The 230,686-nt window shown below is 43.6% G+C and carries 201 protein-coding genes, 1 tRNA gene and 1 pseudogene (2 of these 203 running past the window's edge); 118 read left to right on the plus strand and 85 right to left on the minus strand.

The features are described 5' to 3' along the window. Nucleotides 1-2,006, plus strand: the 3' portion of a protein-coding gene (locus tag AAEY72_RS03555; RefSeq protein ID WP_352309470.1) for an insulinase family protein. 1,072 nt of this gene lie to the left of the window's left edge; only the last 2,006 of its 3,078 coding nucleotides appear in the window; its start codon lies off the left edge, out of view; the stop codon is at nt 2,004-2,006. Between the two features lie 72 nt (nt 2,007-2,078). On the opposite strand, the gene AAEY72_RS03560 is transcribed toward AAEY72_RS03555, so the two are convergent. Next, nucleotides 2,079-2,642: an NUDIX hydrolase gene (locus AAEY72_RS03560; protein WP_010201656.1), complete on the minus strand. Its 564-nt coding sequence runs from the start codon at nt 2,640-2,642 to the stop codon at nt 2,079-2,081. 655 nt (nt 2,643-3,297) lie between these two features. Here AAEY72_RS03560 and AAEY72_RS03565 point away from each other — a divergent pair. Then, the gene (locus AAEY72_RS03565; protein ID WP_189585659.1) at nt 3,298-4,035 is read left to right on the plus strand and encodes an NUDIX hydrolase; all 738 of its coding nucleotides are present in this window, start codon (nt 3,298-3,300) and stop codon (nt 4,033-4,035) included. Nucleotides 4,036-4,131: 96 nt separating this feature from the next. Here AAEY72_RS03565 and AAEY72_RS03570 read toward each other — a convergent pair whose 3' ends face one another. Together AAEY72_RS03570 and nhaA are read right to left on the minus strand one after the other, a co-directional pair. Next, the gene (locus AAEY72_RS03570) at nt 4,132-5,463 is read right to left on the minus strand and encodes an oxygenase MpaB family protein (RefSeq protein WP_352309471.1); all 1,332 of its coding nucleotides are present in this window, start codon (nt 5,461-5,463) and stop codon (nt 4,132-4,134) included. An 81-nt stretch (nt 5,464-5,544) separates the two neighbouring features. Then, entirely contained in the window at nt 5,545-6,744 is a 1,200-nt protein-coding gene (nhaA, locus tag AAEY72_RS03575; RefSeq protein WP_210540486.1) for a Na+/H+ antiporter NhaA, read from the minus strand. Between the two features lie 502 nt (nt 6,745-7,246). Here nhaA and AAEY72_RS03580 point away from each other — a divergent pair. Beyond that, nucleotides 7,247-8,002, plus strand: coding sequence for a TSUP family transporter (locus tag AAEY72_RS03580; RefSeq protein WP_189585651.1), 756 nt, complete (start codon nt 7,247-7,249; stop codon nt 8,000-8,002). Between the two features lie 196 nt (nt 8,003-8,198). On the opposite strand, the gene AAEY72_RS03585 is transcribed toward AAEY72_RS03580, so the two are convergent. The 3 genes from AAEY72_RS03585 to radC form a co-directional block, all read right to left on the minus strand. After that, nucleotides 8,199-9,575, minus strand: coding sequence for a dicarboxylate/amino acid:cation symporter (locus AAEY72_RS03585; RefSeq protein WP_201591973.1), 1,377 nt, complete (start codon nt 9,573-9,575; stop codon nt 8,199-8,201). Between the two features lie 464 nt (nt 9,576-10,039). Further along, entirely contained in the window at nt 10,040-12,937 is a 2,898-nt protein-coding gene (locus AAEY72_RS03590) for an acyl-CoA dehydrogenase (RefSeq protein WP_352309472.1), read from the minus strand. Nucleotides 12,938-13,476: 539 nt separating this feature from the next. Beyond that, complete coding sequence (gene radC / locus AAEY72_RS03595; RefSeq protein ID WP_352309473.1) at nt 13,477-14,160, minus strand: RadC family protein; 684 nt, start codon at nt 14,158-14,160, stop codon at nt 13,477-13,479. 128 nt (nt 14,161-14,288) lie between these two features. Here radC and coaBC point away from each other — a divergent pair, with 128 nt between their 5' ends. Both coaBC and AAEY72_RS03605 read left to right on the plus strand, forming a co-directional pair. Continuing rightward, nucleotides 14,289-15,674, plus strand: coding sequence for a bifunctional phosphopantothenoylcysteine decarboxylase/phosphopantothenate--cysteine ligase CoaBC (coaBC, locus tag AAEY72_RS03600; RefSeq protein WP_352309474.1), 1,386 nt, complete (start codon nt 14,289-14,291; stop codon nt 15,672-15,674). A gap of 40 nt (nt 15,675-15,714) precedes the next feature. Continuing rightward, nucleotides 15,715-16,497 carry a TSUP family transporter gene (locus AAEY72_RS03605; RefSeq protein WP_352309475.1) on the plus strand — a complete coding sequence of 261 codons (783 nt, stop codon included), beginning with the start codon at nt 15,715-15,717 and terminating at the stop codon, nt 16,495-16,497. 48 nt (nt 16,498-16,545) lie between these two features. On the opposite strand, the gene AAEY72_RS03610 is transcribed toward AAEY72_RS03605, so the two are convergent. From AAEY72_RS03610 to AAEY72_RS03620, 3 genes are all read right to left on the minus strand, one after another. Beyond that, nucleotides 16,546-17,463: a histone deacetylase family protein gene (locus tag AAEY72_RS03610; protein ID WP_352309476.1), complete on the minus strand. Its 918-nt coding sequence runs from the start codon at nt 17,461-17,463 to the stop codon at nt 16,546-16,548. A gap of 117 nt (nt 17,464-17,580) precedes the next feature. Then, nucleotides 17,581-18,414, minus strand: a complete 834-nt coding sequence (locus AAEY72_RS03615) for a YbjN domain-containing protein (protein WP_352309477.1) — start codon at nt 18,412-18,414, stop codon at nt 17,581-17,583. A gap of 64 nt (nt 18,415-18,478) precedes the next feature. After that, nucleotides 18,479-19,531 (minus strand): hypothetical protein, encoded by a 1,053-nt coding sequence (locus tag AAEY72_RS03620; RefSeq protein WP_352309478.1) that lies wholly within the window; start codon nt 19,529-19,531, stop codon nt 18,479-18,481. Between the two features lie 118 nt (nt 19,532-19,649). Here AAEY72_RS03620 and ccmA point away from each other — a divergent pair, with 118 nt between their 5' ends. From ccmA to ccmE, 5 genes are all read left to right on the plus strand, one after another. Further along, nucleotides 19,650-20,279 (plus strand): heme ABC exporter ATP-binding protein CcmA, encoded by a 630-nt coding sequence (ccmA, locus tag AAEY72_RS03625; RefSeq protein WP_352309479.1) that lies wholly within the window; start codon nt 19,650-19,652, stop codon nt 20,277-20,279. Between the two features lie 56 nt (nt 20,280-20,335). Next, entirely contained in the window at nt 20,336-21,073 is a 738-nt protein-coding gene (locus AAEY72_RS03630) for a heme exporter protein CcmB (protein ID WP_352309480.1), read from the plus strand. Nucleotides 21,074-21,291: 218 nt separating this feature from the next. Beyond that, entirely contained in the window at nt 21,292-22,080 is a 789-nt protein-coding gene (gene ccmC / locus AAEY72_RS03635) for a heme ABC transporter permease CcmC (protein WP_352309481.1), read from the plus strand. Nucleotides 22,081-22,124: 44 nt separating this feature from the next. Next, on the plus strand, nt 22,125-22,346 hold the full coding sequence (ccmD, locus tag AAEY72_RS03640) for a heme exporter protein CcmD (RefSeq protein ID WP_189585616.1): 222 nt from the start codon (nt 22,125-22,127) through the stop codon (nt 22,344-22,346). Nucleotides 22,347-22,588: 242 nt separating this feature from the next. Continuing rightward, nucleotides 22,589-23,089, plus strand: coding sequence for a cytochrome c maturation protein CcmE (ccmE, locus tag AAEY72_RS03645; RefSeq protein ID WP_189585613.1), 501 nt, complete (start codon nt 22,589-22,591; stop codon nt 23,087-23,089). A 272-nt stretch (nt 23,090-23,361) separates the two neighbouring features. Here the strand turns inward: ccmE and AAEY72_RS03650 are convergent, their stop codons facing one another. From AAEY72_RS03650 to AAEY72_RS03680, 7 genes are all read right to left on the minus strand, one after another. After that, nucleotides 23,362-24,210, minus strand: coding sequence for an aldo/keto reductase (locus AAEY72_RS03650; protein WP_352309482.1), 849 nt, complete (start codon nt 24,208-24,210; stop codon nt 23,362-23,364). A 357-nt stretch (nt 24,211-24,567) separates the two neighbouring features. Beyond that, complete coding sequence (locus tag AAEY72_RS03655) at nt 24,568-25,527, minus strand: MetQ/NlpA family ABC transporter substrate-binding protein (RefSeq protein ID WP_194619456.1); 960 nt, start codon at nt 25,525-25,527, stop codon at nt 24,568-24,570. A 169-nt stretch (nt 25,528-25,696) separates the two neighbouring features. Next, nucleotides 25,697-26,383: a methionine ABC transporter permease gene (locus tag AAEY72_RS03660; RefSeq protein WP_189585604.1), complete on the minus strand. Its 687-nt coding sequence runs from the start codon at nt 26,381-26,383 to the stop codon at nt 25,697-25,699. Nucleotides 26,384-26,402: 19 nt separating this feature from the next. After that, nucleotides 26,403-27,173 (minus strand): methionine ABC transporter ATP-binding protein, encoded by a 771-nt coding sequence (locus AAEY72_RS03665; RefSeq protein ID WP_352309483.1) that lies wholly within the window; start codon nt 27,171-27,173, stop codon nt 26,403-26,405. A gap of 281 nt (nt 27,174-27,454) precedes the next feature. Next, complete coding sequence (locus tag AAEY72_RS03670) at nt 27,455-29,662, minus strand: HAMP domain-containing sensor histidine kinase (RefSeq protein WP_352309484.1); 2,208 nt, start codon at nt 29,660-29,662, stop codon at nt 27,455-27,457. Between the two features lie 111 nt (nt 29,663-29,773). Beyond that, the gene (locus AAEY72_RS03675; protein ID WP_010201627.1) at nt 29,774-30,496 is read right to left on the minus strand and encodes a response regulator transcription factor; all 723 of its coding nucleotides are present in this window, start codon (nt 30,494-30,496) and stop codon (nt 29,774-29,776) included. A 282-nt stretch (nt 30,497-30,778) separates the two neighbouring features. After that, the gene (locus AAEY72_RS03680) at nt 30,779-32,014 is read right to left on the minus strand and encodes an efflux RND transporter periplasmic adaptor subunit (RefSeq protein ID WP_352309485.1); all 1,236 of its coding nucleotides are present in this window, start codon (nt 32,012-32,014) and stop codon (nt 30,779-30,781) included. Nucleotides 32,015-32,829: 815 nt separating this feature from the next. Here AAEY72_RS03680 and pilG point away from each other — a divergent pair. From pilG to AAEY72_RS03725, 9 genes and pseudogenes are all read left to right on the plus strand, one after another. Beyond that, a complete protein-coding gene (gene pilG, locus AAEY72_RS03685) occupies nt 32,830-33,207 on the plus strand; it encodes a twitching motility response regulator PilG (protein ID WP_010201623.1) in 378 nt (125 codons plus the stop codon). Between the two features lie 331 nt (nt 33,208-33,538). After that, a complete protein-coding gene (locus AAEY72_RS03690) occupies nt 33,539-33,901 on the plus strand; it encodes a response regulator (RefSeq protein ID WP_010201622.1) in 363 nt (120 codons plus the stop codon). A gap of 3 nt (nt 33,902-33,904) precedes the next feature. Next, entirely contained in the window at nt 33,905-34,435 is a 531-nt protein-coding gene (locus tag AAEY72_RS03695; protein ID WP_010201621.1) for a chemotaxis protein CheW, read from the plus strand. 549 nt (nt 34,436-34,984) lie between these two features. After that, nucleotides 34,985-36,031, plus strand: a pseudogene (locus AAEY72_RS03700) (methyl-accepting chemotaxis protein); the annotation flags it as partial. Nucleotides 36,032-36,159: 128 nt separating this feature from the next. Then, nucleotides 36,160-37,110 (plus strand): CheR family methyltransferase, encoded by a 951-nt coding sequence (locus AAEY72_RS03705; RefSeq protein WP_352309486.1) that lies wholly within the window; start codon nt 36,160-36,162, stop codon nt 37,108-37,110. A gap of 30 nt (nt 37,111-37,140) precedes the next feature. Then, complete coding sequence (locus tag AAEY72_RS03710; RefSeq protein ID WP_352309487.1) at nt 37,141-44,112, plus strand: Hpt domain-containing protein; 6,972 nt, start codon at nt 37,141-37,143, stop codon at nt 44,110-44,112. Then, complete coding sequence (locus tag AAEY72_RS03715; protein ID WP_352309488.1) at nt 44,102-45,097, plus strand: chemotaxis protein CheB; 996 nt, start codon at nt 44,102-44,104, stop codon at nt 45,095-45,097. Before AAEY72_RS03710 ends, AAEY72_RS03715 begins: the two co-directional genes overlap by 11 nt. A gap of 17 nt (nt 45,098-45,114) precedes the next feature. After that, entirely contained in the window at nt 45,115-45,699 is a 585-nt protein-coding gene (locus AAEY72_RS03720; RefSeq protein ID WP_352309489.1) for a hypothetical protein, read from the plus strand. Nucleotides 45,700-45,875: 176 nt separating this feature from the next. Then, a complete protein-coding gene (locus AAEY72_RS03725; protein ID WP_352309490.1) occupies nt 45,876-46,403 on the plus strand; it encodes a cytochrome b in 528 nt (175 codons plus the stop codon). Between the two features lie 108 nt (nt 46,404-46,511). On the opposite strand, the gene minE is transcribed toward AAEY72_RS03725, so the two are convergent. The 5 genes from minE to yihG all read right to left on the minus strand — a co-directional run bounded on the left by minE (nt 46,512) and on the right by yihG (nt 51,454). Next, the gene (gene minE / locus AAEY72_RS03730) at nt 46,512-46,802 is read right to left on the minus strand and encodes a cell division topological specificity factor MinE (protein WP_010201590.1); all 291 of its coding nucleotides are present in this window, start codon (nt 46,800-46,802) and stop codon (nt 46,512-46,514) included. 2 nt (nt 46,803-46,804) lie between these two features. Beyond that, nucleotides 46,805-47,617 (minus strand): septum site-determining protein MinD, encoded by an 813-nt coding sequence (gene minD, locus AAEY72_RS03735; protein ID WP_010201589.1) that lies wholly within the window; start codon nt 47,615-47,617, stop codon nt 46,805-46,807. 360 nt (nt 47,618-47,977) lie between these two features. Next, nucleotides 47,978-48,814: a septum site-determining protein MinC gene (gene minC / locus AAEY72_RS03740; RefSeq protein WP_352309491.1), complete on the minus strand. Its 837-nt coding sequence runs from the start codon at nt 48,812-48,814 to the stop codon at nt 47,978-47,980. A gap of 111 nt (nt 48,815-48,925) precedes the next feature. After that, the gene (locus AAEY72_RS03745; protein WP_352309492.1) at nt 48,926-50,053 is read right to left on the minus strand and encodes a hypothetical protein; all 1,128 of its coding nucleotides are present in this window, start codon (nt 50,051-50,053) and stop codon (nt 48,926-48,928) included. Nucleotides 50,054-50,497: 444 nt separating this feature from the next. After that, complete coding sequence (gene yihG, locus AAEY72_RS03750; protein WP_352309493.1) at nt 50,498-51,454, minus strand: 1-acylglycerol-3-phosphate O-acyltransferase, YihG family; 957 nt, start codon at nt 51,452-51,454, stop codon at nt 50,498-50,500. Nucleotides 51,455-51,892: 438 nt separating this feature from the next. Between yihG and AAEY72_RS03755 the strand changes: the two genes are divergently transcribed. The 7 genes from AAEY72_RS03755 (at nt 51,893) to AAEY72_RS03785 (ending at nt 60,453) form a co-directional block, all read left to right on the plus strand. Continuing rightward, nucleotides 51,893-52,549, plus strand: coding sequence for a YiaD family glycine zipper/OmpA-like lipoprotein (locus AAEY72_RS03755; RefSeq protein WP_189585567.1), 657 nt, complete (start codon nt 51,893-51,895; stop codon nt 52,547-52,549). 289 nt (nt 52,550-52,838) lie between these two features. Then, nucleotides 52,839-54,287, plus strand: a complete 1,449-nt coding sequence (locus AAEY72_RS03760) for an imelysin family protein (RefSeq protein WP_352309494.1) — start codon at nt 52,839-52,841, stop codon at nt 54,285-54,287. A 274-nt stretch (nt 54,288-54,561) separates the two neighbouring features. Further along, nucleotides 54,562-56,211: a di-heme oxidoreductase family protein gene (locus AAEY72_RS03765; protein WP_352309495.1), complete on the plus strand. Its 1,650-nt coding sequence runs from the start codon at nt 54,562-54,564 to the stop codon at nt 56,209-56,211. Between the two features lie 41 nt (nt 56,212-56,252). Continuing rightward, nucleotides 56,253-57,401: an imelysin family protein gene (locus AAEY72_RS03770; RefSeq protein ID WP_352309496.1), complete on the plus strand. Its 1,149-nt coding sequence runs from the start codon at nt 56,253-56,255 to the stop codon at nt 57,399-57,401. A 3-nt stretch (nt 57,402-57,404) separates the two neighbouring features. After that, nucleotides 57,405-59,021, plus strand: coding sequence for a DUF1513 domain-containing protein (locus tag AAEY72_RS03775; RefSeq protein WP_352309497.1), 1,617 nt, complete (start codon nt 57,405-57,407; stop codon nt 59,019-59,021). Nucleotides 59,022-59,043: 22 nt separating this feature from the next. Then, the gene (locus tag AAEY72_RS03780; protein WP_352309498.1) at nt 59,044-59,706 is read left to right on the plus strand and encodes a M48 family metallopeptidase; all 663 of its coding nucleotides are present in this window, start codon (nt 59,044-59,046) and stop codon (nt 59,704-59,706) included. Between the two features lie 144 nt (nt 59,707-59,850). After that, a complete protein-coding gene (locus tag AAEY72_RS03785; protein WP_352309500.1) occupies nt 59,851-60,453 on the plus strand; it encodes a methyltransferase domain-containing protein in 603 nt (200 codons plus the stop codon). On the opposite strand, the gene AAEY72_RS03790 is transcribed toward AAEY72_RS03785, so the two are convergent. Both AAEY72_RS03790 and AAEY72_RS03795 read right to left on the minus strand, forming a co-directional pair. Beyond that, complete coding sequence (locus AAEY72_RS03790; RefSeq protein ID WP_352309501.1) at nt 60,434-61,102, minus strand: HD domain-containing protein; 669 nt, start codon at nt 61,100-61,102, stop codon at nt 60,434-60,436. The two genes, AAEY72_RS03785 and AAEY72_RS03790, sit on opposite strands and share 20 nt — an antisense overlap. 44 nt (nt 61,103-61,146) lie before the next feature. Next, nucleotides 61,147-62,055 (minus strand): hydrogen peroxide-inducible genes activator, encoded by a 909-nt coding sequence (locus tag AAEY72_RS03795; RefSeq protein WP_352309502.1) that lies wholly within the window; start codon nt 62,053-62,055, stop codon nt 61,147-61,149. Between the two features lie 277 nt (nt 62,056-62,332). Here AAEY72_RS03795 and ahpC point away from each other — a divergent pair, with 277 nt between their 5' ends. Further along, nucleotides 62,333-62,899, plus strand: a complete 567-nt coding sequence (ahpC, locus tag AAEY72_RS03800; RefSeq protein WP_010201562.1) for an alkyl hydroperoxide reductase subunit C — start codon at nt 62,333-62,335, stop codon at nt 62,897-62,899. Nucleotides 62,900-63,075: 176 nt separating this feature from the next. On the opposite strand, the gene AAEY72_RS03805 is transcribed toward ahpC, so the two are convergent. Further along, the gene (locus AAEY72_RS03805) at nt 63,076-63,324 is read right to left on the minus strand and encodes an HP1242/YdcH family protein (RefSeq protein ID WP_352309503.1); all 249 of its coding nucleotides are present in this window, start codon (nt 63,322-63,324) and stop codon (nt 63,076-63,078) included. A gap of 214 nt (nt 63,325-63,538) precedes the next feature. Further along, the gene (locus AAEY72_RS03810) at nt 63,539-63,787 is read right to left on the minus strand and encodes an HP1242/YdcH family protein (protein WP_010201558.1); all 249 of its coding nucleotides are present in this window, start codon (nt 63,785-63,787) and stop codon (nt 63,539-63,541) included. 488 nt (nt 63,788-64,275) lie between these two features. On the opposite strand from AAEY72_RS03810, the gene ahpF reads away from it, so the two are divergent. After that, complete coding sequence (ahpF, locus tag AAEY72_RS03815; protein ID WP_352309504.1) at nt 64,276-65,853, plus strand: alkyl hydroperoxide reductase subunit F; 1,578 nt, start codon at nt 64,276-64,278, stop codon at nt 65,851-65,853. 237 nt (nt 65,854-66,090) lie between these two features. Continuing rightward, entirely contained in the window at nt 66,091-67,539 is a 1,449-nt protein-coding gene (locus tag AAEY72_RS03820; protein ID WP_352309505.1) for an alanine/glycine:cation symporter family protein, read from the plus strand. A gap of 74 nt (nt 67,540-67,613) precedes the next feature. On the opposite strand, the gene AAEY72_RS03825 is transcribed toward AAEY72_RS03820, so the two are convergent. The 5 genes from AAEY72_RS03825 to AAEY72_RS03845 all read right to left on the minus strand — a co-directional run bounded on the left by AAEY72_RS03825 (nt 67,614) and on the right by AAEY72_RS03845 (nt 71,599). Then, the gene (locus AAEY72_RS03825; RefSeq protein ID WP_352309506.1) at nt 67,614-68,357 is read right to left on the minus strand and encodes a glutathione S-transferase family protein; all 744 of its coding nucleotides are present in this window, start codon (nt 68,355-68,357) and stop codon (nt 67,614-67,616) included. Between the two features lie 144 nt (nt 68,358-68,501). After that, nucleotides 68,502-68,834 (minus strand): protein tyrosine phosphatase family protein, encoded by a 333-nt coding sequence (locus AAEY72_RS03830; protein WP_010201553.1) that lies wholly within the window; start codon nt 68,832-68,834, stop codon nt 68,502-68,504. Nucleotides 68,835-68,953: 119 nt separating this feature from the next. Further along, the gene (locus AAEY72_RS03835) at nt 68,954-69,280 is read right to left on the minus strand and encodes a protein tyrosine phosphatase family protein (protein ID WP_010201552.1); all 327 of its coding nucleotides are present in this window, start codon (nt 69,278-69,280) and stop codon (nt 68,954-68,956) included. 214 nt (nt 69,281-69,494) lie between these two features. Next, complete coding sequence (locus AAEY72_RS03840) at nt 69,495-71,204, minus strand: SulP family inorganic anion transporter (protein WP_352309507.1); 1,710 nt, start codon at nt 71,202-71,204, stop codon at nt 69,495-69,497. Between the two features lie 56 nt (nt 71,205-71,260). After that, on the minus strand, nt 71,261-71,599 hold the full coding sequence (locus tag AAEY72_RS03845; protein WP_228293161.1) for an ArsR/SmtB family transcription factor: 339 nt from the start codon (nt 71,597-71,599) through the stop codon (nt 71,261-71,263). Nucleotides 71,600-72,181: 582 nt separating this feature from the next. Here AAEY72_RS03845 and AAEY72_RS03850 point away from each other — a divergent pair. The 3 genes from AAEY72_RS03850 to trxC all read left to right on the plus strand — a co-directional run bounded on the left by AAEY72_RS03850 (nt 72,182) and on the right by trxC (nt 74,601). Beyond that, the gene (locus tag AAEY72_RS03850; protein ID WP_010201548.1) at nt 72,182-73,054 is read left to right on the plus strand and encodes an MBL fold metallo-hydrolase; all 873 of its coding nucleotides are present in this window, start codon (nt 72,182-72,184) and stop codon (nt 73,052-73,054) included. A gap of 369 nt (nt 73,055-73,423) precedes the next feature. After that, nucleotides 73,424-74,044 (plus strand): class I SAM-dependent methyltransferase, encoded by a 621-nt coding sequence (locus tag AAEY72_RS03855; RefSeq protein WP_352309508.1) that lies wholly within the window; start codon nt 73,424-73,426, stop codon nt 74,042-74,044. A gap of 119 nt (nt 74,045-74,163) precedes the next feature. After that, the gene (trxC, locus tag AAEY72_RS03860; RefSeq protein WP_352309509.1) at nt 74,164-74,601 is read left to right on the plus strand and encodes a thioredoxin TrxC; all 438 of its coding nucleotides are present in this window, start codon (nt 74,164-74,166) and stop codon (nt 74,599-74,601) included. A gap of 94 nt (nt 74,602-74,695) precedes the next feature. Here the strand turns inward: trxC and AAEY72_RS03865 are convergent, their stop codons facing one another. From AAEY72_RS03865 to AAEY72_RS03885, 5 genes are all read right to left on the minus strand, one after another. Continuing rightward, nucleotides 74,696-75,835, minus strand: coding sequence for a J domain-containing protein (locus AAEY72_RS03865; protein WP_352309510.1), 1,140 nt, complete (start codon nt 75,833-75,835; stop codon nt 74,696-74,698). A 48-nt stretch (nt 75,836-75,883) separates the two neighbouring features. Next, entirely contained in the window at nt 75,884-76,285 is a 402-nt protein-coding gene (locus AAEY72_RS03870; RefSeq protein WP_189585538.1) for a hypothetical protein, read from the minus strand. A gap of 241 nt (nt 76,286-76,526) precedes the next feature. Beyond that, entirely contained in the window at nt 76,527-76,886 is a 360-nt protein-coding gene (locus AAEY72_RS03875; RefSeq protein ID WP_189585536.1) for a SirB2 family protein, read from the minus strand. A gap of 140 nt (nt 76,887-77,026) precedes the next feature. Next, nucleotides 77,027-77,353, minus strand: coding sequence for a BolA family protein (locus AAEY72_RS03880; protein ID WP_201592111.1), 327 nt, complete (start codon nt 77,351-77,353; stop codon nt 77,027-77,029). 272 nt (nt 77,354-77,625) lie between these two features. Further along, nucleotides 77,626-78,438, minus strand: coding sequence for a M48 family metallopeptidase (locus AAEY72_RS03885; RefSeq protein WP_189585530.1), 813 nt, complete (start codon nt 78,436-78,438; stop codon nt 77,626-77,628). Nucleotides 78,439-79,034: 596 nt separating this feature from the next. Here AAEY72_RS03885 and AAEY72_RS03890 point away from each other — a divergent pair. Together AAEY72_RS03890 and AAEY72_RS03895 are read left to right on the plus strand one after the other, a co-directional pair. After that, nucleotides 79,035-79,109: transfer RNA gene (locus tag AAEY72_RS03890), tRNA-Gly, on the plus strand. Nucleotides 79,110-79,551: 442 nt separating this feature from the next. Further along, on the plus strand, nt 79,552-80,169 hold the full coding sequence (locus tag AAEY72_RS03895; RefSeq protein WP_352309511.1) for a nitroreductase family protein: 618 nt from the start codon (nt 79,552-79,554) through the stop codon (nt 80,167-80,169). Between the two features lie 245 nt (nt 80,170-80,414). On the opposite strand, the gene AAEY72_RS03900 is transcribed toward AAEY72_RS03895, so the two are convergent. From AAEY72_RS03900 to nadR, 3 genes are all read right to left on the minus strand, one after another. Next, on the minus strand, nt 80,415-80,855 hold the full coding sequence (locus AAEY72_RS03900; protein ID WP_010201522.1) for an Mpo1 family 2-hydroxy fatty acid dioxygenase: 441 nt from the start codon (nt 80,853-80,855) through the stop codon (nt 80,415-80,417). Nucleotides 80,856-81,028: 173 nt separating this feature from the next. Continuing rightward, on the minus strand, nt 81,029-81,766 hold the full coding sequence (gene pnuC / locus AAEY72_RS03905) for a nicotinamide riboside transporter PnuC (RefSeq protein WP_201592121.1): 738 nt from the start codon (nt 81,764-81,766) through the stop codon (nt 81,029-81,031). A gap of 107 nt (nt 81,767-81,873) precedes the next feature. Continuing rightward, nucleotides 81,874-82,944: a multifunctional transcriptional regulator/nicotinamide-nucleotide adenylyltransferase/ribosylnicotinamide kinase NadR gene (gene nadR, locus AAEY72_RS03910; RefSeq protein ID WP_352309512.1), complete on the minus strand. Its 1,071-nt coding sequence runs from the start codon at nt 82,942-82,944 to the stop codon at nt 81,874-81,876. Nucleotides 82,945-83,452: 508 nt separating this feature from the next. Between nadR and AAEY72_RS03915 the strand changes: the two genes are divergently transcribed. The 4 genes from AAEY72_RS03915 to AAEY72_RS03930 all read left to right on the plus strand — a co-directional run bounded on the left by AAEY72_RS03915 (nt 83,453) and on the right by AAEY72_RS03930 (nt 87,729). After that, nucleotides 83,453-83,656, plus strand: a complete 204-nt coding sequence (locus tag AAEY72_RS03915; RefSeq protein ID WP_352309513.1) for a PspC domain-containing protein — start codon at nt 83,453-83,455, stop codon at nt 83,654-83,656. A gap of 420 nt (nt 83,657-84,076) precedes the next feature. After that, the gene (glyQ, locus tag AAEY72_RS03920) at nt 84,077-85,060 is read left to right on the plus strand and encodes a glycine--tRNA ligase subunit alpha (RefSeq protein ID WP_352309610.1); all 984 of its coding nucleotides are present in this window, start codon (nt 84,077-84,079) and stop codon (nt 85,058-85,060) included. Nucleotides 85,061-85,069: 9 nt separating this feature from the next. Further along, nucleotides 85,070-87,163, plus strand: coding sequence for a glycine--tRNA ligase subunit beta (glyS, locus tag AAEY72_RS03925; protein WP_352309514.1), 2,094 nt, complete (start codon nt 85,070-85,072; stop codon nt 87,161-87,163). Nucleotides 87,164-87,420: 257 nt separating this feature from the next. After that, a complete protein-coding gene (locus AAEY72_RS03930; protein ID WP_352309515.1) occupies nt 87,421-87,729 on the plus strand; it encodes a hypothetical protein in 309 nt (102 codons plus the stop codon). Nucleotides 87,730-87,815: 86 nt separating this feature from the next. Here the strand turns inward: AAEY72_RS03930 and AAEY72_RS03935 are convergent, their stop codons facing one another. Together AAEY72_RS03935 and AAEY72_RS03940 are read right to left on the minus strand one after the other, a co-directional pair. Further along, nucleotides 87,816-88,292, minus strand: a complete 477-nt coding sequence (locus AAEY72_RS03935; RefSeq protein WP_352309516.1) for a cell division protein ZapA — start codon at nt 88,290-88,292, stop codon at nt 87,816-87,818. A gap of 204 nt (nt 88,293-88,496) precedes the next feature. Next, entirely contained in the window at nt 88,497-88,940 is a 444-nt protein-coding gene (locus AAEY72_RS03940; protein WP_189585515.1) for a hypothetical protein, read from the minus strand. A 207-nt stretch (nt 88,941-89,147) separates the two neighbouring features. On the opposite strand from AAEY72_RS03940, the gene AAEY72_RS03945 reads away from it, so the two are divergent. The 4 genes from AAEY72_RS03945 to AAEY72_RS03960 all read left to right on the plus strand — a co-directional run bounded on the left by AAEY72_RS03945 (nt 89,148) and on the right by AAEY72_RS03960 (nt 93,633). Beyond that, complete coding sequence (locus tag AAEY72_RS03945; RefSeq protein ID WP_189585512.1) at nt 89,148-89,801, plus strand: UPF0149 family protein; 654 nt, start codon at nt 89,148-89,150, stop codon at nt 89,799-89,801. A gap of 33 nt (nt 89,802-89,834) precedes the next feature. Continuing rightward, complete coding sequence (gene argE / locus AAEY72_RS03950; RefSeq protein WP_352309517.1) at nt 89,835-91,082, plus strand: acetylornithine deacetylase; 1,248 nt, start codon at nt 89,835-89,837, stop codon at nt 91,080-91,082. Between the two features lie 143 nt (nt 91,083-91,225). Then, nucleotides 91,226-91,960: a LysE family translocator gene (locus AAEY72_RS03955; protein ID WP_352309518.1), complete on the plus strand. Its 735-nt coding sequence runs from the start codon at nt 91,226-91,228 to the stop codon at nt 91,958-91,960. A gap of 362 nt (nt 91,961-92,322) precedes the next feature. Then, nucleotides 92,323-93,633, plus strand: a complete 1,311-nt coding sequence (locus AAEY72_RS03960; RefSeq protein ID WP_010201503.1) for a DUF711 family protein — start codon at nt 92,323-92,325, stop codon at nt 93,631-93,633. 200 nt (nt 93,634-93,833) lie between these two features. Here the strand turns inward: AAEY72_RS03960 and miaB are convergent, their stop codons facing one another. Further along, on the minus strand, nt 93,834-95,327 hold the full coding sequence (miaB, locus tag AAEY72_RS03965; protein WP_352309519.1) for a tRNA (N6-isopentenyl adenosine(37)-C2)-methylthiotransferase MiaB: 1,494 nt from the start codon (nt 95,325-95,327) through the stop codon (nt 93,834-93,836). Nucleotides 95,328-95,674: 347 nt separating this feature from the next. On the opposite strand from miaB, the gene AAEY72_RS03970 reads away from it, so the two are divergent. The 4 genes from AAEY72_RS03970 to AAEY72_RS03985 all read left to right on the plus strand — a co-directional run bounded on the left by AAEY72_RS03970 (nt 95,675) and on the right by AAEY72_RS03985 (nt 100,740). Continuing rightward, the gene (locus AAEY72_RS03970) at nt 95,675-97,795 is read left to right on the plus strand and encodes a lytic transglycosylase domain-containing protein (protein ID WP_201592138.1); all 2,121 of its coding nucleotides are present in this window, start codon (nt 95,675-95,677) and stop codon (nt 97,793-97,795) included. A 395-nt stretch (nt 97,796-98,190) separates the two neighbouring features. Beyond that, nucleotides 98,191-98,928: a ribonuclease T2 gene (locus tag AAEY72_RS03975; RefSeq protein ID WP_352309611.1), complete on the plus strand. Its 738-nt coding sequence runs from the start codon at nt 98,191-98,193 to the stop codon at nt 98,926-98,928. A gap of 303 nt (nt 98,929-99,231) precedes the next feature. Continuing rightward, entirely contained in the window at nt 99,232-100,221 is a 990-nt protein-coding gene (locus AAEY72_RS03980) for a malate dehydrogenase (protein WP_502945343.1), read from the plus strand. Nucleotides 100,222-100,500: 279 nt separating this feature from the next. After that, the gene (locus tag AAEY72_RS03985) at nt 100,501-100,740 is read left to right on the plus strand and encodes a DUF2789 domain-containing protein (RefSeq protein WP_210540433.1); all 240 of its coding nucleotides are present in this window, start codon (nt 100,501-100,503) and stop codon (nt 100,738-100,740) included. Nucleotides 100,741-100,895: 155 nt separating this feature from the next. Here AAEY72_RS03985 and ribF read toward each other — a convergent pair whose 3' ends face one another. Continuing rightward, on the minus strand, nt 100,896-101,936 hold the full coding sequence (ribF, locus tag AAEY72_RS03990) for a riboflavin biosynthesis protein RibF (protein WP_352309520.1): 1,041 nt from the start codon (nt 101,934-101,936) through the stop codon (nt 100,896-100,898). Nucleotides 101,937-102,189: 253 nt separating this feature from the next. On the opposite strand from ribF, the gene AAEY72_RS03995 reads away from it, so the two are divergent. Then, the gene (locus AAEY72_RS03995; RefSeq protein ID WP_352309521.1) at nt 102,190-102,798 is read left to right on the plus strand and encodes a GNAT family N-acetyltransferase; all 609 of its coding nucleotides are present in this window, start codon (nt 102,190-102,192) and stop codon (nt 102,796-102,798) included. Nucleotides 102,799-102,809: 11 nt separating this feature from the next. Here AAEY72_RS03995 and AAEY72_RS04000 read toward each other — a convergent pair whose 3' ends face one another. The 4 genes from AAEY72_RS04000 to ampD all read right to left on the minus strand — a co-directional run bounded on the left by AAEY72_RS04000 (nt 102,810) and on the right by ampD (nt 106,417). Then, nucleotides 102,810-103,430 carry a hypothetical protein gene (locus AAEY72_RS04000; protein WP_352309522.1) on the minus strand — a complete coding sequence of 207 codons (621 nt, stop codon included), beginning with the start codon at nt 103,428-103,430 and terminating at the stop codon, nt 102,810-102,812. Between the two features lie 127 nt (nt 103,431-103,557). Further along, nucleotides 103,558-105,108 (minus strand): murein biosynthesis integral membrane protein MurJ, encoded by a 1,551-nt coding sequence (murJ, locus tag AAEY72_RS04005; RefSeq protein WP_352309523.1) that lies wholly within the window; start codon nt 105,106-105,108, stop codon nt 103,558-103,560. A 158-nt stretch (nt 105,109-105,266) separates the two neighbouring features. Beyond that, a complete protein-coding gene (locus AAEY72_RS04010; protein ID WP_352309524.1) occupies nt 105,267-105,785 on the minus strand; it encodes a hypothetical protein in 519 nt (172 codons plus the stop codon). A gap of 47 nt (nt 105,786-105,832) precedes the next feature. Next, the gene (gene ampD, locus AAEY72_RS04015) at nt 105,833-106,417 is read right to left on the minus strand and encodes a 1,6-anhydro-N-acetylmuramyl-L-alanine amidase AmpD (RefSeq protein WP_352309525.1); all 585 of its coding nucleotides are present in this window, start codon (nt 106,415-106,417) and stop codon (nt 105,833-105,835) included. A 176-nt stretch (nt 106,418-106,593) separates the two neighbouring features. Here ampD and AAEY72_RS04020 point away from each other — a divergent pair, with 176 nt between their 5' ends. The 12 genes from AAEY72_RS04020 to lpxC all read left to right on the plus strand — a co-directional run bounded on the left by AAEY72_RS04020 (nt 106,594) and on the right by lpxC (nt 122,201). Beyond that, nucleotides 106,594-108,780 carry an Lnb N-terminal periplasmic domain-containing protein gene (locus AAEY72_RS04020; RefSeq protein WP_352309526.1) on the plus strand — a complete coding sequence of 729 codons (2,187 nt, stop codon included), beginning with the start codon at nt 106,594-106,596 and terminating at the stop codon, nt 108,778-108,780. Between the two features lie 63 nt (nt 108,781-108,843). Then, entirely contained in the window at nt 108,844-109,683 is an 840-nt protein-coding gene (locus AAEY72_RS04025) for an SDR family oxidoreductase (protein WP_352309527.1), read from the plus strand. A gap of 74 nt (nt 109,684-109,757) precedes the next feature. Next, nucleotides 109,758-110,762 carry a hypothetical protein gene (locus tag AAEY72_RS04030; protein WP_352309528.1) on the plus strand — a complete coding sequence of 335 codons (1,005 nt, stop codon included), beginning with the start codon at nt 109,758-109,760 and terminating at the stop codon, nt 110,760-110,762. Between the two features lie 61 nt (nt 110,763-110,823). Continuing rightward, the gene (gene pyrE / locus AAEY72_RS04035; protein WP_352309529.1) at nt 110,824-111,528 is read left to right on the plus strand and encodes an orotate phosphoribosyltransferase; all 705 of its coding nucleotides are present in this window, start codon (nt 110,824-110,826) and stop codon (nt 111,526-111,528) included. 57 nt (nt 111,529-111,585) lie between these two features. Beyond that, the gene (gene gshB, locus AAEY72_RS04040; protein WP_352309530.1) at nt 111,586-112,557 is read left to right on the plus strand and encodes a glutathione synthase; all 972 of its coding nucleotides are present in this window, start codon (nt 111,586-111,588) and stop codon (nt 112,555-112,557) included. A 280-nt stretch (nt 112,558-112,837) separates the two neighbouring features. Further along, nucleotides 112,838-113,923 (plus strand): undecaprenyldiphospho-muramoylpentapeptide beta-N-acetylglucosaminyltransferase, encoded by a 1,086-nt coding sequence (gene murG, locus AAEY72_RS04045; protein WP_189585462.1) that lies wholly within the window; start codon nt 112,838-112,840, stop codon nt 113,921-113,923. A gap of 67 nt (nt 113,924-113,990) precedes the next feature. Then, nucleotides 113,991-115,427 carry a UDP-N-acetylmuramate--L-alanine ligase gene (gene murC / locus AAEY72_RS04050; protein ID WP_010201477.1) on the plus strand — a complete coding sequence of 479 codons (1,437 nt, stop codon included), beginning with the start codon at nt 113,991-113,993 and terminating at the stop codon, nt 115,425-115,427. 154 nt (nt 115,428-115,581) lie between these two features. Beyond that, a complete protein-coding gene (locus tag AAEY72_RS04055; RefSeq protein ID WP_352309613.1) occupies nt 115,582-116,550 on the plus strand; it encodes a D-alanine--D-alanine ligase in 969 nt (322 codons plus the stop codon). Between the two features lie 511 nt (nt 116,551-117,061). After that, nucleotides 117,062-117,859, plus strand: coding sequence for a cell division protein FtsQ/DivIB (locus AAEY72_RS04060; RefSeq protein ID WP_352309531.1), 798 nt, complete (start codon nt 117,062-117,064; stop codon nt 117,857-117,859). Nucleotides 117,860-118,073: 214 nt separating this feature from the next. Then, nucleotides 118,074-119,366 carry a cell division protein FtsA gene (gene ftsA / locus AAEY72_RS04065; RefSeq protein WP_201592179.1) on the plus strand — a complete coding sequence of 431 codons (1,293 nt, stop codon included), beginning with the start codon at nt 118,074-118,076 and terminating at the stop codon, nt 119,364-119,366. Between the two features lie 314 nt (nt 119,367-119,680). Beyond that, nucleotides 119,681-120,880, plus strand: coding sequence for a cell division protein FtsZ (ftsZ, locus tag AAEY72_RS04070; RefSeq protein ID WP_010201472.1), 1,200 nt, complete (start codon nt 119,681-119,683; stop codon nt 120,878-120,880). Between the two features lie 403 nt (nt 120,881-121,283). Continuing rightward, complete coding sequence (lpxC, locus tag AAEY72_RS04075) at nt 121,284-122,201, plus strand: UDP-3-O-acyl-N-acetylglucosamine deacetylase (RefSeq protein ID WP_189585450.1); 918 nt, start codon at nt 121,284-121,286, stop codon at nt 122,199-122,201. 298 nt (nt 122,202-122,499) lie between these two features. On the opposite strand, the gene AAEY72_RS04080 is transcribed toward lpxC, so the two are convergent. Next, a complete protein-coding gene (locus tag AAEY72_RS04080; protein WP_352309532.1) occupies nt 122,500-123,015 on the minus strand; it encodes a hypothetical protein in 516 nt (171 codons plus the stop codon). A 259-nt stretch (nt 123,016-123,274) separates the two neighbouring features. On the opposite strand from AAEY72_RS04080, the gene AAEY72_RS04085 reads away from it, so the two are divergent. Next, the gene (locus tag AAEY72_RS04085; protein WP_352309533.1) at nt 123,275-124,000 is read left to right on the plus strand and encodes a CHAP domain-containing protein; all 726 of its coding nucleotides are present in this window, start codon (nt 123,275-123,277) and stop codon (nt 123,998-124,000) included. A 276-nt stretch (nt 124,001-124,276) separates the two neighbouring features. Here AAEY72_RS04085 and AAEY72_RS04090 read toward each other — a convergent pair whose 3' ends face one another. Together AAEY72_RS04090 and AAEY72_RS04095 are read right to left on the minus strand one after the other, a co-directional pair. Further along, entirely contained in the window at nt 124,277-125,053 is a 777-nt protein-coding gene (locus tag AAEY72_RS04090; protein ID WP_352309534.1) for a DOMON domain-containing protein, read from the minus strand. Between the two features lie 181 nt (nt 125,054-125,234). Next, on the minus strand, nt 125,235-125,546 hold the full coding sequence (locus AAEY72_RS04095) for a YhbY family RNA-binding protein (protein ID WP_010201459.1): 312 nt from the start codon (nt 125,544-125,546) through the stop codon (nt 125,235-125,237). Between the two features lie 342 nt (nt 125,547-125,888). Between AAEY72_RS04095 and AAEY72_RS04100 the strand changes: the two genes are divergently transcribed. From AAEY72_RS04100 to AAEY72_RS04125, 6 genes are all read left to right on the plus strand, one after another. Continuing rightward, entirely contained in the window at nt 125,889-126,521 is a 633-nt protein-coding gene (locus AAEY72_RS04100; RefSeq protein WP_025652421.1) for an RlmE family RNA methyltransferase, read from the plus strand. A gap of 381 nt (nt 126,522-126,902) precedes the next feature. Beyond that, nucleotides 126,903-128,798: an ATP-dependent zinc metalloprotease FtsH gene (gene ftsH, locus AAEY72_RS04105; RefSeq protein ID WP_308430273.1), complete on the plus strand. Its 1,896-nt coding sequence runs from the start codon at nt 126,903-126,905 to the stop codon at nt 128,796-128,798. Nucleotides 128,799-128,964: 166 nt separating this feature from the next. Then, nucleotides 128,965-129,861 carry a dihydropteroate synthase gene (gene folP, locus AAEY72_RS04110; RefSeq protein ID WP_352309535.1) on the plus strand — a complete coding sequence of 299 codons (897 nt, stop codon included), beginning with the start codon at nt 128,965-128,967 and terminating at the stop codon, nt 129,859-129,861. A 109-nt stretch (nt 129,862-129,970) separates the two neighbouring features. Further along, entirely contained in the window at nt 129,971-130,249 is a 279-nt protein-coding gene (locus AAEY72_RS04115; RefSeq protein ID WP_352309536.1) for an FAD assembly factor SdhE, read from the plus strand. A 260-nt stretch (nt 130,250-130,509) separates the two neighbouring features. After that, on the plus strand, nt 130,510-130,968 hold the full coding sequence (locus AAEY72_RS04120; RefSeq protein WP_010201452.1) for a hypothetical protein: 459 nt from the start codon (nt 130,510-130,512) through the stop codon (nt 130,966-130,968). 230 nt (nt 130,969-131,198) lie between these two features. Continuing rightward, a complete protein-coding gene (locus AAEY72_RS04125; protein WP_352309537.1) occupies nt 131,199-131,909 on the plus strand; it encodes a YidB family protein in 711 nt (236 codons plus the stop codon). Between the two features lie 116 nt (nt 131,910-132,025). Here the strand turns inward: AAEY72_RS04125 and AAEY72_RS04130 are convergent, their stop codons facing one another. The 4 genes from AAEY72_RS04130 to AAEY72_RS04145 all read right to left on the minus strand — a co-directional run bounded on the left by AAEY72_RS04130 (nt 132,026) and on the right by AAEY72_RS04145 (nt 136,405). Next, nucleotides 132,026-133,165 carry a regulatory protein RecX gene (locus AAEY72_RS04130; protein ID WP_352309538.1) on the minus strand — a complete coding sequence of 380 codons (1,140 nt, stop codon included), beginning with the start codon at nt 133,163-133,165 and terminating at the stop codon, nt 132,026-132,028. Nucleotides 133,166-133,205: 40 nt separating this feature from the next. Continuing rightward, nucleotides 133,206-134,264: a recombinase RecA gene (recA, locus tag AAEY72_RS04135; RefSeq protein WP_352309539.1), complete on the minus strand. Its 1,059-nt coding sequence runs from the start codon at nt 134,262-134,264 to the stop codon at nt 133,206-133,208. Nucleotides 134,265-135,294: 1,030 nt separating this feature from the next. Next, nucleotides 135,295-136,092 (minus strand): tRNA (guanosine(46)-N7)-methyltransferase TrmB, encoded by a 798-nt coding sequence (gene trmB / locus AAEY72_RS04140; RefSeq protein ID WP_352309540.1) that lies wholly within the window; start codon nt 136,090-136,092, stop codon nt 135,295-135,297. A gap of 130 nt (nt 136,093-136,222) precedes the next feature. Further along, nucleotides 136,223-136,405 (minus strand): hypothetical protein, encoded by a 183-nt coding sequence (locus AAEY72_RS04145; protein WP_352309541.1) that lies wholly within the window; start codon nt 136,403-136,405, stop codon nt 136,223-136,225. A gap of 166 nt (nt 136,406-136,571) precedes the next feature. Between AAEY72_RS04145 and AAEY72_RS04150 the strand changes: the two genes are divergently transcribed. Continuing rightward, entirely contained in the window at nt 136,572-137,501 is a 930-nt protein-coding gene (locus AAEY72_RS04150; RefSeq protein ID WP_352309542.1) for a DUF2628 domain-containing protein, read from the plus strand. 9 nt (nt 137,502-137,510) lie between these two features. On the opposite strand, the gene AAEY72_RS04155 is transcribed toward AAEY72_RS04150, so the two are convergent. From AAEY72_RS04155 to gmk, 8 genes are all read right to left on the minus strand, one after another. Then, nucleotides 137,511-139,397 (minus strand): monovalent cation:proton antiporter-2 (CPA2) family protein, encoded by a 1,887-nt coding sequence (locus AAEY72_RS04155; RefSeq protein ID WP_010201442.1) that lies wholly within the window; start codon nt 139,395-139,397, stop codon nt 137,511-137,513. 89 nt (nt 139,398-139,486) lie between these two features. Further along, on the minus strand, nt 139,487-140,191 hold the full coding sequence (locus tag AAEY72_RS04160) for a hypothetical protein (protein WP_352309543.1): 705 nt from the start codon (nt 140,189-140,191) through the stop codon (nt 139,487-139,489). A gap of 419 nt (nt 140,192-140,610) precedes the next feature. After that, the gene (locus AAEY72_RS04165) at nt 140,611-141,711 is read right to left on the minus strand and encodes a cation diffusion facilitator family transporter (RefSeq protein ID WP_502945345.1); all 1,101 of its coding nucleotides are present in this window, start codon (nt 141,709-141,711) and stop codon (nt 140,611-140,613) included. A gap of 449 nt (nt 141,712-142,160) precedes the next feature. Next, a complete protein-coding gene (locus AAEY72_RS04170; protein WP_352309545.1) occupies nt 142,161-144,458 on the minus strand; it encodes a primosomal protein N' in 2,298 nt (765 codons plus the stop codon). Between the two features lie 133 nt (nt 144,459-144,591). Beyond that, a complete protein-coding gene (locus AAEY72_RS04175) occupies nt 144,592-144,972 on the minus strand; it encodes a RidA family protein (protein ID WP_010201437.1) in 381 nt (126 codons plus the stop codon). Between the two features lie 133 nt (nt 144,973-145,105). Beyond that, nucleotides 145,106-147,292: a RelA/SpoT family protein gene (locus tag AAEY72_RS04180; RefSeq protein ID WP_010201436.1), complete on the minus strand. Its 2,187-nt coding sequence runs from the start codon at nt 147,290-147,292 to the stop codon at nt 145,106-145,108. A gap of 477 nt (nt 147,293-147,769) precedes the next feature. After that, nucleotides 147,770-148,030, minus strand: a complete 261-nt coding sequence (gene rpoZ, locus AAEY72_RS04185) for a DNA-directed RNA polymerase subunit omega (RefSeq protein ID WP_010201435.1) — start codon at nt 148,028-148,030, stop codon at nt 147,770-147,772. 175 nt (nt 148,031-148,205) lie between these two features. Further along, the gene (gene gmk / locus AAEY72_RS04190; RefSeq protein WP_189585402.1) at nt 148,206-148,832 is read right to left on the minus strand and encodes a guanylate kinase; all 627 of its coding nucleotides are present in this window, start codon (nt 148,830-148,832) and stop codon (nt 148,206-148,208) included. A 336-nt stretch (nt 148,833-149,168) separates the two neighbouring features. Between gmk and ispH the strand changes: the two genes are divergently transcribed. From ispH to AAEY72_RS04245, 11 genes are all read left to right on the plus strand, one after another. After that, a complete protein-coding gene (gene ispH / locus AAEY72_RS04195) occupies nt 149,169-150,125 on the plus strand; it encodes a 4-hydroxy-3-methylbut-2-enyl diphosphate reductase (protein WP_010201433.1) in 957 nt (318 codons plus the stop codon). Between the two features lies 1 nt (nt 150,126). Continuing rightward, a complete protein-coding gene (locus AAEY72_RS04200; protein WP_352309546.1) occupies nt 150,127-150,372 on the plus strand; it encodes a hypothetical protein in 246 nt (81 codons plus the stop codon). Between the two features lie 153 nt (nt 150,373-150,525). Beyond that, the gene (locus AAEY72_RS04205; RefSeq protein WP_352309547.1) at nt 150,526-151,341 is read left to right on the plus strand and encodes a thioesterase family protein; all 816 of its coding nucleotides are present in this window, start codon (nt 150,526-150,528) and stop codon (nt 151,339-151,341) included. 550 nt (nt 151,342-151,891) lie between these two features. Continuing rightward, nucleotides 151,892-153,877: a molecular chaperone HtpG gene (gene htpG / locus AAEY72_RS04210; protein WP_352309548.1), complete on the plus strand. Its 1,986-nt coding sequence runs from the start codon at nt 151,892-151,894 to the stop codon at nt 153,875-153,877. Between the two features lie 319 nt (nt 153,878-154,196). Next, nucleotides 154,197-155,699 carry a C13 family peptidase gene (locus tag AAEY72_RS04215; RefSeq protein ID WP_352309549.1) on the plus strand — a complete coding sequence of 501 codons (1,503 nt, stop codon included), beginning with the start codon at nt 154,197-154,199 and terminating at the stop codon, nt 155,697-155,699. A 102-nt stretch (nt 155,700-155,801) separates the two neighbouring features. Then, the gene (gene fghA, locus AAEY72_RS04220) at nt 155,802-156,707 is read left to right on the plus strand and encodes an S-formylglutathione hydrolase (protein WP_352309551.1); all 906 of its coding nucleotides are present in this window, start codon (nt 155,802-155,804) and stop codon (nt 156,705-156,707) included. A 310-nt stretch (nt 156,708-157,017) separates the two neighbouring features. After that, a complete protein-coding gene (locus AAEY72_RS04225; protein WP_227676205.1) occupies nt 157,018-157,266 on the plus strand; it encodes a TIGR03643 family protein in 249 nt (82 codons plus the stop codon). Between the two features lie 92 nt (nt 157,267-157,358). After that, nucleotides 157,359-158,048 (plus strand): ribulose-phosphate 3-epimerase, encoded by a 690-nt coding sequence (rpe, locus tag AAEY72_RS04230; protein WP_352309552.1) that lies wholly within the window; start codon nt 157,359-157,361, stop codon nt 158,046-158,048. Nucleotides 158,049-158,185: 137 nt separating this feature from the next. Further along, on the plus strand, nt 158,186-158,542 hold the full coding sequence (locus tag AAEY72_RS04235) for a hypothetical protein (protein ID WP_352309553.1): 357 nt from the start codon (nt 158,186-158,188) through the stop codon (nt 158,540-158,542). A gap of 401 nt (nt 158,543-158,943) precedes the next feature. Next, a complete protein-coding gene (locus AAEY72_RS04240) occupies nt 158,944-159,255 on the plus strand; it encodes a hypothetical protein (protein ID WP_352309554.1) in 312 nt (103 codons plus the stop codon). 193 nt (nt 159,256-159,448) lie between these two features. Then, entirely contained in the window at nt 159,449-159,760 is a 312-nt protein-coding gene (locus AAEY72_RS04245; RefSeq protein WP_010201404.1) for a hypothetical protein, read from the plus strand. Nucleotides 159,761-159,906: 146 nt separating this feature from the next. On the opposite strand, the gene rpmG is transcribed toward AAEY72_RS04245, so the two are convergent. Then, nucleotides 159,907-160,062, minus strand: coding sequence for a 50S ribosomal protein L33 (gene rpmG / locus AAEY72_RS04250; protein ID WP_010201403.1), 156 nt, complete (start codon nt 160,060-160,062; stop codon nt 159,907-159,909). Nucleotides 160,063-160,196: 134 nt separating this feature from the next. Beyond that, nucleotides 160,197-160,433, minus strand: a complete 237-nt coding sequence (rpmB, locus tag AAEY72_RS04255; protein WP_010201401.1) for a 50S ribosomal protein L28 — start codon at nt 160,431-160,433, stop codon at nt 160,197-160,199. Nucleotides 160,434-160,918: 485 nt separating this feature from the next. Between rpmB and AAEY72_RS04260 the strand changes: the two genes are divergently transcribed. Both AAEY72_RS04260 and purU read left to right on the plus strand, forming a co-directional pair. After that, nucleotides 160,919-163,231, plus strand: coding sequence for an Ig-like domain-containing protein (locus AAEY72_RS04260; RefSeq protein ID WP_352309555.1), 2,313 nt, complete (start codon nt 160,919-160,921; stop codon nt 163,229-163,231). A 190-nt stretch (nt 163,232-163,421) separates the two neighbouring features. Then, nucleotides 163,422-164,345 carry a formyltetrahydrofolate deformylase gene (purU, locus tag AAEY72_RS04265; protein WP_227676193.1) on the plus strand — a complete coding sequence of 308 codons (924 nt, stop codon included), beginning with the start codon at nt 163,422-163,424 and terminating at the stop codon, nt 164,343-164,345. Between the two features lie 118 nt (nt 164,346-164,463). Here the strand turns inward: purU and AAEY72_RS04270 are convergent, their stop codons facing one another. Next, a complete protein-coding gene (locus AAEY72_RS04270; RefSeq protein WP_474738256.1) occupies nt 164,464-165,255 on the minus strand; it encodes a cytochrome C assembly family protein in 792 nt (263 codons plus the stop codon). Between the two features lie 389 nt (nt 165,256-165,644). Between AAEY72_RS04270 and ffh the strand changes: the two genes are divergently transcribed. The 6 genes from ffh to AAEY72_RS04300 all read left to right on the plus strand — a co-directional run bounded on the left by ffh (nt 165,645) and on the right by AAEY72_RS04300 (nt 171,665). Continuing rightward, the gene (gene ffh / locus AAEY72_RS04275) at nt 165,645-167,192 is read left to right on the plus strand and encodes a signal recognition particle protein (RefSeq protein WP_352309556.1); all 1,548 of its coding nucleotides are present in this window, start codon (nt 165,645-165,647) and stop codon (nt 167,190-167,192) included. A 189-nt stretch (nt 167,193-167,381) separates the two neighbouring features. Beyond that, complete coding sequence (tsaB, locus tag AAEY72_RS04280; protein ID WP_352309557.1) at nt 167,382-168,065, plus strand: tRNA (adenosine(37)-N6)-threonylcarbamoyltransferase complex dimerization subunit type 1 TsaB; 684 nt, start codon at nt 167,382-167,384, stop codon at nt 168,063-168,065. Between the two features lie 89 nt (nt 168,066-168,154). Next, entirely contained in the window at nt 168,155-168,997 is an 843-nt protein-coding gene (locus AAEY72_RS04285) for an undecaprenyl-diphosphate phosphatase (protein WP_352309558.1), read from the plus strand. Between the two features lie 51 nt (nt 168,998-169,048). After that, nucleotides 169,049-169,957, plus strand: a complete 909-nt coding sequence (locus AAEY72_RS04290; RefSeq protein WP_352309559.1) for a class I SAM-dependent methyltransferase — start codon at nt 169,049-169,051, stop codon at nt 169,955-169,957. Nucleotides 169,958-170,056: 99 nt separating this feature from the next. Next, on the plus strand, nt 170,057-170,995 hold the full coding sequence (ubiA, locus tag AAEY72_RS04295; protein WP_352309560.1) for a 4-hydroxybenzoate octaprenyltransferase: 939 nt from the start codon (nt 170,057-170,059) through the stop codon (nt 170,993-170,995). Then, on the plus strand, nt 170,988-171,665 hold the full coding sequence (locus AAEY72_RS04300; RefSeq protein ID WP_352309561.1) for a DUF4112 domain-containing protein: 678 nt from the start codon (nt 170,988-170,990) through the stop codon (nt 171,663-171,665). The genes ubiA and AAEY72_RS04300 overlap by 8 nt, the downstream gene beginning before the upstream one ends. Before the next feature lie 107 nt (nt 171,666-171,772). On the opposite strand, the gene AAEY72_RS04305 is transcribed toward AAEY72_RS04300, so the two are convergent. The 6 genes from AAEY72_RS04305 to ispZ form a co-directional block, all read right to left on the minus strand. Further along, nucleotides 171,773-172,396: a hypothetical protein gene (locus AAEY72_RS04305; protein WP_352309562.1), complete on the minus strand. Its 624-nt coding sequence runs from the start codon at nt 172,394-172,396 to the stop codon at nt 171,773-171,775. A gap of 70 nt (nt 172,397-172,466) precedes the next feature. Then, nucleotides 172,467-172,613, minus strand: coding sequence for a YjbQ family protein (locus tag AAEY72_RS04310; RefSeq protein ID WP_352309615.1), 147 nt, complete (start codon nt 172,611-172,613; stop codon nt 172,467-172,469). Nucleotides 172,614-172,645: 32 nt separating this feature from the next. Further along, nucleotides 172,646-174,748 carry a tRNA (5-methylaminomethyl-2-thiouridine)(34)-methyltransferase MnmC2 gene (gene mnmC2 / locus AAEY72_RS04315; protein WP_352309563.1) on the minus strand — a complete coding sequence of 701 codons (2,103 nt, stop codon included), beginning with the start codon at nt 174,746-174,748 and terminating at the stop codon, nt 172,646-172,648. A gap of 236 nt (nt 174,749-174,984) precedes the next feature. After that, complete coding sequence (locus AAEY72_RS04320; RefSeq protein WP_352309564.1) at nt 174,985-175,404, minus strand: SH3 domain-containing protein; 420 nt, start codon at nt 175,402-175,404, stop codon at nt 174,985-174,987. A 14-nt stretch (nt 175,405-175,418) separates the two neighbouring features. Then, nucleotides 175,419-175,748 (minus strand): YciI family protein, encoded by a 330-nt coding sequence (locus tag AAEY72_RS04325; protein ID WP_194619284.1) that lies wholly within the window; start codon nt 175,746-175,748, stop codon nt 175,419-175,421. Nucleotides 175,749-175,905: 157 nt separating this feature from the next. Next, on the minus strand, nt 175,906-176,457 hold the full coding sequence (gene ispZ, locus AAEY72_RS04330; RefSeq protein WP_352309565.1) for a septation protein IspZ: 552 nt from the start codon (nt 176,455-176,457) through the stop codon (nt 175,906-175,908). A gap of 172 nt (nt 176,458-176,629) precedes the next feature. Here ispZ and AAEY72_RS04335 point away from each other — a divergent pair, with 172 nt between their 5' ends. Then, a complete protein-coding gene (locus AAEY72_RS04335; RefSeq protein ID WP_352309566.1) occupies nt 176,630-177,511 on the plus strand; it encodes a PHP domain-containing protein in 882 nt (293 codons plus the stop codon). 346 nt (nt 177,512-177,857) lie between these two features. Next, nucleotides 177,858-179,312 carry a GGDEF domain-containing protein gene (locus AAEY72_RS04340; RefSeq protein ID WP_227679608.1) on the plus strand — a complete coding sequence of 485 codons (1,455 nt, stop codon included), beginning with the start codon at nt 177,858-177,860 and terminating at the stop codon, nt 179,310-179,312. Nucleotides 179,313-179,344: 32 nt separating this feature from the next. Here the strand turns inward: AAEY72_RS04340 and truD are convergent, their stop codons facing one another. Then, nucleotides 179,345-180,601, minus strand: a complete 1,257-nt coding sequence (gene truD / locus AAEY72_RS04345; RefSeq protein WP_352309567.1) for a tRNA pseudouridine(13) synthase TruD — start codon at nt 180,599-180,601, stop codon at nt 179,345-179,347. Nucleotides 180,602-180,867: 266 nt separating this feature from the next. On the opposite strand from truD, the gene AAEY72_RS04350 reads away from it, so the two are divergent. Both AAEY72_RS04350 and AAEY72_RS04355 read left to right on the plus strand, forming a co-directional pair. Beyond that, a complete protein-coding gene (locus AAEY72_RS04350; RefSeq protein ID WP_352309568.1) occupies nt 180,868-182,505 on the plus strand; it encodes an FAD-dependent oxidoreductase in 1,638 nt (545 codons plus the stop codon). A 90-nt stretch (nt 182,506-182,595) separates the two neighbouring features. Further along, nucleotides 182,596-183,219 (plus strand): GNAT family N-acetyltransferase, encoded by a 624-nt coding sequence (locus tag AAEY72_RS04355; RefSeq protein ID WP_352309569.1) that lies wholly within the window; start codon nt 182,596-182,598, stop codon nt 183,217-183,219. A gap of 30 nt (nt 183,220-183,249) precedes the next feature. Here the strand turns inward: AAEY72_RS04355 and AAEY72_RS04360 are convergent, their stop codons facing one another. Beyond that, on the minus strand, nt 183,250-183,462 hold the full coding sequence (locus AAEY72_RS04360) for a hypothetical protein (RefSeq protein WP_010201362.1): 213 nt from the start codon (nt 183,460-183,462) through the stop codon (nt 183,250-183,252). 450 nt (nt 183,463-183,912) lie between these two features. On the opposite strand from AAEY72_RS04360, the gene AAEY72_RS04365 reads away from it, so the two are divergent. Next, nucleotides 183,913-184,374, plus strand: a complete 462-nt coding sequence (locus AAEY72_RS04365; RefSeq protein WP_352309570.1) for a DUF2846 domain-containing protein — start codon at nt 183,913-183,915, stop codon at nt 184,372-184,374. A gap of 73 nt (nt 184,375-184,447) precedes the next feature. On the opposite strand, the gene gorA is transcribed toward AAEY72_RS04365, so the two are convergent. The 3 genes from gorA to AAEY72_RS04380 all read right to left on the minus strand — a co-directional run bounded on the left by gorA (nt 184,448) and on the right by AAEY72_RS04380 (nt 187,266). Next, nucleotides 184,448-185,803 (minus strand): glutathione-disulfide reductase, encoded by a 1,356-nt coding sequence (gene gorA / locus AAEY72_RS04370; protein WP_194619275.1) that lies wholly within the window; start codon nt 185,801-185,803, stop codon nt 184,448-184,450. A 193-nt stretch (nt 185,804-185,996) separates the two neighbouring features. Further along, on the minus strand, nt 185,997-186,449 hold the full coding sequence (locus AAEY72_RS04375; protein ID WP_194619273.1) for a threonine/serine exporter family protein: 453 nt from the start codon (nt 186,447-186,449) through the stop codon (nt 185,997-185,999). Between the two features lies 1 nt (nt 186,450). Continuing rightward, on the minus strand, nt 186,451-187,266 hold the full coding sequence (locus AAEY72_RS04380; protein ID WP_352309571.1) for a threonine/serine exporter family protein: 816 nt from the start codon (nt 187,264-187,266) through the stop codon (nt 186,451-186,453). Between the two features lie 163 nt (nt 187,267-187,429). On the opposite strand from AAEY72_RS04380, the gene AAEY72_RS04385 reads away from it, so the two are divergent. Beyond that, a complete protein-coding gene (locus tag AAEY72_RS04385) occupies nt 187,430-187,711 on the plus strand; it encodes a DUF503 domain-containing protein (RefSeq protein WP_352309573.1) in 282 nt (93 codons plus the stop codon). Nucleotides 187,712-187,805: 94 nt separating this feature from the next. Here the strand turns inward: AAEY72_RS04385 and AAEY72_RS04390 are convergent, their stop codons facing one another. The 4 genes from AAEY72_RS04390 to uvrA all read right to left on the minus strand — a co-directional run bounded on the left by AAEY72_RS04390 (nt 187,806) and on the right by uvrA (nt 192,791). Then, nucleotides 187,806-188,300: an REP-associated tyrosine transposase gene (locus tag AAEY72_RS04390; protein WP_502945344.1), complete on the minus strand. Its 495-nt coding sequence runs from the start codon at nt 188,298-188,300 to the stop codon at nt 187,806-187,808. Nucleotides 188,301-188,489: 189 nt separating this feature from the next. Beyond that, nucleotides 188,490-188,984 (minus strand): hypothetical protein, encoded by a 495-nt coding sequence (locus AAEY72_RS04395; RefSeq protein WP_352309574.1) that lies wholly within the window; start codon nt 188,982-188,984, stop codon nt 188,490-188,492. A 267-nt stretch (nt 188,985-189,251) separates the two neighbouring features. Further along, on the minus strand, nt 189,252-189,707 hold the full coding sequence (locus AAEY72_RS04400; protein WP_352309575.1) for a hypothetical protein: 456 nt from the start codon (nt 189,705-189,707) through the stop codon (nt 189,252-189,254). 177 nt (nt 189,708-189,884) lie between these two features. Beyond that, nucleotides 189,885-192,791: an excinuclease ABC subunit UvrA gene (gene uvrA, locus AAEY72_RS04405; protein WP_352309576.1), complete on the minus strand. Its 2,907-nt coding sequence runs from the start codon at nt 192,789-192,791 to the stop codon at nt 189,885-189,887. 645 nt (nt 192,792-193,436) lie between these two features. Between uvrA and AAEY72_RS04410 the strand changes: the two genes are divergently transcribed. The 13 genes from AAEY72_RS04410 (at nt 193,437) to AAEY72_RS04470 (ending at nt 208,394) form a co-directional block, all read left to right on the plus strand. Then, complete coding sequence (locus AAEY72_RS04410) at nt 193,437-194,801, plus strand: MFS transporter (protein ID WP_194619259.1); 1,365 nt, start codon at nt 193,437-193,439, stop codon at nt 194,799-194,801. Nucleotides 194,802-194,933: 132 nt separating this feature from the next. After that, complete coding sequence (locus AAEY72_RS04415; protein ID WP_352309577.1) at nt 194,934-195,536, plus strand: DUF3833 domain-containing protein; 603 nt, start codon at nt 194,934-194,936, stop codon at nt 195,534-195,536. Nucleotides 195,537-195,848: 312 nt separating this feature from the next. After that, the gene (ssb, locus tag AAEY72_RS04420) at nt 195,849-196,472 is read left to right on the plus strand and encodes a single-stranded DNA-binding protein (protein WP_189579868.1); all 624 of its coding nucleotides are present in this window, start codon (nt 195,849-195,851) and stop codon (nt 196,470-196,472) included. Between the two features lie 574 nt (nt 196,473-197,046). Then, on the plus strand, nt 197,047-197,730 hold the full coding sequence (locus AAEY72_RS04425) for a hypothetical protein (RefSeq protein ID WP_352309578.1): 684 nt from the start codon (nt 197,047-197,049) through the stop codon (nt 197,728-197,730). A gap of 75 nt (nt 197,731-197,805) precedes the next feature. Beyond that, the gene (locus AAEY72_RS04430) at nt 197,806-198,324 is read left to right on the plus strand and encodes a BLUF domain-containing protein (protein ID WP_352309579.1); all 519 of its coding nucleotides are present in this window, start codon (nt 197,806-197,808) and stop codon (nt 198,322-198,324) included. A 52-nt stretch (nt 198,325-198,376) separates the two neighbouring features. Further along, the gene (locus AAEY72_RS04435; protein WP_352309580.1) at nt 198,377-198,814 is read left to right on the plus strand and encodes a BLUF domain-containing protein; all 438 of its coding nucleotides are present in this window, start codon (nt 198,377-198,379) and stop codon (nt 198,812-198,814) included. A 696-nt stretch (nt 198,815-199,510) separates the two neighbouring features. Beyond that, the gene (locus AAEY72_RS04440; RefSeq protein ID WP_189579877.1) at nt 199,511-199,834 is read left to right on the plus strand and encodes an H-NS histone family protein; all 324 of its coding nucleotides are present in this window, start codon (nt 199,511-199,513) and stop codon (nt 199,832-199,834) included. 206 nt (nt 199,835-200,040) lie between these two features. After that, nucleotides 200,041-200,856, plus strand: coding sequence for a type II secretion system protein N (gene gspN / locus AAEY72_RS04445; protein ID WP_352309581.1), 816 nt, complete (start codon nt 200,041-200,043; stop codon nt 200,854-200,856). After that, nucleotides 200,857-201,747 (plus strand): type II secretion system protein N, encoded by an 891-nt coding sequence (locus AAEY72_RS04450; RefSeq protein ID WP_189579882.1) that lies wholly within the window; start codon nt 200,857-200,859, stop codon nt 201,745-201,747. 140 nt (nt 201,748-201,887) lie between these two features. Further along, nucleotides 201,888-204,134, plus strand: a complete 2,247-nt coding sequence (gspD, locus tag AAEY72_RS04455; RefSeq protein ID WP_210540347.1) for a type II secretion system secretin GspD — start codon at nt 201,888-201,890, stop codon at nt 204,132-204,134. A gap of 446 nt (nt 204,135-204,580) precedes the next feature. Beyond that, on the plus strand, nt 204,581-205,606 hold the full coding sequence (locus AAEY72_RS04460) for a TatD family hydrolase (protein WP_352309582.1): 1,026 nt from the start codon (nt 204,581-204,583) through the stop codon (nt 205,604-205,606). A gap of 88 nt (nt 205,607-205,694) precedes the next feature. Then, complete coding sequence (locus AAEY72_RS04465; RefSeq protein ID WP_352309584.1) at nt 205,695-206,564, plus strand: tRNA threonylcarbamoyladenosine dehydratase; 870 nt, start codon at nt 205,695-205,697, stop codon at nt 206,562-206,564. A 21-nt stretch (nt 206,565-206,585) separates the two neighbouring features. Further along, nucleotides 206,586-208,394 (plus strand): GAF domain-containing hybrid sensor histidine kinase/response regulator, encoded by a 1,809-nt coding sequence (locus AAEY72_RS04470; RefSeq protein ID WP_352309585.1) that lies wholly within the window; start codon nt 206,586-206,588, stop codon nt 208,392-208,394. Nucleotides 208,395-208,697: 303 nt separating this feature from the next. On the opposite strand, the gene efp is transcribed toward AAEY72_RS04470, so the two are convergent. Next, entirely contained in the window at nt 208,698-209,270 is a 573-nt protein-coding gene (efp, locus tag AAEY72_RS04475; protein ID WP_189579898.1) for an elongation factor P, read from the minus strand. Between the two features lie 165 nt (nt 209,271-209,435). On the opposite strand from efp, the gene epmB reads away from it, so the two are divergent. From epmB to AAEY72_RS04515, 8 genes are all read left to right on the plus strand, one after another. Next, nucleotides 209,436-210,443, plus strand: coding sequence for an EF-P beta-lysylation protein EpmB (epmB, locus tag AAEY72_RS04480; RefSeq protein ID WP_352309586.1), 1,008 nt, complete (start codon nt 209,436-209,438; stop codon nt 210,441-210,443). A gap of 153 nt (nt 210,444-210,596) precedes the next feature. Next, a complete protein-coding gene (locus AAEY72_RS04485) occupies nt 210,597-212,291 on the plus strand; it encodes a cyclic-di-GMP receptor FimW-related protein (RefSeq protein ID WP_352309587.1) in 1,695 nt (564 codons plus the stop codon). Between the two features lie 368 nt (nt 212,292-212,659). Then, complete coding sequence (locus AAEY72_RS04490) at nt 212,660-214,753, plus strand: EAL domain-containing protein (RefSeq protein ID WP_352309588.1); 2,094 nt, start codon at nt 212,660-212,662, stop codon at nt 214,751-214,753. A gap of 200 nt (nt 214,754-214,953) precedes the next feature. Beyond that, the gene (locus tag AAEY72_RS04495; protein ID WP_194619237.1) at nt 214,954-215,415 is read left to right on the plus strand and encodes a c-type cytochrome; all 462 of its coding nucleotides are present in this window, start codon (nt 214,954-214,956) and stop codon (nt 215,413-215,415) included. Between the two features lie 66 nt (nt 215,416-215,481). Continuing rightward, nucleotides 215,482-216,489 carry an AAA family ATPase gene (locus AAEY72_RS04500; RefSeq protein ID WP_502945347.1) on the plus strand — a complete coding sequence of 336 codons (1,008 nt, stop codon included), beginning with the start codon at nt 215,482-215,484 and terminating at the stop codon, nt 216,487-216,489. A gap of 91 nt (nt 216,490-216,580) precedes the next feature. Continuing rightward, a complete protein-coding gene (locus AAEY72_RS04505; RefSeq protein WP_352309590.1) occupies nt 216,581-217,618 on the plus strand; it encodes a hypothetical protein in 1,038 nt (345 codons plus the stop codon). Continuing rightward, complete coding sequence (locus tag AAEY72_RS04510) at nt 217,615-219,876, plus strand: transglutaminase TgpA family protein (RefSeq protein ID WP_352309591.1); 2,262 nt, start codon at nt 217,615-217,617, stop codon at nt 219,874-219,876. The genes AAEY72_RS04505 and AAEY72_RS04510 overlap by 4 nt, the downstream gene beginning before the upstream one ends. A gap of 66 nt (nt 219,877-219,942) precedes the next feature. Continuing rightward, on the plus strand, nt 219,943-220,230 hold the full coding sequence (locus tag AAEY72_RS04515; RefSeq protein ID WP_352309592.1) for a DUF4031 domain-containing protein: 288 nt from the start codon (nt 219,943-219,945) through the stop codon (nt 220,228-220,230). Nucleotides 220,231-220,313: 83 nt separating this feature from the next. Here AAEY72_RS04515 and AAEY72_RS04520 read toward each other — a convergent pair whose 3' ends face one another. Both AAEY72_RS04520 and AAEY72_RS04525 read right to left on the minus strand, forming a co-directional pair. Next, entirely contained in the window at nt 220,314-220,832 is a 519-nt protein-coding gene (locus AAEY72_RS04520; RefSeq protein ID WP_352309593.1) for a DUF302 domain-containing protein, read from the minus strand. A gap of 162 nt (nt 220,833-220,994) precedes the next feature. Beyond that, nucleotides 220,995-221,888 (minus strand): LysR family transcriptional regulator, encoded by an 894-nt coding sequence (locus AAEY72_RS04525; protein WP_352309594.1) that lies wholly within the window; start codon nt 221,886-221,888, stop codon nt 220,995-220,997. Between the two features lie 196 nt (nt 221,889-222,084). Here AAEY72_RS04525 and AAEY72_RS04530 point away from each other — a divergent pair, with 196 nt between their 5' ends. Continuing rightward, nucleotides 222,085-223,209 carry an S-(hydroxymethyl)glutathione dehydrogenase/class III alcohol dehydrogenase gene (locus AAEY72_RS04530; protein WP_227669865.1) on the plus strand — a complete coding sequence of 375 codons (1,125 nt, stop codon included), beginning with the start codon at nt 222,085-222,087 and terminating at the stop codon, nt 223,207-223,209. Between the two features lie 131 nt (nt 223,210-223,340). Here AAEY72_RS04530 and AAEY72_RS04535 read toward each other — a convergent pair whose 3' ends face one another. The 3 genes from AAEY72_RS04535 to AAEY72_RS04545 form a co-directional block, all read right to left on the minus strand. Further along, nucleotides 223,341-224,039 (minus strand): haloacid dehalogenase type II, encoded by a 699-nt coding sequence (locus tag AAEY72_RS04535; protein WP_352309595.1) that lies wholly within the window; start codon nt 224,037-224,039, stop codon nt 223,341-223,343. A gap of 55 nt (nt 224,040-224,094) precedes the next feature. Further along, complete coding sequence (locus AAEY72_RS04540) at nt 224,095-224,748, minus strand: DsbA family oxidoreductase (RefSeq protein ID WP_010201018.1); 654 nt, start codon at nt 224,746-224,748, stop codon at nt 224,095-224,097. Between the two features lie 322 nt (nt 224,749-225,070). Continuing rightward, complete coding sequence (locus tag AAEY72_RS04545) at nt 225,071-225,625, minus strand: carboxymuconolactone decarboxylase family protein (RefSeq protein WP_210540332.1); 555 nt, start codon at nt 225,623-225,625, stop codon at nt 225,071-225,073. 559 nt (nt 225,626-226,184) lie between these two features. On the opposite strand from AAEY72_RS04545, the gene AAEY72_RS04550 reads away from it, so the two are divergent. The 4 genes from AAEY72_RS04550 to AAEY72_RS04565 form a co-directional block, all read left to right on the plus strand. Continuing rightward, the gene (locus AAEY72_RS04550) at nt 226,185-226,856 is read left to right on the plus strand and encodes a 2Fe-2S iron-sulfur cluster-binding protein (protein ID WP_352309597.1); all 672 of its coding nucleotides are present in this window, start codon (nt 226,185-226,187) and stop codon (nt 226,854-226,856) included. Beyond that, nucleotides 226,853-227,845, plus strand: a complete 993-nt coding sequence (locus tag AAEY72_RS04555) for an FAD binding domain-containing protein (RefSeq protein WP_352309598.1) — start codon at nt 226,853-226,855, stop codon at nt 227,843-227,845. The genes AAEY72_RS04550 and AAEY72_RS04555 overlap by 4 nt, the downstream gene beginning before the upstream one ends. A 2-nt stretch (nt 227,846-227,847) precedes the next feature. Beyond that, a complete protein-coding gene (locus AAEY72_RS04560) occupies nt 227,848-230,286 on the plus strand; it encodes a molybdopterin cofactor-binding domain-containing protein (RefSeq protein ID WP_352309599.1) in 2,439 nt (812 codons plus the stop codon). 112 nt (nt 230,287-230,398) lie between these two features. Next, on the plus strand, nt 230,399-230,686 hold the 5' portion of the coding sequence (locus tag AAEY72_RS04565; RefSeq protein WP_352309600.1) for an XdhC family protein. It continues 1,032 nt past the right edge of the window; the window shows 288 of its 1,320 coding nt (coding positions 1-288); its start codon is at nt 230,399-230,401; its stop codon lies beyond the right edge, outside the window.

Here is a 230,686-nt window from a genome sequence, read left to right on the forward strand (position 1 = left end):
AGCATGCCGAAGCAGTCGAGCAGGGCATCATAGATTTGCTGACCGAAGTTGCAAGCTCACCAGTCGATGACGAAACGATTGAAACCATCCTGCATCAGATTGAGATAGATCAGCGTCATATCGGCGGTGACAGCATTCCTTATGGTTTGAATCTCATGCTAGAAGGCTTTAGTACCGCCATTCATGATGGCAATCCAATCGATGTGTGGGAAGTGGACGAGCATCTACAATGGCTGCGTGAGCAAGTAAAAGACGAGCAATGGTTGCCGAATTTAATTAAGACTCATCTACTGGATAACAATCACCGCGTGCGCGTGACCCTAACACCAGACAGCGAAAAAACGGCTCGTTTAGCGGCAGCTGAGCAAACGCGTCTCGACACTATCGCCATGGATTTGACCGCTGATGATAAAGCTATCTTGCACAAGCAAGCATTGGATTTGGCAGCGCGCCAAGCAGCACCAGATGATTTGAGTTTATTGCCAAAAGTTGGCTTGGATGACGTACCGACGGATATCAGCTTTAAGCAAGGCAAGCAAAAACAAGTAAATTTGAGCGGCCAAGACAGCACCTTATTTGAATATGAAGCAGGCACCAATGGCTTGTATTATTATCAAGTAATTGTGCCGTTGACCGATGCGATTGGTAATGCAGGTACAAGCGAGTTACCCGTCAATGAAGTCATTAATCATCCGCTACTGCCTATTTATTTAAGCTTACTGTCTGAGCTGGGTACCGACTCGCTAAGCGCTCATGAGATGCAAGCCAAGCAAGCGGCGCATTCGTCAGGTGTGACAGCGCGTATCAGCCAACGTACCAATATTGATGACAGTCAGTCTATCAGCAGTTATTTTGTGGTGGCAACGCGCGCACTAAACCGCAAGCCTGAGGCGATTGATTTACTCAAAGAAGTGATGGAGCACAGCGTCTTTACGGAGCATGATCGTATCAAAGAGATTCTGCAGCAGCGCCAAGCAGGTTGGCAGTCAAACCTTGCTGGTTCAGGGCATGCTTATGCGATGCAAACGGCCAGTCGTGGTATGAGTCGTCAAGCGCAGTTAGAATATGTGCGTAGTGGCCTGCCAGCATTGAATGCGTTAAAGGACTTTTTAACCCATGCCAGTAATGATGATGCACAGTGGGATAAATTAGCCACCAGCTTGATGGATTTACATCAACGTTTCATCAGCCTACCTAAGCATGCCGTCATCATCTGTGAAGCCGAGCAAACTGAACGCTTAAGCAATTTGATTGTCGATAGCTGGAAAGACAGCCAAGCGCCACGTATTGCCGCGCAGCTAAGCAGCTCTGATGCTAGTATTGAAGACAATATCCCAAGCGAATTTGCTGAGTTGCAACTTGATGCGGCACTAAATGGTGAGAAAGACGTTGTCAAATCGTTAGAAAGTGGTGTCGCGCTCGATGTTGAGGACTTGGCATGGTTAGTGCCGACCAACGTCTATCACAATGCCAGTGCTTATACGGTTCCAGCGGCTGATCATCCTGACACAGTAGCCTTGATGGTATTAGCGCCTTACTTGCGCAATGGCTATTTGCATAGCGCCATCCGTGAGCGCGGTGGTGCTTATGGTGGCGGTGCGGGCTACGATGCCAATGCTTGCGCCTTTAAGTTCTTTAGCTACCGTGATCCGCAGTGTGCTGAGACTTTTGCTCACTTTGATGCCAGTATCGAGTGGTTATTAAATGAGCCGCAAACTGACGAGCAATTGGAAGAAGCTATTTTGGGGATTATCTCCGGTATGGACAAACCAGGCTCTCCAGCAGGCGAAGCGATCAAAGCCTGTTTTTCTGACCTGCATCATCGCGGTGCTGACTGGCAGCGTAAAATGCGTGCGTCAATTTTAGCCGTGACTATTGATGATTTGCAGCGCGTTGCCAAGCAATATTTGCAAGGGCAAAAACATGTGCGTGCAGTCTTAGCGCCTTATGACAAAGAAGAAAAGGTAAAAGATCTTGGTTTTGAGGTTTGTAAAATAAAAAGCTAAGGTGGTCAGACTTACGATGAAGCACAAAAAAGCCAAGCATCAAGCTTGGCTTTTTTGTGCCTAAGCACTTAATCAATACCGTTTAATGCTTTGGTCTTTACCAATATAATCTTGATGCACAGGGAATTTATCATGGCTATCGAATTGCTTACGATCTTCAAAGTAACTGGTTAGCGTGCGACGTACCGCTTCAAAGGCGATGCTATCCCATGGAATGTCTTCTTCACTAAATAACGCACAGTCAAGACTCTCAGAGCCAATACCATAAGCGCCATCTTTTAGATCGTTCAAGTAAATCGCATAAATTTGCCCAATATCAGGGATATCATAGAGGCAGTATAGATGGGGGTTGGTCACCACCGCTTCAGCTTCTTCAAAGCTCTCACGCGCCGCGCCATCAGCGATGGTTTCGCCATTCTCCATAAAGCCTGCTGGTATGGTCCATAAGCCATATTGTGGCTCAATCGCTCGGCGGCATAGCAATACTCGGCCCTTGTGAACGACCAATGAGCCACAGATGACCTTTGGGTTTTCGTAGTGAATATAGCCACAATTTGGACAGACCAAACGCGGGATATTATCGGTAGCCGGTATTTTACGTTCAGCCTCGTGGCCACATTGTAGACAATAGCGCATATAAACTGCCTTGTTATTATGATAAGAAAGGATATGGGGTGTCATTGTGATAGCTTGGGTGTGCAGCGTTATACTTAGGGTGCAACAGTCATGCTGCCGTACGATCGTAAATAGCAGCCATTACCTTAAGATAGCACATATTTTCTTTGCACAGAATGATGATAACAGTAATGTATAGTCAGAGCACTTTTAAACCGCTACGGTGTTACCCGTCCTAGATGTACTGAGTGTACTATCTGCGGTCGATCGCCTTTTAGCGATTCTAAGATTTCTTGACTATATCATTTCACCGCAGAGACGCTATTTGTTGCTACAAAACAGAGGCTCTCAATTAATTCTTATGATACAAATAGGCAGTCACATAAATAGCATGCAGTAAACAGGCGATTGCGCTAATCTAGATTGAGACATTATTTTGGGTCTTTAGTTAGCACACGCTCTAGGGCATGTCCTCAATACTATGTTCCTTGTTTGACGGCAATTTACCTCATTTTTATCACCATTTTTAAGATGAGTACACACCCTAGCAATTATTAAATAATTTAATGATAAATTTATAGATTTGATGACGATAACTATCGTTTTATGACTATTGTTTTTATGAATATCTTATTGTGACAAGGCTTTATACTGATAAAAATACAAGGCAATTATAATGTTACTTCCCCCGCAGTCTGTAAGTTTTGATGAATTGTCAGTCGCTGTGCCAGACTTTATTCGTTATCCCACTATTAGAAAATTGGCAGAGCGAGTGCAGCATGAGACATTAAATGCTGTCACCAGTCCAGCAATGTACAACGCTGGTGGCACCTCTCGTCGTACTCGTATTTTAGACAGCCTATATCAGACGCCCATTGCCGATGCCTCAGTATTGGTTGCCATCACCCATGAACGCCATCCTAAGCTACTATTGACACGCCGCGCTGCCCACATGAATAGTCATGCTGGCGAGGTATCTTGTGCGGGCGGTAAGCATGAAGCTGGTGATGGTAACAATGTCGTTACCGCATTACGTGAGGCTTGCGAAGAGACGGCGCTACCACCCAATAAAGTCCAGCTACTCGGTCAATTGCCGATCCAAACGTCCAAAAGCGGTATGAGTGTGCGTCCGATTGTCGCGCTTATTGCGCCAGATTTAGTATTAGTACCTGAGCTTGGCGAAATCTCACGCATTTTTTGGGCAGATTTTGAAACCTTATTAACTCAGCCCACCGTAGAGTATGCGATAGAATATGCGATGCAAGATCAAATGGCGACCATCCTTACGCCCAGCTGGCAAGTGGATGGTGAAACAGTATGGGGTTTAACAGGACGAGTCATCGCTAGCTTATTAGAAACGGGGTTTGATCGGCAGCTTGAGTGGTATTACCGTATACAAGATACGCGCAATTAACACGCAGGGCAGTTGAGTTTTTCGCTTAAAATGTCTCGAAAAGAACCACTCACCAGTACATTTTTTGCGGATTTATTATAAAAATAGTAGTCATCATTACTTATAGTAGTCGTCATTTTTTTTGAGCCACCAATTCATATTGTCTTGCCGTTTGGCACGGAACGCTTCTAATTTATGCGCCACAGCTTGATTGTGCTGGCGCGCCGTGTCGAGAGCAAAAAGAATCGGTACTGACGATAAGACGCCAAAGCGGATTTTCGATTTTGGCAAATCCAAGCCATCACCGATATCGTCACCGACTAGCGTACGTGTCACACTGGCATTGACCATTTCAACGAAACGCCCACGGCGATTGTCTTCTCCCATCAGTTGACGCGGCAAATCATGCAAGGCTTTTGCTAATGGCTGACCCATCTTAAAATCAAGCTGTTGAATCGATAAATAAGTATATAACCACTCCCAGCAAGCCGCTTCATCTTTTGGCAAGCGCTCTAAATCAACGCCCATCCAGTAGCTGGCCAGATTCCATAAATGCAAAATCCCTTCTGCTTCCTCAGGGCTGATGCGTGCACCCAGTAGGCGTAGGCCGCGCATAATCAACAATGAAAACTGCAAATGCGTAGCAATCATATCGGTTTGATTAATAGGAAGACCCCAGTAATCCGTGTTCCAGCTGCCATCTGGATTATGATGCTGGTCGGCATTTGCTATGACACCTTTAGCAGCATTCCCTTTACCTTTGAGTAGGTTTTGCCGCACCAGTGTATGGATTTGCCGTACCTGAATGGACTGCCGCCACCCCTCAGAGCCAATCGCTAGCACTTGCTCGATGGGCTGGCGGTCGTTAGCCATATTTGCAGTTGATTGTGGATGCTCAGAGACCGCTAAAATGTAAGCATAAGTACGCATCAATCGCGGTAGCGCATCGTGCATCAAAGCACCGGTTTGAATCAAAGGCAAGGAAAGGGCAGGGATGCTATAGCCAGCCATCAGCGCGACGTTACGAAGTAGCCAAATAAGCATCAGCGGATAACGTCGATAGGCGACTGCGCCAATTTGCGCAAGCTTAGGATCAAACCAATCTGGATGGCTGCTAAATTGTTCAGTTAAGGCGCTAAACGAAGAGTGGGTTATGGGGTCATAGGTCGGAGTATCGTCAAGAATGATGTGCTGTAAGGGTTTAGAAAAACGAATACCGTCAGCCGCTAAATCATCTGCGAGTGGATCACCGATATCATAGCCCGCGACTATCTCGTTTAATAAGTCTTGCGAGATGGCAAAGTCTTTTGGTAATAAATAACGCTTAATGCGTTTTAGGACCTGTAAGTCGCTATGATCATCGACAGCAGTGGTACGGCCATGACGCTGATAAGAAGTTGCCGACTGACGATAGGTGTCTAAATCTAAACCATTGTGCTTTTTGTTCATATTTATCTCTACACCTATCATCTATCGCGTGCGTCTGTTGCTTACCGATTACCTTATTGCCTCATTGGCCCATCAATCGAATTAATGACGGGTTAGATCTACCGAGGTACTGTTAATGTCTTCTTTTAGCGTTGCTTTGAGCATCATGTAACCGGCGATACCAGAGACAATTGAACCCATGATAATACCCAAACGCTCATCGAATAAGGTCGTGTCGCCTGCGAATGCTAAGCCACCGATAAACAAACTCATGGTAAAACCAACCCCGCATAGTAAGGATGCACCGTAGATTTGCTTAAAGTTCATGCCTCGTGGCATGGTCGAGATGCCAAGTTTAAAGATTAACCAGCACATTATCATCACGCCCAGTTGCTTACCGATGAAAAGACCGGCGGCGATACCTAGCGGCACTGAGTGAAATAATTCAGCGAAGCCTGCACCTTTGAGCGAGATACCCGAGTTGGCAAACGCAAACAGCGGCAAAATACCAAAGGCAACGGTGTTGTGTAGATCGTGTTCTAGCTCTTCTACTGGCGAGTGCTCAGGATCAGTACGATCGAACATAGGAATAAATAGGGCTAACACCACCCCTGCCAATGTCGCATGAATACCAGATTTGAGTACCGCAATCCACATAATCACGCCGATGAGTAGATAAGGGGTGATGCTCGTCACATTGCGACGATTGAGTAAATATAAAAACGGCAGACACAAACCAGCGACAGCTAATGAGCCCAGTGACAAGTCGTTGGTATAAAATAAGGCGATGATTAAAATGGCACCAATATCATCAAAAATAGCAATAGACACCAAAAACACTTTTAATGAGTTTGGTACACGATTGCCAAGCAGGCTTAAGATACCCAAAGCAAAAGCGATGTCTGTCGCTGCAGGGATCGCCCAACCTTTCCAAAAATCAGGTTCATTATAGTTAAAGAGCAAATAGACAATAGCGGGCATAATCATGCCACCCAGTGCCGCTCCAGCAGGCAGGATAATCTGCTTAATGTTAGAGAGCTCACCAATCAAGACTTCACGCTTTAGCTCAAGTCCGACTAAGAAAAAGAAAATAGCCATCAGACCATCATTGATCCAATGACTGGCATCTTTGGCAATACCAAATTCGCCAATACGAATGGATACAGGGGCATGAATAAAAGCCTCATACCAAACGCTGAGGGGACTATTAGCAATGATCATTGCAGCAATGGCAGCCAATGCTAAAATGATACCGCCTGCTGCCTCAAATTCGAAAAATGCCTTAATTCTTTTTATTGCCATATCATCCTCATTTACTAAATACAATTTGCTAAATAATGCAATAACCTCAAGTATCTATACTGTTAAATTTGACAATGTCGCAGATAGACGTTAACAGTTTCTCATAATCTCATTCATATGCACAACAAAATCCGTCAAACTGAAACCATAAACCTATCTTACCCTATTAATAAGAGCGAAATGCCAGCGCTATGGCGAGAGGCAAAGCAGGAATAAATCATAAAATCTGTCATTGATAAAAATATTATTCTTAAATATTTCAATAACCTGTTAGACAAATCTAGCAGACTTCAGCTCGTTTTTGGCTTTTTTTAGTCTTTTATCTCTATAATGAGCGGCATTACGCAGTGTTCTGTCACAGCTTTGATACATATCAGCAGTACTATTGGCTAGCTACTAGCAAAGTTGGTAGCAACACTTATAGTGATCATTTATTCTCAGTTCTTAAAGCCAGCTCTTAGGGCTTCTTCATTTTTCATCATAAAGTTTACAGGTCGGTGTTATGGACTTATCATTCTCTCTAGAGATTATTTTAATGCTGACAGCCGTGGCAGCGCTGGCAGGTTTTATTGACGCTATCGCAGGTGGTGGTGGCTTATTGACCATACCAGCCATGCTACTGGCCAATATTCCCCCAGTGCTAACGCTGGGCACTAACAAGCTGCAAGCCGCTTCAGGTGCGCTAGCAGCGTCCATTACGATGATTAGAAAAGGGGTTGTCAAGCCACAACGTATCAAGGTGGCCATTATTGCTGCTTTTATCGGTTCAGTTATCGGTACGATCGCCGTACAGATGTCACCACCTGATTTGCTCGAAAAGCTGATTCCGTTTTTAATCGCAGCGATTGGTCTTTATACGCTATTTGCACCCAGACTTGGTGAAGTAGAAGCCGCACCGCGTATCTCAGAAGGCAAATGGCAAAAAGTCGTGGCACCTTTAATTGGTTTTTATGATGGTTATATCGGCCCAGGAACTGGCATGTTCTTTGCGCTTGGTAATGTGGCTTTGCGCGGTCGTCAGATCATTGAAGCGACAGGCGCGGCAAAGGTCTTGAACTTATCGACCAATATTGGCTCGCTAATTTTCTTTATTTTGGGCGGTAATGTATTGTGGAAAGTGGGGCTAGCAATGATGGTTGGGCAAACGATAGGTGCGTATTTTGGCTCGCACATGGTGGTTAAAGGCGGTAGTAAGCTGATTCGTCCGATGATTGTATTGGTGTGTTTTGCCATGTTAACTAAATACGTTTTTGGTTAAACAATAATAAATAATCTTATATGTCTCAAAAAAACCTCAGCCGATTTGGCTGAGGTTTTTTATTTTATGAACGTCTATTTATAGTCGATTCAATTTAAAAGTAGTACAAGGCAACCGAGTGTAGATGTATATGTGATACTTCAAGCGAGGTTAACGCTGTAATACTTTTATAGTGGAATGACTATAGCAGTGTTGATTAGCGACGACGATCTACATCATCATACTCACTACCCATGATGCCATCACTAAAGACTTCAGAGAATTCACGCTCGTTGTCTTCATCAATATGACCGTCAAATACGTCTTTCGCGCCAGCGTCAGGATCGTTATAAATAGCCAGATCCATTTTGCCTTCTGATTTTGCCACGATAGCAGTTACTGCCGCATCACCACCAACGTTGACAGCAGTACGTAACATATCGAGGATACGATCCACACCTAAGATTAAGCCAATACCTTCGATTGGTAAGCCAACTTGAGCAAATACCATAGAGAGCATGATCAGACCAACACCCGGTACACCAGCCGTACCGACAGAGGCCAAGACCGACATTAAGATAACCGTCAGATACTCGGTCACGCCCAAATCAATACCATAAATATTGGCAATGAAGATGGTTGCTGTACCTTGCATAATAGCCGTACCATCCATGTTTATGGTGGCACCAAAAGGAACGGTAAACGAAGCAACAGAGTTATTCACACCCATACGCTTGGTAACGGTACGCAAGGTAATAGGAATCGTCGCGTTTGAGCTTGACGTACTAAAAGCAAAGATTTGAACTTCGCGCATTTTTGCCAAAAAGGTCTTGATAGACAAGCCTGAAGCAAGCTTAAGTACAATCATCATGGTGATAAAGAAATGGAAGGCCAATGAACCGACCAATACCGCAACATAACCAAGTAATGACCAAATTAAGTCTAAACCAAGCTCAGCCATTGCCTTGGTCAATAGAGCAAAGACACCATATGGGGCAAGGTTCATAATGATAGTCACCATCTTTAAGATGACTTCATTAATTAACTCTAAGCTTTGTACCAAGCCTTTGGCAGGCTTACCAACCATCAGAATACTGACACCGATGAGAATGGCAAAGAAAATAATCGACAACATATCACCATTTGCCATCGCGCTGATGGGGTTGGATGGGATGATGTTTGAGAAAACATCAAGCAATGGCGGCGCTGATGCTGCTTCAAAAGTGGCGTCAGTGCCAATGTTCATGCCCTTGCCGATACCAAATAGCGAGCCAAGTCCAATCGCCGTCGCAATAGCAAGCGCGGTGGTGAACATATAAATCATAAAGGTTTTGGTACCAATACGACCAAGCAGACGAATATCACCAATACCGCACACACCGCAAATCAATGAGATAAGTACTAGCGGTACGACCAACATTTTGAGTGAGTTAACAAATAGCTTGCCAATAATAGCGAGGAAGCCATTTGTAATATACGTATTAACAAAGCCGCCTTCAGCGTTTAGTCCTGAATAGTTTATAAACAAACCCAGTATGATACCGAGCGCCATGGCAACCATGATCTTGCCCGTCAGTCCCATATTTTTCCACATAACCTCTATCCTTTTATATGCAACGCTCAGTAGTCAGTACGGCAATAAATCAATATATCTATGATTGTTGTCTCAACGCCTGATGGTGTTACGTCTATATGTTTTTGTGTGTTACTTAGTGTCAGTTTTTTGACAATATAAAATAATTGTTAAGGGTACTGCAAGATTTTTTTATCATTTAAATATCGTGACATTAGCGATTTTTTCCGTTTCACTTATTTTATTGTCATAATAAAGACCTTAAATGCGAGTAAAGTACATGTTAAATAGTAAATATAGACGGAAATTTTTTTGGCAAAAAAAGCGAGACCGCCTATTTTAGACGGTCTCGCTTTTTCTTATTTATCTGATTGATTTAAATAACTTTTTGACAGTAAGGGTTTCGTATGATTAAAAGATTAAAGCGATATCTATCATAAATAGACGCCTGTCAGTGATTGCCTGTACCTTTAAACCTTACACCTTTAGACCTTGTCGCTTTCATCGCGACGGAGGCCATCTTGCCATTTGCTGTCCTTGACTACCTCAGGTTGAGTATTGGTTGAAGTAGACTCTGAATCGTTAGATACTTCAAAGTCTGTTTTATTCAGACCATGATTATAGCTCATACGCTGGTTAAGGGTTGATTCGGCATCACGATAACGAGGGTCAAGTGCTTCTGCTTCTGGATCAGATGCCTCAAAATGCGTTTGCCCGCGTACCTCTTCGACGGTACTTTGCTCATCCACCATTTTTACATCGCCATCGCTCTCATAGCCATGATCAGGGTTGGCATCACCCGTTTGATCTTGAGGATCTGTGGCTACCATCGTGTTACTAGGCGCTGTGCCATTTTTTGCTTGGGCCTCATTTTTTAACTGCGCATAATCAGTCAGCTTGTGCACGGCGTTCTCTAGGGTATGTGGGTTTTCACGCTCTTGCGCTTTCAATAGATGTCCATCGAACACATCTGTTAATAATGAATCAAACCGTAGCCCATTATATTGAATCAGTTTTTCAGCTTCTTCTTCAGTGATATCACCATTTTGGCTGGCATAGACCACATGATCTTCGAAGGTTAAGCCTTCAAAGCTGTCCTTATGCTCTGCTTTTTTGAATTTCTGCCACAAGGGTTCAATGTCAAGTAAGGTTTGATACGCATGCTCCATGCGACCGCTGACATCATCAGGCAAGGTATTATAATAGACCATGGTCTTGAGATAATCACGGAATGGGTTGGCTTTATGGTCATCCATAAAGACATCGCCCAGTTTGGTTTTCAACTCATCGCTCGCTGGAGTAAAGATACCACCACTTGGGAAAGTCACGAAGCTCACGACACCCGCCGCCATACGATTTGGGAAGTTGGCAAAGAAAGAAACAAAGGCTTCTTGAATGGTATAGAGGCTGTTTTGTAGCGCGACCTCGGCATGTAAGCGTTCAGCTTCTGATTTGCTGCCATGCTCATAAAACTGCAAAATAGCGGTCGCAATGAACAAGTGACCATGAATATCTGCCAAACGACCAGAGAGCATCTCTTTGCGCTTCAAGTCACCAGCTAACAATCCTAAAGCCATGTCAGCTGTCAAGGCAAAGCTAGCACTTAGACGGTTGATATGTTTGTAATAAGGGCGGGTAAAGTCATCGGCAAAGCTTGGCGCATCGCTACTGCCACCGATATAACCAGCGATAAAGGCTTTTGCCCCGCGGTTAAAGGTATAACCCAAATGTTTGAAGAATAACGTATCGAACTCTTTGGTCGCAGATTCTTTGTCTTCACTTTGCAAGAGTTGTAATTCGTCAAATAAATACGGATGACAACGCATCGCCCCTTGACCAAAAATCATCAAAGAACGCGTTAAGATGTTGGCACCTTCAACAGTGATAGAAACGGGAATCGCTTGGTATGGCGTCGCCAAAAAGTTACGAGGCCCCATTTGTACAGCGCGTCCGCCCACGACGTCCATACCATCGTTGACAACGCTACGCATAGTTTCTGTCGCATAGTATTTTGCCATTGCCGTCATAACCGATGGCGTGCCACCTTGGTTGAGTCCGCAAGTGACCAAATGACGGAACGCTTCTAACATATAAGTATTACTTGCCATACGACTGGTTGCGTCTTGTACACCTTCAAATTTACCTACTGATATCTTGAACTGCTCACGAACTTTGGCAAACGCACCAACCGACAGATACGTCATCTCACTTGCTGAAGTAGATAATGCTGGTAGAGAGATACCGCGACCCACACCCAGACACTCCATCAGCATGCGCCAACCGCGCCCAGCGTTTTCAACACCACCGATGATATAATCTAGCGGGATAAAGACGTCTGTGCCATCGACCGTACCATTCATAAATGGCGAGCCGATTGGGTTATGACGCGGCCCTGTGATGACCCCTTCGTGGCTAGCAGGAACCAACGCACACGTAATGCCGTAATCGGTTTTGTTAGGGTCACCGAGTAGACCTTCGGGATCGTGCATTTTAAATGCCAACCCAACCACAGTAGCGATAGGGGCAAGGGTAATCCAGCGCTTAGAAAAGTTCATACGCAGACCAAGCATTTGCTCGCCTTCGTGAGTCCCGTAACACACCACACCTGTATCAGGAATAGCGCCAGCATCAGAACCGGCTTCAGGACCAGTTAGACCAAAGCATGGCACTTCTTCGCCTTTTGCTAAACCGGGTAGCCAGCGTTGCTTTTGCGCGTCCGTCCCATAATGCATGAGCAGCTCACCAGGGCCGAGTGAGTTTGGCACCATACAGGTCACGGCTGCGGTGGGTGAGCGCGAGGCAATTTTACTCATTACCCGACTTTGGGCATACGAGCTAAACTCAAGACCACCAAATTCTTTAGGAATAATCAGGCCCAAAAAGCCATTACTCTTGATAAATTGCCACGCTTCAGGCGACAGGTCTTTATCTTCGTGCTGAATTTTCCATTCATCAAGCATGGCACACAGAACTTCTACTTCATTGTCTATAAAGCTTTGCTCTTCTTCTGACAGTTTTGGATATGGGTAATTGGCAAAAGTGTCCCAGTTCGGCGAACCCATGAATAGCTCTTTTTCCCACCAGCTCGTACCCGCATCGAGAGCTTCACGCTCAGTATCACTCATGCTTGGCATTGCGCCAGCGAGTATCTTATAGACAGGCTTGGTAATCAGTGACTGACGGATAGGCGCGACAAGCAGCACCAAACACAATAGCAATATCGGTATGCCCAAAATAAGTGACCATGGACTGATGATGGCGGTCACGACCACGGTAATAATGGCGACGATACTACCAGTGACGCGCGATAGAGACAGCAAAAAGATGGCCAAAACTGTGGCTAACTGTATGATTACTGCCAAAATAAATAAGCCAACTGCCATGACTGTCTCCTTGGTAAAACCTAACTGGAAAATGAGGTAAAGCTCAGAAAAAGATTCTATTAAGAAAGCATCTTATTTAAAATAATGGGTTTTAAATCAATTAACTTTGAATCTAAAACCTTTTAAAATAAACAATGTCATTATTTTTATAGCAATCATATTAAAAATCTATTGGTGAACAAACTTATAAACGTCTATCACAACGTCATTCTGACTCAAAGAACCATTCTTGAGTCAAAAGGATGCGATAAAACTAGGATTGCTGACCATTAGAAACATACATTTGATGCTCTACAAAAACTAATGAATCAAAATATAAATAACTGAGCGAAAGTTAGCTACTAATATGAAATAGTTATCGATAACTATCAATAGCGAAAGTGCTATTCTGTGTCGAGGATATGTATCATATTCTAGATATACCGTCAATAAGTCAGCGTTATAATTGATTCAAGATAATTGCGTGTCCATTATCAAAGTATTGTGGCGTTAACTCGCTTGAAGTATGGTGTATAACTCTTTACTCGAATATTTTTCGATTAACCGAAAGGCGCTAAGCAGCTTTCGGCATAAGATAATGTCTGATTGCGTCCAACGATGATGTGGTCAATCAAGGACAAGTCTATCAAATCGCAGGCTTTCTTTAGCTCGTAGGTCAATAGATTGTCTGCCGTTGAAGGGGTCGCATCGGTATGCGGATGGTTGTGCGCGACGATGAGTTGACTGGCAGCATGGCTCAACGCATGACGGAGTACGTGTTTGATACAGACGGAACAGGACGAGATACCGCCAGTAAACAGTATTTCAAAGTTTAATAGGTTCAAGGCATTGTCTAAGCAAAGGACGGCAAAGACTTCACGGTGCTCACCGCGCAATTGGGTGCTGATATAGTCCTTGACGACTTGTGAGCGTCCCAGTGCTTGACCTGTTTTTAGCTTACTGTCTAAATAACGCGTACCCATCTCAAGCGACGCCAATATCTGTGCGTACTTGGCAGGGCCGATACCATGACAAGCAAGCACGGTCTGTGGCGGCGCCGCCAATAGCTCGGCAAGACTACCAAACTCATCGATCAGATGACGCGCCAGCTCAATTGCCGACTGCGACTGGGTGCCAGTGCGTAAAAATATCGCTAATATCTCAGCATCCGTTAAGTGAGCGGCGCCAAATTTCAACAGTTTTTCTCGAGGTCTATCATCTTCATGCCAGTCTTTAATCGCCATTGTCATTCCTTGATGGGGGATGAATGCTAGATATATGATATAAATGCGCAAAACCTTACCCAACTTATCTCATAATTGTTACTATAAGCGCAATTTTATCTTTCAACTTTTTTATTGATGCCACGCTTATGTCCAATATTGTGCTCGCTATCACCGGCGGTATCGCCGCTTATAAATCTGCCATCTTTGCCCGTCTGCTAATCAAGGCAGGCTTCGATGTGCGTGTCATTATGACCACAGGCGCACAGGCCTTTATCACACCGCTGACGCTGCAGGCTTTGACGGGTAATGAGGTGCATACCTCATTGTTAGATGAGCAAGCAGAAGCGGGGATGGGACATATTGAATTGGCCAAATGGGCGGACATGATTATCATTGCGCCAGCGTCTGCCAATACACTGGCGCGTCTGGCAATGGGCATGGCAGATGATCTGTTGGCGACCGTGTGCCTAGCAACGACGGCGCCAGTTATTATTGCTCCAGCGATGAACCAGCAAATGTGGGCGCATCCAGCGGTGAATCTGAACGTCCAAACCCTACGTGATATGAATTATCAAATTATTCAGCCTGCTAGCGGTGAGCAAGCCTGCGGTGATGTGGGCGCAGGGCGCTTGCCTGAACCTGAGCAATTATTGGCTGAGGTGCTGTTATTTAATGCCATGCAAACCACGCCGCAGCTATTGACCGGTAAAAGAGTGGTGATTACTGCTGGACCGACCGTCGAAGCGATTGATCCGGTACGTTATTTGTCCAATCATTCTACTGGTAAGATGGGTTTTGCTCTAGCGCGTGCTTGCGTGGCCGCTGGTGCAGACGTGATTTTGATTGCGGGTGGTAAAGTAGCACTGCCCACACCGCTGAATGTCACCCGTATTGATGTGTTGTCCGCGCAAGAGATGCTGATTGCGGCACAGCAATGTGTGGAAGGTACGCATAGTGCGCTACAGTATACGTCTGAAGATGAGCATGATCATTCACACGAACACTCACACGAAGATCATCATGCTCATCACCACGGTGACTGTGATTGCGGCGACGAGCACGATGTTGATGCCATTGTTACCAATGATAGCGTGAGAGTCGCAGATGTCTTTATTGCGACGGCGGCGGTTGCTGATTATCGTACTGAAGAAGCTGCCCCGCAAAAAATCAAAAAAATCCAAGATTCCATGACGCTGAGCTTGGTCAAGAATCCTGATATTTTAGCAACCATTTCGCTTGCCCATCCAGCGCTGTTTGTCGTTGGCTTTGCGGCAGAAACGCAAGATGTCGAGCGCTATGCTCGCGGTAAGCTGGTGTCTAAAGATCTAGATTTGATTGCTTGTAATGATGTTTCGCGTGCAGATATTGGTTTTGCCAGTGATGACAATGCGATGCAAGTGTTTTTCTCTGAGCGCTATAAGAATGAAGCAGTAACGCTAGAGAAAGCAAGCAAGGATAAGATAGCTGAGCAGTTGGCCAGTATTATTGGTGAAGCTATCTGGCAACGTCAAAATGCACAAGACACGCCCTAGTTAGGCTTTCGCTAATTTCGCAATTAGACACTAAATACTGATGGCAAATATGATAGATATCGATAGCATCCAGACGTTATTGCTGATTGTGATTTTTGCGCTAGCATCATTGCTGCATGGTATTAGCGGTCTTGGTGTGACCTTGGTGACCACCACTGCGCTTGCCAGCATCTATCCATTGCCACACGCCATTGTCTTGGTGATATTCCCGTCACTATTGCTTAATGCAATGACTTGGCTGGCGGGTGGTGGCCGCACTATTTGGCAAAATTTCATCTATTACGGCAGGCGCTATTGGCTGCTCGCTTTAACTAGCCTGCTCGGTAGTATTTTGGGCGCGAAGCTCTTACTATGGGTCGATAGCGCTTATATTTTATTGGTATTGGCCGCTGTTATTGGCTTTTATGTGATCAGTGCGCTACTGGGTAAGCAAATCCGGCTACCTGCTACCAAGCCTGTGCTGATTATCGTTGGACTGAGTGCCGGCATCATTGGCGGCGCGACCAATGCAATGTCGACCATCCTGATGATGTATTTATTGTCTGCCACTGACGATAAAAACACCGTCGCCAAAGTCGGTAATATGTGCTATTTCTTGGGTAAAATCGCTCAAATCATCGTATTGCGTGAGCCTATCATGGCGCTCAGCAGTGGTGAATGGCAGCTGATTACTTTGCTCAGTGTTTTATCTATTGCCGCGCTTTTAGTTGGTATCCGCTTACGTCGTTATTTACCACAAGCACGATTTCGTCAGCTTATTTTATTGATTCTCACGGTGCTTGGGCTGCGTGTCGGCTGGCAAGGAATTGTAGCATTTTTATAAAATAGCTCGCGAGGCAGCTGGCTGTTTAGATGCTATTTTATGTGTGCGTTATTCTGTTATTTCATCAAAAAATATCTGTTGTGCCAAACGAAACGTATTGCAGTGCGCTTCAACCACATCTTCAATATCTTCTGAATAGCCGCCACCCATCACGATAGCGATAGGAATTTTAGCGGCTTTTGCTTGGCGTAACACATATTCATCACGCGCCTTACAACCTTCTATCGTCAGCCCAAGTTTTCCCAACTTATCGGTCGCCAGTACATCGACAGCAGACTGATAAAAGATCATATCTGGTGCAACGTCGCTAATTAAGCGCGGTAGCGTGTCCTCTAATATCTGTAAATACTCAGCATCACCGGTATCATTGGCAAGTTCAATATCTAGGTCAGATAGTTCTTTGCGAAATGGATAGTTCTTGGCGCCATGCATGCTAAACACAAAAACCCGTGGCTCATTCATCATGATACTGGCATTGCCGTTGCCTTGATGCACATCCAAATCGACCACCAAAATCTTTTGCGCCTGTCCACGATTTAATAATAAATTACTCGCAATACAGACATCATTAAATACGCAAAAGCCCTCGCCATGATCGGCAAATGCATGGTGCGTACCGCCGGCAACATTCATCGCCACGCCATATTGCTGAGCATAAAGCGCACATTCGTAAGTCGCATGGGCAATATGACGACCACGATCGACTAAAGCTTCGGTCATCTCAAAGCCGATAGGGCGTGCTTCCTTGCGCGGTAAGGTTTGGGTTTTAAGCTTATACCAATAGTCCATAGTATGAGTGGTCAAAATCTCTTCTTCGCTTAATCGCGCAGGCGCAAAAAAATTAACCGTACTGATAGTGCCTTCAGCCAATAGCCGCTCAGGAATCATGGTGTATTTTTGCATGGGAAAACGGTGCTTTTCAGGCACGGCATATCTAAAAATATCAGAGTAAGCAATTTTGAGCATAGCGTTAAAGGATGTCTTTGTTGAGAATGTTTTAAGGATAGATAGGTTTAAGCGCTTTGAAAGTAAGGTATTGGTGAGAAATTGTAAAAACCGCAAATATCTATTGTGATCAGTTGATTACTGAACAAATTGCGTTGGCAAAAAAAAGGTTTTAGAATCTGATTGTTGACGCAGCTCTATTAATAAAGTCTGCATGTCTTCAGCAGGATCTTGGTTATTGAGCAAATCACTAAACAGCTCATTCGCCACAGTGGTCATTGCAATAACGCTTTGTAGTAAATGCTCGATGATTTCGTCATTAATACCGACGGTTTCGACATCGACAGCGTGCTTATAGCGTATCTCGCCATCGTTGATATCCATTTCTAGGTTACCAATCAGCATGTCATAATTGATCTGAGTAATCAGTAGCATCGCGGCACTTTGATGACTTTCTGGTATTAAAAATGGCAAAATTCCATAGACTGCCAGTAGCTTGGTTTTTTCTTGTACACGGAACAAATAACCGCAGTTCAGTTGTTTATGACGCATTCTCAGCGACAAATGATGCGTTGTTTGGCTGTCACTGCTTTTATCGCCACTGGTTTGGGGACGATAGTGAGTATAGTGCCATTGCTTATCATTAAAGTACTGTTTTAGGCAGTCGACAATGGAAGTGTCATTAGGCTCGTGTTGTGATGCTTTTAATTTTGCCTCAGCTTGAGAACGCTCGCTGTCATTATTATCACACTGACCGAAAAAACTGCCAGTAGAGTCAGCCGTATTTGCCTCATCGCTATTACGAGTGTTGGCGCTAGAGATTCCGGCCTGCATCAGATCAAGATCAATTTCATCGTCAGCCGCTGATGACTGCGTCGACGAGTTTGCGCCATCGACAACAGACTGCGGTGCTGAGGCAGTCAGTAACCGTTTGAGTTTTTGCCACAAGCTGAGTTTGTTACGTTGACTCATAAGTATTGTGCTGACAAGTAAATGGATGATATTAAAAACTGACCACTAAGTAAAAAACAGTCAGTTACTTATTGTTAAACATCAAACCCTCTTTGATAGCGGGCTGTGCATAAAATGATTGCAACATCTCACGTATATGCGCTGTAAACCACTCGCTTTCAATGGCATCATGCACCACAGGCAATAGAGCGGTACTCAATTGCGTCATGGCTTGCTCATCTATATATAAACTTGCGGCTACCGTTGCCATGCTATCGCCTTGATGGTTGCCATACCACGTATCGATGCTGGCTGACACAAGGCTATGCAGATAAGGCGACATGCGCAGGCGGTTATAGCTCTGTTGGATGCTGGCTTCGATATGTTCGATACTACTATTACCAGGCTCATCACTTAAATAATTTTGCAGTTGGCTGATCGGCTGATCTTTGATTCTTGCCCAACCGCTTACTAGCAACCGAGCGACTTCGTCATTTGATAAGTGCTCTTGGGCATTGGCTTCTGCACGACGTGCTAAATCTTTAATATTACGATGCAAATATGTCTGTAATTTTTCATCAAGATTTCTATTGGTCGCCTTTTCAAAAGAGCTGCGGCCAAACTTCATCAGTTTGCCCGCAGCGCCTGCTTTATCCAGCGTGGTTTCCATAAAGTCGTTGATCGCGTGATAGAGCGTTTGCGTCAGCAAATCTGCAAAAGTCTCGTTGCCAACCAGCGTATGAATCAAGATATTACGCTGCTGCTCATGGCTACCCACATAATCGGCTAGGGTCTGCACTTGAGTGTCATCCACCAGCTCAGACAACGGCACATTGTCATTGACTGGATGATAAATAATCGTATGCAAGATATCGCGAATATCTTTACGTATCACATCCGTCATCGGTTGGTTCAGTAGCCAGTCGTTGATCAGATGTTGCAAATCATCGGCGCTGACATATTTATTCAATGGCTGGGCAGCAAACCACTGCCAAGCCTCTATGCTTAGCGGTTCTGCTTGTTGCCGCAACCATTGCTGCATAAAGGCAACTTGTGCGTCGACTAAGCTATCTATTGTTAGCGCTGGCGTATCTAAATTTTGGCTATCTTTTGAAGTCTGCATAGGTTTTGAGGTCATAGTTATCGACAATTTGTTATACTGTGTGGTTGGGGTAAGCATAAAGTATTATGCCACGAACATGATATTTGTTGGTGACGAATATTGACTGCTGCTTGATAAATAATGAGAGGTTTGAATGACAGCTCTGAATACCGCCTTACTTACGCTTGATAAGCTGACCGTTCAGCGCGGTGAAATCCCTCTATGTGAAGGCGTTGCGCTCGATTTACCTGCGGGCAGTATTTGTCACTTGATTGGTGCTAATGGTACGGGCAAAACGACGCTACTGATGCAGCTGGCTGGATTATTACCAGTGTTGGAAGGTCAAGTTTACTATCAAGGAACAGCCAGTTTACCGGTTCAGCCTTTATATGTGTCGCATCAGTTGGGCATACATCCAAATTTGACCGTCGCGCAAAATCTGACTTTTTTGCTGAATTTATACGGCATTAGCCCAAGTGTTGCTGATATTGATGACGCCTTAGCTTGGGTCGGACTGCAAGGCTTTGAGACGATTAGCTCAAGCCATTTATCTGCTGGACAAACTCGCCGTATCACCCTTGCGCGCTTATATTTATTGACCCCTGAGGTGACACCGTTATGGCTACTTGATGAGCCTTTTACTGCCCTTGATGTCGATATGGTGGCGCGGATGGAAGACAGATTGCGTGAATTTGCCAACATGGGCGGCGCTATATTAATGACCAGTCATCAGGCAGTCGGCGTAGCCAACCAAGTGCTCGATTTATCCGGTTATATGGTTTGAATGCTAGGGCGTGTCATCAGTATAAATGTGCCAAGCATCCGTGGAAGAGCGAATAAATGATAGAAACAGACAATCCAGTACAAGTAGCGAATAAAAGCTCAAACGTTAGCGTATCACCTGCGCGCGGTATCAGCTTTGTGCAGTTATGGCGGCGCGAGTGGCACGTGAAGCAGCAAGGAGCGGTACAGTGGTTGTACCCTTTGGTGCTGTTCTTAGTGATTATCACTTTGTTTCCGCTAGCGGTTGGTAGTGAGCCTGCGCTATTGCAGCGCCTTGGCGTGTCGGCAGTGTGGATTGCCGCTCTGTTGTCACTGGTGATGGGTGTCGACGGCTTGTTTAAGCCTGCCCTTGATAATGGTACGCTGGCGCAATTGGTTGTCGCAAAAGCGTCGCTGCCGTTATGGGTGTTGATTCGTTTGGTTATCCATTGGATCTTTAGTAGTGGTATTGTGGCGGCATTGAGTTTGCTTGCCGTGCCATTGTTTCAGCTTAGCTGGTTTGAGGCGTGGATATTAATGGCTTCTATTGTGACGGGCAGTCCGATGCTATTGATGTTATCAGCGGTTGCCAGTAGTTTGACGCTGTCATTAAAGAATGGCGCGGTGCTGGTGCCTTTGATTGCTTTGCCGATGCAATTGCCGGTATTGATTTTTGCCACAGGTGCGGTTGATTTATTTGCTACTGGTTTAAACGGTTTACCGATACTGGCATTATTATTGGCAGGCAGTATTATTTCAGTATTAATCATGCCATGGGTGATTGCGATGACCTTAAAAATGTCATGGCTCAATTAAACAGTAGACTTTCTTTACTATCAAAACCCAGTCATTTAAACCCAATGTATTAACAGCATGTTGAAAACTGGCAACTTTGCTATAATAGCCAGCTAACTAAGCAAACAATCACTTGTAGATTCTATCCAGTGTTTAACGCCGGCAGGTTGACAGATAGTCGCGCCCATGATGCGCTATATCGGTTACAACCAATACGCTGTGCCAATAGGTTTATTCCCATGCCCAACCTGAATAACGTCTCATCTCCTAGCCTGTGGCAGCGCATCTGGCAGGGCTTTTTGACCACTGTGGGTACCAAGCAGTTTTTTCGCATTTTTTCGCCTTGGGTCAAGTGGCTGGCAATATTAGCCACTATTTGTCTTGTGATCGGTAGTGTCTGGGGTCTCGCTTTTGCGCCGCCTGATTACCTGCAAGGTAATAGCTACCGCATTATCTTTATCCATGTGCCTGCTGCTAGTATCGCCATTTCTATCTATTTTGCCTTAGCAGTGCTCGGGGTCATTTTTCTCGTTTGGAAAATCAAGACGGCTAGTCTAGTGGCGCAGGCGCTTGCTCCGCTGGGATTTTTGCTCTGTGTGGTTAGCTTAATCACGGGCTCTATTTGGGCGAAACCCACTTGGGGTACGTACTGGGTTTGGGATGCACGTTTGACCTCTATGCTCATTTTGGCGTTTTTGTATGCTGGCGTGATGGCGTTATTTGCAGCGTTTGAGCACACGGCCAATCGTGGTAAAGCCGCCGCTATTTTGTCTATTGTTGGTGCAGTAAACCTGCCTATTATTAAGTATTCGGTACAGTGGTGGAACACCTTGCATCAAGGCTCGACCTTTACCTTAACTGCTGCACCAAAAATGTCAGCGGATATGTGGATGCCATTATTACTGATGATTATTGGTAGTTATTTATTGGTCGCGACGTTAGCGATTTATCGTACCAACACGCTGATTTTGTATCGTGATCAAGGCAAAGCGTGGGTCAAAGAATATATCCGCGGACAAGCCAAATGACTGCAATGACTGTCGCCAAAACAAATAACGGCTAGGAAAATATTATGCAGCCTTACTTTTATAGCGTCTCTGAGTTTCTCGCCATGGGTAAGCATGGTGTTTTTGTTTGGTCATGCTGGGCCATTACCGTTGGCGTGATGCTGGCTTTTATCATTTATAGTCGCAGGCAGCGACAGGCCCTCATCAAGCAGCTGACCATTCAGCAAGCACGGCAAGCACAGCGTACGGCTAAAACCCCTAATCCTGAAACCAAGCAACCGATGTAAAAAATATTTTAATATCATCGCTTTAGCTCAAAAAATTATGACCTCTTAATTGTAAAGATATGACCTCGTCAGTTGCTAAGGGCTTATTGATTTATACGAAAAATGCTACCATATAGCCATTAGAAGAGTACGATTAGAAAGACATTTTTAGAACGTTTTTCTAATGGTAGTTTCTTTAATATTTTCTGTTTTATAGGCTGTCTATAGCCTACAAAACAGCGACTCATCAATGAGGTAGTGGTATGAACGCAGTTCGTCGCAAAAAACTGATGTGGGTTATGTTTACGTTGGCAGGGGCGGCAATCGCCGTCGTATTGGTGATTTATGCCATTGGACAACAAACCGACTATTATTTCGATGCCACAGCCATTGCGCAAGGTGAAGCACCCCAAGATAAGCGTATTCGAGCGGGCGGCATGGTAGTCGCGGGTAGTGTCCGACGCGCAGAAGACAATCCATTGAACGTTGAATTTGCCATTACTGATTTTCAATCGACCGTACCTGTGACTTATCAAGGTATTTTGCCAGATTTATTCGCTGAAAACTCAGGCGTCGTCGCCACGGGTAAAATGCAAGGCGATACCTTTGTGGCAGGGGAAGTATTGGCTAAGCATGATGAAAAATATATGCCGCCAGAAGTGGCCAAATCAATGAAAGAAAACAACCGTAGCGGTGCAGTGCCTTCTTCTGAGCAATACAATCCTGCTGAAAAGGTACATGAGACGGACACTTTACAGCAGTAATTTTCTAGGGCGTGTCTTCATTTCAAAAATGGTGATAAAAATGAGATAAATTGCCGTCAAACAAGAAAAATAGTGCAGATAATATCGGGATATTAACCAGCTATTTGACGATGCTTGGCAAGATTTAGCCATTTTTAGCCCATTCAGATGACTATCGAGTGAATTGAAGACACGCCCTAGTCAATCCAATAGTAAAAAGAGCCGCTAATAATGTATTAGCGGCTCTTTTTTTATACGAATTTTGGTACTAATAGATCTTCATTATCTAGACCTTAATCATCCCATACAGGGCTGTATTCAGGATGCTCAATTTTACGACCATCGCTACTGGCAAGTTTGCCAATTTTCTCTAACTCATCTGCACTCAACTGCACCTTCATTGCATCCAAGTTACCTTGCAAATGGTCAGGGTTAGACGTCTTCGGAATAGCAACACGGTGCTTATCTGATAGAATCCAAGCCAACGATATCTGTGCTGGCGTGACGTTATGCTTATCAGCGATTTCTTTAATAACCTCATTATCGAACACATCACCGCGTGCAAGTGGCGAATAAGCTTCCAATAAAATATGGTGATTGTTTAAAAAAGCCTGTAAGGTATTTTGCTTAATAAAAGGGTGAAACTCAACTTGGTTGACCACGATTGGTACATCCGCATATTTCTTAGCTTCAATAATATTAGCAATATTAAAGTTGGAGACCCCGATATGACGCGTCAACCCTTGTTTCTGTAATTCACATAACGCTGGAATCGTCTCAGATAATGGTACGCGATCGTCGGGCCAATGCAAGAGCAATAGATCGACATAATCTGTACCCAAATCTTCTAAAGAGCGTTTAGCGGCTGCAATCAATTTCTCTGGCTCGAACTTCATATCATCAGGGAAAATCTTTGTCGTCAAAAAGAATTTGTCACGAGCGATACCTGATTGCTTAATACCTTCGCCAACTTCTTTCTCATTACCATAAGCTTGGGCGGTATCGATATGCTCATAGCCCATCTTAAGACCTTGGCTGACGACATCAATACAATCTTGACCGGTTGACTGCCAAGTACCAAGACCTAATACCGGAATGTTTGCTTGTCCAGCAGTACGAATATTATAATTTTTTGAACTCATATTATTATCCTTATGTGCAAGTTTTCATATTATTAGTTGATGACTTTATTCAGTTCATTAGCATTCGGTTCATAGGCTCAGACTCTATTTCTGAAAATGATCATATAGAAAGCCAGAACCGATTCAACTGCACTTACTATAAGGAAAATGAGGACAGTACGATAGAGTAGGTGACGCTTTCCTACAAAGGGCAAACAGGCTGTAACGTCATTTTTAGTAACTGGTAACCACTAGAGGCAGGTTTAAAAGAGTAATAATCACAAAATTGAGGCCATAAAAAACGCCCATTACTATTCAGCAATGGGCGTTCGTCATTAGCATAATACCTATATGTTCAGGTATTTTTTGACCTAAAAATTATTGAGCAGCAGCTTCTACTGGTGCAGATTCTGTCGCGGTATCCGTGTTTGCACCGTGATCAGCGCCCCAGATTTTTGGGTACTTATAACCAGGGAAAGTATCATGAGCATACTTTTTGAAAGCTTCAGAATTATAAGCATTGGTTACGTCTTCAACCCATTTTTTACCAGTATCTGCTGATTTAATCGCTGACCAGTTGACGTAAGCAAAGCTAGGCTCTTGGAACAAGGCTTCAGTCAGTTTGATACCAGCGTCAGTAGCATAGTTACCGTTGATAACTGCAAAGTCAACTTCATCACGTGCGCGTGGTAGTTGGGCAGCTTCTAGTTCAATGATCTCGATGTCGTATTTGCTGTTATCAGCGATATCAGCCTTTGACGCAGTCAATGGATCGATGTCATCTTTTAGCTTAATCCAGCCAAGATCATTCATCATGACCAAAGCACGAGCAAAGTTACTTGGATCGTTTGGCGCAGAAACACTCATGCCTTTAAATGCAGCATCAAGGCTGGTTTTTTTACCTGAATAGATGCCAAGTGGTGCTGTTGGTACTTGGAACACTTCAACTAGGTCAAGGTTGTTTTCTTTTTTGAAGGTATCAAGGTAAGGTTTATGCTGGAAAATATTGATATCCAAATCACCTTCAGCCAGTGCAAGGTTCGGGCGCACATAGTCGGTAAAGGCAATCAGCTCAACTTCATAACCTTGTGTTTCAAGCGTGCTTTTTACTTGGTTACGAACCATATCAGCAAAGTCGCCTTCAGTGGTACCGATAATGATTTTGGTATGATCAGGATCGATATCGCTAGCGGCAGTTTCTGCAGTTGACCCTTCGGTAACTGGCTCTTTGATCGCTTCTGGTGCTGATGAATTGCTGCAACCGACCAAGACCAAGCCTGATACACCAACAGCGGCAAATGCGGTCGCTAACTGACGGCTGATATCTGTTAATTTCATAATATGTCCTTTAATGAATGGGATTGAGTAAAACGTTCATCGTCTGAAAATTAAAAAAGCAACATTATAAATAGTAATGCTGCTTTTTGGTATAGGCGCTGAGATAAGGGTTGAGTATGGCCAAAAATAAACCTAGTCGCTCGTGATGTCAAGTATTCTCTAAAGCGGTTTAACGTTTATCTAAACGATTGGCGAGCCAATTGCCAGAGGCTTGGATTGAGATAACCATGATCGATAATACAATCACAATAAAAATCATCACTTCAGTTTGATAGCGATAATAACCATAACGAATGGCCAAATCACCCAAACCGCCACCACCGATCATACCAGCCGCCGCTGAATAAGATAGTAGACTGATACAGAGGATGGTCACTGATAGCACCAATCCTGAGCGCGCTTCGTTTAGTAAAACTTTTATGATAGTAAAAGGTCGTGCACCCATAGACTCGGTTGCTTCAATAATACCGCGTGGTACTTCACGTAAGTTTTGCTCCACCAAACGGGCAAAGTAGAACGAACCTGCAATCGCGAGTACTAGCGATGCGGCGATGGGTCCAATACCTGTGCCGACGATGGCTTTAGTAAATGGGCTCATGGCAATCATCAAAATCACAAACGGGAAAGCGCGCATAAAGTTGGTGATGCCGCCAAGTACCCCGTAGAGGGTTTTGTTTTGCAAAAACTGTCGATCACTGGACAAAAATAAGAATATGCCAAACAGTCCGCCAATGACAATGGCGACTGTTGTAGAAATACCAAGCATAACAAAGGTATCGATAAAGGCACTTATAATTTCTTTGCGCAGCACCAACAGTTTATCGATTGAAGCAGATAATTCAGTACCAGTTAACATATGTGTTTCTCCTGCCTCATTAGTCTTCGTGCACTAAGCCTTTGCCAATCGGAGTAGTGGCCTGAATAAGACCATCACGAATATCTGCCACTTCAAGTAATTGTCCTTGGTGTAGTAGTGCTGCACGATGACAGAGCCTACGAATGACGCTCATCTCATGAGTTACAATGACAATGGTGACGCCAAGCTGTTCGTTGATATCGCGTAGACAAGTCAGTAAGCTGCGCGTCGTTGCAGGGTCAAGTGCACTGGTTGGCTCATCGGCCAACAGTACTTTTGGGCTGGGCGCAATTGCGCGGGCAATACCAACACGCTGCTTTTGTCCACCTGACAGCTGCGCAGGGTAGTGGCCAGCACGATCGATCAAATCAACAATTTCAAGACATTCCATCACTCGTTTGTGAACATCGCGACTGGGATAACCAGAAACCGTCAAGTTAAAAGCCACATTATCAAACACTGTGCGATTGGACATCAGATTAAATTGCTGAAAAATCATACCAATATTGTGACGGGCAATACGTAAATCGCTGGCAGACAAGGTGGTCAAATCAGTACCGTCTATCACTACTTGACCAGAATCTGGACGTTCAAGTAAGTTAATCAAACGCAAAAGGGTGGATTTCCCTGCGCCTGAGTAGCCCATCAAACCAAAAATTTCACCTTGCTGAACAGACAATGAAGTCGGTTCGACAGCAGTAAACCAATGCGGCTTACCGTCTTTATCTTTGATTGATCGGTCGCTTAAAAAACTTTTGGTCACATCGTTTAAGACAATCATGTCACTCATGGAGGGCTCAAAATTTAATAGGTTTATGATGGTTATAGAATAATTAGGCTGCAACTTACTAATGACAGCGTCAAAGTGGATGGTCGCTACCATTAACAATGCAATAAGGGGCGGTAATATAGCATATTATGTAATGTTTTGGATATGCACATCCGTGAACGGCTTATGACTAATGGTTATTAGTTATAAGCTATCTGGAAAATTTAAGTTGCTGTATGAGAAGGAGGTAATGACCAGCAGGGTAAAGGAGGTTCTGCCAGTTGCTAGTGATGATTATCGTGCTAGTGGTTATTGTCGTGATAGTTATAATGTGGATCTTGCTTTACGGGTATAACGACCAAAAATCTGGTGTGACCATTGATAGTATCAGTCACGATACGCCCTTGGTGAGCAGTGACGATTTGCGATACCAAGGATAAGCCCAAACCTGAGCCTTTGTTTTTTTGCTGCAAGCGCACGAATGGGCTAAAGACTTCTTCGCGTTTGTCTTCAGGAATACCTTCGCCTTCATCAATGACCGCCAGCACCACATATTTTGGTAGCGGGCGTATTGGGTCGGCTTTGGCTTTTTTCATGTGCTTAGTGAATAAATTTTCTTTACGCGCTGTGGTCGGCGTCTCGTTCTCACTTTGAGCATTGCCTTTAGCCTCATCTTTGCTAACAGTTTCATCGGTCGTTAATTTATTGGTTTTCCGAGATTGAATATTATCATTTAATAGCGCATCAGTGGATTTACTGGTCACTTGGTTATTAATAATTGCTTCGTTATTGCTACTGATTTCTACAGATTTTTTACTGTCAGGAACGGCTTTCCACATGACTTTTTTGATTTTCTCAGTCAATTCCGTGGTAAAGCTCTGGTAGTTGGCGATTAGGGACGATTCTGAATTAACGTTGACCGCATTGTCATTGATTATAGGATTTCCAGTAGCATTTTCTTCAACATCGGCACAATTATTAGCGTCTGTTGCTGAGGTGCCAGTTTCTAGCCCAGTCATGTCAGTTATTTTAGTGTTGTCAGTGATGACGTCAGTTAAATCCACATTTGAACTGTCATCATCAGCATCGTTATTATCAAACACAATGCTTTCACCATTTCGATAAATCGGTGGTGCTGGTAGTGTGATTAGCGCTGCTACTTTTTCTGCTTTGTCTTTGTCAATATTGGTTGTAGGAGACCCATTAGAAACGTCGTCAAGTTGTGCCGATGTTTGCTGCGCTAAGTTATCAGAGGCATGTGATTCATCATAATGGTCAAAATCTGAGCTGTTATAATCAGCAAAGCTACTACAAACCACTGTTTGCATCAAATAATCTGGAATGGTGTCGGCTTCATCAACAGTCTGAATGCCATAGATCAAGATGGTAACCGGTGGCTTACCATGTAGCATGGCATTGGTTAAGAGGTTGCGAATGAGATGGGTCAGCATCGGTGCCTGGCCATCAATGACGATATGCTCACCTATCAAAGTGGCTTCAGAGTAATGCTGACGCTCTTGATTCACTAAGTCATACAAATCCAAATGCTCGACTTGCTGCATGACATGACCAGCATCTAAGCGACTCACCAATAAGATACTTTCAACCAAATCATTAAGCCCCGACAAATCTCGGTTGATCGCTTGCGCACGTTTATCAAATTTTGCTTTGGTATCTGTTGGCATCGCATTTGCCAGCATATCCATCATCTCGATTTGTAAGCGGATACGGGTAATCGGCGTACGCAGCTCGTGAGAGGCATGCGCCAATAGCAGATTGTTGGCATTAATAAGGTGCTCAATTTTTTGTGCTGCTTGGTTAAAACCGCGTGCTAACGAAGCAATTTCATCGTTACCACGTGCATTGACTCTTACCGTGAAATCACCATCACCCAATTGGGTCATTTGCTGGCTCATCTGATTGATACGCCACGTCATAGTGCGAGCAATCAACCATAGAACGCCTGCCATAATTAATAGCAGCAATAGGGTACCAGTAAATAAATTTAAGGCAGCGGACAGCACGGGTTTTTTTGGCGGCAAGCGTGATTCGTACAGCAATGTATAACCAGTGCTGCTATATACTTGAGCCTGCTTGGTAGGGGAGGTGTCTGAAAGGGATGGAAAAACTTGTGAAAATAAAGAGGGAGTCGGTGGTAGCACTAACGGCAAGTCACTATTGTCAGTTTGCATAAGCAAACGACCTTCGTTGTCGTATAACCCCATCTTTGCTTGTAAGGATTCATCAAAGATATCAAAGCTTTTTTTGACTACAGCCAGCATAAAGCGTGACTGTAAACGGTTGTCCTTACTAATGGAGATATTCAGCTCATGCAAAAAAGGATCAATTTGACCCAAAATCTGTGTAGCCAATACTTCTGAGCGGATACCCGCATCTTTGTCATGCACCAGCTGTGTCAATAGCACCATGGCTACTGCAAATAAGGTAAGTGCCAGCATCACGCTGGCAAATAACTTGGCAAATACGGAGCGAAAACCCAGTTGCTGCATTAAACCATCTCTATTGTCAGATGCTCGTATCAATTCATATCACGCCATTCGTCTGATTTAATCCAAACTATGGTGACAGGCTCGATTAATCGTCCATCGAGCCATTTAAGATTAAACCTGATCGGTAGCAAACTGATAACCAACACCGCGTACAGTAATAATACGCTTTGGTTGGCGTGGATTGTCTTCGATCAAGGCACGTAAGCGTGAGATATGAACATCGATAGCACGATCAATATTGTCTGAACTGTCATCATTTGGCATGGCTTGCCACAATTGCTCACGATTCAGTACCTTACCAGAATGGGTGGCAAAGTAGTGCAGCAATTGAAACTGATGCGTCGTCAAACGCACAGGCAGCTCATCGATCGTTACTTCGTGGCTATCAGGGAACACACTGAGACGGCCAAAGGTCAAACTGTCCGATTGACTGTCTGCTTGATTTGGCTGCTCGTGACGACGAATGACCGCTCGTATCCGTGCCAATAGTTCACGTGGCTCGAATGGTTTAGAGATATAGTCATCAGCGCCCATCTCAAGACCCAATACGCGATCGGTAGTATCGCCTTTTGCCGTTAGCATGATGATCGGCACTTTATTGGTCATATTGTTTTTGTTACCGCGTATCTTTTGGCAAACCTGCATGCCATCCATATCAGGTAGCATCAAATCAAGGACCACCAAGTCAATACCGCGCTCTTTGGTGTCTAGCAACTCTAGACCTTCTTGACCAAGTCCTGCATGATGCACATCATAGTAATTCATGGTCAGATAGTCGCTGATTAGTTCTGCTAAATCTGGATCATCTTCAATTAACAAAATCTGCTTACTCATAGCTTGTCCTCTAGTTGTTGTTGTTATGGTTTGTCAAGAAATCGCTTTTTATTAAAATTCTAGCGCGCCTCGATATCTATATTATCCTAAATCTAAGTGCTTCTAAATCGTTATTGCCCTTAATCATAAGACATTGACCGTTAAGATAGGGTTAAAGAAACATGATTAAGCTTTCAGTCAATATAAGACAAAGTAATAATACTATATTGCCTAATTAACACGTGACTAAACAAGACACGCTTTGTTAATGTTTCTACACAATGTAACTGTCTCTACTGCTCTCTAAGAAACCACTACTTTTTTGCCTTTAGATTCAATGGTTAAGTCGGCAAGACAAATTAAACTGTCATTGCTAATGCCTGCAATTAAGTACTGCTTGGTAATAGGATCGTATTCGACGACCTCAACTGGCTGACGAGTTAGGCGTTGGTCTTGCTTAATAATCCATACATTGGCGCTCAAGGGTCTTAACGGTTTATAGGGTGGGCGCTGCAACTCTGTTAAGTCAACATCATGTAACGCGCGCTCGGGGACAATCGTACCGACATCGATCTGACCATAATTGACACGCCCCGTCACTTGCATATCAGGCTGTAATTTCTCGCGACTGATTTCATTATTGACGACATTTACATGAACCAAAAGCTGTTTAGGCTGAACTGTTGCCGTCAACCTGCTAACTTGTCCAGTAAACTTATCCGACATGCCTTCAGCGGTAAAATTGACCGTCTGTCCGACAGAAAGCTGAGGCTCAGCTTGAATGGGTACAATGCCGATGAAATGTAATTCAGTTTCATCACTAAGCTGCAAAAGTGGTTGGCGTGCGTCTATTTTTTGTTCAGCTTCGGCATACAGCTTTTCGACACGTCCTGAAAAGCTGGCACGCACCGTCATCAATTTGTAGGATGGTTTGGTACTAGCAGGTGCATTTTTGCTGGCTATTACATTATTTTTATCAACGCTAGTTTTATCACCGCTAGACTGAGGCGCTTCAGCGTTATTTTCATTAGCCTTTATCGATGTTGGTGTCGGTGTCGGCTTCGTTGTTTGGCTTGGGTTATTAGTCTTGTTCTCTGTTTTACTATTTTGTGTAGATTGGTCTGATGTTGCAAATTCTGTATTTTCAGCCGTTGAGGTAGTCGCTGATTCTGTGGGTTTACTAGCTGCTTCCTGACGCTGGACAATTAACAGTGGCGTGCCTTTTTCTACCCATTGATTTTCTTCTACCAATACCTGCTGGACAGTGAGCGCTTTTGCTGCGGTGAACTGGGTCTTCTTGATTGGTTCAATACGGCCTTGGAGTCCTATGCTGGGCTGATAGCGTGATGGCTTTATACTTAAAATATGGTCAGGCGTCATGGTAACGCTATCGTCATCAATGATAATGGGTGTCTCTACCGTCTCACTATTTTCTGCGGTCACAGGCTCATCAGTAGGGGGCGAGGGCTGACAGGCAGCAAGCAATAATAAAGCACTGCATAAATACGCACTATTTTTTAGACCTATAAAAACTCTCATACCAATTGCCCTCATAAACATTGGCTTATTATATAGTGAATCGGGGCAAGGGCAAATAATAGTGCGATATTTACGCAACGAGACAGAGTTATTGATTTCAAACGCATGACTGGAAGAGGAAGAGTCATAATCAGAGTATTTTTGCTAAACCGATGATTAATTTGAACATAAATTCACTAAATAACTGGAAAACAACGAGTAATTGTGCTAAAACGAACATATTAAAATACAGTGATACATATTTATCACAAATGAAGATGATTCGGTAAGATAGCTGTTGCTTCTACTCAACGTTAAATTCTTACCACGCTTCTTTGATGAGTGTTATGCCCGTTAAATTGTTTGTCTTTATAACGATTGTGCCTGCTAATTTTGACAGGTTTGAAATTTACATAAGAAAAATGATTGGTCATATAGGCGGTTTTATACAGTAAGACGCTTTTTAGCCACATGACTTCTTAGCCATATGACCTCCCGTTTAAGTATTTATCTCATTTTTATTATTATTTTCAAAATGGGGATACGCCCTAGTGATGGTCATAGAAATCTGATAATTATCTTCGTAAATTAAACTCAGATTAGAAATTAATTTACGAAGATAATTGACGGTAAAGTGCGTATAGTAACTGAAGGTAACGTCATGCTTGATAGACAATACTGATAAAGAACATGTTAGCTATTATGACAGCGTAAAATGCAAACTTAGTCGTTCATATCAATCCAAAAATAAGCCATTTTATAAATTGGAATAACTGTTAAAATTTTGCACTGACAGATAGCGCTACGAATAAATAGTCATTCATAGGATAATGATAATGGAAAATAATTTTGAGGGTCTGAAGGTCATGGTTATCGATGACTCAAAAACCATTCGCCGTACGGCAGAGACTTTATTACAAAAAGCAGGCTGCGAAGTAGTAACCGCTATTGACGGTTTTGATGCTTTAGCCAAGATTGTTGACAACAACCCCGATATCATTTTTGTTGATATTATGATGCCACGCTTGGATGGCTATCAGACTTGTGCATTGATCAAAAACAACCCTGATTATGCCAGTAAGCCGGTGATTATGCTGTCATCTAAAGATGGTTTATTTGACAAGGCACGTGGACGTATTGTCGGTTCAGATGAGTATTTGACTAAACCATTTAGCAAAGATGAGCTTTTTGAAGCAATCAATCAGTACCGTTAATAACCAACCATTTTATAAAACTGATAATTAGACAGTCATATTGGTATGTTTCATATGTGCAGCGGTACGGCTAGTGCGAGTAGCTAAAAAGACTGTCATACAAAAAAAATATAGCTGTCGTGACTGTTCCATGAATTAAGATTTCAGGTTAATTAAATAGCCGTGTTAGAAATAGCTCAGTGACGATCACAACAGTATTGTTTAGTATTTACTACTTTATATATATCATCGTGGAAATAGTGCTGCCCTCGAAAGTGTCAGGCACTATTTTTAATAGATTTGTCTCAATAGTATATCCCAACGGATATCATCGAAAATAAAGGAAATTTCCATGGCTACTATTTTAGTCATTGACGACTCGCCATCAGAGATGGCGAAATTTCGCGACATGCTTGCAAAAAACAACTATCAGGTGCTTGAAGCAACCAATGGTGAGCAAGGCTGTCAAATGGCAACTGATCATTTACCAGATGTCATCTTGATGGATGTGGTCATGCCTGAAATGAATGGTTTTCAAGCTACTCGCAAGATAACTCGTGGCAAAACAACATCGCATATTCCTATCATTATGATTAGTACCAAAAATCAAGAAACGGATCGTGTTTGGGGTAAGCGCCAAGGCGCTAAAGAATACATAACGAAGCCAGTTGACGAAAATGGTCTGGTTAATATTATTCGCAAAGTAATGGGGTAACTTGTGGCTTCCAAAGGGTTTATTGAGCTTCTGCGTTTCGCAGATTTGGCACGCGCACGTAAAAGTGGCCGTCACGGTGGACAAGAATCCGACTGGCAGGGTGTGGTATTTGAGATTGGTGGTCAGCGCTTGGTGGCACCAATGGGTCAAGTCTCAGAAATACTCACTATGCCAGAATTCACCAGTCTGCCCTTAGTAAAGCCTTGGATGATTGGCATCGCCAACATTCGCGGACGCCTATTACCACTGACGGATTTGTCTGAGTTTTTGCAAGTTCCTAGTCGGTTGGCGCAAATGAGCCAACGCAAGGTTATTGTGATCGATCATGATAATGTGTTTTCAGGATTACTTGTCGATCAAGTACTTGGTATCGAGCAATTTACTCGTGATGAATATCGCCCAGAAGCGCTTGAATATAACTCGCCATTCTCTCCTTATAATCATGGCAAGTTTTTTAAAGATGAACAAGATTGGTATATTTTTATGCCAAGCTTGTTAGTGCAAGATTTGCAGTATGCTGATGCAGCGCTATAACGGTCTTTCATACGGTATTTGCTGCCATGGAAATACTCGCCTGCTAGCACGATGAAAAGAAACACCGACTGACATAATACAGTTGTATGTCAGCATTCATACAGGCTTTGCTAATCACTATTGTTTCGATAACAATATGATTGTCGGAGTCAGTCACGATAAGACTTTGACGATTGTTCGAAAGGGATACGCAAGATGAGTGATGTTATAAAGAACTCTGTAACTGGCAATAGCAAAACAACGCACACGGTTAAAGACGCCAATAATATTTGGAAATTATTATTGGGGTTTTTTGCTTTATTGACCGTGGTTTGTCTAATTTGGCTAGTCAATTCATTGTCATCAGTAAGTCAATATCTGCCTGATTTTAATCAATCAGTAGTATTGCCAGTGATTATATTTGTAGTAGGTGTTGCCGGTATTCTATTTGCCTTATATAAGTTACTTAGTCAGCGTGGCGGCTCAGAGCGTCTACTCATCGAAAAAGAGACCTTGCGCCGTCGTCAAGAAGCAGAAGCAGAATCCGAGCGTGCTCGCCAAATTCAAGAAGAGAATGAGCGTAACCAGATTGCAATTTTGCGTTTGCTTGATGAATTGGGTGATTTGGCAGACGGTGATTTGACGGTCAATGCGACTGTATCAGAAGATTTCACTGGGGCGATTGCTGATTCGGTAAACTTCGCCATTGACCAATTACGTCAATTGGTACTGGTTATTAACAGTACCGCTGATCGCGTTTCACAGTCCTCAGAGCAGACGCAGATGAATGCGGTTGAGCTTGCTGAAGCCTCGGAAAACCAAGCGCAAGAAATCGCTGGTGTATCCGCAGCAATTAATGAGATGACTGTCTCAATTGACCAAGTTTCGAACAACGCGGCAGAGTCTGCAACGGTTGCCCAGCGCTCGGTTGCTATCTCTTATAATGGGGCAGAGGTTGTACAGCGCTCCATTGAAGGCATGAACGTTATTCGTGATCAGATTCAAGAGACGTCAAAGCGTATCAAACGCCTTGGTGAATCTTCGCAAGAGATTGGTGATATCGTTGGATTGATTAATGATATTGCGGATCAGACCAACGTATTGGCATTGAACGCGGCCATTCAGGCGTCAATGGCAGGGGAGGCTGGTCGAGGTTTCGCGGTAGTTGCTGATGAAGTTCAACGTCTCGCTGAGCGTTCAGCCAATGCTACCAAACAGATTGAAACACTGGTAAAAACCATTCAGGCGGATACCAACGAAGCTGTGATGTCAATGGAATCCACGACCTCTGAGGTTGTACGCGGTGCACGTTTGGCCAAAGATGCTGGTGAAGCACTAGAAGAGGTACAGAGCGTTTCTAATACCTTGGCAGATCTGATTCAAAACATCTCAAATGCCGCCCAGCAACAGGCTGAGTCTGCTGGACATATCTCTCACACGATGAATATCATTCAAGACATTACCTCACAAACCTCATCTGGTACGATGGCTACAGCGCGTTCTATTGGTGAGCTAAGTGAAATGGCTGCTGCCCTTCAAGAGTCGGTGACTGGCTTCAAAGTATCGAACGATGATGAGCAATTAGAAGCTGAAGAAAACCTATTGACCAACGCTTAATAATTAGCGAATGTGTAATAGGTAAGTATCATAATTAGTCATCAAGCTTAGGGTTTTGTTATCTTGAGATGTTAATCAAAGTGCTGCTCTAGTAGTGATGCTGGGCAGCAGTAATAATAGCAGGTCACGTGGATAAGCATACTCAACAAGACGTTAATGTAGTCGATAAAGCCAATCCCGATTTGGTGACAGCCTTAGGGCAAGTTAATGCCTTTGATACACAGCAATGGCAACGTTATATAGAGCAAGAAATTGGCTTTGTTTTACCTCCTATCCAACGACAGTGGTTGGTAAATGCGATTGACCGTACGGCTGCCGCGCATGGACTATCGATTTTGCAATTATGGCGTCAACTGCCAAGCAATGATGCGCTGCGCCAGCAATTATTGGACAAAGTGCTGATTGATGAAAGTCGCTTCTTTCGTCATCTGCCTTCTATAGAATTCATTACAGAGTGCGCCTTGCGACACCAGCGACTGAGTCTAATAGATGACAGTATTGATGAGACGTTTCGCATTTGGAGTGTTGGCTGTGCCAGTGGACAGGAGACTTGGTCGCTTGCCATGAGTTTGGCATCGAAGCAGCTGGTCAATTACGCCGTATTGGGTACAGATGTCAGCCAAAAAGCAATTACGAAAGCACGTATGGCACAATATGACAAACGTCAAAAAACATTGATTCCGTCAAGCTGTCAGCAGTTTATTTACCCATTACATTCTGAAACTGTACCCGATCAATCGACTGTTTTTGATTCATCTATAGTAGAAAATACTATTAACGACACTCAAGAACATTGGCAAATCGTGCCAACTTTACAGCAGTATGTTAGCTTTGCTTTACACAATATTATCGGTCAAGAACCACCCACGTCCGATCTACAGCAGGTCATCATCTGCCAAAATATGCTGCTATATTTTCGTAAATTTGATCAACGAGATATTCTTAACAAGCTGTCAGAGCAGTGTGCGCTAGGTGGTTATATAGTATTGGCTCCAGGTGAGGCGTTGTTTTGGCGTCCTTCAAATATGCGCCGTATTGCGCACCCAAAAATTAATGCGTGGCAAAAGATCAGTGCCTAAATTAGCGCCTAGACGAGTTAGGATAAATCTATGAAAAACCAGCCCAATGACATGGTGACGCTCGAGTGGTTATTACCACTTTTTAATCAGCAATTATCACAAGTATCTGATGGCTGGCAATTAGACGCTGACAGTAATAATTACGAGCAAATGGTGCAGCACTATCATCAAGTTGGTGGTGCTTTAACTATGATTAATCTGCCTTTGCTGTCAAATTTAGCGACTAAGCTGAGTCTGTTGGCAGGGGCGGGTAGCAAAGATGGTTTTACCCCTGATGATCGCCGCATCGGTCAGTTTTCTCATAGGCTGCTACAACGTGAGCTGACGCAATATATGCGTACAAGCAGTCATCATACCGCTCTAATCAGTAGAGCGGCTGATGATCTTACTCAGTCGCTATCACGACTGGGTATAGCGACCGACCATTTGTCACCGCAATCCACTATAGCCAGCAATGCTCATTACAAAGACCTTGTCGATGGCGGTATTAATTCTAAAAAAGTTATCGATGATATTGAACTAGTCGTGCCAAGCCACGCGGTAGATGCTCATCTAGACACTCAGCAGTATCAAAAATTACTATTGGTTTGGCGTCAGCAAGTACAGGCGCTACTGGTTGCCAATAGCAATCAGCCCTCAGTACTGACGATCTTAGAAAAAGTAAGTGAGTATTTATGGCAAACCACGCAAGACGATGATTTGCAGCGTCTATGGTATTTAACCGAGCTGTGGTTGCGCGATCTTGCTCATAATAAAACACCGCTGCCTAAGCACTATGCTCCGCTATTGGCAAAGCTTGAGCAAGTGCTAGAGTCTTGTGGACATCAAGCTGAGTTGGCGTCGAGCGTTATTAAAGAATTGCTAGCCAACCTCTATATTGAGCTGAGTGGTCTTGCGCAAAGCAGCGAGCATACTCAGTCTATCCTCAGTAATCTACCGCAAAGTGCAATAATGGATGCACGTTTTTTACCTCGTATATTGAGCGAGCTTGAGACCCTCATTTTCAGTCTCGATCAACCGCAGACTTTATTGAACCCATTGCAACGCATAAATAGTCAGCTCGAAGCTCGAGGGTGGACTTTTTATGCCTCAAAAGCTGCATCCATCATTGCTGATATAGAGCGTGCCCTTTCCTCAGAGACTGGGTTTGCGCAAGAACAGTGGCAGATTGAACGCCAGCTTCAAGAGTTATATAGTGCTATTTATAATACAGAGCAGGCAATATCTACAAAGATCGGTGATGCCGCTGATTTTACGCCGGCGTCTGATGTAGCAGCGAGTGTCGACGCACAGTCAGATTCTAGTACGGATATCAACTCTACTAGTAAAGACTTACGTGAATTGCGCATTGCTGTTGAAGACATAAAACAAAGCTTTAACGCATATATACAGCGTCAGGATATTGCTCTCTTACCTGAGGCTGCTGATTTTACTAATATTGGTCGTGCTTTTGATGAAATGGGATTGCCTTCAATCCGTGAAGCGACTGATGCTATAGCCAGCCTATTTGTACAACTCACCACTCATGAAATTGACGTGCTCAGTTGGAAGATTACCCAAGCATTGGCTGAAGCTCTGACTTCAATAGAGCTGTTGCTTGATTATCTGGCTCAGCAAGTTTTTGACCAACCACTATTAGCGTTGGCAAATCAGCATATTGATAATGCTGCCACATTGCTCAGTGAGTATATTCAAGCACCTGAAAGTGTTGACCAAAGCTTACTTAGCCAAAAAGTCGCGGCGACCGATGTACTGCGCTACGATGATAACGGTGAGATTGCGCCAGTTACTGAGCACGCTATCGATGACCAAATTCTTAAAGATCAAGACTTTGATGCGGCAATTTTGAGCCATGAAACGGTGGTAGAAGATGAGTCGGATAACCTCATCATAAATAATAGCGTCGGTGATGATTTTAGCACTGTTAATGACAGTGAGGCTTTGCTACGTGCGCGTGAACAAGTGAAGCCAGATAGTTTTGATATAGATGAAGATATTCGTGATATTTTCATTGAAGAGGTGACAGAAGTCGTTGAGGACTTAGAAGATTTTTTACCAATTTGGCAGCAGGATTCACAAGATCTAACACCTTTAACGGAAGTACGTAGAGGTTTTCATACGTTAAAAGGGTCGGGGCGCATGGTTGGTGCCTTTAGTATCAGTGAGATGGCGTGGTCAATCGAAAATCTGCTCAATCGACTTTTAGACAAGACATTGCCTGTCACTGATGAGGTCGTTGCGCTAGTAACAGAGACGACCAAGCGACTTTCAGTTTTAGTTACAGATTTTACGGCGCAACAATCGCCAAGCTTTGATCCTGCGGTAACCATCTTACAAAGTCATAATGTACTAACGGGACAGCCAGTTAACACGGGTTTAAACATTGCCGTATCTGCCTCATCGGACACTGAATTAGACGAGGCTTTGGACTCAGATGAGCCAATGGCAACTGCTGAATATAACGATCTGGCAGACACGATTGATGAGTCTGAAAATGAACAGGAAGTAGGCGGAGATAGAAACGTCATAGACTCTCTTTCTGGTCTGATGTTACCCACCGTACTCCTTTCTTTCATGCAAGAGACGCAGCAGTTACCGACAGATGCGAATGATGCCGATCCTGATATCAAAGAGATATTTATAGAAGAGGCAAATGAAGTATTGGACGACATCGTGCCTTTATATGGGCATTGGCAGCTGTCTCCCACTGATTTGAGCGATTTGGCAGACATTCGCCGCGGATTCCATACGCTAAAAGGTTCTGGTCGTATGGTTGGTGCCAACTATACTGGTGAGCTGGCATGGTCAATAGAAAACATGCTCAATCGCATTTTAGATAAGAGTGTTGTCGCTTCAGCTGATATAAGACAGCTTATTACCGATGTGTTAGCAGCATATCCTGCCATGCTCACCACGTTTGAAAGTGGCAGCCAAGATTATCCAGCGCTAGTGCCACTATGGATCGCCTGTGCGAACGCTTTTAGTAAGCAGCATGGTAACGAGTTCAGCTATGCTAAGTTATATGAGCAAGCGCTTACCTCTACTGAGCAACCTTCAGCGTTAAAGTATGATGATACGGTCGAAAGTATTGATGATAGCAGTGATGAAGACATTGATAATATGCTGCAGACCATTCATTCGGCTAATGAAATGATGGCAGAAGCGCCAGTCATTTTGACGCATCAGAATGCAGAAGAAAAAGCATTTTTTGAGATTTTCATCGACGAAGCAGAGACCTTATTACAAGAGGTTGATACCTTTGTTAATGAGCATCGAGGTCAGCCCTATGTTGAAGTTAGCGATCACATTGTTCGGGCATTCCATACCCTAAGAGCCGCTTCAGGTTCTAGCGCGTTGGCAGCGATTAGCGAAATCAGTGCAACAATAGAGAAAAGTCTAGAGCTGTTGCAACAGCAAGATATTCCTATGAGTGCTCAACACTTAGAGGCGTTAGCACAGTCTGTGACACTGAGTAATGGCTATCTTAATAATTACAAACCAAACGTCGAACAGCAAGATATATCGGTAGAAGAAGCGCAGAGCCAACAAGATATTGCGTCATTGCAAGCGATGCTGGGTGAGCATTATGCTGTCGGCGATTATAGTGAGATAGCAGACAATAAACTCACTATAGAGCAGCTTTTCGACGAAAATATTGATGAACTACTCGATGCTGAATGGCAATTAAATGAGGCGCTGAGCCACTCTGAAAGTGAGCATGTCCAGAAATATATTGAACAACAACTGGCACAAATAAATTATCTGGCTAGCAAAGCGGTAGATATTCCAAAATTCACTGCAATTCTCAGTGCCTTAGCTGGGGCTTATAATCATCTGCAAGACAGTCCTGAAACAGCAGCTGATACAGACATTCAAACCACGTTGTTGGCTGGGCATGCGCAGTTAGTAGGGTTGTTCGATGCATTGGCCGGTAGCACGTCATTAAAAGTCGATGGGCACATTCTTGAGGATTTACAGCGTATTGCTAATGGCGCTGACACTGAAGATGACATTATTGATGAAGATAATGATGGTTTGCCTACCGTGCAAAGCGTCTCTGCCGCTGAGTTTCAGCTAGAGTCTATCGATACTGACATTGAACTGTTAGAGATCTTTTTAGAAGAAGCGCAAGAGCTTGATGATGCCCTTGCCGAAAGCTTTAATAAGTGGCGTGCGGATATTACTAACATCAATACGCTAAAGGTATTACAACGTCATCTGCATACCATCAAAGGTGGTGCACGCATGGCAGGTATCCGCAGCATTGGAGACTTGACCCATGAAGCAGAGAGTATCTATGAAGCTTTTGTAGAGCACAGACGCGCGCCAACCACACAGTGGCTTGAGATTATGCAAATCGTGCAAGATACCTTGTCGTTGCAAGTCATGCACATGGTAAATCACCAGCAATCATTTTTTGCTCCCGAACTTATTGAGCAGTTACAACGTTTTGAGAAAGCACAAGTATTGCCAGATACGGTTAATTTGATTGTACCCGTGCCAAAACATCATACTGTCGCTGAGCCGCAAGCTGTTGAAGATGAATCTATACTCAGCAATGTCGAAAACACAGAAATCCTAACGCTTGATAGAATGATTAAACAGTCATGGGCCAATGGCTTACCGGATCCTGACATATTAGAAGTATTCTTAGAAGAAGCAGAAGCGCTGACCAATAATAATCAATATCTACAGTTATTTTTAGATAACGTAAGCGATACGGTTGCCTTACAAGCGCTACAGCGTGACTTGCATACCCTCAAAGGTGGCGCAAGAATGGTCACGGCTAATGGAATAGCGGACTTGGCACACGACATGGAGTCGGTCTATGAAGATCTTGCCCATCATCGTCGTCCTGCTACAAAAAAAGTCCTAGAGCTACTCGTGGCCTGTCATGACTGGATGGCAGATGCACTATTTATTCTCAAGCAACAAGTCAACCCGCCAACGCCTGCTTTATTAATAGAGTCGCTACAAGAATTTAGTAAAAACCCTGATAGCTTAAAACAAATACCTAACGAATCTCTGCAAGCGCAGCGCAAAGCGATTTTGACTGCCAAAGAAAATCGAAACTCAGCAGGTATGGTAAAAGACATCAGTAAAATGCCGTCGATGATCGGTAAGTTTACGGAGCAAGAGCAGAGCGCTAGTAGCAATGAGATGATCCGTATCTCAGGTGGTTTGATTGAGCATATGATTAACTTGTCCGGCGAGTCGGCGATTAACCGTGCGCGTATTGACATGGGCATGAGTAGCTTGACCAACAGCCTTGAAGAGATGGGCATCACGGTACAGCGTTTGGCAGATCAGTTACGCCGAATGGAGATTGAGCTTGAAGCCCAAATTTTATCGCAGATAGATGATGAGTTGATAAGCCATGAAGGTTTTGACCCGCTAGAGATGGATCAATACTCTTCTCTGAATCAGCTATCAAAATCTCTGACAGAGTCGGCATCAGATTTGGTTGATATTAATCATACTCTTTTAGAAAAAACGCGTGATAGTGAGAGCTTATTATTACAACTGTCGCGAACGCAAACTGAGCTACAAGATGGCTTGATGAATTCGCGTATGGTGCCATTTACGCGCTTAATACCACGCCTTGAGCGTACGGTACGCCAAACGGCTAATGAGCTTAATAAGTCGGTTGAGCTGACAATTATTAATGCTGATGACGAAATGGATAGAACCATTCTAGAGCGTATTACGTCGCCGCTTGAGCATATGCTACGTAACGCCGTCGATCATGGTATTGAAGACAGTAAAGCGCGTTCGAAAGCTGGTAAAGAGCGCAGTGGTAACATCACTTTAGAGGTGTTGCGCGAAGGCAGTGAAATTGTCATCAACTTATCCGATGATGGGCGCGGCATCGATGTCGAAGCGGTTCGCAGCAAAGCCATTGCTCAAGGCCTTATCGATGCAGCAGACAGTAGTCTGACCGATCTTGATATCATGCAGTATATTTTTAATGCGGGCTTAAGTACCAGTAAGCAATTAACGCAGATCTCAGGGCGCGGCGTTGGCATGGATGTCGTCATCAGCGAGATTCGTCAATTAGGTGGCGTAGTGTCTGTAGTCTCTGAGCTGGGCAAAGGGTCGCGTTTTACCATGCGCCTACCGCTTACAGTAGCCGTATCGGATGCCCTAGTAGTGCGAGCAGCAGATCGCTACTATGCCATACCACTGGTTCAGATTGAGCGTGTGGTACGTATCAATCCAGAAAAGCTTTATGATTACTATCAGTCAAATGACGCCACGCTAAACTTTGAAGACGCTGATTACCGTGTGCGTTATTTAAATGAGATTTTATCAGGTAATAAACTCAATGAGCTGGTGGTCAATACCAATACGAGCTTACCGGTGATTATCATCAAAAACCGTACTGGACAGAATATTGCCCTGCAGGTCGATCAGATAGCTGGGTCACGTATCGAAGTCGTAGTAAAACCATTAGGACAACAATTCTCAAACCTATCGGGTATTTCAGCCGCTACCATCATGGGTGATGGCTCGGTCATGCTTATCTTAGATTTAATTGCCTTGATGCGTAATGCACCAGCGCTTAAAGAAGTCATGCCATCTGTTGGCTCTAAGCATAGACGTTTAGAATCTCAGCCGACGGTTATGGTCGTCGATGACTCGGTCACGGTACGTAAAGTAACGTCGCGCTTCTTAGAGCGTCAAGGGTATAAAGTTGCCGTTGCCAAAGATGGTGTCGATGCGATTGAGATACTACAAGAGACGATACCGGATCTTATCTTATTGGATATTGAGATGCCACGTATGGACGGCTTCGAAGTGGCCATTCAAATACGCCACAATAAACGCTTGCAGCATATTCCGATTATTATGATTACCTCACGTACTGGTGAAAAGCATCGTGAGCGTGCCCTAGAAATTGGGGTGAATGATTATATGGGTAAACCATTCCAAGAAAACGAGCTACTGAATAAAATCCAAATGCTATTGGGTGAAGAGGTCAGCTTAACTTATGAAGGATAATGCACCTGTTCCATTAGCGCTCAAAAATAAAAGTGATATCAAGGTGCTGGTAGTCGCAGAAGATCATCACCAGCGTATGGCCTTTTCGGATACCGTACGTGGCTGTGGCTTTACCCTCATTGATTGTGTATCACGGGCGCAGTTGCATGATAAGTTTGAACGTTATGAAACACCCATTGATATTTGGTTGATAGACAGTGATTATGATGACAGTGTAGCCACGGCTACTGCTATGTCTCAATCAATCGGGGTTTTGGTAGGTTTTAGTCAAGCGCCTTATTTAAATGAGGCAAAGCAGTATGCTAAATGGCAACGCAAACTAAAACGTAAGCTTGCACAGATGCTACTCCTACCAGCATTGGTAGATACCAATGCTTATCAGAGCGATACCAATGACTGGCAGTATGTTGTGTTTTTGGGTGCGTCTATGGGCGGTCCTAGCGCTGTAAAAGAGTTCTTAGATAACTTGTCACCCACGCTACCCATTTGTATTTTATTGGCGCATCATTTCAACCAGACGATGATTGGGACGCTACCACGAATACTGAATCGTCATAACGATTGGCGCTGTCAGGTCATTACCTCGTCGCAACGTTTACAGGCGGGTCAATGTTTGATTGCGCCTATTGATAAGCAAATTGTTTGCGATTCGACCGGACGGATTATATTACTTGCTAAGGCATGGGAAGGTGATTACAAGCCCGCTATTGGTCAGATCCTAAAAAACACCAGCGATGTTTATGGTAGTGAGCTGATCAATATTATTTTTTCAGGTATGGGTAACGATGGGGCTCAGCATCTGGATTTAATACAAGACAATGACAGTCAGTTGTGGGCGCAAGATCCAAGTGTCAGTACTTGTCCTAGTCAGCCACAAGCGATTGTTGATTCTGGATATTGTGGTTTTATTGGTAGCCCTGTGGCTTTAGCACAAAAACTTACCGACTATATTGGTGAAAGGGCGGCTGTTGCCTCTTCGCATTAATCTATTGTGAGCGACGTATGAAACAAATTTTAAAACATTCGTTTGAGGCAGTAAGCTTGCTAACCACGAACAATGGTATGCTCGACGTTACTATCGTTCCAGCATTTAATCAGCCTGATTGGATTATTCCGAGCAGCCTGATTTTGAGTGTGGATGACTTTGATGAGCATATTTGGACTTATCTGTGGCAACAACAAGAAGTCGCTGTATTCCATTTGCTATCCAGTGGGCAAACGCCAGAAAAGATCATCGTATTAGAGGGTAATACGGCTGCCCATCGCATAGCATTACAGACTGTCGGTGAACTGCACCAGCTACAAGTACGTATCTCTGACGTTAAGGATATTGAGCTTCCTGAACAGTATACGAGCAATGCGAATATCGATTATAGCGTCGCCCAAAAAACGAAAAACAGCGACAGTGAAACGGTTCAAGCGACTGGCAAAAATCTGACAGATAGCGAAATCGACTACGCCAAAGAACGCTTTCAAGAAAACGTTGTAGAGTCCTACTTGTTTCAAACCGTAATTATCGATAACATTCTCTACTTGGTGCCTGATTTGGATAAAATTGCGCATCAATTGGTTGATTTAGACAGCTAGCTTTTTTAGTAAGTGTGGCCTATAGTGAATAGCAATTCATTAGTCTTAATCATGACTAATGATCACGACTAATGATAGTGACCAGTAACATCGTCAAGACTAACCTAGCCACAATGACTGTGCCGCCTGTTATTGTCTTTATCTATAAATGTTGGTTAGAGTGAATAGAGCAGCCTATGAATAATATCGATGCGAATGTTTCAAAGTGGTCAATCGCTAGCCGCTTATTTCACTGGATCAGTGCGGTTTTATTGCTGGTAACGTGGCTCATGATGCTGTTATACCAAAATCTTAATGACAATCTCTATATTGGGCTACACAAGGCCTTTGGTATAAGCTTGTTGTGTTGGATGATAGCGCGGGTTATTAATCGCGTCTTTACCAAAGCACCACCAGCGTTACCGATGCCTAAGTGGCAGCTGTTGATGTCAAAGTTGTCGCACTTTGCGCTATATGCTTTACTAATCGCGATGCCATTAGCTGGCCTACTGATGTCAGTCTATGGGGGTCGACGGGTAGATATATTTGGTTTATTTCAGATTCCTGTCTTTGTCACCCCAGATAGAGGTTTAGCGCGTTATTATAATGATTTACACGCTGATATTATCTGGCCCATGATTATTGCCTTTACTGTATTGCATATCGGTGCAGCTTTGTATCATCAGTTTGTCAAAAAAGACAATTTGATCGCACGTATAAAGTAACGACGAATCCATAAAGTATACGTCCACAAAAAAGCCCTCAGTATTTTACTGAGGGCTTTTTTAGATTAGGGCTTAACTAGAGCGATTGTTCCATATGCTTTGAACAGCTTATTTTTTATGCTCAGGCAAGTTGATATTCATCTCTAGCACATCTAAGCTGTCTTCAGAACGATGATTGATATTTACATCGTCAATTTGCACGCCATTGACGTACTTATTCACCACTTCTAGTATTTCACGTTTCATTTTTTCGATACGATCCGCTGTTAAGCGGTTGTTTAAGCGATTTTCACTCGCAACGATAACCTTGAGACGCTCAGTGGCTAAATTAGCACTGCCGACATTGCTGCTGTCATCAGTACCAAATAAATTGCTCCAAAATCCTTTTTTCTTACTCATCATTAACCCCCAAACCAGCGCTGTAATAAACTCTTTTTCTTCACGTCAATATGACGCAACGGCCGCTCTTCGCCTAAGAAACGGGCGACAATGTCATCATAACATTGACCAGCGATGGAGTCGGTATAGTGAATAACCGGTTCACCGTGGTTAGATGCCTCAAGCACTGAATGGCTTTCAGGGATAACACCAAGTAATGGTACTTTTAGGATATCATTAGAGATGGTATCGATATCCATCATCTCATTCGCTGCCGCACGTTCGGCATTGTAGCGAGTGATAACCAAATGTTCACGGATAGAACCTTGGTTCTCTTCGATCTTTTTGGTACGGCTTTGTAAGATACCGATAATACGATCCGAGTCACGTACTGAAGAGATCTCAGGGTTGGTCACGATGATCGCTTCATCAGCATGATACATCGCTAACTGGGCACCGCGCTCGATACCAGCAGGAGAATCGCAAATGATGTAGTCAAACTGCTTAGACAGTTCAGCCATTACTTCGGACACCCCTTCGTCTGTCAGCGCATCTTTGTCACGCGTCTGACTGGCAGGGAGGATATATAAGTTCTCAAGCTGTTTGTCTTTGACCAGTGCTTGTGACAAGCGCGCGTTACCGCTGATGACGTCTACAAAGTCATAAACAATTCGATTTTCACAGCCCATGATCAAGTCTAGATTACGTAGACCCACATCAAAATCGATAACAACTGTCTTATAGCCACGCAACGCCAAACCGGCGGCAAAAGAGGCACTAGTGGTGGTTTTGCCCACACCGCCTTTACCTGAAGTGATTACAACAATCTTCGCCACAATGGCACACTCCTATGAATCAATGGGATATCTATTAAATAAAATAGCGCATTCTCTTATGCTTATTATTCACATGTAATATATGCGCTGCGAGCGTAAGCCTAGCATAAATAAACAAAAATTTATAGCAAGTCTGCACTAAAGCGAAAAACAACGATTATCTGCGTTAAGTGCTCCTGCCTATAGGTATTAGCACTGATAGATAGGTTACATAGTGGCAGAGTAAATTATTTGTCTTGAGACAGTTTTGTTAACCAAACTTACTGAAATATTAAGTAAGATATTTAGCCATTACTTTCTCAGTACTACAGCAAATGCCTTTAAGATTTATATATAAAATTCGACAAATCAGCCGTCTAACTAAGCATCATCCATCACGGTAAATACCAAACCTTGACCTTCTATAAAGCGTACTTGTACTGGTTTGTCGATCACGTGTTCCGGTAAATTGTCTCGTAGGCAGTAAGTGCCTGCGACTGACACCAATGACGGGTTAAAGACCTGACAAAAAATACGAGCATCTTTGTCGCCTGTTGCTCCTGCGACCAAACGACCTTGGGCGCGGCCGTAGACATGCAAGCTGTTGTCAGTAATCGCTTCAGCACCACTGTTGACACTGTTGGTCAAAATCAAATCCCCACCGACGTGGTTAAGGCTCTGTCCTGAACGTAGCATTTGGTCATAGATGAGGCTGGTGATATGTTCAGCGCTTACCAAGGTTTCTGCTGGAATATTGGCGATGGTCGTCTCGGCCGTTGTCTTAAGTGCAGGTTCAGACGCTACGTCATTCGTGCTGGTCGACTCTGTACTTTTGGCTTCTGACGCTTTATTGACTTGAGCAGTGGCTTTTTTACTGGGTAGAATACGCTCGATACGTTTGCCGTCGGCAGGAAATATCGCCAATCGCTGCTCACGTGCTTGTGCATCCAACACACCTGTCACGACACCGATAGGTTGCAGTCCCCATGACCATAACAGCTCTACCAATGCAGACAGATCTTGTTCGACCTCGCTATCAATGAGGATAGGGATATTGCTGGATTTGTTGCTAAGCGTTTCAGCAAGCTGAGCCTCGATAGCGCTCAAGTCATCCGTACTGAACTGTAAGCGCGAAAAGGTGAGCATCTTGCCGTAAAAGGCGAGAGCAGGCGTAGCACTCGGGGTTGGGCTGCTGTTGTCGTTATCTAAAATCGTCATAAGATTGATCCTCAAAAAATATCGTATGGCTGCATGCGTACTATATTTATTATTATTTAGTGGTTATTTACTTAGGTGCTGGTTATTTAGTAGCCATTTTTAGCAAAAATGTTATAAGTTAAGCATGTCTTGGTGCTTCCATTGCTGCACTTTTATTTGTGCTTCAAATGCTGTCAAACTGTCCTCAATAATGCTAGAAATCAAAGTATCCAGCGCGGTGTTGTTGGTATCGATTTCTGCCACACCGCTGGCAATAGCGACCATCAATGCATCAAGACGTTCAGCATCGAGGAGACGCTCGTTTAAAGCAATGACCACATTTTCACCAATATTGTGTCCCACATGCTGCAATTGCGACTCAATCAAGCCACCAGCGATGGGTATCATGCGCAAGTAGCGACGTAACTCTGGCGTATTGGCCAAACCTTCTTTGATCGCTTCGCCCATCGCACCAGCTATCATGTTATTGCCCCCTGGTGAGGCCGTCAGCGCTTGCAGCTTTGGCGCCAGCTCTGTGCGTAGTAGCGACAATAATGCTGTTTCAATCTCATGACGGTTGCGAGCAATCGTTGATTCGATCAATGATTTGTGCGTTTTGGTGTCGGTAAGCTGCACACGAAAATTATCGATTGCAGTCAAAATGACACGATCTGACAACTCTTCTAATAGCAGATCAATATAGAATTTGATGCGGTCAATCCACGACTGCGGTAGTACTTGATAGCCAAGCTGATATAGTCGGCGGCCGATGACTACTACTCGAAATAACCGTAGCGCGCGTAGCTGCGGAAAACAGCCCAATACCTCATACCAGTGGACAAACGGAAAAAAGAACCAGCGATAATAAACCTTTTCTTTAATGGCAATTGCCCAGCGTAATAATAGCTCGACGACTAAGAATATGGTGAAAAACCCACCCGCCGTACGCAACGGATCATGCAAAGTGCCTTGATACCAGTTAAGCGCATCACTCAGTGTCAGCCACCCTGCAACATTACTACTAAAGTTACTCATCAAGATGGCATCTATGCTAATCAATAAGAGATCAATACTAATAGCAACAATCATCAAAATGTCATAAGTCAGCTTAAAGCGACTTGGTTTGGGACGATTTGACTGTGTTGACTGCGTGCTTGAAGGTTGCATGCTCGGAGATTGACTGCTTGCTAAGTTCGATGACTCATTTGGCATTGCTGCGGCTATTGGTGAGCTTTTAGTAGGAGAGGCGGGCACAGTCATACCTTTTAGTAAGAAATGGCATAAGAAATAATGTCATCAGTAGACAGGGTCAGTGATGATATTACAACTGAGTAAGCGAGCGTTTTAATGACTATTCACATTATCAATGAATGCCATCAAAAAACAACCCATCAACCATTATAATTTGGTATTTTATATCAATTGAGTAAAACCTGATATTAGGGCGTGTCCTCAATCTGAACAGTAAACTGTAAACGGGTTAAAAATGGCTAAATATTTGCCAAACTGCGTCAAGTAGCTTGCTCATATCTCGATATTATCTGTACTACTTTCCTTGTTTAGCTGCCATTTATCTCATTTTTATCAGCATTTTCAAAACGAGGACACGCCCTAGCCAGTTTTTAGTGTTTATATTGCAGCATAAAAAGTATAGTAACATTGTGATTTGCAGATTCACTGAAAAAAATAATTTTATCGTTCAGTCTATTTGCTCTGCGGGTTATCTGCAAAGTCAGCAAGCATGGTGGTAATAAGGTCATCTTTTTGACACCATATCTGTTCAACCCAATCGAACATTTTAGCCTTTATTGCCTCATCCTCTTCATAGCCACCATTTTTGATACCAGCAAACAATTCGTCAGGTATTTTAATATACCGAACGTCAACGCCCAAGCGTCTGATATTGCCTTTCCATAGATCACCATAGGTTGGCACGCCATCCGGATAAACAATGGTCATATCCAAAATACCATCGATGTCATCCCCTAGTGCATTGATAGCCAGCGCCAAGCCACCCGCACGCGGTTTCAGTAAATGCGTATAAGGTGAGCCTTGTTTGGCATGTTTCTCTTGTGTGAAGCGAGTGCCTTCTAAGTAGTTTAATAAGGTAAACGGTTTATCTTTTAATAACGCGCAGGCACGCTTGGCTTCTTCAATGTCTTTGCCCTTTAATGCAGGGTTTTTGGCAACCTTTTCTTTAGGATGGCGGCGCATCATTGGGAAGTCTAAAAAATAAAAGGCTTGACCAACGATTGGGATATAAATCAGCTCAAACTTGGTAAAAAATCGGGTGAGGGGCAGGCGCTGTTCACCAATGTATTGCACGATACTGGTATCGACCCATGACTGATGATTGCTAACCAGCAGGTATTTACCGGCCATATGGACGTCATCGGGTAAGTTGATACGCCAATCTTTACGTGGCAACATATTATCGATCAAAGCGTTGTTACTACTAATCCAGTGGGCAGCAATTTTTATCACGGTTTTATCCGCAATGGGTGCTCCAGTAATCATCTTTGTCGCGCCCATTAGCCATAGCGGAATACTATAACCAAAGCTATTGGCCGCGATGACACCAGCTGCTGTAGTCAGTGAAACCGCCTTGCCCAATTTTGGGGCGCGTTGATGTATTTTTTGAATAGTAGAGGTCAGGCGCATGTTTAATCCCTGTCTATCGATATTGTTGATATATAAATACTCCATTTCTGAAGTCGTTATTTCCAAAATTTTTTGCGGTTTTATAGGGTTGAAATCGCGCTATATGTTTAGTGGTGTTATTAGCGCTGCTTCATGGTCAACTTTATTGCACGATTCTAACAGAAATTATTCATAGTGTACGACTGTAAACGTGACTTGCCATGTCTGGCCTAGTAGAGATAGATAACACAAAGGAGGAGGGTACAAACCCTCCTGCACTTCTCATACATAGATGTGACAAAATATTACACATAAATAGATGGTAATTGCCATAATAATAACGAACGCAAGATAAGCACCTAAAAAAGATAAGCACCTAAAAAAGATTCATAAATAATCTTTATAAAAAGTACAGCTTAACAAAGCACAATTTTAATTTAATACTTAAGAGGAAATATTATGCGTAACACATTAATGATTGCCGCAGTCGCATCTGGTTTAGCACTTAGTGGTTGTGCTACTGATCCAAACACTGGACAACAGCGCTTGAACAAAACTGCTATCGGTACATTGGCAGGTGCTTTAGGTGGTGCAACCATCTCTAAAGCAACTGGTGGCGACAAAACTGGCCGTGATGCAGCTATTGGTGCCGCATTGGGCGCTGGTGTTGGTTATTACATGGAGCGTCAAGCTAAGCAGCTTGAGCAACAGATGGCTGGTACAGGTGTAACGGTTGAGCAAAACCCAACGACTGGTAACATCGACTTAGTTATGCCAGGCAGCATCACCTTCTCATTTGATGATGCTACATTGAGCTCATCGTTCAAGCCAACACTTGATAAACTTGCTTCAACGATGAACCAGTACAACAAAACATCAGTTAACATTGCTGGTCATACCGATAGTAAAGGTTCAACGTCATATAACATGGGTCTATCACGTGATCGTGCTTACTCAGTGGCTAACTATCTGACTGCTCGTGGTGTTGCTTCTAACCGTGTCAACGTTGTTGCTTATGGCGAATCACGCCCAGTAGCTGATAACAACACTGATTATGGTCGTCAGCAAAACCGCCGTGTTGAGCTAACTATTAACTCGCCACAAAGCGTAAACTAATAAATGGTTTGATAACCATTAATTTTAGTCGCTTACAGTAAGAGTAGTGCAAAAAAGGTCAGCAATACGCTGGCCTTTTTTTGGGCTTAGAATTTGATAAGCCAGCTTTTGATCAACGATAAGACCCAATCCTTAAATTATATTTGATAATAGTTATCAATAACATTATAATTCGCAAATATTTGAATATTTCAGCAATAGTAATGACAGTGTTTAGCAGCTATGACCCTATACATCAGTCATTTACTGTACTTGCCTTTTTTTATAATGTATCTCATCGAGGACGTGTATGAATATGACCACAGTGACGAGCCGTAAAATTTTACCGACTACTTTAGCCGCTGCGCTCGCAGGGATACTGCTGGTATCGGGTTGTACCAAGCAAGCCAATGACGATGCCGCCACTGATGCACAAACAGAGGTGCAAAATACAGACGATGCCAATCATAAAACCACATCAGGCGCAGAGCAAGCCAATATCGATCGCTTGGCACTTAGCTATGTAAATATGGCTCATGCTGCCTATAAAGATTCATTAGACACCGCAAAGACTTTGCAGACGGCAGTGAATGCTTATGTAGATGCGCCAACTGAAGCGAACCTTGAGGCGGCAAAAGCTGCCTATAAAGCGGCGCGTCAGCCTTACTCACAGACTGAAGTGTTCCGTTTTGATGAAGCATTTGTGAGCGCTGATGACAAGCGTGAGATTGGTAGCGTCGATGGCTGGGAAGGACAGGTCAATGCATGGCCGCTCGATGAAGCGCTCATTGATTACGTCAGCGACGACTATGAAGGTGAATATAACAGTCAAGACAATATCATCAATAGTGATAGCATTGCCGTCGGTAGCATTAAGCAAGATACCAGCACGATTACGCCGCAACTTTTAGCAGACATGAATGAGATCGGTGGTAGCGAAGCCAACGTGACGACCGGCTATCATGCGATCGAGTTTATGCTATGGGGACAAGATACCAACGGCGTCGGTGAGGGTGCAGGCAACCGTCCGATTAGTGATTACAATACCACCGATGGCAAATGTACTAGTGGTGAAAGCGCCAATACCGATGCAAGCATTTGTGAGCGTCGCGGCGAATTCTTAAAGGCCGCTGCGCAGTTATTGGTCGATGATTTGACCGCGATGGAAGCCCAGTGGCAGCCTGACAGTGAGCATACCTTACGCAGCGATATGATAGCGCGCAAAGATAATAATGGCCTACGCCAGATTATGTATCAGATGGGCAGCTTGGCATTTGGCGAGCTGGCCTCTCAGCGTATGCAGGTCGCCTTCGTCACGGGATCTACCGAAGACGAACATGAATGCTTTAGTGACTTGACCCATCTGAGCTACGCTAATAATGCTCGCGGTATTCAGAATGTATTTAATGGCAGCTACAAGACCCTCGCGGATAAAACCATTGGTGGCTATGGCGTGAAAAACTACCTGATTGATACGGGTCATCAGGATGTTGCTGATAAGCTGGCTTCTGACTTTAGTAAAGTAGAAAGTGATTTTAATATCATCGTTGAAAAAGGCGAAAAAGAAGGTATTAAGATTGATCAAATGATAGCGACCGTTGGTCAAGCAAGCAAACAAGGTATCTCTGCTGAAGAGCAAAATGCTCGCCGTGGTTGGATCGAGACGGCCATTACCAGCTTGCAGGAATTGACGACTGGTATCGAAAGCGCGGCAAAAGCGGTTGGTATTGATAATCTAGATGCTGATGCGGGTTTATAGTTTTAAGCTAGGCTGTTTATACGCTTACTAGCGTCAGTTGTATTCATTTATAATGCCTGATAAGTCGCTATAAGTGAATGAGAATTATTTTCATAAGAAAGTAATTTATGTATAATACACACGTTGTCAATCTCGGTTGGCAATGTGTTTTTTTATGCCCTGTTAAAATAACGCTACCAACCAGCCTTTTTACAGTTGTACCCTGTTGACTGTAACGACATATTGTTATGGTGCGCGATTTTTATGGTTCTATACTAGCGCTAAGGCAATGCTTATGAACGCCATTTCTGCCACGAAAGACAAACTATCTATGTCTCTTCATACCTCTTTATTGTCTAAAAATACACCGTTAAAGCTTGCGCTTAGTGCTCTCTGCGTCTTGTCACTTACGGCTTGTCAGCCAACTGACAGCTCATCCGCTAATAAGAATGACGTCAATGCTGATAAGCAGGATAAAGCCTTGTCTGCTGAACGCAGTCAAAATATTGAAGCGCTGGCTGGGGTGCCCATGCAGCAGCTTGCCTCCTTTGACCCGCAAGAGATTAAGCAAGGCGGTGATAGCGGTATTAGTATTACCAGTGCTGAGAGTTACTCAAAACCTTCATCAAACCTCACCGCCTTACGCAAAGGTTCTTTTTTCATTGGTAATGCGTTCTTTCAACAACCGTGGGTGATTGCCCCTGCTAGCACGGACAGCCGTGACGGTCTTGGCGCGTTATTCAATGTCGCCGCCTGCCAATCATGCCATGTCAAAGATGGTCGTGGTCATGCGCCGATGAGCAGCAAGGACGATGCTGATAGTTTATTAATACGTCTGTCTATGCCAGCGACAACGGATGAGCAGCGTCAGCAATTGCAGGATTCCCTGATCGAAAAAGTAGTGCATCCTATGTATGGCGGTCAGCTACAAGATCGCGGTATTCAGGGTGTACCAGCCGAAGCACGAATTGCGGTACAGTGGACCGATATGCCAGTTACCTTTGCCGATGGTTATGTCGAAACCCTACGTGCGCCTAGATTTGAGTTGACCAAACCCGGCTATGGGGCGTTTGATAATGAAATGATGGTATCACCGCGAGTGGCTTTACCAATGATTGGGCTTGGGCTCTTAGAACAAATACCTGACGATGATATTAAAAAACAAGCGGTCAATAACAATAGTACTAGCGACATCAGTGGCAAGTTTAACTGGGTGATGGACCCGCAAACTGGCAAGCATGCGCTTGGTCGTTTTGGCTGGAAAGCTGGTCAAACCAAGCTGATTACACAAAACCAAAGTGCCTTTAATGAGGATATGGGGCTGACCTCAAACATTCGTCCTCATAAGTCCTGCATGCCGAGCCAAACCGCTTGTATTAACGCGACTACTGGCGCTGATGAGCAAGGTAACGGTAAGCCGCCCGTCGAAGTGAATGATGAAATAGCCAAGTTTGTAGAATTTTATACGCGGAATTTAGCCGTGCCACATCGTCGCAATGCCGATGATAAGCTGGTACTGGCTGGTAAAAAACGTTTTTATGATATGGGTTGTCAAAGTTGCCATACGCCAAGATATCAGTTGCCAAAAACCGATGACGACCATCTTGAGCAGCATGGACAAGTCATTTATCCTTATACGGATTTGCTGCTGCACGATATGGGCGATGCGCTTGCCGATCGCACGATAGCGGGCAAACTACCAGCAAAAGATGCGCAAGTTGAGTTTTTGGCCAACTCATACGAGTGGCGTACTCCTGCATTGTGGGGAATTGGTTTGGCTCAAACCGTCGATCCGCAAGCGACCTTTTTACATGATGGTCGCGCGCGCACGCTGATGGAAGCGGTACTATGGCATGGCGGTGAAGCAGAAAACCAACGCCAAAAAGTGTTGAAATTAGATAAGCAAGGACGCGCTGAATTAAACGCCTTCTTAAAATCATTATAAAAATGATATAAATTACTACTTATCCCATTACCGAGAAACTTATGAAAATAAATCCTGCATTAGCAATGGCGTTATCGGCACTGAGTGCTGGATTACTCATCAGTTGTGTCAAGCCTGCCGATGAGAATAAAACAGCAGAGATGGATAGCCAAACCGTCGCGCAAGATGGTGCTGCCTCAAACAGTACGGCCGCCGATAGCGCGAATGACGAACAGATAGTCGCCATAGATATCAGTGCGGAGACCGAAAAAACTTATCTGACGCATGTGGCTAAAGACATTGTCATTCCAGCTTATGCGGATGCGGCGAAGCAAAGTGGTTTGTTACATGATTTGGCGCAGAAGCATTGTCAGCAAGCGCCTGTCAGCGGTGATGAATTGCAAGCGTTGCGTGCTCAGTGGTTGGTGCTGGCACAAGCATGGGCGAGTGCTGAGATGATCAACTTCGGTCCTGCGACTGCTAGTATGAGCAACTTGTACATCAATTATTACCCTGACGAGCGCGGCTTGGTACACAGTGGTGTTGCAGAGCTAATCGCGGCCAACCCAAAACTAACCCCAGAGCAGCTCGCTAACGAGAGCGCTATTGTGCAAGGCGTACCAGGTCTGGAAGAGGCGCTATTTGCCAATGACAGCTTGAATGCTGCTCAATGTGCTTATGTGGCCAGCGCCAGCGCGGCACTAAGCACGCGATTAAAAGACATCGAAAGTAACTGGCAGCAGAACGCCACAACTTTACTGGCGATTGATAAAACGGCTGATAGCGATCAAGGTTTGAACCAGTGGTTTAACGCTTTATTGTCATTGATTGAGACGATGAAGACCAATGCTATTGATGAACCATTAGGTCTCACAGACAAAGCCAAGGGACATCTGCCTGCTGCTACTGCTGGACAAAGCCGCGCTATTATCAATGCTAAGTTGGCTACCTTGAATAAAACACTGACTGACCCGGTATTGACGGCCATTCTTGGCAGCAATAATGAGAATGCTATTGCGGCCACTCTATCAAGCGAGCTGGCTGATACCACCACGCTATTGGCGCAGATGCCAGAGGATTTAGCGACTGCCGATAAAGCCAAGCAGCAAGAATTGTTTGATCACTTTACGACCATTACCCGCCTGATGAAACGCCAATTGATTCCCACCTTGGGTATCCGTGTTGGTTTTAACAGCAATGATGGCGATTAAGTCATGCAAATCTCTGAAGCCAATACCGCTGCGATAGCAAAATCTCATAGCGCGTCCTCTAAAGCAACGCCTAGACCAGCAGACAAGCGCTCAAATCATGAGCAGCTGGTGACGTCGGCCTTGACTACGCTCGGTAGCGTATTGGGAACGGTGGCATTGGTTGGTATACATCATCACTATCGCAAGCAGCATCAGCCTGAAGCAAAGTTGCAAGACTATGTGTCGGGTGTGCGTGCTCAGCTGCATATATTGCAAGCATCGCCCAAGTCACAGCTAATCCGTTTTCGCTACGCCTATCAGCACGCGTCTGCTGCGTGGCAACGGGCTTATCATGATGATATCGATGATAAAAATCATGATACTAAAAATACCGTGACCGACCTGACGGCAATGCATAGCACCGTTATGCTGGCGCGTCCAGTATGCTGGGTCAGTGGCGTAGCGTCGATGCCACAGAACCTATCATTGATAAATAACGACGATAGTAATGATGATAGTAGTAATGATGAAACTGGCTTTGGGGTAGTCGGCATCGATGCAGACCGACAAATCGTTTGGCAAACGACCATGCCTGAGCGTGTCCACGATATTGTTGTCCAGCCAATCGCTAATATTCAAAACACTCAAAACAGATCAAATGCTCATAATTGTCAACGCGATGTCGTGGTGTTGGGTCGCCGCCCCAGTGAAAGTTTTTGGGTATTAGACACAGCGACAGGACAGGTAAAGCTTGCTATAAAAGCGGCTGATAATCGCCATTTTTATGGGCATGCTTGCTACAGTTTGGATGGCTCAAAGCTATACGTCACTGAGAATGATACGATAAGCTTGGCGGGTAAAATTGGTATCTACGATGCTCATGATAACTATAATAAAATAACCGAATTTGACTCGCACGGTATTGGGCCACATGAGCTGATTATGCATCCAGATGGCGAGACACTGGTCATCGCTAATGGCGGTATCAAAACGGAACAAGCCTCTCGTGAAGAGCTGAATCTCGATACCATGCGTCCATCGTTGACTTATCTGAGTCGTCATGATGGGACGCTGCTTGAGCAAATTATCCCTGAACACAATCAGATGAGTGTGCGTCATTTGGCCATACATGACGATGGCACGGTGATGATTGGTATTCAATTTCAGGGTGAGAAACATATCAATGTACCGTTAGTGCTGACCCATCATCGCGGTGATTCTGACTTTAAACCATTGGTTATGCCCAATAATCACTGGCAATGCTTCCATCAATACATTGCCAGTGTGGCGGTTGATAGTGAGCGCAATCTGTTATGTGTGACCACACCAATTGGTGGCTGTGCAGCGATTTATGATTTAAACACACGCATGCTGATTGACGCTGTGCGTTTGCCAGATTGTGCAGGAGCTTCGCTAGTCGCTGGTCAGGCATCTGGTCAAACTAAAAGTAATCATGGAGCGTCAGGCTTTATCGTCAGCGATGGGCACGGGAAGCTGACAAGATTGAGGGTGAATACCCTACCAGTAGAAACATCGGATGTAGCAGAATCAAATTCAAAGCATACTGCCAACATTATGGTGCAGGACAGTCAAATACATAATATGTCTTTTGACAATCATTTGCAGGCAGTTTTAGCATAAGCGGTGTAAGGGAGAAACCATAATGCCGCAACCGAGTACGTCGCTCGTATTAGATTTGGCGAGACAACAGCTGGCACAAGCAGGTATTGTGCTGCACGTGACCAAAAAGCGCGTCAAAAATATCAATTTTCGCTTAAAGCCTTATGCGCTCATGGTCTCCGTACCGATGTCTATCAGCGCCAGCCAAATCGCTCAGTCTGTCGACAAGCGCGTATCATGGGCGCTAGACAACCATCCGCAAGTGTTAGCGCGTTATCATCACAAGCAAACCCCGAAACCCAAAGCGTCAACCTCAGATAGTCCCGTGCTCTTATGGGGCATCGAACAATCTTTCACTCTCAACCACGATGAAAAAATTGCTTATTATCGGCAACAACTTACTGAAGTAAATCCATCTTTATTTGACAAGTGGCAACCGATAGTCGGTGCTACTGCTAATGAAGTGCGGTTGAAGAAGATGCATACGCGTTGGGGCAGTTGTAATACACGCGCGCGCCGAATTTGGTTATCCGTATATCTTCCCGCTTACCCGATTGAATGCACCGAATACGTCATTGTCCATGAGCTGTGTCATTTGCATCATGCCAATCACAGCAAGGCGTTTTGGCAAACGGTAGCGGCAGCGATGCCAGATTATCAGCAGTGGCACGATATGCTAGCGGGCAAGTCGGGTCAGCTGGATTAAACGCCTCACACAAATGATATAAAGGCATTCGTTAACCCTAACATACCTGCTATGATAAGCGCTCACGTCGCAGTATACAGCGTATCATTCAAATAATAGAATGATAGGTATATTGTAGATGCATGGTATATACAGGGATGTCATATGGACAACGTCAATCAAGCCGAATTTTGGCAGCAGCGTTATGAGACTGGTAGCATACAGTGGGATATGGGACAGGTGTCACCACCGCTAAAAGCTTACATCGATCAACTGCCTGCGTCTGCTAAAGATCAGGCTATTCTAGTGCCAGGGGCAGGCAATGCCTATGAGGTTGGCTATTTACACGAGCAGGGTTTTACCAATGTCACATTGGTTGATTTTGCGCCTGCACCGATTGATGCGTTTGCAGAGCGCTATCCTGACTTCCCAGCGGCGCACCTGATTTGTGCAGATTTTTTTAATTTATCACCTGAGCAATATCAATTTGATTGGGTGCTTGAGCAGACGTTTTTTTGTGCGATAAATCCGTCACGTCGTGATGAATATATCGAGCAGATGGCAGCGCTATTGAAGCCGCAAGGTAAGCTGGTTGGCCTGCTTTTCAATGTGGATTTTGGCCGTGATGAACCACCTTTTGGTGGCACAAAAGATGAATATCAGCAGCGTTTTGAGCAGTATTTTGATATAGAGATGATGGAAGCCAGCTATAACTCGCATTCTGCACGTCAAGGCAGTGAGTTATTTATCAAGCTGAAAGCGAAGTAAGCTCACGCTTGATATTATCTCGCGCTTGCTTTTCTAACCGTTCAAAGTAATAATCGGTCAAATACAGTCTTGGATGCGCCAACAATCCTTTTAACACCGCTGTTCGTCCGATACAGTAATCGGTAGCTGGCACGTGTGCATACTCTTTACGTACCGCAGATGCGTACGGTTCATATTCAGACCATGCAGCACCCAAAACGCTCAAATCCATATCTAACAGATAAGCCGCATCGCTGCACTTATCATCGTCTGCTAATGCATCAAGTTGATGAGTAGCTGTCATCATGATAAGTGCATAGATATGTTGGCATTGTTCCGCGCTCAAATATTTCTGCAACGCTTCCACCGCATAGTCTGCACTTTTTAACTCATTATCTGCCCGTGTTGGCTCGTATATCACATCGTGATAATACAGCGCTAAAGCGATGATATGGGGTTCATAAAGGTTGTGCTTAACTTGCTCAAACTGCGCAAACAACTGCTTAATGTGGTGCAGGGTGTGATAAGCGCGATGGGCTTCGTTATAACGGGTAGCGGCAGCTTGCCAAAGCGCCTCTACCTCTACTCGATCAATATCATTAGCGATGGCAGACAAGTGCATGGCGAAATGCTGACCAAGGTCGGACGTTACGTGCGAAACATCGTTCATATCTATTCTACAATGCCTAGTTTATGATTGTTCTAACGGTCAAATCAATCCTTATGAGCTGCATCTTCAAAAGCTTGTTTAAATACCTTGCCCAGTAAATTTACATCGTCGACACGAGCATAATTCAAACGGGTGACAAAGGCGATGTGGCGATGTGGGCCTTTTTCTGCTAATGGCACCGCGACCGCATTTTGGTTCTGTAGGTGCAATTGATCCAGGGCCATCTCAGGTACTAAAGTTGTGCCCATATTAGCGAGTGCCATCTGAATGAGCGTGTTTAAGCTAGCGTCAGAAAAGCTCGATTTCATTTGCGCCCGATCAAAATGACAAACCGATAGCGTCTGATCGGTCAGGCAATGTCCTTCACCCAGCAGCATGAGATTGGCAGTAGCGAGATCCTCAGAATCAATGGTGTTAAGCTTGGCATGGACATCGTCTTTTGGGAATACTGCGAAGAAGTCTTCACTCCAAAATTCAAAACTGTGCAAGCCATCTACGGCATAGGGTAGGGCAATGATTGCTGTGTCAATATGACCGTAACGGACTTGCTCGAGTAAGCGTTCGGTTTGTTGCTCAACGATGGTCATGCGAAATTCTGGATAATTGGCTCGCAGTGTAGGCAGGACTTTTGGCAGCAAGTAAGGAGCAATCGTTGGAATGATACCCACAGTCATCGGGTAGGCAAGCGGCGTTTGATGGCTGTGCGCACGGGTGGTCAAGTCGCTCACTTCAGAGAATACACGCTGCGCCCGCGTCAGGATATCTTGCCCAATAGGAGTGATAAGCACTTGTTTGTTATTACGCTCAAAAATCTGTGTGTCTAGTTGCTTTTCTAATTCTGCGATACCTAAGCTCAGCGCAGACTGCGAAATATTACAATCTTCTGCTGCCCGTTTGAAATGGCGGTGTTTAGCGACTGCTAAGGCAAATTCAAGTTGACGTAAGGTAATCATAAGACCTCTTTTTTGGTTGTTTTTTACTCAAATGACAATACTTATGCATCTTGGTCATTATCGAGATTTACCGATAGCACACTGATGACATGAAGTAGATAGAATAGTTTAACAAGTTTAATAAAACAAAACATCACATTAAAAACTTTTAACTGGATTAACCATAGAATTCGCGTATAGTTTGTCAGGTAGCCCAGATAGTTCAAGGCTTAACAGAAACAATCAAATAAATAAGCACCATTAAATTAATCACACTTAATCAAAAAAGGAGCCAATCATGGCGTCTATTATCAATCAAGAAATCCCAGAATTTTCAGCAGATGCATATGTAAACGGTGAGTTCAAAACCATCACTTCAGAAGACGTAAAAGGTAACTGGGCGATTTTCTTATTCTACCCAGCTGACTTTACTTTTGTTTGCCCAACTGAGCTTGAAGACATGGCAAACCATTACGAAGAGCTACAAGGTTTGGGCGTAGAAGTATACTCAGTATCGACTGACACTCATTTCACGCATAAAGCATGGCATGATTCTTCAGACGCAATTGGTAAAGTAAACTATCCAATGATCGGCGATCCTACTGGTAAAATCACTCGTGGTTTTAACGTGATGATCGAAGAAGCAGGCCTAGCTGAGCGCGGTACTTTCTTAATCGATCCAGATGGTTTGATTCAGGTTGCTGAGATTCATGCTGGCGGTATTGGCCGTAGCGCAAAAGACATGCTGCGTAAAGTAAAAGCAGCACAATATGTCCGTGAAAACGATGGCGAAGTTTGCCCAGCAGCTTGGGAACAAGGCGGCGATACATTGAAGCCAAGTCTTGACCTAGTCGGTAAAATCTAGGTTAGTAAAACCTAAGTAGTTATCCAACTATTTTAGCGATAGGTAGCGCTGTTTTTATTATTTTCTAATTTGAACCAGTGCTATAAATAAAGACCCCATCAGCTTACGTTGATGGGGTCTTTTTATATCTTAAGCTAAAGTGTTATTAGTGTTATTTATCGATAATAAATAAGCTATTACGCTTGAGATTGCATTTTATTTTTATCTATGGTTTTGTAAATCTCATCTTTGAGCTGTAGCTTGCGCCGCTTCATTTGTTCGATTTCTTCATCGCGGCTGGCGTGTTTGACCACGTCATTCTCAAGCTTATCAATTTGTCTGTCCAGCGTAGTATGTTCATCGAAGATACTCGCAAAGTGCGCATCTTTTTGCTTGAGCTCATCGATGATGTCGCTGTGATCTTGCCATTTATCAGTCATGGTCATGTTGTCATCCTTGTTATTTAGCGTGTGCTTAGCATAAGCAGTGACGCGTTGTGGTTAAGACAGATTATGATTGTGAGACTTGTTGATTATAAAATTAAGATTTATAAAACTAAATGTAAGAAATTCTTAGCAGTAATTTTGGGGTGTATCCTCGATTTGAACGAAAGTGCTCAGATAGGATAAAAATGAGGACACGCCCCTAATAAATGAAGCATTAAGCGTGAGATTGTGTTTTGTTTTTATCAATTATTTTATAAATTTCATCTTTAAGGTGTAGTTTTCGACGCTTCATTTGTTCTATTTCATCGTCACAGCTGCTATGTTTTATCAAATCCTTTTCGAGATAATTGATCTTCTCATCCAGCTGAGTATGTTCAGCAAAAATACTCGCAAAATGGCTGTCTTTTTGCTTAAGTTCAGCGATAATTTCTTTGTTATCTAGCCTTGTATCAGTCTTTCTCATCTGGTCATCCTTGTTATGAGGCGCAAGCTAACGGTCAGCATCAGCGCATTGTCGTTAAGATTTATGATTGTGAGACTTGATTATTACTCAACCAAACCGCTATTACGCTCAATAGTGATAAGGCTTAATACAAGCAGAAATAGCCTTTGATAAGCACGCATAAAAGCCAATCTTCCGCTAGGAAACAGGAATTATTCCTATTGCTCTTATTCGATTGTAGCGAAAAAATCATCTTGATACTATGATAATAATCCTCTTATAAGTTTAAATTTAATTATAAATTCTAATTAATGATTGGTTTTATAAAACATAAGGTTTGGGTTTCTCAGCTTGCTCAAATCTATGAAACCTATGATAATAGGGACATCAAAAGGCACAAGCCTTATCCAAATAACACTTTAAACGATATTACTTACTACAGATTCTCCGTCTTTAAACGTGCAACCGCTTAGTTGCCGTTACATATTAAATAATAATGAGGAACAAACATGATAGATCAAAGTTTATTAGATGCCATCAAGAGCTATAGCGAAAACATGACCCGTCCAATTACCTTTGTCTTAGGCAATGGTACGCATGAAAAGCGGGCAGAGTTGATTGACTTTTTGACCAAAATCGCTGGTACGACTGACAAAATCAATTTTGATGCAGAAGCGATTGATGAGAGCTTGCCTAGTGCGATTAGTTTTAAAGTCGTCAGTCATGCTGATGACGCGTTGACTGATACTGGTATCGTCTTTAGCGGTATTCCTGGTGGTCATGAGTTCACCTCGCTTATCTTGGCAATCTTGCAAGCGGGTGGTCATACGCTAAAACTAGACGAAGGTATTCAAAAGTTAGTCAAACGTTTTAATAAGCCCTTACAGTTCCAGACCTATGTGTCATTGTCTTGCCACAGTTGCCCAGAAGTCGTGCAAGCGTTGAACCAATTTGCCTTATTGAATGACGACATCAGCAATGAGATGATTGATGGTGCATTATTCCAAGAGCAAGTAGAAGCGAATAACATCCAAGGAGTTCCAGCGGTATTTTTAAACGGTAAGCCGTTTGCTAATGGACTAATCGATACGGCTAAGTTGATCGGAAAATTGCAAGAGCAGTTCCCTGACTTGTTGTCAGAAGTGGAAGACGACGCTGAGCAGTTAGAGCAGCAAGACGTCACTATCATTGGCGCTGGTCCTGCTGGGGTCGCTGCTGCCATTTATACCGCGCGTAAAGGTCTAAAAGTGACCATGGTCGCTGATCGGATCGGTGGACAGGTCAAAGATACGCAAGATATCGAAAACTTGATTTCTGTACCATTGACGACAGGTACACATCTATCAGCAGACTTCGTCAAACATTTAGGCGAATACAACATCACGCTAAAAGAGCACGTCAGCGTTAAAGAAATCGGCGAGACGTCGGAAGAAAACTATAGTATTCATCTAAATACGGGTGAGACTTTTGAGACGCGCAGTATTATCTTGGCGACGGGTGCCCAATGGCGCAAGCTTGGTATACCAGGTGAAGAAGAGAATATTGGTAAAGGCGTGGCTTTCTGTGCCCACTGTGATGGCCCGTTCTTTAAAGGTAAAGAGATTTCTGTCATCGGTGGCGGTAACTCTGGTGTCGAAGCGGCGTTAGACCTTGCCGGTATTGTGAAGCATGTGACCGTGCTTGAGTTCGCTGATGAGCTAAAAGCGGATCAGGTATTGATCAACAAAGCCAAAGAGAGATCAAACATCGAGTTCATCACTGGGGCGGCGACCAAAGAGATTAAGGCCACTGATGGTAAAGTCAGCTCCATCGTCTTTGAAGATCGCAAAACAGGTGAAACCCATGAGCGTGATTTGTCCGGTGTCTTTGTACAGATTGGCTTAGTACCCAATACTGGATTTATCAAAGGCTTCGTGGATTTAAACCGCTTTGGTGAAGTTGAGATTGATGAGCGCTGCCGTACGGATCGCAAAGGTATTTTTGCTTGTGGTGACGTCACGACCGTGCCATTTAAGCAGATTAACATCGCGATGGGTGAGGGTAGTAAAGCAGCATTGTCAGCGTTTGAATACTTGGTTATGCAGTAAGTTTGAAGTTAGTTTGAATTTGAAAAGCCACCTCTTTTGAGGTGGTTTTTTTGTGCTATCGTATAAATACGTCTATATAGAACAAATCCTAATATTTAGAAAATGGTCATTTAAGTAAACCAATAAAGCGATTTTTCTCAGAAAATATCAGCATTTACGTTACAAACTCGTGTTGTTGATGCAATAATGAGCTCAATAAAACCTATCATATGATCATGAAATATAAGGAAAATAGGCATGGAATATATTGAAGCTTTTTTTGCCCTAGTTGGGGATCTAACGTGGGGCTGGGCACTTATCCCTATGTTAGTTATTTTTGGTTTATTATTTTCCATTGTGGGTAGATTTGCCCAGTTTAGATATTTTAAACGTATGTTCCGTGTATTTAAAACGGATGAGGTAGGAGACGAAGGAATTTCTGCCCGTCAGGCGTTGCTCGTTTCTATCGGTGGACGTGTTGGCGGCGGTAACATTGCTGGCGTTGCTGTTGCAATCTCTTTAGGGGGTCCGGGAGCGGTATTCTGGATGTGGGTTGTGGCCTTAATTGGAATGATGACTAGCATTGTTGAGTGTAGCTTAGCCCAGCTTTATAAGCGTAGAGATACTGATGGTAACTTTCGCGGTGGCCCTGCGACCTATATTTTACATGGCTTAGGTAAAGACTATCGCTGGCTCGCCATCATCTATGCGATCTCGCTACTACTGTCTTTTTCTATCGGGTTTGTGGCGTTCCAAGGCAATACGGTGGCAGGCTCTGCGCTTGAAAGTTTCGGCATTGACCGCTGGATAACGGGTGTAGTACTGGTGATTGCAGGTGGATTTATTGTCTTTGGCGGTATTCAGCGCATTGCTAAAGTGGCCGACGTTGTCATTCCTGTGATGGCATTAATCTATATTGGTATGGCGCTGATTGTCATCGTGCTCAATATCACCGAATTGCCTGCATTGATGGCGATGATTGTTAAAAATGCGTTTGGCATTGAATCTGTCGTGGGCGGTGGTATTGGTGTGGCGATTGAGCAAGGCATGAAGCGCGGCTTATTCTCGAATGAGGCTGGTCTGGGTTCCGCACCTAATATCGCTGCTACTGCTTATGCCACGCATCCAGTCAGTCAAGGTATCTCGCAGTCATTATCTGTGTTCATTGATACGTTAGTCGTATGTAGTGCCACAGCATTTATGATTTTACTGAGCGGTGTCTATCAGCCAGGTGCTGAAGTTGATGGTATCGTACTGGCACAGCAAGCGCTAACGACCCAGCTTGGAGATTGGGCGCAGTATATCCTGACCATATCGATATTGTTATTTGCCTTAAGCTCTATCATGTATAACTATTATATGGGTGAAAATGCCATTAACTTTTTGGTCAAAAAGAATATCAAAATGGCGACTCTGATTTTACGAATTGTAGTGATGGCGATATTATTCTTGGGCGCAGTGGCTCCTGCAGCTACTACAGTATTCTTCTTCGCTGATCCGTTGATGGGCGTGCTAGCGCTAGCAAACTTATTGGCCTTGATAATGTTGTTTCCGCGAGCCAAGCGTCTACTTGACGACTTTGCAAGTCAATTAAAATCAGGGGTTAAAGAGCCGTTATTCGATGCACAAGAGTATGAAAAGTTGGACCTCGATCTGAGCGCATGGGGTAAAAAAGCGGTAAAAGAAGCGTTAGACCAAAAGCAGTAGTACACGTACGCTTTATTTATCTTGCATAAAAAAACCACTTTAACTGAGTTAAAGTGGTTTTTTTATGCAAGATACTATTTATTCGCCAAAATGCCAGCTATCGACATTATCTCACCTGCTTCATCTTCTTCGATGACGCGTGTCTCCTTTAAAGCTGAATCGATCCAAGCTTGTATGTGAGGATTGTTTAACATCGTCTCACAGTACTGTTTAGTCGTCGGCTTTAATTCTATGCTAGACGCATCAGCATAGGTCTGCAAGCGTAGCACTACAGGCGCAAAAAAAGCATCGGCAGCAGTGAATTGACCAAAAAGGTAGCTGTCTTTTGAGCGATTTTTTAAGCAATTTGCAAAAATCTCTTCGATACGAGCAATGTCAGTTAAGCAAGCATCGCTCGGTTGTATCTTAGCAGTCGCTCTGATATTCATCGGCATTTCATTACGAATACCCGTTAGACCAGAATGCATCTCAGCGACGATGCTTTGGCAATAGGCGCTATTTATTCTGTTGCGAGTATTGCTTTTAGTCTCAGACTTACTAAGTCCTGTCCAAACATCTATGTCGGTAAAATAATCATTGATATGCATGGCAATCGCTAAGGTATCCCAAACCGTAACTTTGTCATCATTTTCACCATAAACCAAAACGGGCACTTTGCCTGTTGGCGCATACTCATCGAGAATGGCTGTTGCTGAGGGGTGAAACAATTCGATAAGTTGTTCATTGAAGTCAACACCGAAAGCTTTGAGTAATAGCCAAGCTCGCAATGACCACGATGAATAGTTTTTATTGCCGATGATGAGAAGTGATTTTTGCATCATAAAGTCCTATTAAATAAAATTTAATTATGTACCCAATGCTGAAAATTGACCAGTCTATAGTTTAGTAATATGCAAAAAAATGCCCATCCAAGTTTTGGACGGGCATTTTTTTAAGTAGTGGCACGTTTGTTTAGACTAATATCAATCGTCTAACAAGTCCATGCGCTTAGCGGCTTCATAGATACCCGTTGAGCGATTACCCGTACGGCAAAATATTAACACTGGCTGCTCAGCTTGATTAAAGAAGTCAGCAAACTCCTCAACGTGGTTTTGATTGAGCTCACTACCAGCAAATGAGACTTCTTTATAAGCAAGTCCTGCTTCTTTAGCAGCTGCTTCGATATCAGCGCTGGTAGGTTGTCCAGGCTCTTCGCCATCAGGACGATTATTGATAATAGTTTTGAAGCCGTTTTCGGCAAGCATAGGGACTTGATCAGGGGTAATTTGTCCCGTAATACTGATTTCGTGGCTCATAAGAGCTCCTTTTATTGTTTATATGAAAGATTGAGATGTAAAGTGTAGGAATACAGCATCTAAGCCTAGGCTTATTGCAGTCATTTCTAAAGAGAAGGTGTGTAAGCGTTATTGCCGTTTTATAGCAGCCCTTGCATCAACGCGCTTTGATAAAGGAGTTTGGCGCGAGCACCAGTACCACAAAACATCAATATGGGCTTGGGCATTGAGTGATAAAAGACGGCAAACTGTTCTACGGTCAGCATACTCAGGCGCTCATCATCAAAGGGTAGGTGATGATACGTCAGATTTGCCTGCTTCGTTGCAGTCGCCAAATCACAGCTATTAGGCTGTGTCTCGATCTCAGCATCTGGGCGTATATTGAGCACTGAGCGATAGCCCAGCTCAGCAATCTTGACACATTGGCTTGGGTATATTTGCTTATAAATCGTTAAATCATCGGTCATAAAAAGGGTCATTTACGTTTATTAAAAAATGTTAAAAACACTAAAGCGTCGATTTGACGTATAAATGTTGTCTTATTTCAGTTCGGCTTGATTTAGCTTGTTTAGATTGAGTGCAGCCATACAACAAGCTAGCATACTATACTCTCTATCATAACGATATTTTGTTGCAGACATCAATAGTGATTGTATGGTTGACGAAAATAGTAGGGCGTATTTATATTTGCTTTAGAGCATTGACGGCATCCATAGTACTGAGGTACACCTGTCCTGATAGCTCAGCAATCAGCGGAGTGTGCTCGATGACATCCATGACTGGGCCTTTAATAAAGCTAAAGTGTAAATGCTTGTTTTGCAGGGCCAGCTCTTGATTTAAGGTGCTGAGCATTTCCTGCGCGGTCAGATCAATGTGATTGACCGCGGCCATAATGAGAATCAGCTCATGCGCTTCGGGATATTGTTGTAAGGCATTTAAGATGCGCCGATGTACCGATTCGCTATTACCAAAAAACAGACTCTCATCGATACGTAACATCAATAAATTATGAAAAGTGACGACATCGTGGCGATTGATATTGCGAAAGTGTCCTGTCCCAGCCAATTGTCCGACGATGGCGACGTGTGGTTGGCTCGATTGCCAGATGAGACTGGCAAATGACACCATGAGACCGATGACCAGTCCGGTATTTAGCCCAAATATTAGTACCCCTACAAACGCTGCGATAAAGCTTGCGCCGTCTAAGCGATCCCGTTGCCAAGCGGACTTTAAGGTCGCAATATCGATCAAGCCAATGATGGATGCCATGATGGTTGCGCCAAGCAAGGCGTAAGGCAACGGCGCAAGTGCGCTATTAAAGGCGATTAGTGCGGCAATCATCACCAGCACCGTCATCAGGCTGGCGAGTGGAGTTTTGGCACCTGAGTCGACGTTGATTGCCGTCCGTGAAAACCCGCCTGCCACCGCAAAGCTCTGAAACAATCCACCAGAAAGATTGGCGAGTCCAAGCCCTGTCAGCTCACGATTGGCATCAAACTTCTCACCGCGCAGTCGTGCATAGGTGCTGGCGACGGAACTGCTAGAGACAAAGATAATAAGCGCCATCAATCCTGCGGTTGGTAACAGTTTGAGTGCTTCTTGGATGTCTGGTATATGGGGCAGTGTGAAACGTGGTAACCCTTGCGGAATATTACCGATAGTCGCCACACCACGCGCATCCCAATGCAGTGCCATACTGAGTAAAATGGCAATGCCGAGCAAAATAAGGGGAAATAAGCGTTCTGCCCATTTGGCAGATGAGGATGACAGCCACGTTCGCCACACCCATTTGCTACTGTAGCGATTTGCGACCAAGAGCGCAAAAGCGATCACGCCAATCAACAAGGTCAACGGATGTAGCTGGCGCGCATATAACTGCATGGTCGATAAATAACCGATTAGGCTGCTGCCCGCGATCGGGATATCCGTTAAGTATTTGAGCTGACTGACGAAAATGAGAACCGCCGCACCGCTCACAAATCCTGCCGATACGCCGCGACTGATAAACTGCATGATCCAGCCAAGCTTGAGCCGTCCTGCGATCCAAAGCAGTGACCCCACCATCAGTGCCAATAGACTTGCCATTAGGGCATACTGCTCAGTGCCTTGCTCAGCGTAAGGCAACAAACTACTGGCAGTCATAATAGCGGTGATGGCCACCGGTCCGACCGCTTGTACATTGCTAGAGCCAAGCCAAGCATAGACGATGACAGGCACAATCGCAGCGTACAGACCATAGACGGGCGGCAAGCCTGCAAGTACAGCGTAGCCTAGGCTTTGCGGTATCACCAGTACGCCCACCACCAGCCCAGCGATGACGTCAGTCGGCAAGGCAGCCAGCTGATACTGGCGCAGCCAAGTAGGAATCAGGCGAGCAGCGATAGAGGTCATATCAATACGTCATCACAATAAATAAAGTTAAAAACAGCTAAGAACTCAATAACCAGTTAAGTATCTGTTTTGGCACAAAAGCGTTGATAAAGTAGCTCTAAGACTGCTAAGGCATCGTCGCTGGCGATGCTATAGTAAATTTGCTTACCGTCGCGCCGTGTCGCGACCAGCTCATCCTTGCGCAATATGCCTAACTGCTGCGATAAGCTTGGCTGTCCAACACCGACCAAGCCCTCAAGCTCACCAACGCAATACTCACCTTGAGTCAATTGACAGAGAAGGAGTAAGCGATCAGGATGCGAGAGTGACTTTAGTAATTGGCTGGCTTGTAGCGATGCTTGTTGCATCTGTTTGGCCAGATCTAGCGGTACAGAGTCTGCGTTATTGACTGACATAGGGTCGGCCTTACTGTCAGTAGAGGTAGCCAATGCTGAGGTAGAAGTTGTCAGAGTGAGCTCCTTATATAAAACCAGGATAAAGGTCGCGTGGTTTTTATAAAAGTGATGAGTGATTACCGTTAATTATCAATGATATCGCAGCTTACATCAAGTTATATTTATTTACATTATATAATTTGATAAATTGTATGGTAATTGCTATATTGGTATTAACGTTAAGAAAGCATGTTAAAAAGGCATGCTAAAAATTTAACCGCTGATGTTGTCGGCGGCGTTGATATTAACTGCAATAATTTATAAACATTCAATATGCATTAGAGCGTGTCCTCATTTTAAAAATGGTCATAAAAATGAGATAAATTGCCGTCAAACGAGGAAAATAGTGCAAATAATATCGGGATATTAATCAGCTATTTGACGATGTTTGGCAAAATTTAGCCATTTTTAGCCCATTTGGATACAATCGCTTGAATTGAGGACACGCCCTAGTTTTTGAATTAAATATTGTATATGACGATCCATTATACTTAAAGAATGGTTCGAAGGTTAAAACAATCCTATAAAAGCAAAGAGGCAGCTATGCAAGTTCATTCTTTTTTAGATAGCGATACAGAAACTTATACTCACGTTATCGCTGATACCGAACAGAAACTGTGCGCCATTGTCGATCCCGTACTGAACTTTGATGCCAAGTCAGGCAGAACGAGTACCAGTAGTGTGGATGAAGTGATTGAGTTCGTACGTGAGCAGGGCTGGGCGCTTAAATATATTATCGAGACGCATGCGCATGCAGACCATCTATCTGCTGCTATTCATGTAAAAGAAAGTCTTGGTGGACAATTAGTAATTGGTCAGCATATTACCGAAGTACAAAAAATCTTTAAGCAAATCTTTAACTTTGACACCAGTTTTCGTACCGATGCCAGTCAGTTTGATATTTTGACCGACGAGGGTGAAACACTAGCGCTTGGCGGTATCACCATTACAGCCATGTATGTGCCAGGCCATACACGTGCTGATATGGCTTATCTGGCGACTGACGATGAAAAGACAGTGGTATTCGTTGGAGATACCTTGTTCGCGCCTGATGTCGGTACAGCACGCTGCGACTTTCCCGGCGGCGATGCCAAAACGCTCTATCAGTCTATTCAAAAGCTGTTGGCGCTTCCTGAAGATACAGTCATGTATCTGTGCCATGATTATCCAGGTGAAGGCCGTAAGCACTGTCCAACAGCGACTGTTGCTGCACAAAAACTAGAAAACATCCATGTTAAAGACAGTATAAATGAAGCCGAGTTTGTGCAGATGCGTGAGCGCCGCGATGCGACTTTGGGTATGCCACGGCTTATCATTCCTGCCGTGCAAATTAATATTGATGCAGGACATTTCCCCGAGCCAGAAGACAATGGTACGCGTTATTTGAAAGTGCCGATCAATGTCCTTGGTGAATAAACTATAGTGAGTGAAAAGTAATATTGATATAAGCAATACCGTCGCGTTTTTAGAATATTTTGACTATAAATAGTGCAATAAGTGATAACTGCCATCTTATGCCTCACTACGCAAGTATTGTATGATTGATATCTATAAAAATGATTATCAGATAGATTATTTACTGTATAGAAGATTGGTATAGTCAGGTCAATATAAAAAAGAGATAGCGTGACTGGCATAAATTTTTCGTAGCCTCTGTCTGCGTAGGCACAGCAAGCAAGAAAAGTTTGTGCCAGTCACGCATCGTAATGTCATGTACCCATTTTATTTAGTATCAACTATATCAATATCCGCAAGCGCTAAATATGGCAATGACTGGAGAGAATAATGAACCCTTATGAGCGCTATGTATTGCCCAAGCTGATAGATGTTGCCTGTAGTACAGGTAACGTGATGAAAGCACGTTCTAAAATTGTTCCTCAGGCGTTAGGCGAGGTATTAGAAATTGGGATTGGCAGTGGTCTTAATTTGCAATTTTATGATGCCAAAAAGGTTTCTTCTATTATCGGTGTCGATCCAGCGGCTCAGATGCAGACATTAGCACGCAAGCGCGCAGCTGACATTAGTATTCCAGTTGAAGTGATAGCCGTTGATGTCCAAGGCATTCATGCGGATACGGATCAATTTGATACGATTGTGATGACCTTTACCTTATGTAGTATTGATGATCCAATAGCTGCACTTCGAGAAATGGCGCGCGTGTTAAAACCTAGCGGTCGCTTGTTGTTTTGTGAGCATGGCTTAGCGCCAGATTTTTCTGTTGAGCGATGGCAGCATCGACTGACGCCTTTTTGGAAACCGATGGCCGGTGGTTGTCATTTAGATCGCGATATTCCAGCACTGATTAGAGCAGGTGGTTTTGTCATTGACGAGCTGAGCGAAGAGTATTTGCCCGGCCCAAGACCGATGAGCTATGTATATAGTGGCGTGGCACAGCAAGTGGCGTAGAGAATGAGTATAATTGACTGTGCTAAAATTGCTCGTAAAGCCAATTCAAATAGCTTTTAGTTAAAAATATCAAAGTCGAATTTTCGAGACCGTAAAATAATTAGAATAGGAATCATATGATGAGTGAGCAAAGTTTTCATCTGGTCTGCCCACATTGCCAAGCAACCAATCGCGTACCTGCTGCACGGCTAAGCGCTGCACCGAAATGCGGTAAATGTAGTCAGCTATTACTGACAGCAAGTCCGCATGAGCTGAATGGGCAAACAGCCAATAAAGTCATCCAAAAAAATGAGGTACTGACCATCGTAGACTTTTGGGCGAGCTGGTGTCAGCCTTGTATCATGATGGCACCAGAGTTCAAAGTCGCTGCTGGTCAGCTGCCTCAAGTGGTCTTTGCCAAAGTTCAAACGGATAAATATGAGCAGGCGGCAGCTCCCTATAATATTCGCAGTTTACCAACGATGGTGGCCTTCAAAAACGGCAAAGAGGTCGCGCGTCAGTCAGGTGCGCTACCTAGCAATCAAATCGTCCAATGGGTAAGAAACTTAAATTCTTAAGCTTTTCTTGAGTTTTACTCATGATGATTGGACACAAAAAAGCCAATATGCGATAAGCATATTGGCTTTTTCATTTTATAAAAACTAGCAAAAATCAGAATTCACTTTCTGGAATTGAATAAGTTTGCATATTTCCATTAGAAACTTTATATAAAGTCATAGTTATTTTACTAAATCTTATACCATCATAATCTTCGTATTCTTCTATAAGCATAGGCTCGGATTTAGCTATACTTCCTCCCTCAAGATCTTTATATCTTACATCATAATTTCCAGCGCTAATATTACGTAGGTTGAGTCCACCACTGCCTTGAATATAGAAGTGACGTACAGCTTCAGGCTGTAAACCATCTAAATAGTACAGTTTACCGAAAACAGCCTCAGTATTTTGGCTATTATCGATAGTTAGTATAGATGCACCGTCATTATTTAGTTGTGGGTAGCCAGCTATATAGCCAGCTGAAGATGGATAAGGCTCACCATTAGGGGCATGAGTCTTGTAATCTGTACTTAATATTTGCTTTACTTCGTTGTTGTCATTAGACAGACTTTCTGATGAAGTAGATATGTCAGAAGAATCTTCGTATCCGTATGTGTTTAATTCTTCTATAGCACTGTCGATTTCTCTTTGCGCGTCGGATAACTCATCCGACGTATTAGATAAATAAGGATAATTGTCAGATCCATCTACAGCATTTTGTAATTCCTGTGCAGCATCTGCTACTTCTCTTTGTGCATCACTTAAGTCTTCTGCTGCATTATATTCACTAGAACCGTCAATATATGAGAAAAATATATTTATGAGAAATATTAAAACAGCTATATAAAATATGATTTTAAATGCTTTGATTAATAAAGGCTTTATTTTAGATGAAAAGTTACTTACGTAATCTTTTAAGCGACTAAACGATACAGAGTCTGGAATATTAATTACGACTACTTTATTTTTTCTGTCTGAATCGTTGCTTGTTCTAGCATGATCATACTTATTTTTATCATTAGATCTACGTTCATATTCAGTTAATAATTTGTCATATTTACTACGCTCTATAGGATCAGATAATATCTTATATGACTCATTAAATTGTTGCATTATACGATCGGCATCTGGATGATTATTCTTGTCCGGATGATATTTTTGGGATAAAGATCTAAAAGCAGCTCGTATAACTTCTGGAGAAGCATATCTAGAAACCATTAAGGTATCATAGTGCGTATGAAGGTTATTCATCATTAAATGATCTTATCAAGTTAATACTGCTTAATTAAGCATCAAGTGATTTTACTCACCATAAATCTTAACACCATTGGCAAAGCTACAACGTTGAATACGCGCCGATTGGACAATCGCATCACGCTCGCCATAAAGCCGTGATAACTTGGCATCGCGGGCTTTGGTATTGTTACTTTTGCCAACACCAAAGCTGATATTCGGTGAGATGCCCCAGCGGCCTGCAGAAACCCCAACACCCACACCCGAAGCGGACAAGGTTGATTGCTCATTTCGAGTGACGTCAACATAGCGATTGACACGGACGTACTCTTGGCTCAGTGCTTGGCAGTCATAGCTCTGATAAGTGCTTGGCGGCACATATTGCGGCGTGATATTACCAGTAGAAGCGCAGCCTGAGAGACCCAACATGCCGGCTGATGCCAATAGTGTCGCTATAGTAAAAGTTTTCATAATGGCTCCATAGGGCTAAGTAAGGGTATGTGGCGTCGTCGCGATTTTAAGTAAAATCATCGTGATTGCTTTGCTTATAGTCATCTGCTTGCAAACCTCTATTCTTAATAACGAGCATGCAAGGCATTGTATTTATTTAAGATAGCAAAAATACTGGAATTAAGATATTAAAAATACACGCCCTAGTAGCCATTCATGCCGCAATCGGTCTATCTAAGCTCAGTCAGACATAGAGTGGCGATTAAAACAAATTATCAGGTTTGCTAAAGGCCAGTAACACAATACCAATATAAGCCACGGCAGCGATAAGAATGCCAGTTTTGGTTTGACCAGGTGTCGCGTGAGTTTGAAAGGCTTTTATACTGGCACTAATAGCCGCCACGAGTAAGATTATTTTGGCGAATACCCATTGTACAGGCGCATTGGCATTCATCAGTTGCATCAGCATTATAGCCCCTGAGAGGATGAGCAGCGCATAGAGGACATGGGTGGCTATTTTGATCATGCGCGGCGCCCGTATATTGGCGCTTAATGCGAGATAGCTTTGGTATAAAAATAGCACAATCACCAATACTGCCATGAGCATATGTAAATGTTTCATTGGATGTCATTTCCTTTAACGGCGCAATTTGTAAGTCTGTAAAAAGTCACGCGATGTAGGGTTTTTAAATGGCTACCACACCGTGAGCAAAGTATTTTTATGATTGTCATTTAACTAAAACTTCGTCAGCTAAAGTATATCTAAGCTTTATTTTGTCCGGCACATAGCGGGCTATCAGGACTTTGACCTTGCCATTCGATTGGGGTAAAAGCATGAATCGCTAAGGCATGTACCTGACCACCCTGAGAGGTCAATAAAGCATTAACCAAGCCATATACCAGCTGATGACGCGCTACTAAGCGCTTGCCCTCAAAAGCGTCACTCACGATAGTCAGTTTAAAGTGGCTTTCTTTACCATCGAAGTAACCAGAATGATTCATCGATTCATTAATCAATTCGATATGTTGTGGTTGTAATACCTGTAGCTCATGTTGGAGCGCATCAGCAGTGGGTGAGTGGGTACTCATAAGAATCCTTTGTTTTGTGTTGCTTAGCAAGCTTTGAAGCAATATTTGAGACCGTGTGGTGACCATTATAACAGACGCTGACAACTGTACAGAAAGCTATTGGATAGACCATAGCACATGCGAAAGTTTTAAGATAATACAGCCAGCTTCTGCGCCAAAAACACAAAAAAGCAGAGCGCAACCCATGGGCTATACTCTGCTTTTGGTAAGCTATCAACCTCTATGTAAGACATTGATAGCTGACAGCCGGTAACTACTAGCCAAAATAGCTATTAGCGACGTGATTTTTGATACAGCGGCATCACTTTAGGCATCAATGCTTGCAATTGGCTAATGCGATTGCTACTAGTTGGGTGAGTACTTAAGAACTGTGGTGGCTCACCTTGGCTGGCGCGCTGCATTTTTTGCCATAAGCTGATAGCCGCTTGAGGATTGTAGCCTGCGCGTGCCATTAGCTCGAGACCGATTTGGTCGGCTTCAGCTTCTTGGGTGCGACTGTGTGGACGACTCAAACCTAAATCTCCAGCAACGTTCGCTAGATCAGCCTGACCTTGTGATAGACCAAAGATACTTGCTGCGACGCCGATACCGGTCTGAGTAGCATACTCGCGTGAGAGACGCTCACGTGAGTGCTCACGCAGGGCATGAGACATCTCGTGACCCATAATCGCGGCAATTTCATCATCCGTGAGGTTTAAGCGATCAATAATGCCCGAGTAAAACATAATTTTGCCACCCGGCATAACAAAGGCGTTCAGCTCGTTGGATCTAATGGTATGTACTTCCCATTTCCAATTAGCTGCATCAGGGCGATATACGCCTACTTGACCGATGAGGCGGTTAGAGATATTTTTTAAACGATTGAGCTGAGCTTTATTGGTGTCGAGCACACCGCGTTTGCTTGCTTCTTGCAAGTTTTTATTATAGCTTTGCGCTGATAGCTGCTGTACTTGCTCGCTAGAGACCAAGAGTAGCTGTTGACGATCAACGCCGACAGCGCCACTGTTGGTGGTGCTGGTGCAGCCAGTTAAAGTAAGTGCCGATAATGACGCGGCCATCACGGTGGTGGTAAGCAATTTTCTCATAATAAACATCCTCGCTGTAAATGATAAAAAGTAAAGTTAAACAAAGTTAGTAGTAGCGGAGTAGGCAGGTAACAGCAGAGCGGATAGAAGGGCAGTTTATTATTGAAGTTTTACTACCGTCTACCAATCTACTTGACCAGTAAAATTTTACCTGAATGGTAACAAGCCATAAGTATAATAATGTTAACAGCCTAAAACCAAGGCAGAAAAAGTAACAATACAGCGTATGATTGTAAGTGGAATCAATATTGACGAGAATAGCGTAACTTTTATTCCTCTATCGTCATAAAGCAGTACGACGTTGCACTACTAATAATGGTTAGTTAATGGTCATATTCAGAATTGATGAAAGAGTCAGGAATAATAGAAGAGATTTTCCTATTACTTTATAAAATAGTTTTAAACGCTGCAATGACTGTATTGATTGCAATATCAATCATTTATGATAAATATGCTCTCGAATAAAAATTAAAAGTGGCAATGCTGATGAAAAATATGAAAAAACCTGTTGACACACGCAGGATATTTGCTAGAATAGCCAGCCTATCGAGACGTAGTAGTTAACAAGTTGTTAGCGATATTACGAATTGATTTAAGCGGGAATAGCTCAGTGGTAGAGCATAACCTTGCCAAGGTTGGGGTCGAGAGTTCGAATCTCTTTTCCCGCTCCAAATATGGCTCGTTTAGAGCACTAAAGCCTCACTTCATTGTGGGGCTTTTTTTATGGGTGAAATTTGAGAGTACCGTCATTGAGTACACCAAACCATGAGCACACCAAACCATCTTAAAAAATAAGAGGCTGGGCAATTCATCATCGACTGGAAAGACGGTCGTAAGCGTTTTGGTGAGGTTGATTCTAAACTAAAATGCTTATCTTCCTGAGTTACCCGAGAACTGCCTAACGGCTTTAAAACTTTTATTGTGTAATAAAACTTTCATAATATATTTAATTATTAAGTTTTTATTACAAAAATAGGTGTGAGTTTAGCCCATTTTTTCTTATAATAAATCACATTGAAAAATTAAAATTTTTGAAGGGATTGATGAGCCATGTTTATTGAACCTCTATGCTCATTATATTAAACACATACTAATAATTTGGAGCACTATCTTATGTCAAATACGTCAGATCTACAAGCATTGCAGCAATTGGCTGAAAAACGTCGTTCTATTTATGCATTGAATGATCAGTTACCAGTTTCAAAAGAAGAGGTGGTTAAATTGGTTGAGCATGCTATTTTGCATACGCCATCATCATTTAACTCACAATCGACGCGCATCGTCGTGTTGTTTGGTGACGATCATCAAAAGCTTTGGGACATGACCGAAGAAGCATTACGTGGTATCGTTGGTGACGAAGAGAAGTTTACGCCAACCAAGCAAAAAATCGACGGCTTTAAAGCAGGCGCAGGTACGATTCTATTCTTTGAAAATCAAAAAGTAGTGAGAGCCTTACAAGAAGGAGCGCCATTATATGCCGACAAATTCCCTGTTTGGGCAGAGCACACCAGTGCTATGCATCAGTATGTAATCTGGACAGGGCTTGCTAGCATTAATGTCGGCGCTAACTTACAGCATTACAATCCAGTGATTGACCATAAAGTTGCGAGCACTTGGAGTATTGATGCTGATTGGGATCTGACTGCACAAATGGTATTCGGTGGCATTGAGCAGCCAGCAGGTGATAAAGAGTTCATGCCTGTTGAAGAGCGCATGAAAGTATTTGGTTAAACCATTGCGTTTATCTATTATAGTCAGAGCACTTTTAAACCGCTACGGTGTTACCCATCCTAGATGTACTCAGTGTACTATCTGCGGTCGGTCGCCTTGTAGCGACTCTAAAATTCCTTGATTATCTTTAGCGAGATAAACATAAAAAAGCGCCGTCCAGCAATGTTGTTGGACGGCGCTTTTTTATTTCAAAGTATAAGTCAGTCGTTGTATAAATAATTGAATGCGCTAAATGATGACACGCCCTAGTTACGTCGCATAAGACTGTTGGCGACCCAAGCTGGACCAATTAATAAAAACTGTAGGTCTTTAAGAAATGACGGTTTTTTGCCTTCGACTTTATGACCAATAAACTGGGCAATCCAAGCAACCACAAAAACAGCTGCCCAAACCTTGAAACTTAAAGGTAATAAGGTCATCACTGATAGACAAATGAGAATAAAAATCCCCATTGCCAAAAATAATGGCGTCGAGAGTTTCATATAGAATAGGAGTACTAAGGCACTAAGCACCAAAGTAAACCAGACTGACAGTGACATACCCATTCCTAATAGACTAACAAAAATAGTGGGGACGCACAGCCAATGGATTTTTTTGTTGATTAGGTTTTGATGACTGACCGAATACTCACTGAGCCATTGCTCAAGAGTACGCTTAGACATCTTTTGTTGACGATTGCGAGACATACTAACCTCCGTGTTAGTAAATGAATGACTGGTAGTAGCTCAATGTGTGAGTCTACTGACGACTACCAGTTGTAGCACTAATTTGTGCAATCTACCATATTATCTGGTAAACCGCACAGTCAAAATAGATTATGCCAACGATGCCAAATAGGTTCATTTTGAGCCAATATGTTTTATGCGGACAGTTGCTCGCTGCGATACCATTCATATAGGCCGACGAAAGAATTTACTTGGTAAACCATGGTCTGAATAGCAAAAATATAATTGCCCGACATTAGATTTACGATCAGCCAAACAAAATTGACGATAATCCATAACCACCAGCTGAAAGAATAACGCAGAATCATCGCGGCTTGCGCAGTAATAGACAACACAAAAGCAATGACGTTAATCCAAAAGAAGGAGATGAAACCTAAAAATAGACTGCTATCGTCTTCTACGACTGCGTAGCCGTAGTTGGCCAATAAGTCGTTGACGGTGGGGAAGAGTACCAAGCCGATAACAATAAATACGGCGGTAATTAACCAAACTGCTTTGCTAGCAGACTTCGGTATCATATCGCCATCAGGGTCAGTGTGCTTTGACCAATAAAAAATACCGTAGACATGGGTAAAAAAGTTAAATAACGGTGCCAGCATCAAGCCGACTGCGCCGGAAGTGGCTTGTACCACGACTTCGCCAGCGGTAGCGCCCATCCCAAAGCCATTGCCCATGACGTTTTTTCGGAATGACAGCGACACCACGCATATCAGACCGATAAATGAGACAGCCAAATAAAACCAATCAAGCGTGGTGTGGTCTGTGGTGAGCCAAAAACCTGCTGATAACGCAATAACGCCACAAATGAACCAAGTTATGATCCATTGCAGCGCCCATTTTCCAGTAATATTGTCTAATAGCTGAATACGCATAACTGTTTTTTCCTAAAATGAATATGGCTATCAAGAAGGTGCTGATAAAAGACACTGACAGCCGCAATATTATTATAAATTCATGAATTTTGGGTATGTTTTTTATTCTAAGAGTTTTTACCATAAACATGCTGATCGATGAGCAGCAACGCTTGCTGGTAGCGCGCATCGTAATCAGGCTGATCAACCATGTGCGGCTTAATATCATGACGGGCAAAAATGTCGACGAGGCGCTGCTCAAAGCGTCCACGCGCCTCAGGCGTACCTAATGAGCGCATACCGTCATCCACCCACGGCGTATTATTGTCCAGCATAATTGTATGGTCTACGCGAAACTCATCAATACAAGCAGCGACAAAAGGATGCGTGCGACCCTCATATTCTTCACAGAATGCTTGAGTGGTTACAAAGTCAGTATCAATAATAGTGACCGGTGCGGTCGCTCTAGCTGCTGCTTCTCGTATCGCCTGAGCATGATGGAGCGCAATGGGTGCATAATCACTGTATTGTAGCCCGATCTCGCTCCCACCCAAATCCGTGCCGACATACAGTCGTCCCATCTCTAATGCAAAGCTAGCGCCATAGTAGTTGGCAAGCTTGTGCACCAGTGTCGTCTTACCTGAGCTTTCACCGCCAACGATGGCAACGGTCTTGGTATAGTCCCCACGTGCTTGTGGATGCAGCGCTGACCAGTGCGCTACGGGGTCAAGAGCGATGGCATAAGAATCAAACTCAGGCTGTAGCGGGGTAGTGACGACTGGCATCGATAACTGCTCATAAACATCACTTTGAGCCAATGGATGGTTTTCTGCGACAAACAATACTGCCTCTGCGGGCAAGTTGAGCGCTTCTATCAAACGTTGTAATTTGGCATTACTCGCGGCAATATCGATTGTCACATCAACGAAGCCATCATGTAGAGGCAGCTCAATCTCATGAGTGGTATGAATACGAACAAAAGGCAAGTCTGCACAAGCCATCTGCAACCAACGCGCTTTGTCTTGTAAGGTGATGCTAAAATCTGTATGCGGTGATGGGTGTGCCATTATGACGATATGCAAGGTCTTTGCTTGTCCTGCCGCTGCCAATATGCTGCGCATCTGCCCCAAATGGAGCGGTTCAAAATGCCCAATCATTAAACCCGTCTCGTACATAGCTATCCTTATCTGTATCCGCATTATGTTGAACCGACTATATAAAGGTTTGTCCAGACTTACAGGTAGGTTATTGTAAACAGCCGTTTTATGCTCAGAAAAATACCGTAAATCTACCAAATTTACTCTGTATAACTTAATACTTCCCCGCGCTTTTATGGACATGTTAACCATTGTTCATAATTGATTGGAATATCAAAAGGTTAGAGTCACTGTAGTAAAGCCGTAAGGTTGTAGAAATAAACTGCGCTCTGAAACATTTTGAAATATCTATTTAAAATCAGGGGTTTACGAGGCCTTATGACAGGTTAGGGCAAGTTTAGGTAGCATAAACTCACAAAGTACGTCTACATACTCAACAGATTAACTTCTAAACATTGCTATAATTATTCATAAGTTGAGAACGCTAAGCATTTTTAAGAATAAGCATCTTCAATGGTAAATATTTTTAGTAGTAGGTGTTCTTAATAGTAAGTGTTTATATAAAATCAAAAGTAAGCAAAAGAAAAACTATATTAAAGAGGTATTTGATTTGGCTAAATTACATCGCTCACAGAATAATCGCATGATAGCAGGTGTGATGGGCGGCATCGCAGAGTATGTCGGCTGGTCACCTACTTGGGTAAGAGTGTTATTTGTCATTATTTCATCATTAAGTGCAGCAGTACCAGGCATATTAATCTATATCATTTTATGGATAATCATGCCTAAAGCAACAAACGAATCGTATCAGTAAACCAGTTCTAAGATCTAAAGCTATACTTTGAAAGTGAAAGTTTAACTAAAAAATAAAAAGCCTGATCAATCAGGATACCAAAGACATACTTTTCCTCCTGCCCAAATGTTCACGCATTTGGGTATTTTTTTGTCATTTATGCTTTCGTCGATGAAGCTTTTACTGCTCAATGAGCAAACACGCATCATTTTTAGGGTGTCTCTTTGATTGCTTGATAAATTTAGTTGATGTAAATATAGATAAAATAGTCATTTTTTAGTAAGGTGAGCAGACAAATAGAGTCGTTGCCGAGTAGGCTGTACGAGTGCTATCAACGTTTTGTTCAACAGACCCTAATACTAATTCCACAGTGGCTTTATTATGATGCCCCAAACTATGACAACTCAAACTATGACAACTGAAGCGAAAAACTCTCAACCGATGACTTTTCAGGATCTAATCCTAACCTTGCAGAACTATTGGGCTGACAAGGGCTGTGTGATATTGCAGCCTTATGATATGGAAGTTGGCGCAGGTACTTTTCATACGGCGACATTTTTGCGTTCTTTAGGTCCTGAGCGCTGGAATGCTGCCTATGTGCAGCCGTCACGTCGTCCTACTGATGGACGCTATGGCGATAACCCAAACCGCTTGCAACATTATTATCAATTTCAAGTAGTATTAAAGCCGAATCCACCTAATATCCAAGAGCTATATTTAGACTCGCTAAGAGCTATTGGTATCGATCCGTTGGTGCATGATGTGCGTTTCGTCGAAGACAACTGGGAGTCACCAACGCTAGGTGCGTGGGGACTTGGTTGGGAGATTTGGCTAAACGGTATGGAAGTGACCCAGTTTACCTACTTCCAGCAAGTGGGCGGTCTCGAATGCTTCCCAGTGACTGGCGAGATTACTTACGGTCTTGAGCGCTTGGCGATGTATGTACAAGGCGTCGATAGCGTATATGATTTGGTTTGGGCAGATGGTGAGTTTGGCCGTGTCACTTATGGCGATGTCTTTCATCAAAATGAAGTTGAGCAGTCTACCTATAACTTTGAGCACGCCGATGTGCCGATGATGGGTCAGATGTTTGATTTTTATGAGCAGCAAGCGGATAAATTGGTTGCCGAGGGTTTGCCACTACCAGCCTATGAGATGGTGTTAAAAGCCTCACATGCCTTTAACTTACTCGATGCTCGCGGTGCTATTTCAGTGACTGAGCGTCAGCGCTTTATCTTACGTGTGCGTACGCTTGCTCGTAAGGTTGCTATTGGTTATGTCGAAGCACGTGCCAAATTGGGCTTCCCGTTGGCTGATGAAGAGCATCGTCAAGCGGCATTCGACAGATATCTACCAAATGAGGATACTGCCCTTGCATCTGACAATGTTTTTGATACCCAAAACTCTACTAACAACAATAAATAGGAGCATCCCATGAGTACTATTCTATTTGAACTGGGGTGTGAAGAGCTACCTCCAAAAAGCCTGAAACCATTACGTGATGCGCTACAAGCCAGTGTCACTGAGCAATTAGCTGACGCTGATATTACCTTTGATAGTATCAAAGCCTTTGCCGCACCGCGCCGTTTAGCGCTTCAAATTCAGGGTATTGGCGATAAGCAGCCAGATCGCAGCGAGCAAAAACGTGGTCCAGCGATTAAAGCAGCATTCGATGCAGAGGGCAATCCAACACGTGCGGCAATGGGCTTTGCCAAAGGCTTGGGTATTGAGGCCAGTGAGCTGATAACGATTAACACCGATAAAGGTGATTATATCGGTTATGAGCAAACCATTCAGGGTCAAGCAACGACTGAATTGCTACCCGCTATTTTCCAAACAGCGCTTGATAACTTACCCATTGCTAAGCGTATGCGCTCAGGCGCTAGCCGTAATGAATTCGTTCGTCCAGTACAATGGGCAGTATTGATGCAAGATAATGCTGTCATTGACGCTACTATCCAAGGTCATCAGACAGGAACACAAACGCGTGGTCATCGCTTCCACAGCCCTGAATACTATAACATTGGTCATGCCAATGACTATGAAGAATTACTAGGTGGCTTAAAAGTAGTTGCTGATTTTGACAAGCGTCAAATGCTGATCAAAAATCAAGTCAAAGCATTGGCAGATGAAGTTAACTCTGATGCCATTGTGCCGCAAGCGTTGCTAGACGAAGTGACGGCATTGGTTGATTTTCCGATTGCCTTACGAGCAAGCTTTGAAGCGCGCTTCTTGCAAGTGCCACAAGAAGCGCTTATTTCTACTATGCAAGCGGATCAAAAGTATTTTTGCCTGACAGATAAAACTGGCAAGTTGCAGCCATACTTTATTTTTATTACCAATATTGAGTCAAAAGACCCGAATCAAATTATTGAAGGTAATGAAAAAGTCGTGCGTCCACGTTTGGCTGATGCAGAGTTTTTCTTCTTACAAGACCAAAAGCAGCCATTATTTGCGCTAACAGAAAGCCTAAAAACTCGTGTTTTCCAAGACAAGCTGGGTACGATTTGGGAAAAATCTGAGCGCATTGCCAAGCTTGCTGCATTTATCGCCGCCTTAATGCAACAACAGGGTAGTGAGATTAGTATCGATGAAACGGTACGTGCGGGTATTTTGTCCAAAGCAGATTTGGCAAGCTCATTGGTTGGTGAGTATCCTGAATTACAAGGTATTGCAGGCACTTATTATGCGCGTTTGAATGATGAACCTGAAGCCGTTGCGGCAAGTTTAGAAGAGCAATATTTACCTAAGTTCAGCGGTGATGTATTACCACAGACGCCGATCGGTATTTGCTTAGCATTAGCGGATCGTTTAGATACGCTCGTCGGTATTTTTGCGATTGACCAAGCACCAACGGGTTCAAAAGATCCGTTTAGCTTACGTCGCTCAGCGATTGGGATTCTGCGTATTTTGATTGAGAAGCAGCTACCGATTAACTTGGTAGCGCTGGTTGAGCAAGCCATCAAAGGCTATAGCACGAGCGATGGTAGCAAGATTGCCAAAATGGGCGACACCTTTACTCAAGTCATGGCGTTCTTAAACTCGCGCTATCGTGCGATGTATACGGAGCAGGGCGTTAGCGTCGATACGATTCAGGCAGTGCAAGCGATTAACCCGCATATGCCGCTTGATTTTGATCAGCGTATTCGTGCCGTACAAGCATTTAGTGAATTGTCACAAGCTTCAATGTTGGCTGATTCAAACAAACGTGTCGCCAATATTTTAGCCAAATCAGAGGTAAGCGTCGCTGATAATGTTGATGAAGCATTATTATCTGAACCTGCTGAGCAAAGTCTATATGCGAGTGTGCAGCAAGCACAAACAGCGGTGCAACCATTGCTTGAGCAGGCTGACTATACGCAAGTATTGCAAACGCTAGCCAGTTTAGACGAGCCGTTGACGCAATTCTTTGACAATGTCATGGTCAATAGTGAAGATACTGCGCTAAAGAACAACCGCTTAGCGTTGCTTAAGCAAGTACGAGCTTTATTCTTAACCGTGGCTGATATTAGTGAGCTGCAGCTGTAATTTTACTGAAACCTGATTGTTGGTTTCGATGCAAAAAAACTGGCTCAACGTGGCCAGTTTTTTGTTATAGCACTGCATCATTAGTGAATAATATTATCTAGTGTGCCATTCAGTGAAATCAGTAATTAAACGGCAAAGGCATTGTATTGTTACTATTATTGACGGTAAAATTCATACTATTAAGACGTAGTGAATAATCATTGGCTGAGCCATTTTAATCATTTCTCATGTTTACCCCTCATTCAAGGAGCAATGCTGTGTTCGCTGCTATTATGATGATAATTATTATCTGGATTGTGATGTGGGGCTTTTACAAGTTTATGTACCCGCGCGCGCCCAGAAGCATGATGCCAAAAGATGGCGATGTGACTACACCGCGTCACTGCAACTTCTGTGGTAACAGTTTGGCTGAATACCGCGGTGTTCTAGAGACCAAGCCGAGCTTGGTGGCAAGTAGCGATGGTAATACTGGAGCTGATATTAAAGGCAGTCAGGAATTATTCTTTTGCAACTATGAGCATCAAGCGGATTTTCATGCTGGAAGAACTTATAATCCCAATGCATAAGTAAGTAATTCGGCTGTGAATTAGACATAAAAAAGCGCTTGGCTCACTAGAGCTAAGCGCTTATTGCTTAGTAGCGTACTACTGGCTTATAAGATAGAGTGTGCATCCTTCATGATTTTATTGAGTAATGCTTCGGATTGCTTATCTCCTTGAACACGATCTTCGTCACTTCTTTGATGCGCATGAATTTTCTCGTATAAATTCAGACAGCACAGTACCAGTAAGCTCTCTTGGCTGAGGCTCGGCGCGTCGCGTTTTAGGTCGAGCGCATAGTTATTAATATAAGAAACGGCTGAATGTAGTTCTTCTTGCTCGTGTACTGGGCAATAGATGGGATAGGTGACCCCAGCAATTGCAATATCTACTTTTTTAATCTGCGGCTCAGGAGTGCTATTCGTTTTAGGTGCAGGTTTAGCAGCGACGCTCTGTGAAGCCGAATTATTTGAAGCTAAAGCATTTGGCACGGCTTTTTGAGATTTAAGGCCGTTGGTTGGCCGTTGGTTGTTTTGTGATTGATTGTTTGGCGCTTGCTTATCTAAAGGGATAGTCTGGTCATCAGTCATGATAAATCCTACAATATATGTCATTAAAGTGAGTGATATAAGAGCTTACACGTGTGAGTCTGTTGGCTTAATCAATGCTGTATTTTTAATAATTAAGGTACTTGATAACCTTTATCACTAAGGTACTTGGTAAACGTGGCTTTTATCGATAAAAATGCTATTTGAAGACAATGATATTCGTCAATTATGTCCTCGTGCCGCTATTTATGAACCTTCTGCTTGGTCGATACGGGTTAAGCGTTTTAACACCACTTGCGTACGCTCAGCGGCCAGTTGATTCTTCTTTTGCAAGTCATTATTTTGCTGTTTGATATCGCTATACTGCTGCTTTAATTCATTATTATGCTGTAGCAGCTCGCTGTTTTCTTGTTGTAACTGGCTGATTTGCTTTTGCAGTTTATCTTGCTCTTCACCGATCATATGGTGCGCTTCTGCCAGATTTTGATAGCGGTTATCGAGGTCGTTCAGCTTCTTTTTGGCGCCATCGCGCTCTGTATAACTGCTGTCGAGCTTGGCCTGAAGTGTGGTAAGTTCTTTTGGATCGGTAGCGGGGTGTTTTTTGAGGCTGCTAAGTTCAGCACTGACAAGCTGATACTGTTTTTTGATGTCGAGTATCATTTTTTCTAATATTCTAAGTTGATCATACATAGTCAGTTTTTATCCTTAACAAGTAAGCGTGAATGAATTCTGTTCTCTGCGTTTAATAATGCCATAGGTGACCGCATAATATCTATATCAACAAAGTAATTGTATGCCGCTTTGTTTCATAACTTCTATTAGCCGCCGCCTCGTTAATGATATCGCGCGGCGTCTGTTTCTATTTAATACTACTAATCAATCACTAGGACATCTATTATGAATGATAATATCTCGGGCTGGAATACATGGCTGACTGCATTTGATGATTGGACTGACGTGTCTATCAGTGAGGTACACGGCTTGATGACAGGGCTGATGACCGCCTGCGATGCACCTGATGAAAAGGTATGGGCGAAGGTGTTTGAAGAGCTGAGCTTCGCCGCTTTACCAGAGCCTGCATTGACTTTGTTGACAGAAGAAGCTGAAGATATAGTGTTCCAGCTCAAAGACAAAGACGATGCATACTCTTATACGCCATTAGTCCCAGATGATGAACATGATTTATACGAGCGCGTGATGGCACTGAAACAGTGGGCAAATGGCTTTATGACCGGCTTTGGCATTACTGATTGCCGTCTAAGTAGCGAAGAAAACGAGATGCTATCGGATTTGGCTAAAATCGGTGGTATTCGATTAGAAGACGATGAAGATTTTGAAGGTGGCGAAGAGTCTTACCTGCATGTTTATGAATTTGCGCGTATGGTACCAGTGAGCTTTGCCACTCGCCAACGTAAGCCTGTCAAAGACATCGCCTTGATTTCTGGACTAGCCATTGATGCCAAAACCACCAAAGAGTTGCAAGCTGAAGGTAAGGTGTCAAAACCAATGCCGCCAGTTGTTGATATTATGAACCAACACAATCCCTCATAATACGAGTATCACGTATCATAATAAGGATGTTTTATGACTATACAGAATAGTAACGATGATGCCAGTCAAATATTGGCTGATGCTCATTATCCCACCCAAAGTATCGATTGGCTAACGCGCTTAATTGGCTTTGATACGGTCAGTCGTCATTCTAATTTGGCTTTGATTGAAGACGTAAAAGCTTACTGCGAGCAATTGGGTTTGAGCGTCGACTTGACCTTTAATGAAGCCAAAAATAAGGCCAATTTATTCGTCACTGTGCCAGCAGGGGCAAATGCTGACGAAGTCAATCATGGTCTCGTGCTATCTGGTCATACCGATGTGGTGCCAGTCGACGGTCAAGACTGGACGTCTGAGCCTTTCACAGCAACCATTCGTGGTGACAAGATGTATGGTCGCGGCGCTTGTGATATGAAAGGCTTTATCGCTTGTGCGCTGACGATGTTGCCACAAGCGGTAAAACTATCTAATGCAGGACAGCTGCGTCGCCCATTGCATTTGGCATTATCATTCGACGAAGAGATTGGCTGTCTAGGCGCGCCATTGATATTGGCAGATTTAAAGGCGCGCGGTATAACCCCTGATTATTGTATCGTGGGTGAGCCAACTAATATGGCTATGGTGGTGGCACATAAAGGTATTGCGGTTTATCGTTGCCGTGTGCATGGTAAGTCAGCGCATTCTTCATTGATTGCACAAGGGGTCAATGCCATTAGCTATGCCAGCCGATTGGTGGGCTATGTCGATACGCTTGCCGAAGAGCTAAGTACTCGTAACGGTGCTCTTGAAGATGGGGACGAGATATTCACTGTGCCTTACTCAACGTTGTCAGTAGGTACCATCCATGGTGGTACGGCCACCAATATCGTGCCCAATCTGTGCGAGTTTACCTTTGATTATCGTAATCTGCCGCATATGACGCAAGACGATGTACTGACACCTATTCAAGCCAAGATTGCGGAATTAAATGCGCAAATGCAAGCCCGCGCGCCAGAGACTGGCATTGAGCTGATGCAAGAAGAAAGCGTACCAGCAATGACTGATAATGATAGTGCTGAATTACAATCATTGATCGCTGCATTGACAGGGGATGATGAGCGTCATAAAGTGGCTTACGCGACTGAAGGCGGTCAATTTACCAATGCAGGTATTCCAACAATCATCTGTGGACCTGGTAGTATTGAACAAGCTCATAAGGCGGATGAATACGTTGAACTTAACGAAATTGTACGTTGTGATGGGTTTTTGCAGAAGCTGTTAACTAGTTGTGCGGTTAATTAGTAGATTGAGAAGCAAGTGATTGTTTTTTCATCTAACTTTTTATCTAAGTTGGCATAAAACACACCGTCTATATGGCGGTGTTTATTTTTTGCCTCTTTTTCATGTTTCAAGTTTATTTCAAATAAAAGAGTAGGGGTTGGTTGATGTCTTGGCACCTGTTTGCGGTATTTTTTGCGAGTACGTTTTTTATCTCAGCGACCCCAGGTCCCAATATGCTGCTAGCATTCCAGTATGGTATGAACTACGGCGTGAAGCGCACATTGTGGACGCTGGCAGGTTTAAGCCTTGGATTGTTTGTGCTACTGCTTTCGACATTGCTTGGCCTCGATGTGATCAGTCGCCAGTCACCTTGGCTGCTGACGATCATCAAAGCTGTTGGCGCGGCATACTTGATTTATCTGGGTATTAGCTCATGGCGTGATGCTGGCAATGGCAGCTTGATGAGTGATGCTCGTGAAATGAGCGAAGAAGTCGCGGCTGACTATCCTTCTTCTGATAGTGAAGATACAGTTGGTACACCGCAGCCGCGCTCACTCTCCAGTGCTGCTGCTAAAGCTGCCCCAAGTAATATGACTTTGTTTCGTACTGGCGTCTGGGTATCGTTGTCCAATCCAAAAGCCATTTTGTTCTTTGCTGCCTTTTTTCCTAAATTTATCAATTTCAGCGCGCCATTATGGCCACAATATATCTTACTGACCATCGGCTTGTTTTTGAGCGAAACGATTTGGCAGATTATTTATACGTTGGGTGGTAAAAAACTGGCAAGCTGGCTCGATGTGGGTGATCGCTTGGCTTGGCTAAATCGTGGTTGTGGAGTGATATTTATAATAATTGCTGCTGCTTTATTGGTTGAAGTTATAAATAGTTTTATGGTTTAAAGATTTCTGAGTTATTTGAAAGGCATGGTGCTTGTATACTACAGCTCCTTATTAAAAATTGATAATTAGAAAGATTTTATATAAAGAATGTCTCTGACAAAACTAAAATTGCAATACAGTTTTTTACGCTTCTAAAGGTTCAAATAACCAATCTATGGGGATTCACACCAAGAAAGTATCTATCTTAAGTCGATGGGTTACGTTTTATCGGTACCGTCTACATGAGCTTGAAAAAACAACTCAGTCTAAGGCTAATACTCTATGTATAATCGTAAAATAAAATTAGCATTGAGTAGTATATCGATAAATGTCCAGTTATTATGGGTTGTTTTTTTGACTTAGATTAATAAATGGAGAAAGTCATGAGTGATAGTCTTGATGCTAACCAATCTATCGGTTTTAAGACACCGATAGACTTTGAGATACCAGAAGAGTTAAAGGGTAAAAACCTTTGCAAAATACGCACAGTAACTACATTTATAAATTTGAATGCGGACATGACAACATGGCATGCTGCGCTAGAAGAGGCTATCAAGCACTGTGAAAAAATAGTTGCAGGTTTAGGCAATGAAGGCTATAGCGTGCAATCCATTCGTATAGTGACCAATCCATTCGGCCAGTATTTGGATATTTCAAACGTTTCAACTGCTGCCACTGGATTGGCTGCCATCACTGATATTTTAGCGACGCTCAGTAAAAGTAAAAATGGTCTGCGAGTTCGCTTTGCCATAGGAGAAGCTAAGACAGCGCATGAGATTAGCCTTTTGCCCGAGCTTATCGCTCAATATGGAGATTTGTGCAACGCTTGTGTGAATATAACGGCTAATGAGATCGGTGTTTTAGATAATGCATTGATTGAAAAATGTGCTTTAGCGATACAAAGTATTGCTGAACTCACACCTAGAGGGGAAGGTAATTTTAACTTTACGGTAAATTTCAACTGTGATGAATTTATTCCTTATTTTCCAGCGAGCTATCATAGCGGTAAGACTGATAAAGGCTTTGTTGTTGGTCTTGAAACGCCTGATTTATTGGTAAAAACCTTACAACACATTCGTGAGAAATCTGTCTTCAACTCTGCTACTTATCAGCAACGTCAACGCCTTGTCTTTGATGCTTTGAGCTTATCGTTACAGCATCATATCGATAATATAGATAGTTGCGTGAAGCAACTTAATTCAGCATCAGGCTGGACTTATCTAGGGATGGATACCTCACCTGCACCTTCTAAAGACTGTCACTCGATGGTTGACGTCTACAAGCTGCTTGGCGTTCCTTATTTTGGCGCCTCGGGTACGGTTGAGATATCAGCTTTATTAACGAAAGTTTTTAAATCTATTACAGATATTGATATCATTGGGTTTTCAGGATTGATGTTGGCGGTCACTGAGGACAAGGGATTGGCGCAAGCCACCATAGATAATGAGTTTGACATACCTCTGCTATTAACCAATAGCGCAGTCTGCGGAATAGGGCTTGATACTGTCCCTATTCCGGGGGACACATCTACGGACAAGCTATGTGCTTTGATGCGAGATACGGGCACTATGGCTTATCGGTTAAATAAACCTTTGACAGTTAGAGTCTTCCCCGTCCCAGGGCTTGTGGCTGGTGATATAACCAAGTTTGAGAGTAGCGACTTGTGTAATTGTGCTGTATTAGCCGTGCATTGAATTTAAGAGCTAGTCCTTATTAGTTATAGTATATATCTACCTCGCTGAATTAGGAGGTTACGTTTTACCGGTATTCTCTATATGAGCTTGAAAAACTAAACTCACCTACAAAGCCATATAGAAAAAGCCGTTCGCTATGATAGTGAACGGCTTTTTTATTCTTACTCAAATTTATAACTTAACCATTGTTACCTTAACCACTATGCCAATATTTCGATTAGCTCACCTTTCACCATGTGCGGACTGACGAAATCAGTAATACGTACGCTCACAAGTTTACCCAACATCTCATCCATTTTCTCAACATCATGAGGGAACATGACCGTGCGGGTATTATCTGCCGTACCGATTAAGCAGTCAGGATGACGGTTGGCAACTTGTTCAACCAAGACGCGAGTGGTAGTGCCAACCATTTCATGAGTTTTAGCCAGCGTCGAATCAATGATGACTTTTTGGAACTCTGCCAAGCGTTCTTTTTTAGTTTTGAAACTTACATCATCTGGCAACTCAGCGGCTGGCGTGCCTGGACGCTTCGAGTAGATAAAGCTGTAAGAATGATCGAAGTTCAATTCTTTTGCCAAGTTCAACGTATCTTGGAAGTCTTGCTCGGTCTCACCAGGGAAACCAATGATAAAGTCGCTCGACAAGTGAATATCAGGACGAATGGCTTTTAGCTTATTAATCTGATTGATATAAACATCAATCGTGTGATTGCGTTTCATCGCTGCCAAGATAGCGTTTGAACCACTTTGAACTGGTAGATGTAAGTGCGATACCAGCTCTGGCAATTGTGCGTAAGCGTCAATGATGTCATCGGTGAACTCAAGCGGATGGCTGGTCGTATAGCGAATACGTTCAACGCCATCGACATGTGAGACATAATGTAATAGCTCAGCGAAACGGCAAATGCTGCCATCGTCTTTTTCACCGCGATAGCCGTTGACGTTTTGACCGAGTAGGTTGATTTCACGCACCCCTTGTTCGGCAAGGCTATCAATCTCAGCCAATACATCATCGAGTGGACGCGATAATTCTTCACCGCGGGTATAAGGTACGACGCAAAATGAGCAATACTTTGAGCAACCTTCCATGATAGAGACAAAGGCTTTAAAGCCTTCTACTCTTGGCTCAGGTAAAAAGTCAAACTTTTCGATGCTAGGGAAGGACACATCAATCGTACCAATACGGTTTTTAGGAGCGATGTCACGCTGCTCGTTTGACTGATCATACAGCTCCGGCAGGCGATGCAAGGTTTGTGGGCCGAATACCATATCGACGTAAGGCGCACGTTTTTGAATATTGTCGCCTTCTTGCGAAGCCACACAACCACCGACACCAATGACGAGGTCGGGACGTTTTTCTTTTAGCTTGCGCCAGCGACCCAATTCTGAAAACACTTTTTCTTGTGCTTTTTCACGAATGGAGCAGGTGTTCATTAGTAGTACATCGGCTTCATCGATGTCATGAGTCACTTCCATACCATGAGAATCGCCTAGCACGTCTAGCATTTTGCCAGAGTCATAGACATTCATCTGACAGCCTTGGGTGGTGACAAAGACCTTTTTTGTCACTGCTTTTTCGACGGGCGCTTGGGCTGAACTTGCTTCTTTGAGTGCAGTGACAGCAGGCGCAGTAGCAGTAGTCTCAGCAACAGCAGCGTCATTGATGCGGGGATTGAATACAGTAACACTCATAAGGATAAGTCCATGATTGACTAAAAATATAGCAGGGTAGCCGATTAACAGGTGGCATATTTTATCACAACCCTCTGCCAATGTGAAAAATTAGCACAGGCTATTGGTCATCAATATGATAAACAATTCATAGCAGTATCAATTATTTACTAGAATTAGCAGCGCTTTTGACAAAAACTGCGACTAGACACCATTTCTATGTTACACCGTACTGTCCTATTTATTAACAAAAGGTAAAGGAGATAGTTGAAAGTACAATGAATATAGTATGATGAGTGCTATAACCTTGGCGATACTTAGCGAATCGCTATTCACTTATTTGTAGAGATATCATAAAGAGAGTCAGTATGACAAAGTTGCGTGTTGCTCATAGCATCAAGGATGAAAAGTCTACCAGTAAAAAGCACGCGTCCAAGCGGCTCACATCCGGTACGCTACGGATGAGCGCGCTGAGTGTAGCGACAGCAGTGAGTGCGCTAGGCATATCGCAAGTTGCTTGTGCAGAGCTGACATGGGGTGATAACGACAGCTATCAACCAGAAAGTAATTATCAACAAGACAGTAGTGTTGACTCATTTACAGCCGCTGCTATCGCAGCAGATCGCGGTGATGTCAGTGCACTTTATAATTACGAACAAATGATGAGCGGCGGTTTGTTTGCGATGTATCCTACTTATTGGCGGATGAATCTAGATCTTAATTCACAAAGTTCAGCGGCGGTATCGCAGTTTGTACGTCAGTATCCTGATACTGTCATGGCTGAGAAATTGGTTGCGGATTTTGCTGAGACCAAAGCAGGCTCGAATGACTATGCCTCAGTCAGACAAGTGGCAAACTTGATTACCAATGCCGATGCCAGCGAGCGCTGTGCCGTTGCGCTTGGGTTCAATAATGGCGGTGATACCATGCGCGCCATGGCAGCCAAGTCTGATGTATGGCTGACCACCCAAAAACAGCCTGCTTTGTGTGATCAGCTAGCGATGGAGATGAATAACAACGCGCTGATTAGTAATCAAGATCGTGCTGCTCGTCTGAAACGTATGCTTCGAAAAGGCAAAACTGGCGATATTATGGCGTTGTCATCACGTTTAGGCACGCCCATTGCTTATTCTGCTTTGAGTGAGATTCAGCTAAATCCTTCATCATTCTTTACCAGTTTTGGTCGTGAGCCTGCCAGTCAGACCAATCAGTATCTCTACCTGTATGCGATAGGCCGTATCGCTGACAAGTCTTATCGTGAGGCAGCGTTACAGTTAGATTTTGATATCAAACAAGACAATCAGCGCTCGGTCAAACTATTGAATGATGAAACCCGTCGCTATGCTTATCGTACCATTGGGGTACAGCGTATGAATCATAATACTGACGATGGTTTTAACGCTGAAGCAGTTGATTGGTTCCGCAACAGTTTAGATGACGATTTTAACTTCGAAGAAGCTGAAGACTATGCCATGGCCGCGATTCGCTTTGGTCGTTGGGACGATGTGGTCGAAGCCATCTCAAAAATGGATGGTGAAACTCAAAAAGGCAATCAGTGGCAGTATTGGCTGGCTCGTGCTTATGAGCAATCAGGCAATAGCAGTAAGAGTAATACCGCTAAGAAAATGTATCAAAACCTAGCAAAAAGTAACGATTACTATGGTCTAATGGCAAAAGACAGAATCGGTCAGCGTTTTGACGCCAGTCGCTTAGGCGGTAGCAACTTACCCAATGTTAGTACTGCCGATCGTGCCCGCGTCATGCAAGATGGCAACTTTGCTCGTGCCTTTGCTTTATATAACGCTGATGCCAGCCGCGCTTATGCCAACCGTGAGTGGAACTGGGCAGTCAAGCAAGCACGTGACAATCGTGATGACAATCTAATCATCGCTGCTGCTAGCTTGGCACATGACATGGGCTGGCTCGATCGGGCGATTTATGCCGTTGACAATACGGACAGAGTCGACAGCTTGGCATTATCGCATCCGATGCCGCACCAAGATGCCGTCGTTCGCTACAGCCAATCGGCGGGGATTGATCCGGCATGGGCTTATGGCATCATGCGTCAAGAGAGTCGATTTGTAGCCTCAGCGCGCTCAGGTGTTGGTGCTAGTGGGTTGATGCAAGTGATGCCTGACACAGCAAAATATATCGCCCGTAATTTAGGTGAGACTTATAGTGCTAGCCGTGCCAACAGTGGTGATACCAATATCCGTTATGGTACTTGGTATATGGGGGATATTTTGGGCAAACTAAATTATCAGCCAGTATTGGCAACGGCGGGCTATAATGCTGGCCCTAATAATGCCAAGCGCTGGCAGCCGGTCTATGGTTCGTTAGCCGCTGACCAATACGTGGAGTCGATCGCTTTTCCTGAAACGCGCAATTACGTGAAACACGTAATGGAGAACGCTACGATTTATAGTAGCTTATTGGGTCGTAGTCAGCCGATTAGTCAACGTATGGGTACGGTGCCAGCTGCATTTTAGGTTGTTCATTTAGTAAAAAAGAAACCATTGACGATAGACTGTTAATGGTTTTTTTTATATCTATTTTTCGGCATTCATTTTTATTTGAATCAATGGGTTATTATTCTGCTATATAGAGGTTTATATTCTCTCTGATTTCTATCTTGTTCTTAATACTTAAACGATGTTTACGTTTCTGCTATAGATTAAAAAACGCATTTTGCTACCATTGCTTTAATTGTTGTCTGTATTTTTTTGGTTTATCTTAAGCTTGGTTCAATGAATATTTATACTTTGAGCACCTTTATTTAAGCTTGCCCACTCTTTTATCGTTGCTAGATACCTAACTACTTATGATCAAAAAATATTTCAATTTGCCTATATTGTTGCAAGCCAATCGTCAGCTGTCGAATGAGATGCGGGTGGACACTCTGTCGGAACCAGTCACGATAAAGTTATCTACGAAGCTAAATGACAGTGCGATACGTAAAAAGGATGCGATAGGTAAAGAACATAAGGATAAAGGGTATACGGTGATGGGCGGGGTCGCCTTGCTATTGTTACAGAGTGCGATGATTCCAGCGCAAGCGGCCAATGCCGTCAAGAGTGGTCAACGTGTGTTAATGATTGAGATGACGCCTGCATTATGTAGCTTGCAACCAACACGAGTACGTATGCGCCAATGTCTAGAAGGGTATTCATTAACGGTATCAGGTTTGGACATGGGTTATGGTGAGCGCTGTGGGCGCGGTGTCGAGCCACGCCTGACCCCATTACAACTAAAGGTTGTCAATCGCATCATGCCAGACACGACAGTGCGTAGCCAAGTATGGCAACATTATGGTGCTTGTAGCCCATTGAGTGCCAGTAGTTATTTTCGCCAAATAACCAATTATGCCGGCGCCCTAAAACTGCCCAACGAGCTCAATACTGGCAATAGTTATACCGTCTCAAAATCGCGTTTTATTGGACAAATGACTCGCCTTAATAGTGGCATGCCTGCTGCCAGCATTGATTTAATTTGCCAAGCGGGCAGTCGACGCCAAACAATACTAACCGATGTCCACGTTTGCTACGAAGGCAGTGAATTTGGTAGCTGCAGTGAAGTGGTGGATAATTGCGGCAAAAAGTTTATTATCTCAGGCGGTAAGTAACGCCCTTTTCGGCAAACGATGGATGAATATTGCTCACTTATAAATATCATCCTGATTAAGTTACTTCTGCTAAAGCTATTTTTTTTATCACTTCCTCTTCATTCTCCATCCTTTATCTATAAAGGCTTGACCGATACCGATATCCTCTCGTATAAAATGTAACAATATAGTGAGGGATAGCGTTCGCGCTTTCTCTAGACGGTTAACGGGGGGAAGTGCTACACTATCTCTCGGTTTAAGACTGCTAGTGTTCAGTGAGCAAGTCGATATCTATAATGATAATCATCAATTAGGGAGTATTCAATGTCAATGAAACAGCCTTTACGTGTTGCCGTTACTGGCGCCGCTGGTAACATCAGCTATGCGATGCTATTCCGTATTGCATCTGGTGAGATGCTAGGTAAAGATCAGCCAGTTATTTTGCAGTTGCTTGAAATCACTCCAGCACTTGACGCCCTGAAGGGTGTGGTTATGGAACTAGAAGACTGTGCATTCCCATTATTAGCCGGTATCGTTCAAACTGATGATGCAAACGTTGCATTCAAAGATATCGATTATGCTTTGCTCGTTGGCGCTCGTCCGCGTGGCCCAGGTATGGAACGTAAAGATTTGCTAGAAGCCAATGCTGCGATTTTCTCAGCACAAGGTAAAGCATTGAATGACGTAGCAAGCCGTGACGTTAAAGTATTGGTTGTGGGTAATCCTGCCAACACTAACGCACTTATCGCTCAGCGTAATGCACCAGATCTTGACCCACGTAACTTTACCGCGATGACTCGTTTGGATCACAACCGTGCCATGGCGCAGTTGGCTGGTAAAACTGACAGCACTGTCAATGACGTGAAAAAAATGATCATCTGGGGTAACCACTCATCAACTCAGTATCCAGATCTAACGGCTTGTACTGTTAATGGTAAGCCAGCATTAGACTTGGTTGATCGTGCTTGGTACGAAGGTACTTATATCCCTGAAGTACAACAACGTGGTGCAGCGATTATTAAAGCTCGCGGTGCATCATCTGCTGCTTCTGCTGCCAACGCTGCTATCGCACACATGCGTACGTGGGCACTAGGTACTGATGAAAACGATTGGGTATCAATGGGCGTTTACTCAAACGGCGAGTATGGTATTGCCGAAGGCTTAATCTACTCATTCCCATGCACGTGCACTAACGGCGACTGGTCTATCGTAGACGGCGTTGATGTGTCATCTGATTTCTCAAAAGAGAAAATAGCAGCGACTGAGCAAGAGCTTAGCGAAGAGCGTGATGCAGTAGCACACTTACTACCATAAGTTTAAGCTGTTATATAACAAGCTGAAACTAGGTGATAAATAAAAAAAAGCCCTCTTAAATGTGAGGGCTTTTTTGTGTCTATAAGACTTTTTTTATGTCTAAAAGGTATGAGGAAATAAGAGTAATCTATTTCATAGCTTCAAATTGGCAAAACTATTTTTCGTTAATACAATTGATAACGTTAGATAAACGTTGATTAACAGTTATTAAAATAAAGCTTGCTACAATAATTAAGTTAATTTAAATAATAACTAATTCACAATATTTAAGGAAAAATTATGTTGGGTGAACCAGAATATAATATGAATGAGTTATTTGCTCAATTGGGACTTGATAGCTCAGATGAAGCGATTGATGACTTTGTTGAAAAACACCAATTGGCAAAAGAAGAAAAGCTAGTAGAGGCAAAAGTTTGGACAGACAATCAACGTGCTTTTCTACAAGAAGAATGGGAAAAAGATGCGGAATGGGTAGAAGTCATCGATGATTTAAACGTGCGTATGCATCCAGACGCGTAAAAAATAATCTACAAGATAGATTAATCTAAAAGACAAACAAGAAGTATAGAAAAGCAAAAACCCACGACATTGTATTTAGAATGTCGTGGGTTTTTGCTTTTCTATATCTTGAATGTTCAACAGACCCTAATCTAAGTTCGAGACTTTCCTACATTCTAGTTAGGCTGCTCTGCTCGCCATTCAAGCAATGCTGTTACATCATTATGAATACCGACTTTTAGCGCCTCTAAGCCATCATAATGTCGTTCACCATGCAAATAATGTAAAAAACGAACCTGTAAATTTAGTCCATATAAATCAGCCTGCAATTCTGGGAAATGTACTTCTAAACGCCAGTCACTGCCTTTATCGACAGAGGGTCTAATACCAATACTGGCTGTGCCAAACAAGCTGTGTGGACGCAAACCTGTTACGCCTGATTTTCCGTTAATCACTTGCGTGGTCAAACCATTAGCGATGACTTTGCCATGGTCATCTAAACTCACCACATCGACGGCAAAGATACCATGCAAAGCAGGTTTTAAGCGCTGTAAATCGATATTAGCTGTAGGGAAGTCCATGGTGCGGCCTATCTGATCGCCACCAACAACTATGCCTGTAATCGCGTAATCACGACCAAGCAGCGTGTTAGCGGCGTCAATATCACCAGCCAATAACAAGTCGCGAACGCGAGTGGAGCTAATACGGGAAGCTTTACCACTGTCATCTATAACGGTATGCAGATTGGTCACATCCAAGCCATAATCCCGCAAAAACTGACTGTCGCCAGTACGGTCATGACCAAAGCGAAAGTCGTCACCCAGTACCAATGCTTTTACGTTCAAACGCTTAGCCAATATATCTGCAAATGCCTGTGCTGATAGCGAACGAAAATCAGTATCGAAGCTCGCTACAATCAAAGTCTCGACCCCATGCTCTGCTAGCAGCGCTTGCTTTTCGGCTAGATTGGTCAGGCGAGCAGGCGCAGTAGCGGGGGCAAAAAATTCACGAGGCTGTGGCTCAAATATCATGACGGCAGAGCCAAGATTTTGCGCTTGGGCAATCTCACGAACTTGAGCCAGCATCGCTTGATGACCCAGATGTACGCCGTCAAAATTGCCGATAGTCAGCGCACAAGGTGCTAGATTTATCGGATTCGTATGTGCAGGCAAAGCGCTCGACGACGCAATCAGTTGCTCAAGAAAATAGGTGTTCATAAGTTTTCAGCTATGATAAGACCAGATAAAAAACGAAAAAACACACCTATACTAACAATCGATGTGTCTAAAAGCAGCCATTATAAAGTAAAATAGCCCCACTAACATCCTATAGTCGACGCATAGTGAAAGTATCAGTCACTCAGCGTGGTCATTCTTTATGAATTATTGGTACTTGCTTGTGTTATCAGTATGACTATTATTCACTATTATCGATGATGCCGATAATAATGCTAAAAATTATGGAGCTCTTATGTCTGATGTTGCCTTGAACGCTATACCAACTGATTTATCGACACATCAGCTCGCTGATCAGTTTGTTGTGCAGCGTGCGAGTAAAGAAGATTTAGCAGAAGTCTTAGCCATTTATAATCAAAGCATACCTGCTAAACAAGCAACAGCTAACCTTGCATTGGTAACCGTAGATGAGCGAGCTGCTTGGTTTGATGAGCATCTAAGCAGTCCAACAAGGCCCATATATGTGGTCAAAACATTGCGAGGAGGGGATGATGCAGAGCAAGCGCAGTCGCCGATAGTTGCATGGGGCAGCTATAGTGATTTGTATGCGCGGACAGCCTATCATATCAGCACTGAGATCAGCGTCTATCTAAATCAAGATTATCAGGGTCAAGGCCTAGGTAGCTTGTTGACACGCTGGATGTTGACGCAAGCGCCAAGCTTGGGCATTCGAAACATTATCGCGCTTGTCTTTGCTCACAATCAGCCAAGTTTAGGACTTTTCCGTAAACTTGGCTTTGAGCAGTGGGGATACATGCCAGAAGTTTGCGATATGGAAGGGTTTATCGCTGATGTCGTGATGCTTGGTAAAGCAATGACATCGGATGATGCTTCAGATAAGTAAGCTAAAATAGCTTAACCCAAGATCTTCCATTGACCTTCTATCTTCTGTAGCTGATAGGTTAATGGTGCAGGTTCGCTCTGTCCTTTGAGCATCAACTCACCAGTAATAGTGGCACGAGTCTTGTCATCATTATACTTGGTATCAGTGATAGTAACGCCATCGACAGTCTGCTGAAAAGCGGATTGTGTTTTGGCAAGTTCTTTTTCAAAATTCGCCATATCTACTTGATAGTATCCAACCGCTTCTTTTACCTCGCCATAATATAAGCTATTTAGCGCCTGTTTGACGGTGTCTTCTGGCGTACCAGCTTCAGTCGGATTGGTCACTAAGCTTTTTTGTTTGGATGAAGCAGTGATTGGGTTGATGTTATCACTATCAATGGTTGTCTCATCTTTAGAGCTATCCGTCATTTGCTCGCTTGCCACTGTGTTATTTGCATCAACGTCTGCCATCTGATTGGCTGCATCGACTTCAGGGTTCCCAGCCACGGCAGCTGTATCGCTCGCTGTGTTTGCGCTATCGGCTTCTACATTATCGTTGTTGCTACACCCGCTGATTAGCAGTCCGGTGCTCAATACACCAGCGGTTAGTAGCATTGGTAAGCGTCGTAACGTTGAATATTCGACTGTCATAGTAAACCTCAAATTTCATTTATTTATCAATAATCGATTATGACAACTATCAGCGGCATTCACTGTCAATTCTCATATTAAGCTTGTTTTGGTTTAGTAAGTCATTTATTCAGCGTTCACAAATAAATTAGCCATGCTTTAGCTGACGCGGACGGAAGCCTGTTGCTAATAACACCACCCCATAAACTAGGGCACCAACCGCACACATAATGAGCAGAGCCGCGATACGTCGCCATTGAGCCTCGTCTGCTGGGAAGTAAGGTAACATGATATAAAGGACGCCAATCATAGAAGCGGTAGAGATTGCAAACTGAGCAAACAGCTTTTTCCAATGGCTGCCAAAACGGAAAATATCGCGCTTATGTAAGAAATAATATAATAAGCCCGCGTTGACGAAGGCCGCTCCTGTGGTCGCAAGGGCAAGACCGCCATGCAGAGGTATCTCTAAAAAGTAAAATATCCCGATAAAAATTACACTAAAAACCATATTGGCAAAGACGGACACGATACCGATTTTTACTGGTGTTCTGGTGTCTTGACGGGCAAAAAACGCTGGCGCAAATATTTTAATGAGCATAAAGCCTAAAATACCACCCGCCATACTGCGTAATGCCAGCGAACTCATCTGCGCATCACGCAAGGTAAATTCACCGCGTAAAAACAGCGCTTGCATCAGCACATCGGCCAAGATAAATAAGGCTGCTGACGCTGGAACACCCACTAATATGATTAAACGTGCCGCCCAATCAATGGTCTTTTTAAAGCTAACATCGTCTTTTTTGGCTTCGCTTTTCGATAAACTGGGCAAAATGACCGTACCAATCGCTACGCCAATCAGTCCTAACGGCAACTCACTCATACGTTCTGCCGCATAAAGCCAAGAAACCGAACCACCAATCATTAACGAGGCGAAAATAGTATTGAGGAGCAGATTGATCTGAGTGACAGAGACACCAAAGATAGCAGGCAGCATGAGTTTTAAGATGCGTTTAACGCCTTCGTGCTGAAAGTCAATCTTAGGTGCGACCAGTAGCTTTTGTTGCCATAACTGCGGCAGCTGTATCAAGAACTGTAGCAAACCAGCGATTGCAACGGCGTAACCAAGCGCCATAATCGGTGTGTCGAACATAGGGGCAAAAATTAATGCGCCGCCAATCATACATAAGTTTAACAGTACGGGTGCAAAAGCGGGCGCAGCAAAACGCCCGTAGCTTTGCAAAATACCGCTAGCAAAAGCGGTCATAGAAATAAATAATAAATAGGGAAAGGTAAGGCGCAGTAGCTCAGCGGTGATGGCAAATTTACCAGGCTGGTCAGCAAATCCGGGAGCAAATAACGTCACTACCCATGGTGCCATTAGAATGACGACTACGGTGAGCATCGACAAAATCAGCAACAGGGCGCCCGAGGTACGACTGACTAATATCTGTACCTGTTGTAAGCTGTATTTTTCTTTGTATTCGGACAGTACTGGTACGAAAGCTTGGCTAAAAGCGCCTTCAGCAAACAGACGGCGCAAAAAGTTAGGTATCTTAAAGGCGACCAAAAAGGCATCCATCAGACCACCTGCGCCAAACACCCCTAATAATACGACATCGCGTACCAGACCTAAGATACGGGACAGCATGGTCATGCTGCTGACGACCATGGTTGAGCGAAATAACCGACTTTTTGCCATGAGAACCTATTTTGCTAATTTGTTTGATGAAGGTTGTTTACTGCTGGTTGTTTGCTGAGTTGCTGTTATCAAAAAACTGACGGATTATAGCACTTTCATAATCGAGATAAATGGATTGGATGTGGAATATGACATTTGGAAAACTGAGGTTTCTTGCCTTAAATCGTTTTATAGATTTCATTCAAGAGACTAAATAGCTCGGAGCGTTTATCAATCATAGACTTTCTATAGCTGGCTATATCACTCTCATTAAAAGGTATATCTACAGACGCTACTCTTTTTTTAAATGATTTAACAGCTTCACCATATTCTCTGAGCTTAACTTGAGCATTATCATAGCCAAATAGTAACAATAAAGACTCTGCTTTCGTTAGTTCACTAAAGCTATCAAATAATTCATGCTGAGCATTTAATAAGCTATTAGATGGTTGAAGTGAGGTGTTTAATATTAATTGGCGTCGCCAGTCAGAAGAAAGTGACCAAAATTTTAATGCAACATGGTTAAATATCTCAACTTTTTCTGCAACTTCTTTTAACATCTCAAATTCGCGTTCTACTTTAGATTTTTTGAGTTCATTACGATGTTGTGTTGAAGATAATATAAAAGCAATAATGCCTGCTATCAATGCACCTAAACCTATTTTCACTGCTGAATCGACCACTTCAATCCAAGTCATAATGTTTCCAATCGATGATTAATAATTATTAAAGTTAAACGAGTCTTCTATTTTAATAGACCTACCAGTTTACGTAACTTTGGCCAGTCAAAATAATCGCCAGGATCTGTCTTTCGACCCGGTGCGATATCGCTATGACCAGTTAAGTGTCGGCGGGTTTTGGGGTAGGCGTCATATAGCGCAGCGATAACGGCTGCAAGTGTGTCATATTGCGCCGAGGTAAAGGACACAAAATCTGACCCTTCCAGCTCGATGCCAATGCTATAATCATTACATTCAGGGCGGCCAAGATAGCTGGATCGACCGGCATGCCATGCGCGCTCGGCAAAGTTTACAAACTGTGTGATAGCACCATCACGTTCTATAAATAAATGTGCTGAGACTTCTGCGCCTTTAATTGTCTGAAAATAAGGATGCGCATCCCAGTCCAATTGATTGGTAAATAATGCTTTTACATAATGAACGCCATCACTGCCGCAGACGCCAAACTCATTCGGTGGCAGGCTAATATTGTGAATGACAATGGTGTCAATAGTCAGGTTGTCGGGTCGTTTATTATAGTTCGGCGACATAAGCCAAGTGGCTGAGGATAAGCGCCCGTCCTTTATAATCATTGGCGGTGTCGTGGACATAGTGCTCTCTTTTATTATGTGATTAATAAGTGCGTAGCAAATACTTGTGATTACCGATTTTTTATTAATTGATAGCAAGACTCTCTAAAAAACAGCTAATCACAACCTTCTTTTGACGATTAGATAGACCCAATAACGCGATGAGCGTATGGCTTCTACAGTGCGAGATATTACTCATGTCTATATATTCAAACCTTGTGGTGCATTGCAACTTTTTGGCGACAGACTGTACGCCAATAAAGGTGAGCAGGCGCGCGCGTCTACCATTAACGATTGCAGGTCTGTTACTGACAGTACAAGCGCAGGCATTTTTGCCAACCCCCGCAGAGCTTGTGACCACAGGTGAGCTAGCGTTGGATAACAAAGCTGATGCTGGGCTAAATAATAACATCAAGCCAAATAGCACCTCAAATAAAGATGTCACTGATCATCTGCGCACTAATACTACTACTAGCAGTGTCGATAATAACGTTAGTCATATTGTCGCTACCAACACCAAGGCAGAACAGCTGCTAGCATCATGGCGCGAGCAAGCAAAAACAGAAAACCTAGCCCAGCATACGACATGGCGACGTTTATTGTACTTCTTTGATGATCAAAAGAATCTAATTGGTAAGAAAAAAGACACAAGTCTCGTTGATGATGCTAGCTTCTTTTTAAGTGAAAAAGGTGCGCAAGACTCAGGCGCAGAGCTTGATGCATTGTTGGTCGCTCTGGCTGAAGAAGTAGCACCGACTCATAATACGATTGTCAAAAACAATACCGCTAATAACTCGGTGCTCTGCCGTTTTCCAGCGCGCGTACAATGGCTGACTGATACGCTAAATATCGATAAGACAAGCTGGCAAGCTGAGTGTCCAGAGCTGGATGAGTGGATGCAAAAGCTGGCACCTGAGCAGCTGTCTATTATGTTTGCCGAAGAGTATTTGGACAATCCCATATCAGCCTTTGCCCATACCTTGTTACGTATTGACTCAAAGGCCAGTGTGGCTGATCCCAGTCAGATTCATCATGCCTACGCGCTGAATTATACGGTCGATGGTGATCCAAACGATAGTTTTCCAGTTTATGCCATCAAATCCATGACAGGTCTCTATGATAACGCCATTGAAATCGATCCTTACCCAGAAAAGCTGGCGAAATACTTGCAAGACGATGAGCGCGATGCGTGGACGTATCAGTTGAACTTGACCCCAAACGAGGTGCAACAAATCATGTTGCATGTTTGGGAAACCAAAGGGTTAGAACTACCGTATTACTTCACCACTGATAACTGCGCCTCTGAGGTTTTGCGCCTCATCGATGTCGTGCGTCCAAAGCAGCATTTACTAAGCCGATTGCCTTATGCCGTCGTACCCTCTGACGTCATTCAGCTGCTTAATGAAGAAGACTTACTGGCAAACCCTAGATATACGCCAGCTGACAATACCGTACGTCAAGCCGCGCTCAACCAAGCCAAGGCTGCCGCTAAGCTGGGTTATCAGCCATTGACTAAAGAAGCTGCTCAAGAGATTAAATCCGCAGAGCGCAATCCAGCATCCAGTATGTCAGCAGATGGTCAAACCATACTAGATCTACCTATCGTCGCTGCCAACAACAATCCAATAGACAGACATCCATTGCAAATGGCGCAGATTGGTGTCGGACAGCGTGGTGACAATAATTATATCGATGTGGGCGTGCGTGCAGGCTTTCATGACACCCTTGATCGGGCCGCTGGTTTTTCACAGTTTTTTAATTTAGAAGGGCTGGCAGCGACGCTACGCCTTTATGACAAAGATGATAACAATAGCAGCCACAAACAGCCGGATAGTGTGGTCTTGCAGAATTTTACACTGCTGCGCGGACGCTCATTTAACCCAGTAAATAGCGCTCAGCAAGGCAAAACTTGGGGCGTCAATGTCGAGGCGACCCGAGTAAACGATGGTTCACAGCAAGATGGCACGGATCATTTGGTTGGGAGCGTGGGTTATGAGACTGGCTGGTCGTGGGCATTTGGTACGCCAAGCGCTGGTACTGGCGAGATGCCGCCGCAGTTATGTTACACCTTGCTATCAGGCACGGGACAAGCAGGGCGTGGTATCAACAAAGGCTTTCGCGTAGGCGCAGGTGTGAATGCTGGTTGCCGTTATCAAATTAACAATCAGTTACGTGCGCAGGCTGAATTGCAATTGCCATATTGGTATCATGGCAGCAGCGATGAGTCTAATGCTCGCGGTCATTACTGGCAGCCGGTCTCAACTTTGGGTCTACAATACGATATCGATAAAAAACAAGCATTACGTATCAATGCCAACTACGAGTGGCAAGATCGCATCGATGCCAATGATGATTTACAGCTGTCGTACAGGCGCTATTTTTAGTACTTATTATTAAAAAGATGGATAAGCAGTCATTAGAAATGGCGTTCGAATAAAGGATAAATGATGAGTACGCAAAATTTACTGATTATCGGACAAGGTGATATCGGTTTGCCGGTCACCAACAAGCTTGCGCAAGATGGCTTTAACGTTACTGGGCTGGCACGCAATGAACGCGAGCACTATCATCTGGATAGTGAGGCAACGTTTATGCAAGCCGATGCGTTGACATTGACCGCTGAGCAGCTGCAAGACTTTACACATATGGCGATTATCGTCACGCCCGATGACTATTCGACCAGCGGCTATCACGAGAGTTACTTGGCGATTAACCAGCATTTGGCGATGCTTGCTCCAAAGTTAACCAACCTTAAACGTATTGTCTTTATTTCCTCAACGGGTGTTTATGGGCAAGATAACGGCGAATGGATCGATGAAAATACCGCGCCTGTCAGCCCTGAGCGCGAAGCATCAACAGTTATATTGCAAGCAGAACAAGTTTTGCAACAAGGCTTTGGTGATAAAGCCATTATCATTCGTCCAAGCGGTATTTATGGTCGCGCGCGTCTCATGCGCCTGCGCAAAGCCAAAGAGAAACAAAAAGAGCCAGTAGCCGCACAGCACTGGAGTAATCGTATTATGGATCGTGATTTGGTCAATATTATCACCAACGTCCTGACCAGCACTGCGCCAAAGTCACTCTATATCGCCACTGACTATGCGCCCGTCACTACTTATGAGCTAGGCGTTTGGTTAAGCGAGCAAATAGGTGAGACGCCGCCTGCTATTGATCATTCAAAAACAGCAGTTACGGGGAAGCGCTTGCATAGCAACATTCCGTTAGCTTGGCTGGATTATCCTGACTGGCAAGCAGGTTACCGTGACATTTTGAACCATCAAGAGTAAGCCCTTAAGAGTAAGATAATTGCCTTATTTAAGCATTCTTATTCGTTTTATATTTTATAAACTATGGAGATTTCATGACCCAGCCTTCTACTTCTGATGACCGTTTGTCTCATGCTAATCTGGCAGCAGAAGGCGGTAAGCTGGCAGAAAACCATGTGCAAAAAAAGGCTGAGCAATCGTCTATGCTAGCTGATTCACAGCAGCCTGCAATCGTCCACCCCAACTTTGATCCCAGACAATCTCCCCTTGACCCAGCGCGGCCCTTAACTGATATCCCAGAGCCTGCCCGCCGCTTGAACGGTCAATTGCGTCGGCTTTACGGTAACTCTGCGCGGTTCTATCAGCCCAATGAAGACCGCTTTTCGAAATGGGCACTGATTACTTCAGAAGCGCTGGCTGAGCATTTGTCATTACTCAATGCTGCCAAGCTTATCGAGTTGCCTGATAACTTTTATGAGAATCATAGTGAGCAGCCATTGTTATCAGCATTATCCGATATGACTATGTTAGATATGTCAGATATCCAAAAGGCCATTCGTGCTTATCCAAAACTGCACCGCTTTGGGTTTAGGCCTGCTGATCGCTCTGAAATGATTGAGTCAGATAATAAACGCCACGACGCTTCAGCATCGCTACGAGCATTGACCAAGCGTTATAATCCTGATGAGCTACTCAATAGTCTGTATGCCGATGATTGGCAAGTGGTTTTGCAGCCGCAGCAGTTTGAGACAGGAGAGGGCAGTTTAGCGACAGATATCATGGCCTGTAGTGCTGCTGTTCACGCTCTAAAACAGTGTAGTACGCGCAAAAGTATCAATCATAGCTATAGCGCTGCGCAAATATGTCAGCATGTACGTAGCTATTTGCTCAGTCAGATTGTTTATGAGCCCTCGCAGCGGCACGCGTATCGTCAAATTCGGATGTTTTCTGGTCACATTATTGTTGCCGCTTATCATTTGGGCTGGGAGATACAAGTACGGAACGATGGCCAAAGCTATTTTAATGTCTCATCACGTAGTGGCTTACTGACTCGCTATGCCAATATGCAGGATTATGAGATCAATGGTTGGTCAAGCTGATCAATAATGCGTACAATAATGCCAGTTTTTCGCCCCTCTTTTTGCTGATAGGAATGTCATAATGTCTCACGTAGCACGCTCTCAAGACTCCACGTTTTCATCTCATCAATTCATTCAACTGGCTTTAGACAACCAAGTGCTTAAGTTCGGTGAGTTTGTACTCAAGTCTGGTCGCATTAGTCCGTATTTTTTTAATGCTGGCTTGCTAGCGACGGGTGAGATGTTGTCGTTATTAGCGCGCGGTTATGCAGATGCCTTGGCCGAACAGATGGCGGCTAGCGATAACGGTACAGATGAGCAAGAGCTGGTTATTTTTGGCGCGGCTTATAAAGGTATTCCATTTGTGGCTGCAACCGCGCAAGCCTTATGGCACCATCATGGTATCAATGCCAAGTGGGGTTATAACCGTAAAGAAGCCAAAACTCACGGTGAAGGTGGTAATTTAGTAGGCGCTGATGTCAGTGGCAAAGCAGTTTGGGTACTTGACGATGTCATTACGGCTGGCACAGCGATGCGCGAAGTGGTCGATATTTTAGAGCAAGCAGGTGCCAGTGTGGCAGGTATTATAGTGGCCCTTGATCGTAAAGAAAAAGGCTTGGCTGAGCATTCTGCTATTCAAGAGCTTGCTGCGACGCTAGAAGTGCCAGTGCGCGCACTGGTCGATATTGACGACTTAATCAGCTATTTGTCAGACGGCGAGAGCCATTACAAAGATGCGACCCAGCTAGCCAAAATGCAACATTACCGCGCGCAGTACGGCGTATAGTTGGGCACTGAAGTTTGAATCTGTTTTAATAATAATATAACGTAAGTGAGCCTTATCATGAGCCAAGAAAATCAAAAAAAATCTTTAAAAATACTCGTCATCATGGATCCTATCGAACGGGTTAATTATAAAAAAGACACCAGCTTGGCGATGATGTGGGCAGCGCAAGATCGCGGGCATCAGCTTGGCTACTGTCAGATTCATGACTTATGGTTGGACCGTGGTCAATTGATGGTCGATACTCAGCCGCTCACGGTAAAGCGTGATCCTGCAGATTTTTATACGTTGGGTGATAAAAGCACAGGTCCAGTCAGTGGTTATGACGTGATTTTGATGCGTAAAGACCCACCGTTTGATATGCGCTTTATTTATGCGACTTATATGCTCGATCACGCCAAAGCAGCAGGCGTGCTCGTGGTCAATGATCCACAAGCGATCCGTGATTGTAATGAAAAACTATTTGCGACATGGTTTAGCGACTATATGAGCCCGACGATTGTGACCAGTAAACAGGCACATATCCGTCAGTTTATCGCTGAACAGCAAGATGTCATCGTCAAGCCACTAGACGGCATGGGTGGAACTGGCATCTTCCGTTTGACTGCTGACAGTCCCAATATTGGTGTAACGTTAGAGGTGCTGACTGAACTTGAGACACTGCCAATCATGGCGCAGCGTTACTTGCCAGAGATTAAGGAAGGCGATAAGCGTGTATTAATCGTCGACGGCGTCGTGATAGATTATAGCTTGGCACGTATTCCAAGCAAAGGCGAGACCCGTGGCAACCTAGCAGCGGGCGGTAGCGGCGTGGCCATGCCATTGACTGATATCGAACGCCAAGTAGCGGAAGTTGTGGCACCAATCGTCAAACAAAAAGGCCTGATGTTCGTTGGTCTAGACTTAATCGGTGGGCGTATCACTGAGATTAACGTTACTAGCCCAACATGCGTGCGTGAGATTGATGATCAATGCGGTACAGATATCGCAACCGACTTTATCATGGCGATTGAGAATAAATTTACTGCATAGCTTTAGCTATGTTAAGGAATACTTTGACTACGTAAAACCCATATTTTAAGGTATTGTTAGTCATTGATTTTTCTTACCGTTTATTAGCGTTACACGACGCCAAGCTGTGATCGATCATGGCTTGGATTTTTGTTATTTTTGCTGCATAAAGTGCTGTATATAAGACGATGATTTCCTCTATACTATGCGGGCTTTGGCTAGGTCATTATTTTTTCATAATTGTCACCGCAGCAGAGAGATAAACCCTTCATATAAATAAAGTAAAGATAGGCAGGCGTTCATGAAAACACCGCATATATTGATGATGGCAGCTGGTACTGGCGGGCACGTTTTTCCAGCGCTTGCCGTTAGTGATGAGCTGACCCAACGCGGTGCGGTCATTCACTGGTTAGGAACGCCAAACGGAATGGAAAATGGTTTGGTCAAACCGACTGGCTATACTTTTCATGCTATTAATATGCAAGGGCTTCGTGGTAAAGGTGTTGGTCGACTATTAAAGCTACCAATGACTCTGCTGTCAGCGACGATGGCTGCCGTAAAAGTGATTCGTAGTAATCAGATTGATGTGGTTGTTGGGTTTGGTGGTTATGTGACTGCACCTGGTGGTATCGCTGCACGTCTAACCAATACGCCACTGATTATCCATGAGCAAAATGCCATCGCTGGCATGAGCAATCGCTACCTGTCTAAGCTTTCGACCAAGACGTTACAAGCGTTTGAGGATACCTTTGCTAATAGTGCACAGAATGCCAAGCTTGAGACAGTGGGCAATCCAGTGCGCAATGCCATTACTGGTGTCGCAGAGCCAACGGTACGCTATGATGTGAATGATCGCTCACCGCTTAAATTGCTGGTAGTAGGCGGATCACTTGGTGCTCAAGCCTTAAATGACACCGTGCCAAAAGCGCTTGCACTGCTAAACGAACCCTTTGAAGTGCGTCATCAATGCGGGCGTAACAATGAGGCCGCCACGCAAGCAGCTTACGATAGCGAAGACTTAAGCAGGCATCAGTTTACGGTACAGCCTTTTATCGACGATATGGCAGCAGCTTATAATTGGGCTGATATGATTGTTTGCCGAGCAGGCGCATTGACGGTGACCGAAATTCAAAACGTCGGTATCGCTGCTATTTTTGTGCCGTTACCACATGCCGTTGATGATCACCAAACGGCTAATGCTCGCACGCTAACCTCACATGATGCGGCAGTCTTGTTACCGCAGTCGGAGTTGACAGCCAAGCGTTTGAGTGATGAGCTTGCTGTACTTAATCGAGAAAAGTGCTTAACGATGGCAAAAAAAGGTCATGCTCTTGCCAATCGTAGTGCGAGTAAGCAAGTTGCCGATATTATTTGGCAAGCGTTGTAGCCTGTAACTCATACCCATTATTTTTAATTTACCAAATTTTATTGACCTTTAATAAAGAGAGATCCTTATGTCTACCTCTGCGAAAGCCTTACCTAAGCGTTTGATTGAAATACCAGAGATGCGCCGTATTCAGCATTTGCATTTTGTTGGTATTGGCGGTTCAGGTATGTGCGGTATCGCAGAGGTAATGAACAATCAAGGCTATCAAGTCAGTGGTTCTGACATCGCAGAAAGCTTGGTGACGAAGCGCCTACAGCAGATTGGCATCGAGATATCGATCGGTCATGACTCCAAAAATATCGCCAATGCGGATGTTATAGTCGTCTCATCAGCGATTGATCGCAGCAACCCTGAAGTAAAAGCAGCATTAGAAGCGCGTCTGCCAGTGGTACGCCGTGCCGATATGTTGGGTGAATTAATGCGCTATCGTCATGGTATTGCAGTTGCTGGCGCGCATGGCAAAACCACTACGACCAGTTTGCTCACCACGATGATGGCAGAAGGGCAGCTCGATCCTACCTACGTAATTGGTGGCAAGCTGAACGCCTCTGGCAAAAATGCCGCACTTGGTAGTAGCCGTTTCTTGGTGGCAGAAGCCGATGAGTCTGATGCATCGTTTTTGTCTTTACATCCGATGGCAGCGATTGTGACCAATATCGACCAAGACCATATGGAAACGTATGAGAATAGCTTTGATAAATTAAAAGCGGCTTATATTCAGTTTTTGCAAAACATGCCGTTTTATGGCTTGGCAGTGGTGTGCGGTGATGATCCAGAATTGTATGCAATGATTGATGATATCGGTCGCCCAGTCTTGACCTTTGGGCTTGAACCTTTTAACGACGTACAAGGCGTTGACTTGGTGACGGAAGGCACCAAAACGCACTTCACAGTATTGCGCCGTGACCGTGAGCCTTTGCGACTGACGCTTAATATTCCTGGTACGCATAACGTCTACAATGCCCTTGCCGCTATCACCATGGCGACCGATGAAGGTGTCGATGATGAAGCGATCAAACGCGCTTTGCAGAAGTTTGAAGGCGTTGGTCGTCGATTTGAGCAGCATGCCTCTGTCGATATCGATGATGGTAATGTCTTATTGATCGACGACTATGGTCATCACCCAAAAGAAGTCGACGCCACCATTAAGGCCGCTCGTCAAAGTTTCCCTGATCGTCGTTTGGTAATGCTATTTCAACCGCATCGTTACAGCCGTACCCGGGATTGCTTTGATGACTTTGTCGAAGTGCTCTCAAGCGTAGATGAGCTATTATTATTAGACGTCTATTCAGCAGGTGAAACACCAATTACAGGCGCTGATACCAAATCATTAGCACGCAGTATTCGCTTGCGTGGTGAGGTTGAGCCGACGATTATTGATAAAGATAATTTAGCCCCTGTCATGCAACGTTTACTAAAAGCCAATGACATGCTCATTACTCAGGGTGCAGGTAATGTGGGACAGATTGCTGTCGACTTGGCTGCCAATAACCTTTACATTTAGTAAGCTAAAAATTTTAGGAACTGTCCTTATGACAACGAACGATAATCAAGAAAGTATAAACAATAATGATGCTATTGATGCTGCTGAGGATAAAACAGCCATTATCAATCCAGAGTCCGCTCTAGCCGCTGCTGCACAAGCAGAAAAAAATGATATGGAAAACAACCAGTCGAACCAAGATAAACCATTGAACGCTGATGCCAACGAAGTAAAAGATGCTGGACAATTTGGTAAAGTAGCTGTCATTTATGGTGGCAGCAGCAATGAGCGCAGCGTATCGTTAGATAGTGGTGCCGCTGTATTGCAGGCGCTACAAAACCAAGGCGTTGATGCCACTCATTTTGATCCTAAGCATCAAGACATTACTGAGCTTCGTGACTATGATCGCGTGTTTAACGTGTTGCATGGTCGCGGTGGCGAAGATGGCTTGCTACAAGGTGTGTTGCAATGGTTTGATATTCCGCAGACGGGTTCAGGTATTCTGGCATCAGCGCTAGGCATGGACAAAGTTCGTACCAAGCAATTATGGCAAGGTTGCGGTTTAGCGACGGCACCATTTTCATTGTTGACGGCGGATACCGACTGGCAGCAAGTGGTTAACATGCTAGGTCTGCCACTTATTATCAAGCCCGTTCATGAAGGCTCCAGTATTGGCATGACCAAGGTCAACAATCTTGATGAGTTGCCAGCGGCTTATGCAACAGCGGTACAGTGCGGTGATGCAGTCATGGCTGAGCGCTGGATTACTGGTCGCGAGTTTACGATTGTCATTATCGATGACGAAGCCTATCCGGTCATCCGTCTTGAACCTGCTGATATTACCAACTTCTACGATTTTGAAGCCAAATACAATCGTAACGATACCAGCTACTATATTCCTTGCGGCTTGAGTGATGCTGATGAAAAGCATTTACAAGACTTGAGCCTTGCGGCATTTCGCGCAGTAGACGCAAAAGGCTGGGGGCGTATCGATGCCATGCAAGATGAGGCGGGCAATTTTTGGTTACTTGAAATCAACACCGTACCGGGTATGACCAGTCATAGTCTGGTACCGATGGCAGCTAAGGCGCGTGGCATGGATTTCGATACACTGTGCTGGCATATCCTTGCGCAAACGTTATAAACACTTGGTAACCTTAGCTCAGATGTTTTTATCTAGGTTAATATAAATGATGCAGTTTATGGCAGAATTATTGATAGTATAGATGTTTGAAAAACCGCTATTAATGAGTAAAAATAACCGTTCGAATAGCACTGATACAGTTGGTTGTTGGCAAACATAAACATAATTGAATGTATCGCTAGCCCTGCTATACCACAGCTTCATGTAAACTTGTGTAAATTCGTTGTCCGTAGTAGGGGTTAGGCTATTGTTTGACCGCAAAATACGTTAATATTGTAATTATTGAATCGTTTTAGTGATATTTATGAATGATTTATGACCTTGCGTTGTAAATCGAGAGAAATAGACGCTTAATCGAGAATGATAGCGTCTCAAAGACGTTTTTAGATAAAATTTTTGATAGTATATTCGTATAATATGTCGCTGCAAAATATAAGCAGACTCACCTTTAACAAAAGCGCTATTGGCTTCATGCAAATAGCTTTATGCAAAAACAGGGACAAAGGTCATTATGGCTCAAACTGTCAACGACGTAACTGACTTGATGAGTGATAAAGCCCGTCGTCCAACATCTAACTTCCAAGTACCGAATTCGGTCAGATATTTTTTTATGGTATTGGTGTTAGGTTTGCTAGTGCTTATATTAATTATGGGTGGTAAAGCCTTACGTGATTCGCCTCCAGCTGCCATTCATGTCAGCAATCAGGGACTCACGGTTGCTCAGTACCAAAAGCTACAGCAAGTCATGAATCAACAGAAAGTGAGCAGTTTTTTTACTTCTGATTTACAAGCATTAAGAGATATTACTACGAGTCTTGCTTGGGTGGATCAAGTGAGTGTGACTCGTGATTGGCAACGTGGCATTGTGGTCACAGCGTTGCCCAAGCAGGCAGTTGCAAATTTTGGTACAGAACGTTTAGTCGATGCAAAAGGGATTGTTTTTGTCCCTGCTGATAGTAAGGATTTGACCCAAGCCCAGTTTGCCACTTTGCAAGGTGAGATAACACAAGCGCCGGTCATCATGCAACAGATGCAACAAATTAACGATTGGTATGCACCACTCGATATGCAAGTTGCAGATATTATCCTGTCGCCAAGAATGACATGGCTCATTCGTTTTGATAACGGTCAGCGAGTCATTGTTGATAATGAAAATACCGCGCAAAAGCTGCTGAATCTTAGTCAATTACTAGGTAATCAATTAAGTAATCGCCGAAATGAGATACAGTCTGTAGATTTACGTTACAAAAATGGCTTTACCATCGCTTGGAATATGGCACAACCAGAAATCGAAGCACCAAAAAGCTGACTGTCATAAAAAATAGTGAGTAGTAAGGAACGGTGAGTAGAAATAACGGTAAGCAAAAGTAATTGATAAACCACCAGTAATTCATGACACTTTGTTTATTTAGCATAGAGATTGTAGGTGCGGTAGGATATAACGGCGTAAAGATGGTGATTTTTTTAATGATTTAATGGAGACGTCATTTGGTCTCCTGTTTAGCGATAATTTGTCTGGTACCATGAAAAATACTGAAAATCTGGTTGTTGTCCATCTAAGTGCCACGGCAGTGTATGTCGTTATTGGCAGCGTTGTCTCTGCAAAAGACATTCGTATTATGGGTGTAGGGCAAGTTAAAAATAGTGACTTCTATCAAGGTCAAATAAAACATCGCGAACGCTTGCAAGGCGCTATCAGGCAAGCCATTCAAGAAGCAGAAGATACTGCCAATTGCCGTGTGCATAGTGTGTGGTTGACCTTGGCAACGCCTGAGCTCTTGAGTAAAAACAGTGCGGGCGAAGTACTAGTAGAGGATGAAGTCGTACGTGCCAAAGATATGGTACAGGCGTTGTCCAACGCCAAATCACGCGACTTGTCATCAGACTATTATTTGATGCATTGTTGCCAGCAAGGTATCTATGTCGATGAACAAGACTTTATGGTCGACGATGCGATTGAGACGGTAGCGCACAATATCAGCGTGATGTATCACATGATGATGATGCCGGTCGCCAGCCGTCAGAACATACAAAAACTATTGCAGAGTTGTGATGTCGGCATCGATCATATTGTCTTTGATGCGGTGACCAGTGCAGAATATAGCTTGATGAGTGATGAACGCCAGCAGGGTGTCTGTTTGGTTGATATCGGAGCGAGCACGACCAGCATCTGTGTCTACAAAGAAAACAAGTTGATTTTTACGCATTGTATCGCGACTGGCAGCCATGAAGTGACGATGGATATTTCAGCAGATGTCGGTATATCGATGATAGAAGCTGAAAAGCTTAAAAAATCGCATGGTACGGTCGATGTCAATAGCGTCGATCCTAGCTCGTTCTTTATCTTTAAACCGCAAGGGACCAGCGACGAGATTAATATTGGTATTTATAATTTAGCCCGTATTATTGAAGCGCGTTATGTGCAAATCTTTACTGAAGTGGCGCGTCAATTGCATGAGGCAGATTTGATCAGCTATATTGATAAAGGCATCGTGCTGACAGGCGGCGGTAGCGTAATCAAAGGCATGATACCCTTTGCTAAGAAGCTACTTAAAATGCCAGTCGTTTTGACCAATACCCATCCAGCAATCAGCGCTTATAATCACTTTGATAATGACGAGTCATTTAAGCAACTGAATATTCAAGTCAATGATCGCGCTTATCAAACGGCATTTGGTACACTACTGTATAGCCAAAGCGAGCAGTTTCGCCACAGTGAAAAAAGCGAACCGGAAGCGATTCAAAAAAATAGAGTAACAGGCGTCTTTCAAAGTGCAGGGCAACGTTTTGCTAGTGTGCTCAAGAAGATACTATAACTCCGCTGCTAACGACGTTGGTATAAACATATTTATATAAAAGAATGCTTATACAATAAGCGTTGTTGTTTTGAAAGATGTACCATAATTAAGCGTATAACGTAATATCAAAAGTAACATTGAAAGCAATATTGAAAGTAACATTGAAGTTAATACCCTGAGCAATGATGACATATTTTCGTCCAAGCTTAACGGTTTAAGATATAGCCCTGTTTTATTTAAATACATTTATATATAGTAAGTCGATAGCGCGTCATATGAGTGCGTTACCATGTATCGACCATCACGCTATCTGCAACTGGAGAATCTTTTTTATGTCAAAATACACCATGCCAGATGATAACCAGCTTCAAAATAACGGCCAAGCAAGCTTCACAGTATTCGGTGTGGGTGGTGGTGGCGGTAATGCGGTTGAACATATGGTACAACAAGGAATTAGAGGTGTGACGTTCGTCTGTGCTAATACGGATAAACAAGCACTTGATCGTCTGACAGCGCCGCATAAGTTACAACTTGGCGCAAAAACGAACCGCGGTCTAGGCGCTGGTGCCAATCCAGAAGTCGGACGTGAAGCAGCAGAAAGCGAAGAAGAAGCCATCCGTGCGTTACTCGAACATTCAGATATGGTCTTTATTACCGCTGGAATGGGCGGCGGTACTGGTACGGGTGCAGCGCCAGTCGTGGCTCGTATTGCCAAAGAGATGGAAGTATTGACGGTCGCTGTTGTGACTACACCTTTCAAGTTTGAAGGCGGGAAACGTATCAAAGCAGCTAAGGCTGGTATTGAGCAACTGACTAACTTCGTTGACTCTATCATTACCATTCCAAATGACAAGCTGATGAGCGTCTACGGCAATATCTCTATGCAAGATGCGTTCAAAAAAGCGGATGATGTGTTATTACACGCCGTGCAAGGTATTGCTGAAACCATCGCAAGCGAAGGTATGATCAATATTGACTTTAACGATATCCGTACGGCGATGACTGCTAAAGGTCACGCCATGATGGGTATTGGTCGTGCCAGCGGTGATGATCGTGCGCGTCAAGCAACCGAAAAAGCCATTAGATCACCATTGCTTGATGATTTACGTTTAGAAAACGCCAAAGGTCTACTAGTTAACGTTATCTCTTCTGAGTCATTATCATTAGATGAGATGAGCAAAATCAGCGCAATCGTCGAAGAAATTACCGATATCGATGATGCCCATATCTTCTATGGTTCTGTCATCGATGAAAAAATGGGTGAAGATCTACATGTGACCGTTATTGCAACGGGTTTGACGTTGGATGAAAATGCAGGCCAAGAGCCAGAAGTAGTGGAGCAGCCTGTGCCTTCTGTGAATAGCACACAGCCTGTTGATCCTAACTTGCATACCAGTGCGCTAAACAGCCAAAAGCAGTCACAAGCGCAGCTGCATCAGGATAGTCTAGCGCGTGCAAATCCGACGCAAGAGCAGCCCAAAACCAAGACCAACAGCATTCAAGACTATTTAAAGCGTCAACAAAATAAATAATCATTGTTTACTTCTAGTGATTATAAAAAGCCAGCGCTATGTCGTTGGCTTTTTTGTGCCCATCCATAAGAAATGATTTTTTTTGAAACATTATTTTTTAGTAAGCCGTTATTAGAGCGTGCTGAACGTTCACAGATAGTCTCTGTTAGTACATGATTAAAGGATTAAACATGCCTTAGTCATGTACCATGCGATATATGCTGTAATCATTATATTCATTCGTAACTAGCTGTTTATTAAGGTAATTTATAGATCGGTAAAATATTATTCATTCGAATAAAAAAATCACGATAAGTGTTATCAATCAAAGAGATAAGAAAATTAACGCTTTTTAACTATGGCGAATGGGGTGTGGATAATGGTACACTAGGTCAATTGTAACAAAATATGTGGGAAAACAGCCATGAACCAACGAACCATAAAAGCAGCGATAGCTGTTACAGGTACCGGTCTCCATAGTGGTCAGCCTGTTGATTTAGAGTTTCATCCACAGCCAGTTGATACTGGTATTGTTTTCGAGCGCTCAGATATTGAAGGCAGTCAGCCAATTCCAGCCAGTGCTTTCTTAGTACAAGATACTATGATGTCATCCAATCTCGTATTCGGTGGCGCACGTGTAGGTACTGTAGAACACCTATTAAGTGCAATTGCTGGACTGGGTGTTGATAACCTATTGATTCGTGTTTCCGCATCAGAAATACCTATCATGGATGGTAGTGCTGCACCGTTTGTCGCGTTACTGATGCAAGCTGGTTTTTGTGAGCAAGAAGCTTCAAAGAAGTTCATTAAGATTGTAAGACCAATAAAAGTAAAAGTAGACGATAAATGGGCAGAGCTACGCCCTTATGAAGGCTTTGAATTAAATTTTGAGATTGACTTTGATCATCCTGCTATTGATAAAAACTTTCAGCATGCACAGCTACAGTTTTCAACGCAAAACTTTATAGAAGAGCTGAGTTCAGCGCGTACTTTTGGTTTTTTACGAGACATCGAAGCCCTACGTCAGAATAACTTGGCTTTAGGCGGTAGCATGGAAAACGCGATTGTCATCGACGAGGCCAATATCCTTAATGAAGAAGGCTTACGTTTTAATGATGAGTTTGTGCGTCATAAAATTTTGGATGCTCTAGGCGATTTATATCTGATTGGCTATCCAATTTTGGGTCGTTTTAACGCTTATAAGTCTGGTCATGCATTAAATAATTTGTTGGTACGTGAGATATTGTCTAATCCTGATAGCTTTGAAATTGTAACTTTTGATGACAATGTAACCTGTCCTATCGAATATTTGCCCCTAAAAGGGGTAGCAGTTGAAGGATGAATACAGGAATACACACGAAGTATCGAAACATTTACGCAATATTACATAAAATGGTTATAAGAACCATTAATTTATATTCTCATACATAGATATATAAGTAAGTATTTTTAAACAATACAACGTTAGCGTAGATAATACCGACGCTGTAGGTAATCAAAAAATCATCTGTTAGTCGTATTCACATTGTGAAGCTGACTAACAGATGATTTTTTTTGTTTACGTCATTACAAAAACCTAGCGTAAATGGCCACGGTTTTTGGAAATAGTTACATAACTTTACATTATGAAGTCAGGATTTTTAATGATTTGCTAAGCGCAAAAGTGCTTTTTTGAGCTTTTCATCAGTGGTGACATGCTCTGCGGCCTGTGATATAGTCCGCTTTGTGTTTTGGCTAAGAGCCTGATTTTCATTGGCTTTGTGAGACTTTGATAAAGTTGCTGATAGCGCTAATGGTTTTTTAGATGAAAGACTATGCGCAGCTATTTTAGCTACAACGACGCGAATTTGCTTGAGTTGTTTAAATGTAATCGACTGCTCTGTTAATATCTGCAAATAAGCGTTCTGTAAATAGCGAATATGGTTAGCAGCGGTCATTGAGCCCACACTGAGTGTTAATTGCTCAGAGGTTAAGCCAACGACCCAGCAGGTACTAAGAATTTCTTCCGGTAGACAGTCTATTAGAAGCTCTTTTATCTCAGTGGTTGCTTCAATATATAGACGCATATTGTCAGCAAGGGTTTGGGGTAGCGCGCTACCAGCAAAAGCTTGATGATCAATAAGTTGGGCAAGCCGATTAGGCTGTTTTTTTGACATCGTAATGACTCATCTAATAGGTGACAAAATCGATATTCATAACAAATAAGCTCAATATATATATGGGATGGATAGCAAACGATTTATGAAGCAGAAGACCGCGCTGCCAATAATACCAGCGTTAGTTACTGTAGAAAAAAGAGTGAGCTGTTGTACTAAGGATTTTATCATGTTTATTTGATGATTATGTCCTCTAAACTAATTGATGCTTTGTCACGGATGACGAGCAGTCTTGTATTAACAAATAGGTAGTAAATTTATGAAACAAGCTTTATTAATTTTGTCAGTACTGGGAATGGGCATAGCACAAACGAGTGGTGCTGCCGAGACCACCTTTCAACCAAATAATACCTTGAGTCATACCATCACCAATATCTCTACTTCTGCGAACTACGGTTCTAGTCGTAACATCTATAGCACTAATAGTGGTGCTCATGTATATAGCAACGACGAAATCAGCCAAGCGATTGACAACTTAAGCGCACATGCCAAGCAAAAAGAATATCAGCTTGCCTCGCTAACCAGTCGTTTATCGTATGAGCAGCGTCAGCAGCAAGCCAGCCGTGTGCCTGATCGCAACTCTGCTCCTGCCATGGCAGCAGCAAGCGCGTCACGAGTAGCGCTATCTAGAAGCTCTGGTTACTGTGCTCGCTACGTACGCAAAGCGCTACAATCAGCAGGTTATGAATTTACGCCAAATCCTTCAGCTTATCAGTACGCCTCTCGTGGTACGCTTGCTCAAGCAGGCTTTAGCAAAATCAGTAACGATATGTCGCCACAAATTGGTGATGTTGTAGTCTACAATCGCACGTCAAGTCGTCCACATGGTCATATCCAGATCTTTGATGGCAATGATTGGGTATCGGACTTCCGTCAAAATAGCATTAGCCCATACAGTGGAACTTATAGCTATACCACATGGCGTGACTCGCAGTACGTTGATGATGCATCAGACCGTGGTATTTACCTTGCAATGGCTGACTAATAAGCGTCAAGTACATCGTGTTTTAAGTAAACCGTTTTCTCCGAATCCAGTAATGCTCTTAATGACATTGCTGGTTTTTTTTGTTTAATAATATTAGGGCGTGTCTTCATTTTAAAAATGGTGATAAAAATGAGATAAATTGCCGTCAAATAAGAAAAATAGCGCAGATAATATCGGGATATTAACCAGCTATTTGACGATGTTTGGCAAGATTTAGCCATTTTTAGCCCATTTAGATGACTATCGAGTGAATTGAAAACACGCCCTAGATACGCGTTATCGTTCAGTTGCTATCGATGACGCTAGCTGGTTAAGTAAGGCAGTTGCAGGATCAAACCTAGACCAGTAGCGACGGTCGTGAAAGTCAGGCGGGGAGGCATGTGTAGGTGCGAAATATAAAGTGGTTTCACCGAACCATAAAATGACGCAAGGATGTATGTGCTCAATAGTCATATTATTGATAGCAAAATTTTGGCTAGACAATTTGTCTAATGGCACACCGAAGGTTCGCTCGAAGCTATGAGGTGTATGCGTTTTCGATAATTTTTTCGAGGCATTGGCATTTATTGATGATACATGCGTATTTGCGCGGTCAGTCCAGCTAATCTTTGCGAGTGTACGCCCATTTGCTGATAACAAAGGGGGTGGTGGCAGAGTGGTAGGGTTTCGATAGCTGTCAAACTGATAAAGCGCATAACGACCATCTGGGCTGGCGTTAACTTCAATATAAGTCGAATTACTGCTAATGTCAGCCATATCGTGATTATTTATTGAGTTACCTGTTATAAAGCATTCAAGACAGCTCTCTTCCCACAAATAGTCAGTAAAGCCGACGTTTACTTCTTTCCAAGTAGGCCAGTCTAATTGACCCACCAAAGATTGTGTGGGCAAGATGATTTGATAGGTTAGCTGTAAATGCAATTGTGGCTGCTGCATGATAGTCGCATGCACAACGACTTGGATAGCTCTTAGCGTGTCTATACTAACGCCAAGCTGCTGGGCATCATCTGCTATCTTTTCAGTGGCGATGCAAAGGTTAAAAGTCTGGCTCATAATTTGGTATGACTCAAGTAGTTATAATAGGGTCTGTTAAACATTCAAATGTGGAACTGGCAGTCCTAATATTTGAATGTTTAACAGACCCTAAGTTCACAAAAAAATAAAAGCCGCGAGCAGATTGCATCGCGGCTTTTAGGTTGTATCAAAACACTCAAATCAAGCTGAGTATGACACACTACTGCGTGTGACGAGCAAGGTTTGATAGCTTAGGGTTGGCGTTTGGATTTTTACGTAATAACAAGGCCATGCGGCCAATTGAATGTACCAAAGAGGCCTTTGCTGCTGCGGCAAGCTCAGCACCGATGACATCGCGTTCTTCTTTTGTGCCAGCAGGCAATTTCACTTTGATGAGCTCATGATCTGATAAAGCGCGATCAATCTCTTCAGTAATGGTCGGGGTAATACCTTTATTGCCAATCATAACGACAGGTTTTAGCTCGTGACCGATGCCTTTTAGGCGTTTGATAGTAGCGTTATCGAGTTGCATAGAATTCCTAGGTGTTGGTAAAAATAAAAATGGTACTGTCAAAAAACAGTGATTGATCATTATAGATAATCTGTGCCCATCTTGCATGAGATCAGCAGGATTTTGCACGATTTTACGTGACGAAAATGTTAAACTGAATGTTTGGTCACATTATAAACGCTACTGCCTTATAAAGCAGTGTTTTAACCAATAGAATTTGGTCAGTTTGCGACCATCAACGAATAAATAGCCTGATTAATGACACATCTAGAGTAATCGACGCTTTATTAAATTTAGTTCGTCAGTGATAAAGCGATTCAAAAAATTGTATTCAGGTTTTGTAAGGTAATAGGAGCAGGTATTTTGGCCACGCGTATTGAGAACAAAAAACTGTCAAAGAGCAGCAGTGCTTGGATGAAAGAGCATATTGACGATCATTATGTCCAAAAGGCGCAAAAAGATGGCTATCGTGCCCGTGCTGCTTATAAGCTATTAGAAATAAATGAAAAGACCAACCTTATCAAAAAAGGCATGACGGTCGTTGATTTGGGTAGTGCGCCGGGCAGTTGGTCACAAGTTGCTGGCCAATTGGTAGGTGAACAAGGTATCTTGATTGCCTCTGATATTTTAGCGATGGATACCTTGCCTGATGTTACTTTTATCCAAGGTGATTTCCGTGAAGCTGAGGTTTTTGACGCCATTATGGCAGAAGTCGGTGACAGGCAGGTTGACGTAGTATTGTCTGACATGGCACCCAATACTGCTGGCAATAGCGCAATTGATCAGCCGCGTATGATGTACTTGTGCGAGTTAGCAGTGGACTTTGCACTTGCAACCTTACCAGAAGGTGGCGCACTTATTATGAAAGTGTTTCAAGGCGAGGGTACACAAGAATTACGCAAGCAGATGCAGCTCGATTTTAGTAAGATTCGTAGTATCAAGCCAGGTGCATCGCGACCGCGCTCAAAAGAGATGTTTTGGATAGCGATTAAATAGTTTTAACATCAATGAGTTGTTGCTATTGTAAGCGAGATGATGAGTCACCATAAAGTATCATTATCGCACTATAAAAACCGCTACAATCGTTAACTGAATAAAAGTGAAACCTGCTTGAATTATGCAGGACAACACCACATATCATGGTATATTAACTTTGTTTCGAGCATATGTTTTAAGCAAAGTCGTCTGAAAATAAGCGCTTTATCAGCTCATTTACGATAGGTCAATGATAGCGAGTACTTGTTAATACGTCTTTTTAGTCGCTGCAATGCAAGTACAGTGTCAAGTGTCTAGGCAGTTATTCAAGCAATGAGCAATGCGTTTATAGACGTCACGTGTTTAGTAAACACACCAATAAGTAAGGGATGGGAATAACTAGTGAGCGACATGGTAAAAAATACCTTATTGTGGCTGGTGGTAATCGGCGTTTTGGTGCTGGTGTTTAGCGGCTTTGACCAATCGTCTGAGCCGGATAGCCTTAACTACTCTGAATTTGTGACCGCTGTGTCAGAAAGTCAGGTAGCCAGTGTTGAAATTGATGGCGAGCAGATCACCGGCGAAAAGAAAAATGGCTCATCATTTGAGACCATTAGACCAGCCGTGGCTGATGAGCAACTAATGCCATTATTGCGCGAGAACCAAGTTGAGGTTCAGGGCACAGCACCGAAACGTCAAAGTGTGTTGATGCAGTTACTGATAGCCAGTTTCCCAATCCTATTGATTATTGGTCTGTTCTTATTCTTTATGCGTAATATGCAGGGCGGTGCAGGCGGTAAAGGCGGCGGCCCAATGAGTTTTGGTAAATCAAAAGCCAAAATGCTGACTGAAGACCAAATCAAGGTTAACTTCGAAGACGTGGCGGGTTGTGAAGAAGCCAAAGAAGAAGTGGTCGAAGTGGTCGAGTTCCTGCGTGATCCTGATAAATTTACCAAACTTGGTGCAACCATTCCACGTGGTATCTTGATGGTAGGCCCTCCAGGTACAGGTAAAACGTTGTTAGCAAGAGCGATTGCTGGTGAAGCGAAAGTACCATTCTTCTCAATTTCAGGTTCTGATTTTGTTGAGATGTTCGTTGGTGTCGGTGCCTCGCGTGTCCGTGATATGTTTGAGCAAGCGAAGAAAAGTGCCCCTTGTATCATCTTTATCGATGAGATTGATGCAGTTGGTCGTCATCGTGGTTCCGGTATGGGCGGCGGTAATGATGAACGTGAGCAAACGTTAAACCAATTATTGGTTGAGATGGATGGTTTTGAAGGCAATGAAGGCGTCATCGTCATTGCGGCTACCAACCGTGCGGACGTTCTTGATAAAGCGCTATTACGTCCGGGTCGTTTTGACCGTCAGGTACAGGTTGGCTTGCCAGATATCAAAGGCCGCGAGCAAATATTAAAAGTGCATTTAAGAAAGTTGCCGAATACCGTTAGTGTTGATGCCAACTCTTTGGCTCGTGGTACACCAGGATTTAGCGGGGCACAGTTAGCCAACCTTGTGAACGAAGCCGCTTTGTTTGCTGCGCGTCGTAACAAGCGTAGCGTCGATATGAATGACTTTGAAGATGCCAAGGACAAGCTGTACATGGGTCCTGAGCGTAAATCAATGGTCATCCGTGAAGAAGAACGCCGTGCCACTGCTTATCATGAAGCAGGTCATGCGCTAGTGGCTGAGCTACTACCGGGTACCGATCCAGTGCATAAAGTCACGATTATGCCGCGTGGTTTTGCCCTTGGGGTAACTTGGCAGCTGCCTGAGCATGATCAAACCAGTATGTATAAGTCAAAAATGCTCAGTGACATTGCAATTTTATTTGGTGGTCGTATCGCTGAAGAAGTCTTTATCAATCAAATGTCGACGGGTGCCTCAAACGACTTTGAACGTGCAACCAAAATGGCACGAGCGATGGTAACCAAATACGGCATGTCTGATGCCTTAGGTATCATGGTCTATGAAGATGATGACAATTCACAAGGTTACTTCGGTGGCGGTGGTCGTACGATTTCTGAAGCAACGCAGCAAAAAGTTGATGACGAAGTTCGCCGCATGCTAGAGGAGCAATATGATATTGCTCGTGAACTGATTGAAGGCAATCAAGAGAAAATGCATGCGATGGTTGATGCGCTGATGAAGTGGGAGACCATTAATAGTGATCAACTACAAGACATCATAGCGGGTGAAGATCCACGTCCACCTAGAGTGTACCAGCATAATGAAGTAAACTTAGCCAAAAACGATGTGAAAACGACGGGTTCGACTCCGCCGCCATTACCAGCGATGTAGTTTACCGCTCATGAGTAGCAAATATAAAAAGCCCTTTTTAATAGAGGGCTTTTTTATTGTCATCATTTTATGAAGGATTTAGAAAGACAGCAGATTTACTGATATCATAAGAGAAAAATAGAGCGCTAGCCCAGTTTTTATAAATTTAATCTACAACGGATTGGCTATGTCATTATTTCAACCTTTACCTATTTATACCGTCTCTAGTCGCGAAAAAACTTTAGATTTATCGCAACCACACATTATGGGCATCCTCAACGTCACACCCGATTCATTTTCAGACGGCGGCCAGTTTAATGCTATTGATAGCGCGCTTGCTCATGCCAAAGAGATGATAGAGGCGGGTGCGACAATTATTGATATTGGCGGTGAATCTACCCGTCCAAATGCTGACGCCGTTGCTACCACTGAAGAAATGAAACGAGTTGTGCCGATCGTTAAAGCAATTAGACAGCAACTTGGTAATACCGTTTGGTTGTCTATAGATACCAGTAATCCTACCGTTATGCAGGCAGCTTTTGAGGCAGGCGCTGATATTTGGAATGATGTACGAGCGCTTAAACGCGAGGGTGCAGCAGCGTTAGCGGCGGAGCTTGATATACCAGTTATGTTGATGCACATGCGTGGTGAGCCGACGACGATGAATAATCTGGCGCTTTATGACGATGTCATCGCTGACGTTAGTGCGGAGCTAAGCGCTCGTATCGATGAGGTCACGAGCGTTGGTGTTAAGCGTGAGAAAATAATTATCGACTCAGGTTTTGGTTTTGCCAAAAACTACGAACATCATTGCGCGCTATTGTCTCAGCTAGGAGAGTTAAAAAGTCTTGGCTTGCCTATGATGTTTGGTATCTCCCGCAAACGTTTTTTGGCAGAAGTATTGACCAAAAGTGGCGTCGAAGCGGTGGCTACAACTGAGGCGGTAGAACGAGATACGGTCGGTGTTGCTGCTGGTATATTTGCCCTGCAACAAGGCGCTAGTATTATACGTACCCATAATGTCGCGATGATGCAGCAAGCAGTGGCGTTATGGCAGCAGTTATCTGCCTACAATCAACACTAAAAAATCAATGCTAGAATAGCCCTAATCACTGCTATCGCACTATATGAATATCTAATAGTTAACATTTAATATTAATCTGAACACCTACTAAAATAATGAGAGTAATGCTATGACCACTACGATCCAGCCAGAGCCAACCAATGAACAGCGACGTGTCATTTATCAAGCCCGTCGTGGCTTAAAGGAATTGGACTTTTATATTGACCTATATGTGAAAGAGCTTTATTTAACAGCAGATCCCGCTGAGCAAGAAAGCTTTGCCCAAATGCTGACTCATGAAGATCCAGATTTATTGGATTATTTTACCAATCAAAATCGTCCAGATGATGAAAGCATATGGGCGCTAGTGAATAAGATTAAAACATGGCGTCATACTAAGGATATATAGTCGATTTACTTTGAAACAGATACAGGGCGATTGGGATGAATTTTTCGTAGCCTCTGTGATAGCAGGAAGCAAAATTTATACCAGTCGTACCTAACAAGTAATATATCGATTTTATTCCGAACTGACTATATTATAGCTGGGTAGCTTATCAGTTAAGCTATCCATGATTTTGAGTTTCCTTTTATGTGGTTAAATTTGTATTGATGACTGAGACAATCTGATAAATATGACGGTTTTTCCCATATGGCAGTTTTGTATATATGACAATGATTACCTCACCACGGATTGATACTGCTATCAAGACCGCTAGCCATTTGCGTACGTTACTGTATCTTGGTTTGGCGTCAGTCATGCTTGGATTGGCATGGCTTGCTGCATTGGCGCTATGGCAATATGTATTGATATTAACGATCACGGCAGCCGTTGTTAGCTATCTGGCATTGTCGCGTCCTATTTTATTGCATCTAACGCAGCCACCGCTCGACCAGCGTGTCGATCAACAGTGGCAACTTCTGATACGTACGAGTCAAGGTGATGGGCTATGGCAAGCACAATTGAGGACTGTTCAACATAATTATTGGACGATGAGCTTTGATTTTATTATTACAGAGCCTTATCAGCGCCCCTTGTCGGTGACTGTATTTCGCGATCAAGTGAGCCTTGAGCAATGGCGAGAGCTAAATATTCTGGCGAATGTGAATGCTGCAACAACAACTTGATTGGGCACACGAGGTTTCTCCTGAATGTTCAACAGACCCTAGGTTTGTAATGATTTTAATAGGCCAATATGGTGAATAACAAAACACCTATCTCGATAGTAAGATAGATTTGTTATATTGAACTACAAAAGCATATTCAGCGTTTATGCCATCTATTGATTTTATAATGGTCTGGTCAGATGGCATAGCAGCTTAGAACAACAAATAAAGTGAACAAAAAGGAAGAAATTATGAGCTTATTAGGGAATTTAGTCAGTCAAGTAGCACGTAGTGCGATGGCTCCAGATGATGCACAGCGCAATCCTGTCAATCAGCGCACGACATCACGCCGCACTGGCGGGCTGGGTGATATTTTAGGTGGGGTATTGGGCGGTGGCCAAACCGGTGGTTATAACCCACAGCAGTATGATCGTCAGACGGATAATGGATTTGGTCTGGATGACATTATAGGTAGTCTCACTGGCAGCAGTCAACGCGGTGGTATGAGCAATGGTGCGGGTGGCTTGGGCGACATCTTAGGTAGCGTACTGGGTGGTCAAAGTAATAGAAGTGGTAGCGGTGGTAAAGGCATGCTGGTTGCCGCTCTCATGCCCATGGTATTGAGCTGGATTCAGCGTAATGGCGGCTTAGGCGCTGCTCTCTCAAAAATTACAGGTATGGGTCACGACAATCAAGTACGTTCTTGGATGAGTAGCAATGAGGTCAATGACAATTTGGATCCTAATGAGATCAACCAACTATTTGACGAAAACGAGATTCAGCAAGTAGCCGCACAGACTGGTGCTAATGAGACTGAAGTGCGTCAAGGTTTAGCGGAGTTGCTGCCAGAAGTGATGAACCAATTGACGCCAAACGGCAACCTAGACAATGAAGCTGAGGCCAATCAAGAGATTGAGCAAATCATAGGTCAGTTATCGAGTCGACTGGGTATGTTAAAATAACCACGCTAAAATAGCTGCTTTTTAACAAACCAGTATTGATAAAAATGTAATAAAAAAAGAGTATGTCTAATCACGTACTCTTTTTTACGACTAATCAATCGTTAAGAGTCATTAGTCTAAAAGCGCTCATCTAACGTGTCTAGCGTATAGTTGAGCGCAGCAAAACAGATATCACTCTTGAAACCTCTATATTGTAAAAATCGCAGTTGGCGAGCTTTGTCTTTTTGCTCAGTGGGGATGTCGTCACCATATTTTTTGGTGCGGGCGGCAACCGCTAATTTCAGCCAATCAATCCCTTCGACGAGGTTGTCGGCGCTGTCATCTACAAATTCGCTAAACTCATCTGACTCTGCATTCGCCATATCGATTAGCTCGTCGATATTACCAGGCATCACCATCTTTTTACGATAAAACTCCTGCTTGATACGTCCACGTCCTCGACCTTTACGAATATTTTCACGAATAAGCATGAGGGTAGTGCGATAGTCACTTTGATAGCCTTTCTGCTCAAACTCTTCGAGTAGTGCATCGATTTTGGCAGGATTCTGCTCTTTATCGAGCAGCTTTTGTTTTAATTCAGCCTTGCCATGTTCACGGCGTGATAAATAGTAAAATGCCAACCAACGTAAGCGGCTTTCCGCTTTAATGGCATCAACATCGGCCTGTCGTTGTTCAGGAGTACGTAGATAGGCTTTTAATGCGGATGGCAAATTGTCCATTTGATTAACTGCAGCAGTGTCTTTTTCTGGTTCTGATAAATGCTCATCGGTGGAACCAAATGTGGTGTCGTCGATGACGTTATCTGTATCTGAGTTTTCTTTTATATTGGACTTGTCATCTAACGAGTTATCATGAATGTCACGTTTAACTTCCGCTAGCATATCTTTGATACTTTGCGGTTCAGGTGATTGATAAGTAGGTACGTTATTAGGTTCTGGCTCGAAGTTAGCAGCTGGATGAAAGCGTTTCTTACGCTTTTTAGGCTTGGTTTTAGAGGATTTGGATGAATGTTCAGGAGTAAAAAATGAGCTAGTGTCGTTGTCGAAGTGATCAAAGGTTTGAGACGTTTCATCGTCCTCAGAAGTTGAGCGCGCGGGACTAGACTTTGGATATTTTGATTTAACTACAGGCTGTGATCGCTTAGCAGATTTTTTAGAGAGATACTTTTGAGTGGTTGTTTTTTGTTTAGAGACAGGAGTACTAGCTGAATCGGCTTCCGACTCAGCTAGAATTTCGGCTAAGGTTTTAATTTCCATAATAAATCATGGTCATTGATAACGGATACTAATGAAGCCGTTATTGAACAGGTTCAGAAGCAAGTTCTACATCGGCTTCATTAGTATCCGTTGCTTTGGCTTCTTTTTTGGATCCAAGTTTTTCATCACGAATTTTATCTTCAATCTCTTTTGCAATTGCAGGATTTTCTTTCAAGAACAATACAGAGTTGGCTTTACCTTGACCAATTTTTTCATCGCCATAGCTATACCAAGAGCCTGCTTTACCGACTGCGCCAATTTCGACACCCAAATCAATCACTTCGGCTAAGTGGTTGGTACCTTCGCCATAAGTGATTTCAAACTCGGCTTGACGGAATGGCGGTGCCATTTTATTTTTGATGACCTTGACACGGGTTTGGTTCCCGATGATTTCATCACCGTTTTTGACCGCACCGATACGTCGAATATCCATACGGACTGAGGCGTAGAATTTCAGCGCATTACCACCAGTCGTGGTTTCAGGGCTACCAAACATGACACCAATTTTCATACGGATTTGATTAATAAAGACCACCATACAGTTTGAGCGTTTGGCATTACCGGTAATTTTACGTAGCGCTTGGCTCATTAGCCGTGCTTGCAGACCCATGTGTGAGTCACCCATTTCGCCTTCAATTTCTGCACGTGGTGTCAACGCAGCCACGGAATCAATGACAATCATATCAACCGCCCCAGAACGTACTAGCATGTCAGTGATTTCAAGCGCTTGCTCACCATTATCAGGCTGAGACAGCAGTAGGTCATCAGTTCTCACGCCAAGCTTGCGCGCATAAACGGGATCTAGTGCATGCTCAGCATCGATAAAGGCACACACGCCACCTTGCTTTTGGCATTCTGCAATCGCCTGCAGCGTCATGGTGGTTTTACCGGAGCTTTCTGGGCCGTAGATCTCAACGATACGACCTTTTGGCAGACCACCGATACCAAGAGCAATGTCTAGACCCAATGAGCCTGTTGATACCACATCAACATCCATAATGGCTGAGTCATCACCTAAATGCATGATAGTGTTTTTGCCAAATTGCTTTTCAATTTGACCTAGTGCCGCTTTGAGTGCTTTGGCTTTATTGTCGTCCATACTGGATTCCTTATCTTCAATCATTGGTGTAAGACTATAAATTTGGTGTTATAAAGAAAATATTCGTACCATGACAGTTAATGGCTCAATAGTGCTGATAATTATCTACATAGTAACCAGCGTTCAGTTAGATTATATAGGTTGTCATATCGATGAGATAGATAGTAATATTAGATATATCACCTTACTATACAGTAAAATCAAATAATGATAAAAGTAAAATTAAGTCCGTAATTAATGGCTACAGGGGTGACTTCTAAGCTGTATTAGGCTCGTTAATCATGAAGCACTTCTTTGTGCCACTCTTACTTAGGTAGGGCAATTATAACAAAAACCACGGATCATATAGCGGGTTTGATGATGTTAAACGACACTATATGTCGCATGATAAACGACTGAAATTTTATATGAACCATGCTGGAACTTATGTATTATTTTAGACGGGATAATGGGGTAGTTTGTCAATAGATTTATAAGTTGTCCACAACAAATAAATAGCGTTTATTTACCTTATGTGAAACATCGCTAATATTAAAATAATATTTTAAAATATTAAAAATAATTTATTATGATTTAAATTTCCATATAAGTTATTGAATAATATAGGTTTTTAAATTGTACAAAAAATGAACGATTTTACCTAACCCTTTAAGCCACCTAGGAAAATTCTTGTCAAGTAGCGACTTATACACAGGGTTATCCACAGCTTATGGGGAGAACTCGTGCAGCCCTTATAGTACCAATGCTTGCATAGATGTATAGTATCAGCGAATCATTCAATCATACGTTTTGTGCCATCATGCAACTATTTTTTCATCTGGCAATTTCGTCAAAATTGCTATGTTTCACATATTGCTGCTTTGTTAATTTAACAAATAAAATTCTTTAAAGCATCTCAAACAGAGGGTTTGGCTGATTAAATACTGAATATATTTAGATAAAATGAGGATGGGTAATACCAGCTGCATAAAAAAGCGGCTAAATGTCTTAGCCGCTTTGTCAAAAGTCATTAAGGGTAACGCGATAAGGCTTACTCTTTAATATAGATTAAATCCCAGACACCATGCCCGCGCTCTAAACCGCGGCGCTCAAACTTGGTCATTGGACGAAAGTCAGGACGGTCAGTAAAATTGCCTGCGCCCGCTTGATTGGTGAGTCCTGAAAAACCGTCTAAAACCTCAACCATCCAAAAGGCATAATGCTCCCAGTCGGTTGCCGTATGGAACCAGCCACCTTGTTTTAAACTGCGCGTGACAATCGCCATACGCTCAGGGCTGACAAAACGACGCTTATAATGGCGCTTTTTTTGCCATGGATCAGGGAAGTAGAGCTGAATACGGTCGATATGATTTTCTGGAAGTTGCTTGAGCAATTGTATGGCGTCGCCGTTAATGATTTTGACGTTACTTAAACCTTTTGTACCTGCCATATAAGCACATTTACCGATACCTGGCTCGTGTACTTCAACACCCACAAAGTTACGGGTAGGCTCGGCAGCTGCCATCTCAATGAATGAGTCACCCAGTCCAAAACCAATCTCTACAGTAAGCGGCGCATCAATACCGTTGGGCGTATCGGCGAATAGTACGCGCAAATCATCGATACCATCAAGATTGCCGTCACCGAAGCTGTTATTAACCAAGTAATCAGCAAACTCTGGATCAGTGAGAGCCAGCTCGGCGTTCTTATTCATGTGCGTGCGCCGTTTCATAAAAGTATTCACAATACGAATATGTTTATCATTTTGCGAAACGGTCTCGATGGCAGTATTAGGCTCAGCCACTTGATTTATATCATTTGAGTTATCGGGATTAGAGGATTGGTTCATAGGGTTACTAAGACTTTATAAAGTTGCGAATATAAGCGTATTATAGGTTAAATATGAGCAAGTGTGAACGTTCAATTATTAGGCAGTTGCTGATACCGTAAACTGCTTTCACTCTCCTTTCAAACATTTTCTAAGCCTTTGTGCATAATTTTAAACCTGCATCGATGATATCGTCCGTAGAAACTTTGGCGTCAGCAGATGATAAATAGTTTTCATCTGTTTCAGTATATTTGGCAACATCGCGCCAGATTGTATCTTTTGCACTGAGCATTTTCATTGACGGCTTATCAATGTCTACATTTGAAAAGGACAAGAGCTTAGTCGCTCCATGATTGGCTTTTGCATCAGTTTATACTAAAGGTATTCTAGAAATATGAAATATTAATGAAGAGTATAAAGAGTGTATTTAATCTAATTATTCGCTGAAAAAAGTATCTTACAGTGATTATTGATACGCTTTTTATCGAGAGCCTACTGCTATGTTATTTATCGAGACAGATTCACCGCCACCTTTTTACCAAGAACAGCTGACTGCTGCCAAGCGTGAGCAGTTAGATAAATGGTTTATCGGTCATCGTACCCAACGCTATTATCTCAAGCGCTTCGCGGAGTTTGATAAGCAAGGCTATTTATCGCCAAAATGGCACTGGGCCGCGTTTTTTATTACTTTTCCTTGGCTGCTATATCGCAAGCGCTATATGGATGCGATCGTCTATAGCGTGGCAGGCTGGTCTTTTATTCAGCTCAATATTGCGATTGTGTTGGTTGTTTTTGAATTTGTGGCGATGTCTTATATTCCTGATGCGTATCAAATGGCAACGCGGCTAGGTATTGCAGCGATGATTTGGCTGTATTGGGCGTGTATGGTGGCGCGTTGGACAGACGCTTATTATTACCGTATGGCACGGCGCGAAATCGCTGATGCGATTGATGACCATCCACGAGATGACACCGCGCAGCAGGCACATCTGCGCCGAGAGGGTGGGGTGAGCTTATTTGGTTTGGGATTGGGTTTTGGGCTTTTTGCTTTCGCCTTACTGGTGATTAAGGTGCAGTTTTTACCTATTATCGCGAAGCCAAAAGCCAATGAAATATTATTCAATGCTTATGACATCACCAAAACGACGCAGAATCGTGTGGCTGTCATTTACCAACAGACTGGGCAGTGCCCCATTGATTTGCCATCTAACCTAGACGACCCGCAAGTGCTGGTGCGTATTGACACTCAAGTGCCGGGCGTTCCTAAAACAGATTGTGCTGTCATAGGAACGATTCATGATGTTAAATTCCCACTGCGTTATCTCAATGAGCAAACAGTGGTTTTTTATCATGTGGAAGATGGCGATAGTTGGCAATGCACCAGCTCGCTAAACGAAAAACTGGCGCCGCCAAACTGCTCAACGGATTAAAAAAGGTGGTTAAGCTTTGGGGTCAGGAACGATATCGTCTTTTTCATCAACGGGCGTCGCTTGGTTTTTTAGGGCGTCAGAAAACTCACTCAAATCCATCTTACGCGCCTTACCAATATCCTCATCAAACAAGCTTTCAAGCTCTGCCATTGATGACTGTACTGATTCAATCAGGCTGGCTTCATCATCATAGATGGCTTGCTGACGTTCAATCAAATCATCATCATAATCACGGAAAGTCTGTACGGTTTCGCGCGCTTTTTCTGGAGAGATGCCGAGCAGCTGCAAGGACTCACGCGACATATCTAACGACGATAAATAAGTCTCACGCCAAATATGACGCACCCCAACTTCACGGAGGCGATAATAATGCTGACGATCACGCGCTCGTGCCAAGACGATTAAATCAGGGTAGTTCTTACGCAAGTATTGAGCGGTGGTAATAGAGCGCTCTAAGTCGTCAATGGCAAGAATAAACACACGTGCTTTTTTGATACCAGCGGCACGTAATATTTCAGGGTTTTTTGGATCACCATAATAGACTTGGTTACCAAAGCGACGGACAAAATCCACCCGATTGGCAGATCGTTCGATGGCTGTGAATTCAATATTATGCATACGTAATACACGACCGATAATCTGACCGACACGGCCAAAGCCCGCGATAATGACTTGATGCTCATGATCGGGAATGGTGTCGTACTCGCGGCTGGGTTTGCTTTTGGCAAATAATGGCTCTCCTATTTTTTCTAATAGTAAGAATGCCAATGGTGTCAGCGCCATAGAGATGGTCACAATGAGATTTAGGGTGTTTGCTAGCTCAGGTCGCAGAACGTTTTGGGCGGTGGCCACACTGAACAAGACAAACGCAAATTCACCCCCTTGAGCGAGAGTCACCCCCAACCTGATACTGGTTGGCCATCGATTGCCAGATATTTTTGCGATAGCGGTGACCACACCGAATTTGATAAACATCAATGCCATCGCACAGCCGATAATAAAGATGGGCTTGGCCAAAATGAGTTTGACATCAGTCAACATACCGACTGACATAAAGAATAGCCCCAATAGCAATCCTTTAAAGGGTTCGATACTGGCTTCCAACTCGTGACGGTACTCCGAATCTGCCAGCAATACGCCAGTCAAAAATGCGCCAAGCGCCATCGATAGACCAATTTGACCCATCAAGATAGAGACACCCATGACGATAAATAGTGCGACCGCAGTCAGTAATTCTGTCGCACCACTAGAGGCGACAAATTTAAAGAAAGGTCGAACCACATAGCGGCTGGCAAAAATCAGTCCAGCGAAAACGGCGAAAACCTTGCCAAAATAGATTAAGTCATAGCTCTGCTCGCGCACCCCTGACAAAAACGGAATGACCGCTAATAAAGGAATCACGGCAATATCTTGGAATAATAAGATGGTAAACGCTTCACGACCATGGGTACTAGAGAGCTGCTGTTTTTCAGTCAGTATTTGTAGCACAAAAGCGGTGGAAGAGAGCGCCAAGCCGAAGCCGACAATAAAAGCAGTATCGAGTTGTAAGGAGAAAAATTGATATAGGATACCCATCAATAAGGTGCCGGACAGACCGACTTGCAAGCCGCCAAGGACGAATATTGAGCGGCGCAGCGCCCAAAGCCGTGAAGGCTGGAGCTCAAGACCAATGATGAAGAGCAGCATCACCACGCCAAATTCAGAAAAATGTAATAAGCTCTCAGCATCGCCCGCTACATCTAGCGCACTAGGCCCTAATATCAGTCCGGTGATCAAATAACCAAGGACGGTCGCAATACCAAAGCGTTTGCCAAGGGGGACAAAGAGCAGCGCGGCTCCCAAGAAAATCGTAGCTTGTAACATTAAATTTGGTGAGCCGGCGGCGGCAGCGAACATCTGAAATCCTCAAAATTGGCAATAAAATAAGCAATGTAAAACAGTCAATATAAAACAAGAAGGACAATAATAAATAACGCGAGCATACGTTATTTTTTGCGATAAATCTTCCACACGCCATTATCGGCAAGCGGATTGTTATAAGCATCATTACGACGCTTACGCGGTGTCTGCCGACTGTCTATCATTTTAAAATTGGGCAAAGCGTGGACAATGAGCCCAGTACGATAAAAGCGCACGCGCTCAGGATCTAACATCTCACCTTTATTATCGCGACAAAAGACGTACGCACGCAAATCAATAAATTCACGATGAGCGACCAAACGTGCCTCATCATCGTTATCAAATACGGCTGCCATACGCGCAATCTCATCAGCGCTGTAATCCCCGCATTTATCCGTAAGTGCACCGACTGAGCCAAAACTTTTAGATTCTTTAGCGTGAGTTTTGGTTAGATGCAGTCGTTGCACATGATAAATAAACTGCGGTATTTCGAGGCTAGCTGGTAGCGGCAGATAATCAGGTGGTAGATTGGCCGCAGGATAAAAGGCCATCGCGCGTTCGAGCAGAGTCTGCCAACGCTGTTGATAGGCTTTGACTTCGGCTAAATTGCCTTCATAGATAGGCATGTCGCGAACTTGTCGCAAAATATCAGGTGGAAATTGCGCATCACGAAAGCTGGCGATGTCTTCTTGCAGGGTTGATAGCAAAACCTTGGCGTGTTTTTTGCCATCTTTTGAGGTAGGGTCGTCGATATAGTCTGGGGCGACAAAAGGTGCTGAGCGTCTAGACATAGTGGTATATCATCAATGAATAAATTAAAAAGATACTAATAAGTATGTTTGCCAATGTTCAATAGGGTTTGAATTGATCATTTATCATTAATTGATAGTTATTATAACCATATAAACTTACTGGCACTTTATTTTTTTAAAGTGATTGAGCAAATTTTAATGAGAGTTGCCAATATAGCAGCCATATGAAGAGCTGGCTTAGTATTAAATTAGCATCAGCCTTTCAGGGCGGGACTATTTTTTGCCAATACATGGCGAAATTGTCTAACCTAGAATGACTAAGCGTCAAAAATTTCACTGCGTATTGTCTAAAAAATAGCCACCGCCAGTGCCACATTTGAATGTTCAACAGACCCTAATATTAATACAGCATACAGATTTTTCTGAGTAGCGTTATTGACAGACTCTAATATAGCTGCTCAATGATTGTGACCAATATGACTCCCATTATCAACGGCTCGCTCGGAGATCTCACAGACTAACGCATCGCTATGGGTAGCTGTTTGCGGATGCGATAAGCTTTCGACCTGAATAGTCGCATGATGAATGCCAAGTGTTAATAAGCTTTTTTCCAGATCCTCAATCAGCAGACTCGATTCGTGAATACTCATTTCTCCATCGACGACAACGTGACAAGACAGTGCATTTAAGCCGCTGGTGATACTCCAAACGTGCAGGTCGTGTACCTTGTGTACTTGAGGATGAGCGATCAGTTTTTGCTCCACATTAACCAGCGATATACCTGCTGGCGTGCCTTCCATCAATATATGGACGGAATCGCGTACGACACGGTAACCACTGATTAAAATCAGGATGGCAACGATGACTGACGCCGCTGCATCTGCCCACAACCAACCAAAACCTATCATTAGTAACGCGGCAATAATAGCCGCAACCGAACCCATCAAGTCGCTTAAAACATGCAAATAAGCACTTTGCATATTCAAATTCACCGGTGCTTTGCTATCAGATGCTTTGTCTGTACTGGCGCCGTGGCTATGCTCATTTTCAGCGTGGCTACCTCGGTGCATCAACCAAGCGACTAAAATATTAATCAGCATGCCGATGGTCGCAATGATAAGCATCCCTTGAGTAGCAATGTCAGGCGGTGAGTTAAATCGTTTAATCGCTTCATAAAAAATCATCAGCGCGATAATAACCAAAGTAGCGCCATTTACTCCCGCCACCAAAATCTCAAAGCGCTTATAACCAAAGGTCTTTTGATGGGTCGCTGCTTTTTCACCAATTTTGAACGCCATTAACGTCGCGCCCAGTGCTACCGCATCGCTGAGCATATGACCAGCATCGGATAATAGTGCCAAACTACCGGTGAGCCAGCCACCGATCGCTTCGATAAACATGTAGCCAGTGATTATAATAAAGCTAAACAGTAAAGTGCGCTGATAGCCTTTGGTATCGCGCGGTGCCGTGGTCTGTTCTAAGTGTTCATCGTGGTCGTGAGTGTCTTGCTTGTCATGAGTGTAATTGCTCTCATTATCTTTAAGCAGAGGTTCAGGCATATCAGCATCGCTCTGATGAGAATGGTTACTTCGCTCAGGGTTTGAATTATTTTGACTCATAACAACACTCAGGATGATAGAAGGTAAAATGGATGGTTTATAAAGCTGGGTTTGCTGTGCATAAACCAGACAGATATACAGAATTTAGCACATTTAATAAATGCTTGCTGTATCTAGGGCGTATCATCAATTAGCACATTTATATATTTAGTGGTCTTAAAATGGCTAAATTTTGCTAAACATCGTCAGAAATTTTGCCAATATGTTCATATTAGCGGCTATTTCTTCCTTGTTTATCTGCAATTTTTCTCATTTTAAGCCTCACAATCTAATTGATGACACGCCCTAGGCGGTAAACGATGAATGACCGATTTTGAATAGCGTTCTTTAGTAACGGCGAGCTATAGTGTGATGATTGTAGTTAAAGGATCACGATTAGGAATTGGGCATCACCAACCGACAGGATCGATATCCAAAGTAAGCTTCAGATATTTGGCGCTTGGCAAGGCGAGTACCGGTTGCCACCATTGATTTAATACTTGATGTAACTGTCGTCGATCTTTGGCTAGCAGTAGCAATTGTGCATGGTAGCGGCTGTTCTTCTTGCTCATCGGTGCGTCGATAGGACCAAGCACAGCAAGATTATGGCCATTAGGTAGAATGGCAATCGCATCTTTCAATGCTTGCGTCGTAGCGGCAAGCGTTTTGCCTTCGCAGCGTATCAAAGCAGCATGGCTATGCGGCGGTAACCCCATCATTTTACGCTCTTGCAATAGCTCGCGAGCAAAGGACAGATAACCATCTTTTACCAGCTTTAATAACAGCTCATTATCTGGTTGCAAGGTTTGAATTAATACACGACCAGACTTATCACCGCGTCCAGCACGACCAGCCACCTGAATCATCAATTGCGCGGTATGTTCTGGCGAGCGAAAGTCGGCGGATAAAAAGCCACGATCAGCATTGGGCAAGCAGACCAAGGTAACATTGGGAAAGTGATGACCTTTGGCGACCATTTGCGTGCCGACTAAGATAGCAGGCTTGCCTTCATTAATACGCTGATAGATATTCTCCCAGCTGTCTTTACGTCTGGTCGTATCGCGATCGATTTGGATAATGGGATACAACTCTTTACTGGTTTGCGGGTTGGCAAAAATCGCGTGCAGGTTTTCGCTGAGTCTTGTGGTACCCATCCCTTTGGCATCTAGGTTTTGACTGCCACAATCGGGGCAAACGGTGGGAATATAGGCTTGCCAATCGCAATGATGGCATTTTAAGTACGAGTTGCTTGAATAGGAATTAGGTTGCGATTGACTATTATAATGAACAGTTAAATGCGCGTCACAGCGCGGACAATCTGCCTGCCAACCACAAGCCTCGCATAGCAAAACTGGCGCATAGCCGCGACGATTTAAAAATATCAATACTTGATCGCCCGCTTCGAGCGTTTGCCGTATCGCGCCAATTAACGCATCTGTCAGCCCCGTATCATAGCGTGCACCATCATTTTGAGTCTGTTGATGGGTACTTTGCAAGCGCGCATCAATCAGCTGCATGGTTGCAGGCTTTGCATTACCAGGGCGAGTCTGCAGTTGGCATTCTACTAATTTGCCGTTATCTACCAGTTTTAAATGCTCAAGAGACGGGGTCGCGGTACCAAGTACGACGGGAATGTTGCATTGCAGGCCGCGATAAAGCGCGACGTCGGCGGCATGATAACGTAGAGTATCTTGCTGCTTATAAGAGCCGTCATGTGCTTCGTCGACGACGATAAGTCCCAAATCAGCAAAGGGATATAGCACCGCTGAGCGCGTCCCGATAATGATTTGAGCATGACCCGTGCGGCAATCTTGCCAGCCTTGTAGACGATGAGTGTTGGTCATGCCGGAGTGTAGCAAGACAATATGAGCAGCAAAACGACTGGCAAAGCGCGCGCGCGTCTGCGGGGTCAAACCAATCTCCGGTACTAAAATCAAAACCTGTTTGCCCGCTTCTAATACGGCTTGCATCGCTTGCAGATAAACTTCGGTCTTGCCACTACCAGTAATGCCGTTCAGTAAAAACCCCGTGTAGCGCTCAGCTTCGTGCGCCGCAATAATAGCCGCAACGGCAAGCGCTTGCTCATCATTGAGATCGAGTGGCATTTTTGCGAGTTTGACAGGAGCAGGTGCTTGTTTTGGCTCAATATAGCGCTCGATAAGGCCTTTATCTTCCAGCGTTTTTAAAAAACTGCGCTGCATACCTTCTAACAGCAGTACATCTTCACTCGCACCGCGCTCTCCGTGTAGCTTAAGCATATCAAATTGTTGCTTCTGCTTTTTGGCATTGGCACGAAAATCACCATCAGCGATATGCGGCAAAATTCGCCAGTGCGTAATCAGCAAGTCTAGCGGCTTGCCTTGACGAACAAGGCTGGGCAAGATGACTGCTAACACATCACCAAGCGGATAGTGGTAATAGCTTGCCAGCCAATAAGCCAGTTTTAGCATGCTGGCATCTAAAATCGGCTCAACATCTAAGCACTTATTAATAGGTTTGAGTTTTTTCATCGGTACGCTGCTATCCGCTTCAGCGATATGAGCGACCACGATACCGATTAAGGTTTGACGACCAAAGGACACTTCGACGCGGCTACCAATTGGTGGTATCCATGGTGAATTATTATCTGGCAAAGCATTCATATCTGCCGGTAAGCTATAGTCAAATACCCGATAAAGGGGCACGGGCAGAGCAACTTGTACCAACATAAAATACATCTCTATTGTTTGGGTATTTAAATAATGAGAATAATAGTAAGCCCAAATAGTAATATTTGGGCTTACGCTAACAACCGTTATTTTGACTCAATTACTTAAGAATTGAGTGTGATGAGCATCAAGATTATTCAATATATAGAATAGACTCAATTTCGACCACACCGCCTTTTGGTAGAGCAGCGACTTGTACGGCTGCGCGGGCAGGGTATGGCTCAGATAGGTTGGCCACGAACACTTCATTTAAAACGGCAAAATCACTTAAGTCTGTCAAAGATACATTGAATTTAACCACGTCATTTAGACTGCCGCCAGCTGCTTCACAGATAGCTTTGATATTTTCGAACACCTGCTCAGCCTGTGCTTTAAAACCTTCTCTCAACTCCATGGTTTCAGGGTCGAAACCTAACTGTCCTGAAATATAAACGGTGTTACCGACTTTGACGGCTTGCGAGTAAGTGCCAACAGCGGCAGGGGCTTTATCAGTTTGAATGGTTTGACGAGTCATATTATATCCTTAAGGTATTTTTTTCGTTTGATTGATTGGATTTACTGACTAAAAACGAAGTAGCAAAGTTTATCATTGTTTTGGGTTGTTCTGAAAATTCGAGATTAAAAGTAAGGGTATTTAACACTTCTATTTACAGCTGATAAAGTCGCATGATATTGGGAAAGCCCAGCAGCGAGCGCAGTTCGCGAATACCTTGTGCTAAGTGGTTGCGACTACGCACCACAATATGAATGATGGTGTCAGTATGGCGCACATCGACCGTTTCGACACCCATATTCAATTGGCGCAGATGGTAGATAACTTCGCTGATTTGTTCGTCGCTGAGGGCAAGAGACAGCTTCAAATAAGCCGAAAAACGGACTTTGCTAGCGTGCTCGCCGGATTCATTTTGTTTGATGGCCTTGTCATTGCGCCAGCGCAGCTGTATCACTTGATAAGGGTTATCCTTACGAATATCATCGAGCGAGAAGCATTTATGGCGATGTACCACCAAGCCATGACGGGATAAATGACCAACGATAGGGTCGCCATAGATCGGATGGCAGCAATTGGCAAAATCAAGCTCTACCCCTGAGGCATTGACAATCAATTGTTGCGGTTGGGCATCATCATCATTTTGTTCTTTAGCCTGCAAGTCACTGACTTCGTCGCTAAATAAGCGAGTGACCACCAGTTGTGGTAGTAGTGTGCCCGAGCTAATCTGTTCAAATAGAGCATTTTTTTCTGTCAGACCACGCCATTCTGTCAAGTTCTTCCAGTCGCTGTCCGTTAAATCATCGAGGCTTTTTTGATAGGTTTTTAGCGCGCGATCCAAGGCTTGTTGACCATGATGCTGTTTATCAGCAGCAGATAAATCCTTAAACCAGCGTAAAATCTCTTCACGGGCTTTATTGGTCACGACAAACCCGAGCCATTCTGCCTTTGGCTCTGAGTGGCTATTTACTTCAATTTCGACCAATTGCCCGTTTTTGACCACCGTGCCCAGCTTGGCTTTGTTGCCATCGATATTGGCACCGACGGCCACATTACCGACCATAGGTCCAACAGCATAAGCAAAATCGAGCGCTGTGGCTCCTTGCGATAGCTCATAAGCGCGACCTTTGGGACTATAACAAATAATTTTGCTTGAATGCAGGTAATCCATCAGCTCGCTAATCGTCGAGACAGCAGCAGTAAAGTCAGGACTATTTTGATTTAAGCTGTCTTCATCGACCAAGTCTTTCATATTGCGTAGTGACGCCTGAATGACTGATTGACTGACATCGGAGGCGTGTTCCGCCCCGATAACGCCAAGCCTTGCCGCATTTTGCATTTGCTTGGTCAAAATAGTGACTTTTACAAAATCATTATCCCGCTCATAAATAAGGGTCAGGGATTGATTGCCACCCGGTAGTGGGCGACGAATATTGTCAGCGATATGGGTATCATCGATTTGATATTTTTTGATGAGGTAATAAGCCAGTTTGTCACAAGCTTCAATATTGTCGAGCACAATCTCAAAAGCGTAGTGACGAAGCAGCGCATTAATCTCACCGCGATTGCGGAAAAACTGTCGATATATTACCACGCGATTGTCTAATACTTTGACGAGGCCATTGAGCCCTAAATTGTTTAAGACAATAGTCAGATAGCTATGAATAGCCTCTCTTTGAAAATTACGTCCCAACCCGTGTTGCAGCAGCTTATCCGAAATCTTGTTATACATACCAGAATCAAGATTGCGATAACACAGCACCTCAATATAATCAGCGATGTCATTGAGACCCATCAAACGGGCAAATGGCACATAAAAATCTAATGTCTCTTGCGCTGTCGTGCGCTGTTTTTCAGGACGTACCGCATCCAGCGTCGACATATTGTGTAAGCGGTCGGCAAGCTTGATGATTAACACTCGTGGATCAGCAAGGGTAGCCGTCAGGATTTTATGGAAGGTCGCCGCTTTATTTTGTTGTTTATTATGGGTCGAAGATTTTAATTTGGTGACGCCATCAACCAGTCTAGCAACCACTTTGCCATAGCGTTGCTCGATTTGCTCATCGCTAACGTCGGTATCTTCGACGGTATCATGCAAAATCGCTGCAATAATGGTATCTCGATCTAAACGAAAACCTGCCAATATTTCAGCGACCGCAATCGGATGAGTGATATAAGGCTCCCCTGATTTACGCTTGTCTTTAATATGCGCAATATCACCGAACTCACAGGCATCAACAATATCACGGCGTTCAGCAGCAGTCAGATAGCCAACTGAACGGAGCAAATTATATTGAGCATCATCGACTAGATGATGACTGAGTTTGGGAAGGGTTTGACTCATAAAGTGACGATCCTATTTTCCATTACCTATAATTGATTAAGCCCTGTTAAGGTAAATGGTGACTGAATGAATACTAATCTATCGTTAAAGCAAGATAATATCGATGTATGGATATATAGATAAAAAAGCAACCGAATGCAAGCTGTACCAGCATATCGTTTACAGGGTTAATGCTGTCACGCTTTTAAATTGCAGCGACCATATTATAAAAGAAAACGATCATTGTAAAAAAGAGCAATAATTATAATAGAGAGCAGTAGAAAGGCGAGACCACTCTCTAATTAATCGTAAATCGTATTCAATGTCAACTGCTAAGCGCTGGTGCCAGAAAAAAACTTATAAATTTATACCCAGTGGTATGATTTTGGGCGCAAATGGCTTTCATGATAGCCAAAAGCATACAGTTGTAAACGAAAAACCACAGCATAAGCTGTGGTTTTTATCATCAATATGCATTCGCATGTCAAACAGCTTTTACTAGAAGCTATGATCGCCTGACAGTGCTAAATCCATTGAGCTAGTAGCAAAATTATGCTCTGGCTGATTTAGAATATCGCGAGTGATTTTGCCCGCGGCAATTTCACGTAGAGCCAATACCGTAGGCTTGTCGTTATCGACTTCAACCAACGGCTCAGCGATACCTTTGGCCAGCTGACGGGCGCGCTTACTTGCGACCAAAACCAGCTCAAAGCGATTATCAACATTATCCAAACAATCTTCAATCGTCACTCGTGCCATAAATAGCTACCTCGGTTGTTTTTATTAGTCACAGACATGGTCCGTCACTCAAATAAAAATAATATCAAAAATATAAAGGGGAATAGCTAGACATTGTAGCATTTTTTGCTTAGCTAGGTGGTTGCTTTTTATGTCTGCTTGCCAAATTAAACCCTACTGATAGGCAGTAATAACCCTACTCTTGTACTTTATTGCTTAGCAAGTTGCTAATCGTACGATGATAACGCTGCTGTTGGCGTTTTAGCGTCTGTCTATCAGCGACGATAATGGCTTTTAGCTCAGTCAAGGCGACTTCGAAATTATCATTAATTATGACAAAATCAAAATTCACATATTGCGCCATCTCAGTCACTGCGCCTGCTAAGCGCTGCTCTATGACTTCTATCGTGTCTTGCGCACGAGTTGACAAGCGCTGGCGTAACGTGGCAATGCTTGGGGGCAGAATAAAGACCATCGTCGCGTCAGTAAATATTTTTTTGACTTGTAGCGCCCCCTGCCAATCAATCTCCAAAATCACATCGACACCGGCCTCTAATTGCGCACGTACGCTTTGTTCTGAGGTGCCATAATAATTACCAAACACTTCGGCGTGCTCCAAAAATTTATTGTCGCCGATGGCAGTCACAAATTTATCGACATCGGTAAAATGATAATGATGACCATCAATTTCACCCGGACGCGGGACGCGAGTCGTATGGGAGACACTGACGGTCAAGTCATTGGTGGTGGCAAGTAGCTGCTTCACCAGTGAGGTCTTGCCCGTACCAGAGGCAGCGGTAATAATAAATAATGAACCTGTCATACAAAGTGTCCTAATGGGGTGTGCCCTAATAAAGTGTGCGCTAAGAAAAGACGAAAAGATATGATAGTGAACCGCCAAAGCGTCAAAGGCTGGTAAAAATATAAAATGTCATCATGTAGGGTTAGAGAAACCATAACTACTGCCTAATTATAAACTGCTTTTGACACTTTTGTTTTTTTAAAGACCGACTGCTTCTATAGCGACTGAGACGGTGGTATTTTAAAAGGCAATAAAAGCAAATTATGCTAAAGTAGCGTATTGAATGCATCCCAACTTTTGACGTTAAGCTTTTGACGTTAAGCGATAAATACAAATTATCTAATGATAGGCCATCTTATGCAAATTTATCTTGCCAATCCACGTGGTTTTTGCGCTGGTGTCGATCGCGCGATTGCGATAGTCAACGAAGCATTGACCCGCTTTGAGCCCCCTATTTATGTCCGTCATGAGGTTGTACACAATAAATTTGTGGTCTCGGATTTGGCCAATCGCGGTGCGGTATTTGTCGAAGAGCTTCACGAAGTACCCGATGGCGCAATCGTTATTTTCTCTGCGCATGGGGTTTCAAAAGCGGTCGAAGATGAGGCGACGCGCCGTGATCTAACAGTATTTGATGCCACTTGTCCGCTAGTCACTAAGGTACATATCGAAGTCGCTAAATTTGCTCAAGATGGTATGGATGCGGTGTTGATTGGTCATGCTGGACATCCTGAAGTTGAGGGCACAATGGGGCGATTTAACCGTCGTCATGGTGGAGAGATTCATCTGGTCGAAAATGAAGCCGATGTCGAAAAGCTGACTGTGCAGGATGGCGAGCGTTTGGCATTCGTTACCCAAACGACCTTATCGATGGACGATACGGCACGCGTCATCGATGCACTGCGCGACAAATTCCCTAGTATCGAAGGACCGCGTAAAGATGACATCTGTTACGCCACCCAAAACCGCCAAGATGCGGTCAAAGATTTGGCCAGTCGCTGCGAGATAGTATTGGTGGTAGGCTCACCAAATTCCTCAAACTCAAATCGTTTGCGTGAATTGGCAGAGCGGATGAATTGCCGTGCTTACTTGATAGACAATGCCAGCGAAATGGACAGTAGCTGGTTTGATGGCGTAGAGAATGTGGGTGTCACCGCAGGGGCTTCAGCGCCAGAAGTATTGATTCAAGAGGTGCTACAGCAGTTGCAAGATTGGGGTGGCGACTTGCCAAGTGAGCTGTCAGGTATCGAAGAGAATGTCATATTTAGTCTGCCCAAAGCCTTACGTATTCCGGTCACGCAAGTAGGTAAGTAACATGAAAAAGCACAAAAAAAAGTTCGTATTGGCCGAAGCCACAGTCGATGACATTAATAAGCAATTGAAAATTAATATGTTTGTGATTGTTATTTTGGTATTGATGCTTATTCTTAATACGGCACAATTTATGAAAGATTATAGTGTCTTATATGGTGCCCTCATTGCTATCATGGCTTTTTTCCTTTTTATAATGGCTAAGAGTCGCACGTTGCTCAATATGAGAAAGCAAGAGCTTACTAAATAAACAATAAAGGTAAGCCACGCCTGAAAATTACTAGGAAGTGATTAACACGCTCTAGTAACGCATAACTTTTTTATACAACCATAACCACTTCTCACAACAGTTACAAAATACTGGATGAATGAGCAAGATTTGAGACAACATTAAGGATGGTTAATGTCAGCTTATTACAACTTTATTAAACGTGAACAGCAAGACGATGGTGTGATGATCGCACATTATCAGCCTACCAAGAATGCCCAAGGCGCTTGGAATGAGCACGAGCAGCATATGGCACCAGCGACAGGATTACTGACCGCTGAGCTTAGTAGATTTGCTCCACAAGAGAATATGAGAATTGCCCGTATTAGTCTCGACATTTTGGGGCTCATACCGCTCGATGAGTTTACTGTGACTACCCGTTGTATTCGTCCGGGTAGAACCATTGAGCTGGTTGAGTCGGTGCTGAGCAGTCGTGGCCGTGATGCTATTATTGCTCGTGCATGGCGACTGATGACTCAAGACACCAGCGAGATTGCAGGGCTGGAGGATCAAAAGGCACAGTACCAACCTGAAGACTTGGCAGTCTGGGATGGTATGAAAGGTTGGCCAGGTGGTTTTATTAAAACAGTGCGCTTAGTCACTGATGCTGATCGTCGCGCTGGGCGTGGTATGGTTTGGATCACCAATGATGTTGAGATGGTCGAGGGCGAACCGACGGATGATTTGGTGCATTTATTGGGCATGGTCGATACTGCTAATGGCGTCGTGCCACGGCTTGGTCTCGGACTATCAACGTTGGAGTGGATGTTTCCCAATACTGATTTGCAGATTCATATGCATCGCGCGCCGCAAGGACGTTGGCTCGGCATTGACGCGGTACAACAGTATGGCGCTGATGGGATTGGGGTGACCAGCGCAGTGTTGCACGATATATATGGGCCGTTTGGTCGTAGCGAGCAGATTTTGACCATTCGTCCGATGCCACGTTAAATGTTGAGTAATTTTATTGTTTTAAAAAACAAAACAAAAATATGTATTTAATATATTTTACAGAATTATAGTAATCGGTTGTAATGGTGTCTATCAAGACAATATTACTGCACTGAAGGTTACTATGAACAAGAACAATCGTTTTTCAAAAAAATTGACTACTATTTGGGATTTGTTAATAGAAGCTTACTCAGAATAAAGTTTAATATAGTCAGTTCAATATAATTTCGATACAAGGAAACCGAGTGCAAGTTATACATTAGTATGCTTAGCGAGGATGACGATGTAGCGGATTTATATAGACTTGACTATATGCCTTTTTAAATGATTATGTGAGTATATGGCTCACAAAAAACACCGCCTTAGCAAACTAAGACGGTGTTTTTTATTGAATAACCCTTTTGCGCTTGAAATTTTCTTCTATGCCCCTATTAGTATAAACAGCTTAACGGTATCCAACAGGCTAGCTTTGATAATGATATTAAAGCGGTCTTGGCAGGTTCATCGTTATTTTATAATAAGTACTTAATAGAATTCAAAGGAGTGTTTTATGAGTGAAGCAACTCAAGCTAAAGGTCTGAATCCAGAATTAAAAAAACATACGTTTGAAGCAGAAGTGGCGCAATTGCTACATTTGGTGACGCATTCGCTCTATTCTAATGCCGATATATTTGTCCGTGAATTAGTATCTAATGCCTCTGATGCCTGCGATAAACTGCGTTTTGAAGGCACTAATGATGACAGTCTTTATGAAAACGATGGTGAGTTAAAAATTCGCATCGCCGTCGATGAAGATGCTAAAACGATTACCTTTACCGATAATGGTATTGGTATGAATGAAGCGGATGCCATCGAAAACTTAGGAACGATTGCTAAGTCTGGTACCAAAGCATTTTTAGACAAATTGTCTGAGTCGCAAAAGCAAGAAGGTCAATTAATCGGACAGTTCGGTGTTGGTTTCTATTCAGGCTTTATCGTGGCAGATACGATTAGCGTAGAATCACGCAAAGCGGGTGAGCCTGCAGATAAAGGTGTACGTTGGGTATCCGATGGCACTGGTAGCTTTACCGTTGAGCCTATCACCAAAGACGCGCGCGGTACTGCCATCACTTTGCATCTAAAAGAAGAGTACGTTGAAGGCGAAGACAGCTATCTAGACCGCGCCAAAATTAAGCGCTTGGTGAATAAATACTCTGACCATATCAGCCTACCGATTCAAATGCGTAAAGAAGTTTGGCAAGAAGATGTAGCCGATGACGAAACTGACAGCGCTGATGCACAAGCCTCCGCTGGCGGCGAAATGGTACTGACTGACGAATGGGAAACCATCAACAAGGCCAGTGCTCTGTGGACTCGCTCAAGCTCTGAGATTGAAGACGAGGAATACATCGATTTTTATAAAAACATCTCCTATGACATGGATGCACCGCTGACGTGGACGCATAACCGTGTCGAAGGCCGCGTTCAGTATACGCAGCTGCTATACATTCCTAAAAAAGCGCCTGTAGATTTATATACTCGTGAGCAGCAGCATGGTCTCAAGCTTTACGTCAAGCGCGTCTTTATTATGGACGAGGCCGAGCAGTTGCTACCGATGTACCTGCGTTTCGTCAAAGGGGTTATCGATTCAGCCGATTTGCCATTGAACGTCAGTCGCGAACTATTACAAGAATCGCGTGATGTGAAGTCTATCCGTGATGGTAATGCGCGTCGTATTTTGACCTTGCTGGCAAGTTTGGCCAATAGCGAAGACAGCGATAAGCAAGAGAAGTTCGCGCAGTTCTATGCCGAGTTTGGTGATGTCATCAAAGAAGGTCTGGGCGAGGATATGGGCAATCAAGAACGTATTGCCAAATTGCTACGTTATGCGACCAGCACGCAAGACAGTGTGACGACCAGCTTTGAAGACTATAAAGCGCGCATGAAAGACGGTCAAAAGGCCATCTATTACATAACGGCTGATAATTTGGCAGCGGCAAAGAACAGTCCACAGCTTGAGTTGTTCAAGAAGAAAGGCATCGAAGTTATCTTGATGACCAGCCGTGTTGATGAATGGGCGATGAACTTCTTAACCTCATTTGATGAGACACCGCTACAAAATATCGCCAAAGGCGCGGTTGATTTGGGTGATTTGCAAGATGAAGCCGAAAAAGCCGAAGCCGAAAAAGCCGAAGAAACCATGAAGCCAGTGGTTGATAAGCTAAAAGCAGCGTTAGGCGAGCGTGCGAAAGACGTGAAAGTGTCTACGCGCTTGGTCGATAGCCCAGCCTGTTTGGTCGTTGGTGAAGGTGAGTTGTCGCCGCAAATGATTCAGATGCTCCAGCAAATGGGTCAAGATGTGCCAGCGAGTAAGCCAACGCTTGAAGTCAACCCTGATCATCCATTGATTAAGAAGTTAGAGGGTAGCGAGCAATCTGACACCGATTTTGACAAGCTGGCGCAAGTCATCTTTGATCAAGCATTGCTAGCGGATGGCGGTCAATTAGACGATCCAGCCGCTTACCTAAAACGCGTCAATGAGTTATTGATGAGATAGTATTGAGTCGTTGATATAGAAGGAGGTCTTGTATTCAAGGCCTCCTTTTTTTAATTGATTTTCGGTCAGATTTGAGCGATTTTTTACAAATCAGCCTTATCCTCTTGACCGACAATCCGTTACAATCGCGTTAGATTGGCGAGCCATACTATTGACTCATGCTATTCGTTTTTTTGCTTATTCTATAGTGAATCAAACATAACGTCGCTGTGTGTAAGCCGCGCAAAAAATGTAAATAAATAACATTGAACGGCTGCTGCATCAAAATACTTATCATTGATTCACTTTATTTCTTTCGACTGGCTAGAGGTCTAAGTCTTTGTCACTTACGTCGCTAAAAACCGTATCGCTTCAGCGCTTTTCACTCAATTTCGCTGCCAATATTATCGCAACTTTATGGATGCTAGTGGGGTCAACGCGCGCGTTTTCTTGGGTTAAGCCCACCTTTATTCAGTTTGCGGTGTTCGCGCTATTGGCACTTGGTAGCAACGTGCTTTTCTCATGGCTGGCTGCTGAAGGCGGCAGTATTTTTAATGAGCAAGGATTGGTCAGCTATCTTATCTGGCCGATGATTATTTTATTGAGTGGTATTATTTTGGCACGGCGAGCGGGCAATCAAGCGCTGGTTTTTGTGCCTGTGGTGCTATGGTTGGTTGCTGATACCCTGTCGGCATTGTTACAAAGTCTGGTGCAGTTTTTTGGCAGTTATGGTTGGCTGCCGGATTGGAGTTATTCATTTTTACCCATTCTGTTTTTAGTGCTATTCTTATGGCAGACGCTTGCCTTATTGTGGATTTTTTCTCGTCGCATGCGCACACCATGGTGGGAGCGTATTATTGTGCTGGTAGGCGCAGTGGCGCTATTGACTATCTGGCAGCGTAATGTCGCTGATCAACCTATATTTAAGCAAATTCCTGTAGAGCCGGTGTTAGAAGAAGCCGCATTGTACGAGCAACCACGTCTGTTGCAACAAGCGCTTGATGGCATTGATCCAAGTATCGATGGCAAGACTGACTGGTACTTTATGGGTGTGGCTGGGTTCTCTGATCAAAATGTTTTTCGCTCCGAGATTAATAAAGTACGTGAGCTGTTCGATGTGCGCTTTGGCACCAGCGGTCATTCGCTCTCACTCATTAATAATCAGTACAGCTGGCTCGATGAACCAATTGCGACTAAGACCAGTATTTTGCGCGGCTTAAAAAGAATTGGTCGGCAGATGAATGCCGATGAAGATGTGCTGTTTCTCACGCTATCCTCACACGGCACTGAAGATATCGTGCAATTGGCGAATCCACCACTTGCGATAGATAATTTAGATGCCACCTGGTTGCGCGAATCTTTGGATGCTTCAGGTATTCGCTGGCGTGTAATCGTCGTATCAGCGTGTTACTCAGGCTCGTTTATCGATGAATTGGCCTCACCGACCACAGTGGTGATTACTGCCTCAGCAGCTGATAAAGCTTCGTTTGGCTGCACCAATACGGCAGAAATGACTTATTTTGGGCAAGCGTTCTTTGCTGAAAGCCTGCGTGAAAATACCAGCTTTGAATCTGCCTTTAAAGATGCCCGTTTACGAGTGACTGAGCGCGAGAGTGTGATGGGTTTTGAGCCATCAGAGCCACAGATGGTGATTGGTAGCCTAATGGAAACGGCACTACCTGCATTTGAGCAAGTATTGTTTGATAAAACCCGTCCACCAGTCGCTAGCATTACGAATAATGCGGGTTCTACCACCGTTAATATTTTACCCAGTAATACTGCAAACACCGCTTCCAACAGTACCTCTAACTTGCCAGTGGATGCTACCAGTGATATTGATTAGAATTTGAGCGTTATTTGACTTGTTATCAATGTGCTTTTTGCCTTATAAAGCGCTTTTTATAAGTCATCGTTTATTTTACCTTGGATAAAGAGGAAGTTACTCATGAACAATACTTATAATAAAAGCTTGTCTGCTAACAGCCAGCTCGCACAAAAGAGTGTGAATCGCTGCTTTGACGGCGAGCAGCATTACTATAGTCATCAATCGACAGCGACGAAAACGCCGATGACGTTCAGTATTTATCTGCCTGATGAAGCGCTGGCAGGGCGGTTATGTCCTGCAGTTTTATATCTATCGGGTCTGACCTGTAATGCTGATAACGTCACCCATAAAGCGCATTTTCAACAAAAATGTAGCGAGCTTGGCATGATATTTATCGCTCCAGATACCTCTCCTAGAACTGATGAAGGCAATGACAGTGACAGCAGTGAAGTGCCGAACGATGAGCGCTATTTTGTCGGTCAGGGCGCAAGCTACTATGTGGATGCGACACAGCAGCCGTGGGCAGAGCATTTCAATATGCAAAGCTACATCGTCGATGAGCTATACGATTTGCTGCGCTCAGAATTTCCCATTCATAGCATGGGTATCACTGGACACTCCATGGGCGGTCACGGGGCGTTATTATTAGGTTTTAAATTCCCAAGTAAGTTTGTCAGTGTCTCCGCCTTATCACCTGTCTCTGCCGCTAGTGAATCGGCATGGGGGCAAGCCGCCTATACTGAGTATTTCGGCGATGACCAATCACTATGGTCGCAAGCAGATGCATCAAAGATGATCGAAAAGGTCGGTCAGCAGTATGCCAGCATCTTGATTGACCAAGGCGCTGCGGATAATTTTTTAGCAGAAGGTCAGTTGCAAACAGGCAAACTTCAAGACGCTTGTACAAAAGCCAAGCAGCCTTTAACATTGCGTTATCAGGCAGGTCATGACCATAGTTATTATTTTATTCAGAGCGTTATCAACGACCATATCGAACATCATTGGCGCATGGCACAACTTAGCTAAGCGTCGATATTGAACTCTTTTCACTAAGCTGCTCAACGCTCGCTAATGTTTAAAAGGTAAAATTATGGCAAGTTATCAAGATTTAACAGCATCTAATTCCGATGCGAACTCAATAAGTGATACCCATTCAATAAGTGACACTCATCCAGAGTCTAAAAATGCGCAATCAGCACTCGCGACTATGCAAGCTGATATGGATGCGGCTCTAAAAAATAAACAACGCACCAGTATTACTGAAAATGGCAACCAAGTCTCTAAAGCTAACTCAGATGAGTTCATCGCAAAAAATATCAATGACGCTGGTGATAGAGTGCTTGATGAGACCCAAGTCTCGCGAGTGATAGAGATGGCATGGGAAGACAGAACACCATTTGGCGCGATCGAGCATAGCTACGGTCTTAATGAAGCGGGTGTTATTAAGCTCATGCGCCAAGAGCTAAAGCCGTCGTCCTTTCGATTATGGCGTCAGCGCGTGAGCAACCGTGCTACCAAACATCAAGCGAAACGAGATTTTGGCGTTGGTCGTGCTTATTGTAAAACCCAATATAAACAGCGCTAGAGCATGTCCTCAATCTAAACAGAAATGACTAAAGCTGATAGCAATTTTATTTTATTAATACTTTATTTAAACATCAATTAGGTAGCCAAATTATGATCAGTCCTTCTAAACCATATCTTATTGCACCGTCGATACTCTCAGCTGATTTTGCACGTTTAGGCGAAGAAGTTGAAAAGGTATTAGAGTCAGGTGCCGATGTGATTCATTTTGATGTGATGGATAATCATTACGTACCCAATTTGACGTTTGGTAGTATGATTTGTAAGGCACTGCGTGACTATGGCATTGATGCACCTATCGATGTACACCTCATGGTGTCACCTGTTGATAGTATGATTGAGCAGTTTTTGGAAGCGGGCGCGAGCATTATTACTTTTCATCCAGAAGCCAGTGGACACATTGATCGTTCGTTGCAGCTGATTAAAGATGGTGGTGCCGAATGTGGTCTGGTATTGAACCCAGCAACGCCATTACATTATCTCGACTATGTCATGGATAAAGTGGATCAGATTTTACTGATGAGTGTCAATCCTGGCTATGGTGGCCAGTCGTTTATTGAAGGTACTCTAGACAAGGTGCGCCAAGTCCGTCAGCGTATCATCACCAGTGGTCGTGATATCAGGTTAGAAGTCGATGGTGGTGTCAAAGCCAGTAATATCCGAGCCATCGCTGAAGCGGGCGCTGATATGTTTGTCGCTGGTTCTGCGATATTTAATCAAGAAGACTATAAGGCTGCTATCGATGCCATGCGTGAAGAGCTTGCATTGGCCAATAATAGCTAATTATTAATAACTGCTAATAACTGCCGTATGACGTGATAGCAAAATTGACCCAATACCACTGGGGCAAAAAAGTATTAACATGTGCTGTATAACTTATAATGAGGCCTAACAGCAAGTTCCGTAAAGGTAGGTGAAATATGGACACAAAAAATTCAATCAACTCGTCAGCGTCACCTGAACCAGTGGCAAGCACAGCGCAGCAACGCAGCTTAGTACCCAAAGGTATTACCATTGGCTTGGCTATGTTTGCGCTTGTCTTAAGCTTAGCAGGTTACGGCTTTCGTCTCATGGTAGGTGATGATACTAGCGAAGTATTACGCCACGCTGCGGTCATCGTGCCTGCATTTATGCTGGGTATTCCGCTGTTGTTTTGGATAGGGTCACGCATATTTAATAAGATCAAAGGCACACATATCGAAGGCTGGAATGCGATTAGCTTGGGCTATTTAACCTCTTGTATATCGATACTATGGTTGATGGGCACTTATAGTTAATTCTTTAGTCGCCAAGATGAGGTTGCTGAATAGCTATAACTTTATGAATATAGGGTCTGTTGAACATTCAAATATTAGGACTGCTGATCGCTAAAATCGCACCAAACTAGGCGCAAACCGACGATAATGTCGAGACCTTAGCTAGGTTTACAACAACGTTTGGGGTGATTTTAGCATCAGCCTTTCAGGGCAGGGCTATTTTTTGCCAATACATGGCGAAATTGTCTAACCTAGAATGACTAGGCGTCAAAAATTTCACTGCGTATTGTCTAAAAAACAGCCACTGCCAGTTCCACATTTGAATGTTCAACAGACCCTAATATGGCAATATTTTTTATAAGCGGTTTTTACACACTTTTTCATCATTAAGTCATGCTCTATAAGCATGACTGGAATTTTACATGCGAATCATACCGACCAAGATTGCTAACATTATTTATCCAAAAGACTTACCAAATGGCTTATTTACCAGCTTAATTATCGCGTGTCTGCTGTTAGGGCTGGCATCACTGCGTCATGGTACAGATTTTCAAGGCTGGCTAAATGTCGTCGAAAACTGGCTGCTTATGCTGTTAATATTTCCGACTGCCACCGCCACCGTTGCCTTACCGTTCAAATATCGAGATCCAACGCTAGAGTTAAAGCTCATGTATTACCTTGGCATGTTTGTGGCCTTCTTATTCACCATCGCAAAACTACGCTATTGGCGTTAACTGGTTTGCAGTGTCAGCAGGCGAAAGTTGCATGGATATGTAAGACTTGCGTGACAGCCCTTGAATTCTAAGGTCAAAGCGTCCATTGTATGAGTAAGATAGTTTTACCCGCGTTACTGTCAAATGCTAGCTTTATTAAATGAATTATTAGGGTTTCTTTGCAGCGATAAACGGGATAATAAGGATAACGTGAATGCCATACGACATTGATAATGAAATAGAAGTAGACAACGAAAGTACCGATCAATTTGCAGGATTTGCCAAAGAGACCACACTCGAGCTAGTAGAGGCGGATGATGGTCGATTGTTATTGCGTGACGCTGAACAAGATGAAGCGCCGTTGATGACCATTGATTTTTCTGAGAAACTCAAAGAGTTGCTTGGTAGTGATACGCAAGCGATAGGTCAGCACATGATTCATGCAGCGATTCAGGTCATTATGCAAAAGCAGATGAGCCAATGGCATGCGCATGTCTATGATAAAGAGCCAACACACTACAGTTAATCTGCATGGCTGTTTCTGTATAGCTATTCATAATAGCAAGTAAGTTAGTAAGTTAGTAAGGCAAGTTAAGCACAAATAGTCAAAACGTCAGCAATAAAAAAGGGTATATCAATTGATATACCCTTTTTTTATTCAAATAATAGCAATTATTTGATTTTAGCTTCTTTAAAGATCACATGCTGGCGTACTTTTGGATCAAACTTTTTGATTTCCATTTTGCCAGGCATAGTGCGCTTGTTTTTGGTAGTAGTGTAGTAATACCCAGTACCAGCAGTTGATACTAACTTAATTTTATCTCTCATGATAGCTTTCCTGTAAATGAGGGGTCTTCAAACGATAGGTACGGATCTAAAAAATTAAGTGACTACAATAAATGTAGCAGAATGGCAGCTTAAGTAACAAAGATAATCGATGTCCTTAAGCTACCAGTCGTCACTTATACTTTTTGACCTTGTGCGCGCATATCTGCTAACACTTTATCGATACCAAGTTTGTCAATGGTGCGCATACCTTTGGTAGACACACGTAGACGTACAAAACGATTTTCAGACTCTACCCAAAAACGATGGTTATGAAGGTTTGGTAGAAAGCGACGACGGGTTTTGTTGTTTGCGTGCGAAACATTATTACCCACCATAGGGCGCTTTCCAGTCACTTGGCAAACTCTAGACATGGCGAACTCCTAATCTATGAGGTATGAGTTTTTCTCATACCAGTCTGGGCAAGTTGCACGTATTTGCGGCATGGACACAGCAAGCGGCAGCTTTGCACCAAACAAAACTATATGAAGGTTGAGCTGATATGACTGTCATCTAAAGGCAAATAACAGGCTAACCAATTCAGAAAATTTTAAAGCCGACATTTATACCATAAAAGTAATGAATACTCAAATATTTTTATGATAATTGTCTGCTTCAACGCGAGCTATTATACCTGAAATCAGGGAACTATGTGATTGATTATTTAACGGTAAAGGTTAATTTTTAGTTGTAAGTTATAACAAAAGTCAGTAAAGTTGCTGTTATAAAATTAATACAATCTGTTAATACAACTGGCTTTAATGTAAATCTATGTATCATTGCCAATCTATTATGATTCTGTGTAATGTTATTTTACTTATTTGCTCGAAAAAATTACTGCCGATGCGGAGTTCAAAACATGTCATATAGCTCATTACCACTTAGCTCTAAACTATTTCAATTTACAGCGCTAACATTGGCTTTAACTCTAGCAGGCTGTGGCGGCGGTGGTACTGATACGGTCGCACCAGAACCTGATTTGGGTGTGACGCAGCCTGGAACGGGTAGTGGTACTGACGGTGGGGAACAAGCTATTGGAGACATCAATATTGTTGAAGGTGCACTCTTTAACGCTGATGGCAATGTCATAAATTCAGTTAGTTTAGAAGGCGCATACTATAAGATAAAGGTAATTGATGATACTCAAAATCCTATTATAAATGCAAAAGTTGCTTTTGATATTGATGCAGAGGGTATAGAGCTTTCTCAAACGACATCAGGCTCAGTTCTTACAGATGCAGAAGGCATAGCGCAAATATTCTTGAAACCTAGTAGTGCAGAAGTTTCGGGCGCATATACTATATCAGCAAATGCGACTTATGAGCAGCAGTCTGCCACAGCCAATACCACGTTTTCAGTTCAAGCGACGAACGTCTCTTTATCAGCAATAACAGTTGGATCCAATAGTTTGGCTTCAGGAGGTCAAACGCCTATCAGCTTGAAAGTAACTGATCAGGCGGGGAGTATTTTAAGTGGTGTCTTAGTAAACCTTAATAGCAGCTGTGGTCAAATACCAGAACAAGTCACGTCTGATAGTGAAGGAATGGTTGAAGCAGTTTTTAAAGCTATTAATTTAGATACAACATTATGTAGTGGAAATGTCCGAATATCTGCAACGACTGGCAATTCCACACAGTCAACTACAGTGATTGTCGCATCTGCTGAAGCTACTTCAATTATTTATACTTCTAGTGATGTAAGTCTAGGTATTCGCGGGAGTGGCTCATCCTCTACAGGGCAAGCTGAATTTACTGTATATTCTGGAGCCACTACGCTTGCAAATGAACAAGTAAGAGTATCTTTAGAAAAATCACCTTTTGGTCTTACTTTTGGACCAAATAGAAACCAACAGTCATATGTAACAACAACTGATGCAAGTGGTCAGGTTGTTGTTCCTATCTTCCCTGGTACGACGCCTGGTCCAGTAGAGATCGAAGTATCTTTAGTAGATGACCCCTTAATAAATGCTTTATCAAAAAATATCACAGTAGCAAGCTCACGAGTTACTCAGACAGGCCTTAGTCTCTCATGGGAAAAGAACGTTTTAGACTGGTCTTATGATGGTGATAGTGCTCAAATTAATGCAAGAATGGTAGATCGTAACGGTAATGCTGTGCCAGATGGTACAGTCATTAATTTCACTGCAGAAGGTGGCAAGATTACATCTAGCTGTGCCACAGTTGATGGCAACTGTGATGTCACTTTTACAACGCAAAACCCGCGTCCAGGTGATGGACGAGTAAGTATTTTAGCAGTTGCTGAAGGTGAAAAAGACTATATCGATATGAACGAAAACAATGCTTGGGATGAAGGTGTTGATATACTAGTTCATAATATCGGTGATACATTCCGTGACGATAATGAAAGCGGAGATTTTCAGATTGGTGAGTTTACTTATCCACTGACAACTGGGGCAAGCAATGCATGTGAAAATAATATTGATAAGTACATCAATTTAAAATTTCCATCATTGTCTGATTTGAAAAAACGTCAGTACGAATCTAGGTATATCAATGAGTTTGTTTCACCCAACAAAGTAAATAGCTGTAACACTGATTTAGATACGGTAGTACGTTATCAAGCTGTTACTTTGCTGTCTAACGGTAACGATACGCGTTTTACTGTGGGAAGTTTAGATCAAGGTGGTAATTTTACAGTTCGAACACCTCAAGCTATTTTTAGTACTGACACATCAATATCATTTAGAGTGAATAGCGGTGGTTTTTACGACTTAAATCCTATGCCTTCTGGTACAACGATAACTGGTGCAGGCATTGATCAAACTTCAGCAGATCCAACAGCTAAAATTGTTGCGGTAGAAAATGGATATGTGATTGAAGTAGCAGATGCTAACCCGAGATCAACGGTAATCGTAAAAGTTGGAGAAATAGAGTATACGATAACCACAAACAGTAGAGGTCAAGGTGTTTCTTCAAGGTTTGTAAATCCACCTGTAGGCGACATTAGTGTAGAAAGCAAAAATAATACTTGTGAGGCTACCCTATCAGGTGTTACTAAAGTACCTGCTAACTTAGCAACTGGTATGCCGGGTGATAACTTGGGTACTTTTACAACCTTTAAGCTGAAAAACTGTCAGGCAACGGATGAGGTTAAGATTACTGCCACTTCACCAAATGGCAATGTAACTAGCTATACTTATACTATTGGATAGTTGCTTTAGGCTTTAGAACGAACCCCTAACCTCGCGTTGGGGGTTTTTACGTTATGAATCTTAATAACTAAAAAAACCAACTCAGTCAGCAAAATATCGTAAAAGCGACTAAAATAGCGGTTTTCTTATACTACGAATAGATTCTAAAACCAGTAGTAAATTTTGATTTATTTTTTAGATTGGGCGCACTATGTTAAGTAATAAGACATCAGATACCACAATAACAGCTTCATCTTCTAACAATACCTCTGTTAACCCTGCCATTGATACCGCTACTCTTTTGATTAAATGTAAAGATCAAGCCGGTATCGTGCAAGCGGTATCCGAGTTTATCCATCGCTATGGTGGCAACATCATTACTCTGGATCAGTATTCAACCGCTCATGAAGGCGGACAGTATTTTATGCGCTTAGAGTTTGCGCTATCAGGGTTAAGCGACATCATTGATAATTTTGAAGCCAGCTTTGGGCATACGGTTGCCAAGCGTCACAATATGACTTGGCGCTTACACGATAATGCCATTCAAACCAAAGTCGGTATTTTGGTCTCCAAGTTTGATCATGCTTTACTGGATTTATTATGGCGCCACCAGCGTGGATTGCTCGATTGCGAGATAACCTCTGTCGTTAGCAACCATGAAGATTTACGCCAAGCGGTAGAAAACTTTGGTATACCCTTTCATTATGTGCCAGTGACCAAGGACAATAAGGCCGAGGCAGAAGAGCAGATTCATGAGCTAATGGCAGGCAATGACTTGCTAGTATTGGCGCGCTATATGCAGATATTGTCGTCTGATTTTGTGAAGCGTTGGCCGATGCAAATTATCAATATCCATCATTCGTTCTTGCCAGCTTTCGTCGGTGCTGACCCGTATCGTCAAGCTTATGATAAAGGCGTCAAGCTTATCGGTGCAACTGCGCATTATGTCACTGCAGAATTGGATCAAGGACCTATCATTGAGCAAGATGTGCACCGTGTGACGCATCGTCAAGGTGTGATAGAGTTGCGGGCTATTGGTCGTGATATCGAACGCAATGTGTTGGCACGTGCCGTCAACTGGCATGTGCAAAATCGCGTCATTGTAACTGGAAATAAAACAGTGGTTTTTAATTAGAGCAGTTTTAAAGTTAAAAGAAAGCATTAAAAATAGAGTTAATAAAAAGCCGCCAGTAGTATTAAATAATACTATTGGCGGCTCCGCTTGTAATCACATTACGGTTTTAAAGCTAAGTTTATAAAAGCATCTCTAACACAAATTTGCTGCCGACAAAGCCAATAGCCAGCAGGATAAAGGCATAAATGGTGATGTTGGCCGCACGTTTACCACGCCAGCCAGCGCGCCAATTACCGAACAGTAGCGCGCCAAATAATAACCAAGACAGCAGGCTAAACACGGTTTTATGCACGATATGCTGCGCCATCAAGTCTTCTACATAAATAAAGCCAATGCCCAGAGCAATACTTAGTAGGACGAATCCTACCAAAAGCATATCGAACAATAGACTCTCCATACTTTGCAGTGATGGGAGTTTATTGACCCAAAAACGATGGATAGTTTGATGCTTAAGTTCACGGATTTGTAGCCGCAAAAATAGCGCTTGCAGCGCTGCCATCAGCAGCACACAATAGGCGGCCAGTGATAATAAGATATGCGCCTCAAGACCAACGCTAATATCCGTGAGCGGTTGATAAGGAGCGCGGCCTATATAGCCGATCGTCATGCCTATCAGGGCAGTCGGTGCTGCCAAAATTCCGAGGCTAAGAATGGGGCGATAAAGACAGAACAGCACATAAAAGAATAAGAAAAACAGACTGGTCAGGCTAAACACATTAAATAAATTAAAATTTAGCCCGTATAAGGTGATGACGTACGGATAGAGTAGCGTCGCGTGTGCGAGCATGCCGACCAATAACAAGCCTAAACTGATGCTTTTATGGATAGGTTTATCCTGAATAAGCGCCCAGCCGATGTGGAAGCTGACGATGATATAAGCCATACTAGCAAGTAAGAATGCAAGGTGCACAGGTAAAAAGCCTCATCTCTTTATGAGCGTAAGATAGCCGCTCAATATAATGCTAAAGTGATCGTGTCAGAATGATTAGAATAATCGTCCAATTTATCATAAAATGGCAACCAATTGAGTGTCATCTTATTTATTCCTCATAAATGCTGAGCGATGGCATGATAAATAAGATTTTGTATCGGTAACTGATGAGTTTACCCAGCAACTATTTTGCAAAACCTCTATAAGCTTTTAATCATCTTAATGCTATAGTATTGATAATATGCTGTTTTATTTGCTTGAATTGTGACCATTAACGTAAAAACACACCCTAATATTATTTATAAGCCATTGGCATGGTTTATCTAAGAATTATTTTAATTGCGAATTATTTTAACTGAGAGTTATTTATGTTTGATACCTTAACAGAACGATTATCGTCGAGCCTACGCAATATCGTAGGGACTGGGCAACTGACTGAAGACAATATCAAAGACACGCTGCGTGAAGTGCGCATGGCGCTGCTAGAAGCCGACGTGGCGCTACCAGTCACCCGTGACTTTGTAAAGCGCGTCAAAGAGCAAGCGCTTGGCGCAGAAGTACTCAAAGAGTTGGCGCCAGGGCAAGCCTTTGTCAAAATCGTCCATGACGAGCTGACCGAAATGATGGGCAGCGCCAATCAGCAGCTTGAAATGACAGGTAAGCCGCCAGTGGTTTATCTACTAGCTGGTTTGCAAGGTGCGGGTAAAACCACTACCGCCGGTAAATTGGCCAAATTTTTACAAGAGCGTCATAAGAAAAAGGTGATGCTAGTCTCGGCTGACGTCTACCGTCCGGCAGCGATTGCCCAGCTTGAGCAAGTGGCTGGTCAGGTAAATGCTAAGTTTGTGAATTCAAGTACAGATGAAAACCCCATTGATATTGCACTACGCGCTATCGAAGAAGCCAAGATTCAGTATCAAGATATTCTAATTATTGATACTGCTGGTCGTTTGCATATCGACGACAACATGATGGATGAGATTAAGGCGTTAACGGCAGCGGTCAATCCATCTGAGACCTTATTCGTCGTCGATGCGATGACCGGTCAAGATGCAGCCAATACTGCCAAAGCCTTTAACGATGCTTTGCCATTAACGGGTGTGATCTTAACCAAGACGGATGGCGATGCTCGCGGCGGTGCGGCGCTTTCTGTACGTGCCATTACTGGTAAGCCGATTAAGTTCTTAGGTCGCGGTGAAAAATTAGACGCGTTAGAGCTGTTCCATCCTGAGCGTATTGCTCAGCGTATCCTTGGTATGGGTGACGTACTGAGTTTGGTTGAAGAAGTCGAGCAAAAAATCGACCGTGATAAAGCCGAAAAAATGGCGAAAAAGATGCAAAAGGGCGGTGATTTCGACCTTGAGGATCTTTTGACCCAGTTTCAGCAAATGAAAAGCATGGGAGGCATGGCAGGTTTCTTAGATAAGATGCCCGGTATGGGCGGCTCAGATATGCAAAAAGCGGTTGAAGATGCCAAGCCAGAAGAGAAAGTGCGGGAAATGGAAGCGTTGATTAATTCGATGACACCATTTGAGCGTAAAAACCCTGATAAAATTAACCCAAGCCGTAAGCGCCGTATCGCTGCTGGTTCTGGCCGCGAGATTCAAGACGTCAATCGTTTGCTCAAGCAGCACAAGCAAATGGCAAAAATGATGAAAATGATCTCCAAGCCTGAAGGCATCAGTAAAATGATGAAATCTATGCAAGGGTTAATGGGTGGCGGCGGTGCTGGCGGCGGTGGCGGTCCTTTATTTGGTGGCGGTGGTCAGCAAGGCGGTGCTAAAGACGTTAACCCACAACAAATGGCCAAACAGATGGGTCTGGATCCAAACAACATGCCAAGCACCGAAGAGATGCAAAAGCAAATGCAGGAAATGCAACATCAAGCACCAAAGGATTTTAAAAAGCGTTTTTAATTAATATCTGCTCGGATCAATAAGCCGTTTTAATGACAGCCCCATGGCAAAAATAGCCTTGGGGTTTTTTATGTCTGCTACATTCTGATGGATTAAGTATGAAAAACGCAGAAAGTCATAAAATTTGCTTATCCTAAATGCTATGATAGGCGCTGTTTTATAATGCTAAGCGAATAGGCTGAGGTGAAGATGTTTTTAGCAATGGATACCGTGTTTGATCAGTGTTCGATCGCGATTTTAGATGCCAGTGGTCAAGTGCTATCGAGTCATACGGAGACGGGTAAACGCCAGCAAACCCAGCAAATTCTGCCGATGATTGATGCCGCTTTGTCCGAGGCTAAGCTGAACCTTGCTGATTTGCAAGCCTTGATATTTAACCGTGGCCCTGGTGCCTTTAGCGGTATACGAATCAATACGGCAGTGGTACAAGCGTTGTCTGTCGCCCATGATATTCCTTGTGTGGGTGTCTCAAGCCTACAAGCGATTGCGCAAGCAGCGTATCAGAAATATGGTGTGACCGACGTATATAGCGCCCTTGATGCGCGTATGCAGCAAGTTTATTTTGGGCAATATGTTGCAACAGATAATCTGATGCAGGCGGTTAATCAAGAAAATGGTGAAGATACCGAGCAGCTGCTCGATTATGACAGCCAGACAGTGCTTAATATTCCTATCGCTGGCAATGGTGCATCGCTATTAGCATTACATGACGGTCAGATCATTCAGGCAGATATTCACCCTGAGGCTACCGTAATAGGGCAGCTTGGTATTGCTCAGTTCGTGGCGACAGGCGGCACAGAAGCCTCGCAAGCTCTACCAAAGTATCTTCGCAATCAAGCTTGGAAAACCCTTAAAGAGCAAGGTAAAGCGTAGTCAATCCCTATTATTTTTAACGCTATGTAAAATATAACAACACACTAAAAACTGTACTAACCAATAGGTCTGTATCTAGGAAAGCCATCGTGGATATCATTTTATTAATTCAAGCTGTCATCATGGGTATCGTTGAAGGTATCACTGAATTTTTACCCATCTCTAGTACTGGCTACTTAATTTTATCAGCGGATTTGATGGGCTTTTGGACCAAAGAAAAAGTCGATTTGTTTGTGGTGGTCGTACAGCTTGGTGCTATCTTAGCCGTCATTTATGATTACTGGGACAGACTCTGGCAAGCGCTCATGGGTCTACTGACCGGTAAAGCAGAAGGTATGAGTAATCCAAGACAGCTTGGATTGAGCTTAATTGTTGCGACTATTCCGGTGATGATCGTTGGCTTTACCTTCGCGGACGAAATCAAAGCCTATTTATTTAATCCTATCGTCGTGGCAATTATGCTGATTATCGGTGGTCTGCTGATATTCTATGTAGAAAATCGTCCCAAAGCGACTATTGCGCAAGAAGCAGAAGACGTTAGTTTAAAAACAGCCTTGATGATTGGTCTGCTGCAATGTCTGGCATTGATACCGGGGACATCACGTTCAGGCGCGACGATTATTGGCGCGCTATGGTTGGGTGTATCGCGTAAGGCTTCCGCTGAGTTTTCCTTCTTTTTAGGTATTCCGGTCATTATCGGTGCGGCATTATTGGATTTGCTCAAGCACCACGATGTGTTGACTAATAGTGCAGACTGGTTGGTTTTAGGCATAGGTACGATCGTATCATTTGTGGTGGCTTTACTTTGTATTCGCCTGCTGGTCGCTTGGGTCAGTCGTCGTGATTTCAAAATATTTGCATGGCTACGTATCATCACTGGCGTCATCGTTTTGGTCGCTGCTTGGGGTTTTGGCTATCAAATGGCTGGCTAGATTTTCACTATATTTTTTAGCCTTAGAAGCAGTAAATAGGGTGGAGCAGTTATGACCGTTTTACACCAAGAGTCTAAAGAAGCTAGTACCTTTATGCATTGCCAATTTCTCTACGTTAGCGAGTCTCAGCAAGCCCAAGTCGAGCGCATACAAGCGCTGATTGCGGTACATCAACTGTCAATTATTTTAGACGTTGAGCTGTTTACTGATAAGCTCAATCAGAAACGTCGCCAGCAATTAAGCCAGACATCAATTCAACCTATTCTCTTGTTAGATGAGAAAAACAAGCTTTCATGGCTGAGTGATGGATTAAGCGTTGCGCCAGAATGGGATAAATTACAACGCCGTGTAGTGAGTGCGGGGCGTAAGTCTGAGCTATTATTGCAAGCGGCCAAAGTCACATCGGATAGTATAGTCATTGATGCGACGGCTGGTTTTGGTCATGACAGCTTGATATTGGCCAGCACGGGTGCACAGGTCATTATGCTAGAGCAACAGCCTTTAATGGCATTGTTATTGTTAGTAGAACAGCAGCGTATGAGTGGGCTAGCAAATTGGCAAAAGCTGATGAGCCGTTTGCAGATTATCAATAACGATGCGCTCAGTTATTTTGACAGCTTGAATAATGTATCAGCGGCTGATCAGAGTAAGCTGATCGATGTGGTTTATTTGGATCCTATGTTTCCAGAGAATAGCTATCAAGATAGCAAAACAGGTAAAGGCGCTAAAGTAGGCAAGCATATGCAAGCACTACACCAATTAGCGCTCCCGCCCACAGCAGACGAAGAGCTGCAATTGCTACAATCTGCGCAGGCAGTCGTCCGTCAAAATGGGCGAAACACACAACTACAGGGCCGTGTGGTTGTTAAGCGTCCGCAACTTGCGCCGCAACTTGCGCATCAGCCAGCAAGTGAAAGCTGGCATAATGAAGCCGTACGTTTTGATGGCTATTTTGTTTGATGGGTTTTTGACGATGATAAGTCTACTTATTTAATAAGCTTAATGGACACGCGTAGAGATATTACGCTCAGATACTGAATATTTAGAGATGACACTGCAATGACTAACACTCACTCCGCTTTGAGTTTTAAAGAAAAGCTATATGCCTATATGCAGCTGACGCGCTTTGATAAGCCTGTGGGTATTGAGCTGTTACTGTGGCCGACGCTATGGGGTGTACTGTTGGCGGCAATGGGTCAGGCGCAGCAGAACGGAGCGACGGCAGGTCTGCCAAGTCTTAAAATATTTTTGCTTTTTGCCCTCGGTGCGATTTTTATGCGGGCAGCAGGTTGTGCGATTAATGATTTTGCCGATCGTAAGGTGGATGGTCATGTGACCCGCACCAAGGGACGCCCGCTCGCTGATGGTCGCCTATCAGGTAAAGAGGCTATCGCTGCTTTTTTAGTATTGGTGTTATTAAGTGCCAGTCTGCTGTTTTTCCTGCCCGTTGAAGTGTTCTATTGGTCGCTTGGTGCGATCATACTGGCATTCATTTACCCATTTATGAAGCGTTTTACCCATTTGCCACAAGTGTTTTTGGCAGCGGCTTTTGGCTGGGCGATACCAATGGCTTACGTGGCGGTACAAGGTGCTCCTGATATTTGGTGTTGGTTATTGTTTATCGCCTACATGTGCTGGACAGTGGCCTATGATACTCAGTACGCCATGGCTGACCGCGAGGATGATTTGCAGATTGGGGTCAAATCAACGGCCATATTATTTGGGCGTTATGATGTGATTATCATCTCAATACTTCAAATGCTGTTTTTATTGATCATGGGGGCGGTCATGTGGCATTATTTTGCACCGACAACGTTAGGCATAACACCAGTATTTGGGCTCGCGTTAGTGGCGATGATGTTTTCCAAACAAAACAGTGCTTGTGCCAGTCGCAATACTTTGGCTTGCTTTCAGGCATTTTTAGCCAATATATGGGTGGGACGTTATGTCTTTGCTCTCATAGCAATTGCTTGTATAGGGACGACTTTTAATGGATAACTTTAAGAAGCTCTCAAAGTCAAAAGCGAAAAAGGGCGCTGATATTAATGCACCTATCATCGATTATCAGGCAAAGCTGGCCGAGCATGGGTTGACACGTGAGCAAGTCATCGCGACTGAGCGTAAATTGGCCAAGTTTGCTAATACGATGGATTCGCTTGTACGTGTGCCTTTTACCAAACAAGGAATGGGTGCCGATGCGGCACTTTCGACCATTCCGTTGGCAGGGGATTTAGCAGGATTGGCATTAACCAGCTATGCTTTTATATTAGGTCGTCAACTGGGTGTGCCTGCGCACAAAATGACACCAGCTGTCAGATTGGCACTCATCGATATGGTGGTTGGCATCGTGCCTGGTATTGGGACGCTGCTCGATATCTTTATTCGTCCCAGTCGCAAAACCTTAGGTATCGTGCATGAGCATCTACAAGACGAATACGGCATCACTGAAACCATGCATCTGGATCGGCCGTTTTTGCATCAATCACTAGAAGACAAGCAACAGCGCAGTCGCTTTGGTTTTTTTTGGCGCAATCCAGTCGTTGCTTGGTTGTATTTACATATCCCTGATATGCTCGGCGTAATGGTCATTGTGGTGATTGGCTGGGGACTGTGGGCAATGATTAGCTGGCTCGTAAGTCTGTTTGGTAAGACCACTGGTTTTGGCTAGAGGAAAGTAAACAAGACCAAAAAAGGCGGCACACGTTATTATCTAATATTAACGTACGCCGCCTTTTTCATGACAAATTTTTATAAAAGTGGATGTTCGATTTTTTATCATTCAGTAATGACTTCCGCCTCAGCACTGATTGCATCAAAGCTGGTGACTTTATTATTCCGAATAAGATCAATAGTGCCGCCACCCGCATGACTGACCAGCTGAATACTGCCGTCGCTTGATCGATAAGTTGGGTTATTGCCTTGACCTTCAGGCGCGCTTAAAGTCATTTTCGGTTTGTTCGGTAAGGTGACGATAGCGTTGAGCACGCCCGCTGCCGAGGTCTCAAAAACGACAGAGAGTGATTCGCCAGCCGCATTTTTATAACGAACATCAGTGATTTGCGCGCCTTTAATGGCTTGTTCAGGACTGGGCGCTATGCCAGCATTATTCACTGACGGCTCAGTTGTACCAAGGTCCTTTTCTAGCTCAGTTAAGCTCACATCTTGTTCTGAATTTACTTCAGGCTTTGCGGTATCCTCACTATTATCAGCGGCCGTATCAACATTAATATTGGTAGTCACGGGTATGGTTTGTACTGCTACTTCAGAGATTGTCTCGTTATCTGTCTCAGGTTCTGGTGTTTTTTGACAGGCACTCAATAGTGAGATACTCAAAAAAATAGCAGAAATAGCCTGAAAATAGAGGGTAGGTTTAGTTGGGTTAAATGTAAGGGTTTTCATAAGGAGAGGAATATCCGTAAAGAGAGCTTTATTTAAGCACAGTAAATGGTCAGGAACAATCTACCATTTATTAAGTATTCACGGTAATAATGACTTGTCTATTGCCATTGTATTTTTCAAGATAGTCTCGATGCTCACATAAATAAATGTCTTGCCACGTTCCTAGTCTTAGCGCTCTATTTACCAGCGGCACAGTCAAACTGACTCCAAACAGAATGCTTTAATGAGCGGGTAGATCATTTGGATTTTTCAAGTAAGCGGTGTCTGCAAGCGCGTACGGTTTGGCGACAGTCGCGCAAGCATTGCCATTGAGAAGGGGGCAAATACTCCTAACATCATATCTGTTAGCGCTTCAGCACATATTGGTGCAATGGCATACCCTTTAGCACCCATCGCACTCATGACCCACATCCGTTTGCTTTGATCTAACTGTCCAACGATTGGATGATAATCCGGCGTTTGAGTGCGAATACCTGCCCGTCCTTGCCACAAACTGAGATCTGTTGGAATGATCGAGTCCATCTCAGGAATGGCAGTGACTAGTTTATCGCGGCTAATCTGATGTTCTTCTTTACGGATATCCGTGTCTGTATCATTACGTATAAAGCTCGCGCCTAGTAATAAATAGGGCGCACCCACTATCACATTATTCAAAGTTTCATCACCTGTTTGCGCGGTAAATAATGCACAGTAGCCACTATATTTGAGCGGAATTTTGGGTAGGCTTGTGAGCTGTGCGACTGTGGGCGTAAACCAAGAAAGCTGACCGCGAATTTTACGGCAATCAAAAATACGCTTGTCCAGCTCATGACTCTCAAAAGCAGCGCAAATCACCACATTATCAGCGCTAATAGTTATCGACTGATTATCGTTATCGAATCCTTCAACACAAATATTTGCTTCTGTTTCGCTAATGCTTTTAACGTCTAATTGCTGAAAATCGATGAGCGAATGCGTCAAGATAGTATCTTTCAATGCTTGTGGATTGACCAAGCCAGACTGTGGTAAGTACAAATTCTCTGATAAATCTTGTGTTTTGAGGCCGCTTGCGTTTTGCGCCTGTTCGCAGGATAGCGTGGTTGCCATGTCATCAGGATAATCATCGATTTGCTCTGTACCGATATTGGCTTTGATTAATAAATCGAGCGCGCCAGTCGGTTCCAGTATCGGTGCTCTGCTGAGCTGCATGGCGGTCTGATTGAGCGCTTGATACAGTCTGCTGCTATAGAGATAACCTATGGTATGCAGATGTTCGTCGACATGATGAATGGGTGTCATCTTGGGAGCGAGCAAGGCGCGCGGGTTACCTGAAGCGCCTGCTAAGGGGGCTGATTTATCTAGCAGGGTGACTTGAATACCGCGATTAGCCAGCGACCAAGCCATTAATAGCCCAGAGACACCAGCACCAATAACGATGGTATGGGCGGGCAGGTTGCTAGTGGGTTTGGCAGACCCGCTATCGCTATTATTGTCTTTGGCGGGCGCAGCAGTGCTAGCATGATTGTAAAAGGGTATATCTTTACTATTATCATCGTTTAGATTTATAGTATCCAGCATGATTGCCGTTAGCATTTCGTTCTTACGACCAAAGCCTTTTACTTTTTTAATCTGAAAGCCACAGTTTTGCAGCCCACGTTTTACGATACCGGCACAGCTATATGTGGCAGCGGTGGTCGTTGGTCGCGATAAACGCTGCATTTGTGCAAAAATACTATCTGTCCATAAGGTACTATTGCAGGAAGGTGCAAAACCATCTAAAAACCAAGCATCAACATAAGGCGCATGAAAGCTAGCAGCGTTATTTGCCAGTTTGGCTAAGCTTTCAGCAGCATCACCCAACCATATATCGACGGTCAGATTGTCCTCAAAGAAGTTTAGACGATGACAGCCAGCGATGAGAGGTGGGTATGCTGTTAGTAGTGGCTCAATGAATTCAGCAAGCTCAGGCGCACGCTGTCCCCATAGGGCAAGGATCTGCGTTAAATCTGCAAGCGGGATGGGATATTTTTCAGTCGTTATAAAATGCAGGCGAGCAGTCGCTAATTGAGGGTGCATATCCCGCAGCTGTCGCCATAGCTGCCAAGTCGCTAAGAGGTTCAATCCAGTACCAAAACCCAGTTCAGCGATCGTAAAGCACTGCTTTTCTGCAAGGTTTGCTAGCCGCTCTGGCAGTTGATTGTGCGCTAAAAACACATGACGTGACTCTGCTAAACCATCAGCATTTGAAAAGTAAACATCACCAAACTCACCCGATACAGGCACTTTATTACCCGTATCATCCATCTGCCAGTGAATCTTGGCAGGAGTAATGATGTTTGGCTGTTCAGCGTTATTTAGTTGAGCGTTAGACATGGCGAAGTTCTTAAGAGCGTTGCTAGCTACAGCCTGACCAAAATAAAATCACTACAGCGTTAACCTCGCTGACCATACTCATGTATGGCTTACACTCGGTTTTTGTTGTGGATGTTACTTTAGGTTGACTGTATATGTGAAGAGTCAGAAAAATTGAATTCCATCAAGTGTCGTTAAGCCAAGTGCCGTTAAGTATAGACAGACAATCAAATAATTTTAATCAATAAAAACAGGTATTACCAACGTTCGCGGCGTACAAACACCAACCAAGACACAAAAATACCCACCAATAAGCTGATTAACACCGTGAACGCGCCATATAAAAACAGCTGACCTTTACTCTCATAGACCAAGACATTGGCTTGGGTTTGCAAGTCATTGACCTGTCGTTGGAGTTGGGCATTACGACTGAGTAACTCTTGATTGGCGGTATTTAGCGCCTTGTTGGAGGGTTGCAGCTGTGCCGCCAAGGTATTGTTAATATCAAGGCTTGAATTTGGGGTCGCTACTGGCGCGGTAGCCGCTTGTTCCGCTAACGGATCAGTCGTACCTGTATTCGCACTCGTATTGGTAACGGTGGGGGCAGCGTGCGCTGACATAGCCGCGATTAGCATGACGGCAGCAAGACTACATTGATAGTGGCGACTTTTTGACAAGGATGCGCACTGATTCACGACTGTGCTACTTTGTCTGATACGCTGTCATCGGGCTTGGGTAAGGTATGGATAAAGGGTCTGATATCGACATGACTGTACACACCGTCACGCAAGTAAGGCTCAGCGTTTGCCCATGTCTGTGCTGCTTCAAGAGAGTCAAAGTCAGCAATGATTAAGCTGCCTGACATCTCGCTTTTACCATGCTCAATAGGTGTCGGACCGGCGATAATTAACCGTTGTTCGCGATCTAATGCTTGCAGGCGCTCGACGTGCTCTGCACGGGTAGTCTGCCGTTGTGCGCTACTATTAGCAACGTCATGACCAATAATGGCAAATAAAGACATAATAATTCCTTAATAAATAGTAATAATAAATCGTATCATCATTAATGAGTAATCATTATCAATATTAGGATTTTGCAGTAATGAGTTATTATAAGACAATAAACTTGCATACCGAATGATGAGTGTTAGATCATTCTAGCGACTACTTATCTAGCGCTTATTTAGCCGTTTTATCGGTCAGCGCTGGATTGATATGTTTTTTTAGCAGCGCAAACTGAGCGACTACGAACACCAACATAATAGGAATCCAGCCATAAGTTTTGAAGTTGATCCAAGCTTCATCCGACATGGTAAATGCCGTGATATAATGCAGTACGCCCATAAAGGCAAAAAACAGCGCCCAAGCGACGGTTAGTTTTTTCCAACCGCTAAGCGTCAAGGTAAAGACTTCTTTCATCGCTAGCTGCATCAACGGCTTATTGATAGCGGCACTGACAAATAGTGTCAAAGCAAAAATGCCATTAATAATTGGTGATTTCCAACGCAAGTAAATGTCATCGCGTAGCAAAAGCGTACCGCCACAAAATACGATGGTCAATAATAGAACCACCCATTGCTGCTTATCAAATTTGCCTTTTTGGCGGATAAAATGAATGGCGTAGACAACAATAGTGGCAATCAGTAAAGCGCCTGCTGCCGCCAAAATACCTTGGGTACGGGCGACAATAAAAAAAGCGATCAAGGGAACAAAGTCTAATAGGGCTTTCATAGCGTGTGGCATGTCCAACGAAACGTATGGGGTAGTTTACACGTCTACTGCGCCAAAAAAAAGCAATCAACACGATAATCGTTTTATATGACATCCCTTAGCCATTTTTTGGCATTTTATTGATACCATACTCATAAGCGTTATCACATTCAAAACCTTAAGGCCACTTTATATGAAAATCGACTTACATTGTCACAGTACCTGCTCAGATGGCACTTATGCGCCAACGGAAGTGGTGCAACGCGCCCATGCGGCTGGCGTCGATGTATTGGCATTGACAGACCACGATACCCTAGCAGGTATCGATGACGCAAGAGCCACTGCCACTGCCTGTGGCATGACGCTTATCAATGGTGTTGAAATCAGCTGTGAACATACACTGAGTGGTGGTTACGGTAAAAATAAATCCACCAACAAGATTATTCATGTGCTGGGACTGGATTTCACCGATTTTGATAAAATGCATGAAACATTGCAGCAATTACAGGATAGCCGCGCCACGCGTGGTCAACGAATCACTGAAAAGCTCAGCCAGCTATTAGATATTAATTATGATGAGCTGTGGCAAGCTGTACTGGACAAAGCGAGCGGTAATCCACAAGCAGTTGGGCGTGCACATATCGGTCAAGTGTTATTTGAACGTGGTGAAGTGAAAACGGTACAAAAAGCCTTTGATAAATACTTGGCAGACAATAAACCCGCTTATGTGGCAATCGAAGCATTGACGATGCAGCATGGGATTGAGCTGATTCACGCGTGCGGTGGCAAAGCAGTACTGGCGCATCCAACGCGTTATCAGCTCTCAGCGACGCGAGTGCGTAAGCTTATCGAAGAGTTTGCTCAGCTGGGCGGTGACGCTTGTGAACTGCCTGCGAATAGTGAGCCGATTAGCACTCGTAGAATGGTCGATCGCAGCATAGCCGAGCACGAGCTCGTTACCTCGATAGGGAGCGACTTTCATGGTAGTAATATGCCGTGGCGCCGGATAGGGGATGTGCCGACATTGCAGCCAGAACAACAAGGCATTTGGCAGTCTTTTACGGCATTGGCTTAGTCCAAAATAAGCTATCACTCAGACCCAATAGATAAGCTAAACTACCTTTATTTAATAATGCTTAAATGTTATTTAATATTTTCAAAGTAAAACTCTTGATTATATTAAGTCATGAACGATAATAATCGTTAAAATTTGACTCGCAATTATCAAGTAAAGCCATGACGCAAAGCCACGCCATAAAACAAGATGCCAGATATTGACGTATAAATCACTTAAACAGATTGATAGTTAAAGGAAAGATTGCCACACTAAATGCGACAATTTGGGTTTAATATAAGTTAGCCCCTTTATTTTCTTGTTTGGTCTTAGCTCAATCACTTTTATTATCTGCGGTAGCCCAATTATGGCTGTAAAGATATCTCATTTAGGCTATAAAAAACTCTCCCGAGTTATTTTTGAATGGCAGGCGGCCGATAGGGCGTCGCTGTTGGCCTTATTTGTGTTGATAGAAGTGTTTTCCCATTGGCTATGGTGCTTGATGGTCTGGTGGTGTCGAGATACGCTCAATGATTATGTCAATATTCAACTGTTATATCCACTATGGTTAGGGGTGACGGTAACAGGATTGTTTATTTGGTGGCTAATCGGCTGCTTATCTCGTAGCGGAAACAACGGTAAAGATTTGGATAAATGGCAAATAATGTTCATTGTGCCTTATACCATTTATATTGCCGTGATTATCGTGATGATAGGCTACAGCAGTTTGTTTGCAGGGGTATCGCTGGTTGGTGGTGCGATGCTAGGAATGGTGTTGATCAAGCGTCGTTATGCTTGGCGAGTATTTTTGCTGCAAGTTTTTCTGATTTTGTTGGCTATCGTATCGCCTTATCTTGGTATTGATTTGCCTAGCTTGCGTCAGCTAACGGTGATTTATCCCATGCTTGATACTCCAAGTTATTTGAATTACAACGAAGTCATGGCTATCGAAAATGCCGTTGCCGCCTCCGCTTTTGAAAGTGCGACATTGGACTGGGACAGCATGAGTGAGTTGCAGCTCTCTTCAACATTTTTTTGGCGGTTAACCCATGTGTTTTTGGCATTGCCCAAAGCTATTTTTATCGTTTATATGTTTCGCACCTTGCTATTGATATTGGATGACAGCAAAAAAGAAGTGCTGCTACATGCCAATCAAGACGAATTGACCAAGCTGAAAAATCGCCGTTATGGTTTGACGCAAATGAAGCAAGTGCTGAAGTCAGTAGAAGACCATCAAGATATCAGCGTTATTTTATTGGATTTGGATTGGTTTAAAGAGGTCAATGACAATTACGGTCATGAGATAGGAGACCGAGTTTTAGTGGAGGTCGCACAGACGCTCTTGCAGTCTTTAACTGATGAAACCATCATTAGTCGTTATGGCGGGGAAGAGTTTCTGATTGTATTGCCAGATACGAATCACGACACGGCTATGATCATTGCTGAACAACTACGGTTAAGCATTGCTAAGCAAACCATCATTGTCGATGACAATATAAGTTTTAATGTGACTGCCAGCTTAGGGCTATATACGCTGACGCATGACGAGCGCAATTGCATAAAGCAAGCGTGCAAAACACCCATCCAAAAAGAAGCGTCGCAGTCGCTTGTAATACCGCGGATCATCAAATCGTACAGCAGTAAACGAGCGAATCGTCAAACTCCCACAGCGCAGCTACCGCATGATATTTGCCAGCGTTTAATTTGTATGGCGGATAAAGCTTTATACGAAGCCAAAGGCTGTGGTCGCAATCAAGTGGTGAGTGCCAACGAGATGTTGGCGGCAGAAAATAATAATATTAAGGTGCTCTACGGCACATGACTAGCGACCATAGTCGAAGGACCGCATACGCTTTAGTGTATTAATTGCTTTACTAAGCTTGCCAAGACACTGGTGGCAAAGCTGCCTGTCGTTAAAGTAAAGTTCAGCACCAAGATTTGCGTCTCACCTTTATCCTGCCATTCCCAAGATAGTGCTTCAATAGGTAGGCGTAGCGCACGTCGTTGTGCTTTTACCTCGCGCTGCTCTAAGCCATTTGCCAAGCGACCTAATAGCGGATTTTGCTGAATCAGGTCATTCTCGATATCTGCTGCCACACCGCTGACTTTATCATTGCCTGCACCCCATAGCACAGCAGTGGGATGGATATCACCCGTCTCAAGGCGTGTACGCAACGTATCGTCTATCTCCTCGCTAGTAAATATTGACCCTGAACCATCTAAGTTAAACACTTCGCCTGCCAATCCAGTATTCCAGCTGCCATCACGCACTCGTGCTGCCAATATCTCATTGAAAATCAGACTACGTGCAGCAGACAGCTCCATGCTGTTTTGCTCTCGTGGTACGCGCTTACTTTTGCTCTTTTTGGATTGTGGTCGGCTTTGTTGCGGTGGACGCGCAAACAGCGATAATGCTTCTCTAATATTATTGCCATTACGTCCGAAGCGTTGAGGACCGAAATAGTTGGGCACGCCAGTGGTGCCGATGTTTGCTAAATGCTGCTCGACGCGTTGCTTAGCAGACAATGACTGCTCGGACGATTCCGTGTTTTCATTATCAATGCTCGCGAACTCAACATCACGTAAGGTAATGATGAATTGGTTGGCACGATGCGTGCCGCGATTGAGCTTTTTATTGTGCCATTGCTGATCGAGGATAGTGACCGATTCATTTTCTCCGATATCTATCGGTGCAAACTCAACAGATGGCAACTGCTTTTTAGGTATTCGTAAGCTGAACCACTGTGTTGTCAACGCATGGCGATCTTTCAGACCTGAATAGCCAACATCGCGCAGAGGAATCTCTGCCCACTCTGACAGCAGTTTTGCCAGATATGCGGTGTTCATCCCTGATTTTTGGATATGCAGCCATAGGTGCTCACCTTCACCTGTGAATTCGAGCGGCAATAGCTCATTAACGATGAAATCAGTTGCGTTGGCTTTATAGGTTGCTTGCTGTACAGGTGATTGAATAGGCTGGGGTAACTGCGCAGTATCCGTCGCTGCGGTAATATCGATGCTTGCTATATCAAACTGCTCATTATCTTGAGTGTTTTCAAGAGGGGATTGAGGGCTAGTATTAATATCTGTGATGGCATTAGAAGAAGTCATAAAATCGTCTTTTATTTTGAGGATAAATTTTAACAAGAAGCGTTAAAGATAGGGATTAAAGGTTAAAGATTACGTTTTGCAACGCAGTAAACATACAAAAAAACAGCGTGTGCGAAAGGGTCTTGCTACTATCAATGCATAGCGTTTTAAAACAGCATTTAAAAAACAGAGAGAAAACAATGTTTTTCGTTGAGACTGACTGATGCGATAGGGTTATTTTCAACACGTTTGATTCAGAAAACCATTATAACTGTTAAGGAAGACTTATGACCAATGCAACGATTCACACAGTGACTATTAATAAGACCGATATTGCCAGTGGCGGCATGAAATCGTACAAGCAAGATGATGATAGTATCATCTTAATTACCCGCGACGACGATGAGTTTCAGGCGTTCGATGGCAAATGCCCGCACGCAGGGGCAGATTTAGGCACAGGTTTGCGTTGTGGCAATCGCGTGGTTTGTCCTTGGCATCATGCGACTTTTGATAGCCGCGATGGCACACTGTTAGAGCCAGTAGCGACAGAAGGCTTGACTCAATATGAAGTGACCGATAATGGCGATAGCCTGACGGTGAATACCTCAGCGAAGATAGATAAACAGATTGCAAATGACAAACTGACAGATACACATACCCTCATCGTGGGCGGCGGTGGTGCAGGGTTTATGACTGCTTATCAGCTACGCAATACTGGCTACGGCGGCAAAATCACCTTGATTAGTGCTGATGACAAAGCCCCTTATAACCGTCCATTATTGTCCAAAGCATTTTTAGCGGGCAATATGCCTGAAGAAAAGCTGCTCCTGGGCGGTGCAGATTGGGCGAGCAAACACGATATTAATTTGCGCTTAAATCAAACCGTCAGCGAAGTAATGCCCAATGACCGTACGATTATCATCAAAGATAAAAATGGTCATAGCGACAGACAAACCGCTGATTTCCTAGTGGTAGCGACAGGTGCTGAGCCAAATATTCCACCCTTTAAAGGGACTGAGCTTGATGGCGTTTATACACTGCGCAGTATGGATGATGCCAAATTGATCAAAGCGGCCAGTCACGATCAGCGTGTGGTGATTGTCGGTACTGGCTTTATCGGTATGGAGGTCGCTTCCGCATTGGCACAAGCAGGCACGACGGCTTCTATTACAGTCATCGGACAAGATCATCGGGTGATGGGAAATATTGTCTCCGAAACGGTCAGTAATGCGCTGATTAAGCTGCATGAGGAAAAAGGTGTTCAGTTTGTCTTTGATGCCAGTGTGACCGAAATCGTTGAGGTCGAAAAAGCAGATGAGACTAGCGACAGCAATTTTTCGCAAGTTGGCGGTATTAAATTAGCAAATGGTGAGCAAGTTGATGCAGATATCGTGATTTTAGGGACTGGTGTAGCACCACGTATAGAATTGTTCGAAGAAGTAAACGCGCCAGATGGCGTGCAAGTGGATGACCATTTGCAGCTACGCGATGGGGTTTATGCATTGGGCGATATCGCTAAAGCTTCTGGACAAATGGGACGCATGCGTATCGAACATTGGCGAGTGGCCTTGCAGCATGGTTTGGTCACTGCTGCCACTATCTTAAACGACCCTAATGTCAACTCACTAGCAGAGCGCATTCCTTTCTTTTGGACGATGCAATATGGTAAGAGCCTACGCTATAGCGGACATGCTGCGATACCCGATCATAATATCTTGTTTGGTTCACCAGATACGTTAGATTATATCGAATATTACTTTGATGATGACGGGGAAGACACACGTGCTAGTGCGGCTAGCACTTTAGGGCGTGATAAAGAACTGGTTGCTTTCTCTGAGCTGCTCCGCCGTGGTCATGCGCCGACGCGTGCGCAGCTCAAGGCAGGATTTAATATTATCGACCAAGCACAGGCGTTATCGCGCTAGCACTATAGACGGATAAGTATTAGTATTTAAACTGGCTTAGGTATCTAAGCCAGTTTTTTTGTAGATAAATAAAAAAGGAAAAATTATAATATGAATAAAAACACTATAAATAAAGATTACTTGAGCAAAGACTCGGTATTTTTGCGTCAGGCGGCTGCAAGTGATATTGACGCACTTGAGCAGTTATTAAACTGCTGTTATCGGGAAACGGGAGGCTGGACCAATGAGGCAAATTTGGTCGGCGGTATTCGTATCACGCCAGATGAGCTGGCTAATACCATCGCAAATCCTAAACACTATCTGTTTGTGTATCCAAAAACAACCAGTGGTGAACGTGAGGCAGAAGAAACGGGTGAGCTACTCGGTTGTATCGCGGTCGATATCAAAACCAATAATGACTCAAACAAAAAAGCCTACATTGGTATGTTTGCGGTACATCCTGTGCTACAAGGGCAGGGCGTTGGCAATGTGATTTTGCAAGCAGCAGAAACTTTCGCTACTCGTCATTTATCGTCAGATGGGCAAGCAGCTGATAAAAACCCTGCACGTTTGACCATGTCTATCTTGAGCCATCGTCCTGAGCTGTTGGCTTACTATCAGCGCCGCGGCTATCAGTTAAATGGTAATAAAATGCCGTTTCCAAATGATGGCAATAATGGCGAGCCAAAGCGTGAGGATTTGGAATTGTTAGAATTAGAAAAAATGGTTCATTAAAAAATCTTGAATGTTCAAAGGCTGATTTTATTAACCCCAAAAATGACCAAAGGTCATAAATAGCCCAACACTTAGCAGGATAAATGCCACGATAATTAAGCGCTTAAACCAGTTAAAAGCGGGCAAGCGCGTGGCATTGTCATCAGACATCAGATAAGCAAACAAAAATAACAAGCTTGCTGCCAATGTCATGATCCCAATACCAATCGGTAATATAAATAAATACACCTGCCACACAGTCATCTCTCAACGGTCAGTATTAATTGCATCATAGCAGTATCGGGATTGTGCTGCCAGTATGAACGTGACTTCGCTTAAATTTCCCAGAGCTATTAGAATAGAGGTGATTCAAGTATAGAAAATAGATATTGAATAAAAATAGGCAAATATCGAGAAACTAAGTTGGATTCTAAGATATAATTCTATATAGTTCGAGTAACTTTATAGATACATTAAGAACGAGGGGATTAGTGATAAATAATCAACGAAAATCTCAATTATCAGTAATAGTCATATAGATATCACATGGCTATTACTGATAATTGAGGCACTTGCAAAACCAGTTTTAAGGTTTATCGAGCGAGTGATGAGTTGGTTTTGACTATTGAAACTGAGCCATGTTCCTATAACTTATTCATAATAAAGTCATTGAAATATATTAGATAAAGCCACCCTTATTCTTAGAGAGATAACATGCTAAAAAAAATCGCTTTTCTAACGATTACATCAATACTATTTGCCGGTTGTGCTTCTGTACCCACTGAAAATGTTGAAGTATCAAACGTACTCAAGCAAGTGAAAGCACCTAGCGGCAACAATGCTGGGCTATATATTTATCGTAGCAATAGTGTGGTAGGTGGGGCTTTAAAGAAAGATGTGTGGGTAGATGATGAATGTATTGGTGAAACTGCGCGCGGCACTTTCTTCTATCATGAAGTACTAGGCAATATGCAGCACAAAGTTTCTACCGAATCTGAGTTTTCTCCTAACGATTTAATGATTGATACTACAGCGGGTAATAATTACTTTGTAAAACAATATATTAAGCCAGGTTTAATTGTTGGTGGTGCGGGTGTTAAGTTAGTACCTGAAAGTGAAGGCAGAGAAGCAATCGCTGACCTCAAGCTCGGAATAAAAGGGACTTGTAGCAAGTAGTGCAAGTCACTATCTATAAAGAAAGGCTACCTCGTTAAGGGTAGCCTTTTTTAATATATTCCAATCTATCAAACTAACGCATCGTCACAAACTCTTCTGAACCAGTTGGATGGATAGCAACGGTATTATCAAAGTCAGCTTTAGTCGCGCCCATTTTGATAGCGACCGCAAAGCCCTGAATCATCTCATCGACACCAAATCCAAGACCGTGTAGACCAATGACTTTTTCATCATCGCCCAAGCACACCAGTTTCATCATACATTTCTGACGATGCTGGGTCACCGCGCTATACATCGAGGTAAATGTTGAGTTATAGCATTTGATATTGTCTTTACCATAGCGTTCAACCGCGTCGATTTCAGACAAGCCAATCGTACCAATAGCAGGGTGGGTAAAGATAACGGTCGGTATCAACGTATAGTCTAAATGCTCATTAGGCTTGTTGTTAAATAGGCGCTCTGACAAGCGGCGACCTGCGGCAATCGCCACTGGGGTCAAATCCACACTATCTTCGATAATATCGCCGACCGCATAGATATTTGCAACATTGGTGTTCTGGAACTTATCGACTTTGATTTTGCCGATTTCGTTCGTTTCTACACCCGTCACTTGCAGGTTGATATTGTCTGTCGATGGCGCACGACCAATCGCCCAAATCAAACAATCTGTCGCGTCTAAGCTGCCATTTTCAGTACATAAAGTCAGGCTGCCATCTTCATTTTTATTGACTTCCGTGAGTGTGGTATTGGTATGTAGTTGAATACCGTCTTGCTCCATCTCTATGAGTAATGCCTCTACCACACTGTGATCAAATGAGCGTAGCGGCGAGTGCTGGCGTACATACAAATGCACCTCAGCGCCCAAACTGTTTAACACGCCTGCGATCTCGACAGCGATATAGCCTGCGCCCACAATCGCCACACGTTTTGGCAAATGGTTCAAAGCAAAAAAGCCATCAGAATCGATGCCGTATTCTGCGCCTTTGATATCTGGCTGAATCGGGTGACCGCCCGTGGCAATCAAAATATGGTCAGCGGTAATCAACTCGCCATTCACTTCTACGGTATTGGTATCGACGAATTTAGCAAAGCCTTTGATGACTTCTACACCGTTTTTGGCCAAATTATTGTCATAAGAGCGGTGAATATTTTCGATATATTGTTGACGGCTCTGCACCAGTTTTTGGAAGTCAAAACCTTTAACATCCACATCGAACCCATAGTCTGGCGCATATTTATGAATAGCCTCGGCAACTTGCGCGCCATACCACATCACTTTTTTGGGTACACAGCCCAAGTTCACACAAGTACCGCCCAATTGGTTGGCTTCGATAATGGCACATTTTTTGCCATAGCTCGCCGCACGGTTGATTGAAGCAATGCCACCGCTGCCGCCGCCAATGGCGATATAGTCATAATGTTTGGTCATAATGAATCTCTTTATTAAGTTGTTATTGGTGCTATCTTGGACTCTACCGTAATGGGTCTTATCATCCATCTTACAAGTTTTTTGTGGTTAGGGTATGTTAAGTCGCTTCGATGTGGTTAGTTTTTCGCTAGAAACAGCCTAACATTTAAATGTCTATACCTGCCTAAATCTACTTAAACCCGCCTAAACCTACTTAAACAATGGCACGCCGTCTATAAAATAACAGTCCGGGAATGGACAAACCTAGTACCAATCCTGAGGTTACAAATAAAGCCTCAAATAAATACACCATCATTTGGCTAAATAATTCGTCCGAAAAACCAAAATAGCCAATCTGTACCATACTCACCATCGCCTTATAAGCGGCGATACCGGGCATCATGCAAATGACACTGGGCGAAATTAATGCTTTAGGCGGTAGGGTGTATTTCTTGGAAAAATATACACCTAAAAAGCTGGCAAGCATCGCCCCAAAAAAGCTAGCAACCACGAGATGCACATGCTGATAAACAAGAGCCGTCTTTAGTCCGAAGCCAAACGCAGTCATCAGCAAGCAAGGCAGGATATAGCGTTTGGGTACGCTAAACATCAGCGTCCAACCAAGGGTAATAATACACGACAGCGCAACGGTTTCAATGAACCACATCTTAAAACCCCCAGTGCTGTATGCGAAGTAAAACCAGTGCCATCACGATGCCAACGCACGCTGATAGGGTCAGCATATAAGTAAAAACCGCACGTCCAATCCCAATATTGACATAGCCTTTTAAGATATCTGAGAAAGAGTTGATCAAAGGAAAGCTTGGTACTAGTAAGAGCACACTAGAGGCAACGGCAATATCGGCATTATTACCAATATCAAAATAATAGGTCGTCGCTCCAATTAAGGAAGCAATAAATGCTGTCACAATGACGGTGATAAAAGGATTGAAATGCTGCTTGGACAGGTAAATACGGGTGAACATCGCTACCATACCAGCGATAAATGTCACTGCGGTAATCGACCAACTGCCACCATTCAGGTAAGCAAACGCCGCACAAGACGCGCCAACAAATATGCCTACTAGCCACGTTGGATACACGGTTTTATCCAGCTCATCGAAGGCAAGAGTGGTGCGGTCAGTCAGCTCAGATTTCAGCTGATTGTTATCTGGCTTGTCGCTATTTGTGTCGGCTTCGGTTTTATTGATAATTTGCTGGATTTGTACCAGTAAATTGACGTTGATGCTTTGATTAATCGTGTCTCTGGTGGTAGTGATACAGCGCTCATCACAGATGGTGGTCAAGGTTATGGCATTAAAATTCAGCGAACATTCTACGCTGTTCATACCCAATGCAAGCCCCAAGCGTTTGCATAAGTCCACCACCACGGCAGACTCAGCGCCATATTGCATAAGGAGTAATCCGCAGCGCACGCATAGTCGAGTAATGTGCTGCTGCTTTACGTAGCTGATAGAGGTCATTGATTAGATACGCATGTTGGCTATTGGGATATTTGTGAATAGTATAAGTATGAGCATTGTGAGTGGTTATGAGGTATCAATACGGCAAGGTAACGATAGCATAACTTGCCGTGCTTATTTGCTACTATTATAAAGCGTAAACCACTGTCGTAAGGAGAATAAAATGCATATCGTCATTCTAACTTTGACCTTTTCTCTACCCGGTTGTGGCTCATTAAAAGAAAAGCGCCAACGGATGGGCGGCTTGCATGCACGCTTTGGCAATACGCCAAGCGTCGCGGTATGTGAGAGCGGCGAGCGTGATCGGTATGATGCTAGTGAATGGACGTTTGTGATCGTTGGATTGTTTAAACGTGAGGTCGAGTCGCAATGCAGTCAAATTGAAGAAAAAATAGAACGGACGGTAGATGCGCGGGTGATGAATGTTGAGAGGGAGTTTGTTTAGGTTAATTGGTAATTATCTCAAGTCTGAAAAATGTTTAACTTGTAGGTTGGGTGGAGCTTGTGACACCCAACATTTACTTTAAAAAAGAATATACTCATCCGCCCCAATTGATAGGAAGCAAACCATCCGTCACAAATCGATGAAATGAAGAATATTGCCAGTCTTTAGCCTGTTTAACATACCCATGTTTAATAGGGTTCATATGAATATAATCAATATGTGCTCGATAGTCTGATTCATCGCGAATGCAATGCTCCCAAAATCGACGTTGCCAAATACCACGCTCGCTTTTTTTAAGTCTACTACTCGAAATAGATTCTGTTTTGGCAATTTTATAAGAAAAATAATATTTAATGAGTTTTATTCGTTTAGAGAAGTCTGCATCATTATTTGGCATAGTACATAACATATGCAAGTGGTCTGGCAAGATAACAATGGCATCAATGTAGAAGGGGTGTTTTTGTTTAACGAGTTTGAAGGCGCGTCTAAGTGTTGCAATTTCTTTGATTAGCAAATCGCTAGACCTATCAGCTAGGTTGATAGTGAAAAAGTAGGTTGCTCCTTTTTGATAGTGCCTTCGATATTGCATGCTATTCTGAAAATGATAATTGTTAGCTGATATTACTTAATTTTGTTGGGTTTCCTTCGTCAACCCAACCTACGGATTGTAGGTAATTTCGGGTTTGGATTGTAGTTTGGTGTCGAAGGATGAGACCTAACGAGTTGGTTTGGATGAATATGAGACAGTTGGGTTTCCTTCGTCAACCCAACCTACGAGCTAATATAAGTCATCAACTACAACGACTTTATGTAAATCTGAAACCAAGGCGAGACCAAATTGAGGTTCAGCACTGATATCTATAGCTCTATCAACATATTCAATATAACCAAATACACTTTGCTTGAAAACTAGATTTGTATTCTTATCTTTATAATAGTGGAACTGACCCTGCGTGCTACAGAAGTCATCTTCCTGCGAATAGGTAAATAATTTTTCACATGTATCTAACAATATATTTCCAAAGGTTGTTCTACTAGAACTATATTCACTCCATGATTTTTGAGCTTCAATGACTGCACGCTTTATAATTGGGACTTCTGAATTATTGATGTTTTGCAATTCATCAATCCAAAAATTAAATTTATCTGTCTTTAATAAATAAGCCGAGTTCTTCAGAATAATTATAAACTCACTAATCAATATTGATTTTTCACTATCTAGAGCACTAATAATAGCAAATTTGGTCTTTTCTAAATGTGTATTGAAATTCATAAGATTATGGGCTTATTATTAATAATTTGGATTATGAAAGCTTATGAGCGTCCATGAGCCATAGCTGTTATGATAGGTTCTGCTCACTCTATTTTACAATGCATACGCATTAGCCATACGGTACCAATTTTGTCATACCAACATTCCGCTAATATTTCTTGATGAAATTTCATGGTATCACGCAGAATATAATCCTCTAGTATTGAATTTCTAGTCAAACCTACTTAAGTCATCTGACCCAAATACTCAACAGAGTTCTCTGATTTGTCACAATCCTTCTTGCTTAAATTTGTCGTATGTATCAGAAAATCTAAGCAGACAATTTCTACCATTTTCATCCAGACTATCGTATAAATCATCTCTCAATACTTTGTAAGCCTTTATAAAAGCAGGCTTATTTTCACGAGTAAAGGGCTGTCTCATATCATGCTCGGTAAATGAATTAATTATATTCAGTAGCGAACCAAGATGGTAAGGATTATGTTTTAAAGCTTGCAAGTAATAGATCAGCCCAGTTTCATCTTCTTCATATTCAGTATGGCATGGAGCAGGTCCTGCAACTATGAATCCTTTTAAATTTAAAGCATCAGCAATCTCAAAATCAGTTGCCCGATCATCAACAATAATTTCATTTAGAATAGCAAAAGCTGTCCCTAAATCTTCTAGTTCAAATTGATGAATGATGTATTCAGCTTGACTGATTTTTTCTTCTATAGTAGGCATGTTTTTGTCTCTTTTTCGCTTTTTGAAATACTTAGTATAACTACGAGGAATTCAATATCAAACACACTGAGTGTAATACAATTTAGTGTTGAGGAATAAAATCCAATAACCCAATTTCAAACATAAAAAAAGGCTACCCCCTAAAGAGTAGCCTTTTATCAATCATGACTAACGGTATTAGCTGACTTCTTTCATACCTTGCTCTAGCATTGGCTTTAAGAATATACCCGTGTATGACTCTTTGACTTCTGCCACTTCCTCAGGCGTGCCTTCCGCAATGATCAGTCCGCCACCTTTACCACCTTCAGGGCCAAGATCAACCACCCAATCCGCCGTTTTGATGACGTCCAAGTTATGCTCAATGACCACGATGGTATTACCCTTATCACGTAGCGCATGCAAGATATTGAGCAGCTTATCGATATCATGGAAATGCAAGCCAGTGGTCGGCTCATCCAAGATATAGAGCGTTTGTCCCGTATCGCGTTTGGCAAGCTCACGCGCTAACTTAACACGCTGTGCTTCACCACCTGATAGCGTCGGTGCAGACTGACCCAAACGAATATAACTGAGACCGACATCCATCAAGGCTTGCAAGCGACGATAAATCGCTGGAATGGCTGAGAAGAACTCAGTGGCATCTTCGACTGTCATATCAAGCACGTCGGCGATGGTTTTGCCTTTATAGTGAATCTCTAAGGTCTCGCGGTTATAGCGCTTGCCTTCACAGGTATCACACGGCACATACATATCCGGTAAGAAATGCATCTCAACTTTGATAAGACCATCACCTTGACACATCTCACAGCGTCCGCCTTTTACGTTGAAGCTAAAGCGACCGGCTTTATAACCACGAGCGCGCGCTTCTTGGGTTTGTGCAAACATTTCACGTACTGGGGTAAACACGCCCGTATACGTTGCTGGGTTTGATCGCGGTGTACGACCAATCGGGCTTTGATCGATATCGACCATTTTATCCAAATGCTCAAGACCGCTAATGCTGTCATGCTTATCCGCGATGAGCGTCGAAGCATTGTTTAACTGAGTCGCGGCAAGTGGCATTAAAGTACGGTTAATCAAGGTCGATTTACCAGAACCAGAGACACCCGTGATACAGGTCATGATACCGATTGGTAAAGACAAATCAACATCGTGTAAGTTGTTACCAGACGCACCTTTTAGCTCAATGGTCATCGGTACTTTCTTGGGTTTGGCTTTGCCTGTAACCTCGACTTCCATAGTTTTGGCTTTATGACGAATCGCTGGAATCTCGATTCTTTTCTTACCAGACATATATTGTCCAGTCAGCGATTCTTTATTGGCCATGATGTCATCGACTGACCCTTGAGCGATGATATGACCGCCATGTACGCCTGCACCGACACCGATATCGATAACGTGATCCGCTTGGCGAATGGCGTCTTCATCGTGCTCAACGACCAATACCGTATTGCCCAAATCACGCAAGCGCGTTAAGGTTTTTAATAGACGATCATTATCGCGTTGATGCAGACCGATTGATGGCTCATCAAGTACATACATGACGCCCATTAGACCCGCGCCAATTTGGCTAGCAAGACGAATACGTTGTGCTTCACCGCCCGATAGCGTTTCAGCAGAGCGGGCAAGCGATAAATAATCAAGTCCGACACTGACAAGGAAGTTTAGACGCTCATTGATCTCTTTAAAGATTTTTTCCGCGACTTCACCTTTGTGACCGCCAATTTTTAGTGTTTTATAATAATCAGCTGCATCACCGATAGACATTTTGACGATTTCAGCAATGGTGTGCTCATCAACGCGGACATTGCGTGAAATTTCATTGAGCCGCGCGCCATCACAGACGTTACAAGTGGTATCAGCTAAGTATTTGGCTAGCTCGTCACGTACGAGGTTACTTTGCGTTTTGGCATAGCGACGTTCTAAATAAGGCAGCACACCTTCAAATGGTACGGTCTTGTTGGTTTTACGACCGCGCTCATCAGTGAAGTTAAAGGTGAGCTTCTCTTTACCAGAACCGTTCATAATAAGGTCTTGCTGCGCGTTTGGCAGGTCTTGCCACGGTGCATCCATGTCGATTTTAAAATGATGACAAACGGTAGAGAGCAAACCAAAGTAATAAGCGTGACGTTTATCCCAGCCATTAATCGCGCCTTGGTTGAGGGATTTTTCGTGATGGGTGATGAGTTTTTCGGCAGAGAAATACTGACGTTTACCAAGACCATCACAGCTTGGGCACGCGCCGTATGGATTGTTAAAACTGAACATGCGCGGCTCAAGCTCAGACACGGCACGATCACAAACAGGGCAAGAATGCTTGGCTGACATGACTTGGTTTTCATCGCCGCCTTCTTTTGGATTGCCATCCATAAAGTGCAGTGTCACCAAACCTTGGCCTAAACGTAGCGCCGTCTCCAAACTTTCAGCGACGCGGTTACCTAAGTCATCACGAACTTTAAAGCGGTCAACGACAACTTCAATGGTATGTTTTTTCTTTTTATCGAGTGTTGGTAGCTCATCAGTATCGTAGACATCGCCATCGACACGTACGCGCACAAAGCCTTGACCAATTAATTGCTCAAGCAAAACCGTATGTTCGCCTTTACGTTCACGAATGACGGGTGCCAAAATCATGATTTTGGTGTCATCTGGTAGAGCCATGACTTGATCAACCATCTCAGTGACTGACTGCGCGACCATTGGCTCGCCATGCTCAGGACAAAAAGGCGTGCCGATACGCGCATAGAGCAGGCGCAGATAGTCATAAATCTCGGTAATCGTACCAACCGTTGAGCGCGGATTATGGTTGGTCGATTTCTGCTCGATAGCAATCGCAGGGGATAGGCCCTCGATGCTATCGACGTCAGGCTTCTCCATTTGCGAGAGGAACTGACGCGCATACGCCGACAAGCTCTCGACATAACGACGTTGCCCTTCGGCATACAAGGTATCGAATGCCAATGAAGATTTACCAGAACCTGATAAGCCAGTGATCACCACGAACTTATCTCGTGGAATGTCTAAATCGACATTTTTTAAATTATGAGTACGTGCGCCGCGTATTGCGATATGGTCATGTGCCATCGGTGATAGGTTTCCTATTTGCTAAAATGGTATTTAAAAAAGATGGTCGTCGTTCAATAATAATATGAGTAACTAATATGAGTAACTAATGACTATGGGTAATTTAAGGTGAGTTTATGGGTTAAACAAAAGCGTGGATAGTTCTCAAATGCATATCGTTTGATAAAAGTTAAGCGTTGTATCGAACAATATAAATGACGGTTTTTATTTTGTGCTTTGTTTTGACTTTAATAAGCAAATCTAAATCAAATCAGTGTTAACTAATAGGGAGGGTTTGTTATAAATTTATCCAAGCTGTATCAGTTCAAGCTGTGTCGCTTTAGGATATGCCTTTTTATAAGGACATGCGTCATAAGTGCTGTTTAGGCAACAATGTCTGCGCTGCCTTGCTTTATTGTCATGATGGAGGGATTATTCAAGGTATGGTGACCCATCAGATGCACTTGGTAACAAAATTATGGTGTCACTCCTACAGGTAAGTGCAGGAATGGTCAAAGGAAGCGTAAAAAGACAAAAGTCTCGGCAACCTGATGGCGAATGTCTTATACTAGTGGGCTTAATTTATAGCTAAAGCCTTGATAGAGTCACAATAGTATAAGCAGCGCAGCAGTGACAAATCAGCAATGACGAACCAGTGAGGCAAGTATGAATAGCGTAGAAAAACGGGCAATTCTCGGGGTCGGTGGTATATTTGCCTTGCGGATGATTGGTTTGTTTATGATTGTGCCCGTATTTTCTGTGTATGGCGACAATTATGCGCATGCGACACCGTTTCTAATTGGCTTAGCGGTCGGTATTTATGGGCTAGGGCAGGCGATCTTTCAGATACCGATGAGCCTTGCTGCTGATAAGTTTCCACGTAAGCCGATTATCTTTTTGGGTCTGGTGCTATTTGCTCTTGGCGGTATCATCGCTGCCAATGCCACGGATATTTATGAAGTCATTATCGGTCGGGCGCTGGCAGGTAGTGGCGCGGTCTCTGCGGTATTGATGGCGCTACTCGCTGATGTGACGCGCGAAGAGATGCGCACCAAAGCTATGGCGACGATGGGCTTAACCATTGCGACTTCCATCATGTTGGCATTTGCTTTTGGTCCGCTATTGGTCGGTTCGCTTGGTATCTCTGGGCTGTTTTGGTTGACCTCAGGGTTTGCTATTCTCGCGATGCTGCTGCTTTTTTTCGTACCGACGCCGCTACGAGTGCTCAAGCATAATTTGGATAATAAATCGATTGGTCAGCAGTTAGCGACGGTACTAAAAATCGGCGATTTAAACCGCTTACATATCGGTATCTTTGCCCTTCATCTGACCATGACGGCGATATTTGTTATATTGCCGCATCAGCTCAATGACGTGATGGGTCTATCCGTACGTCAGCAGGGTTTGGTTTATTTGCCATTGCTATTTATCGGCTTTGCCGTCGCGATACCATTCATTATCATTGCCGAAAAGAAACGCAAAATGCGCCAAGTATTCTTGGGTGCGATTGCCTTGATGACCGTCGCCTTAGCAGTGCTAGCATTGGGTAGTCAGGTCGGTATCGGTATTATATTGGGGTTGCTGCTGTACTTTATGGGCTTTAACTTGCTTGAAGCAACAATTCCTTCGTGGATATCCAAGCGCGCACCAGTTGCCAATAAAGCCACGGCTATGGGGCTGAATTCTTCCAGTCAGTTCTTTGGTGCATTTGTGGGCGGGGCAATGGGTGGCTTGTTACTGAGTCAGCCTAATCTGCTGGCGTGGGGGATACTGGCTATCATTATGGGCATTTCGTTGCTGCTTATTATCCCGATTGCTGATCCACCATATTTATCAAGTACGACCGTTACGATTCCCAAAAACATCAACATACAAGATTGGTCGCGGCAAGTGCTAGCAGTCGACGGCGTTGATGAACTGGTGGTCATGGCAAAAGAACAAGTGGCTTATTTAAAGCTGGATAAGACCCAGTTGACAGAGGATTCACGGCAGCAGCTATCGAGCTTGGCGCAAAGTCCATTAGATCTTTAATAGATTAACTATGCAACAATCTAAAGGTTATAGAAATAAGCCTAAATGGGCAAAACTGAGTAGACAGTAACCGCGTAGACAGACCCTAATAAGTGAAAACTAAAAATTCATCTCTGTTTAAAAGGAATTAATATGAGTCAGTTTAAAATGCTGTTGAATGGTGCTTTTTTTGGTAAAGATGTTGTTCCCCGAGCAATGGTCAAACTTGCGATAGGTTTTGGGCTATCTGCCACGCTTTTGACCTCTGGCTGCGCCACCCAAAATATTCAGGCTTATCAAAACACCTCACCAACGCTCGATATGCATGAATTTTTCTCCGGTCAGATTGATGGCTGGGGCATGTTTCAAGGTCGCAATGGCGAGGTCAAAAAACGCTTTTACGTCGATATTGATGCCACTCACGAAGGCGATAATGTCATTGTATTGGACGAAAAGTTCGCATGGGCAGATGGCACAAAATCGCAGCGTATATGGCGACTGACCAAGCAAGTGGATGGCAGTTGGAAAGGTACGGCAGGTGATGTCATTGGCGAGGCGACAGGGGAAGTGGTTGGCAATACCTTGCATTGGAATTACGTATTAGAGTTGCCCGTTGAAGACAAGACGTACAAAGTGAATTTTGATGATTGGATGTATCTTATTAATGACGATGTCATGCTCAATCGTTCAGTCATGAAAAAGTTTGGCGTAGAGCTGGGTAGCGTCACTCTCAGTATGCATCGTAATAATAAATAATCGTTGGCATTACTGATATTTTATGGTGTTTTTCAGGGCTCTAAGGAGTCCTTTCTATTTGTAATCCTCGCTAAGATGTTGATACTTCAAAATAATGAATAGTATTGCACAGAGGGAAGCTGATTTTTAATAGTGATAAAGATAAAGCCTCAACACTGCACGACGTAGCATGTCGTTTGCTGTATACAGTGACTAGATATTTTAAAAGAAAATAGTTAAAGTAAAGCCATATTACTGATAGAATTAATGGTTTATATTAAAGACTCGATTAAAGCTCGTAATTAAATTATTCATAAGTAAGAGGACGGAACTATGCGCGGAGTTAATAAAGTTATCATCATCGGTAACCTTGGAGCAGACCCTGAGGCACGTCAATTTAGTAACGGCGGTAGCGTGACCAATATCTCGGTTGCGACGTCAGAGCAGTGGACAGACAAGCAAAGCGGTGAAAAGAAAGAAGCCACCGAATGGCATCGCATTTCACTCTTTAATCGTCTAGGCGAAATCGCCGCGCAGTATCTGCGTAAAGGCAGTAAGGTCTATATCGAAGGCAGTTTGCGTACCCGAAAATATCAAGATCCCAATGGTCAAGACCGCTATATTACTGAGATTCGCGCTGAGCAAATGCAAATGCTGGATGGCGCAACGGGTGGTCAGGATAATGGCGGCTTCAGTAATAATAACCAAGGTGGCCAAAATCAAGGCTACGGCAACCAAGGCGGTCAAAGTAACCAGAACAATTTTGGTCAGCAAGCAAACAGTCAGCCTGCTCAGCAAGGTGGTTATAACCAATCTAGCGGTGGTCAAAACAGCTTTAACAATAATCAAGGTGCACCTGCTCAGCAGAATCAGTTTAATCAACCTGCTCAAAAGCCTGCACAATCAAAGCCGACAGCAATGCCAGATGGTCCTGTCGATGATGATATTCCATTCTAGGATACACCTTAGAGGAATACGTAAATAAAGAATGTTGATTAAGTTAGATAGGGCCTATGTGAATAGGCTCTTTTTTTATGGAGAAAATAAAGTAAACGTAAATAGTTAATGAAGAAAATACTTATAATTTTTGCAATTACTTTATTGCTCTCGATAATGTTATACAGCATAAAAAAATGGATTTGAAATACGATAGAATAAGAAAAGCTCCTCATTTCTGTTAGCAATGTATCTTCTTGTTTATCATATCAACCATATCTATAAACGAAATTATCTACAGTCATTTTTATATTTTTTTCGCTAGAACTTATTCAAATGACCACTTATATCCTATATCAACCGTTCATTCTATTAGATTTTAATAATACTAACGCTTCATTAAATGTGTTGATATAATCAAAAGTCGCCAATGATTTAGCAAAAATTACACCTTAAATCTTTTAAAAAAAATGGTTTTGAAAGAATTTATAAAAGTTCAAGGTAGGGTGGATTTATAACCCAAAGTATCAAAAATTATTTAGGCAGCACCGTATTGTGGTCGTGTTTGCTTAAGTATCAGCGTTAGGTTTATCAGATGAATAATAGCGATGTATTTCGAAAAAGCGACTTGGGTCGAGAAGAAATTAAGACGCAAAATCTAGGTGTGTTGCCGCGAGAGGCGAGAACATTGTTAATCATGATTGATGGCAAAAAGACTTATCAACAGTATCTTGATTCGCTTGATAACAGTAAGATGTTCGCTGAGTTTGGCGGGATAGCACCTCTGTTTGAGTTGTTACAAGAGTTTCAGTGTATTGAGTTGATAGCAGATGATAATGCCAGCGTTGCAAGTCAATCGTATGTAACCTCGCAACCAGCGGCACCACATACTGTCACTGAGCAGCAAGTGGCTGAAATACAGCCCACGACGCGAGCAAACGAAGACAGCAAAGCACTTCAGCCTCAATCCATTCAATCGCAGAGTAATAGTGCCGCTGAGTTTGATGCTACCTTTAACGATAAGCCAAAAAAGGCAGCTTCTTTTACTGGCTATTTTAAGCGCAAAGCCGCTGATGTTAATTTTGAGACATTAAAGTCAGAATTGGCGACTTATATCGAAAAAAATGCACCATCTGAAGATGTATGGGGTTACCTGCTAAATCTGGAGCAGTGTACCGATGCCCCGCAATTATTGGCTCTCATACAAAAGATCCAGCGCTCTACCGGTGGTGGTTTATCGCAGGGTGTGGGTGAGTTTTCCAAAAGAATCAAACTCTAAATTTTACTCACTCATCGTAGCGATGCATTGGGCTATTGCTTACAAGAAAATCTAAATAATTTATCGGAGTGCGTTATGGACGTCGCTGAGCTGTCAGAAAAGAACCAGTCAAATATACGACATGGCGAGCATATTATTACACGTTTGACCTATATTAGCCGTTATAACAAAGACAACCCTAATGGGGAGGTCACGCGTATCCTAGCGCAAGCGCAACAGAATAATGAGCATAATGGCATTACGGGTGCATTGGTCTTCAATCACAATTACTTTCTTCAAAGCATTGAAGGAGCGAGACCTGTCATTAATGAGCTATTACGCAAGCTTGTAAAAGACGAGCGGCATTTTTCCTTACAGATTATTGAATGTCGCGAGATTGAGCAGCGCCACTGGAATAAGTGGTCGATGAAATATCTTATCCCAAGTGATGAGAATAAAGGACTGGCGCTTAAATTTTCGACAAGCACTCAGTTCAATCCCTATCTGATGAGCGCCAACCAAATCATGATGCTGATTGATACATTGTCAGAACTTCAAGAGCAAGAAGAAAAAGAGGCTTCTGCCAAGAAGAAGTCTTGGTTTGCTATCAGTTAATTGACGTTTATAAAGGTGCCAACACCCTATCACATTGCATAAGAGATCAGAGATGACATCACCAACTTCAGATGCGCATATTTTAATGAGTATGACGTACGTGAGCCGTGCAAACCCAGACGTATCAGCGAAAGACTTTAATGAGATTTTGCAGCAAGCCCAAGCCAATAATGCGGCAAATGGCATCACGGGTATGTTGACCTTTAATAAAGACTATTTTTTGCAAACGGTCGAAGGACCTAGAGCACAGATTAATCGTTTATTGTACGCTCTCATTGCCGATCAGCGTCATCACGATTTACAGGTGATTGAAACACGCGAGCTCAAGCATAGAAAATGGGCAAAATGGTCAATGAACTATGCTTCTCCAACCGAATCTAACGCCGCGATTTATCTAAAATACTCTACGACAGTTGATTTCAATCCGTATTTATTAAGTGCCGAATCCGCTCTTGATTTGATGACTGAGCTTAGCGCACAACGGGCTTAGTCTGTTGAATTAACATCGAATAATAAGCAGTATGGTACTTAAGTAATATGGCACTTAAGCAGTTCAAAATAAAAAAGGGACATTAAAAATGGCGTTCTGCTGATATAAATTTTTTTCGCCTACCTAGGTCGTGTCCTCGATTTGAACAGAAGCGACTATCTGAAGGTTTATTGTTTATAGCATTAATACGCTTACCTATATTGAGTGGATTGACTAATGTTGTTTAATTACTGCTTTTTATAATATTATTATTTACCGGCTTTATTCCTAAATTGGTCCAAATAAAGGTTTTTTAAGTGGATAAAAGATACAGTATTAAATTGGGCTAATTATTGGCTATTTCGTATGATATAGCCCGATCACCATAAAATTATTACGATGGTTATTTTGATGACTGCGTTGACATAAAACTTATGATTGGTTTTATTGTATTGATATTGTTGCATATTGACTACAAAGTTCATTGATTGCCTATTGTTATGAATACTATTTTTGTTTATATTGTCCCTACTTATTAATGCTACTGGTAATAGCTTATCAACGTCACTAATAATAACGTTTTGATAAACAATAAATGAAATTGACTATTAAATTTCGTGTCACTACTTATTATTTGTGAATTGGCACTCTTTAGCGCTTAATAAATAGTATTATATTTATTAGGTTTATATCCCTTATATAAAAGTTGAATTTATTATGAACAACAATACTGCCCTTGATTTAGACAGTTTAAACGTCGATGAGCTACGTGCCATCACTGAAAACGCCCAACAGTTAATTGCTAAAAAGCAACATCAGCGTTTGTATGATGCTTACATGCAGTTTGAAAAAATTGCCGAAGAGAGTAATAGCACCATCGAAGAGATTTTAAAGGCTGGTGAGACGTTAGAGAAAAAGCGTAACATCAAGTATCGCAACACCGATAATAATGAAGAAACATGGACGGGTCGCGGTCGCAAGCCACTATGGTTGGTTGATGCACTAGCAGCAGGTCGTGACATTGAAGATTTCGCTATTTAATCTATCAAGATTCGAATAGCAATGCTAGGCATTACTTTGTCCTTATGACTTTCATAACGATTGAGTCAAAAGTGCATTAGTAGACAGAAGTCAGTATCTTTATTGCCAATATTTTGGTAAAAAGATACTGGCTTTTTTTCTGTCATCTGTATGCTATTGTTTGTTATGATAATGACGTTTTTACCTTATATAAGAGTTGTGTAACCGTGGCCCAAGTCTCTGCGTCGTCTCATAAGCGTCCCCGTAAGCTGTGGTGGCTATTTGGGTTTATATTATTTGCGCTATTTGCCTTATTGCAAATGCCTGCATCGTGGCTACTTGAAAAATATGCACCTAATAATCCTTATGTGCAGCACGTGTCGGGCAACTTATGGCAAGGCTCAGCGATTTGGCAGCTGCCTTTGTCAGAAACGCCATTGACAGGTGCGGCGAATTGGTCGTGGCAGCCGTGGCAATTATTTTTGGGTAAGTTGGGTGCAGAAGTCGATATCACGACAGAGCAGACCAGATTAAACGGTCAAATAAAGCTGGGCACCAGCGCATGGCAGATTGATGATATGAGCGGCAAGATTGCGCCGGAAACATTGGCCAGTGTGGTCGATTGGCAGCTGCCCAACACACCGATTCAAGTCAATGCGGTATCGTTAAAACGGCAGACCGGTTCGGATAGTGATTCCAATAAAAAGTCCTCTGGTTTCAGTGAGGCCGATGGTCAGTTGACTTGGGTCGGCGGTGAAGTAGGTTATCCGAGTGGTGGTAAGGTTTTTTATATCACTATGCCAGCGATGCGTGCCGAGCTTAGTACGGAACAAAAAAATGATAAAAATCTGCTGCACGTTAATTTATTAAATAATCAAGATAAGCGCTTAGGGGATCTGTATGTCGATGGCGATAATATGCTAGATGTTAGCTTGACCCAGCGTTTATTAGAAAATATGCCTGAATACAAAGGACAAGCCCCGCAAGATACTCCCGTTGTCAGTGTGCGCCAGCCATTGTTAGCCGGTTTGGGGACGCGCTAGATGTCTACTGCTACCTTAAAACCCATCATCAATGTGCTCAATCGCTGCGCTGGTTGGCTGCTACTATTAGCAATTGCTTGGCTGTGCTGGACGGCGGCACGGCTATTGTGGTTGTTGCTAGCTGCGCCTTTGGCACCAGCTTTACCGCTAGCTCCTCTACAAAACGCTAATACATCTGGCGATGATTACAGTGGTCTGTTTGCCATTTTTGCTGACCCCGATCCTGTCGCTGCGGCGGTACAGCCACCCCCTAATATTGGCTTAAAAGGGGTTTTGCTAGCCGTGCCAGAGAGCATGTCGTCCGCATTATTAGACGTCAATGGCGAGGTCAAAAACTATCGCATCGGTGACAGTCTAAAAGACAGTGACTATACTCTGATCGCTGTCGACTGGAATGCCGTCATCATCGCCGATGCCCGTGATCAGCAAACGGTCATTAGAATGGCAGAGGCGATGGCACTCGACCAAAGCGATATGCTAGCAGGTGCCGTGAGCAATCAGCGTTTGCCAAACAGTAACGCATTGCCCAGTGCCCCAATGCCAGCACAAGACAATACTGAGTCCACAGCAGAGACGACTCCTGAGAGCAGCCCGCAATCTGCTATTGATGAGGCCATCACGTCACTGAAAGAAAATCCAGCCAGTTATCTGAGCAGGATGGGTGTCATGGCATCAGGCGAAAACTATCAGGTAACGGCGGCGATGCCTTCAAAACTACGCAATCGTCTAGGACTAGAGCCGGGTGATCAGGTCTTGACCGTTAATGGTCAAAGTGTGGGCAATAATCCTAGCCAAGATGCTGGTATCCTGCAACAAGTACAGCAAGCAGGCGAAGCACAAATAGAAGTCAAACGTGGCGAGCAAGTGATTACGATTCGCCAGCAATTTTAGGCATGCAATGTTTTAGTAAGCTCTTTCTTATTAGGCCGTTTTAAGTAAATAATGACCATCTGGTTGGGGCTATGGTAGCAACACGCCAGCTGACAATATTCAGTACATACTAAGCGACATCACTGTAGGTAATTATCAATATGGTACGTTCTCATAAATTTTCAGTCACGCCTTTGCACCATACCTTACAGCGCTTGATGCGCCTATGCCGTCCTCTTTGCCTAGCCATACCGCTATGGGCGGCCAGTACAGGTCTTGTTAGTGCCGAGAGTTGGAAAGTCAACTTGCAAGATGCCGATATCAAAGCCTTTATCAACGAAGTGGCGACCATTACCGATCAAAACTTTGTTCTTGATCCACGTATCAATGGTAATGTGACGGTCATCTCCAATAAGGCTTTGTCTCGCGATGAGATTTATCAGCTGTTTTTGAGTGTGATGCAAGTCAATGGTATTGCCGCGATTGACTCAGGTACAACTGTTAAACTGGTGCCGGATAATGTCGCCAAACAGTCTGGTGTGGCCGTCGATTTGCGCGGTGATAGTGTCGGTGAAGCACTGGCAACTCGTGTCATTTATTTAACCAATACTCAAGCGGCAGAGGTGTTGGGAGTCATACGACCACTCATGCCACAGTCTGCCCATGCTGCTGCTGTGCCTGGTGTTAATGCGCTAGTATTGTCGGATCGCGCGGATAGCTTGAATCAATTAACCGCGCTCATCCGTGATTTGGACAGCAACGTTAATGACAGTTTGCAAGTGATACCGCTACGACATGTCGATGCAGAGCGCATGATGGAGTTGATCAGTGCTTTGGTGGCGAGTGCCGGTAGTGGGCAAGCACAAGGGGGCAATAATCAGCTTAAAGTCATTGCCGATACGTCCAGTGATAGGCTGCTGGTCAAAGGCAGCCCTGAGATGATCGCCAAAGTCCAAGAAATGGTCAATCAGTTGGATACCACGCCTACAAGACGCCTGAGTGGTTTGCGGGTTTTTCGATTGAAGTATGCCAGTGCTGGTCATATTGCAGATATGCTACGTGGCTTGCTAGCCAATCAATCTATCAATAGCGCTGGCGCGACCTCGACATTAGAGGCCGCCTCGCTAAATGATGCAAGTACGACAGGTGCATCGATTAATGGTGCAGCCAGTGATAGCATTGGTAATAGCAGTACAGCAGTAGTGCCTGCTAGCAGCGCAAGTGGAACAAGTACGGGGGTGGGCGGTCGGCCGTTCAGTATCATCGCTGATGAAACGCAAAATGCAGTGATCGTCAATGCCGCACCCGAGCTGATGTTTGAGATTGAAGACGCGGTCAGCCAATTAGACAGTCGCCGTGCACAAGTATTGATTCAAGCCGCTATTGTCGAAGTATCGGGCGATGATGCGACCCAGCTGGGTGTGCAGTGGGCGCTGGGTAATGCCAACAGTGGTTATGGGGTAGTGAACTTTAACAATGTTGGTGCTAGTGCGACAACCCTTGCGGCTGCCGCCTTAGCAGGTACTGGTACGGCAGGTATCAGCGCTGCTGCCAGCTCTATCGCTGGTGCTTTGATAGGGATTGGAGACAGTCGAAAAGACAGTCAGGGTAATACTGAGTTTTATGGTGCCATCTTACAAGCACTGGATTCTTCCACCAGTGCCAATCTACTGTCTATGCCATCGATTTTGACATTGGACAATGAGAAGGCGAGTATTTTGGTTGGTCAAAACGTGCCTTTTGTGACAGGCTCTTTTACCACCAGTGGCAACAATTCAAACAATCCATTTCAAACGATTGATCGCCAAGATATTGGTATTAATCTCAATGTTATTCCGCATATTGGTGATAATGGCACAGTACGCTTGGAGGTATCGCAAGAAGTATCGTCAGTCGTGCCAGGTAGTACGGGTAATGCCAGTGGTTTGATTACCAATAAGAGCCTTATCAACACGACTATTCTAGCCGACGATCAACAGACCATCGCTCTAGGCGGTTTGATGCGCGATAACACCACGACGCGCCAACAAAAAGTGCCTGGTTTGGGTAATGTGCCCTTTATCGGTCGATTGTTCCGTTCTGACAATGACAACACGCAAAAAAGCAACTTAATCATCTTTCTACAGCCGACTATCCTACGCGATGGCGGTGCAGTGGCGAGTGTGACTGAACGCAAGTTTAACCAAATGCGTGTTCTACAGCTGGTCATTGACAAAAACGGGACGATTAAGCAATTGCCCCTAAGTGGGACAGAAGGCTGGGATGGCAATGTCGATGCAGATTACGAATTGATGCCACTCAATCCGCTCGTGCCGAGGCGCAATCAAGCACCAAAAGCTACGTCACAAGGTTTTACTAAAGTAGATAGTCCAAGTAGTGGTATCACGACCTACCCTCTCAAGCGTTAAACGCAAGCTCAATCAAGCTATCGTATCGTGCGGTTTTATTGAAAATATGACACCGTACATAAGCTTGCGTATTCATAACACAGATAAACACAGCCATTACTATATCCCAGTATACTAAGTAATTTAGATATACCGAATATTGATAAGATAATGTTTTAGTGCACTCTAAAAAACAAACAAGCTGTAAAGGGGTGGAGGTGATGGCGCATCGTATTAGCAAAAAAAAATGGCTTATGTTAAGCGCAGTTGGTACGGCTTTATTACTAATACCGCGTCGTAGCAGCCGCCAAACAGGTAAAAATCGACAATCAGACAGTCACCCACAAAGCGAGATGAAAAAACAAAACGCATCATGATCATTCAGATGCTAAATGTGGACCTTTCTCATGGTGATTTAGCCTATTATGAATATTTTTACGAACAATGATTAAGTTTGGAACCTGTTAATGACTGCTCTTGACTCACCATATATCGCGCCGCATTCATCGTCTGCTTTGCCACTGATTGACACGCATACACATTTTGACGCACCAGTATTTGATAATGATAGAGCGGTACAAGTAGAAAAAGCGTGTGAGCAAGGGGTGCGCCATCTTATGTTGGTGGGTTATTTATATGAGCATTTCGATCGTCTGTATGAGACTAAACGCCTAATTAATGAAGATTTTCAATCGATTACAGCGCAAGCAGCTATAGTGCAATCATCGATAATTAAGGCTGGCAACCAGCATAACTCGTCTCTAGATGCTCATATTGCGCTGGGTTTGCATCCTTTTTATGTCAAGCAGCATACAGAAGCACATCTGGATAATATGGCAAAGATGCTCGCTGACGAACGCCCATTAGCAATCGGTGAGATTGGCTTAGATACTTTTACAGATGAGATGAAACAGCCTGATGTTCTAGCCAAGCAAGAGTATTTTTTTAAGGCACAATTGGATATGGCCGTGACCCATCAGCTACCGGTGATGCTGCATATCCGTAAAGCCCATGCTGAAGCGTTAGCCATATTGAAAGCACATGATTATAATGCGCATAATTTGGGCGGGGTCGCGCATAGTTTTAGTGGTGGTGAGCAAGAGGCAAAAGCCTTTGTAAAACTAGGATTTAAGCTCGGCGTTACTGGACAAGTCACCAATCCAAATGCTAAAAAACTGCGTCGCGCGATTCAAGCAGCCGTTGATAGTTATGGTCTTGAGTGCTTGGTGATTGAGACTGACTGTCCGGATATGACACCCATTATGTGTCAGCATTCAAACAATAGCCAGTCAGCGCTTGGGCAAAATTCAGACAATGAAGGGGATGGTACTTCCGCTCATAATATAAACGTTCCCGCCAATTTGCCATGGGTGCTGCTTAGTCTGAGTGAGTTACTCGATGTACCGTCAGATCGCCTTGCCGAGCAACTATGGCAAAACAGTTGCGATGCCCTACGTACTGACTGGCATTATCCTATACTGTCAAAAGGGTAATGGCTACTAACAGTAAAAATTAACGTGATAGAGAATAAAATAAAAGCAATTTAAGTTATAACCTACTAAAAAGAGTGTTTAATCTGTTATGAGTGAAGCACAACTATTTGACCAGTCGCTTGTAGAGCCTAATACCATTGAGCGTGCTGTCGTTCATGATGACAGCGATAGAGCCAGCGAGCAATATGAGCGGCGTTTCCAAGGAACCCAAACTCTCTATGGTCGCTCAGCCGTTGATACTTTTGCGGCAGCGCATGTGTATGTGATTGGCGTCGGAGGGGTCGGTTCTTGGGCAGCAGAGGCATTGGCTCGTACCGCAGTTGGCACTATTACTCTGATTGATTTGGATGTATTGGTGGCTTCTAATGTCAATCGGCAATTGCCAGCGTTAGACAGTACCTTTGGGCAAAGTAAAATTGCGGCGATGGGGCAACGGCTTGGTGAGATTAACCCCAAGGTCACCGTCAACTTAATTGATGATTTCCTGACAGTCGATAATGTTGCCGCACTCCTGCCGAGCCGTGAAGAAGCGAAGGCTGCAATTGCTCAAGGTCATCCTATTGTCATTCTAGATTGTGTCGATGATATGCAGGCCAAACTTGCTATCGCCCTACATTGTCGTTTCAATAAATTAAAATTGGTCTGTGCAGGCGGTGCGGGTGGTAAGATAGACCCTAGTAAAATTACGGTAAGTGATTTGCGCGATAGCTATCAAGATCCACTACTGGCCAAGCTTCGCAATAAATTGCGTCACGAAAAAGGCATTAATAGCGCTCTAAAAGAAAAGTTCGGCATCAAATGTGTCTATTCTACAGAACCACCACGTGTTGACAAAAGCTGTCAAACGGGCGGTTTACATTGCGGTGGTTATGGCTCAGCAGTAGTGGTGACATCGGTCGTGGCAATGCTGATGGTGAGTGAAGCATTACAATTATTGATAAAGCAGACGAGCGTCTGATTTTAATGAATGGAGTCCATTTTGACTATACCCAAATGCAGCTACCCAGTCGCAGCAGATGAAGTAGATCGTATTAGCAAGCTCAAAAAATATCAGGTGCTCAACAATAATGAGGAGCCTGCTTTTTCTCGTCTGACTGAACTTGCTAAGTTGTTTTTTAACATGCCAGTTGTCACTATTACCTTTATGGATGAGGAGACTCAGTATCTAAAATCTGTACATGGGCTTGTTGATATATGTACGACGGCGCGTGAAGTGGCTATCTGTAACTATACCTTGCTGTCGGATGGAGTGTTTGTGGTCGCAGATTTGTCAAAAGACAGTCGCTTTGATCAAAACCCATTGGTGACAGAATCTACGCATTTACGATTTTATGCGGGTGCGCCCATTATCATGCATGAAGACAATAAGACGTATCGTCTAGGCTCTTTTTGTCTGATGGATACAGAGCCTTATTATGGCTTTGATGCTAAGCAAGAAAAATTATTGGCCCAGTTCGCGATGATGGCTGCCGATGCTTTACAACTACAAGATAAACAACGTGTCGCCAAGCATGCTAATGAGATGAAATCGGATTTTTTGGCCAACATGAGCCATGAAATACGGACACCGATGAATGGCATTATCGGCATGGTAGAGATGCTTAGCGAGACCAAGCTCAGCCAAGAACAACAAGAATACGTGGACAATATAAAAGTCTCAAATGAGCATTTGCTAGCGATTATCAATGGTATTTTGGATTTATCGAAAGTTGAGTCTGGCAAAATGACCATTGATGCCATCCCGATGAACTTGTCCACCTTATGTAATGAAGTAGTCAGTCTCTTTGCTATCAAAGCCCGACAGCGCGGCTTGATTTTAGACTACCATTATATGGAATCGCTATCGCCTTATGTGCAAGGGGATCCGGTACGTCTCAAACAAATCATGGTCAACCTTGTCAATAATGCCATCAAATTCACCCGTGAAGGTGGGCGAGTGAGTATCGATGTTAAGCACGTGCCCAATTGTTGCTATATCAATGACAAGTCTAAAAATGCCAAGTCTAGAAATGATGAATCTGATGATGTTTTGACTGATGAGACCATTAGTGGTGACAGTATCATTGAAGAGAGCACTAGCCAAGAAAACATGACCTTATATATTCAGGTCACCGATACAGGCGTCGGTATCAAGCCTGAATCAGTTGACGCGATATTTGATGCTTACAATCAAGCCGATAAATCGACCCATCGTCTGTATGGTGGTACAGGTCTTGGACTGTCTGTGTGTAAATCTCTGGTGGATCTAATGGGTGGGTGCATTAATGTAGATAGTGTGGTCGGTGTCGGGACTACCTTCACGGTATTGTTGCCGCTACCTACTATCGGTGAGGAGCAGTACGAGAGCTGGCAAGATTCAAACGACTTTACTATGATAGTGCCCACTCAGGAGCGTTCTGGTCATATATTGTTAGTTGAAGATGACAGTGTCAACGCGACGATAGCCAAAAAAGCTCTGAATAATAGTGGTCATACGGTCACGCATGTCACCGATGGGCAGCAAGCGATTGAGACTTTTGCGTTGTACCCTGAGCGTTATGACCTCATTTTGATGGACCATCATATGCCGATTATGGATGGCGTACAGGCGACTATTAAGTTACACGAACTTTATGATCCTCAAGTACTGCCACCGATTATCGCTTTGACTGCTAATGCAATGGATGGCGAGCGCGAAAAATATCTCAATGTGGGCATGCAGGATTATTGCACCAAGCCCTTTAAACAAGAGCAGCTAAACGCCTTGGTACAATATTGGCTGATGCATAAGCAATCGTCAGCTGATTAAGAGAGTAAGGCAGACTTAATTTGCCAAGATATAGTCAGAGCTCTTTTAAACCGCTACGGTGTTACCCATCCTAGATGTACGCAGTGTACTATTTGCGGTTGGGCGCCTTGTAGCGATTCTAAAATTCCTTGACTATAGATCTACTAAATCTCACAAATGCATTCTTTATTGTGCTGATTGTCAAAACCGTTTTAGTGCTTGTGTATGATATTTTTTCGATGACTTTCTGACAAGTAATAAAAAAGCTTAACCATTTAATAATGGTTAAGCTTTTTTTATGCGTTACTAAATCAAGTCGAGCGATTAGTTGACGCGAGTTTGGTAGTCACCAGTACGGGTATCGACACGGACGACTTCACCTTGCTGAACAAACAATGGTACACGCACAACCGCGCCTGTCTCTAACTTAGCAGGTTTGCCACCACCACCTGAAGTATCACCACGTACACCAGGATCTGTCTCCGTGATTTGTAATTCAACGAAGTTGGGCGGCGTTATAGACAACGGACTTCCATTAAATAGAGTGATGGTACATACGGCATTGCTATTTTCTTTTAGCCATTGTACTGAGTCGCCCATTGCTGTTTTGTCAGCTTGGATCTGCTCAAAGCTTTCAGGATGCATAAAATGCCAAAACTCGCCATCGTTGTATAGATAGTTCATTTCAGTGTCCATGACATCAGCCGCCTCTAAGCTATCACCTGACTTGAAAGTTTGCTCCAATACTTTACCACTACGAAGATTGCGCAACTTGACACGGTTAAAGGCTTGACCTTTACCAGGTTTGACAAACTCGTTTTCAAGAATGGCACAAGGATTGCCATCGAGCATGACTTTTAGACCGGCTTTAAATTCATTAGTAGAAAAACTTGCCACAAGAAACTCCTAAAGGTTGCGAATATATGATCAGTATTTGGGTGTGGAGATAACTGTGCTAAGCGCTGTCGTCACGCCAACTATTCATGGATGACTGGTATGCTTTGATAGGGTACTCACTAAGGGCGTATAATGACGCCTTTTAGGCACAGGTACTAGGTTGTCATGATAAACCATTTAATCACACAAAAAAACTGGCAAACGCAATTATCCGAAGGCATTACCAGCATTGATGAGCTGCTTAGTATCCTAAAACTGGAATCCTTGCGTGCTGACGTTTATGTGCCTGAGCATTTTGAGCTAAGAGTGCCGCGTGCTTTTGTCGCAAAAATGACCGTTGGCGATAGCCATGATCCTTTATTAAAGCAAGTGCTACCCGACCAACAAGAGCAAGTCACAGTGACTGGCTACGTGGCAGATCCTTTAGCCGAAAACGACCATAACCCGACCAAAGGCTTATTGCATAAATATCAATCCAGAGTGCTGTTAACGATTACAGGTGCTTGCGCGATTCATTGTCGTTACTGCTTCCGTCAGCATTTTGACTACAGTGCCAATATGCCTACTGCCGATGCCAAACAAAGCATCATCGACTATATCACTGCGCATCCTGAGATCAATGAGGTGATCTTGAGTGGCGGCGATCCTTTAAACGTGACCAATAGACGGTTATTTGCTTGGTTAGATACCTTGGAAGCCATCCCACAACTGACCACCATACGGCTACATACTCGTTTGCCAATAGTGATTCCAGCACGTTTGGATGCGCCATTATTAGAGAGGCTGGCACAAAGTCGCTGTCATATCGTCATGGTCGTTCATTGTAATCATGCTAATGAGATTGATGTGCTCACAGCAGAGTATTTGCAGCGGGCGCGAGCAGCTGGCATGACTTTATTAAATCAGGCCGTACTTCTAAAAGGTATTAATGACAGCGTTGCTGCTCAAATCGCTTTAAGCCAACGCTTATTTGCCGCTGGCGTATTGCCTTATTATCTGCACGTGTTGGATAAAGTGGCAGGAGCTGCACATTTCGATAGCGACGAGCGGTCAGCAGTCGCGCTTTATTGGTCATTATTGGCAGCATTACCCGGTTATCTGGTACCTAAGCTGGTCAGGGAGTTGCCAGATAGACCGTTTAAGGTGCCGATTGACATTTACAATGGGGCTTAAAAGTTGCATGATGATGAGGCAATATTATTTATGGACAAATAATGACCAATAAGTGCATAAGCAGCTGTTATTACGACCTTCTATCGATAGCTAACGCTTACCCGCTTGCTAATAGTTTGTGCAGCTATCACTGCGTAATGACTAAGGATAGTAATGATAACTTTATCGGATTTTCAAGAGCATCTGGCTTCGACAGAGCCGTTACGGCCTGCTTCTAGCCACTCGACCAACGGTCAAGAGCAGCATTTGCGCAAGTGGGTGGCACTTTTGCCATCGCAAACAGAAGCGCAGCAAGCGGAGCAATTGGAAAAAGTACTCACAGAGTTGAGAGTGGCTGACGTAGATGATCAGCAGCGTTTCAAATTAATTCGTATCGTCCTTGATGCTGCCGATCGGCTGATTGCTGCTTTACGTCAGTCTTACGTCCATGAGACAGGAGCGCTGAGTGATGCTCAGTTGGACTGTGTTGCTCAAGTAAAATCTTTATATTATCTTGTTATTTTGGTCTGCGACGGTGTGATACGCCGCGAAATATCGTTGTTAGACAGTCAAAAAACGCCGGCAAGTAGCGGCTGGCAGCGCCGTTTTACGGGCGAAAAATCTGCGCCAATGACGTTAGCTATCGTTATTTACCAGACGATGTTAACGTACCAAAAACTATTGATGGAAGAGGCTATTTGTTATCAAAAGCCACCGTCATATGTCTGGGCTGCACTCAATCGATTGTATTATCTTGCCTGTCAGCGCCATGCTGCAACGCTTGACTTAAGTGCTTATGTCGCTACCAACCGCGCGGACAGTATACATCGATTGTATTATCAAATATGTTTGCACAGCTTGCTCAATGTGCGCGGATTGCGTCGTTCTAATATCTTGCTGGTCCATCGCTTATTACCGGAGTGGGCTGAACCAATCGTTGCGACCATAGAGCCGCAAACTGAGACACGCGTCTTTGTCAATTTGCATAGTGAGAATCCACCTACTTATTTGACCGCCCACTCTAGCATCAATCCCTATGAGAGCCAGTACGACTGTCTCTTCATTGAGCTGGCATCAGTGATCGAGCATCTAAAATCACGCCAGCAAACATTAATCAATGAGGGTAGCGAAGGCGCTGAGTGCTGTTTGCTGAATAAGATAGCAATGGCGATAACCTATCGCTATATGCAGCCGCAATTAACCGTACCGAATAAGTATAGCGCTAAGCAAGATGCCACAATGGTGATTGGATTTAACGATATTCATTATCATGCTAGTCATGCGCAAGGATTGATAAGCTTGATCGGCACCAAAGAGCTGCCGGATGGGGAGCGACCTCGCTATGACACCGTACCAAAAAAACCCGTGAACAGTAACTTATCAATCGTTGAAACTTTTGACAGTAAAAAGGTCATTTCGCCTTTTCGCACGTTGCAGCTGATGGTAAATCCTGTTGATGTTGATGTTCGTCCTACCATTACCGCTCCGCCACCGTTACAAATAATGAGTCTCTCTTTATTATGCCGTTCTGAGACGACGACCGCTGACTGGTCGATTGGGGTTGTACGCTGGCTCAATCTTGATACTCATAATCCAGAGGTAGAGTGGCAAGTCCTTGGTCACAAGTTAATCACTTGCGGGCTGCGTCTAGAGGATAGGAAGTCACGCAGTCAGCATTTTGTGCCAGCCTTCATTCTCGCTGGCGATGATCAGCTACAGACGACTTGCAGCCTAATAGTGCCGACCTTTCACTTTCAGACCAATGATAGAGTGATCATGCGCTTGCATAATAAACAGAAATTGTTACGTTTATTACATCCCTTATTGGTGACCGATGAGTTTAGCCAGTATGAAGTGGTACAACTGTAGTTTACGCAAGTATTTATTTGGATAGTGATATAGTCAATCCTATATAAATCGGCTGCGGTGGCAGCCTCTCTAAGTCTACTATTTGCCATACTTCAGCATGTCCAAGTTAAGTTAATATGCAGTCGGTTAAATTATTGTCTATAATGAGAGATACTGCGACTTACATTTTTATGGTCTAGAAATACCTACCTACCAAGTCAGTCATCCTAGACCGCATCAATAAACCAGTATTTTCAATACCCGCTGAGCCTAATACTTGTAGTGCTTGCTTGCTTGTTTGCTGTGCTATTTTGATGTTAGAAAAAGCAGCAAGGTATCGAAATTAAGCGATAAAAATAAATACGATCATAAGATTCAAAAGGCCTCCTATGCGTACTCAGTCCGTCTTAAATCTACTAGTTATCGATGCCGATCAGCTCTATGCTGAGCGTCTGGTGGATTTGCTAGATTCTTATTATGACAGCATCAATCTAGGCTTTTTGGATGACAAGGAAGAGTTGCTCAAATCGCTCCGCCAGCCGTGGGATGTTTTAGTTTTTGGCCAAGCCTATGATATGAGCTTTACCGACATGGTGGGCATCGTGCAAGAGCAGAGTATTGATCTGCCGATGATCTGTCTGATGAGTGCAGAGACAGCTCCGACTGCTCATAATGAGGACGGTTTGCCTTCTGTGATGAATGGCACGATGGTTAAGGCGCTTAGGGCAGACCAAGAGACAGCAGTGGTGATGGCTATTTGCTTACAGCATGATAATTTGCGTAGCCGCCGCCAGCTAAAAGCTCTGCATCATGTACTGTCTGAGGCAGAGCAGCGCGCTAATATTTTAATCAAAAACTCCAAAAGTGCGGTTGCCTATCTTGACCAAGGTATTCATATCTTTGCCAATGACCCTTATCTTCAGCTATTTGGTTTTGAATCAATGAACGATATCATTGGTGTACCCGTTATTGATTTGATCGCAGGCGGCGACAACGTCAAAGCCTTTAAGCAGTTTTTGCGACAGTTTGATAAGGGTAGCCGTGAAGAGGTTGAGTTCAAATTCGAAAGCCTACGTAAGGATGGCAGTACCTTTGAGGCAAAACTACAGCTGGCAGCAGCCACCTTGGATAGTGAGCCAGTTACTCAAATTATTATCCAACAAAACAATAGTAATAGTGCTGAGGTTGCTAAGCGCTTGGCAGAAGCTGAGCGTAAGGATAGCTTGACAGGAATCAACAACCGCCACGGTTTTGAAGAGCAGTTGATGACGGTACACCAGCAAGCAATCGATGGCGTACTGACTGCAGGGCTAATGTATGTTCGGCTCGATAACATTGGTAAAATTAGAAGTAGCTTGGGTTTGCAGGGTGTCGATACGACGGTCAAGCAGGTAGCTTATACCCTAGACGAGCTGGTGCCAGAGGGTTATGTAAGCCGCTTTAGCGATACAGCATTTACGATACTAGTAGAGAATCAGACAGCCGCAGAGCTCGAACAGCTCGCCGAGCACATTGGCTCACGTATTAGTGGGATGCTCATTGAAGTCGATAAGCGTACGACAAGCACCACCGTTAGTATTGGTATTGTCAAAATCGAAAAAAATACCGCTGAGCCTAAGATTGTATTAGAGCGAGCGATGGATGCCATTGCTCAGATTATGACTGAGACCTCCAATAAAGGTGGCACCTATCATTTGTATGATCCAAGCGAGCATGCCAATAGTGATGACCATGCGCTCGCTGAGTCTTTAGTCGATGCCATTGCCAATAATCGTTTTGAGCTATCGTTTCAGGCGATATATGACATCAATAATGACCGTAGTGACTTTTTTGAAGTCTATCTGCGGCTGCCATTGGCAGATGCTGACAATACCGTGTTGATGCCTCAACAATTTATGGCGGTTGCTAAAGCGCATCAATTGCTAGAAAAAATAGATCGTTGGGTACTGATTAATGCCTGTAAAAAGATAAATGACGTCCGTAAGATCCATCCTGAAGCGCGACTATTGATACAATTGACCAGTGCTTCGCTGGTTGATAAAAAGCTGCCAAACGTTGCCAGTCAGCTAATTAATGCCGTTGGCGGTGCTGCAGGAGCATTGACGCTACAATTTAATGAACAAGATATCGCTGATCATTTAACGGTTGCCAAATCTCAATTTGAAGCACTTGACCAAGTGGGCTGTCAGCTTGGAATTACTAACTTTGGCTCGTCTACTAAGTCTGTTGAGATTGCCAGCGTTGTCCAGCCAGATATCGTACGTTTGGCTCGTAGTTACGTGCAAGATATCGATTCTGCGGATAATTTAGAAGCCGTTAAGTCTCTTATCGTGCGTACCAATGCAGTTAAAATCGATGTGTTGATGCCTTACATTGAAGAAGCGGCAACCATGTCTGTCGCTTGGAGTGTGGGTGCGCGCTATCTGCAAGGGTATTATTTGGAAGAGCCAAGCAGTACAATAAAAGTGGCTAGTGGTACATAAGAGCACCTAATCTTGTGTGACCATACAGGTATAACCTTAGACGTTTCTTAAGCGTTATTTATTGGTTCAGATGCCGATAAATAACGCTCTATTTTTAAACAGCTATCTATGCGTGCCGACCGATTTTGCCTAATTTTGCCTTGCATTATTATCGATATCGTCTTATATAGCTGGTGCTCCTCAACTAAAGATTGTCAAAAATGTCTATTATCAGTAAGTCATCATTGAGCGGTATTTTTACCGCTGTTCTACTGCTCACCGCCTGCGGGGAAAGTATACCACCTGATCATCGCGCGCCTGTCACGCTGCCACTATATACTGGAGGTAACGCTGTCAATGGTGCCCTAATTTATAAAGAGGCTTGTGGTCAGTGTCATCAGCTCAATGCCGGTCTCAATAAAAAAGGCCCGCAGTTGATGAATATATATGGTGCGCCCGCCGCAGAGCTAGAAGATTACACCTATAGTGATGGCCTAAAAACATCAGGTTGGATATGGGATGCAAAAACGCTCGATCCTTATATTGCGGATGCGGAAAAAGCCATGTTAGATTCAAAGATGCTATCAAACCCTATGCCTGATGCTAAAGAGCGTGCGGATGTGATCGCTTATCTGTCAACGCTTCGTGCCGCCGCGCCCCTAGTGGAAGATGAGGCAAAGTAATTCCTGATTTATACTCATTATCTAAAAAACGAGCCAATAATTACTATGACCCATACAGCCATCGATATGTCCCTTTCCTCTACACGCCAGTCAACGTCAGAGATACTCAGTCAATCTGCGCCTAGTGCTAGCGACTATCGCCATAACCAGCAAAAAATCGCCCAGCTTATGGCACAGTTAAACCAAATTGTGTTGGATAAACCTCAAGCCGTTAAGTTGGCGCTAAGTGGTATATTGGCAGGTGGTCATTTATTACTGCAAGATATACCGGGTATGGGCAAGACGACCTTGGCGCAGGGATTGGCACAGTTATTGGGTTTGAGCTTTAGCCGTGTGCAGTTTACTAACGACATGCTGCCAGCAGATATTTTAGGCATGAGTATCTATGACCAAAGTAAACAGCAATTTGAGTTTCGTTCTGGGCCTATCTTTACTCAGCTGTTACTGGCAGATGAAATCAATCGCTCCAGCCCCAAGACGCAAAGCGCATTATTAGAAGCGATGGAAGAGCGGCAAGTCACCCAAGATGGGAAAACCTATTCTTTGCCGCAGCCGTTTTTTGTGATTGCAACCCAAAATCCTTTGCAGCAAGCAGGTGTCTATCCACTCCCTGAATCGCAGCTAGATCGATTCTTACTATGTTTGTCGCTCGGTTACCCATCACCTGCGGCAGAGCGTGAGCTCTTAAAAGGTCAGGATCGCCGCGAGCTATTAAAAGAGTTGGATGCCGTGCTAGATACGGATGCTGTTTTATTAGCCCAGCAAGGGGTCAAGCAAGTTCATGTCGCGGACGTGGTTTTGGATTATCTACAAAGACTGGTGGCAAAAACACGAGCAAGCCAAGAGTATCATGGCTTATCACCGCGTGGTGTGCTGTCACTACAGCGTGCTGCACAAGCTTATGCTTATGTATCGGGGCATATGGAGATGACGCCTGAAGATATTCAAGCGGTGTTCGCTGCGGTCACTGATCATCGTCTCGGTCAGCGTTTTGTGCCCGCGTATGTGACGGGAAGACAAGCGACGCAGACCATCGCACAACGCATATTGGCAGACGTGGCTGTTATTGTTTAACCGTTTGATTTTTCATAACGTGCGTTTATGTCCAAAACTGCTATTCAATTGTGAATGAGAGTATTAATTTTATGGTAAGGATAGGGTAATCATGAGCTTTTTGCCAAAAGCCTTAACCGTACCAGCTACTTCAGCATTAAGCCGTTGGTTTGCCTCGCGTGCGCCTAAAAGTGATAGCGCCACGCTCAATTTGCGCAATGTCTATATCTTTTTTAGCCGTGAAGGGATGCTATTTGCGGTGTTATTGGTCATTACCTTTATCGCTGGCATCAACTATGGCAATAATCTGGTGCTGGGCTTATGTTTTTATTTGGTCAGTGTCTGGCTTATCAGCTTTCATGTGACATTTGCTCATATCTCAGGTCTAAAAGTACAATTAATAGAAGTGACCATAGCAGAAGCGGGTGCGCCTGTTTGGGTGACTTTGCAGCTGCGCAGTGAGAGCCGCCAACCAAGACGGCAGTTGTTATTTGGCTTTGAGCAGATTGATAAAGAGACGGATAAAAAATCCAGTAAGAAAATCAAACATAACGTGGATAGTCAAAATTCTGTGCTCGTTACACGGCTACAAGATGAGCAGATTATTCGTTTGCCAGTACAGACGCATAGTCGTGGGCAGTTTGAATTACCACGATTAAAAATCAAAACCGTTTATCCTTTGGGCATTATGCGGGCATGGTCTTATGTCTATTTTGCGCGTACTGCTTGGGTCTATCCAAAACCTGAAGCATTTGATTGGCAAGCGCAGTATGCAGTTGCCAGTCAGGAGGATTTGCCCACAGGCGGGCAGTATCGTCAAGGTCAAGACGATTTTGAGCGATTGGATAATTATATTGAAGGTGAGTCGCTGGCACGGGTTTCTTGGGGTCATGTGGCGCGCGGTCAAGGTATGTTTACTAAGCACTTTGCTGATCCAGTTGGTCATGAACAAAGCTTAGATTATGCCGATATGCCAGCGGCGCATCATGAGCAGAGGCTGGCTCAGATGACGTATGGGGCGATGAGGTTGGGTGAGCTGGGTGTGCCGTTTAAGATGTGCTTGCCGAGTGATGCCTCTGCTGCTGCCCCGATGGGAGAAGGTGATAGTTTTGCGCAAGCGTGCTTGCTAAGGTTGGCAAAAACGCCATGACCAATATCTCTAAAATAGATGACTCAAAGAAACCGGTAGAAGTATTTACTGGATCTTCTAAATCAGACTTTATAAATTCTGCAAGCTTTGAGCAGTTGGCACTGGGTCAAAATATCGCTTCTCATACTGAGCAGGCTAGCGATACTAAATGGACTCGCAAGCTATTTGCCTTGCCAGCGTATTATTGGGTATTAATCGCCCAAATCATCGTCATTTTACCTCATGCCGCGCATCTGCCTTTATGGCTGATTGGCTTTGCTGTGGTTAGTATCGCCGCCCAACTACCGCGCATCAAAGCTAAGTTCAAAAAATTGCGTCATTTAAAACGCGTCTATCAAGGCATGCAAATGCTCGGCTTCTTGCTGGGTCTTGTCGGTCTATGGCTGACGTACAATACAGCGTTTGGTCTCGATATGGGCGTGGCATTTTTGGTGCTATGTCTCATTAGTAAGCTGTGGGAATTGTATAAGCGGCGCGATGCTTATGTGGTCTTAAATTTATCACTATTCGTGCTTGCCGCGCTGTTTTTGATGGATCAAGGTCTTGTTACGACTTTAGAAGTAATCATCGGTGCTGTCATTATCTTGTTGGCATTTATTGCGCTCAATGACGATGGTAATACTCGCGGTGATGGTCGTCTGCGCACTTTGGGTGTATTAGGTCTTGGGGCACTGCCATTATTGGTTGTATTGTTTTTATTCTTCCCGCGCTTACCACCGCTATGGTCAGTGCAGCTATCGGGTCAGCAAGCAACCACTGGCGTCTCCGATAGTATGTCGCCCGGTGACTTTGCTAATTTGGGACAATCGACTGAGCTGGCCTTTCGGGTAGAGTTTGCAGATAAGCGCCCACCGCAGCAGCAACTGTATTGGCGCGGCTTGGTATTTAGCGATTTTGATGGGGTTACATGGCGTCCTAGCCCTCAGCAACAACAATGGCGGCCTGCACCGCAAATGCCTGTTTGGATGGAGAACGCCTTTGCTACTATCCCTGATGAAGTGAAAGTTGCGCCTACCAGCTATGAGATCATTTTAGAACCCACACAACAAAACTGGCTATTTGGCCTCGATTATCCTTTTGCCCAGCGCCAAGACATCAGTATTACTTCAAACTTTACCTTATTAAAAGACCAGCCAGTTACTCAGCAGTTCCGTTATGACGTATTACAGTTTGCGCCGATGCGCATTGACCCTGTTCTGTCTGAAGCATTACGGCGGCTGAATCTTGCTCTGCCAGCTGATGGCAACCCACAAGCACGCGCACTGGCAAAGCGATTATTTGCGCAATCTGGCTCAGATCCAGTGCGCTATATTGCAGCTATTGAACGCTGGATTAATCAAACAGAATTTCGTTATACACTATCACCGCCACGGCTGAATAAGAACCGTATTGACGAGTTTTTATTTGAGACCAAAGCGGGATTTTGTGAGCATTATTCTTCAAGTTTTACGTTTATGATGCGGGCAGCTGGTATACCTGCGCGGGTCGTGGCAGGCTATCAAGGTGGCGAGCTAAGCCGCAGTGGAAATGTTTGGGAAGTTCGGCAGAAAGATGCACACGCTTGGACGGAAGTTTGGCTTGAGGGTCAAGGCTGGGTACGTGTTGATCCGACGGCTTTTGTTGCGCCTGAGCGCGTTGAGCAAGGAATGGATGCGCTGACGCAGTCGCAGGGAGCGGCGATGTTCGGTGATGGTGCTAGTGCGCAAATCAGCTATCAGCAATATCAAATGCTACAAACCTTACGCCGCCTCTCAGATCAAGCCAGCTACTATTGGCAAAAAGACGTCGTCGGTTACGATCAGGATAAGCAAGCTGACTCGCTACTCAAATGGTTCAACATCCGCTCAGTCATGCAGCAAATTATTTGGTTGGCAGCGAGTGCTATTACTGTCATGGCTATTTTAATCTTTGTCATCTGGCAACGTCGCCGCAAACGCTGGCATCTAGCCGATCTGCCGCTTGCACAGCTATCAAGACGTATTGGTAAAGTGGATAAATCGCTGGCTCGTGATGAGAGCGAAGGACAACTGGCATGGCTTGAGCGCGTGGCACTGGCTATTGATTCAAATGCCGAAGGTGGTGCTGATAGCCGTTTAACAGACAGCGGTCACTCAGAAATTGTCCAAGCCAAAATCATGCAGATTCAACAAGACTATCGTCAGCTACGCTATGGGCGTCTCAGTGCACTTGAAATCAGTGATAAAGAGTATCAAATAGTGCTCAAACAGCTCAAAAAAAATGTCGGTGAGTTATTTTGATGGCTGTTTGTGAAAGCGTGGTTTAGCACATGATAAGATATTAAGGGTAATAAAGGAGGCGGCTCTATGGCAATATATGTGGATTTTGTGCAGGTAGAATTTAAAGGCTATAAATGGTGCCATATGTTGGCTGATACGCTGCAAGAGCTGCATGAATTTGCCTTATTGATAGAAGTAGATCAGCGCTTATTCCACCGTCATGCCAGTTACCCGCATTATGATGTTACGGTACAAATGCGTGCGACAGCGATTGAATATGGCGCTATCCCTGCCGGTCGAAAAAAGATTATCGAATGTGCTAAGAAGTTAAAAATAGAGCTACACGAGCAAATCGCACAGTCTAAGAATGGCTAATAAATTAATCTTTTGAAGATATAAAAAAGGTGGGTTATGCTTTTGCATCCCACCTTTTTTGTGTTCATATTTCCATCTATAGCTTATTTTGCAATAGCTGCCTTACTGACACCATCAAGCGCTTTTGCGATGTTAGCTATCTCGGTATCACAACCTTTGATGTTATGACGCTCTTTCAAATATTCAGGATTGTTGTACGACAACCAGACTTTTTTATCCGCATCTTCACTGATAAGGATTTTTTGTGGTAAGTCGATGGCGACGCTTTGCTCGCAATTCATCAATGGCGTACCCGCTTTTGGGTTACCAAACATAATCACCTGCGTTGGTCTCAATGTTAAATTGGCACCCTGCGCATTTTTTTGATGATCGACGCGCGCAAATACTTTCATACCTTTACTTTCGATAATCGCCGCCAGCTTATCAGCAGTATCTTGGACAGAATAATTACTTTGCATCGTAACCAAACCCTTTTCAGCATTGATAGCAGTCATCGTTTCTGGTGTTGACGGCATTTTATCCGGTGCGTTTAAAATATTTTCAACGCTGGCACACGAGGACATGGCCAAAGCTAAGGCAGCGATAGAGACAATTTTAATCATAAAAATTCCTTTTATTATGGTAATTTATTTAGTGAGTGAGTGATGCTTGGTTTTGTTAAGCGACCTTCTTCTAATATTACAGATATTTCTTAATGATAGTGGATAATATTCATTTTAAGTAAAACCGAATGTTAAGTAAAACCGAATAGTGGCTTTGTATGTTCATGCTAAATGCTCCGATAGATAATCTACCAGTAATCGAATCTTTGGCGATAAATGACGGTTGTGCGGATAGATAGCCCAGATACTTTCTTCAGGCTCTCTATAGTCATCCAGCAAGCTGACCAGCTCACCAGATGCTAGGTATTTTTGCACATAATAATCCGGTAGCTGGACGATGCCCAAACCTTTTAGCGCAGCATCAACTAGGCTATGACCACTGTTATATTTAACGCTGCCCGAAACGCGTAGATTCTTTTCTTTATCAGCATTTTTTCCAGAATCTATTTTGCCATTTTCTATAAAGTGCCAATAGTCACGTGTGCCTAGCAGACAATTATGTTTACTCAGCTCACTCAAAGAGTGCGGTGTACCGTGTCTCTCAAGATAAGCAGGCGCGGCACAGACAAAATTCGTACGACGGCTGAGTTTTTTTGCCATCATCGTTGAGTCACTTAGTTTGCCAATACGAATCGCCAAATCATAGCCACCGTCGATCAAGTCCATTTTTTGATTGCTCAAAAAAGCCGTTACTTCGATATCGCTGTATCGCATCATAAAATCATTGACCAGTGGTAATAATTGCTGCTCACCATAAGTGACAGGAGCGGTCAGTTTAATCCTACCTTGTGGCTTTGACTGTAGGTGGCTCACTGCTTGTTCAGCGGCATCCAAGCCATCAAGCACACCGCGGCAATGCTGATAAAACACGCGGCCTTCTTCGGTGAGTGAGACCTTGCGCGTGGTTCGATATAGCAACTTTATATTCAAGCGCTTTTCTAACGCGCTGATCTGCCGACTGACTTGCGCAGTCGAGAGGCTCAATTCTTTTGCGGCGCGCGTGAAGCTCTCATGTTCTGCCACACAAACGAATTCGCTAATACCATCCCAACGCATGATTGTTACCACTGTGTAAAAGATATTTGCAAATATAGCATATTGTTATCATCTCAGAAACAACTATAATTATCGATATAGCATGAAATGTTTTACAGACTGCTACAACTGTAGCTTGCCTCTACTAAGTAAGCACTATAAGCTGAATAGGTCTGCGCTGAATAAGCGATAAAATTAATTAAAAAGAGAGACTCTTATGTCAGATAAATTTATTAAATCGAAAGCCGCCATTGCTTGGGGTCCAAACCAACCGCTATCTATCGAAGAAGTGGATGTGATGCTGCCGCGTAAAGGTGAAGTATTGGTAAAGATCATCGCTAGTGGCGTTTGTCATACCGATGCCTTTACCTTATCTGGTGAAGACCCAGAAGGCGTATTCCCAGCGATTTTGGGTCATGAGGGTGGCGGTATCGTTGAGCAAATCGGCGAAGGCGTGACCAGTGTCCAAGTTGGCGATCATGTTATTCCTTTATACACCGCAGAATGTGGCGTCTGTAAAATGTGTACCTCAGGCAAAACCAACCTATGCTCAGCAGTGCGCGAGACCCAAGGTAAAGGTCTGATGCCAGACGGCACTACGCGTTTTTATAAAGACGGTGAGCCAATTTACCATTATATGGGTTGCTCAACTTTTTCTGAGTATACGGTCTTGCCAGAGATTTCATTGGCTAAAGTCAATAAAGAAGCGCCATTAGAAGAAGTTTGCTTGCTAGGTTGTGGCGTCACGACTGGTATGGGCGCGGTCATGAACACTGCAAAAGTCGAAGAGGGTGCTACGGTCGCTATCTTTGGCATGGGCGGTATTGGTCTGTCAGCGGTCATCGGTGCTGCCATGGCAAAAGCCAGCCGTATCATTGCGGTTGATATCAACGAGAGCAAGTTTGAGTTAGCCAAAAAACTGGGCGCGACTGACTGCATTAATCCAAAAGATTATGACAAACCAATTCAGGAAGTCATCGTTGAGCTAACCGATGGCGGCGTTGATTATTCGTTTGAATGTATCGGTAACGTCGATGTGATGCGTTCCGCGCTTGAGTGCTGCCATAAAGGCTGGGGCGAGTCGGTCATTATCGGTGTCGCTGGTGCTGGGCAAGAAATCTCAACCCGTCCGTTCCAGTTAGTGACTGGTCGAGTCTGGAAAGGCTCAGCATTTGGTGGCGTAAAAGGTCGTTCAGAATTACCAGGCTATGTTGAGCGTTACCTAGCGGGCGAAATCCCGTTACAAGACTTCATTACCCATACCATGCCATTAGAAGACATCAACGAAGCGTTTGACTTGATGCATAAAGGCGAGAGTATTCGTACGGTTATTCATTTTTAGAAGTTAATCTTGAGATAGTAGTTTTAAAATGAATATCGTGTCATAGCATTCATAAAAATGCCGCTTCTATTAGTAGAAGCGGCATTTTTTGTTTTATTGCTAAAAAGTTTGATTGCAAAAAATCAGAAGGGTTATTTGCTCAGATTATTGAGAATAATCTGATCGGTAAGCGTACCTAAATCGGATGCTATAAAATCAGGTGTGGGAACATTCGACGCTGATAGCAACGCATTATAAGGTCGCGTGAGAAACGCAGCGTGGCAGCCAGCCGCTTGCGCGCCGATGGTATCCCAAAGGTGGCAGGCGACCAAACACAACTCTGACATTTCAACAGACAACTCTTTGGCTACCATCTGATAGGTTTCAGGTGCAGGCTTGAACTTGCCAACAGTCTCAACGCTGAAGTGCTGCTCAAAAAACTGACTTAGTCCTGCTTTTTCTAATGGTGTTGGCGATGGACTGCTCGCTGAGTTGGTCAACGTCACCAGTCGAAACCCTGCTTCAGTTAGCTTGGTTAACGCTGGCACCGCATCAGGGTGGGCTGGCATTTTGCCCATACGCTCTTTTAACTCATCGATATCGCTTTTTGTCAGCGTGACATTATGAACATCAGCCGTCATCTGTAAGGCAGCGACGCCAAGTTCACCAAAGGGTGTATAAAGACCGGATAAGGTCATGGTTTGAGAATAAAGCACCAATTGGGCAAACCATTCTCTCAGTATTTTTTCATTATCAAATAAGCGAGAAAATAAAGGTGCGAGGGTATCAATATCGAGTAGCGTCTCATTGACGTCAAATATGATAATCGAAGGTGAATGCTCAGAAGACATAAGAGATTCCTTTATTAAGAGACAATGTAAGAGTCAATGTAAGAGCTAATAAAACCTAGTCTGGCATGTCAGCCAACTGCTGCAAGATACTCGTGAAGTTCTCCACGCCTTGAGCACCGCTAACCAAATGACGCTCATTGAATATCACCGCAGGCACGCTTTGGATACCTTGCTGCTGCCAGTGTTGCTCAGCGGCACGTACTTCTTTAGCAAAGCGTTGGTCTTCCAGTACTGCTAGCGCCTCGCTACGATCGAGTCCAGTCTCTGACGCAATATCTGCGAGCACGGAATGATCAGAGATGTTTCTGCCATTGGTAAAGTGGGCGGTGAACAATGCTTGCTTTAACTCATGCATGCGACCTTGCTGATGCGCCCAATGTAAAAGCTGGTGCAAGTTAAAGGTGTTGTGCATACGCATGTCATCACTAAAGTTGAACTCAAAACCAACTTCACTACCAGCTTCCGTCATTCTTGCTCGGCTGGCGTCAGACTCTTGCTTAGTTGAGCCATACTTTTCAGCAATATGCTCCCGAAAGTTTTGACCTTCGCTTGGCATATTAGGGTTTAGCTCGAACGGATGCCAATGAATTTCGTACTCGGTATTGGTTTGCTTGAGTGCTTCAGCCAACTGTCTATAACCAACGACGCACCAAGGACAAACGACATCTGATACGATATCTATGCGTAGGGGCTTCTCGATATTTTTCATATGACCTCTCATTATTTACAAGTTTGTTATTCATGATTTCATTATTTATGATGATAATTATAGTCAGTGAAAAGTAATATCGATACATCACATACTGCTGACATCATTTTTCTTGCTTACTGTGCCTGCGCAGACAGAGGCGACAAAAAATTGATATCAGCAATACCGTAGCGTTTTTAGGATACTTTGACTATAACTACCGTCTTATTCAATAAGATTTTAACTGAAAAAACTGCTGCTCGATTGTTTTCGAACAGCAGTCTCTCTTACAGCAGTATAAAAACACCAGAGGGGTCATTACAACCCCAAATTGGCGGTTTCGTTAGTCTGCTTTGTGCCATTCAAATTTTTGGAACGGCTTATCGATTGGCGTGTTAGCAAGATGGTTGGTGTAATTGCTCATCACTTTTTGCGCCGCAGCAAGGACTACTTCTAGGATTTGGCGTTTGGTAAAGCCAGCATCCAAGAATGCTTGTACAGCAGCATCATCTACGTTACCGCGACCACGGACTACAGAGAGTGTAAAGTCACGTAGCGCTTCTAATTTCTCAGTCGGTAGTGTAGTTTCATTGCGCAATGCTTCGGTGATGGCATCATCCACTTTCATGCTTTTGGCGATACCAGTATGTGCAGGTACGCAATAATGACAAGCATGCTCGACGTTGATGGTTTGCCAGACAACAGTGACTTCTTCGTCATCGAAACTGCTGTCCAAAAACAACTCATGTAGACGTTGATAGCCTTCAAGCAATCCAGGCGCTTCAGCCATCACAGCATGCAAGTTTGGAACCATGCCAAATGCTTTGATAGAAACGTCTAGCAAGTCTTTGCTCTCTGCTGGTGCGCTTTCTTTGTCGTGTAATGTAAATTCGGTCATACAAAATCCTTAAGATAAATAGTTGTTAGGTCGTTTTTAGAGTGTTGTAGCTTAGATTTCTTAGAGTAGATACCTGAAATCAGATCTCTTAAAAAGGACAAGTCAATTTGAGTGAATACTCAATTTAACATGTCAATCTTCTCTAAGTGAATCAACTGCAACCACTATAAACAAATTTGAGTGATTGCTCAACAATGAATTGTGAAGATATATAGCCAATTTGTAACGGCACCAAAAATGTGACTCATGAAAGGATAATGACTGTATTGAAGATTTTACCGAACACATTTAAAACTTGTTTGATTGCCTACTGATAATGTAGAAAACTGAACAATGTAAAAAGGAGTCATTATTATAAATAAGATGCCTGTTAGCAGCATCACTCACGTCTCGACACTCTCTATGATTAAAAACTACCTATGATTAAAAACTACACTGTAATAACTACAAAGTAAAAACAAAACAACTTTTTTCATACGTCATAATAAATTTATTGACGCTGTTATTTTGAAGCGTATTTCACCATTTTATTATATTCATCTGCCAGCGAGAAGCCAGCATGTCTACTTTGACCTTAACAATCAATAAACAGGATTATCAGCTAGATAATCTTGACGCCCGTACGACACTGCTCGACGTCTGTCGTCAGCACTTACGAATCACTGGACCTAAAAAAGGCTGTGACCACGGTCAATGCGGGGCTTGTACGATGCTCATCAATGGACGACGGGTTAATTCTTGTCTGACACTTGCGGTCATGCATGATGGTGATGACATCACAACGATTGAAGGCATCGGGATGCCGGATTCGTTATCGGAATTGCAGCAAGCCTTTAAAGACAACGACGCCTTTCAGTGCGGATATTGCACCCCCGGTCAGATCTGCTCAGCGACGGCATTGATAGAAGAGATAAAGCAAAATTGGCCAAGTCATGTGAGCACAGACTTGCAACATCCTGACGGTCTCCTTGTACAAGAAATCGCTGAGCGCATGAGCGGCAATATATGTCGCTGTTCTGCTTATCCCAATATTATTAAAGCCATCTCGCAAGTGCTGGAGAGTCAATTGTCAGAGTCTAATATTCTAACAACGGACAATACTGCGCAAAATCCAAGCGTAACAGGTATTTGGTCACCACCGCCTAGCGAGGCGCAACTTGGTAAAGCCTCAGTGAATAATAAAATGGCAAATAATAAAACAGCAACTGCTACGACAGGAGGCCGCGCATGAGACGTTTTGAATACAGCCGTGCTGATGCACCAGAGCAAGCCGCGTTATCTGCTAGTAGCAAAGATGCTTCTTTTATCGCAGGTGGTACCAACTTATTAGACTTGATGAAGCTAGAGATCGAGACGCCAGTTAAATTGGTCGATATTACTCGCTTAGAATTAGAACAGGTTGAGACTACTGCCGATGGTGGTCTGCGTATTGGTACGCTTGTGACCAACAGTGATTTGGCAGCGCATCCTGAAGTTATTGCAAATTACCCAGTACTATCCCGAGCAATTTTGGCGGGCGCGACAGGTCAGCTGCGCAATAAAGCAACCACAGGTGGTAATTTCTTGCAGCGTACTCGTTGTTATTATTTTTATCAAACAGACAGCGCCTGCAATAAGCGCGAACCGGGGACTGGTTGTCCTGCTATCAATGGTGAGAACCGTACGCTGGCTATTCTAGGCACGAGCGATGCCTGTATTGCTCAGCATCCATCTGACATGGCAGTAGCAATGCGCTTACTTGATGCCAGTATCGAGACAGTCAAAGCGGATGGCTCGACTCGCGCTATCGATGTAAAAGATTTTTATTGCCTGCCAAAAGATACGCCGCATATCGAAAATGTATTGGAAGCAGGCGAGCTAATCACTCACGTTGTATTACCTGCACCTATCAAGGGTATGCATACTTATGACAAAGTGCGAGATCGCGCTTCCTATGCCTTTGCACTCGTATCCTGTGCTGCAGTGATAGACGCTGATGATAACGGCAATCTGAAAACGGTGCGATTGGCATTTGGTGGCATCGGTACTGAGCCATGGCGTAACGAAGAAGTTGAAGCATTATTAATGGATACCGATGGCAATAGTGACGTTATTAAGCAGGCTGCCGATCTGTTATTGCATGATGCCAAAGGTAATGGTCAAAACGACTTTAAGATACCGTTGACGCGTCGCCTACTAAAACAAGTCATTCAGCGCGCACTAGCGGGCGAGGGAGCATAATCATGTCATTATTTGAATCAATCACTCAGTTAGAACCGACCAAAAAAATGACCATGGATGAGCCTGTCGAGTCTTTGTTTAGCAAAACGGCGAGCAAACTGGTCGGTAAGCCAATCAACCGTATCGATGGCTCGTTAAAGGTTAGCGGTCAAGCGCATTATAGTGCGGAAATCCACTTAGATAATAAAGCCTACGGTGTTTTGGTCGGTGCGACCATTGCCAAAGGTCAAGTCGAGAACATTGATAGTAGTTCTTTAGACGGCATTCCTAATATTATCAAGGTTGTCACAGACCCTAAGCATTTTTTGCGCAACTCTCAGCAAGGCGGTTTAAAAAAGGCACCAAAGCAGGGAGCAACTGAGATTTTTTATCATGGTCAACCTATCGCTGTGGTCATCGCTGAAACCTTTGAAGCGGCAACAGAAGGGGCGAAGGCGCTTAAAGTCAGTTATAAAGATGAGACTGACCAAGCGGCATTGAATTTTACTAAAGAGCTGTCTAACGCCCATGCAGTCGATGAAAAAAAAGGCTCTGACAAAAACTATGTCCAAGGCGATCCAGAACAAGGACTTATTGACTCTGATGTGACGCTCGATCGCTTTTACCATACGCCGAGTCAAAACAGCTCTGCCATGGAGCCACATGTGACATTGGCACATTGGGAAGACGACAAACTTATTCTTTATACTGCCAACCAAATGCTCGCGTCTTGTAAGCAGCAAGTCATGGACGCCTTAAACTTAAACAAAGACCAAGTTCAGTTAATCGCGCATTATGTCGGTGGTGGGTTCGGTAGCAAGCTGGGTATTGCGCCTGAGTCTATTGCCGCTGCGATCGCTTCAAAAGAGCTTGGTCGTCCAGTATTGGTTACCATGACGCGTCCACAAGTGATGGAAGCGACAGTCAGACGCTCAAACACTCGTCAGCGCATTGCGATTGGCTGCGATAAAAATGGCGTTATCGATACGTTGATTCACGATACCGTTTCTAGCAATTTGCCAGATGAGGCGTTCTTTGAGCCAACTGCCTTATCTACGCACTATCTATACAGTGGTAAAAACCGCCGTGTAAATTATGAAATGGTAGACATGAACCAAGTGCTATCAGGCTCAATGCGTGCACCCGGTGAAGCTGTCGGTATGATTGCCGTTGAATGTGCGATGGATGAGCTGGCTTCACAATTAGATCTTGATCCTATCGAGCTGCGTCGCCGCAATGAACCCGAGAAAGATCCTAGCAAAGATATTCCGTTTTCGTCACGTCAGCTGATCGCTTGTATGGAACAAGGTGCAGAGCAGTTCGGTTGGAGTCAGCGCAATGCTAAGCCTGCCAGTCAATTAGAAGGCGATTGGTGGATAGGAACGGGTATGGCAGCTGCAGCACGTGGGAATCAATTACAGCCTTCTGAAGCACGTGCAACTCTGCAAGTAGATAAGTCAAAAGCGCTCGGTGTCAAAGCAGTTATCGAGACAGACATGACGGATATCGGTACTGGGTCTTATACTGTGTTCTCTCAGGTAGCCGCAGATTTACTAGGACTGCCCATTGACCATATTGAGATGAAACTGGGTGATAGTGCATTTCCGCCCGCAGCAGGTTCAGGTGGTAGTTGGGGAGCGGCGAGTGCAGGTAGCGGTGTCTACCTCGCTTGTGAGCAGCTGCGTGAGATGCTAGCAGAAAAAGTGGGTCTATACCCTGATACGATTCAGCTAGATAATGGTCAAATTAAGCAAGTAGGCAAGCACGATCTAACAGCTATAGAGGCAGCCAAAGAGAACAGTCAAGCGTTCGCTGATAGCACTATTGATAAAATATCTGAAACGACTGGAGTTTCATTTTCAGAGAATGTATTAGAAGAACAGTCAGAATCAAAAAAATATGATTTTGAGAAAACAGAGTTTTATGCGCTTGCCGACGTGGTCGCGGATTATGAGGAGCAAAAGCTCAGTGCCAAAGGACAGATAAAGCCAGGTAAAAATGGTAAGAAGTATCGTCAATCCTCTTTTGGCGCGAACTTCGCTGAAGTAGCCGTGCATAAAGTCACTGGTGAAATTCGAGTGAAACGTATGACAGGCGCATTTGCCGCAGGTCGTATCCTTAACCACAAAACAGCGACTTCGCAATGCTATGGTGGCATGGTATTCGGTATTGGTTCAGCGTTGATGGAAGAGGTTATTCACGATAAACGTGATGGTCGCCTGTGTAACCATGACCTTGCCGAGTACCACGTGCCAGTCAATGCCGATGTCCCGCAGCTAGATGTGATATTGGTCGAAGAAGACGACCCTTATACCAACCCAATGCATATCAAAGGTATCGGTGAGACTGCGATTGCAGGTGCTGCTGCCGCGATTGCTAACGCTGTCTATAATGCCGTTGGCGTACGTGTTTATGATTTTCCGATTACCCTCGATAAGCTGCTTTATGAGATGCCAGAGTAATTTTCGTGTTCCATGTTTATGACAAAAACCCGCTTAATGAGCGGGTTTTTACAACTCAATCAGCAGTATATTTCATCATTATCAAAAAAATAACTACCAAATAAGAGGCGTTATGAATCAGGTCGCTGACATTCTTGAGCTGGCAAGTACGGCTAAGCAGCAAGGCATTGATGCTGTATTGGCAACTGTCGTACGTACTGAGGGCTCAGCATATCGCCGCGCTGGCGCGATGATGCTCATCTGTGAAGATGGTCGCTCAGTTGGGATGATTAGTGGTGGCTGCTTGGAGCCGCATATTATCAAACGTGCCTTTTGGCTTACTCGTGATGGTGCCACTGTGCAAGTCTATCAGACAGGCGACGATATTGAATATGCTGACAATGGTCAAGCGAAAGCAGGC

The sequence above is a fragment of the Psychrobacter sp. W2-37-MNA-CIBAN-0211 genome (genome assembly GCF_040309405.1).
GTDB classification, from domain to species: Bacteria; Pseudomonadota; Gammaproteobacteria; order Pseudomonadales; family Moraxellaceae; genus Psychrobacter; species Psychrobacter glaciei.

Bases quoted from the DNA above. Each gene is read 5' to 3' on its own strand.
- AAEY72_RS03560 (WP_010201656.1), bottom strand. From the start codon at position 2,642: ATGCGCTATTGTCTACAATGTGGCCACGAGGCTGAACGTAAAATACCG.
- AAEY72_RS03565 (WP_189585659.1), top strand. From the start codon at position 3,298: ATGTTACTTCCCCCGCAGTCTGTAAGTTTTGATGAATTGTCAGTCGCT.
- AAEY72_RS03570 (WP_352309471.1), bottom strand. From the start codon at position 5,463: ATGAACAAAAAGCACAATGGTTTAGATTTAGACACCTATCGTCAGTCG.
- nhaA (WP_210540486.1), bottom strand. From the start codon at position 6,744: ATGGCAATAAAAAGAATTAAGGCATTTTTCGAATTTGAGGCAGCAGGC.
- AAEY72_RS03580 (WP_189585651.1), top strand. From the start codon at position 7,247: ATGGACTTATCATTCTCTCTAGAGATTATTTTAATGCTGACAGCCGTG.
- AAEY72_RS03585 (WP_201591973.1), bottom strand. From the start codon at position 9,575: ATGTGGAAAAATATGGGACTGACGGGCAAGATCATGGTTGCCATGGCG.
- AAEY72_RS03590 (WP_352309472.1), bottom strand. From the start codon at position 12,937: ATGGCAGTTGGCTTATTTATTTTGGCAGTAATCATACAGTTAGCCACA.
- radC (WP_352309473.1), bottom strand. From the start codon at position 14,160: ATGGCGATTAAAGACTGGCATGAAGATGATAGACCTCGAGAAAAACTG.
- coaBC (WP_352309474.1), top strand. From the start codon at position 14,289: ATGTCCAATATTGTGCTCGCTATCACCGGCGGTATCGCCGCTTATAAA.
- AAEY72_RS03605 (WP_352309475.1), top strand. From the start codon at position 15,715: ATGGCAAATATGATAGATATCGATAGCATCCAGACGTTATTGCTGATT.
- AAEY72_RS03610 (WP_352309476.1), bottom strand. From the start codon at position 17,463: ATGCTCAAAATTGCTTACTCTGATATTTTTAGATATGCCGTGCCTGAA.
- AAEY72_RS03615 (WP_352309477.1), bottom strand. From the start codon at position 18,414: ATGAGTCAACGTAACAAACTCAGCTTGTGGCAAAAACTCAAACGGTTA.
- AAEY72_RS03620 (WP_352309478.1), bottom strand. From the start codon at position 19,531: ATGACCTCAAAACCTATGCAGACTTCAAAAGATAGCCAAAATTTAGAT.
- ccmA (WP_352309479.1), top strand. From the start codon at position 19,650: ATGACAGCTCTGAATACCGCCTTACTTACGCTTGATAAGCTGACCGTT.
- AAEY72_RS03630 (WP_352309480.1), top strand. From the start codon at position 20,336: ATGATAGAAACAGACAATCCAGTACAAGTAGCGAATAAAAGCTCAAAC.
- ccmC (WP_352309481.1), top strand. From the start codon at position 21,292: ATGCCCAACCTGAATAACGTCTCATCTCCTAGCCTGTGGCAGCGCATC.
- ccmD (WP_189585616.1), top strand. From the start codon at position 22,125: ATGCAGCCTTACTTTTATAGCGTCTCTGAGTTTCTCGCCATGGGTAAG.
- ccmE (WP_189585613.1), top strand. From the start codon at position 22,589: ATGAACGCAGTTCGTCGCAAAAAACTGATGTGGGTTATGTTTACGTTG.
- AAEY72_RS03650 (WP_352309482.1), bottom strand. From the start codon at position 24,210: ATGAGTTCAAAAAATTATAATATTCGTACTGCTGGACAAGCAAACATT.
- AAEY72_RS03655 (WP_194619456.1), bottom strand. From the start codon at position 25,527: ATGAAATTAACAGATATCAGCCGTCAGTTAGCGACCGCATTTGCCGCT.
- AAEY72_RS03660 (WP_189585604.1), bottom strand. From the start codon at position 26,383: ATGTTAACTGGTACTGAATTATCTGCTTCAATCGATAAACTGTTGGTG.
- AAEY72_RS03665 (WP_352309483.1), bottom strand. From the start codon at position 27,173: ATGAGTGACATGATTGTCTTAAACGATGTGACCAAAAGTTTTTTAAGC.
- AAEY72_RS03670 (WP_352309484.1), bottom strand. From the start codon at position 29,662: ATGCAGCAACTGGGTTTTCGCTCCGTATTTGCCAAGTTATTTGCCAGC.
- AAEY72_RS03675 (WP_010201627.1), bottom strand. From the start codon at position 30,496: ATGAGTAAGCAGATTTTGTTAATTGAAGATGATCCAGATTTAGCAGAA.
- AAEY72_RS03680 (WP_352309485.1), bottom strand. From the start codon at position 32,014: ATGAGAGTTTTTATAGGTCTAAAAAATAGTGCGTATTTATGCAGTGCT.
- pilG (WP_010201623.1), top strand. From the start codon at position 32,830: ATGGAAAATAATTTTGAGGGTCTGAAGGTCATGGTTATCGATGACTCA.
- AAEY72_RS03690 (WP_010201622.1), top strand. From the start codon at position 33,539: ATGGCTACTATTTTAGTCATTGACGACTCGCCATCAGAGATGGCGAAA.
- AAEY72_RS03710 (WP_352309487.1), top strand. From the start codon at position 37,141: ATGAAAAACCAGCCCAATGACATGGTGACGCTCGAGTGGTTATTACCA.
- AAEY72_RS03715 (WP_352309488.1), top strand. From the start codon at position 44,102: ATGAAGGATAATGCACCTGTTCCATTAGCGCTCAAAAATAAAAGTGAT.
- AAEY72_RS03720 (WP_352309489.1), top strand. From the start codon at position 45,115: ATGAAACAAATTTTAAAACATTCGTTTGAGGCAGTAAGCTTGCTAACC.
- AAEY72_RS03725 (WP_352309490.1), top strand. From the start codon at position 45,876: ATGAATAATATCGATGCGAATGTTTCAAAGTGGTCAATCGCTAGCCGC.
- minE (WP_010201590.1), bottom strand. From the start codon at position 46,802: ATGAGTAAGAAAAAAGGATTTTGGAGCAATTTATTTGGTACTGATGAC.
- minC (WP_352309491.1), bottom strand. From the start codon at position 48,814: ATGACGATTTTAGATAACGACAACAGCAGCCCAACCCCGAGTGCTACG.
- AAEY72_RS03745 (WP_352309492.1), bottom strand. From the start codon at position 50,053: ATGACTGTGCCCGCCTCTCCTACTAAAAGCTCACCAATAGCCGCAGCA.
- yihG (WP_352309493.1), bottom strand. From the start codon at position 51,454: ATGCGCCTGACCTCTACTATTCAAAAAATACATCAACGCGCCCCAAAA.
- AAEY72_RS03755 (WP_189585567.1), top strand. From the start codon at position 51,893: ATGCGTAACACATTAATGATTGCCGCAGTCGCATCTGGTTTAGCACTT.
- AAEY72_RS03760 (WP_352309494.1), top strand. From the start codon at position 52,839: ATGAATATGACCACAGTGACGAGCCGTAAAATTTTACCGACTACTTTA.
- AAEY72_RS03765 (WP_352309495.1), top strand. From the start codon at position 54,562: ATGAACGCCATTTCTGCCACGAAAGACAAACTATCTATGTCTCTTCAT.
- AAEY72_RS03770 (WP_352309496.1), top strand. From the start codon at position 56,253: ATGAAAATAAATCCTGCATTAGCAATGGCGTTATCGGCACTGAGTGCT.
- AAEY72_RS03775 (WP_352309497.1), top strand. From the start codon at position 57,405: ATGCAAATCTCTGAAGCCAATACCGCTGCGATAGCAAAATCTCATAGC.
- AAEY72_RS03780 (WP_352309498.1), top strand. From the start codon at position 59,044: ATGCCGCAACCGAGTACGTCGCTCGTATTAGATTTGGCGAGACAACAG.
- AAEY72_RS03785 (WP_352309500.1), top strand. From the start codon at position 59,851: ATGGACAACGTCAATCAAGCCGAATTTTGGCAGCAGCGTTATGAGACT.
- AAEY72_RS03790 (WP_352309501.1), bottom strand. From the start codon at position 61,102: ATGAACGATGTTTCGCACGTAACGTCCGACCTTGGTCAGCATTTCGCC.
- AAEY72_RS03795 (WP_352309502.1), bottom strand. From the start codon at position 62,055: ATGATTACCTTACGTCAACTTGAATTTGCCTTAGCAGTCGCTAAACAC.
- ahpC (WP_010201562.1), top strand. From the start codon at position 62,333: ATGGCGTCTATTATCAATCAAGAAATCCCAGAATTTTCAGCAGATGCA.
- AAEY72_RS03805 (WP_352309503.1), bottom strand. From the start codon at position 63,324: ATGACCATGACTGATAAATGGCAAGATCACAGCGACATCATCGATGAG.
- AAEY72_RS03810 (WP_010201558.1), bottom strand. From the start codon at position 63,787: ATGAGAAAGACTGATACAAGGCTAGATAACAAAGAAATTATCGCTGAA.
- ahpF (WP_352309504.1), top strand. From the start codon at position 64,276: ATGATAGATCAAAGTTTATTAGATGCCATCAAGAGCTATAGCGAAAAC.
- AAEY72_RS03820 (WP_352309505.1), top strand. From the start codon at position 66,091: ATGGAATATATTGAAGCTTTTTTTGCCCTAGTTGGGGATCTAACGTGG.
- AAEY72_RS03825 (WP_352309506.1), bottom strand. From the start codon at position 68,357: ATGCAAAAATCACTTCTCATCATCGGCAATAAAAACTATTCATCGTGG.
- AAEY72_RS03830 (WP_010201553.1), bottom strand. From the start codon at position 68,834: ATGAGCCACGAAATCAGTATTACGGGACAAATTACCCCTGATCAAGTC.
- AAEY72_RS03835 (WP_010201552.1), bottom strand. From the start codon at position 69,280: ATGACCGATGATTTAACGATTTATAAGCAAATATACCCAAGCCAATGT.
- AAEY72_RS03840 (WP_352309507.1), bottom strand. From the start codon at position 71,204: ATGACCTCTATCGCTGCTCGCCTGATTCCTACTTGGCTGCGCCAGTAT.
- AAEY72_RS03845 (WP_228293161.1), bottom strand. From the start codon at position 71,599: ATGTCAGTCAATAACGCAGACTCTGTACCGCTAGATCTGGCCAAACAG.
- AAEY72_RS03850 (WP_010201548.1), top strand. From the start codon at position 72,182: ATGCAAGTTCATTCTTTTTTAGATAGCGATACAGAAACTTATACTCAC.
- AAEY72_RS03855 (WP_352309508.1), top strand. From the start codon at position 73,424: ATGAACCCTTATGAGCGCTATGTATTGCCCAAGCTGATAGATGTTGCC.
- trxC (WP_352309509.1), top strand. From the start codon at position 74,164: ATGAGTGAGCAAAGTTTTCATCTGGTCTGCCCACATTGCCAAGCAACC.
- AAEY72_RS03865 (WP_352309510.1), bottom strand. From the start codon at position 75,835: ATGATGAATAACCTTCATACGCACTATGATACCTTAATGGTTTCTAGA.
- AAEY72_RS03870 (WP_189585538.1), bottom strand. From the start codon at position 76,285: ATGAAAACTTTTACTATAGCGACACTATTGGCATCAGCCGGCATGTTG.
- AAEY72_RS03875 (WP_189585536.1), bottom strand. From the start codon at position 76,886: ATGAAACATTTACATATGCTCATGGCAGTATTGGTGATTGTGCTATTT.
- AAEY72_RS03880 (WP_201592111.1), bottom strand. From the start codon at position 77,353: ATGAGTACCCACTCACCCACTGCTGATGCGCTCCAACATGAGCTACAG.
- AAEY72_RS03885 (WP_189585530.1), bottom strand. From the start codon at position 78,438: ATGAGAAAATTGCTTACCACCACCGTGATGGCCGCGTCATTATCGGCA.
- AAEY72_RS03895 (WP_352309511.1), top strand. From the start codon at position 79,552: ATGTCAAATACGTCAGATCTACAAGCATTGCAGCAATTGGCTGAAAAA.
- AAEY72_RS03900 (WP_010201522.1), bottom strand. From the start codon at position 80,855: ATGTCTCGCAATCGTCAACAAAAGATGTCTAAGCGTACTCTTGAGCAA.
- pnuC (WP_201592121.1), bottom strand. From the start codon at position 81,766: ATGCGTATTCAGCTATTAGACAATATTACTGGAAAATGGGCGCTGCAA.
- nadR (WP_352309512.1), bottom strand. From the start codon at position 82,944: ATGCGGATACAGATAAGGATAGCTATGTACGAGACGGGTTTAATGATT.
- glyQ (WP_352309610.1), top strand. From the start codon at position 84,077: ATGACTTTTCAGGATCTAATCCTAACCTTGCAGAACTATTGGGCTGAC.
- glyS (WP_352309514.1), top strand. From the start codon at position 85,070: ATGAGTACTATTCTATTTGAACTGGGGTGTGAAGAGCTACCTCCAAAA.
- AAEY72_RS03935 (WP_352309516.1), bottom strand. From the start codon at position 88,292: ATGACTGATGACCAGACTATCCCTTTAGATAAGCAAGCGCCAAACAAT.
- AAEY72_RS03940 (WP_189585515.1), bottom strand. From the start codon at position 88,940: ATGTATGATCAACTTAGAATATTAGAAAAAATGATACTCGACATCAAA.
- AAEY72_RS03945 (WP_189585512.1), top strand. From the start codon at position 89,148: ATGAATGATAATATCTCGGGCTGGAATACATGGCTGACTGCATTTGAT.
- argE (WP_352309517.1), top strand. From the start codon at position 89,835: ATGACTATACAGAATAGTAACGATGATGCCAGTCAAATATTGGCTGAT.
- AAEY72_RS03955 (WP_352309518.1), top strand. From the start codon at position 91,226: ATGTCTTGGCACCTGTTTGCGGTATTTTTTGCGAGTACGTTTTTTATC.
- AAEY72_RS03960 (WP_010201503.1), top strand. From the start codon at position 92,323: ATGAGTGATAGTCTTGATGCTAACCAATCTATCGGTTTTAAGACACCG.
- miaB (WP_352309519.1), bottom strand. From the start codon at position 95,327: ATGAGTGTTACTGTATTCAATCCCCGCATCAATGACGCTGCTGTTGCT.
- AAEY72_RS03970 (WP_201592138.1), top strand. From the start codon at position 95,675: ATGACAAAGTTGCGTGTTGCTCATAGCATCAAGGATGAAAAGTCTACC.
- AAEY72_RS03975 (WP_352309611.1), top strand. From the start codon at position 98,191: ATGCGGGTGGACACTCTGTCGGAACCAGTCACGATAAAGTTATCTACG.
- AAEY72_RS03980 (WP_502945343.1), top strand. From the start codon at position 99,232: ATGTCAATGAAACAGCCTTTACGTGTTGCCGTTACTGGCGCCGCTGGT.
- AAEY72_RS03985 (WP_210540433.1), top strand. From the start codon at position 100,501: ATGTTGGGTGAACCAGAATATAATATGAATGAGTTATTTGCTCAATTG.
- ribF (WP_352309520.1), bottom strand. From the start codon at position 101,936: ATGAACACCTATTTTCTTGAGCAACTGATTGCGTCGTCGAGCGCTTTG.
- AAEY72_RS03995 (WP_352309521.1), top strand. From the start codon at position 102,190: ATGTCTGATGTTGCCTTGAACGCTATACCAACTGATTTATCGACACAT.
- AAEY72_RS04000 (WP_352309522.1), bottom strand. From the start codon at position 103,430: ATGACAGTCGAATATTCAACGTTACGACGCTTACCAATGCTACTAACC.
- murJ (WP_352309523.1), bottom strand. From the start codon at position 105,108: ATGGCAAAAAGTCGGTTATTTCGCTCAACCATGGTCGTCAGCAGCATG.
- AAEY72_RS04010 (WP_352309524.1), bottom strand. From the start codon at position 105,785: ATGACTTGGATTGAAGTGGTCGATTCAGCAGTGAAAATAGGTTTAGGT.
- ampD (WP_352309525.1), bottom strand. From the start codon at position 106,417: ATGTCCACGACACCGCCAATGATTATAAAGGACGGGCGCTTATCCTCA.
- AAEY72_RS04020 (WP_352309526.1), top strand. From the start codon at position 106,594: ATGTCTATATATTCAAACCTTGTGGTGCATTGCAACTTTTTGGCGACA.
- AAEY72_RS04025 (WP_352309527.1), top strand. From the start codon at position 108,844: ATGAGTACGCAAAATTTACTGATTATCGGACAAGGTGATATCGGTTTG.
- AAEY72_RS04030 (WP_352309528.1), top strand. From the start codon at position 109,758: ATGACCCAGCCTTCTACTTCTGATGACCGTTTGTCTCATGCTAATCTG.
- pyrE (WP_352309529.1), top strand. From the start codon at position 110,824: ATGTCTCACGTAGCACGCTCTCAAGACTCCACGTTTTCATCTCATCAA.
- gshB (WP_352309530.1), top strand. From the start codon at position 111,586: ATGAGCCAAGAAAATCAAAAAAAATCTTTAAAAATACTCGTCATCATG.
- murG (WP_189585462.1), top strand. From the start codon at position 112,838: ATGAAAACACCGCATATATTGATGATGGCAGCTGGTACTGGCGGGCAC.
- murC (WP_010201477.1), top strand. From the start codon at position 113,991: ATGTCTACCTCTGCGAAAGCCTTACCTAAGCGTTTGATTGAAATACCA.
- AAEY72_RS04055 (WP_352309613.1), top strand. From the start codon at position 115,582: ATGGAAAACAACCAGTCGAACCAAGATAAACCATTGAACGCTGATGCC.
- AAEY72_RS04060 (WP_352309531.1), top strand. From the start codon at position 117,062: ATGGCTCAAACTGTCAACGACGTAACTGACTTGATGAGTGATAAAGCC.
- ftsA (WP_201592179.1), top strand. From the start codon at position 118,074: ATGAAAAATACTGAAAATCTGGTTGTTGTCCATCTAAGTGCCACGGCA.
- ftsZ (WP_010201472.1), top strand. From the start codon at position 119,681: ATGTCAAAATACACCATGCCAGATGATAACCAGCTTCAAAATAACGGC.
- lpxC (WP_189585450.1), top strand. From the start codon at position 121,284: ATGAACCAACGAACCATAAAAGCAGCGATAGCTGTTACAGGTACCGGT.
- AAEY72_RS04080 (WP_352309532.1), bottom strand. From the start codon at position 123,015: ATGTCAAAAAAACAGCCTAATCGGCTTGCCCAACTTATTGATCATCAA.
- AAEY72_RS04085 (WP_352309533.1), top strand. From the start codon at position 123,275: ATGAAACAAGCTTTATTAATTTTGTCAGTACTGGGAATGGGCATAGCA.
- AAEY72_RS04090 (WP_352309534.1), bottom strand. From the start codon at position 125,053: ATGAGCCAGACTTTTAACCTTTGCATCGCCACTGAAAAGATAGCAGAT.
- AAEY72_RS04095 (WP_010201459.1), bottom strand. From the start codon at position 125,546: ATGCAACTCGATAACGCTACTATCAAACGCCTAAAAGGCATCGGTCAC.
- folP (WP_352309535.1), top strand. From the start codon at position 128,965: ATGTCATTATTTCAACCTTTACCTATTTATACCGTCTCTAGTCGCGAA.
- AAEY72_RS04115 (WP_352309536.1), top strand. From the start codon at position 129,971: ATGACCACTACGATCCAGCCAGAGCCAACCAATGAACAGCGACGTGTC.
- AAEY72_RS04120 (WP_010201452.1), top strand. From the start codon at position 130,510: ATGACAATGATTACCTCACCACGGATTGATACTGCTATCAAGACCGCT.
- AAEY72_RS04125 (WP_352309537.1), top strand. From the start codon at position 131,199: ATGAGCTTATTAGGGAATTTAGTCAGTCAAGTAGCACGTAGTGCGATG.
- AAEY72_RS04130 (WP_352309538.1), bottom strand. From the start codon at position 133,165: ATGGAAATTAAAACCTTAGCCGAAATTCTAGCTGAGTCGGAAGCCGAT.
- recA (WP_352309539.1), bottom strand. From the start codon at position 134,264: ATGGACGACAATAAAGCCAAAGCACTCAAAGCGGCACTAGGTCAAATT.
- trmB (WP_352309540.1), bottom strand. From the start codon at position 136,092: ATGAACCAATCCTCTAATCCCGATAACTCAAATGATATAAATCAAGTG.
- AAEY72_RS04150 (WP_352309542.1), top strand. From the start codon at position 136,572: ATGTTATTTATCGAGACAGATTCACCGCCACCTTTTTACCAAGAACAG.
- AAEY72_RS04155 (WP_010201442.1), bottom strand. From the start codon at position 139,397: ATGTTCGCTGCCGCCGCCGGCTCACCAAATTTAATGTTACAAGCTACG.
- AAEY72_RS04160 (WP_352309543.1), bottom strand. From the start codon at position 140,191: ATGTCTAGACGCTCAGCACCTTTTGTCGCCCCAGACTATATCGACGAC.
- AAEY72_RS04165 (WP_502945345.1), bottom strand. From the start codon at position 141,711: ATGCCTGAACCTCTGCTTAAAGATAATGAGAGCAATTACACTCATGAC.
- AAEY72_RS04170 (WP_352309545.1), bottom strand. From the start codon at position 144,458: ATGTTGGTACAAGTTGCTCTGCCCGTGCCCCTTTATCGGGTATTTGAC.
- AAEY72_RS04175 (WP_010201437.1), bottom strand. From the start codon at position 144,972: ATGACTCGTCAAACCATTCAAACTGATAAAGCCCCTGCCGCTGTTGGC.
- AAEY72_RS04180 (WP_010201436.1), bottom strand. From the start codon at position 147,292: ATGAGTCAAACCCTTCCCAAACTCAGTCATCATCTAGTCGATGATGCT.
- rpoZ (WP_010201435.1), bottom strand. From the start codon at position 148,030: ATGGCACGAGTGACGATTGAAGATTGTTTGGATAATGTTGATAATCGC.
- gmk (WP_189585402.1), bottom strand. From the start codon at position 148,832: ATGACAGGTTCATTATTTATTATTACCGCTGCCTCTGGTACGGGCAAG.
- ispH (WP_010201433.1), top strand. From the start codon at position 149,169: ATGCAAATTTATCTTGCCAATCCACGTGGTTTTTGCGCTGGTGTCGAT.
- AAEY72_RS04200 (WP_352309546.1), top strand. From the start codon at position 150,127: ATGAAAAAGCACAAAAAAAAGTTCGTATTGGCCGAAGCCACAGTCGAT.
- AAEY72_RS04205 (WP_352309547.1), top strand. From the start codon at position 150,526: ATGTCAGCTTATTACAACTTTATTAAACGTGAACAGCAAGACGATGGT.
- htpG (WP_352309548.1), top strand. From the start codon at position 151,892: ATGAGTGAAGCAACTCAAGCTAAAGGTCTGAATCCAGAATTAAAAAAA.
- fghA (WP_352309551.1), top strand. From the start codon at position 155,802: ATGAACAATACTTATAATAAAAGCTTGTCTGCTAACAGCCAGCTCGCA.
- rpe (WP_352309552.1), top strand. From the start codon at position 157,359: ATGATCAGTCCTTCTAAACCATATCTTATTGCACCGTCGATACTCTCA.
- AAEY72_RS04235 (WP_352309553.1), top strand. From the start codon at position 158,186: ATGGACACAAAAAATTCAATCAACTCGTCAGCGTCACCTGAACCAGTG.
- AAEY72_RS04240 (WP_352309554.1), top strand. From the start codon at position 158,944: ATGCGAATCATACCGACCAAGATTGCTAACATTATTTATCCAAAAGAC.
- AAEY72_RS04245 (WP_010201404.1), top strand. From the start codon at position 159,449: ATGCCATACGACATTGATAATGAAATAGAAGTAGACAACGAAAGTACC.
- rpmG (WP_010201403.1), bottom strand. From the start codon at position 160,062: ATGAGAGATAAAATTAAGTTAGTATCAACTGCTGGTACTGGGTATTAC.
- rpmB (WP_010201401.1), bottom strand. From the start codon at position 160,433: ATGTCTAGAGTTTGCCAAGTGACTGGAAAGCGCCCTATGGTGGGTAAT.
- AAEY72_RS04260 (WP_352309555.1), top strand. From the start codon at position 160,919: ATGTCATATAGCTCATTACCACTTAGCTCTAAACTATTTCAATTTACA.
- purU (WP_227676193.1), top strand. From the start codon at position 163,422: ATGTTAAGTAATAAGACATCAGATACCACAATAACAGCTTCATCTTCT.
- ffh (WP_352309556.1), top strand. From the start codon at position 165,645: ATGTTTGATACCTTAACAGAACGATTATCGTCGAGCCTACGCAATATC.
- tsaB (WP_352309557.1), top strand. From the start codon at position 167,382: ATGTTTTTAGCAATGGATACCGTGTTTGATCAGTGTTCGATCGCGATT.
- AAEY72_RS04290 (WP_352309559.1), top strand. From the start codon at position 169,049: ATGACCGTTTTACACCAAGAGTCTAAAGAAGCTAGTACCTTTATGCAT.
- ubiA (WP_352309560.1), top strand. From the start codon at position 170,057: ATGACTAACACTCACTCCGCTTTGAGTTTTAAAGAAAAGCTATATGCC.
- AAEY72_RS04300 (WP_352309561.1), top strand. From the start codon at position 170,988: ATGGATAACTTTAAGAAGCTCTCAAAGTCAAAAGCGAAAAAGGGCGCT.
- AAEY72_RS04305 (WP_352309562.1), bottom strand. From the start codon at position 172,396: ATGAAAACCCTTACATTTAACCCAACTAAACCTACCCTCTATTTTCAG.
- mnmC2 (WP_352309563.1), bottom strand. From the start codon at position 174,748: ATGTCTAACGCTCAACTAAATAACGCTGAACAGCCAAACATCATTACT.
- AAEY72_RS04325 (WP_194619284.1), bottom strand. From the start codon at position 175,748: ATGTCTTTATTTGCCATTATTGGTCATGACGTTGCTAATAGTAGCGCA.
- ispZ (WP_352309565.1), bottom strand. From the start codon at position 176,457: ATGAAAGCCCTATTAGACTTTGTTCCCTTGATCGCTTTTTTTATTGTC.
- AAEY72_RS04335 (WP_352309566.1), top strand. From the start codon at position 176,630: ATGAAAATCGACTTACATTGTCACAGTACCTGCTCAGATGGCACTTAT.
- AAEY72_RS04340 (WP_227679608.1), top strand. From the start codon at position 177,858: ATGGCTGTAAAGATATCTCATTTAGGCTATAAAAAACTCTCCCGAGTT.
- truD (WP_352309567.1), bottom strand. From the start codon at position 180,601: ATGACTTCTTCTAATGCCATCACAGATATTAATACTAGCCCTCAATCC.
- AAEY72_RS04350 (WP_352309568.1), top strand. From the start codon at position 180,868: ATGACCAATGCAACGATTCACACAGTGACTATTAATAAGACCGATATT.
- AAEY72_RS04355 (WP_352309569.1), top strand. From the start codon at position 182,596: ATGAATAAAAACACTATAAATAAAGATTACTTGAGCAAAGACTCGGTA.
- AAEY72_RS04360 (WP_010201362.1), bottom strand. From the start codon at position 183,462: ATGACTGTGTGGCAGGTGTATTTATTTATATTACCGATTGGTATTGGG.
- AAEY72_RS04365 (WP_352309570.1), top strand. From the start codon at position 183,913: ATGCTAAAAAAAATCGCTTTTCTAACGATTACATCAATACTATTTGCC.
- gorA (WP_194619275.1), bottom strand. From the start codon at position 185,803: ATGACCAAACATTATGACTATATCGCCATTGGCGGCGGCAGCGGTGGC.
- AAEY72_RS04375 (WP_194619273.1), bottom strand. From the start codon at position 186,449: ATGTGGTTCATTGAAACCGTTGCGCTGTCGTGTATTATTACCCTTGGT.
- AAEY72_RS04380 (WP_352309571.1), bottom strand. From the start codon at position 187,266: ATGACCTCTATCAGCTACGTAAAGCAGCAGCACATTACTCGACTATGC.
- AAEY72_RS04385 (WP_352309573.1), top strand. From the start codon at position 187,430: ATGCATATCGTCATTCTAACTTTGACCTTTTCTCTACCCGGTTGTGGC.
- AAEY72_RS04390 (WP_502945344.1), bottom strand. From the start codon at position 188,300: ATGCAATATCGAAGGCACTATCAAAAAGGAGCAACCTACTTTTTCACT.
- AAEY72_RS04395 (WP_352309574.1), bottom strand. From the start codon at position 188,984: ATGAATTTCAATACACATTTAGAAAAGACCAAATTTGCTATTATTAGT.
- AAEY72_RS04400 (WP_352309575.1), bottom strand. From the start codon at position 189,707: ATGCCTACTATAGAAGAAAAAATCAGTCAAGCTGAATACATCATTCAT.
- uvrA (WP_352309576.1), bottom strand. From the start codon at position 192,791: ATGGCACATGACCATATCGCAATACGCGGCGCACGTACTCATAATTTA.
- AAEY72_RS04410 (WP_194619259.1), top strand. From the start codon at position 193,437: ATGAATAGCGTAGAAAAACGGGCAATTCTCGGGGTCGGTGGTATATTT.
- AAEY72_RS04415 (WP_352309577.1), top strand. From the start codon at position 194,934: ATGAGTCAGTTTAAAATGCTGTTGAATGGTGCTTTTTTTGGTAAAGAT.
- ssb (WP_189579868.1), top strand. From the start codon at position 195,849: ATGCGCGGAGTTAATAAAGTTATCATCATCGGTAACCTTGGAGCAGAC.
- AAEY72_RS04425 (WP_352309578.1), top strand. From the start codon at position 197,047: ATGAATAATAGCGATGTATTTCGAAAAAGCGACTTGGGTCGAGAAGAA.
- AAEY72_RS04430 (WP_352309579.1), top strand. From the start codon at position 197,806: ATGGACGTCGCTGAGCTGTCAGAAAAGAACCAGTCAAATATACGACAT.
- AAEY72_RS04435 (WP_352309580.1), top strand. From the start codon at position 198,377: ATGACATCACCAACTTCAGATGCGCATATTTTAATGAGTATGACGTAC.
- AAEY72_RS04440 (WP_189579877.1), top strand. From the start codon at position 199,511: ATGAACAACAATACTGCCCTTGATTTAGACAGTTTAAACGTCGATGAG.
- AAEY72_RS04450 (WP_189579882.1), top strand. From the start codon at position 200,857: ATGTCTACTGCTACCTTAAAACCCATCATCAATGTGCTCAATCGCTGC.
- gspD (WP_210540347.1), top strand. From the start codon at position 201,888: ATGGTACGTTCTCATAAATTTTCAGTCACGCCTTTGCACCATACCTTA.
- AAEY72_RS04460 (WP_352309582.1), top strand. From the start codon at position 204,581: ATGACTGCTCTTGACTCACCATATATCGCGCCGCATTCATCGTCTGCT.
- AAEY72_RS04465 (WP_352309584.1), top strand. From the start codon at position 205,695: ATGAGTGAAGCACAACTATTTGACCAGTCGCTTGTAGAGCCTAATACC.
- epmB (WP_352309586.1), top strand. From the start codon at position 209,436: ATGATAAACCATTTAATCACACAAAAAAACTGGCAAACGCAATTATCC.
- AAEY72_RS04485 (WP_352309587.1), top strand. From the start codon at position 210,597: ATGATAACTTTATCGGATTTTCAAGAGCATCTGGCTTCGACAGAGCCG.
- AAEY72_RS04490 (WP_352309588.1), top strand. From the start codon at position 212,660: ATGCGTACTCAGTCCGTCTTAAATCTACTAGTTATCGATGCCGATCAG.
- AAEY72_RS04495 (WP_194619237.1), top strand. From the start codon at position 214,954: ATGTCTATTATCAGTAAGTCATCATTGAGCGGTATTTTTACCGCTGTT.
- AAEY72_RS04500 (WP_502945347.1), top strand. From the start codon at position 215,482: ATGTCCCTTTCCTCTACACGCCAGTCAACGTCAGAGATACTCAGTCAA.
- AAEY72_RS04505 (WP_352309590.1), top strand. From the start codon at position 216,581: ATGAGCTTTTTGCCAAAAGCCTTAACCGTACCAGCTACTTCAGCATTA.
- AAEY72_RS04510 (WP_352309591.1), top strand. From the start codon at position 217,615: ATGACCAATATCTCTAAAATAGATGACTCAAAGAAACCGGTAGAAGTA.
- AAEY72_RS04515 (WP_352309592.1), top strand. From the start codon at position 219,943: ATGGCAATATATGTGGATTTTGTGCAGGTAGAATTTAAAGGCTATAAA.
- AAEY72_RS04520 (WP_352309593.1), bottom strand. From the start codon at position 220,832: ATGATTAAAATTGTCTCTATCGCTGCCTTAGCTTTGGCCATGTCCTCG.
- AAEY72_RS04525 (WP_352309594.1), bottom strand. From the start codon at position 221,888: ATGCGTTGGGATGGTATTAGCGAATTCGTTTGTGTGGCAGAACATGAG.
- AAEY72_RS04530 (WP_227669865.1), top strand. From the start codon at position 222,085: ATGTCAGATAAATTTATTAAATCGAAAGCCGCCATTGCTTGGGGTCCA.
- AAEY72_RS04535 (WP_352309595.1), bottom strand. From the start codon at position 224,039: ATGTCTTCTGAGCATTCACCTTCGATTATCATATTTGACGTCAATGAG.
- AAEY72_RS04540 (WP_010201018.1), bottom strand. From the start codon at position 224,748: ATGAAAAATATCGAGAAGCCCCTACGCATAGATATCGTATCAGATGTC.
- AAEY72_RS04545 (WP_210540332.1), bottom strand. From the start codon at position 225,625: ATGACCGAATTTACATTACACGACAAAGAAAGCGCACCAGCAGAGAGC.
- AAEY72_RS04550 (WP_352309597.1), top strand. From the start codon at position 226,185: ATGTCTACTTTGACCTTAACAATCAATAAACAGGATTATCAGCTAGAT.
- AAEY72_RS04555 (WP_352309598.1), top strand. From the start codon at position 226,853: ATGAGACGTTTTGAATACAGCCGTGCTGATGCACCAGAGCAAGCCGCG.
- AAEY72_RS04560 (WP_352309599.1), top strand. From the start codon at position 227,848: ATGTCATTATTTGAATCAATCACTCAGTTAGAACCGACCAAAAAAATG.